The 226,904-nt window shown below is 69.4% G+C and carries 174 protein-coding genes, 7 tRNA genes and 1 pseudogene (1 of these 182 running past the window's edge); 77 read left to right on the plus strand and 105 right to left on the minus strand.

The genetic code is table 11. The features are described from left to right. The 3 genes from ACQQ2N_RS20510 to ACQQ2N_RS20520 all read right to left on the minus strand — a co-directional run. A protein-coding gene (locus ACQQ2N_RS20510) for a pilin (RefSeq protein WP_440223438.1) crosses the window boundary here: on the minus strand, positions 1-395 show its 5' portion. The gene continues 205 nt to the left of window position 1, outside the view; 395 of the gene's 600 nt are visible here — the first part of the coding sequence; its start codon is at positions 393-395; its stop codon lies off the left edge, out of view. Positions 396-418: 23 nt separating this feature from the next. After that, a complete protein-coding gene (locus tag ACQQ2N_RS20515; RefSeq protein ID WP_440223439.1) occupies positions 419-1,591 on the minus strand; it encodes an acyl-CoA dehydrogenase family protein in 1,173 nt (390 codons plus the stop codon). Positions 1,592-1,663: 72 nt separating this feature from the next. Continuing rightward, positions 1,664-2,632: a hypothetical protein gene (locus ACQQ2N_RS20520; RefSeq protein WP_440223440.1), complete on the minus strand. Its 969-nt coding sequence runs from the start codon at positions 2,630-2,632 to the stop codon at positions 1,664-1,666. A 30-nt stretch (positions 2,633-2,662) separates the two neighbouring features. Between ACQQ2N_RS20520 and ACQQ2N_RS20525 the strand changes: the two genes are divergently transcribed. Continuing rightward, the gene (locus ACQQ2N_RS20525; RefSeq protein WP_440223441.1) at positions 2,663-3,490 is read left to right on the plus strand and encodes a hypothetical protein; all 828 of its coding nucleotides are present in this window, start codon (positions 2,663-2,665) and stop codon (positions 3,488-3,490) included. Positions 3,491-3,522: 32 nt separating this feature from the next. Here ACQQ2N_RS20525 and ACQQ2N_RS20530 read toward each other — a convergent pair whose 3' ends face one another. The 10 genes from ACQQ2N_RS20530 to ACQQ2N_RS20575 all read right to left on the minus strand — a co-directional run bounded on the left by ACQQ2N_RS20530 (position 3,523) and on the right by ACQQ2N_RS20575 (position 17,085). Next, complete coding sequence (locus ACQQ2N_RS20530) at positions 3,523-4,026, minus strand: hypothetical protein (RefSeq protein ID WP_440223442.1); 504 nt, start codon at positions 4,024-4,026, stop codon at positions 3,523-3,525. Between the two features lie 16 nt (positions 4,027-4,042). Beyond that, the gene (locus ACQQ2N_RS20535; protein WP_440223443.1) at positions 4,043-4,543 is read right to left on the minus strand and encodes a hypothetical protein; all 501 of its coding nucleotides are present in this window, start codon (positions 4,541-4,543) and stop codon (positions 4,043-4,045) included. A 58-nt stretch (positions 4,544-4,601) separates the two neighbouring features. Further along, positions 4,602-5,405: a hypothetical protein gene (locus tag ACQQ2N_RS20540; protein ID WP_440223444.1), complete on the minus strand. Its 804-nt coding sequence runs from the start codon at positions 5,403-5,405 to the stop codon at positions 4,602-4,604. A gap of 107 nt (positions 5,406-5,512) precedes the next feature. Continuing rightward, positions 5,513-6,517: a hypothetical protein gene (locus ACQQ2N_RS20545; protein WP_440223445.1), complete on the minus strand. Its 1,005-nt coding sequence runs from the start codon at positions 6,515-6,517 to the stop codon at positions 5,513-5,515. Between the two features lie 144 nt (positions 6,518-6,661). Beyond that, a complete protein-coding gene (locus tag ACQQ2N_RS20550) occupies positions 6,662-7,501 on the minus strand; it encodes a hypothetical protein (RefSeq protein ID WP_440223446.1) in 840 nt (279 codons plus the stop codon). Positions 7,502-7,584: 83 nt separating this feature from the next. Further along, positions 7,585-8,595 (minus strand): hypothetical protein, encoded by a 1,011-nt coding sequence (locus ACQQ2N_RS20555; protein ID WP_440223447.1) that lies wholly within the window; start codon positions 8,593-8,595, stop codon positions 7,585-7,587. 30 nt (positions 8,596-8,625) lie between these two features. Continuing rightward, on the minus strand, positions 8,626-9,564 hold the full coding sequence (locus ACQQ2N_RS20560) for a 5'-nucleotidase (RefSeq protein ID WP_440223448.1): 939 nt from the start codon (positions 9,562-9,564) through the stop codon (positions 8,626-8,628). Positions 9,565-9,624: 60 nt separating this feature from the next. Then, positions 9,625-11,151 carry a S8 family serine peptidase gene (locus ACQQ2N_RS20565; protein WP_440223449.1) on the minus strand — a complete coding sequence of 509 codons (1,527 nt, stop codon included), beginning with the start codon at positions 11,149-11,151 and terminating at the stop codon, positions 9,625-9,627. A gap of 138 nt (positions 11,152-11,289) precedes the next feature. After that, positions 11,290-12,054, minus strand: a complete 765-nt coding sequence (locus tag ACQQ2N_RS20570; protein WP_440223450.1) for an NAD kinase — start codon at positions 12,052-12,054, stop codon at positions 11,290-11,292. Positions 12,055-12,153: 99 nt separating this feature from the next. Then, a complete protein-coding gene (locus ACQQ2N_RS20575) occupies positions 12,154-17,085 on the minus strand; it encodes an NAD-glutamate dehydrogenase (protein ID WP_440223451.1) in 4,932 nt (1,643 codons plus the stop codon). A 283-nt stretch (positions 17,086-17,368) separates the two neighbouring features. Here ACQQ2N_RS20575 and ACQQ2N_RS20580 point away from each other — a divergent pair, with 283 nt between their 5' ends. The 3 genes from ACQQ2N_RS20580 (at position 17,369) to ACQQ2N_RS20590 (ending at position 20,367) form a co-directional block, all read left to right on the plus strand. Then, complete coding sequence (locus ACQQ2N_RS20580) at positions 17,369-17,872, plus strand: hypothetical protein (RefSeq protein ID WP_440223452.1); 504 nt, start codon at positions 17,369-17,371, stop codon at positions 17,870-17,872. Positions 17,873-17,937: 65 nt separating this feature from the next. After that, a complete protein-coding gene (locus ACQQ2N_RS20585; RefSeq protein WP_440223453.1) occupies positions 17,938-18,375 on the plus strand; it encodes a nucleoside deaminase in 438 nt (145 codons plus the stop codon). Positions 18,376-18,633: 258 nt separating this feature from the next. Next, positions 18,634-20,367: a diguanylate cyclase gene (locus tag ACQQ2N_RS20590; RefSeq protein ID WP_440223454.1), complete on the plus strand. Its 1,734-nt coding sequence runs from the start codon at positions 18,634-18,636 to the stop codon at positions 20,365-20,367. A 30-nt stretch (positions 20,368-20,397) separates the two neighbouring features. Here the strand turns inward: ACQQ2N_RS20590 and ACQQ2N_RS20595 are convergent, their stop codons facing one another. Beyond that, complete coding sequence (locus ACQQ2N_RS20595; protein WP_440223455.1) at positions 20,398-21,558, minus strand: acyl-CoA dehydrogenase family protein; 1,161 nt, start codon at positions 21,556-21,558, stop codon at positions 20,398-20,400. A gap of 169 nt (positions 21,559-21,727) precedes the next feature. Between ACQQ2N_RS20595 and ACQQ2N_RS20600 the strand changes: the two genes are divergently transcribed. The 4 genes and pseudogenes from ACQQ2N_RS20600 to metH all read left to right on the plus strand — a co-directional run bounded on the left by ACQQ2N_RS20600 (position 21,728) and on the right by metH (position 27,037). Further along, on the plus strand, positions 21,728-22,654 hold the full coding sequence (locus ACQQ2N_RS20600) for a metalloregulator ArsR/SmtB family transcription factor (protein ID WP_440223456.1): 927 nt from the start codon (positions 21,728-21,730) through the stop codon (positions 22,652-22,654). Continuing rightward, positions 22,651-23,733, plus strand: a complete 1,083-nt coding sequence (locus ACQQ2N_RS20605; RefSeq protein WP_440223457.1) for a homocysteine S-methyltransferase family protein — start codon at positions 22,651-22,653, stop codon at positions 23,731-23,733. The genes ACQQ2N_RS20600 and ACQQ2N_RS20605 overlap by 4 nt, the downstream gene beginning before the upstream one ends. Further along, positions 23,730-24,266 (plus strand): annotated as a pseudogene (locus tag ACQQ2N_RS20610) (short chain dehydrogenase); the annotation flags it as partial. The gene ACQQ2N_RS20605 and the pseudogene ACQQ2N_RS20610, both read left to right, overlap by 4 nt. Further along, positions 24,209-27,037, plus strand: a complete 2,829-nt coding sequence (metH, locus tag ACQQ2N_RS20615) for a methionine synthase (protein ID WP_440225817.1) — start codon at positions 24,209-24,211, stop codon at positions 27,035-27,037. The pseudogene ACQQ2N_RS20610 and the gene metH, both read left to right, overlap by 58 nt. A 447-nt stretch (positions 27,038-27,484) precedes the next feature. On the opposite strand, the gene ACQQ2N_RS20620 is transcribed toward metH, so the two are convergent. The 5 genes from ACQQ2N_RS20620 to ACQQ2N_RS20640 form a co-directional block, all read right to left on the minus strand. Continuing rightward, complete coding sequence (locus tag ACQQ2N_RS20620; protein ID WP_440223458.1) at positions 27,485-27,739, minus strand: hypothetical protein; 255 nt, start codon at positions 27,737-27,739, stop codon at positions 27,485-27,487. Positions 27,740-27,832: 93 nt separating this feature from the next. Then, on the minus strand, positions 27,833-28,144 hold the full coding sequence (locus tag ACQQ2N_RS20625; RefSeq protein ID WP_440223459.1) for a lipid-A-disaccharide synthase N-terminal domain-containing protein: 312 nt from the start codon (positions 28,142-28,144) through the stop codon (positions 27,833-27,835). Positions 28,145-28,265: 121 nt separating this feature from the next. Then, entirely contained in the window at positions 28,266-29,330 is a 1,065-nt protein-coding gene (locus ACQQ2N_RS20630; protein WP_440223460.1) for a class III poly(R)-hydroxyalkanoic acid synthase subunit PhaC, read from the minus strand. An 11-nt stretch (positions 29,331-29,341) separates the two neighbouring features. Further along, positions 29,342-30,733 carry a class III poly(R)-hydroxyalkanoic acid synthase subunit PhaE gene (gene phaE, locus ACQQ2N_RS20635; RefSeq protein WP_440223461.1) on the minus strand — a complete coding sequence of 464 codons (1,392 nt, stop codon included), beginning with the start codon at positions 30,731-30,733 and terminating at the stop codon, positions 29,342-29,344. Between the two features lie 73 nt (positions 30,734-30,806). Further along, on the minus strand, positions 30,807-32,687 hold the full coding sequence (locus tag ACQQ2N_RS20640) for a 3-hydroxybutyrate oligomer hydrolase family protein (RefSeq protein ID WP_440223462.1): 1,881 nt from the start codon (positions 32,685-32,687) through the stop codon (positions 30,807-30,809). Positions 32,688-32,826: 139 nt separating this feature from the next. Here ACQQ2N_RS20640 and ACQQ2N_RS20645 point away from each other — a divergent pair, with 139 nt between their 5' ends. Beyond that, a complete protein-coding gene (locus ACQQ2N_RS20645) occupies positions 32,827-33,504 on the plus strand; it encodes a response regulator transcription factor (RefSeq protein WP_440223463.1) in 678 nt (225 codons plus the stop codon). 54 nt (positions 33,505-33,558) lie between these two features. Continuing rightward, on the plus strand, positions 33,559-36,549 hold the full coding sequence (locus ACQQ2N_RS20650) for a protein kinase domain-containing protein (RefSeq protein ID WP_440223464.1): 2,991 nt from the start codon (positions 33,559-33,561) through the stop codon (positions 36,547-36,549). Here the strand turns inward: ACQQ2N_RS20650 and ACQQ2N_RS20655 are convergent. Further along, positions 36,530-37,963: a hypothetical protein gene (locus tag ACQQ2N_RS20655; RefSeq protein ID WP_440223465.1), complete on the minus strand. Its 1,434-nt coding sequence runs from the start codon at positions 37,961-37,963 to the stop codon at positions 36,530-36,532. The two genes, ACQQ2N_RS20650 and ACQQ2N_RS20655, sit on opposite strands and share 20 nt — an antisense overlap. Before the next feature lie 65 nt (positions 37,964-38,028). Here ACQQ2N_RS20655 and ACQQ2N_RS20660 point away from each other — a divergent pair, with 65 nt between their 5' ends. Further along, positions 38,029-38,565: an ECF-type sigma factor gene (locus tag ACQQ2N_RS20660; protein ID WP_440223466.1), complete on the plus strand. Its 537-nt coding sequence runs from the start codon at positions 38,029-38,031 to the stop codon at positions 38,563-38,565. A gap of 45 nt (positions 38,566-38,610) precedes the next feature. Next, positions 38,611-40,233, plus strand: a complete 1,623-nt coding sequence (locus ACQQ2N_RS20665; RefSeq protein ID WP_440223467.1) for a hypothetical protein — start codon at positions 38,611-38,613, stop codon at positions 40,231-40,233. A 363-nt stretch (positions 40,234-40,596) separates the two neighbouring features. Here ACQQ2N_RS20665 and ACQQ2N_RS20670 read toward each other — a convergent pair whose 3' ends face one another. The 4 genes from ACQQ2N_RS20670 to ACQQ2N_RS20685 all read right to left on the minus strand — a co-directional run bounded on the left by ACQQ2N_RS20670 (position 40,597) and on the right by ACQQ2N_RS20685 (position 43,845). Beyond that, positions 40,597-41,919 (minus strand): cytochrome c family protein, encoded by a 1,323-nt coding sequence (locus ACQQ2N_RS20670; protein WP_440223468.1) that lies wholly within the window; start codon positions 41,917-41,919, stop codon positions 40,597-40,599. 68 nt (positions 41,920-41,987) lie between these two features. After that, positions 41,988-42,728: a DNA polymerase III subunit epsilon gene (gene dnaQ / locus ACQQ2N_RS20675; RefSeq protein WP_440223469.1), complete on the minus strand. Its 741-nt coding sequence runs from the start codon at positions 42,726-42,728 to the stop codon at positions 41,988-41,990. Then, the gene (gene rnhA, locus ACQQ2N_RS20680) at positions 42,725-43,189 is read right to left on the minus strand and encodes a ribonuclease HI (RefSeq protein WP_440225818.1); all 465 of its coding nucleotides are present in this window, start codon (positions 43,187-43,189) and stop codon (positions 42,725-42,727) included. Before rnhA ends, dnaQ begins: the two co-directional genes overlap by 4 nt. Further along, positions 43,186-43,845, minus strand: a complete 660-nt coding sequence (locus tag ACQQ2N_RS20685) for a class I SAM-dependent methyltransferase (RefSeq protein WP_440223470.1) — start codon at positions 43,843-43,845, stop codon at positions 43,186-43,188. The genes rnhA and ACQQ2N_RS20685 overlap by 4 nt, the downstream gene beginning before the upstream one ends. Before the next feature lie 176 nt (positions 43,846-44,021). On the opposite strand from ACQQ2N_RS20685, the gene gloB reads away from it, so the two are divergent. The 3 genes from gloB (at position 44,022) to ACQQ2N_RS20700 (ending at position 47,039) form a co-directional block, all read left to right on the plus strand. Next, on the plus strand, positions 44,022-44,807 hold the full coding sequence (gene gloB / locus ACQQ2N_RS20690; RefSeq protein WP_440223471.1) for a hydroxyacylglutathione hydrolase: 786 nt from the start codon (positions 44,022-44,024) through the stop codon (positions 44,805-44,807). Beyond that, positions 44,804-46,141, plus strand: a complete 1,338-nt coding sequence (locus tag ACQQ2N_RS20695) for a transglycosylase SLT domain-containing protein (protein ID WP_440223472.1) — start codon at positions 44,804-44,806, stop codon at positions 46,139-46,141. The genes gloB and ACQQ2N_RS20695 overlap by 4 nt, the downstream gene beginning before the upstream one ends. A gap of 115 nt (positions 46,142-46,256) precedes the next feature. Continuing rightward, the gene (locus ACQQ2N_RS20700) at positions 46,257-47,039 is read left to right on the plus strand and encodes an enoyl-ACP reductase FabI (protein ID WP_440223473.1); all 783 of its coding nucleotides are present in this window, start codon (positions 46,257-46,259) and stop codon (positions 47,037-47,039) included. 794 nt (positions 47,040-47,833) lie between these two features. On the opposite strand, the gene ACQQ2N_RS20705 is transcribed toward ACQQ2N_RS20700, so the two are convergent. The 11 genes from ACQQ2N_RS20705 to ACQQ2N_RS20755 all read right to left on the minus strand — a co-directional run bounded on the left by ACQQ2N_RS20705 (position 47,834) and on the right by ACQQ2N_RS20755 (position 57,383). Then, on the minus strand, positions 47,834-49,744 hold the full coding sequence (locus ACQQ2N_RS20705) for a SurA N-terminal domain-containing protein (RefSeq protein WP_440223474.1): 1,911 nt from the start codon (positions 49,742-49,744) through the stop codon (positions 47,834-47,836). Between the two features lie 208 nt (positions 49,745-49,952). Continuing rightward, positions 49,953-50,027: transfer RNA gene (locus ACQQ2N_RS20710), tRNA-Val, on the minus strand. 14 nt (positions 50,028-50,041) lie between these two features. After that, positions 50,042-50,314 carry an HU family DNA-binding protein gene (locus tag ACQQ2N_RS20715; protein WP_440223475.1) on the minus strand — a complete coding sequence of 91 codons (273 nt, stop codon included), beginning with the start codon at positions 50,312-50,314 and terminating at the stop codon, positions 50,042-50,044. Between the two features lie 227 nt (positions 50,315-50,541). Beyond that, on the minus strand, positions 50,542-53,061 hold the full coding sequence (lon, locus tag ACQQ2N_RS20720; RefSeq protein WP_440223476.1) for an endopeptidase La: 2,520 nt from the start codon (positions 53,059-53,061) through the stop codon (positions 50,542-50,544). Positions 53,062-53,187: 126 nt separating this feature from the next. Continuing rightward, complete coding sequence (gene clpX / locus ACQQ2N_RS20725; protein ID WP_440223477.1) at positions 53,188-54,465, minus strand: ATP-dependent Clp protease ATP-binding subunit ClpX; 1,278 nt, start codon at positions 54,463-54,465, stop codon at positions 53,188-53,190. Between the two features lie 117 nt (positions 54,466-54,582). After that, positions 54,583-55,215: an ATP-dependent Clp endopeptidase proteolytic subunit ClpP gene (gene clpP, locus ACQQ2N_RS20730; protein WP_440223478.1), complete on the minus strand. Its 633-nt coding sequence runs from the start codon at positions 55,213-55,215 to the stop codon at positions 54,583-54,585. A 25-nt stretch (positions 55,216-55,240) separates the two neighbouring features. Then, positions 55,241-56,527 (minus strand): trigger factor, encoded by a 1,287-nt coding sequence (gene tig, locus ACQQ2N_RS20735; RefSeq protein ID WP_440223480.1) that lies wholly within the window; start codon positions 56,525-56,527, stop codon positions 55,241-55,243. 155 nt (positions 56,528-56,682) lie between these two features. Then, positions 56,683-56,767 (minus strand) — tRNA-Leu (locus ACQQ2N_RS20740). A 210-nt stretch (positions 56,768-56,977) separates the two neighbouring features. After that, positions 56,978-57,053: transfer RNA gene (locus ACQQ2N_RS20745), tRNA-Lys, on the minus strand. A gap of 82 nt (positions 57,054-57,135) precedes the next feature. Further along, a tRNA-His gene (locus ACQQ2N_RS20750) sits at positions 57,136-57,212 on the minus strand. Between the two features lie 94 nt (positions 57,213-57,306). Then, positions 57,307-57,383 (minus strand) — tRNA-Arg (locus tag ACQQ2N_RS20755). Positions 57,384-57,753: 370 nt separating this feature from the next. On the opposite strand from ACQQ2N_RS20755, the gene ACQQ2N_RS20760 reads away from it, so the two are divergent. The 8 genes from ACQQ2N_RS20760 (at position 57,754) to ACQQ2N_RS20795 (ending at position 68,475) form a co-directional block, all read left to right on the plus strand. Then, positions 57,754-58,284, plus strand: a complete 531-nt coding sequence (locus tag ACQQ2N_RS20760) for an REP-associated tyrosine transposase (RefSeq protein WP_440223481.1) — start codon at positions 57,754-57,756, stop codon at positions 58,282-58,284. Between the two features lie 478 nt (positions 58,285-58,762). Then, on the plus strand, positions 58,763-60,373 hold the full coding sequence (locus ACQQ2N_RS20765; protein ID WP_440223482.1) for a sensor histidine kinase: 1,611 nt from the start codon (positions 58,763-58,765) through the stop codon (positions 60,371-60,373). Positions 60,374-60,457: 84 nt separating this feature from the next. Further along, positions 60,458-61,912 (plus strand): sigma-54-dependent transcriptional regulator, encoded by a 1,455-nt coding sequence (locus ACQQ2N_RS20770; RefSeq protein ID WP_440223483.1) that lies wholly within the window; start codon positions 60,458-60,460, stop codon positions 61,910-61,912. Positions 61,913-62,112: 200 nt separating this feature from the next. Continuing rightward, positions 62,113-62,856, plus strand: a complete 744-nt coding sequence (tfpZ, locus tag ACQQ2N_RS20775; RefSeq protein ID WP_440223484.1) for a TfpX/TfpZ family type IV pilin accessory protein — start codon at positions 62,113-62,115, stop codon at positions 62,854-62,856. A gap of 407 nt (positions 62,857-63,263) precedes the next feature. After that, positions 63,264-63,686 (plus strand): pilin, encoded by a 423-nt coding sequence (locus ACQQ2N_RS20780; RefSeq protein ID WP_440223485.1) that lies wholly within the window; start codon positions 63,264-63,266, stop codon positions 63,684-63,686. A 224-nt stretch (positions 63,687-63,910) separates the two neighbouring features. Beyond that, positions 63,911-65,638: a type IV-A pilus assembly ATPase PilB gene (gene pilB, locus ACQQ2N_RS20785; protein WP_440223486.1), complete on the plus strand. Its 1,728-nt coding sequence runs from the start codon at positions 63,911-63,913 to the stop codon at positions 65,636-65,638. A 4-nt stretch (positions 65,639-65,642) separates the two neighbouring features. Next, entirely contained in the window at positions 65,643-66,917 is a 1,275-nt protein-coding gene (locus ACQQ2N_RS20790) for a type II secretion system F family protein (protein WP_440223487.1), read from the plus strand. Positions 66,918-67,602: 685 nt separating this feature from the next. Next, complete coding sequence (locus tag ACQQ2N_RS20795; RefSeq protein ID WP_440223488.1) at positions 67,603-68,475, plus strand: prepilin peptidase; 873 nt, start codon at positions 67,603-67,605, stop codon at positions 68,473-68,475. A 499-nt stretch (positions 68,476-68,974) separates the two neighbouring features. Here the strand turns inward: ACQQ2N_RS20795 and ACQQ2N_RS20800 are convergent. The 8 genes from ACQQ2N_RS20800 to ACQQ2N_RS20835 all read right to left on the minus strand — a co-directional run bounded on the left by ACQQ2N_RS20800 (position 68,975) and on the right by ACQQ2N_RS20835 (position 77,826). Then, positions 68,975-69,049: transfer RNA gene (locus tag ACQQ2N_RS20800), tRNA-Val, on the minus strand. A 34-nt stretch (positions 69,050-69,083) separates the two neighbouring features. After that, positions 69,084-69,159, minus strand: a tRNA-Thr gene (locus ACQQ2N_RS20805). A gap of 81 nt (positions 69,160-69,240) precedes the next feature. Continuing rightward, positions 69,241-69,645 (minus strand): type IV pilin protein, encoded by a 405-nt coding sequence (locus tag ACQQ2N_RS20810; RefSeq protein ID WP_440223490.1) that lies wholly within the window; start codon positions 69,643-69,645, stop codon positions 69,241-69,243. An 82-nt stretch (positions 69,646-69,727) separates the two neighbouring features. After that, positions 69,728-75,016, minus strand: a complete 5,289-nt coding sequence (locus tag ACQQ2N_RS20815) for a pilus assembly protein (protein WP_440223491.1) — start codon at positions 75,014-75,016, stop codon at positions 69,728-69,730. 22 nt (positions 75,017-75,038) lie between these two features. Beyond that, positions 75,039-75,530 (minus strand): pilus assembly PilX family protein, encoded by a 492-nt coding sequence (locus ACQQ2N_RS20820; RefSeq protein WP_440223492.1) that lies wholly within the window; start codon positions 75,528-75,530, stop codon positions 75,039-75,041. A gap of 9 nt (positions 75,531-75,539) precedes the next feature. Further along, on the minus strand, positions 75,540-76,718 hold the full coding sequence (locus ACQQ2N_RS20825) for a PilW family protein (RefSeq protein WP_440223493.1): 1,179 nt from the start codon (positions 76,716-76,718) through the stop codon (positions 75,540-75,542). Between the two features lie 14 nt (positions 76,719-76,732). Next, positions 76,733-77,275, minus strand: coding sequence for a type IV pilus modification protein PilV (pilV, locus tag ACQQ2N_RS20830; RefSeq protein ID WP_440223494.1), 543 nt, complete (start codon positions 77,273-77,275; stop codon positions 76,733-76,735). Further along, positions 77,272-77,826, minus strand: coding sequence for a GspH/FimT family pseudopilin (locus tag ACQQ2N_RS20835; RefSeq protein ID WP_440223495.1), 555 nt, complete (start codon positions 77,824-77,826; stop codon positions 77,272-77,274). Before ACQQ2N_RS20835 ends, pilV begins: the two co-directional genes overlap by 4 nt. A gap of 186 nt (positions 77,827-78,012) precedes the next feature. Between ACQQ2N_RS20835 and ACQQ2N_RS20840 the strand changes: the two genes are divergently transcribed. Further along, positions 78,013-78,684 (plus strand): DUF6498-containing protein, encoded by a 672-nt coding sequence (locus tag ACQQ2N_RS20840; RefSeq protein WP_440223496.1) that lies wholly within the window; start codon positions 78,013-78,015, stop codon positions 78,682-78,684. A 205-nt stretch (positions 78,685-78,889) separates the two neighbouring features. On the opposite strand, the gene ACQQ2N_RS20845 is transcribed toward ACQQ2N_RS20840, so the two are convergent. After that, positions 78,890-79,501 carry a hypothetical protein gene (locus tag ACQQ2N_RS20845; RefSeq protein ID WP_440223497.1) on the minus strand — a complete coding sequence of 204 codons (612 nt, stop codon included), beginning with the start codon at positions 79,499-79,501 and terminating at the stop codon, positions 78,890-78,892. Positions 79,502-80,056: 555 nt separating this feature from the next. On the opposite strand from ACQQ2N_RS20845, the gene ACQQ2N_RS20850 reads away from it, so the two are divergent. Both ACQQ2N_RS20850 and ACQQ2N_RS20855 read left to right on the plus strand, forming a co-directional pair. Then, positions 80,057-81,193 carry a glycosyltransferase family 4 protein gene (locus tag ACQQ2N_RS20850; protein ID WP_440223498.1) on the plus strand — a complete coding sequence of 379 codons (1,137 nt, stop codon included), beginning with the start codon at positions 80,057-80,059 and terminating at the stop codon, positions 81,191-81,193. After that, positions 81,190-81,729 (plus strand): phosphatase PAP2 family protein, encoded by a 540-nt coding sequence (locus tag ACQQ2N_RS20855; protein WP_440223499.1) that lies wholly within the window; start codon positions 81,190-81,192, stop codon positions 81,727-81,729. Before ACQQ2N_RS20850 ends, ACQQ2N_RS20855 begins: the two co-directional genes overlap by 4 nt. 66 nt (positions 81,730-81,795) lie before the next feature. Here the strand turns inward: ACQQ2N_RS20855 and ACQQ2N_RS20860 are convergent, their stop codons facing one another. The 4 genes from ACQQ2N_RS20860 to ACQQ2N_RS20875 all read right to left on the minus strand — a co-directional run bounded on the left by ACQQ2N_RS20860 (position 81,796) and on the right by ACQQ2N_RS20875 (position 85,808). After that, complete coding sequence (locus tag ACQQ2N_RS20860) at positions 81,796-82,677, minus strand: carbon-nitrogen hydrolase family protein (protein WP_440223500.1); 882 nt, start codon at positions 82,675-82,677, stop codon at positions 81,796-81,798. After that, entirely contained in the window at positions 82,674-83,270 is a 597-nt protein-coding gene (locus tag ACQQ2N_RS20865; RefSeq protein WP_440223501.1) for a GNAT family N-acetyltransferase, read from the minus strand. Before ACQQ2N_RS20865 ends, ACQQ2N_RS20860 begins: the two co-directional genes overlap by 4 nt. Before the next feature lie 72 nt (positions 83,271-83,342). After that, positions 83,343-83,510: a hypothetical protein gene (locus tag ACQQ2N_RS20870; RefSeq protein ID WP_440223502.1), complete on the minus strand. Its 168-nt coding sequence runs from the start codon at positions 83,508-83,510 to the stop codon at positions 83,343-83,345. A gap of 480 nt (positions 83,511-83,990) precedes the next feature. After that, a complete protein-coding gene (locus tag ACQQ2N_RS20875) occupies positions 83,991-85,808 on the minus strand; it encodes a DUF885 domain-containing protein (RefSeq protein ID WP_440223503.1) in 1,818 nt (605 codons plus the stop codon). Between the two features lie 174 nt (positions 85,809-85,982). Here ACQQ2N_RS20875 and ACQQ2N_RS20880 point away from each other — a divergent pair, with 174 nt between their 5' ends. From ACQQ2N_RS20880 to ACQQ2N_RS20890, 3 genes are all read left to right on the plus strand, one after another. Further along, complete coding sequence (locus ACQQ2N_RS20880) at positions 85,983-86,828, plus strand: 23S rRNA (adenine(2030)-N(6))-methyltransferase RlmJ (RefSeq protein WP_440223504.1); 846 nt, start codon at positions 85,983-85,985, stop codon at positions 86,826-86,828. A gap of 61 nt (positions 86,829-86,889) precedes the next feature. Further along, a complete protein-coding gene (locus tag ACQQ2N_RS20885) occupies positions 86,890-87,381 on the plus strand; it encodes a Slp family lipoprotein (protein ID WP_440223505.1) in 492 nt (163 codons plus the stop codon). 95 nt (positions 87,382-87,476) lie between these two features. Further along, positions 87,477-90,080: a lamin tail domain-containing protein gene (locus ACQQ2N_RS20890; RefSeq protein WP_440223506.1), complete on the plus strand. Its 2,604-nt coding sequence runs from the start codon at positions 87,477-87,479 to the stop codon at positions 90,078-90,080. Positions 90,081-90,137: 57 nt separating this feature from the next. Here ACQQ2N_RS20890 and ACQQ2N_RS20895 read toward each other — a convergent pair whose 3' ends face one another. Together ACQQ2N_RS20895 and ACQQ2N_RS20900 are read right to left on the minus strand one after the other, a co-directional pair. Continuing rightward, positions 90,138-91,145 (minus strand): glycoside hydrolase family 5 protein, encoded by a 1,008-nt coding sequence (locus ACQQ2N_RS20895; RefSeq protein WP_440223507.1) that lies wholly within the window; start codon positions 91,143-91,145, stop codon positions 90,138-90,140. A gap of 99 nt (positions 91,146-91,244) precedes the next feature. After that, positions 91,245-92,135 (minus strand): DMT family transporter, encoded by an 891-nt coding sequence (locus tag ACQQ2N_RS20900; protein ID WP_440223508.1) that lies wholly within the window; start codon positions 92,133-92,135, stop codon positions 91,245-91,247. 131 nt (positions 92,136-92,266) lie between these two features. On the opposite strand from ACQQ2N_RS20900, the gene gcvA reads away from it, so the two are divergent. Genes gcvA through ACQQ2N_RS20920 form a run of 4 tightly spaced genes read left to right on the plus strand, consistent with a single transcriptional unit; the run spans position 92,267 to position 95,295 of the window. After that, the gene (gene gcvA / locus ACQQ2N_RS20905) at positions 92,267-93,175 is read left to right on the plus strand and encodes a transcriptional regulator GcvA (protein WP_440223509.1); all 909 of its coding nucleotides are present in this window, start codon (positions 92,267-92,269) and stop codon (positions 93,173-93,175) included. Then, a complete protein-coding gene (gene rsmA, locus ACQQ2N_RS20910) occupies positions 93,172-93,969 on the plus strand; it encodes a 16S rRNA (adenine(1518)-N(6)/adenine(1519)-N(6))-dimethyltransferase RsmA (RefSeq protein WP_440223510.1) in 798 nt (265 codons plus the stop codon). Before gcvA ends, rsmA begins: the two co-directional genes overlap by 4 nt. Before the next feature lie 51 nt (positions 93,970-94,020). Beyond that, positions 94,021-94,404 (plus strand): Co2+/Mg2+ efflux protein ApaG, encoded by a 384-nt coding sequence (gene apaG / locus ACQQ2N_RS20915; RefSeq protein ID WP_440223511.1) that lies wholly within the window; start codon positions 94,021-94,023, stop codon positions 94,402-94,404. A 42-nt stretch (positions 94,405-94,446) separates the two neighbouring features. After that, the gene (locus ACQQ2N_RS20920) at positions 94,447-95,295 is read left to right on the plus strand and encodes a symmetrical bis(5'-nucleosyl)-tetraphosphatase (protein ID WP_440223512.1); all 849 of its coding nucleotides are present in this window, start codon (positions 94,447-94,449) and stop codon (positions 95,293-95,295) included. A gap of 569 nt (positions 95,296-95,864) precedes the next feature. On the opposite strand, the gene ACQQ2N_RS20925 is transcribed toward ACQQ2N_RS20920, so the two are convergent. The 6 genes from ACQQ2N_RS20925 to ACQQ2N_RS20950 form a co-directional block, all read right to left on the minus strand. Then, on the minus strand, positions 95,865-96,347 hold the full coding sequence (locus tag ACQQ2N_RS20925; protein ID WP_440223513.1) for a dihydrofolate reductase: 483 nt from the start codon (positions 96,345-96,347) through the stop codon (positions 95,865-95,867). Beyond that, positions 96,344-97,138 (minus strand): thymidylate synthase, encoded by a 795-nt coding sequence (locus tag ACQQ2N_RS20930; RefSeq protein WP_440223514.1) that lies wholly within the window; start codon positions 97,136-97,138, stop codon positions 96,344-96,346. The genes ACQQ2N_RS20925 and ACQQ2N_RS20930 overlap by 4 nt, the downstream gene beginning before the upstream one ends. Next, positions 97,138-98,025 (minus strand): prolipoprotein diacylglyceryl transferase, encoded by an 888-nt coding sequence (lgt, locus tag ACQQ2N_RS20935; RefSeq protein WP_440223515.1) that lies wholly within the window; start codon positions 98,023-98,025, stop codon positions 97,138-97,140. The genes ACQQ2N_RS20930 and lgt overlap by 1 nt, the downstream gene beginning before the upstream one ends. Positions 98,026-98,105: 80 nt before the next feature. Further along, the gene (locus tag ACQQ2N_RS20940; RefSeq protein WP_440223516.1) at positions 98,106-99,317 is read right to left on the minus strand and encodes a class I SAM-dependent rRNA methyltransferase; all 1,212 of its coding nucleotides are present in this window, start codon (positions 99,315-99,317) and stop codon (positions 98,106-98,108) included. A gap of 59 nt (positions 99,318-99,376) precedes the next feature. Beyond that, positions 99,377-100,102: a TerC family protein gene (locus ACQQ2N_RS20945; protein ID WP_440223517.1), complete on the minus strand. Its 726-nt coding sequence runs from the start codon at positions 100,100-100,102 to the stop codon at positions 99,377-99,379. 18 nt (positions 100,103-100,120) lie between these two features. Then, on the minus strand, positions 100,121-100,492 hold the full coding sequence (locus ACQQ2N_RS20950; protein ID WP_440223518.1) for a diacylglycerol kinase: 372 nt from the start codon (positions 100,490-100,492) through the stop codon (positions 100,121-100,123). 145 nt (positions 100,493-100,637) lie between these two features. Between ACQQ2N_RS20950 and ACQQ2N_RS20955 the strand changes: the two genes are divergently transcribed. From ACQQ2N_RS20955 to ACQQ2N_RS20985, 7 genes are all read left to right on the plus strand, one after another. Continuing rightward, positions 100,638-101,852: a JmjC domain-containing protein gene (locus ACQQ2N_RS20955; RefSeq protein WP_440223519.1), complete on the plus strand. Its 1,215-nt coding sequence runs from the start codon at positions 100,638-100,640 to the stop codon at positions 101,850-101,852. Further along, the gene (locus ACQQ2N_RS20960) at positions 101,849-102,805 is read left to right on the plus strand and encodes a GNAT family N-acetyltransferase (RefSeq protein ID WP_440223520.1); all 957 of its coding nucleotides are present in this window, start codon (positions 101,849-101,851) and stop codon (positions 102,803-102,805) included. Before ACQQ2N_RS20955 ends, ACQQ2N_RS20960 begins: the two co-directional genes overlap by 4 nt. Before the next feature lie 161 nt (positions 102,806-102,966). Further along, positions 102,967-105,852 carry a 2-oxoglutarate dehydrogenase E1 component gene (locus tag ACQQ2N_RS20965; RefSeq protein ID WP_440223521.1) on the plus strand — a complete coding sequence of 962 codons (2,886 nt, stop codon included), beginning with the start codon at positions 102,967-102,969 and terminating at the stop codon, positions 105,850-105,852. Positions 105,853-105,912: 60 nt separating this feature from the next. Beyond that, entirely contained in the window at positions 105,913-107,118 is a 1,206-nt protein-coding gene (odhB, locus tag ACQQ2N_RS20970; protein ID WP_440223522.1) for a 2-oxoglutarate dehydrogenase complex dihydrolipoyllysine-residue succinyltransferase, read from the plus strand. A gap of 92 nt (positions 107,119-107,210) precedes the next feature. Next, positions 107,211-108,632, plus strand: a complete 1,422-nt coding sequence (gene lpdA / locus ACQQ2N_RS20975) for a dihydrolipoyl dehydrogenase (protein WP_440223523.1) — start codon at positions 107,211-107,213, stop codon at positions 108,630-108,632. Between the two features lie 172 nt (positions 108,633-108,804). Beyond that, positions 108,805-109,803 (plus strand): YhdH/YhfP family quinone oxidoreductase, encoded by a 999-nt coding sequence (locus ACQQ2N_RS20980; RefSeq protein ID WP_440223524.1) that lies wholly within the window; start codon positions 108,805-108,807, stop codon positions 109,801-109,803. Positions 109,804-109,880: 77 nt separating this feature from the next. Beyond that, entirely contained in the window at positions 109,881-110,249 is a 369-nt protein-coding gene (locus tag ACQQ2N_RS20985; protein ID WP_440223525.1) for a response regulator, read from the plus strand. A gap of 15 nt (positions 110,250-110,264) precedes the next feature. Here the strand turns inward: ACQQ2N_RS20985 and ACQQ2N_RS20990 are convergent, their stop codons facing one another. Continuing rightward, complete coding sequence (locus ACQQ2N_RS20990) at positions 110,265-111,164, minus strand: DnaJ C-terminal domain-containing protein (protein WP_440223526.1); 900 nt, start codon at positions 111,162-111,164, stop codon at positions 110,265-110,267. Between the two features lie 85 nt (positions 111,165-111,249). Next, positions 111,250-111,696, minus strand: a complete 447-nt coding sequence (locus ACQQ2N_RS20995) for an Hsp20/alpha crystallin family protein (protein WP_440223527.1) — start codon at positions 111,694-111,696, stop codon at positions 111,250-111,252. A 128-nt stretch (positions 111,697-111,824) separates the two neighbouring features. Here ACQQ2N_RS20995 and ACQQ2N_RS21000 point away from each other — a divergent pair, with 128 nt between their 5' ends. Further along, the gene (locus ACQQ2N_RS21000) at positions 111,825-112,304 is read left to right on the plus strand and encodes a peroxiredoxin (RefSeq protein WP_440223528.1); all 480 of its coding nucleotides are present in this window, start codon (positions 111,825-111,827) and stop codon (positions 112,302-112,304) included. Between the two features lie 10 nt (positions 112,305-112,314). On the opposite strand, the gene ACQQ2N_RS21005 is transcribed toward ACQQ2N_RS21000, so the two are convergent. The 3 genes from ACQQ2N_RS21005 to ACQQ2N_RS21015 are packed head-to-tail and all read right to left on the minus strand — an operon-like array spanning position 112,315 to position 116,145. Continuing rightward, positions 112,315-113,952 (minus strand): ABC transporter permease, encoded by a 1,638-nt coding sequence (locus ACQQ2N_RS21005; protein ID WP_440223529.1) that lies wholly within the window; start codon positions 113,950-113,952, stop codon positions 112,315-112,317. Positions 113,953-113,989: 37 nt separating this feature from the next. After that, a complete protein-coding gene (locus ACQQ2N_RS21010; RefSeq protein WP_440223530.1) occupies positions 113,990-115,024 on the minus strand; it encodes a Fe(3+) ABC transporter substrate-binding protein in 1,035 nt (344 codons plus the stop codon). Next, a complete protein-coding gene (locus ACQQ2N_RS21015; protein ID WP_440223531.1) occupies positions 115,021-116,145 on the minus strand; it encodes an ABC transporter ATP-binding protein in 1,125 nt (374 codons plus the stop codon). The genes ACQQ2N_RS21010 and ACQQ2N_RS21015 overlap by 4 nt, the downstream gene beginning before the upstream one ends. A 245-nt stretch (positions 116,146-116,390) precedes the next feature. Between ACQQ2N_RS21015 and ACQQ2N_RS21020 the strand changes: the two genes are divergently transcribed. Genes ACQQ2N_RS21020 through ACQQ2N_RS21030 form a run of 3 tightly spaced genes read left to right on the plus strand, consistent with a single transcriptional unit; the run spans position 116,391 to position 121,382 of the window. Further along, the gene (locus ACQQ2N_RS21020) at positions 116,391-117,029 is read left to right on the plus strand and encodes a TetR/AcrR family transcriptional regulator (protein ID WP_440223532.1); all 639 of its coding nucleotides are present in this window, start codon (positions 116,391-116,393) and stop codon (positions 117,027-117,029) included. After that, on the plus strand, positions 117,026-118,168 hold the full coding sequence (locus ACQQ2N_RS21025; RefSeq protein WP_440223533.1) for an efflux RND transporter periplasmic adaptor subunit: 1,143 nt from the start codon (positions 117,026-117,028) through the stop codon (positions 118,166-118,168). The genes ACQQ2N_RS21020 and ACQQ2N_RS21025 overlap by 4 nt, the downstream gene beginning before the upstream one ends. 10 nt (positions 118,169-118,178) lie before the next feature. Continuing rightward, a complete protein-coding gene (locus ACQQ2N_RS21030) occupies positions 118,179-121,382 on the plus strand; it encodes a multidrug efflux RND transporter permease subunit (protein ID WP_440223534.1) in 3,204 nt (1,067 codons plus the stop codon). Positions 121,383-121,596: 214 nt separating this feature from the next. Here the strand turns inward: ACQQ2N_RS21030 and ACQQ2N_RS21035 are convergent, their stop codons facing one another. The 5 genes from ACQQ2N_RS21035 to ACQQ2N_RS21055 all read right to left on the minus strand — a co-directional run bounded on the left by ACQQ2N_RS21035 (position 121,597) and on the right by ACQQ2N_RS21055 (position 131,342). Then, positions 121,597-121,767 carry a hypothetical protein gene (locus ACQQ2N_RS21035; protein ID WP_440223535.1) on the minus strand — a complete coding sequence of 57 codons (171 nt, stop codon included), beginning with the start codon at positions 121,765-121,767 and terminating at the stop codon, positions 121,597-121,599. A 347-nt stretch (positions 121,768-122,114) separates the two neighbouring features. Further along, the gene (gene gyrA, locus ACQQ2N_RS21040) at positions 122,115-124,718 is read right to left on the minus strand and encodes a DNA gyrase subunit A (protein WP_440223536.1); all 2,604 of its coding nucleotides are present in this window, start codon (positions 124,716-124,718) and stop codon (positions 122,115-122,117) included. Positions 124,719-124,994: 276 nt separating this feature from the next. Continuing rightward, positions 124,995-125,459: a GtrA family protein gene (locus ACQQ2N_RS21045; protein ID WP_440223537.1), complete on the minus strand. Its 465-nt coding sequence runs from the start codon at positions 125,457-125,459 to the stop codon at positions 124,995-124,997. 242 nt (positions 125,460-125,701) lie between these two features. Then, on the minus strand, positions 125,702-126,715 hold the full coding sequence (gene mtnA, locus ACQQ2N_RS21050) for an S-methyl-5-thioribose-1-phosphate isomerase (RefSeq protein WP_440223538.1): 1,014 nt from the start codon (positions 126,713-126,715) through the stop codon (positions 125,702-125,704). Positions 126,716-126,878: 163 nt separating this feature from the next. Further along, the gene (locus ACQQ2N_RS21055; RefSeq protein WP_440223540.1) at positions 126,879-131,342 is read right to left on the minus strand and encodes a hypothetical protein; all 4,464 of its coding nucleotides are present in this window, start codon (positions 131,340-131,342) and stop codon (positions 126,879-126,881) included. 939 nt (positions 131,343-132,281) lie between these two features. Between ACQQ2N_RS21055 and ACQQ2N_RS21060 the strand changes: the two genes are divergently transcribed. Further along, positions 132,282-133,661, plus strand: coding sequence for a hypothetical protein (locus ACQQ2N_RS21060; protein ID WP_440223541.1), 1,380 nt, complete (start codon positions 132,282-132,284; stop codon positions 133,659-133,661). A 17-nt stretch (positions 133,662-133,678) separates the two neighbouring features. On the opposite strand, the gene ACQQ2N_RS21065 is transcribed toward ACQQ2N_RS21060, so the two are convergent. Continuing rightward, positions 133,679-134,845 carry an agmatine deiminase family protein gene (locus tag ACQQ2N_RS21065; RefSeq protein ID WP_440223542.1) on the minus strand — a complete coding sequence of 389 codons (1,167 nt, stop codon included), beginning with the start codon at positions 134,843-134,845 and terminating at the stop codon, positions 133,679-133,681. A 117-nt stretch (positions 134,846-134,962) separates the two neighbouring features. Between ACQQ2N_RS21065 and kbl the strand changes: the two genes are divergently transcribed. Both kbl and ACQQ2N_RS21075 read left to right on the plus strand, forming a co-directional pair. Beyond that, a complete protein-coding gene (gene kbl, locus ACQQ2N_RS21070; protein ID WP_440223543.1) occupies positions 134,963-136,150 on the plus strand; it encodes a glycine C-acetyltransferase in 1,188 nt (395 codons plus the stop codon). Positions 136,151-136,274: 124 nt separating this feature from the next. Next, on the plus strand, positions 136,275-136,688 hold the full coding sequence (locus tag ACQQ2N_RS21075; protein WP_440223544.1) for a hypothetical protein: 414 nt from the start codon (positions 136,275-136,277) through the stop codon (positions 136,686-136,688). Between the two features lie 12 nt (positions 136,689-136,700). Here the strand turns inward: ACQQ2N_RS21075 and ACQQ2N_RS21080 are convergent, their stop codons facing one another. The 7 genes from ACQQ2N_RS21080 to ACQQ2N_RS21110 form a co-directional block, all read right to left on the minus strand. Continuing rightward, positions 136,701-137,444, minus strand: coding sequence for a pseudouridine synthase (locus ACQQ2N_RS21080; RefSeq protein WP_440225819.1), 744 nt, complete (start codon positions 137,442-137,444; stop codon positions 136,701-136,703). Between the two features lie 110 nt (positions 137,445-137,554). Continuing rightward, positions 137,555-138,562, minus strand: coding sequence for a protein translocase subunit SecF (gene secF, locus ACQQ2N_RS21085; RefSeq protein ID WP_440223545.1), 1,008 nt, complete (start codon positions 138,560-138,562; stop codon positions 137,555-137,557). Positions 138,563-138,578: 16 nt separating this feature from the next. Further along, a complete protein-coding gene (gene secD / locus ACQQ2N_RS21090; protein WP_440223546.1) occupies positions 138,579-140,447 on the minus strand; it encodes a protein translocase subunit SecD in 1,869 nt (622 codons plus the stop codon). Positions 140,448-140,627: 180 nt separating this feature from the next. Continuing rightward, positions 140,628-140,957, minus strand: coding sequence for a preprotein translocase subunit YajC (gene yajC, locus ACQQ2N_RS21095; RefSeq protein ID WP_440223547.1), 330 nt, complete (start codon positions 140,955-140,957; stop codon positions 140,628-140,630). Between the two features lie 129 nt (positions 140,958-141,086). Next, complete coding sequence (locus ACQQ2N_RS21100; RefSeq protein ID WP_440223548.1) at positions 141,087-141,992, minus strand: transglutaminase family protein; 906 nt, start codon at positions 141,990-141,992, stop codon at positions 141,087-141,089. A gap of 7 nt (positions 141,993-141,999) precedes the next feature. After that, the gene (locus tag ACQQ2N_RS21105) at positions 142,000-144,519 is read right to left on the minus strand and encodes a circularly permuted type 2 ATP-grasp protein (RefSeq protein WP_440223549.1); all 2,520 of its coding nucleotides are present in this window, start codon (positions 144,517-144,519) and stop codon (positions 142,000-142,002) included. Further along, positions 144,516-147,878, minus strand: a complete 3,363-nt coding sequence (locus ACQQ2N_RS21110; RefSeq protein ID WP_440223550.1) for a DUF2126 domain-containing protein — start codon at positions 147,876-147,878, stop codon at positions 144,516-144,518. Before ACQQ2N_RS21110 ends, ACQQ2N_RS21105 begins: the two co-directional genes overlap by 4 nt. A gap of 409 nt (positions 147,879-148,287) precedes the next feature. Between ACQQ2N_RS21110 and ACQQ2N_RS21115 the strand changes: the two genes are divergently transcribed. From ACQQ2N_RS21115 to ACQQ2N_RS21135, 5 genes are all read left to right on the plus strand, one after another. Next, positions 148,288-149,145: a hypothetical protein gene (locus ACQQ2N_RS21115; RefSeq protein WP_440223551.1), complete on the plus strand. Its 858-nt coding sequence runs from the start codon at positions 148,288-148,290 to the stop codon at positions 149,143-149,145. An 11-nt stretch (positions 149,146-149,156) separates the two neighbouring features. Further along, the gene (locus ACQQ2N_RS21120) at positions 149,157-150,380 is read left to right on the plus strand and encodes a DUF4785 domain-containing protein (RefSeq protein WP_440223552.1); all 1,224 of its coding nucleotides are present in this window, start codon (positions 149,157-149,159) and stop codon (positions 150,378-150,380) included. Positions 150,381-150,540: 160 nt separating this feature from the next. Continuing rightward, positions 150,541-151,359, plus strand: a complete 819-nt coding sequence (locus ACQQ2N_RS21125) for a glycosyltransferase family 2 protein (RefSeq protein WP_440223553.1) — start codon at positions 150,541-150,543, stop codon at positions 151,357-151,359. A 133-nt stretch (positions 151,360-151,492) separates the two neighbouring features. Further along, a complete protein-coding gene (locus ACQQ2N_RS21130) occupies positions 151,493-154,456 on the plus strand; it encodes an outer membrane protein assembly factor BamB family protein (protein ID WP_440223554.1) in 2,964 nt (987 codons plus the stop codon). Positions 154,457-154,604: 148 nt separating this feature from the next. After that, the gene (locus ACQQ2N_RS21135) at positions 154,605-157,547 is read left to right on the plus strand and encodes an outer membrane protein assembly factor BamB family protein (protein ID WP_440223555.1); all 2,943 of its coding nucleotides are present in this window, start codon (positions 154,605-154,607) and stop codon (positions 157,545-157,547) included. Positions 157,548-157,598: 51 nt separating this feature from the next. On the opposite strand, the gene mgtE is transcribed toward ACQQ2N_RS21135, so the two are convergent. Further along, on the minus strand, positions 157,599-159,044 hold the full coding sequence (mgtE, locus tag ACQQ2N_RS21140) for a magnesium transporter (RefSeq protein WP_440223556.1): 1,446 nt from the start codon (positions 159,042-159,044) through the stop codon (positions 157,599-157,601). A 253-nt stretch (positions 159,045-159,297) separates the two neighbouring features. Next, positions 159,298-159,837 (minus strand): single-stranded DNA-binding protein, encoded by a 540-nt coding sequence (gene ssb, locus ACQQ2N_RS21145; protein WP_440223557.1) that lies wholly within the window; start codon positions 159,835-159,837, stop codon positions 159,298-159,300. A gap of 209 nt (positions 159,838-160,046) precedes the next feature. Here ssb and ACQQ2N_RS21150 point away from each other — a divergent pair, with 209 nt between their 5' ends. Then, positions 160,047-161,072 (plus strand): XdhC family protein, encoded by a 1,026-nt coding sequence (locus ACQQ2N_RS21150; protein WP_440223558.1) that lies wholly within the window; start codon positions 160,047-160,049, stop codon positions 161,070-161,072. Positions 161,073-161,104: 32 nt separating this feature from the next. After that, positions 161,105-162,115, plus strand: coding sequence for a polyprenyl synthetase family protein (locus ACQQ2N_RS21155; protein WP_440223559.1), 1,011 nt, complete (start codon positions 161,105-161,107; stop codon positions 162,113-162,115). 185 nt (positions 162,116-162,300) lie between these two features. Here ACQQ2N_RS21155 and murD read toward each other — a convergent pair whose 3' ends face one another. Genes murD through ACQQ2N_RS21175 form a run of 4 tightly spaced genes read right to left on the minus strand, consistent with a single transcriptional unit; the run spans position 162,301 to position 168,071 of the window. Continuing rightward, the gene (murD, locus tag ACQQ2N_RS21160; RefSeq protein ID WP_440223560.1) at positions 162,301-163,665 is read right to left on the minus strand and encodes a UDP-N-acetylmuramoyl-L-alanine--D-glutamate ligase; all 1,365 of its coding nucleotides are present in this window, start codon (positions 163,663-163,665) and stop codon (positions 162,301-162,303) included. A 5-nt stretch (positions 163,666-163,670) separates the two neighbouring features. Further along, complete coding sequence (gene murL / locus ACQQ2N_RS21165; protein WP_440223561.1) at positions 163,671-165,011, minus strand: UDP-N-acetyl-alpha-D-muramoyl-L-alanyl-L-glutamate epimerase; 1,341 nt, start codon at positions 165,009-165,011, stop codon at positions 163,671-163,673. After that, on the minus strand, positions 164,998-165,462 hold the full coding sequence (locus tag ACQQ2N_RS21170) for a hypothetical protein (protein ID WP_440223562.1): 465 nt from the start codon (positions 165,460-165,462) through the stop codon (positions 164,998-165,000). The genes murL and ACQQ2N_RS21170 overlap by 14 nt, the downstream gene beginning before the upstream one ends. After that, positions 165,459-168,071 (minus strand): bifunctional aspartate kinase/diaminopimelate decarboxylase, encoded by a 2,613-nt coding sequence (locus ACQQ2N_RS21175; protein WP_440223563.1) that lies wholly within the window; start codon positions 168,069-168,071, stop codon positions 165,459-165,461. The genes ACQQ2N_RS21170 and ACQQ2N_RS21175 overlap by 4 nt, the downstream gene beginning before the upstream one ends. A 381-nt stretch (positions 168,072-168,452) precedes the next feature. On the opposite strand from ACQQ2N_RS21175, the gene ACQQ2N_RS21180 reads away from it, so the two are divergent. The 4 genes from ACQQ2N_RS21180 (at position 168,453) to ACQQ2N_RS21195 (ending at position 175,418) form a co-directional block, all read left to right on the plus strand. Next, the gene (locus ACQQ2N_RS21180) at positions 168,453-169,868 is read left to right on the plus strand and encodes a DUF4139 domain-containing protein (RefSeq protein ID WP_440223564.1); all 1,416 of its coding nucleotides are present in this window, start codon (positions 168,453-168,455) and stop codon (positions 169,866-169,868) included. 492 nt (positions 169,869-170,360) lie between these two features. After that, entirely contained in the window at positions 170,361-171,038 is a 678-nt protein-coding gene (locus ACQQ2N_RS21185; protein ID WP_440223565.1) for a DUF502 domain-containing protein, read from the plus strand. Between the two features lie 149 nt (positions 171,039-171,187). Further along, on the plus strand, positions 171,188-173,269 hold the full coding sequence (locus ACQQ2N_RS21190) for a M13 family metallopeptidase (RefSeq protein WP_440223566.1): 2,082 nt from the start codon (positions 171,188-171,190) through the stop codon (positions 173,267-173,269). A 139-nt stretch (positions 173,270-173,408) separates the two neighbouring features. Next, positions 173,409-175,418 (plus strand): M13 family metallopeptidase, encoded by a 2,010-nt coding sequence (locus ACQQ2N_RS21195; protein ID WP_440225820.1) that lies wholly within the window; start codon positions 173,409-173,411, stop codon positions 175,416-175,418. Positions 175,419-175,572: 154 nt separating this feature from the next. On the opposite strand, the gene ACQQ2N_RS21200 is transcribed toward ACQQ2N_RS21195, so the two are convergent. After that, positions 175,573-176,238: a hypothetical protein gene (locus tag ACQQ2N_RS21200; protein WP_440223567.1), complete on the minus strand. Its 666-nt coding sequence runs from the start codon at positions 176,236-176,238 to the stop codon at positions 175,573-175,575. A gap of 191 nt (positions 176,239-176,429) precedes the next feature. Here ACQQ2N_RS21200 and ACQQ2N_RS21205 point away from each other — a divergent pair, with 191 nt between their 5' ends. The 3 genes from ACQQ2N_RS21205 (at position 176,430) to rapA (ending at position 181,189) form a co-directional block, all read left to right on the plus strand. Then, positions 176,430-177,467 (plus strand): hypothetical protein, encoded by a 1,038-nt coding sequence (locus ACQQ2N_RS21205; RefSeq protein WP_440223568.1) that lies wholly within the window; start codon positions 176,430-176,432, stop codon positions 177,465-177,467. 4 nt (positions 177,468-177,471) lie between these two features. Next, positions 177,472-178,089 carry a hypothetical protein gene (locus ACQQ2N_RS21210; RefSeq protein WP_440223569.1) on the plus strand — a complete coding sequence of 206 codons (618 nt, stop codon included), beginning with the start codon at positions 177,472-177,474 and terminating at the stop codon, positions 178,087-178,089. 259 nt (positions 178,090-178,348) lie between these two features. Continuing rightward, complete coding sequence (rapA, locus tag ACQQ2N_RS21215) at positions 178,349-181,189, plus strand: RNA polymerase-associated protein RapA (protein WP_440223570.1); 2,841 nt, start codon at positions 178,349-178,351, stop codon at positions 181,187-181,189. A 502-nt stretch (positions 181,190-181,691) separates the two neighbouring features. On the opposite strand, the gene ACQQ2N_RS21220 is transcribed toward rapA, so the two are convergent. The 11 genes from ACQQ2N_RS21220 to prmB all read right to left on the minus strand — a co-directional run bounded on the left by ACQQ2N_RS21220 (position 181,692) and on the right by prmB (position 197,154). Continuing rightward, positions 181,692-184,910 (minus strand): S41 family peptidase, encoded by a 3,219-nt coding sequence (locus ACQQ2N_RS21220; RefSeq protein ID WP_440223571.1) that lies wholly within the window; start codon positions 184,908-184,910, stop codon positions 181,692-181,694. 497 nt (positions 184,911-185,407) lie between these two features. Next, positions 185,408-186,274, minus strand: a complete 867-nt coding sequence (gene accD / locus ACQQ2N_RS21225) for an acetyl-CoA carboxylase, carboxyltransferase subunit beta (protein ID WP_440223572.1) — start codon at positions 186,272-186,274, stop codon at positions 185,408-185,410. Between the two features lie 49 nt (positions 186,275-186,323). Then, on the minus strand, positions 186,324-187,157 hold the full coding sequence (gene trpA, locus ACQQ2N_RS21230; RefSeq protein ID WP_440225821.1) for a tryptophan synthase subunit alpha: 834 nt from the start codon (positions 187,155-187,157) through the stop codon (positions 186,324-186,326). 14 nt (positions 187,158-187,171) lie between these two features. Further along, positions 187,172-188,392: a tryptophan synthase subunit beta gene (gene trpB, locus ACQQ2N_RS21235; RefSeq protein WP_440223573.1), complete on the minus strand. Its 1,221-nt coding sequence runs from the start codon at positions 188,390-188,392 to the stop codon at positions 187,172-187,174. Further along, positions 188,389-189,033: a phosphoribosylanthranilate isomerase gene (locus ACQQ2N_RS21240; RefSeq protein WP_440223574.1), complete on the minus strand. Its 645-nt coding sequence runs from the start codon at positions 189,031-189,033 to the stop codon at positions 188,389-188,391. The genes trpB and ACQQ2N_RS21240 overlap by 4 nt, the downstream gene beginning before the upstream one ends. Continuing rightward, complete coding sequence (gene truA / locus ACQQ2N_RS21245; protein ID WP_440223575.1) at positions 189,030-189,800, minus strand: tRNA pseudouridine(38-40) synthase TruA; 771 nt, start codon at positions 189,798-189,800, stop codon at positions 189,030-189,032. The genes ACQQ2N_RS21240 and truA overlap by 4 nt, the downstream gene beginning before the upstream one ends. Positions 189,801-190,226: 426 nt before the next feature. After that, entirely contained in the window at positions 190,227-192,866 is a 2,640-nt protein-coding gene (locus ACQQ2N_RS21250) for a FimV/HubP family polar landmark protein (protein WP_440223576.1), read from the minus strand. A gap of 106 nt (positions 192,867-192,972) precedes the next feature. Beyond that, on the minus strand, positions 192,973-193,995 hold the full coding sequence (locus tag ACQQ2N_RS21255; RefSeq protein WP_440223577.1) for an aspartate-semialdehyde dehydrogenase: 1,023 nt from the start codon (positions 193,993-193,995) through the stop codon (positions 192,973-192,975). A gap of 46 nt (positions 193,996-194,041) precedes the next feature. After that, on the minus strand, positions 194,042-195,046 hold the full coding sequence (locus ACQQ2N_RS21260) for a 2-hydroxyacid dehydrogenase (RefSeq protein WP_440223578.1): 1,005 nt from the start codon (positions 195,044-195,046) through the stop codon (positions 194,042-194,044). After that, on the minus strand, positions 195,043-196,146 hold the full coding sequence (gene aroC / locus ACQQ2N_RS21265) for a chorismate synthase (protein ID WP_440223579.1): 1,104 nt from the start codon (positions 196,144-196,146) through the stop codon (positions 195,043-195,045). Before aroC ends, ACQQ2N_RS21260 begins: the two co-directional genes overlap by 4 nt. Positions 196,147-196,233: 87 nt before the next feature. Further along, positions 196,234-197,154, minus strand: coding sequence for a 50S ribosomal protein L3 N(5)-glutamine methyltransferase (gene prmB, locus ACQQ2N_RS21270; protein WP_440223580.1), 921 nt, complete (start codon positions 197,152-197,154; stop codon positions 196,234-196,236). Positions 197,155-197,271: 117 nt separating this feature from the next. On the opposite strand from prmB, the gene ACQQ2N_RS21275 reads away from it, so the two are divergent. The 3 genes from ACQQ2N_RS21275 to ACQQ2N_RS21285 all read left to right on the plus strand — a co-directional run bounded on the left by ACQQ2N_RS21275 (position 197,272) and on the right by ACQQ2N_RS21285 (position 199,358). After that, positions 197,272-197,895, plus strand: a complete 624-nt coding sequence (locus ACQQ2N_RS21275; RefSeq protein WP_440223581.1) for an SCO family protein — start codon at positions 197,272-197,274, stop codon at positions 197,893-197,895. Next, positions 197,895-198,737 carry an archaetidylserine decarboxylase gene (gene asd, locus ACQQ2N_RS21280; protein ID WP_440223582.1) on the plus strand — a complete coding sequence of 281 codons (843 nt, stop codon included), beginning with the start codon at positions 197,895-197,897 and terminating at the stop codon, positions 198,735-198,737. Before ACQQ2N_RS21275 ends, asd begins: the two co-directional genes overlap by 1 nt. A gap of 180 nt (positions 198,738-198,917) precedes the next feature. Further along, complete coding sequence (locus ACQQ2N_RS21285) at positions 198,918-199,358, plus strand: hypothetical protein (RefSeq protein ID WP_440223583.1); 441 nt, start codon at positions 198,918-198,920, stop codon at positions 199,356-199,358. A 206-nt stretch (positions 199,359-199,564) separates the two neighbouring features. Here the strand turns inward: ACQQ2N_RS21285 and ACQQ2N_RS21290 are convergent, their stop codons facing one another. Continuing rightward, on the minus strand, positions 199,565-200,080 hold the full coding sequence (locus ACQQ2N_RS21290; RefSeq protein WP_440223584.1) for a hypothetical protein: 516 nt from the start codon (positions 200,078-200,080) through the stop codon (positions 199,565-199,567). A gap of 67 nt (positions 200,081-200,147) precedes the next feature. Beyond that, complete coding sequence (locus ACQQ2N_RS21295; protein ID WP_440223585.1) at positions 200,148-201,668, minus strand: transglycosylase SLT domain-containing protein; 1,521 nt, start codon at positions 201,666-201,668, stop codon at positions 200,148-200,150. Between the two features lie 144 nt (positions 201,669-201,812). Between ACQQ2N_RS21295 and ACQQ2N_RS21300 the strand changes: the two genes are divergently transcribed. Further along, positions 201,813-203,339, plus strand: a complete 1,527-nt coding sequence (locus tag ACQQ2N_RS21300) for a helicase HerA-like domain-containing protein (RefSeq protein WP_440223586.1) — start codon at positions 201,813-201,815, stop codon at positions 203,337-203,339. 10 nt (positions 203,340-203,349) lie between these two features. After that, positions 203,350-203,850 carry a transcription elongation factor GreB gene (gene greB / locus ACQQ2N_RS21305; protein ID WP_440223587.1) on the plus strand — a complete coding sequence of 167 codons (501 nt, stop codon included), beginning with the start codon at positions 203,350-203,352 and terminating at the stop codon, positions 203,848-203,850. Between the two features lie 116 nt (positions 203,851-203,966). Here the strand turns inward: greB and ACQQ2N_RS21310 are convergent, their stop codons facing one another. The 3 genes from ACQQ2N_RS21310 to ACQQ2N_RS21320 all read right to left on the minus strand — a co-directional run bounded on the left by ACQQ2N_RS21310 (position 203,967) and on the right by ACQQ2N_RS21320 (position 207,170). Beyond that, on the minus strand, positions 203,967-205,106 hold the full coding sequence (locus ACQQ2N_RS21310; RefSeq protein WP_440223588.1) for a hypothetical protein: 1,140 nt from the start codon (positions 205,104-205,106) through the stop codon (positions 203,967-203,969). Between the two features lie 244 nt (positions 205,107-205,350). Next, the gene (locus ACQQ2N_RS21315) at positions 205,351-205,992 is read right to left on the minus strand and encodes a response regulator (protein ID WP_440223589.1); all 642 of its coding nucleotides are present in this window, start codon (positions 205,990-205,992) and stop codon (positions 205,351-205,353) included. Next, a complete protein-coding gene (locus ACQQ2N_RS21320; protein ID WP_440223590.1) occupies positions 205,989-207,170 on the minus strand; it encodes a sensor histidine kinase in 1,182 nt (393 codons plus the stop codon). The genes ACQQ2N_RS21315 and ACQQ2N_RS21320 overlap by 4 nt, the downstream gene beginning before the upstream one ends. A 171-nt stretch (positions 207,171-207,341) precedes the next feature. On the opposite strand from ACQQ2N_RS21320, the gene ACQQ2N_RS21325 reads away from it, so the two are divergent. The 7 genes from ACQQ2N_RS21325 (at position 207,342) to ACQQ2N_RS21355 (ending at position 212,594) form a co-directional block, all read left to right on the plus strand. Further along, positions 207,342-207,956, plus strand: coding sequence for a GNAT family N-acetyltransferase (locus ACQQ2N_RS21325; protein WP_440223591.1), 615 nt, complete (start codon positions 207,342-207,344; stop codon positions 207,954-207,956). 10 nt (positions 207,957-207,966) lie between these two features. Then, positions 207,967-208,749, plus strand: coding sequence for a septum site-determining protein MinC (minC, locus tag ACQQ2N_RS21330; protein ID WP_440223592.1), 783 nt, complete (start codon positions 207,967-207,969; stop codon positions 208,747-208,749). 37 nt (positions 208,750-208,786) lie between these two features. Next, entirely contained in the window at positions 208,787-209,599 is an 813-nt protein-coding gene (gene minD, locus ACQQ2N_RS21335; RefSeq protein WP_440223593.1) for a septum site-determining protein MinD, read from the plus strand. A 2-nt stretch (positions 209,600-209,601) separates the two neighbouring features. Next, a complete protein-coding gene (minE, locus tag ACQQ2N_RS21340; RefSeq protein WP_440223595.1) occupies positions 209,602-209,874 on the plus strand; it encodes a cell division topological specificity factor MinE in 273 nt (90 codons plus the stop codon). Positions 209,875-209,881: 7 nt separating this feature from the next. After that, on the plus strand, positions 209,882-210,337 hold the full coding sequence (locus ACQQ2N_RS21345) for a hypothetical protein (protein ID WP_440223596.1): 456 nt from the start codon (positions 209,882-209,884) through the stop codon (positions 210,335-210,337). 93 nt (positions 210,338-210,430) lie between these two features. Beyond that, positions 210,431-212,275, plus strand: coding sequence for a M2 family metallopeptidase (locus ACQQ2N_RS21350; protein WP_440223597.1), 1,845 nt, complete (start codon positions 210,431-210,433; stop codon positions 212,273-212,275). A gap of 67 nt (positions 212,276-212,342) precedes the next feature. After that, a complete protein-coding gene (locus ACQQ2N_RS21355) occupies positions 212,343-212,594 on the plus strand; it encodes a hypothetical protein (protein ID WP_440223598.1) in 252 nt (83 codons plus the stop codon). Here the strand turns inward: ACQQ2N_RS21355 and ACQQ2N_RS21360 are convergent. Together ACQQ2N_RS21360 and ACQQ2N_RS21365 are read right to left on the minus strand one after the other, a co-directional pair. After that, a complete protein-coding gene (locus tag ACQQ2N_RS21360; RefSeq protein WP_440223599.1) occupies positions 212,585-213,838 on the minus strand; it encodes a multidrug effflux MFS transporter in 1,254 nt (417 codons plus the stop codon). The genes ACQQ2N_RS21355 and ACQQ2N_RS21360 overlap by 10 nt on opposite strands. 70 nt (positions 213,839-213,908) lie before the next feature. After that, positions 213,909-214,607: a FadR/GntR family transcriptional regulator gene (locus ACQQ2N_RS21365; protein WP_440223600.1), complete on the minus strand. Its 699-nt coding sequence runs from the start codon at positions 214,605-214,607 to the stop codon at positions 213,909-213,911. A 93-nt stretch (positions 214,608-214,700) separates the two neighbouring features. On the opposite strand from ACQQ2N_RS21365, the gene ACQQ2N_RS21370 reads away from it, so the two are divergent. The 4 genes from ACQQ2N_RS21370 (at position 214,701) to ACQQ2N_RS21385 (ending at position 219,741) form a co-directional block, all read left to right on the plus strand. Further along, complete coding sequence (locus ACQQ2N_RS21370; protein ID WP_440223601.1) at positions 214,701-215,486, plus strand: (Fe-S)-binding protein; 786 nt, start codon at positions 214,701-214,703, stop codon at positions 215,484-215,486. Beyond that, on the plus strand, positions 215,483-216,163 hold the full coding sequence (locus ACQQ2N_RS21375; protein WP_440223602.1) for a LutC/YkgG family protein: 681 nt from the start codon (positions 215,483-215,485) through the stop codon (positions 216,161-216,163). Before ACQQ2N_RS21370 ends, ACQQ2N_RS21375 begins: the two co-directional genes overlap by 4 nt. Next, positions 216,160-217,638 carry a LutB/LldF family L-lactate oxidation iron-sulfur protein gene (locus ACQQ2N_RS21380; RefSeq protein ID WP_440223603.1) on the plus strand — a complete coding sequence of 493 codons (1,479 nt, stop codon included), beginning with the start codon at positions 216,160-216,162 and terminating at the stop codon, positions 217,636-217,638. Before ACQQ2N_RS21375 ends, ACQQ2N_RS21380 begins: the two co-directional genes overlap by 4 nt. Before the next feature lie 96 nt (positions 217,639-217,734). Beyond that, entirely contained in the window at positions 217,735-219,741 is a 2,007-nt protein-coding gene (locus tag ACQQ2N_RS21385) for a sigma-54-dependent Fis family transcriptional regulator (protein WP_440223604.1), read from the plus strand. A 96-nt stretch (positions 219,742-219,837) separates the two neighbouring features. On the opposite strand, the gene ACQQ2N_RS21390 is transcribed toward ACQQ2N_RS21385, so the two are convergent. The 6 genes from ACQQ2N_RS21390 to ACQQ2N_RS21415 form a co-directional block, all read right to left on the minus strand. Further along, positions 219,838-220,347 (minus strand): GlcG/HbpS family heme-binding protein, encoded by a 510-nt coding sequence (locus ACQQ2N_RS21390; protein WP_440223605.1) that lies wholly within the window; start codon positions 220,345-220,347, stop codon positions 219,838-219,840. A 128-nt stretch (positions 220,348-220,475) separates the two neighbouring features. Beyond that, entirely contained in the window at positions 220,476-222,203 is a 1,728-nt protein-coding gene (locus ACQQ2N_RS21395; RefSeq protein ID WP_440223606.1) for a PQQ-dependent dehydrogenase, methanol/ethanol family, read from the minus strand. A 67-nt stretch (positions 222,204-222,270) separates the two neighbouring features. Next, entirely contained in the window at positions 222,271-222,879 is a 609-nt protein-coding gene (locus ACQQ2N_RS21400; RefSeq protein ID WP_440223607.1) for a ubiquinol-cytochrome c reductase iron-sulfur subunit, read from the minus strand. A gap of 96 nt (positions 222,880-222,975) precedes the next feature. Continuing rightward, entirely contained in the window at positions 222,976-224,412 is a 1,437-nt protein-coding gene (aldA, locus tag ACQQ2N_RS21405; RefSeq protein WP_440223608.1) for an aldehyde dehydrogenase, read from the minus strand. Between the two features lie 49 nt (positions 224,413-224,461). Beyond that, a complete protein-coding gene (locus ACQQ2N_RS21410) occupies positions 224,462-224,932 on the minus strand; it encodes a DUF1097 domain-containing protein (RefSeq protein WP_440223609.1) in 471 nt (156 codons plus the stop codon). Between the two features lie 74 nt (positions 224,933-225,006). After that, positions 225,007-225,879, minus strand: a complete 873-nt coding sequence (locus ACQQ2N_RS21415; RefSeq protein ID WP_440223610.1) for a transporter — start codon at positions 225,877-225,879, stop codon at positions 225,007-225,009. Between the last annotated feature and the right edge of the window lie 1,025 nt (positions 225,880-226,904).

Below are 226,904 nucleotides of genomic sequence, written 5' to 3' on the forward strand. Positions count from 1 at the left end.
TAACGCTCCGGCGGCGGAAGGCCTGCGGCGGCGTTGTCGGCCGGCAAAGCACCCATCGTCTGGTAGGCCTCGACGATCGCCACGCGCATGCCGCTCACGGCCGTGAGGTCACCGAGCATCGCGACCTGCCCCTTGTCGGTCACGACGGCCGGGGGTGGGGTGCGTTCGAGCGTGTCGCGGATGCCCGCGGTCTCCTCGGCGACCTTCGCGATCTGCTCGCGCGAAGCCTCGACCTCGCGACGCAGCCGCGCATCGGCTTCGTCGCGCGTCGCCGCTGCGTCACGCAACGCGGCGATCTCGTCGTTCTGCCGGCGGAACTGCTGGTACGCCACGAGGCCCGCGAACACCACGACGACGGCGATCGCCGAGAACAGGATGCCGTTGCCGTTGCGCATGGGGCGGGTCTCGCGGGCTGCGGTCAGAACGCGTTGATGCCGGTCAGCTCGCGGCCCACGACGAGCTGGTGCACGGTCTCGGTGCCTTCGTAGGTGATGACCGACTCGAGGTTGAGCGCGTGGCGGATCGGGCAGTGCTCGGTGGTGATGCCGGCGCCGCCGAGGATGTCGCGCGCCTCGCGCGCGATGTCGATGGCCATGCGGCAGTTGTTCCACTTGGCCAGCGAGACCTGGGTCGGCTGCATCGTGCCGGCATCCTTGAGGCGGCCGAGTTGCAGCGACAGCAGCTGCGCCATCGTGATGCGGCGGGCCATCTCGGCGAGCTTGATCTGCACGGCCTGGCGCGCGGCGATCGGCTGCTTGAACAGGATGCGGCTCTTGGAATACTCGAGCACCTCGGTGAGGCAGGCGATGGCCGCGCCGATCGGGCCCCAGGTGATGCCGTAGCGTGCCTGCGTGAGGCAGCCGAGCGGGCCCTTGAGGCCCTTCACATTGGGGAGGCGGTTGGCCTCGGGCACGCGCACGTTGTCGAGGAACAGCGCCGAGGTCACCGACGCGCGCAGGCTCATCTTCTTGTGGATCTCCTGCGCGGTGAAACCGGCGAAGTCCTTCTCGACGACGAAGCCCTGGATGCCGTCGTCGGTCTGCGCCCAGACGATCGCGATGTGGGCGAGGTTGCCGTTGGTGATCCACATCTTGGAGCCGTTGAGGATCCAGTCGGCGCCGTCCCTCTTCGCATGCGTGCGCATGCTGCCCGGGTCGGAGCCGCCCTGCGGCTCGGTCAGGCCGAAGCAGCCGATGACCTTGCCGGCGGCCATGTCGGGCAGCCAGCGCTGGCGCTGCTCCTCGGTGCCGTAGGCATAGATCGGGTACATGCACAGCGAGGACTGCACCGAGGCGAAGCTGCGGATGCCGGAATCACCGCGCTCGAGCTCCTGGCAGATCAGGCCGTAGGCGACGCCGTTGAGGCCGGCGCAGCCGTATTCGGTCGGCAGGCTCGAGCCGAGCAGGCCGAGCTCGGCCATCTCGGGGATCAGGTCGGTCGGGAACACGCCCTTGTCGAAGCAGTCGCCGATGATCGGCAGGACGCGCTCGTCGGTGAAGCGCGCGACCGAATCCTGCACCGCGCGCTCCTCCTCGGAGAGCAGCGAGCGCACATCGTAGAGGTCGACGGGATTGAGCGGGGTGGCGGCCATGGACGTATCCGGGTTCGGGTTAGCCCGGCATTGTACCGCCGGGCCTGCGGGCCGGTCACGGCGCCGGCGCGTTCAGCCGGCGCAGCGTGCCTGGAACAGCTGGGCACCCTGGCGCCGTGCGGCGTCGAGGCGCGCGGCCTCGAGATCCTCGCCGCGACGCTGGATCATGCCCTCGCGGCGGCGCTCCTGCTCGGCGGTCAGGCCGCCGCTGCGCTGGTCGGAAAGCCGCTGCGCCTCCGCGTAGACCACGGCGAGGTAGGGATCGGCCGTGAAGATCCACTGCCGGCCACGTCCATCGGCGGCATAGGCGCTCGCGAGCGCGCCGAGCGCACGGCAGTCGCCGCGTTCCAGCGCGCGTTTGAGGAACGTTCCGGCGAGCTCGCGGCGGCGTGCGACCTCGTCGAAGTTCTGCATGAGCGTGTTCGCGTCGCGCATGCCGGACAGGCCCCACTGCGAATAGTCGAGCATCGCCTCGGTGTCGCCGGCGAGCGCAGCCTTCTCGAGCCAGGCCACGCCGTCGTCGGCGAGCGATTCGTCGACGCCGGCACAGGCCTCGCGCAGGGTCGCGCCACGCTCGATCGACGCGGCGATGCGGTCGAGCTCGCGGTCGGTGGACGGTTCGCGCCCGTAGCGCCAGTAGAAGCGCTTGACCTCCTCGGTGCGCATCTCGGTGTCGCTGACGTCCATGACGCGGCGGCAGCGCATGAGGTGCATCGACAGCGCGTGCATCGCGTCGGCACGCCCCTGCCTTGCGAGCTCGAGCAGCTCGGGGATCGTCTCGGCGAGCGGCCTGGACGGATCCGGAAGATCCGCGCGGCGCGGCGGCGCGGCGGCGACGGGGTCGTCGTCGTCCTCGGTCTCATTCGCCGACGCGGGAGCGGCGTTGGTCGGCGCAGGCGCGGGCGCCGGGCCCGGGGGCGGCATACCGCGCTGCGCATCCCACCGCAGCCATGCGGCCCCCAGCACGCCTACAATGGCGATCGCCGCGAGCGCGCCGAGCACGCGCCGACGCCGTGCGCCCTGCCCAGCCGGCGCGTTCACGCGGAACCGTCCACGACCACACGATCATCGATGCGCATACCCGTCCTCACTTACCACGCGGTCAACATCCACGGCAACGACTACGCGAGCAACGACCATGTCGCGTTCGCCGAGGACCTGCGCCTCATCGACCGCCTCGGCCTGCGCGTGGTTCCGCTGCGCTGGGTCGTCGACCAGCACCTCGGCCTGGCCGATCGCGACCTGTCGCGCTGCGTCGCGCTGACCTGCGACGACGGCTCGGACTTCGACTTCCGCGACCTCGAGCATCCGGCCCACGGCCTGCAGCGCAGTCTCGCCGGTTGCATGGACGATTTCGTGAACGAACGCGGCGCCGCTGCCCAGCCGCATCTCGAACTGACCTCGTTCGTGATCGCCTCGGCCGAGGCGCGCGCCGACATCGACCGCGGCTCGCTGGTCGGACAGGGCTGGATGCGCGAGGACTGGTGGCGCGATGCACGCGCACGGCATCGCATCGCGATCGAGAACCACGGCTGGGACCACAATCACCCGAACGTGACCGCGCCCGGTGTCGACGGCATGGCGCGCGGCACGTTCTTCACGGTCGACAACCACGTCCGTGCGAGCGCGCAGATCGCCGCCGCGGCCGACTACATCGACGCGCGCATCGCGCCGTCACGCACGACGATCTTCTGCTACCCGTTCGGGCACGTGCCCGATTATCTGCCGCACGAGTACTTCCCGCACCACATGGCCGAGCACCGCATGCAGGCCGCGATGGGCGACGGTGCGCAGCCGGTCACGCGCGACAGCGACCGCTGGAACCTGCCGCGCTACATCTGCGGCTGGCACTGGCGCTCGCCCGAGGCGCTCGAGGTGATCCTGCGCGAGGCGGCCTGAGGTTCGCACCGGCCCCGCGCGGCGTACCGGCGTCAGAACGGACCGATCGCGTGCGCCTTGGCGACCAGCGCACGCCGCCGCGTGTCGTCGAGCGGCTTGTGCCAGCGCACGAGCAGCTTGTCGTGCCCGGCCGGTTCGAAGCCGGCTTGCAGGTCGACCTCGTAGGCACGCGTGTCGCCGCAATAGCCGAAGTACGCATCGCAGCGGTCGGCCAGCCGCACGAACGCGTAGCGCAGGGCATGCACCATGACGCCGCCCGCGGCCTCGATCGCCGCACGCTGGTCCTCGCGCATGCCACGCATGACTTCGCCGTCGGTGCACAGGCCTCCGACCAGCATGATGTCGCCGAACGGCAGGAAATGCAGGTACGAGAGCGGACGGAAACGACCTTCGCCGGCATCGAGGAAAACGCCGAGATGCACGGGATAATCCGGCACCGGGTGGCCGAACTTGCGATGGAACAGCGCACCGAAGAACGGCGACGCATCGTCGAGTTCGGTGATCGAGAGGAAGCCACGCAGCGGTTCGGGAAACATCGGGCGCATCGCTCCTTCAGAACGGCATGAAGCTCTTGGCCTTGGCGACCAGCTCGGCACGCCGGCGTGCCGGCAGCTCGCGCATCCAGCGTACGAGCAGGTAGTCGACACCGGTCTTCTCGAAGCCGACCTTCGGCGTCGTCTCCAGCGCACGCGCGTCGCCGCAGCACGTGAAGATCGCGTCGCGCCCGGGACCCCAGCGTTCGAAGCCGTAGCGCAGCGTGGCCAGCATGAGGGCGCCGTAGGCCTCGACCGCGGCGCGCTGCGCCTCGGGCATCGCGCGGAGCACGTCGCCGTCGGTGCACGCGCCGCCGGCGAGATGGATGTCGCCGCAATCGGTGAAGTGCACATAGCTGGCCGGCACGAACGCACCGTCGCCGCGCTTCCAGAATGCGACCACGTGGTGGCCGAAATCCGGCAGCACGGCCTTGTACTTGCGCTCGAACAGCGCCCCGGCGAAGGCCGGACCACGGTCGACCTCGGTGACGAGGATGAAATCGTCGATGGCGTCGTGCATGGCGGATCGTGCGGCGGAAAGGTGGCGACGATAGCAGCGCGCGCGCCGCGCGGGCCAGTCAGCGGGCGCAGCAGCGCGCGTACATCGCATCCGCGCGCGCCTGCGCTTCGGCAAGCTTTGCGGGGGTGAGGCGCCCGGCGGCATCGCCGAAACCCGCCACACGTTCGGGGGCAGCCCTGGCCAGCACGAGGTAGGCGGCATGGGCGGCGACGAAATCCTGGTCGACGAGGTTGCCGCCCGACCTGAATCCGAGCATCGACCACCAGAGTGCATCGAGGTCGCCCGCGTCGACGAGGCGGTCCATTTCCTCGCGTGACCTCTGCCCCAGCGCGACGAGTGCATCCAGCTCGCGGACACGCTCGGTGCGCGGCATGTCGCGCATCGTGTTCGGGCCGCGCAACAGCACCACCATGTCACGATCGCCGCGATCGACCGCGAGGCGCGCCCAGGCGATGCGCGAACCGATCTGTGCCGCCGACAGCGCCGTGCATTCCTCGCGGCGCTGGTTCGCGGCGAGCACGCGTTGCTCGCGCAGTTCACCAGCCTCGCAGGATTGCCCTTCCGAGCGCCGACGTTCGCAGGTCGCAGCATCGAGTTTCTCGATCGCGAGCTCGTTGGCGTACTGCACGTCGATCCACTCCGGCACCGCATCGCCGGGCGGTGGCTTGAAGTTCACGCAGGCATCGAGATGCTGGAACAGCACACGCAACGCATCGGCGCGCCCGCCGCGCGCAAGGCGTTCGAGCGTCGGCATCGCGGCGAGGAACTCCCGCCCGCCCAGCGTGTGCAGCTTGTCCGGAAGCGCCACGGGCAACGGCGCCGGTTCGATCGCGCGCGGCCGAGGCACTTCGACGGGCGCCACGGGCACGGGGTCCTGCACGATGGCATCCCGACGGTCGCCCGCCTCGAATCCGAGACGGAAGGCCAGGGCCGCGACGACACACCACGCGAGAACACGCACGCCAGCCTTCATGGCGCACCCTGTGCGCAGCAGGCCGCGTGGCGCGCCTCGCCGTAGGCTCGCGCGGCCTCGCGCGTCGCGGCGTCGAGCGTGGATTCGAGTCGGCGCAGGCGACGGCGGATGTCGTCATCGGCTGCGGGTGTCCACAACCCGGTTCGCCACGGCAACGGCACCGAGCCGCCGCCTCGCGCGCCCAGCATGGCGGCGTGCAGGTAGGCATAGGCGAGCGCGGGGGATGGCGGCGCGAGCCAGCCCTCCTCGTGGATCTCGCCGATCGCGGCGAGCGCGCGCCAGTCCCCCGCGGCGAGTGCCCGGCGCAGGCCGGCGAGCGCGCGGTCGCGCTGCGCCGGCATCTCCACGAGCGGCGACCACTGGTTGAACGCTTCGAGCCAGTACGACACCCGCGCGTCGGCATCGTCGAGATCGCTCGCGACCGCCTGGGCCACGCGCCATGCGTCGATCGGCACGTGGCCGGCGCCCTCGCAGTCGGCGGCCAGTGTCCTCCAGCGATCGAGCTGGCCCGCGTAGACCGACTCGACCGTCACGGGTGGCACGATCGACGTATCGGCACCGCGCTCCTGCAGCAAGGCGCGAAAACCGTCGGCGATCCGTACGGCATTGTCGAATCCCGAGGCGGTCGAGATCTCGGCGCGCTGCTCGACGGACTCGCCGTCGCGCAGCGGTTCGTAGCCCTCGCAACGCCTCAGGCCCTCGTACAGCGCGCGTGCCGCCGCGGCATCGCCGGCACGCGTGCGTTCGCGCAGGATGTCCACGGTCGTGCCGAACGAGCCTTGCGGAAGCGGATCCGAAGACGTTGCCGGCGACGCCCCTCCCGCACCGGCCATGCGGATCCAGCCGTCACCGGCGGCCAACGCCGCCTGCGCAGCGGTGTCGCCGGCCTCGTCGTTCACCATGACGGGAGGCGTCGCACGTGGACCGGGTGCAGCGGCCCTGTAGCCGGCGGCCCCGGCGGCCACCACGAGGACGAGTCCGAACCAGGTGCTTCCTCGCATGTGTGGCGTCCCTGCCCTCGCGTGCGCCGGACTCGGCCGGCAGGATGGTTCACGCCGAGCAGCGGCGCGCCTGCTTCGCGACATACGCCGTTCCGCAGCACGGACAATGGGCGACGATAGCAGCGCAGGCGCCGCGCGGGCCAGTCAGCGGGCGCAGCAGCGCGTGTACAAGGCCTCGGCGCGCGCGTGCGCGTCGGCGAGCTGGGCAGGCGTGAGGCCTTGCCCGAACGCGTTCCGACCCGCCAGCGACGCGATGCGTTCGGGTGCTGCCCGTTGCAACACCAGATACGCCGCGTACGCAGCGATGGGATCCTGGTCGACGAGCACGCCGCCCGACATCGAACCGAGGGCCATGCGCTGCAAGGCATCGAGGTCGCCCGCGTCGACGAGACGGTCCATCTCCTCGCGCAGGCGTCGCGACAGCGGCACGAGCGCATCGAGGTGACGCATGCGTTCGATACTGTCCATCCGGAACTGGGCCACGCCGTACAGTGCGGTCACCATCGCGCGGTCACCGCGCTCGACCGCGAGCCTCGCCCACTCCACGCGAGCGGCGATCTGCTGCGGCGACATCGCCGCGCATTCCGCACCGGAATCGCGCGCCATGCGAAGCGTCTCGTCGCGCCAGTCCGCCGCCTGGCAAACGCCTCCCTCGGCGCGGCGGCTCGCGCAGGTCGCCGCATCGATGCCTTCGCGCGACAACGCACGCCGGTACTGGTCGTCGGCCTTCGCCTCGATCTCCTCGTCGGTTTCGGAACGATGAGACGCACAAGCATCGAGCCTTCCGAACAGCACGCGCAACGCATCGGCGCGCCCGCCACGCGCGAGTCGTTCGAGCGTCGGCATGGCGGCCGCGAAATCGGCGCCGCGCAACGTATCGAGGGATTCGGGCAAGGCCACCACAGGCACACCGGCGACCGTGCGTCCGCGCACTGCGGGGGAAGTCTCGACGGCATCGGTATGCGACGGCGGCGGAGTCTCCATCGCGCGCGATCGCGCACCCCACTGGCCTGCCCAGAACGCCGCGCCCAGAGCTGCGACACAGACGCCGGCACGCAGGACGCGACTCACGGCGCCCCCGCGCAGCAGGCGGCATGACGTGTTTCGCCGTACGCGCGTGCGGCCTCGCGTGCAGCCGGACCGAGCGAGGCGCCGAGGTGGTCCAGGCGCTCGCGCAAGATCACGTCGGCGGCATCGCCCCCGCGGCCATGCCACGGCAACGGCGACAAGCCCGCACCGCGCGCACCGAGCGATGCGGCGTACGTGTAGGCGTAGGCGAGCTCGGGCGACGGCAGCGCGAGCCAGCCGGTCTCATGGATCTCGCCGATCGCCGCGAGCGCGCGCCAGTCGCCGGCAGCGAGCGCACGGCGCAGGCCGGCGAGTCCGCGCTCGCGTTGCGAGCGCATCCCGGCCAGCGGCGCCCGGCGGTCGAAGGCCTGCAGCCAGTACGACACGCGCATGTCGGGATCATCGAGATCGCTGGCAAGACCGTGGGCTTCGAACGCGTCGTCGTGCCCGATCATGCCCGCGCCTTCGCACTCCGCGGATCGCGCACGCTGCCTGTCGAGGTTCACCTCGTACAGCGACGCGATCGTGGGATCACGCACGCGGGAAGCGTCCTCGCCGCGCTTGCGCAGGCTTTCACGCAAGGTTTCGACATTGCTCCGGACCGTGTCGATGCCTTGCGCGGTGACGATCTCGGCACGCTCTTCGACCGTCTCGCCTTCCAGCAGCGGCGTATACGTGGCGCAGCGTTGCAAACCCTCGTAGAGCGCGCGCGCCGCCGCGGCATCGCCGGCACGTGCACGCTCGCGGAGCAGGTCGGCCGTGCGGCCGAACGAACCCTTTGGAAGCGGCGTGGGTGGAGCGGCGTCGATGGTCGCCTTGGGAGCCGATGCAGTCGATTCGAGCCAGGCATCCTTCACGGCGAATTCCATCCGCGCAGTGGCGATTCCCGGCGTGTGCGAGGTCCCATCCTCCGACGGCATGTCCTGCGACGGCTCGCGCCCACCCGACAGGACACCGGCGGCGCCCGCCGCGACCAGCGCGATGCCGAACCACCAGGTCTGTCGTCGCATGCGGCGTCCCTGCCCTGTCGTGTGCCGGACTCAGTCCGCCGGGTTGTGCACGCCGTGCGGCACGTGCCCGGTGGCGACGTGCTGGCGCGCCGACTCGACGTTGAGCATCGAGTCGTCGAAGAAGATGTCGGCGCCGAACGCTTCGAGGAACGGGCCCTTGCTGCGGCCGCCGAGAAAAAGGGCCTCGTCGAGGCGAACACCCCAGTCGCGCAGCGTGAGGATCACGCGCTTGTGGGCGGGCGCCGAGCGCGCGGTGACGAGCGCGGTGCGGATCGGCGAGCCGGCGATCGGGAACGCGGCCTGGATGCGGTGCAGGGCCTCGAGGAACGTGCGGAACGGGCCCACCGCGAGTGGCTCGCGCGCGTGCTCGATCTCGTTGCGGTGGAAGGCATCGAGGCCGTGGTCGTGCGAGACGCGTTCGGAATCGTCGCCGAAGATCACCGCGTCGCCGTCGAATGCGATGCGCAGCTGCTCGCTCGGCAACTCGGGCGCCTTCGAGGGAAGGATCGTCGCCGCGGCGACGCCGGCGGTGAGTGCACGGCGCACGTCCTCGACGTTGGCCGACAGGAACAGGTTGGCACCGAAGGGGTGCGCGTAGGCCGCCGTCGGCGCGCCATTGGTGAACGCCGCGCGCACGATGTCGAGGCCGTAGTGCTCGATCGCGTTGAAGATGCGCAGGCCCGTGTCGGCCGAATTCCGCGACAGCAGGATCACCTCGACGCGCGGCGCCTGCGGTGCAAGCGCGTTGAGGCGGAGCAGCTTGCGCACGAGCGGGAACGCGATGCCGGGTGCGAGCAGTTCGTCCTCGTGGGCGATCTGGTAGCGCGCGTAGGCATCGAGGCCGTCGCGCTCGAACAGCGCGTGGCTGTCGCCGAGATCGAACAGTGCGCGCGACGAGATCGCGACGACGAGCTTGTCGGATGCGGCGGGTGCCGCACGCGGCACGGCGGGTTCGGGGGCGGTCTCCATCCGCACCAGTCTACGCGAGGCGGCGCGGTGCCGGCATCGGGCACCGCGCCGCGGGGCGCATCAGGGCATGGCGTCGAACGTGTCGACGAAGATCGCCTCGGCCTTGCGGAACGCGGCATACACGTCGAGGCGGCCGTGGCCGACCATGTAGTTCGGCCACGTCGTCACGGCCGTTCCACCGCAGGTCTGCGTGTTGGTCGTGGCGATGCCGGCCGTGGTCGCGGTCGTGCGCAGGATCTCGGCGATCGCTTCGGGATCGCCCTTGAGCGCGGGGTTGGCCTGCATGAGCAGGGCCGCCGCACCGGCGACGTGCGGTGTCGCCATGCTGGTGCCGCTGCTCGTGCCGTAGGCGGTGTCGCTGCCACGCTGCGCCGAACGCACGCTGCTGCCCGGCGCGGAGAGGTCGGGACGCACGCGCGACGCACCCGGCGCAGGACCGCGCAGCGAGAAGCCCGAGAGCTGGTCACCGCTCGTGGTCGAACCGACCACGAAGGCCGAATCGTAGATCGCCGGCGGATCGACGATGCCGCCGCAGGTGGTACCGCCGTTGCCGGCGGCCGCGGCGAAGAAGATGCCGGCCGACACGAGGTTGTCGATCGCCTCGTGCACTTCCTGGCCGGTCACGCACTCCTCCGACGGCGGGCAGCCCCACGAATTGCCGATCACGTCGGGCGCGAGATCGGGATCCGGATCGTTGCCGGCAAGGTTGGTCGGCGCGAGGAACCACTGTGCGCATTCGTTGTAGTACGACGGCCTGCCGTCGCCGGCATTCATGTTGCGGCAACCTATGAAGCGCGCACCGGGGGCGACGCCGATCTGGTTGGTGCCGCCGTCGTCGCCGACCATCGTGCCGATCGTGTGCGTGCCGTGGCCGTTGTCGTCGCAGGGCTCCTGCCGGTCGCCGGCGCAGGTCGCGTTGCCCGTGCCGTGGATCGCATCGTGCCAGTTGTAGTTGTGGTCGGCCGCGGTGCCGTCCCAGCCGCGGTACTTGGCCTTGATCGCCGTGTGGGTCCAGCGGATGCCGGTATCCTGTCCCGAGATGATCACGCCCGCGCCGGTGATGCCGGCCGCCCAGACCAGCGGCGCGCGGATCTTGTCGACGCCCCACTCGATCGCGTTGACCGCATCGGGCCACGGACCCGGCTCGCTCGCCGTATCGGCGACCGCGAGGCGGCGTTGCAGCCCGTTGTCGCCGATGCGCTCGACACCCTCGAACGTGGCGAGTGCATCGATCTGCGCCGGCGTCAGCTCCGCGCGGATCATGTTGACGATCCAGAACGGCTGGTAGGCCACGCCTTGCGCCTCGAGCCACGCGCGCAACGGCGCCTGGCTCACGTCGGCGGTCGCACGCAGCGTGTCGACGAGCGCGCGCCGGCGCTCGAGGTAGGTGCCGTCGTTGCGCAGCAACTGCTTGGGCGCACGCGCCTCGAGCACGATCAGCGCATCGGCCCGGCCTTCGCGCGAGGCCTTCGCGCGGAGGCCGTCGGCGACGTCGACCGCGAACGAGGGAGCCGACACGGAGCCGGCGACGAGGGCAAGCGCGATGACCCGCGCGAGCGGGTGCGGAGCGGGAGCGCGATGGCGCATGGTGGATTTCCCCGGTGATGATGGACGAGGCTTCGTGACCCTCCCGTCGCGAAGCCTTCCAAGACTAGCGTCGATGCGTCCCGCGTGGGCGCCGCGGACCCGGCCGATCATGCAGATTTCGTGAAATCCCTCGCGGGATCAGAACGTGAACTGCTCGTTGATGATGCGCTCCTCGAGGTTGTGCTCGGGATCGAACAGCAGCGTCACGGTCTGCTCGGTCGACTCGCGCACGATCACCTCGACGACGTCGCGCACTTCGTTCGAGTCGGCCGTCGCGCTGACCGGGCGCTTGTACGGATCGAGCACGTCGAAGCGGATCTCGAGCCGCGCCGGCAGCACGGCGCCACGCCAGCGGCGCGGACGGAACGGGCTGATCGGGGTCATCGCGAGCAGTTGCGAGCCAAACGGCAGGATCGGGCCGTGCGCGGAGAGGTTGTAGGCCGTGGAGCCCGCCGGCGTCGCGACGAGCACGCCGTCGCACATGAGCTCGTCGATCTTGACCGCGCCGTTGATCGACACGCGCACGTGCGCGGCCTGCTTGGTCTGGCGCAGCAGCGACACCTCGTTGAACGCGAGCGCCTCGACGGTGGTGCCGGCCTCGGTGCTCGCACGCATCACGAGCGGACGCAGCACGGCCGGTTGCGCGCGCTCGATGCGCGCCTCGAGGTCGTCGACATGGTGCTGGTTGAGCAGGAAACCGACCGTGCCGAGCTTCATGCCGTAGAACGGCAGCTTGCGCGCCATGTGCCGGTGCAGCGTGCGCAGCATGAAGCCGTCGCCGCCGAGCGCGACGACGACGTCGGCCTCCTCGACCGGCGTCTCGCCATAGCGCTTGCGGAGATCGGCGAGTGCAGCCTGCGACTCGTCGGAGGGGCTCGCGACGAAGGCGATGCGTCGACTCACGTGGTGGTCCCGTAGCGGCGGCGTGGAGCCCGACTCTAGCAGACCGTGCCGGATACGCGAGGCGGGATCCGGCACGCGGCCGGATCCCGCCGATGCGTGTCAGACGAGCTGGGCGAGGCGACGCACCGCGACCGAGACGATCGGGTAGTCGATCACGACCTGGCTGCGCATGTCGGCGAACATGCTCAGCGTGTAGCGCAGCGCCGGATCGTCGCGATCCAGCCACGTCGCGACACGCTCGGCCGCACTGCCCTCGCCCTGCGGCACCTGCATCGCGAGCGTGCGCTGCAGGACGTTGAGCTCGTCGCGCAGCGACCCGCGTGCGTGGGCATGCCAGCGCGTCTCGACGGGCAGCTCCTCGATCTTCTCCATGAGCCACTTGAGGTGCAACGCCTCACCGACCGCGTAGTACGTCTCGGCAACGTCGGCCACCTGGCGATCGCCCTGCGCCGACACGACGCTGATGTCGAGCGCGGCACCGAGCAGCGGCAGGCTCGCGAGGTCGGCCGCGAGCTCCTCGGGGAAGCCCTGCTCGAGCCAGCTCTCGCGGGCCTGCTGCATGCGTGCACGATCGGTTTCGGTGGTGACCTCGGCCAGGCGCGCGCGCAGCTCGACCATCGCGGGATGGAAGCGCTCGACCGACGCGGCGATGTCCTGCACGCCGTCCGGGTGGTTGAGCAGCCAGCGTGTCATGTTGCGCAGCAGCTGCCAGATCGCGAGTTCGGCGTCGATCTGCGCGCTGCCGTGCACGCGGCCGTCGAGCGCGTCGATGCCGGCCCACATCGCACGTGCGTCGAGCACCTCGCGCGCGATGTTGAAGGCCTTGGCGACCGCAGCCGGCGTCTGGCCCGTGTCCTCCTGCATGCGCAGCATGAACGTCGCGCCCATGCGGTTGACCATCGAGTTGGTGATCGCCGTGGCGATGATCTCGCGCTTGAGGCGGTGGCGCTCCATGTGCTCGGCGAAGCGCTCGCGCAGCGGCTCGGGGAAGTAGCGGCGCAGCTCCTTGGACAGGTAAGGATCCTCGGGCACATCCGAATCGAGCAGCTGCTGGAAGATCACGATCTTGGAGTACGACAGCAGGATCGCGAGCTCCGGGCGCGTGAGGCCGAGGCCACGCGCCTTGCGCTGCGCGATCTCCGCGTCGCTCGGCAGGAACTCGATCTGGCGGTCGAGCAGGCCCTGCGACTCGAGCGTGCGGATGAAGTGCTGCTTGGAGCCCAGGCGCGCGACCGACATGCGCTCCATGAGGCTGATCGCGTCGTTCTGGCGATAGTTGTCGAACAACACGAGGCGCTCGACCTCGTCGGTCATCTCGCGCAGCAGGTCGTTGCGCTGGGCCACGCTCATCTCGCCGCGCTGCACGGCGTCGTTGAGCAGGATCTTGATGTTGACCTCGTGGTCGGAGGTGTCGACGCCGGCCGAATTGTCGATGAAGTCGGTGTTGAGAAGCACGCCCGCGAGCGCGGCCTCGATGCGTCCGCGCTGGGTCATGCCGAGGTTGCCGCCCTCGCCGACCACGCGGCAGCGCAGGTCGCTGCCGTTGACGCGGATCGCGTTGTTGGCGCGGTCGCCCGCGTCGGCGTTGGTCTCGGCCTCGGCCTTCACGTAGGTGCCGATGCCGCCGTTCCAGAGCAGGTCGACCGGCGCCTTGAGGATCGCCGTGAGCAGCTCGTTCGGCGTCATCGCCTGCGCACCGCCGTCGATGCCGAGCGCGGCCGCGGCCTGCGCCGATACCGCGATCGTCTTGGCCGAGCGCGGGTAGATGCCGCCGCCGGCCGAGATCAGCGAGGCGTCGTAGTCGGCCCACGACGAGCGCGGCACCTTGAACATGCGCTCGCGCTCGACGAACGTGCGCGCCGCATCGGGATCCGGATCGAGGAAGATGTGGCGATGGTCGAACGCGGCGACGAGGCGGATGTGCCTGGACAGCAGCATGCCGTTGCCGAACACGTCGCCCGACATGTCGCCGATGCCGACGCAGGTGAAGTCCTCGGACTGCGAGTCGCGGCCGAGGGCGCGGAAATGGCGCTTGACCGATTCCCACGCGCCCTTGGCGGTGATGCCCATGCCCTTGTGGTCGTAGCCGACCGAGCCGCCCGACGCGAACGCGTCGCCGAGCCAGAAGTCGTGGTCGGCACTGACCGCGTTGGCGATGTCGGAGAACGTCGCGGTGCCCTTGTCGGCGGCGACGACCAGATACGGATCGTCGCCGTCGTGGCGCACCACGTCCTCGGGATGCACGAGGTCGCCTTCGACGAGATTGTCGGTGACGTCGAGCAGGCCGTTGATGAACATGCGGTAGCAGGCGACGCCTTCGGCGAGCACCGCGTCACGCTCGCCGCTGGCCGGCGGGCGCTTGACGAAGAAGCCGCCCTTCGAGCCGACCGGCACGATGACCGTGTTCTTGACCATCTGCGCCTTGACGAGGCCGAGCACCTCGGTGCGGAAGTCCTCGCGGCGGTCCGACCAGCGCAGGCCGCCGCGCGCGACGGGTCCGAAGCGCAGGTGCACGCCTTCCACGCGCGGCGAGTACACGAAGATCTCGCGGTACGGACGCGGCTTGGGCAGTTCGGCGAGCTGGGCCGGGTCGAACTTGTAGCTCGTGTACGGATGCGGCTTGCCGTCGCGCGACTGGAAGTGGTTGGTGCGCAGCGTGGCGCGGATCACCGCCATGAAGCTGCGCAGGATGCGGTCCTCGTCGAGGCTGGCGACGCGCTCGAGCAGCACCTTGATCGTCGTGATGACGGTGTCGACCTGGGCGTCGCGGTCGAGCTCGCGCGCGGCGACGAGATCGTCGATCAGCGTGGCGTGCTCCTTGAGCGACTCGGCCGGGATCAGCGTGTCCATCTCGTAGCGCAGGCGCTTCCGCGCGTGCTCGGTCGCTGCCTTGCCGCCGTCGAGGCGGTGCGGATCGAACTTGGCCTCGAACAGCTCGACGAGCAGGCCGGCGATGTCCGGGTAGCTGACCAGCGTCTGCTCCATGTAGGCCTGCGAGAACGGCACGCCGGTCTGCAGCAGGTACTTGGCATAGCCGCGCAGCACGCTTACCTGGCGCCAGTCGAGCTGCGCACCGAGCACGAGGCGGTTGAAGCCGTCGTTCTCGGCGTCACCGCGCCAGACGCGCTCGAACGCGTCCTCGAACGGCGAGCGCACCTTGTCGAGGTCGAACTGCAGGCGCCCCGGGCGCACGAGGATGTCCTGGATGGTGATCGCGTTGCCGCCGGACGCGATCTCGTAGAGGTTCTCGGTCAGCACGCTGACGCCGAGGTTCTCGAGCAGGGGGATCACTTCCGACAGCGTGATGTCGCCGCCGAGGCGGAACACCTTGAAATGCAGCGCGTCGGCGTGGCGGCGCGAGCGGTACAGGTGCAGGCGGATGTCGTCGTTGTCGCCGAGTTCGGAGGCGAGCTCGACGTCGACGGCGGCCGTGTGCGGCGTGACCTTCTCGATGTAGCCGGCCGGCAAGGCCTTGCCGTAGCGGCTGGCGAGCTTGAGGCCGCGCTCCTCGCCGTGCTTCTGCACGAGCGTCTCGCGCAGGTCGTCCTGCCAGTTGCGCACGATCTGCGCGATGCGCGACTCGAGGTCGGGCACCTCGAACGTGACCTGGTCGCCGGCCTTCGGGCGCACGATCATGTGCACACGCGCGAGCGGCGACTCGTCGAGCATGACGCTCGAATCGACGCGCTCGCCGCGGAACTGGCGCTTGAGCATCGCCTCGATGCGCTCGCGCACGTCGGTGTTGAAGCGGTCGCGCGGCACGTAGGCCAGCACCGAGAAGAAGCGGCCGTAGCGGTCGCGGCGCACGAACAGGCGCGTGCGTGCGCGCTCTCGCAGGTCGAGCACGGCCATCGCGATGTCGTAGAGCTCGTCGACCGAACACTGGAACAGCTCGTCGCGAGGCAGCGTGTCGAGGATATGGCGCAACGCCTTGCCCGAGTGCGAATCGCGCTTGAGGCCCGAGCGGCGCATGATCGATTCGATGTTGCGGCGGACCAGCGGCACGTCGCGCGGCGGCGTCATGTACGCCGACGAGGTGAACAGGCCGAGGAAGCGCTGCTCGACGACGGGCTTGCCGGTATCGTCGAACGCGAGTACCGACAGGTAGTCCATGTGACCCGGACGGTGCACGCGCGAGCGTGCGTTGGTCTTGGTCAGGATCAGCGCGCCGACCGCGCCGGAGCGGTCGAGGTCGCGCGCGGCCAGCGTCTTGAGCGAACGCGGCGCGACGCCGCGCTCACCCTCGTGAAGGATGCCGAGGCCGGAGCCGTCGACCGCGGTCAGCACTTCGGACTCGCCCTCGCCGGTGACGCGGTACTCGCGGTAGCCGAGGAACGAGAAGTGGTCGTCGGCGACCCAGCGCAGGAATTCCACCGCCTCGTCGAGCGTCTCGGCATCGAACGGCAGCTTGCGCTCGGGCAGCGTGTCGGCGATTTCGAGCATCTTGGCGCGCATCGCGGCCCAGTCGGTCACGGCCGCGCGCACGTCGTCGACGGCGGCGACGACCTGGCGACGCAGCGATTCGAGCTCGTCGGCCTCGGCCACGCGCTCGATCTCGAAGAACATCACCGACTCGGCCGCGCCGCGGTCGGACTGTTCGTCGCCGAACCACAGCACGTGGCCGCCCGGATCGCGCTCGACGCGGAAGATCGGATGGATGACCGAGTACGTCGACAGGTTGGCCTGATTGACGACCATCGACACCGAGTCGACGAGGAACGGCATGTCGTCCGTCGCAACCGCGATGATCGTGTAGCCGCTGTCGAAACCTTCCTGCGCCGCGTGCGGATTGAACACGCGGATCTTCGCGCCGCCGGTCTTGCGCTGGCGCACGAACTCGAACATGTACAGCGCGATACGCGCCCACTCCACGGGCTCGCGTCCGGCGATGTCGTCGGCCGGGACGTGGCGGAAGAAGTGGCTCGCGAACGCGGTGGTCTCGCGCTGGCGGGACGAGCCCGGCTGCGCGGTGATCTGACTCAGGATGGCATCGAGGCGGCTGTGTTCGGACACGGCATTCTGTGCATTCATCACAAAGGTCTGGAAGGATTTCAGTGGGCGCGGAGGATACGCCCCGCCCCTTGCATTGGCCACCCGCAAGCTGCCGCCGCGACTGGAAAAACGCGCACCCGATCATGATGCGTTGCGGCAATGTTCAGGCGTGCTGTGAGCCGTTCGCGAACCCGGCATGCGCAAGCGTCGCGATGCGCTGCAACGCAGCGAGGTCGCGTGCGTCGCGACAAGTCAGAGCGCTTGCACACCCGTCACCCGATGGCGTCACATGGCCGTCATCGCATCCCGCCGGCGCCCGACGATGACGAGAACCCGCCGCCTCGCCCTGCCCGTACTGCTCGCCATGTTCGCGGGCTGCTCCGAGGACGCGCCGCAGGCGCCCGCACGGCGTGCCACGGACGCGACGGCACCGGCCAGTCCTGCCGCCCCGCCGCGCGCCTGGCTCGCGCACACCGATGCGACGCCACCCACGGTCTGGCTTGCCCGCCATGCCGAGGGCGACGACCGGGAGGCCGACGCAGCCGCGATCGCACGCGCCACCCGCAGCCTCGATGCGGCGGCGCGCGCATACACCGACCCGCCGCGCATGCTCGCCAACCGTGCCGTGCAACTGCGCCAGATGCTCGACCACCTCGCCCCGGCCGAAGACGCGATCACCCTGCTCGATGCACTCGCGTCGATGCCGGTCGGGCACGGCGGCCGCGATGTCGCCACCGACGTGCAGCACTACGCGAACCTGCGCCGCCAGGGACACGACCACGCCGACGCGCTCGCCCGCCTCGCCGCGAGCCGACACGGCGGCTGAGCCGGGGTGTGCATCGACGCCCGAGCGGCTATCGTTGCGGGTCTTTCCCCACGCCGGAGCACGACATGGACCCGTTCCTCGACGCCGCCCTCGACGAAGCGCGCGCCGGACTCGACGAAGGCGGCATCCCGATCGGCTCGGTGCTCGTGCACCGCGGCGTCGTGATCGGCCGTGGCCACAACCGCCGCGTGCAGCGCGGCAGCAGCATCCTGCACGGCGAGATGGACGCACTCGAACAGGCCGGCCGTCATCCGGCCTCCGTGTACCGCGAGAGCGTGCTCTACACGACCCTGTCGCCGTGCTCGATGTGCTCGGGCGCGATCCTGCTCTACGGCATCCCGCGCGTGATCGTCGGCGAGAACCACACCTTCCTCGGCGAGGAAGAGCTGCTGCGCAGCCGCGGCGTCACCGTCGATGTCGTGCAGGACGAGCGCTGCATCGCGCTCATGCGCGACTTCATCGCCGCGAACCCTGCGCTGTGGAACGAGGACATCGGCGAATGACGGTCTCCCGGTGCGGCAACGACCGGGGAATGCGACGCCGGCGGGCCGGCACGGCAGAAAACGACAACGGCGGGCGTCCGCGAGCCTGATTCCGTTCGGCAGGCACAACGTTACACACGGTTACGCACTGTGACGGGATTCGCGGAATGGCGTCGTAACGCGCCCGGCGCCCCCTCGGTCTTGCTAGGGTCCGCGCCGGACCGAACCGCCCGGGATGGCGCGCGTCTTGCTTCACCGTCGCGAGACCAGGCCCCCTGAATGCCCCCCAGCCGTACGCTCCCTCCCGAAAACCCGCCGTCCGAGGCGCCGCCCAGCCGTTTCGCCGGGCGGCTCGTCGGCGTCTCGATCGTCATCGGCGCGATCCTGCTCGGCGTAGCCGTGCAGGTCTACCGCGCGGTCGGCGAGTTCATCGACGCGACCCAGTGGGTGACCCATACGCTCGAGGTCAAGAACGAGATCACGACGATCGTCGCGCGCGTGCGCGAGACCGAGGCCAACCAGCGTGCCTACATCATCACCGGCGCCGACGACCGGCTCTCGGACTTCTACGCGAGCATGCCCGCGATCGCGACGCACATGGCGCGCCTGCGCGTCGAGGTGCGCAACAACCCGACCCAGATCGCCAACGTCGACGAGCTCGAGGCCCTGCTGCACAAGCGCACGACCGGCATGACCGACGTGCTCGCGCGCTACCACGACGGCGGCTTCGACGCCGCACAGCAGGCGATCCGCACCAACCATTCGCGCGAGGAGGATCTCGCGATCGAGGCCTTGAGCCAGCGCATGCTGCAGATCGAGGACGACCTGCTCGACGACCGCCGCGCGCACACGCTGACGCTCGGCGCGCTGACCCGCAACCTGACCACCGGCGCGATGCTGCTGACCGCGGTGCTGCTCGCGTTCGCACTCGCGCTGGTGCTGCGCGAGAACCGGCGCCGCCTCGCCAGCGAGCGCGACGTGCAGCGCAGCAACGCCGAACTCGCGGGCAGCCTCGAGGAATCGCAACGCCTCGCGCGCACGCTGCGGCAGCTGTCGGAGCTCGGCGAAATGCTGCAGGGCTGCCGCAGCCTCGACGAGGCCCTGACCGGCCTGCGCACCGCCCTCGCACACCTGCTGCCCGGCATCGGCGGCTCGATCCATCTCGTCAACGCCTCGCAGGACCTCGTCGAGACCTACGCGACGTTCGGCGAGCCCGATCTCGAGAGCGAAGCCCTGTTCGGTCCGGACGACTGCTGGGCGATGCGCCGCGGCCACGCGCATCCGCCGACGGACGGCCTGGCGGGCTTCCCGTGCAAGCACCTCGGCGACGCCAGCGCCATCGCGATCGAGCGCGCGCTGTGCGTGCCGATGGTCGCGCAGGGCGAGATGCTCGGCGTGATGTCGATGTCGTCGAAGCTGCCGATCCGCCACGAGGACCGTTCGATCGCGATCGCGGCGGGCGAGCACATCTCGCTCGCGATCGCCAACCTGCGCCTGCAGGAAACCCTGCGCACGCAGTCGCTGCGCGATCCGCTGACCGGCCTGTTCAACCGCCGCTACCTCGAGGCCTCGCTCGAGCGCGAACTGCAGCGCGCGATGCGCCGCAACCTGCCGATGGCGGTCATGATGCTCGACCTCGACCACTTCAAGCGCTTCAACGACCTGCACGGCCACGACGGCGGCGACGCGCTGCTGTCGCAGTTCGGCGCCCTGCTGCAGCGGCTCGTGCGCAGCGAAGACGTCGCCTGCCGCTACGGCGGCGAGGAATTCACCGTGCTGCTGCAGGAGACCGATGCCGAACAGGCGATGCAGCGCGCGGCACGCATCGTCGAGGCGGTGCGCACACTCGACGTGCAGCATCGCCGCCAGTCACTCGGCCAGGTCACCGTCTCGATCGGCGTGGCCACGTATCCGCAGCACGGCTTCACGCCCGAGGACCTGCTGCGCAGCGCCGACCGCGCGCTCTACGCGGCCAAGCACCAGGGCCGCGACCGCGCCGTGCTGGCGGGCTGAGCCCGCCGCGACGGCGCGACCGCCGCGGACTCAACGCAGGCCGGTCTCGTTGCGCGCGATGACGAGGCGCTGGATCTCGCTGGTGCCCTCGTAGATCTCGGTGATCTTGGCGTCACGGAAGTAGCGCTCGAGCGGCATTTCCTTCGAATAGCCCATGCCGCCGTGGATCTGCACGGCCTGGTGGGTGATCCACATCGCCGCCTCGGATGCGAACAGCTTGGCCACCGAAGCCTCGGTGCTGAAGCGGCCGTCGCCCTTCTCGGCCTCGCCCTTGGCGAACGCCGCGCGCAGCGTCAGCAGCGTCGCCGCGTCGAGCTTGCACTTCATGTCGGCGATCTTGGCCTGGGTCATCTGGAACGAGCCGATCGCCTGGCCGAAGGCCTTGCGCTCGCGCACGTAGGCGAGGCTCGCCTCGTACGCCGCACGCGCGAGGCCGACCGCCTGCGAGGCGATGCCGATGCGGCCCGCGTCGAGCACGCCCATCGCGATCGAGAAACCCTTGCCTTCGGGGCCAAGCATGTCGGCGGCCGGGCAGACGTAGTCGCGGAACTCGATCTCGCAGGTCGCCGAGGCGCGGATGCCGAGCTTGGGCTCGGTCTTGCCGGCGTGGAAACCCTCGCGCGCGGTGTCGACGATGAACGCCGAGATGCCCTTGGCGCCGATGCCCGGCGTCGTGATCGCGAACAGGATGATGTACTTGGCCACCGGGCCGGACGTGATCCAGCTCTTCTTGCCGTTGATGACCCAGTCGCCGTCGTCGTTCCTCGTCGCACGCGTATGCATGGCCGAGGCGTCGGAACCCGACTGCGGCTCGGTCAGCGCGTACGCGCCGATGTGCTCACCCGAGGCGATCGCGCGCACGTAAAGCTGCTTCTGCTCCTCGGTGCCGTACTTGAGGATGCCGTTGCAGTACAGCGAGTTGTTGACCGACATGATCGTCGAATGGGCCGTGTCGGCCGCGCCGATCTCGATCATCGCGAGCGCGTAGGCGACCGGATCGAGGCCGGCGCCGCCGTATTCGACCGGCACCTCGATGCCCATGAGGCCGAGCTGGCCCATCTCGCGGATGTTGTCGAGCGGGAACTCGCCCTTGGCATCGAGTTCGGCGGCGGCGGGGGCGATGCGCTTCTGGGCGAAATCGCGCGCGATGGACTGGATCGAAAGCTGGTCGTCGCTAAGGCGGAAATCCATGACTCGGGCCTGGCTTTGCGGGAAACCGCGCATGATAGCCGAGCGCGCCCGAGCAAACCCTCGAACGGCCCGGTGGCCGAGTCCGCCCGGAACCCCCTCCTCCGTTGACGCGCTGCGGCACGCTGGCTACGCTGGCCATCCATCCTTCGATCAAGATGAAAGGATAACCGTGGATCTCGCCGCCACCTCGGCGCTGCTGCGGCTGCTCTCGGACCCGACGCGCGTGCGCCTGCTCGCGCTTCTGGAACGCGAGGAGCTGACGGTCGCCGAGCTTTCCGCCGTGCTGCGCCTGGCCCAGCCGCGCGTGTCGACGCACCTGGCCAAGCTCAAGGAGGCCGATCTCGTGCGCGACCGCCGTTCCGGCGTGTCCTCGTACTACCGCTTCAACGGCGAGCTCGACGCGCGCGAGAGCGCACTGCTGCACGCACTCAAGGCCAGCGTCGACGACGCCCTGCTCGACGACGACGAGCGCCGCCTGCCCGGCGTGCTCGCCAAGCGCGCGCGCGCCGAGGGCTGGGCCGACACGGTTGCCGGCGACATGGAGCGCCACTACTCGCCGGGGCGCACCTGGGAGACGCTGGCGCGCTCGATGACCCAGCTGGTCGGCACCGGCGACGTGCTCGACATCGCCTCGGGCGACGGCGTGCTCGCCGAACTGCTCGCGCCCGGCGCGCGCTCGATCGTCTGCATCGACGCGAGCCCGCGCGTCGTCGGCGCGGCGCGCGAACGCCTCAAGGGCTTCGACAACGTCGAGGTGACCACCGGCGACATGCATGCGCTCGACCTTGGCCGGCGCACGTTCGACCTCGTCCTGCTCATGCATGCGCTGACCTACAGCGACCGTCCCGCCGTCGTCGTCGCCGAAGCGGCGCGCGTGCTGCGCAAGGGCGGCCGCCTCGTCGCCGCGACGCTCGGCCGCCACGCCCACCGCACCGCGGTCGAACCGTTCGACCACCGCAACCTCGGCTTCAAGCCCGACGACCTGCGCGGCTTCGCCGAGGCCGCCGGCCTCGAGGTGCAGCGCTGCGGGCGCATCACGCGCGAGGCCAAGGCACCGCATTTCGAAGTGATCTCCCTGCTGGCGACGAAACGATGAGCCACTCCCTGCCCTGGCTGAACCCGGCGCGCGTCGCCGCGCTCGAGGCCGCGCTCGCCGCGCGCATCCTGATCATCGACGGCGCGATGGGCACGATGATCCAGACCCATCGCCTCGAGGAGGCCGACTACCGCGGCGAGCGCTTCGTCGACGGCTTCGACGCCACCCATGCGCACGACGGCGCCTGCGGCCACGACCTCAAGGGCAACAACGACCTGCTGCTGCTGACCAGACCCGAGGTCATCGCCGGCGTGCACGCGGCCTACCTCGAGGCCGGCGCGGACTTCGTCGAGACCAACACGTTCAACGCGACCTCGGTCAGCCAGGCCGACTACCATCTCGAGCACCTCGTCTACGAGCTCAACCGCGAAGGCGCCCGCGTCGCGCGGGCCTGCTGCGACGCGGCCGAAGCGAAGACGCCGGACCAGCCACGCTTCGTGATCGGCGTGCTCGGCCCGACCAGCCGTACGGCCTCGATCAGTCCCGACGTCAACGACCCGGGCTTCCGCAACACGAGCTTCGACGAACTGCGCGAAACCTACCGCGAGGCGATCGAAGGCCTCATCGACGGCGGCGCCGACACGATCATGGTCGAGACGATCTTCGACACGCTCAACGCCAAGGCCGCGCTGTTCGCGATCGAGGAGGTCTTCGACGCGCGCGGTGCGCGCCTGCCGATCATGATCTCGGGCACGATCACCGACCGCTCGGGCCGCACGCTGTCGGGCCAGACCGCGGAGGCGTTCTACGCCTCGATGGCGCACAGCCGTCCGCTGTCGATCGGCCTCAACTGCGCGCTCGGCGCGACCGACATGCGCGAGCACGTCGAGACGCTCGCGCGCGTCGCCGACGCGTTCGTGAGTGCGCATCCGAACGCGGGCCTTCCGAACGCGTTCGGCGAGTACGACGAGACGCCCGAGGAGATGGCCGAGACGCTGCGCGAGTTCGCGACCTCGGGCCTGCTCAACCTCGTCGGCGGTTGCTGCGGGACGACACCCGCGCACATCCGCGCGATCGCCGAAGCCGTGCGCGGCCTGCCGCCGCGCCGCCTGCCCCACCTTCTGAAGGACGCTGCATGATCATCCTCATCGTCGGGGCCGGCGGCACGCTCGGCCGCGCCGTGACCGCGCGCCTCGGTCAGCGCCACACGATCGTGACCGCGGGACGCTCGCAAGGCGACGTACGCGTCGACCTGCGCGACGAGGCCAGCGTGCACGCGATGTTCGAACTGACCGGGCCGATCGACGCGATCGTCGCGACGGCCGGCAACGTGCACTTCGGTCCGCTCGCGCAGATGACCGCCGAGGATTTCACCGCGGGCCTCAACGACAAGCTGCTCGGCCAGGTCCGCCTCGCGCTCATCGGCCAGCATCATCTCAACGACGGCGGATCGATCACCCTGACCACCGGCATCCTCGCCGAGCAGCCGATCGCGCAAGGCGCCAACGCGACCGCGGTCAACGCCGGCATCGAGGGCTTCGTGCGCGCCGCCGCCTGCGAGCTGCCGCGCGGCCTGCGCATCAACGCCGTGAGCCCGAGCGTGCTGCGCGAAGCCTGGGACGCCTACGGGCCCTATTTCCCCGGTTTCGAGCCGGTCGGTGCGGATCGCGCCGCGATCGCGTTCGAGCGCAGCATCGACGGCGTGCAGACCGGCCAGGTGTTCAAGGTCTGGTGATGTCCGACGCCCGCACGCCACCACGCTACACGCGCCTTTCCGGCCTCGAGCCGCTCGTCGTCACGCCGGACCTGCTGTTCGTCAACGTCGGCGAACGCACCAACGTCACCGGCAGCGCGCAATTCCGCAAGCTGGTCAAGGAGGAGCGCTACGAGGAAGCCGTCGACGTCGCGCGCCAGCAGGTCGCGAACGGCGCGCAGATCCTCGACGTGAACATGGACGAGGGCCTCATCGACTCCGAGAAGGCGATGACGCGTTTCCTCAACCTGATCGCGTCCGAGCCCGACATCGCACGCATCCCGGTCATGGTCGATTCCTCGAAGTGGAGCGTCATCGAGGCCGGCCTCAAATGCCTGCAGGGCAAGGGCGTGGTCAACTCCATCTCGCTCAAGGAAGGCGAGGCGCTGTTCGTCGAGCACGCGCGCAAGGTGCTGCGCTACGGCGCCGCCGCGGTGGTGATGGCCTTCGACGAGGTCGGCCAGGCCGACACCTGCGCACGCAAGGTCGAGATCTGCACGCGCGCCTACCGCATCCTCGTCGACGAGGTGGGTTTCCCGCCCGAGGACATCATCTTCGACCCCAACATCTTCGCGGTCGCGACCGGGATCGAGGAGCACGACAACTACGCTGTCGACTTCATCGAGGCGACGCGCATCATCAAGGCGACGCTGCCGCACTGCCACGTGTCGGGCGGCGTCTCCAACGTGTCGTTCTCGTTCCGCGGCAACGAGCCCGTGCGCGCGGCGATCCACTCGGTGTTCCTGTACCACGCTATCGCGGCCGGCATGGACATGGGCATCGTCAACGCCGGCGCGCTGCCGATCGTCGACGAGCTCGATCCCGAGCTGCGCGAGCGCGTCGAAGATGTCGTCCTCAACCGCCGCCCCGATTCCACCGAGCGCCTGCTCGCGATCGCCGACCGCTACAAGAAGGGCGGCAAGGACGCGGGTGGCGACACGCGCGAGGAGCAGTGGCGCAGCCTGCCGATCGAGAAGCGCCTCGCGCACGCCCTCGTGCACGGCATCGACGCCCACGTCGACGCCGATACCGAGGAGGCACGCCTGCGCTCGACACGCCCGCTCGACGTCATCGAAGGTCCGCTCATGGACGGCATGAACGTGGTCGGCGACCTGTTCGGCGCGGGCAAGATGTTCCTGCCTCAGGTGGTCAAGTCGGCACGCGTCATGAAGAAGGCCGTCGCCTGGCTGCTGCCGTACATCGAGGCCGAGAAGGCGCGCACCGGCGATGCCGGCAAGTCGAACGGCAAGATCATCATGGCCACGGTCAAGGGCGACGTGCACGACATCGGCAAGAACATCGTCGGCGTCGTGCTCCGCTGCAACAACTTCGACGTGGTCGACCTGGGCGTCATGGTGCCGGCGCAGAAGATCCTCGACGCCGCACGCGCCGAGAACGCCGACATGATAGGCCTGTCCGGACTCATCACGCCGTCGCTCGACGAGATGACCCACGTCGCGCGCGAGATGCAGCGCCAGGATTTCCACCTGCCGCTGCTGATCGGCGGCGCGACCACGTCGCGAGCGCACACCGCGCTCAAGATCGAACCGCACTACAAGGCACCGACCGTGTGGGTCAAGGATGCCTCGCGCGCAGTCGGCGTCGCGCAGTCGCTGATCTCGAAGGACCTCGTCGACGCGTTCATGGCGAAGATCCGCGCCGAGTACGGCGAGATCCGCGAGCGCCACAAGGACCGCAGCGGCGCGAAGAAGCTCGTCACGCTGGCCAAGGCGCGTGCGCAGCGCTTCGACGGCGACTGGGCGAACCACGTTCCGCCTGCGCCGCGCAAGCCCGGCATCACCGTGCTCGACGACGTGCCACTCGCCGAGCTCGTGCCGTTCATCGACTGGACACCGTTCTTCAATGCCTGGGAACTGGCGGGACGCTTCCCGGCGATCCTCGACGACGCCATCGTCGGCACCCAGGCCACCGAGCTGTATCGCGATGCACGTGCGATGCTCGACCGCATCGTCGCGGAAAAGTGGCTGCGCGCGCGCGGCGTGTTCGGCCTGTGGCGCGCCAATGCGGTCGGCGACGATGTCGCGGTGCGCGATGCCGACGGTGCGCCGCTCGCCACGCTGCACTTCCTGCGCCAGCAGGCCGACAAGCCGGTCGAGCGCCCGGACTTCTGCCTCGCCGATTTCGTCGCGCCGGCCGACAGCGGCCGCGAGGACTGGGTCGGCGGGTTCGCGGTCACCGCCGGCATCGGCATCGACGAACACGTCGCACGCTTCGAGCGCGAGCACGACGACTATTCCTCGATCATGCTCAAGGCGCTCGCCGACCGTCTCGCCGAAGCCTTCGCCGAGTACCTGCACCACCGCGTGCGCCGCGAGGACTGGGGCTACGTGCCCGACGAGGCGCTCGACAACGACGCCCTCATCGACGAGAAGTACAGCGGCATCCGTCCCGCGCCGGGCTATCCGGCCTGTCCCGACCACACCGAGAAGGACACGCTGTTCCGCCTGCTCGATGCGACCGCGAACGCGGGCATCTCGATCACCGAGAGCTTCGCGATGCTGCCGACCGCGGCGGTCTCGGGCTGGTACTTCTCGCACCCGCGCAGCCAGTACTTCGTACTCGGGCGCGTGACCCGCGAACAGGTCGAGGACTACGCGAAACGCAAGGGCTGGTCGCTCGCCGAAGCCGAGCGCTGGCTCGCCCCGAACCTCGACTACGATCCCGAATGATCCCGCCGGCGGCATGCGGCCGCCGGCGCACTGCTGTCCAGGGAAAGTTCGAGGCGAACGCTCGAAAACATTGCCGCGTCAGGCCTCCGGCAATGAACGCCTGCATGCCGACGCGTTCTCGCGGCAATACGGCATTGCGCACGCTCTTTCCTTCTCCCTCCGGGAGAAGAGCCTGCCCCGTACCCCGATACGGGGGCCCGCAGGGCCGGATGAGGGTTCGGGATCGCGACGATGATCCGACGTGGTCCCGATCCCGCACCCTCTCCCCAACCCCTCTCCCGGAGGGAGAGGGGCTCAAGCGCAACGCCACTGCGAAAGGACGCGTCGAGCCTGTGAAGCCGCGCGACGCCGAACGCCGGGAACCCCCACGCAACAGCTCCGCCTACGGCGCGACGCGACGTGCGATTTGTCCCGGGACAGTAGTGGCCGCCGGCGGGCATGCCGTTGCTACATGCCGGCCTGCGACGCACCACCCATCGCGGACAGGAACGCGAGTCCGCCGAACAGCATGAAGCACACGATCGCGACCACGGTCATGATCAGGTAGGCCTTGCAGAGGTTGGCCTTGTTCGGGTTGGTGCCGTTCGAGAACGCCCACACGAGCATCATGACGAAACCCACCAGCGGGATCGCGAGCACGATCAACGTGACGATCCACTGCCCGAGCGTGACCACCGGTGCGACGCTGTTGCGATTGTCCATCCCCAATTCCCCTCGTCGGTGCCGGGGCGGAATGCCCGGCCGCAGACTCCTACGGGAAACGGGGGCGCCGGGTGACAACCGGCGGCGCCGGGCCTAGGCGGCGGCAGCGTCCGAGCGCCGGTGGCGCAGGTCGACGACGAGGTTGTAGACCGACACGAAGGCCGGGAACAGGTTCGAGAGAATGCCGACCGAGTCGTTCTTGCCGAACGTGAAATAGCTGACCAGCATGATGCTGCCGGCCACCGACAGCCACCAGAACGCCTGCGGCATGTGCACGCGGCCGAGCTTCTTGGTCGCGTACATCTGCACGAACCAGCGGCTCGTGAACAGGAACACGCCGAGGTAGCCGACGAGCTTCCACGGCGTCACGCCGATGCTGTGGATGTTGAAAAGCACCTCGTTCATGACGCCCCCCGCACGCGAAAAAGGGCGACATTCTAGCCTTGTGCGTGTCGGAGCGCCGTCGGAGACCGCGCCCGGGCGCCCGCCCCGCGTGCGCGCGGGTCGCGCAGGTGGCGCGACGTGATCAGTCGCGCGCGGCGAGCCAGTCGTGGATCGCGGGCGGCACCTCGCGCTGCGCACGGCCCGACACGTAGATGCCGATGTGGCCGCCGCGGAACGCGATCTGCGTGTAGTCGTCGGTGCCGACGAGGCCGCCGAGCGCTCGCGAGGCGTCGGGTGGGACGAGATGATCCTGCTCGGCGAAGATGTTGAGTACGGGCATCGTGATGTTGGCGAGGTCGACCTCGCGTTCGCCGATCACGAGCCCGCCGTTGACGAACTTGTTGCCCTGGTAGAAATCGCGCAGGAACTGGCGGAACGCCTCGCCGGCCTGGTCCGGCGAATCGAAGATCCACTTCTCCATGCGCAGGAAGTTCTCGAGCTCGGCCTTGTCGTCGAGGATGTCGACCATGCCGATGTACTTCTGCTGCATGAGCCGGATCGGCTTGAGCGTGAGGTAGCACAGGTTCATGAGGTCGGCCGGCACGTTGCCGATCGTGTCGACGAACAGGTCGGCGTCGAGGTTGCGTGTCCAGTTCGACAGCATGTTGTCGGGCGTGTGGAAATCGACCGGCGTCACCATCGTGACGAGGTTCTTCACCTTGTCCGGATGCATGGCCGCGAAGCACAGCGAGAACGCGCCGCCCTGGCAGATGCCGAGCACGTTGATCTTCTTCACGCCTGCCTTGCGCGCGACCGCATCGACGCTGCGGCGGATGTAGCCGTTGATGTAGTCGTCGAGGGTGAGCCAGCGGTCGGCGCGGTCCGGATAGCCCCAGTCGATGAGGTAGACGTCCTCGCCCTGCGCGAGCAGGTTGCGCACGAGCGACTTGTCCTCCTGCAGGTCGACCATGTAAGGACGGTTGACCAGCGCGTAGACGATCAGCGTCGGCGTCTTCGCGGTCGGCTTGCGCTCGCCGCGGAAGCGGTAGACCACGAGCTTGTCCTCGCGGTAGACCACTTCCTTGTCGGTGACGCCGTAGGTGACGTCGTCGAGCTGGCGCAGCACCTGCGCGCCGGCGGCGAGCTTGCGCTGGAATGCCGCGGCTTCGCCGGCGGCCTTGGCGGGATCGATGCGGAGCGGACCCATGGCGGTCTACCTCAGCGCTTGCCGCGGCGCGCGCGTGCGGCCGCCGGACGGGTGGAAGGAGCGTCGCCGCGCGCGGTACGTGCGAAGCGGGCGATGCGGTCGGCGAAACTCGTGGCGGCCTGCGGCGCATCGGCGGTCGCCGTCGCGACCGTCGTGCGCGCCTTGCTCGCGGACACCTTGCGGGGCGCGGCGGGTGTCGCGACGCTGGCCTTCTTCGGCCGCGCGACCTGCGGCACCGAACGCTGCTTCTTGACCGGCTTGCGCGGCTTGCGAGCCGGCTTGGCGGCCTTCGCCGGTGCGGCCGCCTGCGGCTTCGCGGCAGTCGCCGTATCGGCGGCAGAGGCCTCGCGCCGGAACGCGACCACGTTCGAGCGCGCCTCCTGCGCCTTGCGCAGCGCCGCGACCTCGTCGCGCAACGCGTCGATCTCGGCACGCAGGCTCGCGACGTCCTCGCCGCCCTGCGCCTCGCGGAACTGGCGGCGCAACGCCTGCAGGCGCTCGCCGAGGCTGTCGATCTCGCTGCGCGTCGGCACGCCGAGGTCGTTGCTGATGCGTTCGACCTCGCGCTGCACGTGGGAACGCACGCGCATCTGCGCGTTGACGAGCGCACCGTAGACCTCGCGGAACTCCTCCGACAGCGCGACCACGGCGTAGGCCTCCTCGATCGCGTCGACCCAGAGGTCGTAGACACCGCGCACGCTGTCGATCTGGCGGCCCGGCTCCTCGCGATCGGCGAGCTTGCGCTGGAATGTCGCGAAGCCCTGTTCGGCGACCTTGAGCATGAGGCGCTGGTAGCGCGCGTTCTGCTCCTGATACTCGATCAGCGCGAGCACGCCGGCCTGCGCGTTCTCCTGATGCTCGCGCAGGAAGCCGAACGCGGGCGTGCCGAGCGCATCCTTGGCCTGGCCGAGCATCGGCCCGGCGACGGACAGGAAGCGCTGCATCATCGCGTCGAAACCGGCCGCGCCATGGCTGCCGCTCTGGCGCAGGAAGCTCGCGAACGGATTCGCGGCGCCCTGCATCGGCGCCGCTGCCGACTGCATGAGCTCGGCCCACGAGCTGCCGCCCTGCCCGCCCATCGCCTGGAGCAGGCCGAGGTAGCCTTGCGAGGCCGTGGCGAGACGTTCGAGCAGGTCGCCGCCGAGCGCGCCCATGCCGGGCATCGCCCCCGGTGTCATGCCGGGCATGGCTCCGGACATCATGCCGGGCATCGCACCACCGAAGCCGGGCATGGCGCCGAACAGGCCACCAAGCCCCGGCGGCATCCCGAACGGCGCGCCCATGCCCGGAAACGGGGAGCCTCCGCCACCGAAAGCGTTCAGACCCGGCATCGCCGCGGCGGCCTGCTTCGACAAGGCCTCCCATTGGCGGGCCCACTGGCTCATGTCGAACGGTTCGCTCATGTCGGTCTCCGGCAGCGGTGGCGGCGCAAGGCCTCGATCATAGTACGGCGCAGGTGTCGTCCCGGCGACGCGATCAGTCGCCCGGCATCGCGCCGAGCTGCATCGCGCCGAGCGGACCGTCGCCGCGCGGCGTGGTCACGATGTCCTTGCCGGGCGGCAGCGGCGCGCCGTTGGCGACGTGGCTCCACAGGTGGTCGAGCGCGGCGTAGCCGTACGGCATCAGCGGCACGTAGCGGTCGCCGAACTGCGGGAAGGCGAGGAACGCGTCGAAATGCTGGGCGTGGCCGACGCGCCACAGGCTGGCCTGGCGGCCGTTCGCGGCGAGCCATGCCACGTAGGGATCGGAGCTGAAGGCGATCGGCACGAGGCCGTCGTCGATGCCGTGCACGATCGTGATCGGCAGGCCTGCGCGCGGCAGTGCGGCGCGCGTGCGCGCGACCTCGCCGGCGAGGCGCTTGGCGGTGTCGTCGGAGGAACTCCACAGCTGGCTCAGGCACAGCAGGCCGGCCAGGGTCGGATCGTCGCCGCCGGCCTGCGCATCGACGATGCCGACGCCGGCGCCGGGCGGGATGCCACTCGCATCGGACCACCACGTCGCGCGCGCGATGTCGTCGGCGAGGCGCGTGCGGCCGTTCGCATCGGTCGCCGCGAACGCGTAGCCGCACGGCATCGCCGCGACGCCGGTGCGTGCGTAGGCGGCCGCATAGGTCACGGTCACCGCACGCCAGAGATCCAGCGCGCTCGTCGACGCCGCGCTGCGCAGTGCCTCCTCGGTCCAGCCCGTGTCGCGCAGGCGCTGGTGGGCCTCGCGTGCACGCGCCTCGTCGTCGGCGCCGGTCAGGCGGCTCGCGGCATGCAGGGCACGGCAGCGCGCGCTCCACATCGGCAGCGGCTGGCCGTTGACCCGAGCGAACGGCACGCCGTCGTAACGCGAATCGAGCAGCGCACACGGAATCAGCAACGCGGCCTCGGTCGCGTAGTCGTAGAGCGCGCGGCCGCCACGACCCGGCAGCACGTTCGGTTCGAGCGCGACGACACCGTCGAGCAGGCCGTCGTCGAGCCCGGCCGCCTGCAGCACCGCGCCGCCGCCGTTGGAAAGGCCTGCCGCGATGACGCGCGTGTTGTCGGCCGTGAACGGGGCCTCGTCCGGGAACGCCTCGTCGAGGGCGCGCAGCGCGAAGCGCGCGGCCTGCAGCACGTGCAGGCCCCAGTCGGCTTCGGGGTTGTCGCCCGAGTTCGCATGCTTGACGAGCACGCCGTTGGAGACGGGATCCTGCGACGGCACGAACTCGAGCTCGCCGTCGGCCTGCGTGCCGCGCGTGCCGTCGAGGCGCACGCCGGTGCCCGAGGCCACGTCGAAGTAGCCGGTGCCGGCGCCCTTGTCGGTGTAGGCGACCACGCAGCCGCGCGCGAGACCCCATGCACCCGCGAGCGCGATGCCGCCGTAGATGCCGCGCGAACCGGACGACGCCGTGACGACGATGCAGCGCTTCTGGCGATCGAACAGGTCCGGCACCTGGGCCAGCACGCGATGCGGCGCATGGCGACCGTCGAGTGTCGCGAACGCCGTGTACTCGCGTCCGGTCACGACCGGCACGGCACCGTAGATCTCGCCGTAGCCGCCGAGCGGGCCAAGGTCGGCGATGCCGCGCCAGCTCGAATGGATCGCGCGACGGCGCAGTTCGGCCGGCGTCGGCGACGCGGGGTTCGCGAAGCCCGGCGGCGTCGCGCGCAGCCCGGCGAGGCCGAGACCGGCGCTGAGCAGGTCGTCGCCGTCACGGTGCGTGGTCGTGCGGATCTCGCCGAAACGGTCGGCGGAGGCCTTCTTCGCGGGAGCCGGCGAAGCGGTGGACGACGGCGCGGTCACGGGTTCGTCCGGGCGCTCACGCGAGCTGGAGCAGGCGGCGAGCAAGCTCGCGACGAGGACGGAAGGGACCAGGCGCCATGCATTCATTCGCTCGCTCGCGGATCGGGATGGAGGACGCCTGGCGGCACGCGTGCCGACGGCGCGGAGGCGCGATGGTACCCGCAATCCCGTTGACTTCCCGTTGGCGCGGCGTGAAGCCGTGCGCGCGAGCGGTTACCCTGCGGACATGCCGCGCATCCTCATCGTCGACGACCATCCGCTGTTCCGCCTCGCCCTCGCGCAGGCGGTGCGCAACGTCGTCGATGCGGCCGAGGTCGTCGAAGCCGACGGCTTCGAGGCCGCGATGGCGCAGTTGCGCGCGCAACCCGACACCGACCTCGTGCTGCTCGACCTGCACATGCCGGGCAGCCACGGCCTCATGGGCCTGGTCACGCTGCGCAGCGCGTTTCCTGCGGTCGCCGTGGTCATGGTGTCGGCGCACGACGATCCGAACGTCGTGCATCGCGCGCTGACCTACGGGGCCGCCGGCTTCGTGCCCAAGCGCACGGGCCTCGACGACCTGCAAGGCGTGCTGCGCGCGATCCTCGACGGCGAGCTGCCAGCACCGCCGCCCGCCGCCACGACCGCCGACGACCTCCAGGACCGCGCGCTCGCGGCGCGCCTCGCGACCCTGAGCCCGCAGCAGTTGCGCGTGCTCGTGCTCGTCGCCGAAGGCCTGCTCAACAAGCAGATCGCCGACCGCCTCGGCATCCAGGAGCGCACCGTCAAGGCGCACCTGACCGCGATCTTCGAGCGCCTCGGCGTGCGCAACCGCACCCAGGCCAGCCTGCTGCTCGGTGCGCTGTCGATCTCCGATCCCGCGCGCTTCCCGCTCCCCGACGACACCAGCATCACGGCCGGCTGACCGCCCGCACGGCGCCCTGCTACGCTGCGCGCGCCACGCTGGAGGGAAGCGGCCTTGGACCACGCGGACGTCACGAAACGCGCACTCGACGTGTTCGCGTCGCTGCTCGATGCTGCCGAGGCGGAGGTCGACGTCATCCTCGCCGACGAGCCTCCCGCCGTCGCGCAGCAGGTGCGCCGCATGCGCGCCGCCCATGCGGGCGATGCAGGCGTCGCGCTCGCCGGCCACGTGCAGGCCGCGCTCGATCCGGTCGCCGCCGAATCCACCGAGGGACCGTTCCATGACGGCGAGGCCATCGGCCCGTACCGGCTCGTGCGCGAGATCGGACGTGGCGGCATGGCCTGCGTCTGGCTCGCCGAACGCGCCGACGGCTCGCTGCAACGCGCCGTCGCACTCAAGCTGCCGCTGCCGGGATATGCGCGGCACGGATTCGGCGAGCGCTTCGGACGCGAGCGCGACATCCTCGCCCGGCTCGTGCATCCGCACATCGCGCGCCTCTACGACGCCGGCCTCGACGCGGGCGGCCAACCCTATCTCGCGCTCGAGTTCGTCGAAGGCGAGCCGATCACGCGCTGGTGCGACACGCGCCGTGCCGGCGTGCGCGAGCGCCTGCAGCTGTTCGGCCAGGTGCTCGACGCGGTGCAGTTCGCGCACGCGAACCTCGTCATGCACCGCGACCTCAAGCCCGGCAACATCCTCGTCGACACGAACGGCTCGGTCAGCCTGCTCGATTTCGGCATCGCGCGCCTGCTCGACATGGAAGGATCGAGCGCTGCCGAGACCGCGCTCACGCGCGACGGCGGGCGTGTGCTCACGCTGCAGTACGCGAGCCCCGAGCAGGTGCGCGGCGAGCCGTTGACGACCGCGACCGACGTGTTCTCGCTCGGCGTGGTGCTGCACGAACTGCTCGCCGGCACACGGCCGTACCGACTCGCCTCCGGCTCCGCCGCGCAACTCGAGCACGCGATCACCGAGGGTGCGCGATCGCCACTCGTGCGCGCCTCCAGCGACGAGCGCGCCGCCGCACTCGGGCTGCGCCATGCGCGTGCGATGCGGCGTCGACTCGGCGGCGACCTCGAGGCGATCGTCGCCAAGGCGATGGCCCCGTCACCTGCTCAGCGCTACGCGACCGTGCAGGCCTTCCACGACGACCTGCGTCGCCACCTCGAAGGTCATCCCGTACGTGCACGCCGCCCGTCCCGGCTGCTCGCGGCGTGGCGCTTCGTGCGCCGCCACGCGGTCGCCTCGACCGTCGTCACGGCACTCGTCACCGCACTGGTCGCGAGCAGCATCGTCGCCGTAGCCACCGCGCAGCGCGAGCGTGCGCAACGCGAACGTGCCGAGGCGGCCAGTGCCTTCCTCGTCGGCGTGTTCGCGCAGGCTCATCCCGACGAGAACCGCGGCAAGCCGTTCACGGCCGCCGAACTGCTCGCCAAGGGCGAGCGCCTGCTCGACGCCGACGCGTCGCGACCGGCCGCGGTGCAGGTCGACCTGACCAGCCTGATCGGTGAGCTGTACTGGAGCATCGGCGACTTCGCACGTGCCGAGCAGCTGCTCGTGCGCGCGGTCGATGCCGCGGCGGCCGGCGACGTGCCCGACGGTGTGCGTGCGTCCGCGCTGCTGCGGCTCGCGCGCACCGAGCTCGGCCGGAATGCCCACGACAAGGCGATCGCCTACGCACGCGAGGCAATCGACGCCGCCGCGCGGGCCGGTGCATCCGCGCGCGGTGAAGGTTCGCAGGCACGCCGCGTCGTCGCCGAGGCGACCATCGCGCAAGGCTCGGCGGAGCAGGCCTTGCCGCTGCTCCACGAGGCGCTCGCGGCGGACCGCGAAGCGTTCGGCCCGGCCAGCGCCGAGGTCGCCGCCGACTGGGACATGTTCGGCCTCGCCTACAAGGAACTCTCGCGCTACGACGAGGCGATCGACGCCTCGCAGCGCGCCGTCGAGGGGCTGAGCCGCGTGCACGGGCGCGAGCACAGCAGCGTGGTCAATGCGCTTGGCGTATTGGCCTCGGCACTGGGCCACAAGGGCGACATCGACGCGTCGATCGCGACCCTGCGCGAGTCGGCCGCGATCGCCGAGCGCATTTTCGGGGCCGAGCACCGCGAGACGATCGTGCAGCGCTCGAACCTCTACATCGCGCTCAATCGTGCGGGACGCCCCGAGGAGGCCGTGCGCGGCAACCTCGAACTGCTCGCCATCGTGCAGCGCACGATGGCCGACACCCGTCCCGAGCAGCTGGCGTTCCTGTATGGCGCGCTGGCGAGCCAGTACCGCAGCCTCGGACGGTTCGCCGAGTCGGCACAGGCCGCGAACGACGCAGTGGCGACGTGGACCCGCATCAAGGGTTCGGACGACCAGGTGGAACTCGCCGATCCGTTGTGGAGCCTCGGCACCGCGCAGGGGCTGCTCGGGCAGCACGCCGAGGCCGAGGCGACGCTTCGCCGCGCGATCGCGATCGCATCGCGGCACCAGGCGCCGACGTCGCAGTGGCGTGCGATGTACCGCGGCCAGCTCGCGATCGTGCTGCGCCTGGAAGGCCGCGGCGACGCGGCCTTGCATGAAGTCGAGGATGCGATCGAGGCGATCGGCCAGGCGGCGACGCGTGCCACGCCGATACCGGTCTTCCTGCAGGCGGTCGCGAGCGAAGCGCGACTCGACACCGGCGACATCGCAGGCGCTCTCTCCACGGCGACGCGTGCGGTCGACATGGCGCGTGAAGCAGGGCCGGCCAGTGCGCTCGGGCATCGCGCACCGCTGTTCGCACTCGGGCGTGCGTTGCGCGCGACGGGCCGTGCCGGCGAAGCCGAAACCACGTTGCGCGAAGCGCTCGCCACAAGCCGCCCGCCACTCGGAGACGACGATCCACGCATCCTCGAGATCGAGGCGGAACTCGCCGCGACGCTCGCCGACCTGCATCGCCACGAGGAGTACACGGCGCTGCGCGACGCACTCGCCCCGCGCCTGCGGGCACTCGGTACGCCCTACGCGAAGACGCTTCTCGCCCGGCTGGGTGTACGCCCGATCAGCGCGCCGTCGACGTAGGGGGGGGCGCGGCAGACGGCGATGCGTCCGGCGCGGGAGCCAGCGTCGCGTCCGGCTCGGCGAGGTCCATCTGGTAGGGCGGCGCGAACCAGAACGGAATGCGGTACTCGCGCCTGCGGTTGCGCCCCTTGTCCTCGCCTTGCGCGTTCCACGTCACCACGAGTTCGTGGCGTCCGGGTGCGAGGCGATCGAGCGGAAGATAACCCTGCAGACCTCGCATCCCGAGGTCGCGACGCTCGGCATCCTCGAACGTGGCGACGTCGGCCACGCGCGTATCGAGGCGCACCTCCCACAACCCGGCGAGACAGGCCCGGCGTGCCGCACTGTCGTCCGCGTCCGCACAACGCTCCTTGAGCACGCGCGCATCGCGGTCCGGCAGATGCGGCAGGAACACGCGCAGGTAGGCGTCCGCGACGAGATCCGACGGAATCACCGGCACGCGCAGCAGCAGGTCGTCCTGGCCGCGCAGGTTCTCGTAGTAGGCACTGCGCTGGCCGGCTTCGGCACGCGTGTCGTCGAGCCATGTGTAGCTGCCGAACGGCGCGAACTCGCGTGCGAGCACCATCTGCACCGTGCCGATGAGCACGGTCGACATGATCACGAAACCGAACATGATCGAGAACGTGCGCCGCGGCATGTTGCCCTCGAGCGAGAGCTGCACGGGCAGCATCAGATGCTGCGGCAGGTACCAGCCCTGCATGCGCAGCAGGACGCGCACGACGCGCTGCAGACCTGCCGGCGTCTCGCGCCGTCCACGCCCGACCACCTGCCAGAAGCCTTCGATCACCATCACGCCGAGCGACACGAGCATGACCCCGCCCGCGATCACCCCGAGCACGATGTTGCCGGCCCTCTCCGGAAGGTCGAACAGGTACACGACGAGCATCGTGGCGATGAAGATGCCGACCAGCAGCGTCGCCATCCAGGCCATCGAGATCGCGACGAGGCCGACGACCGAGAACACCACCGAGGCGAACCGGTCGGCACCGTCGATCGCGGCACCGAGGTCGCTGACACCGCGCCTGTAGTAATCCCGCGACAGCGGTCCGACGCTGGTGATGCGGTCCCAGCGGATGCCGTGCGGGAACACCGCCTTGAGGCCGATCAGGCCGACCCAGTACGCACGCGCGACGAGATGCAGCAGGAACGCGCCGGCAAGCGTGTAGGACAGTCCGATCGCCATCGGGAAGACGAGGTCGACGATGCCGAGGCGATTTCCGTCGACGTGCACCTGCAGCGCCGCCCAGCGCGCGAACAGCCAGCCCGGGAACGTCGCGAGCGCGACGAGGCTGATACCCGAGATGATGAGCTCGAGCTCGTCCGTGCGCTCGCGCAGGCTCTCGAAGGCGACCCGGGAAGGCGATGCAGGCGGCGGGTCGCCGGCCGGCGGAAGCGATGGTTCGTGGGCAGTCAAGTCGGCATCCGGGGACGATCGAACGGCGCACAGTGTAGCCGCGCACAACGGCTAGAATGCCGCGCATGGACGCCCCGATCGACGATGGCCTGTTCGAGGAGCTCTACGCCGAGCTCAAGCGGCGCGCGCACCTCGTGCGGCGCGGCCAGCTTGGCGAGACGCTCGACACCACTGCGCTCGTGCACGAGGCCTGGCTCAAGGTCACGCCGCGCAGCGGCCGCTTCAACGATCGCGAGCACCTCGTGCGCACCACGGTACTCGCGATGCGCCAACTGCTCGTCGACAACGCGCGCGCGCGCAATGCACAGAAGCGCGGCGGCGACCTCGCCGCGGTCACGCTGACCGCGAACCTCACCGGCGCGGTCGGCGCCGGCGTCGACGAGCACGGCATCCTCGACGCGCTCGACCGCCTGCGCGCGATCGACGCGCGCAAGGCCGAGGCGATCGAACTGCACGCGCTCGGCGGCGCGACCTATGCCGAGATCGCCGGCCTGCTCGCGGTGTCGGAACAGACCGTCAAGCGCGACCTCGCCGCGGCGCGCGCGCTGCTCCTCGTCTGGCTCGGCGACGGTGTCGGGCCGGATGGACCGGCCCCGCGCTGAATCGCGTTTCCGTCTCCAGCCCACAGGGGGCCGGAGAACCACGCCATGCCGATCATCCATCCCGCGCGCAAGACGCGCGCACGTGCGACGCCACGCTTCCGCTTCGCCGTCATGCTTGCCGGCACCGCACTCGCGGCCCTGCCTTCTGCGCAGGCCGCGACGTTCCTCGTCGACACGACCAGCGACGACGGCAGCGCGGCGTTCCAGCTCTGCGACGCCGACGCGACCAACGCGAACTGTTCGCTGCGCGGCGCAATCACCGCGATGAACGCGAGCGCCGGGCCGCACACGATCACGTTCGCGATCCCGCAAGCCGATCCGGGCTACATCGCCGCCACGGCGCACTGGCGCTTCAGTCCGACCACGGCGTATCCGTTCATCACGCGCGAGCTGGTGATCGACGGGTACACGCAACCCGGCGCCGTGCCGAACACGAACACGACGACTCAAGGCGGCAGCAACGCGGTGCTCAGGATCGAGATCGCGGGACCAGGTCGCGCTGCGCAGATCGATGGCCTCAATGCGATCAACGGCGTCGGCAGCAGCGCCGCCTTGACCGTGCGCGGCCTCGCCATCAACCGGTTCTTCCGCAACATCTCGCTGTACAACGCCGGCAGCCATCGCATCGAGGGCTGCTTCATCGGCAGCGACATCACCGGCACGAACGGGTTCGATTCCGCACAGGCAAGCTGGATGGGCATCGTGCAGGGCGGAGGTGCGCTTCAGCTGGGTGGAACGACGCCGGCGGCTCGCAACCTCGTGTCGGGAAACCTCTACATGGGCCTGTGGCAGACCACGGCGGGGCCGCTCACGGTCCAGGGCAACCTGTTCGGCACGACCGCCGCAGGCACCGCCGACCTGCCACGCCAGGACTACGGCATCCAGCTCGGCGCGACAGGCGTCGGCGCGAGCATCGGCGGCAGTGCAGACGGCGCGGGCAACCTGTTCGGCGCGAACCGATTCGGTGCGATCTACGTCAACGCGCAGGTTCCGGCGGGCATGGCGAACCCCGTGCCCCTGCGCATCCTCGGCAACATCCTCGGCACGGATACGTCCGGCACCGTGCCACTCGGCAACGGTCTCAATCCCGGATCACCGAGCCAGCCGCAGTCGACGATCTTCGTGTTCGGCGGCGGCCGCTGCGGCGTCGCGATCGGTGGCGATGCACCGGGCGAAGGCAACAGGATCGCGAACGGCGGCGCGGCCGGCGTGCTCGTCGCGAACTGCACGAACGCTCCCGTGCTCGGCAACCGCTTCACGGGCAACCGGGGTGGCGCGCTCGACCTCTCGCTTTCGAGCAACGGCGACGGTCCGACGCCGAACGACGCCGGTGACGCCGACGAGGGCGGCAACCGCCTGCAGAACCACCCGGTCATGACGTCGTTCTCGTGCAGCGCGGGCACCTGCACGCTCGGCTACCGCGTCGACACCGCCGTGGCGAATGCGACTTACCCGTTGCGCGTCGACGTCATGGTCGGGCGTGGCGGTCAGCCCGAAGCGGCCGTCGCGACCGACACCGTGCTCGCCGCCGAGGCCGGCACGACGCGCACGGTCACGTTCGCATCGGCCGCGCTGCAAGGCGGTGCGCTGATCCTGTCGGCCACCGATGCCGTGGGCAACACGAGCGAATTCGGTGGCGAGCACCTGTTCGCGACCGGCTTCGAGTGAAACCTCCCGCATGAGGCCCCATGCCTGGGGTCCGTGCCTGGGGTCAGGTTCATTTCTCCGTGCACGCGTTCCCGTCCTCGCGTGCTGCGTTGGAGAAATGAACCTGACCCCAAGCCTCGACCCCGGGCCTCGGATTCCCACACACGGGCGCCTCGTGCGAATCGTACGCGGCACATCACGCGCGCCCGGGTGTGCGCGTGCCTAAGCGCAGACGAGAGCGCATCGACACGCTCGACGTCACGCTCGGGGCCAGGTTCATGTGTCTTGCGAGTCACATGCAACCTGCACGCGCGCTCAAGGACACATGAACCTGACCCCACGCATGAGCGAAACACGCTTCCGCCAGGCGCGCCGCGTCGAACGCTACGGCGCGACCGCCCTCAACGCCGCGAGTGCGGTCGTGAAGCGCTGCGGCGAGTAGGCGTCCTCGTTCTTGAGCACGTCGTAGAGGCCGTCGAGGCGCGCACGCAGGGTCTTGGTCTTCTCGGCGTCGAGCTTGCCGTCGTTCTCGAACGCGACGACGACCGACTGCGCCGCCATCGCGACCTGCTCGGCGGAAGCGTAGTCGCGGTACTCGCCGCGTTTGGCGTCGGCCTCGATGCTCGCGAGGATCGGATCGAGGCTTTCGGGCCCGTAGGCGAAGCCCGCGACCTGCGGCAACAGGCCATCGAGCGTCGCGCGCAGGCGACGCGCGGCGGCGAACGTCTCGCTGCGGCTCTGCGTGGTCGCCTTGTGCAGCGCGCGCGTCTGCTCGAGCACGCGTGCCGCCGCGGCCTTGTCGACCGGCGCGAGCACGTGGCGGAACATGAGCAGGTTCGCATCGTTGAGGCGCACCACGCCCGGGCCGAGTCCGGTGCCCTGGCGCGGGCCCCAGCGGTTCGCCGACATGACCTTGTGGCAGGCGTGGCAGTCGAACAGCACGAGCTCGGGGAAGATGCCCTGCCAGCCGGCCTTCTCGTCGACGACGAGATCGAGCAGGTTGCCCGCGGCGACGCCCTGCCCGACGGCCCAGTCGCGCACGCCGTTCCATTCGCCCTTGCGCTTGTTCCAGGCCTCGCCGATCTTGTAGTGCGGATTGAGCCACGTGAACGTGTCGAGCTCGAACGACAGGCGCGGATGACCGGCGCCCATGATGCGATGCGTGATCATGCGGTCCTTCGTGCCCATGTGGCACGACAGGCACAGCTCCGCGCGCTCGACCGGCTTGTCGGTCGGGTACATGCCCTTGGCGACGTTGTCGGCGTGGGTCACGCTTCGATCCGCGTGCGCGTTGAGCCAGAGCTCGGAGCCGCCGTGGCAGGACTCGCAGCCGACGCCGTCGGAGAGCTGGAAGCGCTCGCCGCGCTTGTCCTCGGCGATCGAGTCGGCGTGGCAGTCGAGGCAGATCTTGGCCTTGGTCGCGTCGCCGATGCCGAGCTTGCGCGCGATGCTCGCCGACGTCGCATTGGTCAGCGTCTGGTAGGCCTTGGCGTGCGGATCGAACTCCTGCCAGATCGCGAACTCGTTCTGCGCGACGTTGGAGTCGCGGAACGGCTGCGATGCGCCGTGGCAGACACTGTTGCTGCAGCTGGCGACGCCGAGATGGCGATGCGCCTCGATCTCGGCGACTGCCGATGTGGCGGCGAATGCGGCGCCGGCACGCAACACGAACACGATGGCAAGCAACGCAAACGCGCAACGCCTCATCGATATTCTCCCCGTGGCTATCCCATCGGATTCACGTTCGGGTCAATCGTCCCCGCCGGCATTATGCACTACATCGCGGCGTCCCCGGCGAGCGGCTCGGGGGCCTCGAGACGGGCCCAGACGCTGCCCGACTTGCAGGCCCTGGCGATCGCGGCGAGACGCCCGGCGTGCGCTTCGAGCTCGGCCGGCGAGGCCCGCAGCACGCGCAGCGGGGCGCTCGGACGCACGCTGGCGCCGGCGAGGCCACGCCGTGTCTCCACGACCACGTCGCTGCCGAAACCCAGCGCGCCCTGCCCCGCGGTCATCGCGAGGTAGACATCGGCAAGCAGATCCGCGTCGACGAGCGCGCCGTGCAGCTCGCGATGGCTGTTGCTCACGCCGAGGCGCTTGCACAGCGCGTTGAGGCTGTTCTGCTGGCCCGGGTACTTCTCGCGCGCGAGCGCGAGCGTGTCGAGGACCGCGTTGCGGTCGCGCAGGCGGCCGAGGCCAGCATCGAGCAGCGCGAGCTCGGCGTCGATGAAGCCGACGTCGAACGAGGCGTTGTGCGCGATCAGCTCGGCGCCGTCGATGAAGGCGAGGAACTCGGCGGCGACCTCGGCGAAGCGCGGCTTGTCGGCGAGGAACTCGTCGGAGATGCCGTGGACCGCACGGGCACCCTCGTCGACCGGCCGGCCCGGATTGAGGTAACAGTGGAACGTGCGCCCGCTCTGGCGGCGCTCGAGCAGTTCGACGCAGCCGATCTCGATGAGGCGGTGGCCCTTGTGGACTTCGAGGCCGGTCGTTTCGGTATCGAAGACGACCTGCCTCATGGCATCACCGCCGTGCCGTCGCGGGCCGCGATCGCGGCGTCGCGCGCGAGGCGGTCGACGCGCTCGTTCTCGACATGGCCGGCGTGGCCCTTGACCCAGCGCCACGTGACCTTGTGTGGCGTCCGCGCGGCAGCGAGGCGCTCCCACAGGTCGCGGTTCTTGACCGGTTCGCCGCCGGCCGTGCGCCAGCCCTTGGCGATCCAGCGGGGGAGCCATTCCTCGATACCACGCATGACGTACTGCGAATCGGTGGTCAGCTCGACGACGCAGGGCTTGCGCAGCGCCTCGAGCCCCGCGATCGCCGCCATGAGCTCCATGCGATTGTTGGTCGTCTGCGCCTCGCCGCCGCTGAGCTCGCGCTCGCGATCGCCGAAGCGCAGCAACGCGCCCCAGCCGCCGGGGCCCGGATTGCCGAGGCAGGCGCCGTCGGTGAACAGGTCCACGCGCACCTCGCCACTCATGCGCAGGCCCGCCACGTCGACGGCTGGGCGACGGCCGGCCGCATCGCGACGCGGCGCGGCGGCCACGGCGTCATGCGCAGCAGCGTGCCACCCTGCTTGCGCGCGGCGAGCATCCAGGCACCCTGCCAGCGCGAGCCGAGCGTGCCGTCCTTGCGTGCCGGCGGCAGCTGGCGCCGCGGCCAGGTACCGCCGAGGTAATGCGGCGCGGTCGCCTCGAGACCGAGGCGCTCGAGCGTGCGGCGCGCGTGGGCGACGCTGCGCAGGTTCGGCGCGCGCAGGCCGCGCCGCGACGGGCGCAGCCACAGCAGCCGCCACGGGCTCAAGGCGTTGAGGCCGAACAGCAGCAAGGTGCCGCCCGGCGCGAGCACGCGGGCGAGTTCGCGCTCGAGGCCGCTGTCGTGCGGCAAGCCTTCGAGCGCGTGGCGCACGACGACCAGCGCGACGCTGTCGTCGGGCATCGGCAGCCGGTCCGGCGCGCCGCGCAGGTCGCCGGCGAGGCCACGCGACGAGGCATGCACATGGGTCAGCGTGGCGCGACCGTCGAGGGGCGCCGCCTTGGCCACGCCGGCCGGATCGACGACCAGGACGCTGCCGGCGATCGACCGCGCGGCCTGCACGCGGACGAGCTCCCATTCGTGATCAAGAAGCCCTTGCATCTCGTTGAGTGCGAAGACGTTTTCGGAAACCGGCTGCATCGTGGACGAGACGCCATGGGACGAGGCCGCGGAACGCGGCCGACACGCCAGTCTAGCGCGCCGGGCCGATGCCCGACAGGCGCGGCGACCACCGCGGCACTTGTCGGCGACCTCGGCCCGGCGGCTATAGTCGGCGGATGGACGCCCTCCGCCCGAGGCCGATACCGGCCCTTTCGGACAACTACGTGTGGCTGCTCGCCGACGCCGCCGGCGACGCGATCGTCGTCGATCCCGGCGAGGCCGCGCCCGTGCGCGCGGTGCTCGAGCGCGAAGGTCTGCGCCTGCGCGCGATCCTCGTCACCCATCACCATCCCGACCATACCGCCGGCATCGCGGCACTGTGCGAAGGCGGCGACGTCGACGTGATCGCGCCCGACGATGCACGCATCACGACCGCGACGCGACGCATCGGCGACGGCGACCATGTCGTGATCGACGCGCCCGCGCTCGGCTTCGACGTGATCGCGGTGCCCGGGCACACGACGTCGCACGTCGCCTTCTTCGGCCACGGCCTGCTGTTCTGCGGCGACACCTTGTTCAGTGCCGGCTGCGGGCGGATGTTCGAAGGCACGCCGGCCCGGATGCTGGCCTCGCTCGAACGGCTTGCGGCCCTGCCGGGGGACACGCTGGTCTGCTGCGGGCACGAGTACACCGTGGCGAACACGCGCTTCGCGCTCGAGGTCGATCCGGCCAATACGGCCCTGCGTGCACGCCACGACGAGGCGGTCGCGACGCGCGCGCGAGGCCTCCCGACGCTGCCGTCGACGCTGGCCGGCGAGCGTGCCTGCAATCCCTTCCTGCGCACCGATGCGCCGGCGCTCGTGAAGACGCTCGCGATCGCGGGCGACGACCACGAGGCACGCGTCGCGCGCTTCGCCGCCTTGCGCGCACGCAAGGACGCCTGGCGGGACCCGAACCGATGACCCAATACCGTTCGTTGCGGGGCGCCCTCGCCGGTGCCCTCGCCCTCGCGCTCGCCGCCTGCGCGACGTCGCGCCCCGTGGGTACACCACCACCCGCCGTCGAAGCGGCACGTCCCGCGACGGCGAAACCGCGCACGCCACCGAAGCCCGTCGCGCAGACCGCTCCGGAACCGGTTGTCGAACGCTCGCCGTGGGAGCGCCTGCGTGCGCGCCGCGCGATGCCGGGCTGCGACTACAGCGACGAGGTCGGGCGCCAGGCCCGCCTCTACACGCGCAGCCCCGAACGCTTCGCGGCGACGTGGGTGACGGCGATGCCGCTGTTCCTGCTCGTGCTCGACGAGGTCGAGCGTCGTGGTCTGCCCGGCGAGCTCGCCCTGCTGCCGTACGTCGAGAGCCACTACCAGCCCACCGCCGGCGAGCCGCGCCGTCCCTACGGCATGTGGCAGCTCATGCCCGATACGGCACGCGGCCGCGGCCTCGTGATCGCGAACGACTATGACGCGCGCCTCGATGCGATCGAGTCGACGCGCGCCGCCCTCGAACTGCTCGAACGCTACGACCGCGAGTTCGGCGACTGGCGCCTCGGCATGATGGCGTTCAATGCCGGCGAGTACCGCGTCAAGCGTGAACTGCGCAAGCACAAGGACGCCGCGCTCGATGCCGAACACCTGAGCCGCCTCGGCGTCAGCGCGGTCACCCACGATCATCTGGCCAAACTGCTCGCGCTCGGCTGCATCGTCGCCGACCCCGCGCGCTTCGATGTCGAACTGCCGGAACCGTCGGACGCCGATCGCCTCGCCGTCGTCGACACGCCGCACGTCGACCTTCGCGTCGCCGCGCGCCTCGCCGGCATCCCGCTGGAGACGATGCGCCGCTTCAACGCCGGGCAGCGCCGCATGCGCATGAGCGATGCCGGGCCCGCGCGCCTCGTCATGCCGGCCACGCAGGTACCCGTGTTCGAGGAGAAGATCGCCGCATTGCCCGTGCCCGCGCGCCGCGACTGGCGCAGCCAGCGCGTCGAAGCACCGACCACGCTCACCGCACTCGCCGGCAGCTCCACGGTTGCGGCGGCCGTGCTCGCGGCCGCGAACGGCCTCGAGCCCGAAGCCGCCGTCGATGCGGGTGACCACGTGCTCGTGCCCGGACAGGAAGTGGTCGTCGCCGAGGTGGCGCCGGCCACGCGCACCCACGTCATCGCCAAGGGCGACACGCTGTCCGGCGTGGCCCGACGCTACAAGCTGCGCGTCGCCGACCTCCTGCAATGGAACGGACTGCGAGCGAACAGCGTGCTGCGCATCGGCATGCGCCTGCGGCTGCACGGCTCGGGTACCTGAACGAGGCACCGGCCCGGCGCGGGCGACTCGGGTAGAATGCGCGCCGCCGCGCCGGCACGGATCGCGTGCGCCGCATCACGACAACCGATCATCGGCCCCGCGGCCGGGAGGATTCATGGGATTTCTGCATGGCAAGCGCGCGCTGATCGTCGGCATCGCGAGTACGCGCTCGATCGCCTGGGGCATCGCGAGCGCGATGCACCGCGAAGGCGCGCAACTGGCCTTCACCTACCAGAACGACAAGCTCAAGAGCCGTGTCGAGGAAGCGGCCGCCGAGTTCGGCTCGAACATCGTCATCCCGCTCGACGTCGCCGACGACGCGCAGATCGACCACGCGCACGCGGCGCTCGCCGAGCATTGGGACGGCCTGGACATCCTCGTGCACTCGGTCGGCTTCGCGCCGCGCGAGGCGCTGCAGGGCGAGTTCATCGACAACCTCACGCGTGACGGCTTCCGCATCGCGCACGACATCTCGAGCTACAGCCTCACCGCGCTCGCCAAGACCTTCCGCCCGATGATGAAGGGTCGCGGCGGCTCGATCCTGACGCTGTCTTACCTCGGTGCCGAGCGCGCCGTGGTGAACTACAACGTCATGGGCCTCGCCAAGGCCAGCCTCGAGGCGAACGTGCGCTACCTCGCCTACAACCTCGGCCCCGAAGGCACGCGCGTCAACGCGATCTCGGCCGGCCCGATCAAGACGCTCGCCGCCGCAGGCGTCGGCAGCATCCGCAAGATGCTCGACCTCGTCGAGGAGTACTCGCCGCTGCGTCGCAACGTCACGATCGAGGAAGTCGGCAACGTCGGTGCATTCCTGTGCTCGGACCTCGCCTCGGGTGTCACCGGCGAGATCACCTACGTCGACGGCGGCTTCAATACGCTGGGCATGACGGGACTCTGACCCACTCCGGCACCGCAACACCTTCGATACCGGGAAAGGCCGCGCAAGCGGCCTTTTTCGTGGGCGAAGCATGGCTCGGAGCATGGGGTCGGAAGCATGGGGTCAGGAAGCATGGGGTCAGGTTCATGTGTCCCTGAGCGCACAGTTCGCTGCTTTGCGCCTTCCTCGGACACATGAACCTGACCCCATGCTCGGTGTCGCCGCGTCTCTCCGGCCACGGCGGAATCGCCTGCGGCGGCTCTGCCCTGCGCGTGCCCCGTTTCTCCGGTAGGGCGGAACCCGCGCAGCGGATTCCGCCGACGTACGCAGTGGTGCGCGGCAACAGCCTCAGCAAGCGTGTGGGGACGATACCTGCCACGGCGGAATCGCCTGCGGCGGTTCCGCCCTACGCGTGACCCTTCTCCGGTAGGGCGGAACCCGCGCAGCGGATTCCGCCGACGTACGCAGTGGTGCGCGGCAACACCCTCAGCAAGCGTGTGGGGACGATACCTGCCACGGCGGAATCGCCTGCGGCTGTTCCGCCCTGCGCGTGACCCTTCTCCGGTAGGGCGGAACCCGCGCAGCGGATTCCGCCGACGTGCGCAGTGGTGCGCGGCAACAGCCGTAGCAAGCGTGTGGGGAGGATACCTGCCACGGCGGAATCGCCTGCGGCGGTTCCGCGCTGCACGTGATGCGCTTGTCCGGCAGGGCGGAATCCACGCAGCGAATTCCGCTTCATGCGCGGGCCTGCGCATCCGGAAACGAACAAGGGCCGCTTGCGCGGCCCTTGTTCGTCAACGCGGTGACGCGAGGGATCACATGCGCTCTTCGGCGCGCTTGATCTCGGTGTTGGCGCGCAGTGCGGCGAGGAATTCGCGCACCTGGCCCATCGCACTGGCCTGCTGCAACGTGTTGCGCGCGGCCTCGCGGGTCGGCTCGTCGAGCGCCTTCGGGTCGGCGTCGGCAACCTTGTCGAGCTGCACGAGCGCGTACTCGCCACCGCTCATCGCCACGAGCTGGCTCGAAGGTGCCTCGCCCTGCGGGCGCGGCATCGCGAACACCGCCGTGACGAGCGCGCTGTCGAGGTTCACGGCATTGCGGCCGATGCCCTTCTCGTCGGCGACCTTGCCACCGGTCTCGGTCGCGATCACGTCGAGCGTGTCCTTGCCGAGGCGGGCGAACAATTCGTCGGCGCGCTGCTTGCCGAGTTCGGCGGTGCGCGCGTCGACGAGGCGACGGCGGATGTCGTCACGAACCTCGTCGAGCGGCTTCGGCGAGGCCGGCTTGTGCTCGGCGACGCGCACGACGGCGACGTGGTTCGGCGCGATCTCGATCGAATCGGAATTGTTGCCCTGCAGGAGGACCTGATCGGAGAACGCCGCACGCACGACGGCCGGATTGGCGGCGAAGCCCTCGGTGGCGCCCTCGCGCGAGAACAGCGCGGTCTTCTGCACGGGCAGGCCGACCGCACGCGCGGCCGGCTCGAGCGAGGTCGAATCCTGGTAGCTCACGTCGATGAGGCGGCCCGACTTCTCGCTGTAGACGCGCTCGCGCTCGGATTCGCCGTACTCGCGCACGAGTTCGGGACGAACCTCCTCGAAGCTGCGCGTCGAACCCGGGCGCACGTCGCGCAGCTCGATGACGTGGTAGCCCTCGCCCGACAGCACGGGATCGGAGATCTTGCCCTTCTCGAGCGCGTACAGCGCGGCCTCGAACGCGGGATCGGTCATCTCCTTGTCGACCCAGCCGAGATCGCCGCCCAGCGCCTTGGAGCCGAGGTCCTCGGAACTCTGCTTGGCGAGGTCGGCGAACGAGGTCTTGCCCTCGCGTGCGTCGGCGGCGAGCTTCTGTGCCTTCTCGAGCGCGGCCTTCTGGTCGTCCGGGCCGCCCTTGCCGCCGACCTTGACGAGGATGTGCGACGCGAGGCGCTGCTCGGGGCTCACGAAGCGGGCCTTGCCGTCCTCGTAGCGCTTGCGCAGCGTCGCCTCGTCGGGGGTCAGCGCGACCTCGACCTTGTCGGCCTCGAGGTCGACGTACTCGAGCGCGACCTCTTCGGGAATCATGAAGTCCTGCTGGTGCTCGGTGTAGTACTTGGCGATGTCTTCTTCCTTGATGTCGCCGGCCTCGACGCTCGCCTTCGGCAGCGCGACGAAACGGAAGTCACGCAGCTGGCCGCGCAGGCGCAGGTAGGTGTCGACGTCGGCGTCGGTGACGATCGCGCTCGTGGCGACCTGCACCGGCATCTCGCGGGTCGCGATCTCGTCGCGCACGCGCACGTCGAACATCGACGGCGTCATGCCCTGCGAGGCGAGCGCGGCACGGTACAGCGCGGGATCGAACTGGCCGTTCGACTGGAACGCCGGGATGCGCATGATCTCCTGGCGCAGGCGATCCACCGGCACGACGACGCCGAGGCGCTCGTTCGCGGCGAGCATGACCTTCTCGTCGATGAGCTGGTCGAGCACCTGACGCTTGACCTCGGGCGACTCGAAGTAGCGCGCGTCGAGCGCACCGTTCGAGCGCTGCATCTGCATCTGGCGGAACTCGTCGAAGCGGGAGCGGAACTCCTGCTGCGAGACCTCCTTGTCGCCGACGCGCGCGACGTAATCGTCGGTCTGCGCGATGAAGTACGACTCGATGCCGAAGAACGAGAACGCGATGATGACCGCGCCGAGAATGATCTTCGCAATCAGACCGGAAGTTTTTTCGCGTAATGCCTGGAGCATGCAACCGCCTGTTGGTTGGAATCGTCGCCGGCGCGGCACGGGGCGCGACCGGACGGAAGACACCGCGTCCATCGTGGACGAGGCCCGGAAAAAGCAAGGGCGCCACGCGGGCGCCCTGCTGGGTCGGCAGCGGAAGGAGCCGGTCCTGTCCGCTACCCCCGGCGCGACAGCCCGGCATTGTAACCGAGTGTGGCCCCGCCGGTGGCATTGGTGGGTGCTGAGGGTTTCGAACCCCCGACCCTCGCCTTGTAAGGGCGACGCTCTACCGCTGAGCTAAGCACCCGATGCCGGTGTGCGTCAGTTGACGGCGTCCTTGAGGCCCTTGCCGGCCTTGAACGCGGGAACCTTGGAGGCTTCGATCGTGATCGTCTCGCCGGTGCGCGGGTTGCGGCCCGAGCGCGCAGCGCGCTCACGCACGGTGAAGGTGCCGAAGCCGACGAGGGCGACGTCGTTGCCCGACTTGAGCGACTTCTTGATGACGTTGAAAACCGCCTCGATCGCCTTCTCCGCGTCGGCCTTGGTCAGGTCGGCGGATTCGGCAACGGCGGACACGAGCTCGTTCTTGTTCATAGGTTGAAACTCCCTTGGAAACGGCGACACGGAAAAGGGTTCCGGGGACAGGGCCCAGCTGTGCGAGCGAGGGGGAAATCTCCGGGGAAGGGCTTCGAGAAGCCCCGCGATCACACCGCAGGTGATCGGTGGATGGCGGCGCCGGCCTTTATACCAGCGCCCCCAAGGCCACGCAACGAAACGGCGTGGCCTTCCGCGGCCGTTTCACGGGCCGCGAAAAGCGGACGTCAATGCGGCCGTGCGGGCGATTCGCCGCGCGGCTCGCGCTTGCCTTCGATGACGCCCTCCTTGGCTTCGCCGCCGTGCGCGGCCGGCGACACGGGACGCTCGAGCGCGATGTCGAGCACCTCGTCGATCCACTTGACCGGGCGGATGTCGAGCGACCCGGTGACGTTCTTCGGGATGTCGGCGAGGTCCTTGCGGTTCTCGTCCGGAATGATGACCACGCTGACGCCACCACGATGCGCGGCGAGCAGCTTCTCCTTGAGGCCACCGATCGGCAGCACGCGACCGCGCAGCGTGATCTCGCCCGTCATCGCGACACCGGAGCGCACCGGGATGCGCGTGAGCGACGACACCAGCGCCGTGCACATCGCGATGCCCGCGCTGGGACCGTCCTTCGGCGTCGCGCCCTCCGGCACGTGGATGTGGATGTCGAGCTTCTGGTGGAACTCGGGGTCCACCCCGAGCAGGTCCACGCGCGCGCGCACGACGCTCAGCGCGGCCTGGATGGACTCCTGCATCACGTCGCCGAGGCGGCCCGTGTGCAGCAGCTTGCCCTTGCCCGGAACCGTCGTGGCTTCGATCGAGAGCAGATCGCCGCCGACCTCGGTCCAGGCCAGGCCCGTGACGAGGCCGATCTCGTTCTGCTGCTCGGCGAGACCGTAGTTGAACTTGCGCACGCCCAGGTACTGGTCGAGGTTGTCGGCATCCACGCGCACGTGGTCGCCCTTGCGCTTGGACACCTTGGCGGTCTTCGACGCGACCTTGCTCTTCGCGGCCACGGCCTTGCCCTTCTTCGCGGCCTTGTCGGCCGGCTGCAGGCTGAGTTCCTTGACGACCTTGCGGCAGATCTTGGAGATCTCGCGCTCGAGGTTGCGCACGCCCGATTCGCGCGTGTAGTAGCGGATCACGTCGCGGATCGCGCCCTCGTCCACCGACAGCTCGGTCTCGCGCAGGCCGTTCGCCTTGAGCTGCTTGGGCACGAGGTAGCGCTGCGCGATGTTGAGCTTCTCGTCCTCGGTGTAGCCGGGGATGCGGATCACTTCCATGCGGTCGAGCAGCGGACCCGGGATGTTGAGCGAGTTCGCGGTCGCGATCCACATCACCTCGCTCAGGTCGAAATCGACCTCGAGGTAGTGGTCGTTGAACGCGGTGTTCTGCTCCGGATCGAGCACCTCGAGCAGCGCCGACGAAGGATCGCCGCGGAAGTCCATCGACATCTTGTCGATCTCGTCGAGCACGAACAGCGGGTTGCGCGTGCCGGCCTTGGACATGTTCTGGATGATGCGGCCCGGCATCGAACCGATGTAGGTGCGGCGATGGCCGCGGATCTCGGCCTCGTCGCGCACGCCGCCGAGCGACATGCGCACGAACTTGCGGTTCGTCGCCTTCGCGATCGACTGGCCGAGCGAGGTCTTGCCCACGCCGGGCGGGCCGACGAGGCAGAGGATCGGACCCTTCATCTTCTGCACGCGCTGCTGCACGGCGAGGTATTCGAGGATGCGGTCCTTGACCTTCTCGAGACCGAAGTGGTCGGCATCGAGGACGTCCTGCGCGAGGCGCAGGTCCTTGCGTACCTTGGTGCGCTTCTTCCACGGCGCGCCGACCATCCAGTCGATATAGTTGCGCACGACGGTGGCTTCGGCCGACATCGGCGACATCTGCTTGAGCTTGTTGAGCTCGGCGCGTGCCTTGGCGAGCGTCGGCTTGGGCATGCCCGACGCCTCGATCTTGCGCGACAGCTCCTCGAGCTCGTTCGGCGCGTCCTCGGCATCGCCGAGTTCCTTCTGGATCGCCTTCATCTGCTCGTTGAGGTAGTACTCGCGCTGGCTCTTCTCCATCTGCGACTTGACGCGCCCGCGGATGCGCTTCTCGATCTGCTGAACGTCGATCTCGCCGTCGACGAGGCCGATCAGGCGCTCGAGGCGGTCGGCGACGTCGGGCGTCTCGAGGATCTGCTGCTTGTCCTGCAGGCGCACGGAAAGGTGCGCGGCAATCGTGTCGGCCAGGCGCGACGGATCCTCGAGGCCCGACAGCGTGGCCATGAGCTCGGGCGGAATCTTGCGCGACAGCTTGACGAGCTGCTCGAACAGCGACGTCAGCGAACGCGAGATCACCTCGACCTCGCGCTCGGTGCGCGAGTACGCCGGCTCGACCGCGCGCGCGCGCGCCGTGAGCAGGCCGTTGCGCTCGGAATAGCCTTCGATCTCGGCGCGCGACGCGCCCTCGACGAGCACCTTGATCGTGCCGTCGGGAAGCTTGAGCAGCTGCAGGATCGTCGCGACCGTGCCGATCGAATACAGGTCGCCCGGGGCCGGCTCGTCGACGTCGGGGCTGCGCTGCGCCACGAGCAGGATCTGCTTGTCGCCCTCCATCGCCGCATCGAGCGCGCGCACGGACTTCTCGCGCCCCACGAACAGCGGGATGACCATGTGCGGATACACGACCACGTCGCGCAGCGGCAGGATCGGCAGCTCGAAAAGGTCGGAACGCGAGGTCGGAGCGGTCTTGCTGGGCTTTTCCATCAGGAATCCTGGAGAAATGACACACCGTGAAAACGTCGAACGGCAGCGTGATCCCACGCTGCCGTTCGGTCAAGTGCGGGCAGGAGGCCCGCGGCTCAAGGTGTCGCGCGGCGCGATGCCGCGGCTTTATTCAGCGACGGCGCGCGTCTGCATGTTGCCCTGGTAGATCAGGTAGGGCTCGGCCTGGCCGTTGATCACAGCCTCGTCGACGACGACCTTGCTCACGTGCTCGAGCGACGGCAGCTCGAACATCGTCTCGAGCAGCACCTGCTCGAGGATCGTGCGCAGGCCGCGGGCACCCGTCTTGCGCGTGAGCGCCTTGTGGGCGACCGCCGACAGCGCATCCGGACGGAACTCGAGCTCGACGCCCTCCATCTCGAACAGGCGCTTGAACTGCTTGGTGATCGCGTTCTTGGGCTCGGTCAGGATCTTGACCAGCGCAGGCTCGTCGAGCTCCTCGAGCGTCGCCACGACCGGCAGGCGGCCGACGAACTCGGGGATCAGGCCGAACTTGATCAGGTCACCCGGCTGCACGTCGACCAGCAGCTTGCCCGAATCGGCCTTCTTGGCGCTGCTGCGGATCTCGGCGCTGAAACCGATGCCCGTGGTCTCGGAGCGCTGCTGGATGATCTTCTCGAGCCCCGCGAACGCGCCGCCCACGATGAACAGCACGTTCTTCGTGTCGACCTGCAGGAACTCCTGCTGCGGGTGCTTGCGGCCGCCCTGCGGCGGCACCGAGGCGACCGTGCCCTCGATGAGCTTGAGCAGCGCCTGCTGCACGCCCTCGCCCGACACGTCGCGCGTGATCGACGGGTTCTCGCTCTTGCGCGAGATCTTGTCGATCTCGTCGATGTAGACGATGCCGCTCTGCGCCTTCTCGACGTCGTAGTCGCACTTCTGCAGCAGCTTCTGGATGATGTTCTCGACGTCCTCGCCGACGTAACCGGCTTCGGTCAGCGTCGTCGCATCGGCAATCGTGAACGGCACGTTGAGCAGGCGCGCGAGCGTCTCGGCCAGCAGCGTCTTGCCCGAGCCGGTCGGCCCGATCAGCAGGATGTTGGACTTGGCCAGCTCGACCTCGTCGCCGCGGCTGCGCGACTCGAGGCGCTTGTAGTGGTTGTAGACCGCGACCGCGAGAACCTTCTTCGCGCGCCCCTGACCGATCACGTACTGGTCGAGGACGTCGAGGATCTCCTTCGGCTTGGGCAGGTGGCTGCGCGCCGAGGCGGCCTTCTCCTCGAGCTCCTCGCGGATGATGTCGTTGCACAGCTCGACGCATTCGTCGCAGATGAACACCGACGGGCCCGCAATCAGCTTGCGGACCTCATGCTGGCTCTTGCCGCAGAAAGAACAGTAAAGGATCTTTCCGCCGTCGCCCGATCGGCCTTGTCGCTCTTCAGTCATGCCCCGCCTCGGGTGGTTGTCGCGTGGTGCCGGTCGAGGATAGCACACGGTCCCGGGGAACCCGGCCGCGAGGGCCGGGATCCGGTGCCAGGTGCCGACCGGCGCGGAAAAACGCCGTCAGAGCGCGCGGACCGTCTCGCCCGGGCGCTTGTCGAGCACCGAGTCGATGAGGCCGTAGGCCTGCGCGTCGTTCGCGTTGAAGAACAGGTCGCGCTCGACGTCGCGCTCGATGCGCTCGAGCGGCTGACCCGTGTTGGCGGCGAGCTCCTCGTTCAGGCGCTTGCGCAGGTACAGGATCTCGCGTGCTTGGATCTCGATGTCGGTGGCCTGGCCCTGCGCACCGCCGTGCGGCTGGTGGATCATGACGCGCGAGTTCGGCAGCGCGTAGCGCTTGCCCTTCTGGCCCGCGGCGAGCAGGAATGCGCCCATGCTCGCAGCCTGGCCGATGACCATCGTGCTGACGTCGGGCTTGAGGAAGCGCATCGTGTCGTAGATCGCCAGACCCGCCGTGACCGAACCGCCGGGGCTGTTGATGTACAGGTTGATGTCCTTGTCGGGGTTTTCCGACTCGAGGAACAGCATCTGCGCGACGACGATGTTGGCCACGTAGTCGTCGACCGGGCCGACGAGGAAGATCACGCGCTCCTTGAGCAGGCGCGAATAGATGTCGTACGCACGCTCGCCCCGGGACGTCTGCTCGACGACCATCGGCACGAGGTTGAGGCCCTGGACCGGTGTTGCGCTGGACATGAATTCGCTCCTTGGGGCGCCGGGCTCAGGCGCCCGGACGCATGACGTCGTTGAAACTCAGCTGCTGCTCGCTGACCTTCGCGTTCGCGGCGATCCAGTCGATCACCTGGTCCTCGAGGACGCGGCTCTGCAGGCCGCTCATCAACTGGGGATCCTTCGTATAGAGTTCAACGACCTGCTCGGGCTCTTCATACGTCGAGGCGATCGACGACAGCGCATCGGCGACGCGGCGCGAATCGATGCGGATCGAGTTCTGGCGCGCGATCTCGGCGAGCAGCAGGCCACCCGCGACGCGGCGGCGCGCCGCGGCCATGAACGGCTCGTGCTCGACCGGCTGCTGGTTGTTCGGGCCGGCCGACTGGCGGGCCAGTTCGCGGGCCTCGCCCTCGACCAGGCGCTCGGGCAGCTCGAGACCGGCGTGCGCATCGACGAGCCTCTCGACCGTCGAGGCCTTGAGGCGCGCGTTGAGCGCCGAGGCCAGCTCGCGCTGCAGGTTCGAACGCACGTCCTCGCGGAAGCGCTCGAGGCCGCCATCGGCCACGCCGAAGCTCGCGATGAACGCGTCGTCGAGGGCCGGGACCGTCGGCTCCTGCACGCGCACGATCTTGAACGTCGCGTGCGCCGACTTGCCGGCGAGACCCTCGATGCGGAAATCCGCCGGGAAATCGAGGTCGGACTCGAAGCTGTCGTCGACCTTGTGGCCGGCCAGACCGTCCTCGAGCGCCTTGAACAGCGCGTTCGAGCCGATGATCGTGCCGACGCGGTCGGTGCCTTCGTCCGGGTAGCGGAAGTCCGGCGCCTGCGCGCTGAACTCGAACAGCACCATGTCGCCTTCCTTCGCGGCGCGCTCGACCGGGCTCCAGCTGCGGCGCTGCTGGCGCAGCGTCTCGATCATCTGGTCGATGTCGGCGTCGGCGACCGTCGCGGTCGGCTTGACCACTTCGAGGCTGCTCACGTCGAGCGTGCCGAACTCGGGCAGCACGTCGAACTCGGCCGTGTACTGGATCTCGCCGTTCTCGGGCTTGCCCGAGGTCGAGATCGCCGGCTGCACGGCCGGGCGCAGCTTCTCGCTCGTCACCGCTTCCTGGAACGTCGAACCGATCAGCTCCGACAGAGCCTCGCCACGGATCTGCGCGCCGAAGCGCTGCTCGATCACCTTGACCGGCACCTTGCCCGGACGGAAGCCCTTCAGGCGCGCGCTGCGACCCATCTCCTGGACGCGGTTGCGCACCGTGTCCTCGAGTTGCGCCGCGGGAATGCGCACCGTCAGCTTGCGCCCGAGACTGCCGACGTTCTCAACCGAAACTTGCATGGATGCTCCTTGGAACTGCGTATGCCGGGACCGGATGCCCGGGCGATGTCGAGCCGGCAATGATAAGACATTCCGCGCCGTTGCGCTGCGCCTGCGGGAGGCTCCGACGCGGAGTGGCGCGCCGGCAGCGCGGGATCGGCGACCCGACCGCGGGATGGTGCGAACGAAGAGACTCGAACTCTTACGGGTTTCCCCACTGGAACCTAAATCCAGGGCGTCTACCAATTCCGCCACGTTCGCACGATGCCCCCGGCGCGGGATCACCGGGGGCGCGCGATGGTACCGCCGGCGCGTGCGCCGGGCTATGGCCGCAGCGCGCCGGAATCCCGCGCGCGCACTCTGCCGTGCCGACATGCCGGGATACGAAGAGGTGATGCGGAAACGAAAACGCCCGCTCGAGGCGGGCGTCGCAGGCATCGTCGCGCGGAGCATCGATGCCGGTGTCTGGAGTGGTGGGCTGTGTAGGATTCGAACCTACGACCTATTGATTAAGAGTCAACTGCTCTACCAACTGAGCTAACAGCCCAAACAGAAGCGGAACTTTAGCAGGAACCGCGATGACGTGGGAAGCCCTTGCGGCGTCCGGCGTCGTGGAACAGCGTGAAAAATGGGGTGGACGAGGGGACTCGAACCCCCGACATCCGGAATCACAATCCGGTACTCTAACCAACTGAGCTACGCCCACCACAGGCTTGACGCTTCACCTCGATTCGTCCCTGAAGCGCAATCCGGTCGGCATCCTGCCTACCGTCACACGATCCCCACCGTCACACGATTATTGGCGCGCCCGACAGGACTCGAACCTGCAACCGCCGGCTTAGAAGGCCGATGCTCTATCCGATTGAGCTACAGGCGCGTCGTCTTCCGGATTGTCGCAGGAACCCGCCCCGCCCGGCATCTGCCGGACCGTCGTCGAGACGACGTCGGAGCGACCGGCGTGAAGAACCATGAAGCACCCCGCGCCGGCGAGCCGCAAAGTGTAGCGAGGCTTTCGCGAAAAATAAACGGTCAAGCGCGACCGGCTCGTCAAGTCGATCCCGCCGTGGCGGGTATCGTCACCTCACGCTCGCGAAGGCTGCTGCTGCGCACCGCTCCGCACGGCGGCGGAATCCGCTGCGCGGGTTCCGCCCTACCGGAGAAGCGCGCTACGCGTAGGGCGGAACCACCGCAGGTGATTCCGCCGTGAACCGCGCTACGATGCCGGTCTCGTGGCAAACGGACTCGCCATGCCGAACTATCGTCGAGCCTCGGCGCCGGGCGCCACGTGGTTCTTCACCGTCACGCTGCTGGCGCGCGGTGGCAACGATCTTCTTGTGCGCGGGATCGACGAACTTCGCGCATGTGTCGCGCGTGAGCGTGCCCGCCGGCCTTTCACGATCCAGGCGTGGGTGGTGCTGCCGGACCACATGCACTGGATCTGGACACTGCCACCGGGTGATGCGGATTTCTCGACGCGCTGGCGACGCATCAAGACCGACTTTTCACGCACGCAGCATGACCGCGAATGGCGTTCGGGCTTGCGCGAGCGACGTGGCGAGCGCGCGATCTGGCAGCGGCGCTTCTGGGAACACCTGATCCGCGACAGCGACGACCATCGCCGGCATGTCGACTACATCCACTACAACCCCGTGATGCACGGACTCGTGTCGCGTGCCGCCGACTGGCCGCATTCGAGCTTTCGCCACTTCGTCGCCCGCGGGATGTACGCGGAGGACTGGGGCGATGGCGGCGCCGCGGACATGCCGGGCGACGACTGACGATGACGGCGGAATCCGCTGCGCGGGTTCCGCCCTACCGGAGAAGCGCGCCACGTGTAGGGCGGAACCGCCGCAGGCGATTCCGCCGTGGCGGGTGTCGTCACCTCACGCTAGAGAAGACTGCTGCCACGCACCACTCCGCATGATGGCGGAATCCGCTGCGCGGGTTCCGCCCTACCGGAGAAGCGCGCCACGTGTAGGGCGGAACCGCCGCAGGCGATTCCGCAGTGGCGGGTGTCGTCACCGCACGCTCACGAAGGCTGCCTTTGCCGCGGCGGGGGCTGCTGCCGCGCACTACTGCGCATGACGGCGGAATCCGCTTCGCGGGTAACGCCCTACCAAGGCGCGCGATGGGCGGAACTACGGCAGGCGATTGCCTCGCCAACCGCGTCGCCCTGCCCCAATCTCCATTCCACTTTGGCTTTGCGTCGCAAGTGCCTATACTGAATGGAATTGCTGATGTCGGGGATGACCAGCCGTGCAATCCTCCGGGGATATCACGAGGCGCGAGCTCTACTTTTTCAATCTCTACCGCATGCTCGAGGGCATCGTGTATGCCGCCCTCGTCCTGAGTCCGCTCGCGGTGGACTGGGTCAGGGTCAGCCATCCGGTCGTCGGGCGGCTGACGGCTCTCGTCTACCTCATCGTCGCGTTCGCCCTGCTGGTCTCGACCGACCGCATGCGCCGCCGCATCGGCCTGAGCATCGGCTGGGCGCTGTTCATGGACATCTCCGCCGCGTCGCTGATCCTGTTCGCGCTCGCGGGCGGGCACGGCGCGATCCCGATCATGCTCATGGTCAATGTCGGCGTCGGCGCGCTGCTGCTGCCGTTCCGCCAGTCGATCCTGCTTGCGGGCGTCGCCGCGCTCGGCGTGATCGCACCCGATGTCGCCCACTACCTGCAGCACGGCGAGGTCCAGCGCAGCCTGCTCGAGAGCGCACTGTTCGGCCTCGCCTACTTCGCGATCGCGGGCCTGTGCGCGCACCTCGGCCGCCAGATGCGCGAGACCGAAGCGCTCGCCGAGCAGCGTGGCGCCGACCTGCTCAACCTCGAGCAGGTCAACGACCTCATCATCCGCCGCATGAAGACCGGCGTGCTGCTCGTCGACGGCGCCAACAACATCCTGCGCATCAACGAATCGGCCTGGCACCTGATCGGCAACCCGTCGCCGAACCAGCGCGATCTCGGCGCCGTGGCCTCCGAACTCTCGCGGCGCCTGTACCACTGGCGCCATTCGGGCCGCATCGACCAGACACCCGTGGCGCTCGCCGCCGACGTGCCCGAGGTCATCCCGCGCTTCTCGCGCATGGCGCCGAACGACGACACCCACGTGCTGATCTTCCTCGACGACACCTCGCTGCTGTCGCGGCGCGCCGAGGAGATGACGCTGGCCTCGCTCGGACGCCTGTCCGCGTCGATCGCGCACGAGATCCGCAACCCGCTCGCGGCGATCCGATATTCCGCGCAGCTGCTCGCCGAATCCGATGCCCTCACCGAGGAGGACCGCCGCCTCGTCGACATCGTGAACAACCACTGCACGCGCGCCAACGAAGTCGTCGAGAACATCCTGCAGCTGTCGAGGCGCGAGCGCTCGCGCCCGGAGAGCATCGACGTCAACGCATGGGCACTCGCCTTCGTCGAGGAGTACAAGCAGAACAACGACCTCGGCAGCGACCACCTGCGCGCGATCACGCAGAACCGCACGATCGAGGCGATGGTCGATCCGCAGCATCTGCAGCAGGTGGTCTGGAACCTCGTCCAGAACGCGATCCGCTACGGCCGCGAACCGGGCGAGGCCGCGCGTGTGGTCGTGGTCGCGCGCCTGGCCACCGACAAGGGACCGCCGCTGCTCGAGGTCGTCGACCGCGGCCCCGGCATCCCGGCCAAGGTCGCCGCGCAGATCTTCGATCCGTTCTTCACGACGAGCGACTACGGCACGGGCCTGGGCCTCTACCTCGCCAAGCAGATGTGCGAGGCGAGTCAGGCCTCGCTCGAATACGTGCCGGTCGCCGGCGGCGGCGCCTGTTTCCGCATCACGCTGGCAGCGGCGGCGAGCATCGACGGCCGCCGTCCCGCCGTCGCGATGTAGGCGGCGCGCCGGGACACCTTTCTTTGCCTTCCCCCGCGACACGGATTAACCTTGCCGCAGGGGCCTGCCCGCATTGATGGACGCATGAGCAAACAATACGCACTGGTCATCGACGACGAGCGGGACATCCGCGAGCTGTTGACCCTCACGCTCGGACGCATGGGGCTCGTCGTCGAGACGGCCGCGACCGTCTCGGAGGGCAAGCAGCGCCTCGCCGAGCAGCGTTACGCCCTGTGCTTCACCGACATGCGCCTGCCCGATGGCACCGGCCACGACGTGATCGAGCTGATCGCCTCGAAGTACCCCGAGACGCCGGTCGCCATGATCACGGCCTACGGCAACGTCGACGCGGCCGTCGTCGCGCTCAAGGCCGGCGCCTTCGATTTCGTCTCCAAGCCCGTCGACATCAACGTGCTGCGCCGCCTCGTGCAGACCGCGCTGCGCCTGTCGGAGGAAAAGCGCGCGAGCAGCGACGCGAGCAGCGCCAAGCTCATCGGCGACTCCACCGCGATGGAGGAACTGCGCGCCACGATCGCCAAGGTCGCGCGCAGCCAGGCACCGGTCTACATCGCCGGCGAGTCGGGCGTCGGCAAGGAACTCGTCGCGCGCCTGATCCACGAGCTCGGCCCGCGCGCCGCAGCGCCGTTCGTGCCGGTCAACTGCGGCGCGATCCCGTCGGAACTCATGGAAAGCGAGTTCTTCGGCCACAAGAAAGGCAGCTTCACCGGTGCGCACGCCGACAAGGAAGGCCTGTTCCAGGCCGCCCACGGCGGCACGCTGTTCCTCGACGAGGTCGCCGAACTGCCCGTGCACATGCAGGTCAAGCTGCTGCGCGTGATCCAGGAGAAGGCCGTGCGCCCGATCGGCGCACGTGCCGAGGTGCCGGTCGACGTGCGCATCCTGTCGGCCACGCACAAGAACCTCGCCAAGCTCGTCGACCTCGGCGCGTTCCGTCAGGATCTGTTCTACCGCATCAACGTGATCGAGCTGCGCGTGCCGCCGCTGCGCGATCGCCGCGACGACATCCCCAAGCTCGCCGGCCGCGTGCTCGAGCGCCTCGCCCGCGATTCGGGCAGCTCGCCCGCGCGCCTGACGCCCGACGCGCTCAAGTCGCTGCTCGCCTACGAATTCCCGGGCAACGTGCGCGAGCTCGAGAACGTGCTCGAGCGCGCCGTCGCGCTGTGCGAGAACGGCACGATCACCGGCGACGACCTGCGCCTCGTCGCGCGCGGCTCCGGCATCAGCGCCAGCGAGCAGGCCGATCGCTGGGCCGCCACGAGCACGCACGCCGCGACACCGCCACCGCCGTCCGCACCGCCCCACTCGCCGGAGCGCCACAACCCGTACGCCGATCCGGTGCCTGCCGTCGCCGCCGACACCACGCTGAGCGACCTCGCCACGACGGTCGCCGAGACCGAGCGCGCCGTCATCATGAAGGCCCTCGAAGCCACGCGCTGGAACCGTACTGCGGCCGCGCGAGCCCTCGGTCTCACGTTGCGCCAGCTGCGCTACAAGCTCGAGAAGCTCGGCATCGAGTGACGCGGCGGCGGCAGCCGCCGCCGTGCGTCACCGCACGCGTGTCGCCCGCCTTCGCCCCGGCGGCACGAACGCACCGCGACATGCCGGATGCACGGCGATCCTCGAGATGAATCGTCCGCGCAGGGGCCCGCCCGACACGCTTCGCACGGCGCCGCCACGGCGATAGGATCGCGGCACCGTTCGTCATGGGGTTGCGTGCCATGTCCCGCTGGAAAGCCTTCGCGATCCACCTCTCGATCAGCGCAGTCGTCGGCCTGCTCGCCCTCGCACTGCTGTTCGGTGTCTGGTATCCGCCGCCCTACTTCAAGGCCATGGGCGGTGCCGACCTCACGTTGATCCTGCTCGGCGTCGATCTCGTGCTCGGCCCGCTGCTCACGCTCGTCGTGTTCAAGTCCGGCAAGAAGTCGCTGCGCTTCGACCTGTCGGTGATCGGCCTGATGCAGGCCTGCGCGCTCGTCTACGGCCTGCACGTGATCACGGTTGCGCGGCCCGCGTTCATCGTCGGTGCCGAAGGCCAGTTCTCCGTGGTCGCGGCGAACGATTTCTCGCCCGAGGATTTCGCCAAGGCCACGCGGCCCGAATTCAAGAGTCCTTCCTGGACGGGCCCACGCCTCGTCGGCGCACGCCTGCCGACCGATCCGAAGGCGCGCGCGATCCTCGACGATGCCGCCTTCACCGGCAAGGACATCGACCTGTTCCCGCAGTTCTTCACCGACTACGACAGCGTGGCCGGCGACATGGCGGCCAAGGCCAAGCCGCTCGCGGACCTGCGCAAGACGTCTGCGGATGCTGCCCATCAGGTGGACCGCTGGCTCGCCGGCGAGAAACGCGACGAAGCCTCGGTCACGTGGGTGCACCTGCGCACGCGCCAGACCTTCATGACCATGCTGCTCGACGCACGAAGCGGGCAGCCGATCGACGCGCTGCCGATCGACGCGAACTAGGCGTCACGCGTTATGGAACGCCGTCGCGCGTCATGATGCGACGCGCTGACAATCCTGGTCACAACCTGACGAAATGCGCCCATGCTGCCAGCCACGCTGCCTCAGAGGCGGCACGCCGGCGTCATCGTTCCGTCGGACGGAACCGTGACGCCTTATGCAAAACAAGCACATGCACAAAACCCGACCCGTCCGCGAGGCGTGACAGCCATCAACGAAAAAAAACCTGCGGGTGACTTTCGTCATGCTTGGCACGGAAGCTGCTCTATCCCTTTCACGCTTCCGGTCGTATTCGAAGCGGGCGGCCAGGACAGCTCTCCCGGGTCGAGCAAGACCGAAAGTTTTCAGGGGAAATCCGGATTTACCTTTCAGCGTCACCACTCTCTCACTCAGGAACCAACGTCATGAACATGAAGAAGGCCCAGGGCTTCACGCTTATCGAACTCATGATCGTCATCGCGATCATCGCCATCCTCGCCGCGATCGCCCTGCCGGCGTACCAGGACTACACGATCCGCTCGAAGGTCAGCGAGACCAACGTCGCGATGTCGGCGGCCAAGCTCGCGGTCGCCGAGACGGCGCAGGCGCGTGGCATCCTCGCTACGGCTGTCGCTGACAACACCGCTGCTGGTTACGACAGCCCGACCACCCAGTACACCGCCAGCGTCATCATCGCCAATGGCATCATCACGGGTACGACGCGTAACACCGGCGCTGCGGTCTCGCCGATTCTCGTCCTCACCCCGGCTCAGGCCAACACGACCGTGCCGGTTCAGTGGACCTGCTCGACCTCTGCCGGTCTTTCGAAGCACGTCCCGGCGACCTGCCGTTAATCGCTGATCCACCGCGATTTCAGGCTGCATCAAAAGCCCCGCACGTTGTGCGGGGCTTTTTTTCGCCCTTAGTTGCACAGAGCCGCTAGCGGACTTTGGCGGTCGCTCGCGGCACTCAGAACGCTTATTCAACGCCATCTTCACAAAGAGTGACGGAACGCGTTCTCTGGCGCGTGGATTTGGAGTAGATTCCCCACGGGTTCGGGGACTTGCGCGATATTCCTATGGCGACACAGATGAATCCGGCATCGTTGGCGGGCCTGTCCGGCGTCAGCCGGCGCCTCGTGGCCGAAGGCACGCTCGGCGAACAGGACGCACGCAAGGCCATCGAGGATGCCGCGAAGCAGAAGATCCCGATCGGCGCGTGGCTGACCGAGAACGGCCTCGTCGGCAGCGCGCAGCTCGCGATGGCCTCGGCGTTCGAGTTCGGCGTACCGCTGTTCGACGTGACCGCGCTCGATCTCGCGCAGATCCCGATCAAGCTCGTCAAGGAAGAACTGATCGCCAAGCACAAGGCGCTGCCGCTGTTCAAGCGCGGCAACCGCCTGTTCGTCGGCGTGTCGGACCCGACCAACCTGCGTGCACTCGACGAGATCAAGTTCCAGTCCAACCACATCATCGAGCCGATCCTCGTCGACGAGCAGCAGCTCGAGCGCGCGATCGAGCAGGCGCACAACGCGACCAGCACGACGATCGACGGCATGGACGATGCCGACGGCCTCGAGAACCTCGAGCTCGGCGACACCGGTGACGAAGGCGAGAGCACGGGCGTCGACGCCTCCGGCGGTGACGACGCGCCGGTCGTGCGCTTCGTCAACAAGGTGCTCGTCGACGCGATCAAGCGCGGCGCCTCGGACATCCACTTCGAGCCCTACGAAACGAACTACCGCGTGCGCCTGCGCATGGACGGCATGCTGCGCCACGTGGCCTCGCCGCCGGTCAAGATGACCCCGCGCATCTCGTCGCGACTCAAGGTCATGTCGGGCCTCGACATCGCCGAGAAGCGCGTGCCACAGGACGGTCGCATCAAGCTCAACCTGTCCAAGACCAAGTCGATCGACTTCCGCGTCAGCACCTGCCCCACGCTGTTCGGCGAGAAGATCGTGCTGCGCATCCTCGATGCCTCGGCAGCGAAGCTCGGCATCGACAAGCTCGGCTACGAGCCGGACCAGCAGAAGCTCTTCCTCGACGCGATCGAGAAGCCCTACGGCATGGTGCTCGTGACCGGTCCGACCGGCTCGGGCAAGACCGTCTCGCTGTACACGGCGCTCAACATCCTCAACACCGAAGGCCGCAACATCTCCACGGTCGAGGATCCGGTCGAAATCCGCCTGCCCGGCGTCAACCAGGTGCAGCAGAACGCCAAGCGCGGCATGACGTTCGCCGCGGCGCTGCGCTCGTTCCTGCGCCAGGATCCCGACATCATCATGGTCGGCGAGATCCGCGACCTCGAGACCGCCGAGATCGCCGTGAAAGCCGCGCAGACCGGCCACATGGTGCTGTCGACGCTGCACACCAACGACGCGCCGCAGACCGTGGCTCGCATGATGAACATGGGCATCGCGCCGTACAACATCACCTCGGCGGTGACGCTCGTGATCGCGCAGCGCCTCGCACGCCGCCTGCACGACTGCAAGCGCGCGATCGAACTGCCCAAGGCCGCGCTGCTCGCCGAGGGCTTCAGCGAAGCCGACATCGCCGCGGGCATGACACTGTACGAAGCGGTCGGCTGTTCGGGCTGCAACGAGGGCTACAAGGGCCGCACCGGCATCTACCAGGTGATGCCGATGAGCGAGGACATCCAGAAGATCATCCTCTCCGGCGGCAATGCCCTGCAGATCGCCGCGGAGGCCAAGCGCATCGGCATCAACGATCTGCGCGCTTCCGCACTGATGAAAGCCCGCCAAGGTGTTACAAGCCTTGCCGAAATCAACCGCGTGACCAAGGACTGATCCCATGGCAACCACCGCTACGGCCCGTGCCGGCCTCAAGCAGAGCGTCGGCAAGTCGCGCGCCCAGGTCAGCGACATGCAGACCTTCACCTGGGTCGGCATCGACAAGCGCGGTGTCAAGATCAAGGGCGAGCAGATCAGCAAGAACGTCGGCCTCGTCAAGGCCGAGCTGCGCAAGCAAGGCATCAACCCGCAAAGCGTCAAGGCCAAGGCCAAGCCGCTGTTCGGCGCGGCCGGCAAGACGATCACGGCACGCGAGATCGCGATCTTCGCGCGCCAGCTCGCGACGATGATGGCCGCGGGCGTGCCGATGGTGCAGGCGTTCGAGATCGTCGCGGGCGGCCAGAGCAACCCGCGCATGAAGAACATGCTCACCGACATCAAGACCGAGATCGAGGGCGGCCTGTCACTGGCCGAGGCGCTCGGCAAGTATCCGGTGCAGTTCGACGAGCTGTTCCAGAACCTCGTCAAGGCCGGCGAATCGGCCGGTGTTCTCGACACGATCCTCGACACGGTCGCGACGTACAAGGAGAACATCGAATCGATCAAGGGCAAGATCAAGAAGGCGATGTTCTACCCGGCGATGGTGCTCGCCGTCGCGGTGATCGTCTCGGCGATCCTGCTGATCTTCGTGATCCCGCAGTTCGAGACGGTATTCAAGAACTTCGGTGCCGACCTGCCGGCGTTCACGCAGTTCCTCGTCGACACGTCGCGCTTCATGGTCGCGTACTGGTGGATCGTGCTCGGCATCTTCATCGCCGCCGTCGTCGGCATCGTGTTCACGTACAAACGTTCCGACAAGTTCGCGCATTTCGTAGGCCGCATGCTGCTCAAGTTGCCGGTGATCGGCGAGATCCTGCGCCAGTCGGCGATGGCGCGCTTCGCGCGCACGCTCGGCGTGACGTTCAAGGCCGGCGTTCCGCTCGTCGAGGCGCTCGATTCGGTGGGCGGCGCGACCGGCAGCGTGGTCTACAACGAGGCGGTCAAGCGCATCCGCGAGGATGTCGCGGTCGGCCACCAGCTGCAGCTTGCGATCCGCCAGACCGGCCTGTTCCCGAACATGGTCGTTCAGATGGTCGCGATCGGCGAGGAAGCCGGCGCGCTCGACGCGATGCTGTTCAAGATCGCCGAGTTCTACGAGCAGGAAGTCAGCAACGCGGTCGACGCGCTGTCGAGCCTGCTCGAACCGTTCATCATGGTCATCATCGGCGTGATCGTCGGCGGCATGGTCATCGGCATGTACCTGCCGATCTTCAAGCTCGGTGCGGTGGTCGGCTGACCGGTCTGCAGCGACACCCTTCGAAGGCCGCGACGCTCGACGTCGCGGCCTTTTTCGTTTGCGAAGGGGCCCCGCGCCGCGGGTTGCGCCCGGGCACGCGGTGTCGGCGAGGAGACGCAGCGATCCGATCCTGATGCCGCCGTGTGTGGCGATCTGCGATCAGAGGTTGCGGGTCGTGATGCGGCGACGCGCGCCACGGCGGAATCGCCTGCGGCGGTTCCGCCTGCACGTGATGCGCTTCTCCGGTAGGGCGGAACCCGCGCCGCGGGTTCCGCCGTCATGCGGAGGGGTGCGCGGCAGCAACCGTCACCGCAGTAAAGGCAGCCTCCGCAAGCGTGCGGCGACGATACCCGCCACGGCGGAATCGCCTGCGGCGGTTCCGCCTGCACGTGATGCGCTTCTCCGGTAGGGCGGAACCCGCGCAGCGGATTCCGCCGTCATGCGGAGGGGTGCGCGGCAGCAACCGTCATCGCAGTAAAGGCAGCCTCCGCAAGCGTGCGGCGACGATACCCGCCACGGCGGAATCGCCCGCGGCGGTTCCGCCCTACGCGCCAATACCGCCATCTCTCGTGCGAACCTCCGCTCGCACATCACGTCACCGCTTCGATGCGCCGCGGCCGCGCTTCCCCTGCCACCGCGCGATGCCGCATGATCGACACGTTGTCGCCCTGGGGACTCGACTCGCATGGACTTCACCTGGCTCGCGGAACCCGCGCTGCTGATTCCGCTCACGGGCGTGCTCGGCCTGCTCGTCGGCAGCTTCCTCAATGTGGTGATCCTGCGCCTGCCGAGGCGTCTCGAACACGAGTGGCAGGCGCAGGCGCGTGAACTGCTCGGCCAATCGGCACCGGTCGCCGAGGACGTGCCACCGGACCTCGTGTTCAAGGGCTCGCACTGCGTGCACTGCAAGCATCCGCTGTCACCACTCGACAACATCCCGCTGCTGAGCTTCCTCGCGCTGCGCGGCCGCTGCCGCTACTGCCGGACGCCGATCTCGTGGCAGTACCCGCTGGTGGAGCTGCTCAGCGCGCTCGCCTGCGCGGTGATGGCGTGGAAATTCGGTTTCGGCTGGCCACTGCTCGCCGCGCTCGTGTTCACGTGGATGCTGCTCGCCGCATCGGGCATCGACGCGCGCACGCAGCTGCTGCCGGACCAGCTCACCCTGCCGCTGATGTGGCTCGGCCTGCTGCTGTCGCTGCTGCCGATGTTCGTCGACGCACCGACCGCGATCATCGGCGCGGCGATCGGCTGGCTGAGCCTGTGGTCGGTGTTCTGGCTGTTCAAGCTGCTCACGGGCAAGGAGGGCATGGGCTACGGCGACTTCAAGCTGCTCGCCGCGCTCGGCGCATGGATGGGTGCGAGTGCGTTGCTGCCCGTCATCCTGCTGTCGTCGCTGATCGGCGCGATCATCGGCGGTGCGATCCTGTCCATCGGAGGCAAGGGCCGCGACACACCGATTCCGTTCGGCCCGTTCATCGCCGCCGCGGGCTGGGTATGGTTCGCGTTCGGCGACGAACTGCTCGCGCTGTACAAGGGATGGTTCTTCGTGGCGACGTGACGATTGTCGGAGCGCGCGCAGGGCGGAATCCGCGCAGCGGACTCCGCCGCGGACACCGACACATGGTCACGGAACGCGGGGCGTGATGCGCCAACGCGAGGCACGGCGGAATCGCCTGCGGCGGTTCCGCCCTACGCGTCATACGTGTCTCGCGTCGCGTGGAACCCGCGCAGCGGATTCCGCCGTGGACACCGACACATGATCACGGAACGCGGGGCGTGATGCGCCAACACGAGGCACGGCGGAATCGCCTGCGGCGGTTCCGCCCTACGCGTCATACGTGTCTCGCGTCGCGTGGAACCCGCGCAGCGGATTCCGCCGTGGACACCCAGATGCGATCACGCCAACGCGGGGCGTGATGCGCCAACGCGAGGCACGGCGGATTCGCCTATGGCGGTTCAGCCCTGCGCGCCAGACGTTCGCTCGCGCACGGCGGCGGAGGCCGGGGGCATCCGAAAACGAAAAACCCGGCGCGAGGCCGGGTCATCGAGGCGCGACATGGTGGGCGGTACAGGGATCGAACCTGTGACACCTGCCGTGTGAAGGCAGTGCTCTACCGCTGAGCTAACCGCCCGGGGTGTCGCGTGGAACGGGATATTGCAGGAAGCTGGTGCCGGAAATAGGAATCGAACCTACGACCTCATCATTACGAATGACGCGCTCTACCAACTGAGCTATTCCGGCGAAGGGCGCGAAGTATAGACGGGTGTGCGATGGCCGACAAGCATTCCGGCCCGACATGCATCGACACGACACACGTGTCGATCACCAGCAGTCGGAAGCCGGCAATGAAGCGCCCCCGGTGACCGTTTTCGTTCCGCGGTGGTCGAGGACGAGGGTCTTGCACTTGTCGGCGACCTGCCCTCCGGTTGGCGCGGCCGTGATCGTGTACGTCGTCGTGGTCAGGGGATTGACGACGATGGTGTAGTACGCCGTGCCCTGCCGCGGCGACTGCGTGAAGCCCGCGGGTGCGGAGGCGCCGTAGCTGCGGTCGAGCGTATAACGCCGCTCGAAATTCTGAGCGAGCTCGAGCACGTCGGCCTTGGCCTGTGCACGACGCGACTTGCGCACGTGCTCGTTGTAGTTCGGCAGCGCAATCGCCGCGAGGATCGCGATCACGGCGACCGTGATCATGAGTTCGATGAGCGTGAAGCCCCTGGACGTTTTCAAGAGACACCCCTGAAGGTCATGGCGATGGTGCCGGATAAGGAAAGCGGTGCCCGGCGATCATGCCGGACACCGCGAACGTCCATCAACGCATCTGCTTCCACGAGATGCGTCCGCACGGGATCAGCTTGCCGGCCGGCTTGTCACCCGAGTTCGGCGAACGCCACGAGCAACTCTTCACCTCGGGCGACGTGCACTGCGGACGCGTGTCGCCCTCGGTGCACTCCGCGCATCCCGGCGTACCCGGCACGCATTCGGTGCAACCCTCGCTGCCGGGCAGGCACGGCACGGCCGGCAGCGGCGGGCGGATCACGACGATCGGCGGCTCGCCCGGCGGCGGGCCGCGAACGGTATCGATGCCGATGAGTCCCGCAGGCGGCTCGCTGCCCACCGGCCAGCCGCCCGGCGGCGGGATCGGGCGGTAGTCGGCCGAACCGGTCAGCGCATCGAGCACCATCGTCGCGTTCTGCGAACCGGGCTGGCACGAGTCGCCTTCCGGCCGGAACGTGTTGAACAGCACGTTGCTGAGAATGCCGTCCGGCGTCGCCGTGATGCGCTCGCCCGCCATGCTCTGCGCGCAGCCCGCGCACGTGAGGTCGAGGTACCAGCCGAGCTTGCCGGCCGGGAAATCGGGCGCGCGGAAGTCGACCGGCCAACGCGTCGCCTGGCGTTCGCCAGCGGCGTTGTAGCTCGTCATCGTCTGCTGCACGAGGTCGACGTAGGTACCCGCGCTGCGCGGCGCGGCGAAGTACAGGTCCGACACCCAGTTGTTGGTGACGGGATTCCACATGCGCGTGTCCCAGACACCGTAGATCGTCTCGACCGACGCACGCGTGCCCTGGCCGAGGCGCGTCGCATCGGCATCGTCGACGTTGAGATAACGACCCGTGCCGAAGATCACCATCGTGCCGCCCAGACGGTTGGCCACGGTGTAGACGCCGCTCGTGATCGACTGGCGCTTGCCGGTCGGATCGGTCGCGCGGAAGATCGGCTGACCGCCGTTGCCGAGGCTCCACGTGCTGCCGTTGAGCTCGAAGCGCCACAGGTTGCCGAGGTAGTCGCCGGCATAGATCGTGTCGGCCGCGCCGTCACCGTTGTTGTCGACCGGCACCGCGGTGGCGAGGCCGTTCGGGCCGGTCGTGCAACCGGAAGCCGTCGACGCGCAGCCGACGCCCGTATCGATCGTGGCGATCTCCGCACCGGTCTGCAGGTTGCGGATGAACAGCACCGCACGCTGCGCTTCCGCCGCCGTGCGTCCCGTGCTGTTGAGGCCGTTGCCGAACACCGCAATCCAGCGGCCGGCGCCGTCGATGCCCATGTACGGGCGGCCGACGAACTGGCCCATGCGTCCGTCGTCGCGGTCGCCGAACTCCCACATGACGTTGCCCGCGACGAAGTTGCGCGGATTGGTCACGTCGAGCGCGAACACCGAGCGACCACCGACGGCACCCGAAGGCAGCGTCGCGGCGCCGGTCGAGGAGAGCAGCACCGAGCGCCAGTTGCCGAGATAGGCATCGCCCACCGTCGGCGAACCATCGACGTAGAAGCGGTGCTGATAGCCCGGCTGCGCGAGCTGGTTGAGGTTCTTGAGCACCGCGTTCGGCATGTACGCGAAGATTTCCCTGCCGCCGTCAGCGCCGCTGCCACCTTCGAACGCGTGCAGCATGCCGTCGTTGGCGCCGACGTAGATGACCGGATTCTCGGAGTTGGTGCCGTAGATGCCGCGCTTGCTCGCGACGAACGCGGCATAGCTCGAGGCCGCTGCAGGGCTTATGGTGCTGAGCAGCGTGCCGTAGCCGAGACTCGTGACACCCGTGACGGCCGGCGTCGAATTGAGGATGTCGCCGAGCTTGGAGCCACGCTTGCGGTACGGGCATGTCGCCGTCGTGCAACCGGTGCCGCCCTGCTCCTTCGACTGCTCGCCCTTGAGGAACGCGACGAGGTCGTCGTTGGTGTAGAGCGTCGTGTCGAGCGTGCCGCGCACGTCGGCCATGAGGCCGGCCGTGACGAGGTCGGCACGGTTGAACGGCACGGCGCCGTCGAACTGGAACGGCGAGGTCGTGCGGCGCTTCGACGTGAACACCTTGCGCGCGGTCGGCGAGGGCATGTTCGCGCTGACGCTCCACACCGGCGTGACCGCCGCATAGGTGCCGTCGGAGCGCAGGTTGTAGGCCTTGAGGTCGCCCGACCAGTCATCGCCCTTGTACGAGGCCTCGTAGGCGAGCGTCGAGCCCGGCGTGTAGCGCGGCGTGCTCGTCGCGACGCTCGCGGTGGGCTGCGAGTTGGCAAGGATGTCGATGAACGCACGCTCGAGCTGGGCACGCAGGTTGGCCGGGTTGGTCACCAGGAAGTAGTTGTCCGGCACGCCGTCGCCGTCGAGATCCCAGCCACCCGGATTCGGCGTACCGTACTTGGCGGCGTACCAGAGCGGGTCGTTGAGGAAGTACGCACTCGGGCGCGAACCGCTCGCCGTCGGCGTGAACACGCGCGTCGAGTTGATCGGCAGCTGCTGGCCGCAGGCGCCCGTGGTCACGCCGATGCAACCGCCCGGCAACGTCGGGTTCGGCGTATTGAGGTCGTACGGCATGAAGGTGCCGGCGCCCGAGTCGGTATCGCGCACGTCGAGGTAGACGCCGTCCTGGGTCGTGCCGGACATGACGTAACCCATGTTCTGGTCCGCACTGCCCGCTGCGTACTCGGAATTGAGCGTGACCGTCACCGTGCCGTCGGCATTCGCGATGATGAGGTAACGCACGATCGCGTCCATGTCGTGGTCGTTGCCCTGCTCCACGTCCTCATAGTTGATGCGGAACACCGCGTAGGGGCGTCCCGCGTTGATCGTGACGTCGGTGGGCTGGCCCGGCAGGTTGACGATCTTCTCGACGTAGAAATCGACGATCGTGTTGGTCGGCTTGCGCGCGCCTTCGCCGAACGTGCCGCTGGCGGTCTTCGCGAACGGCAGCAGCGTGACCTTGCCGTCACCCCACGGGAAGTCGATGCGCGGCAGCGGCGACGCCAGCGCGATCGAGTAGGTGGCGAGGTTCTGCGGACCCTCGGCCGTGTTGAGGTCGGTGTTGCGCGCGTAGCGCGCCACGCTGGCCGCATAGTAGGTGCCGCCCTTGGTAGGCTCCTCGGGCGCGAGGCCACGGATGTTGCCGAAGCTCGACGCACTCTTGGCGGTCGGCGCACCGTCGGTGCTGCCGGCGACCTCGCCGATGAAGATGTTGCGCGAACCGGCGCCGAACTCGGCATTCCAGATCGCCTGGCCTTCGCTGGCGGCGTTGAATCCGGTGATCGAGGCCGGCGTCGTCGAGGTGGTCGTGATCGCACCGGCGAAGGCGCTGCCGGGCAGGTCGCCGTCGTAGCTCGGGTTGATGTCGCTGATGACGGTCTGGTACGGCTTGGCGCACGCGAGGAAGCCGCCGCCGCCCTGCGCGACGGTCTTGTACGGATCCTTCCACGTGGCCTTCTCGAGGCCCATCGTGGTCTCCTCGCCGTTGCCCGCGCTGCCCGAGTTGGCGTTGAAGCGCGCGGTCGGCGCTCCGGCGCCGGCGAAGTAGCGCATGCTCTCGTACATCATCTCGGCGATCGGGTTGCCCCACATGCGGCACTCGCCGTTGTTGATCGCGCGGTCGCCGACCGAGGGGCAGCTGCCGGTGCCGCCGCCCCAGTTCCAGTTCTGGTCGTTCGAGTAGTTGTCGGTGCCGCTGTTGTAGGCGCCACCGATCATGCGCAGGCGGCTGATCGAGTTGGCGATGCCGTTGACGCCGGTGCGGAAGATGCCGTTGGCCGGGTCGATCTCCTCGCCGAAGTTGCCGACGTTGCGGCGCAGGACGCCGCCTTCGAGGTTGTTGAACTGCGAGCCCGTGATGAGGCCGAAGTTCATGCGGCCATCCTCGCCGTAGTCGTGCAGGATGCCGGTCGGCTTGAACTGGCCGTTCGGGTAGGCCTTGCAGGTCGCCTCGCGGACACCGGCATTGCTCGCGCCCGACGGACACGACAGCACGCGCACGTAGTAGTCGTCACGCGTGACCGCAGGCGAAGGCGGCCTCAAGTTGTAGGTCGTGATGGTGGTGGTGCCGAGGCCGTGAGTCGAACTGCTCGGCACGACGGTCCAACTGCTGGCACCGTTGCACGTCGTCGCGGTGGAACTGGTATTGCAGGTACGCCACTGCAGGCGATACCCCTCGCCACCATCGTTCTCCTCATGCCGGAACTTGAACGTGTAAGTCGTGTTGGCAGCGAGCGTAAGGACCTGGGTCATCTCGGCATCACCGCAGGTACCGAAACCGCGACCACCATAACAACCGGCCGTCGCGATGGACGTGGTGCCGGAGAACATCTCCAGGTCGATCGCATCGTCACCGTCGACACGGAATTGGTAACGCGTGGTGGCGCTGTTGACGCGCACCGATCCCGTGATGATCGAGAGGAACCAATCCTGCTGAAGATTGTACGGGTTGCACGCAAGGCTCTGGCAGTTGATCGTGTTGATGTTGCCGCTGCCGAAGCGGTTCGCGGGGATCGCGTAGGTGTCTTCCATCGTCGTGAAGCTGCCACGGTTCGTGGGGTGGCCCGGGAACGGCGCGATGCCGGCCGCGACGACGCAGTCCACGCGCGAGTTGGACGAGGTGAAGCACTTGTTGCCCGCGACCGGTCCCTCGATCGACAGCCAGTTCCAGACGCGCTTGTCGGTGTTCTTGAGCACGCGGAACAAAGGTGCCTGGTAGGCGGGGTACGCGTTGCCGTTGCCGGTGACCGTGGTCACCGCGAACAGGTGGTAGCGCCCCGTGTCGGGGATCGAGAGCGGCGCGTAGCGGCTGATGTCGTAGCCGTCGCGCGCGACGCTCTGGTACTCCTTGCCCCAGCTGTGGCCGTCCTGCGGGAAGAACGCGCCCTGCAGGATCGTCTGCGTGGTCGAGTCGGTCTGGCGCCAGCCGCCGTAGAGCACGCGGCGCAGGGCATCCATGCGCGACGTGGTCAGGTAGTTGAGGAAGTCGCCACTCCACTGGCCCGAGCACTGCTTGTTCGCGGTGGCACCGGCCGGCACGAACTTGGCGCCGTCCCACGTGTAGCACGCATTCGAATTGAAGTAGCCGTAATAGGTGATCGTGTTCGGCTTGTAGCCGATGTCGAGCGCACCGTCGCCGTCGAGGTCCGAGGCGTCGTTGTAGGCCTCGTAATAGATCTTGTGATCCTTGCCGAGCACGAGCATGTTCAGCGGTGGCTGGCTCGTCGCACTGAACAGGGGCTGCTGGGCGACATCGACGCCGCCGACCGACGTCTGCGCGGCGACATCCGGCGCATGGCCGATGCCGGCGGCGAGGCAGACGGTGCCGAGGAACGAGGCGAGCTTGAGGTTGAGACGGTTCATCGCTGACTCCCCGCTGGCGGGATCAATACACGTAGATGGTCTGGACGGTCGCCCACGCGGCGACGTCGACGGCGCTGCCGGGATCCTTCTCCTGGCCCGAGATCACATAGAAGCGCGGCTTCCTGTTCGGGTCGGTGCCGACGATGCCGCCACGGCGCTCCGGGCAAGCCCCGCCGCAGGTGCGCACGCGCTGCTGGAACTGGATCGTGGGTGGGAACGTGGTGAGCCAGCTCGACCAAGGCGACGTGTTCGTCGCCGGCAACGGGATGGGAATGTCCGGGATGTTGTCGTACGCCCACAGCGTATCGCTGACGTTGATGCGGCCTTCGGCCATGCGGCCCTCGGAGCGCTCGAACGCGACCTGCTGTGCGCGGAAGTTGCCGGACATGCGTTCCTGCAGCATCGTGACCTGCATGGCCGCGACGCCGATCAGCGTCATGAGGATCAGCATGACCAGCGCGACGAACAGCACGGCGCCGCGCGGCCGCCGGAGGGAAGGAATGCGACGTGTCATGGACATGCCTCAGGAGTTGAACAGGCGGTTGCGGAGACCGATCGTGGTCTCGTAGACCTCGCGGATGAGGCCGTCGCCGGGGCGCGTGATCGAGGTGCCGAGCAGCGTGTAGGTACGTGCGTCGGCTGCGCCCATGGAGGGATCGGGACTGCGGATCAGCAGCGCGACCTGCACGCTGACGACACGCGACCAGGCGCGATCGATCTCGATCGGGTTGGTGAGGCCGGCGGCGACCTGCTGGGCCGTCCGGTACTCGTCGATCGCGCCGTCGGGAACGGCCGTGGTGTCGTAGCCGAAACGCAGCTGCATGTTCTCGACGCCGTCGACGAGCTCCTCGTCGGCCGCGAGCGTCATGTTGGTGCGGTCGAAACGGCGCACGTACAGCGAGGGATTGCCCGCGGCGTTGTTGCGCACGTAGAGCGCGATGTACTCGCCGCGGTGCAGTTCGGCATTGAACGTGGAGTCGCCCACGATCGGCTTCGCGTTGAGGTAGGCATTCGAGATGCGGTAATCCCACGGACAGTTGCCACAGGTGGGATCGAGATAGACGTTCGACGCGGACACGCCGTTGGCCGTGACGATGAGGCCCGTCGAATCGAGCGAACCCGCGAAGATGTCGGCCGAACGGCAGTTCTGCATGCCAAGAACGGAAAGGTTGCCCGCAGCCGGAAGGAACGCCGTCGACTGAGGACCGACGCCGACCGTGAGGATGTTGGCGGCACGCTGCACGTTGACGATCGGCACGCTCTCCTCGCTGAACACGCGCAGGATCAGCACGTCGCTGCCGGCCGTGAACGCGGTCGCCGACAGGTCGGACGGCGCGGTCATCGAGCCGGCCGTGAACGCCTCGATCGGACGCGTGAAGCGGAAGCGGTCACCACCCGGAACGGTCTTGTTCCACAGCGCGAAATGGTTGACGAAACTTTCCTGCTCGATGCGGCCTGCGTCGGCGCCGCATCCCATGTAGCCGACCATGCGCAGCTGGCGCTGCAGGAACTGCGTCGCGAAACGGCCGTTCTCCTGGACGCGCGAGAGGCCCTCCTGCAGCTGCGCGCTCGAGCGCGAGGCACCGAAGATCTGGATGATGCCGAGCAGGAGCAGCGATGCGATGAGCAGCGCGACCATGAGCTCGATGAGCGAGACGCCGCGGCTGCGGGGCACGGAGAGCGTGGAGTGCGAAGGATTCATGCGTTGACCTGCCCTTACATGCGGCTCGAGACGACGAAGACACTGAACTGGCCATCGGTACCGGCACCGGGGCCACCCGCCGTGAGGCCGGCGCCGAACGTCGCCGCGTCGGCCGTGCAACGGCCTGCCGCCGAACCGGCCGCCGACTCCCAGCGCGCATCGCTCCAGCGGATGCAGATGGCGACTTCGGTCGCACTGATCGGCGCAACCGCGCCGCGTCCTTCGGGAAGCAGGCAGGCGATCTGCTGGCGCCAGAAGGCGAGATCACGCCCGGCGGCATCCGACGCGGTGGCGACGCCGGGCGTGCACGTCGCTGCAGGATAGGAATCGCTGTAATAGTTCAACAGCGCACCGCGGTTCGCGCGCATGCTGTCCATGATCATGTTGGCCAGCGCGGTGGCCTGCGAACGCAGGTGCGCACTCTGGTTGGTCTTGACCGAATAGACCTGAAGCGCGGCGAGGCCGAGCAGGCCGAAGCTCATGATGAGCAGTGCGATGAGCACCTCGAGCAGCGTGAAGCCGCGTGCGATGCCACGGAGGCAACGGGACGTCGTCATGCGCAGGGCACCTTGGAAGAGCCGGAGCGCCCCATCGCGGAGATCGTGATGGTGCGCTGCTGGTCGTTGCTGCAGTTGCTGGCCGGCTTGAGCGTGAACGCGAGCGGCGGCACGGACGGACTCGAGAACGCCTGGCCACGCGTGTCGAAGCGGATGAAGTTCTGCGCGGGCGACATCGTCATCGTGTTGCGCTCGTTGGCGATGCCCGAGCGGATCAGGTTCGCGTTGCTGTAGGCAGGCCCGGCACCCGAGGCGGCTGTGTCGACGAAGATCAGCCAGCCACGTGACCAGTCCGCGGCGGCGCCGCAGCCGGCGGGCACTCCCGTGCGTGTATCGGCAGCGCAGATCGTGACCGGCCGCGTTCGCGTGATCGCCTCGTTGCGCGCGAAATTGAGCGCGGCGAGGAAGTCGTTGGCCTGCGTCGTCACGCGGTTGCCGCGCAGGCTCGAACTGAAGCTCGGCAGCGCGATGGCGCCGAGGATCGCGATGATCGAAATGACCACGAGCAACTCGATGAGCCCGAAGCCCGAAGCCCGCTGGCGGGATGCCATGTTCATGCCTTCCCCAAGGAGGTACTTTTCCGGTGCATGAAGCCTAGGCACCCTCCCCACGGGGAACAAGCACGGCGCGGCGCGAGGTAGCATTCGGCGGACGAGCGGCGCGGCCGCAGGTGCGGGGAACGGTCCCCTCCCGGCCCGGCCCCGCCCCACGTATCCCGACAGACAGGAAGCTGCCCGATGACCGCGCCCCCTGCCCCGCCCGCGCCCTCGCGAGGCCTGCGTGCCGAACTCGGGGGCCTGCTGCTGGCCAACGGCCTGATCCTCGTCCTCGCGTTGTGGAATCGCTGGCCGGCCAGCTACGTGCTGTGGCCGTTCTGGATCCAGAGCGTCGCGATCGGTGTCCTGCAGGCGCACCGCATGTTCTCGCTCAAGCGGTTCAGCACCGAAGGCCTCAAGGCGAACGGAAGGCCCGTGCCGCAGACCGAGGCCGGCAAGCGCAGCACGACGTGGTTCTTCGTGCTGCATTACGGGATGTTCCACCTGTTCTATTTCGTGTTCCTCGCTTCGGCGAAACCCGTGCCCGCGTCGGACTGGGCCTGGGTGCTGTTCGGCGGCGCGGCGTTCCTGTTCGGCGCACTGCGCGAACAGCCGAACGTGCTCGCGCGCGATGCACTCGGCAGGCCGAACCTCGGCGCGCTGATGTTCCTGCCCTACCTGCGCGTCGTGCCGATGCACCTGTCGATCTTCGCGACGGCATCCGAGGTGACGGGCCCGCTCACGATGACGCTCGTGATCGCCCTCAAGACGGCCTCGGACCTCGGCATGGCCTGGGGCGAGCGCGCGATCGAGGCGGCAGCGCTCGCGAAGTCGAAGCGCAAGGGCAAGAAGAACGACGGGGAGAAGGCTTGAACACGCAAAGCCCCGGCGCGAGACGGTTTCGGAGGGATCCGCCGTCGCGGTGGGAGCGATCCGTGATGGTTGCGGGGCGTGTGCTGGATGGCGCCGGACGATTCTGTGTCTGCGCCTTCGCACGATGCTTGACGGTCCGCTCTCACCACACGGTGAGGGCCTGAGAGGGCCGAAGCCGCTCCCGGCACGCCCGTCGCTGCTGCGATCAGCCGCCCCAGACGACCTCGGGCGGTGCCCGACACCGGTCCACGGGTTGCGGCTCCTCCGACCGGCTGTCGAGCAGCCAGCAGTCGTCGAGCACCGAGCAGTAGCACAGGCGCAGCCGGATGCCGCGACGCTCGCGCACGAGCGCCTCGAAGACGGGGTTGGGCGCCTTCGGCGGCGCGACGCGCAGCAGCTTGATCCACTCGTCCTGCCCGACGACGCGACGCTGGATGCCGCTCGTGAACACGTCGAGCCCGTCGACCTCGGCATCGACACGCCCGCAGCAGGCGCGCAGCAGCGCATCGGCACCGCGCACCGGCGTGTCGTCGTGGCTGACTTCGGCCCAGCGCACGCGCGCAGGACCGGTGCCACGATTGATCAGGTCGAGCGACACCTCCGACGTGCCGTCCGGCGCCGCGTCGCTGGTGCCGAAGATCAACGAAGGCCACACGCTCGCCGCGAGCATGCGCTCCTGCGTGCGGTTGGCACTGATCGCGACGACCAGCGACACCACCGAGATCAGGATCGCGCTCGCCCCGATGACGATCTCGAACCAGCGGCTGCGGTAGCGCGGGGCGGCGCGCGGCGCGGGAGGCGGAATCGGGTCGGTCATGCGGAAAACTCCTTCGTCGCGCAGGGTCTATCGGCACGAGGTGCATGGCAGTGTGCCATTGCGTCGGCCACGCCGCGCGCCTCGTGAAACCGTCACCGCCGAAGGAACCGCCTGTCGCTCCTGCGCAAGCTTTGGTGGCCTGCACATCACGGCCTGCGCTTGCTGCTGCCGGTCTACGCGATCCGCTTTCCACCGAGATCCCGGCATAGGCATCGAAAGCGTATTGACGGCAGCGCGCAGCACCGACCATCGGAGCCAAGCCCCCCCTGACGCGCCGAGCGGCGCATCGATCGAAAGCTGCAGGAACTGGATTCCGGCCTGCGCCGGAATGACTCACCTTCCAGGACGCGACCACACCACACGGTCATCCCGGCGAAGGCCGGGATCCAGCGCCCCTGCCTCGCCAACGCCCATCAACATTACGACGGAGGCTTTTCACCGCCTCGCCACGCCACGACACCCGCCCACCACCGTCACGCCATTGCAGCAGTCCCGACACCGCCGCTTCACGCAACCACGCGACGCTTGTCGCACCGCCCGCGGGGAGACGTGGACATGCGCGTCGCGATCGTCACCGAGACCTGGCCGCCCGAGATCAACGGCGTCGCCCTCACCGTGCACGCGCTGGCGTCCGGCCTGCATGCGCTCGGCCACGAGGTCGAGGTGATCCGTCCGCAGCAGGCGGACGAATCGAAGACACGCGAGGACGGCTTCGACACGCTGCTGGTCGGCGGCGGCACGCTGCCGCGCTATCCCTCGCTGCGCTTCGGCCTGCCCTCGCCATGGCTGCTGTCGCGACGCTGGCGCGCGAAGCGCCCCGATGCGCTTTACGTCGCTACCGAAGGCCCGCTCGGCCACAGCGCGCTCGGCGCGGCACGACGCCTCGGCATCCCCGCCTGCACGGGCTTCCACACGCGCTTCGACGATTTCGCCCGCCACTACGGCCTCGGCTGGCTCACGCCGCTCGTGTTCGCGGGCATGCGCCGCTTCCACAACCGTGCGGGTTCCACGCTCGTGCCGACGCTCGAGCTCGCCTCGTTCCTCGGGTCGAACGGCTTCCGCCACGTGCGCGTGCTGCGCCGCGCGGTCGACACCACGCAGTTCAACCCCGCGCATCGTGACGAGGCGCTGCGTCGTGCCTGGGGCGTGTTCGACGATTCGCCGGTGGTGATCCACGTCGGCCGTCTCGCCGCCGAGAAGAACCTCGATGTCGCGGTCGCGGCGTTCCGCGCGATCCAGCAGCGCCATCCGCTCGCGCGCATGGTGATCGTCGGCGATGGCCCCGAACGGACTCGCCTCGCCGCCGAGCACGGCGACATCATCTTCACGGGCGCGCGCCGCGGCGAGGATCTCGCGCGCCACTATGCGAGCGGCGACCTGTTCCTGTTCCCGAGCATCACCGAGACCTTCGGCAACGTCACCCTCGAGGCGATGGCGAGCGGCGTGCCGGTCGTCGCCTACGACTACGGCGCCGCGCGCGAACACATCACCGGCCCCGGCGACGGTGTGCGCGTGCCGTTCGGCGACGACGAGGCCTTCGTGCGCATGGCCGCGGCACTTGCCGATGCGCCGCAACGGCGAGAACTCATGCGACGGCGCGCACGCGCCGCCGTCGAGGACCTGCATCCCGGATCGGTCGCTACGGCCTTCGCCGACGTGCTCGCCGACCTCGCGCTGAGGAAGGCGGCATGAACGGCCTCGCGCGCTGGCAGCGTTTCGAGCGCCTGAGCGGCGACGTGCGCCTGTGCCTCGCGTGCAACCGCTGGGGCGCGCGGCGCGCGATCGTGCGCGTGTTCCGCATCGTCAGTCGTCTCGGCGACGGCGTGTTCTGGTACGTCGCGATGCTCGCGATCGCGCTGCTCGGCGGTGCGAACGGGCCGACCGCAGCGCTGCACATGCTGCTGACGGGCGGTGTCGCCGCCCTGCTCTACCGTACGCTCAAGCGCTGGACGCGTCGTCCGCGGCCGTTCCGCGCCCACGCCGGCATCGTCGCGCACCTGCCGCCGCTCGACGAGTACAGCTTTCCGTCGGGCCACACGCTGCACGCGGTGACGTTCACGCTGGTGGCCCTCGCGTGGTTCCCGGTGCTGGCCTGGATCCTCGTGCCGTTCACGGTGCTCGTGGCGATGTCGCGCGTCGTGCTCGGCCTGCACTACCCGAGCGACGTGCTGATGGCCACGGCCATCGGTTTCGTGCTCGCGGAAGTGTCGATCGGTCTTGTCGTGTAGGAGCGTTTCCGGCCGGCAACCGGTTGCGGCGACGTCGGCGCGGAAGCTCCGCGCCCGGAAGCGCTCCTACAACTTTTCGAGCGCCGCGCGCACGACCGCGGGGCGCTGCTGCTGCGGCCAGTCGGCGAAGATGCCGACCTGCGCATCGCGCTTGAACGCATCGAGCGCGGCCAGGTCGAGTTGCGCATGCACCCAGCCGTCGCGCGCGAGCGCGACGACGCCATCCGATGGAAAGCCACGGTCGACCGGCGAGTAGATGCCCGCCGTGCCCGTGTTGACGTCGAGCGCAGGGCTCCACGCGGCCTCGCCCGCCGTGACCGCGCAGGTGACGTAGACCTGGTTCTCCATCGCACGCGCCTGGCAGCCGTAGCGCACGCGGTGCGCGCCGGCATCGGTGTCGGTGCAACTCGGCACGAGGATGACACGCGCACCCGCCTCGCACTGCGCACGCGCGTAGAGCGGGAATTCGATGTCGTAACAGATGTCGATCGCGACGCGGCCGAAAGCGGTCTCGAACACCTTGAGCGCGTCGCCGGGTTCGATCACCTGCGCGGCGCGCTCGAAGCCGGTCAGGCAGAGCTTGTCCTGGAACGCGAGCGTGCCGTCCGGCGATGCGAAGTAGGCGCGGTTGCGGTAACGGCCACCGCCGACCTCGAGCAGGAAACTGCCCGCGACGAGGTAGATGCGGTACTTGCGCGCAAGCTCGGCCGACAGCGCAGTGAACTCGCCGTGCAGCGGCTGCAGCGCGGCCAGCGAACCGACGAAGTCCTCGCGCGTCGCATGCTCGAGCGCACCGGCGGCCTCGAGCGCGAGGTACTCGGGCAGCACGACGACGTGCGCGCCGGCGGCGACCGCCGTGGCAACTTCGCGCTCGACGCGCGCGAGGAAATCGGCGAACGACGACGGCTCGCCGATCGCATACTGGGCTGCGGCAACATTGACCTTCACGGGTTCACCTCGAGCGGGCGCAGCCAGAAGGCCAGCGCGTGATGCGACTCGGCGTCGGCGCCGACTTCCTTCCAGTCGATTTCGCAACGCATGTCGGGCTGTCGTACGTAGCCGCGCTTGGTCCAGAACACGTCGTTCGGACGGAAGCCCTCGGGGCGGCGCGGATCGTCGTCCTCGCGCACGACGGCGCAGAAGGCGGTCGTGGTGAACCGACCGAGCCTGCGCGCGTAGGCTTCGCGCTCGTCGAAGAAGCGATGGCCGAGGCCGTGCCCGCGGTACTCGGGCAGCAGCACCGATTCGCCGAAATAGAACACGTCGCCGAGCGCGAAGCCGCGCTCGAGGAACGGCCGCTGGAACGCGGCCGTCTCGTCGGTCAGCGGGATGCCGGTCGAGGCACCGACGACGCGGTCGCCATCGAAGGCGAGCACGAACAGGCTCTCGGGGGACTTCGCGTAGGTCGCGAGGTACTTGGCCTCGTACGCGGCATCGCCGTCGTAGAGGTACGGGAACGCGCGGAACACGCTGATGCGCAGGCGCGCGAGGTCGTCGAGGTGTGGCGCGATCGCGCCACCGGAGAAGGTGCGGATGTCCATCGGGCCATGGTAGCGGGTCGTTGCGACCCGACGATGGGTCGCAACGTCGCAGCATTCAAGCCGCACGGTGCTTCAGAACATCCAGCGCCAGGCCCCCGACCAGCCGATCACCCAGGCGAGGCCGAACGCGGTCCAGAACGACTGCTTGAGCGTGCGCCACACGACCCAGGCACCGACCGCCACGAGCAGCACGGGCAGCCAGCGGCGCAGGGTTTCGCGGGCTTCGTTGGACAGTGTCATGGCGTTCTCCTCCGCACCCCGATGGTGCGGAGCCAGCATGCCGTCGCGACGCCCGCGCCATCAGGCACGGGCGTCAGCGATCGTGCGTGACGCCTGTCACCCCACTGCTGTCCGGGGAAAGTTCGAGGCGAAGGCTTGAAAGCTTTTTTTGCTTCAGGCTCCCGGCGATGAATGCCGGGATGCCGACTTGTTTCGCGGCAACGCGGCATCGCGCGCGCTTTTTCCCTTCTCCCTCCGGGAGAAGGTGGCCCGCAGGGCCGGATGAGGGTCCGGGATCGCGACAATGTTCGAACGTGGTCTCGACCCCGCACCCTCTCCCCAACCCCTCTCCCGGAGGGCGAGGGGCTCAAGCGCGACGCCACTGCGGGAGGACGCGTCGTGATCGTGAAGTCGCACGACGCCGAGCACAGGGAACACCACGCGACAGCTCCGCTGACGGCGCGACGCGGCGCGCCGACTTTCCCCGGACAGCAGTGCCTGTCACCCAGCCTTCTTCGCCGCGATCCAGTCGTCGACGACGCGCTCGAGCAGCGCCATCGGCAGCGAGCCGCTGGTCAGCACGGCATCGTGGAAGTCGGCGAGGTTGAAGCGGTCGCCGAGCTCGGCCTTGGCCTTGTCGCGCATCGCGAGGATGCGCAGCATGCCGGCCTTGTAGGCCAGCGCCTGGCCCGGCGCGACGAAGTAGCGCTCGATCTCGGCGGTGACGTCACCCTCGCCCATGCCGGTGTTCTCGAGCATGTAGGCGATCGCCTGCTCGCGCGTCCAGCGCTTGTGGTGGATGCCGCTGTCCACGACCAGTCGCACCGCGCGCATCATCTCGTCGCGCAGGCGGCCGAGGTTGTCGAGCGGATCGTTCTGGAAGCCGAGTTCCCAGGCGAGGCGTTCGGTGTACAGCGCCCAGCCTTCCGAGTACGCGGTGAACGGCAGGATGCGGCGGAAGAACGGCACGCCGGTGAGTTCCTGCGCGATCGCGATCTGGAAGTGGTGGCCCGGGATCGCCTCGTGGTAGGCCAGCGTGCGCATCGCGAACTTCGGCGTCTCGCCCGGATCGCGCATGTTGGCGAAGAACACGCCGGGACGCGAACCGTCGAACGCGCCGGGCTGGTAGTAAGCACCGGGCGCGGTCTTCTCGGAGAACTCGGGCACCGGCTTGACCTCGACGCCGAGCTTGGGACGCGCACGGAAAGCATCGCCGAGCTTGGAATCGATGTCGTCGATGATCGCCTGGTACTGCGCGATCATCGCGGCCTTGCCTTCGGGCGTGTTCGGGAACATCTGGTCCGGCTGGCGCGCGAGCTGCTGCAGGCGTGGACCGACCGGGCCTTCCTCGAGCCCTTGCGCACGCAGGATCGCGTCCATCTCGCCACCGATGCGGGCAACCTCGGCGAGGCCGAGTTCGTGCACCTGGTCGGGCGTCATGTCCGAGGTGGTGTGGCTGCGCACGCACCACGCGTAGTAGGCCTCGCCATCCGGCAGGTTCCACACGCCGTGGTTGCCCTGCGCCTTCGGCGCGAGCGCGGTGAAGTAGGCGATGAGTTCGCGGTAGGCCGGGTAGACGTCCGTGGAGATCGATGCCTCGACCTCGCCGAGCAGCTTCGTGCGCGCGTCGGCGTCGAGCTTGTCGCCGAGGCCGTCGAGCTTGGTCACGAACGTCGTGTAGAGCATGTGCTGCTTCGGCTCGACCGCGATGAAGGCCTTCATCTGGTCGAGCACCTTCTCGACCGTGAACTGCGGCGGCACCACGCCCTTGCCTTCGCGCAGGCGCAGGCCGTCGAGCACCTGGGCGAAGTAGCGCGGGAACTGGCGCAGGCGCGCGATGTAGGCCTCGGCGTCGGCCGGCGCATTGACCGGATGCTGCTGGGCCATGAAATCCGGCAGCGAGGACTGTGCGCCGAACATCTGGTTGACCGGGTAGTCGAGGTAGCGGAAGCGGTCGCCTTCGACCTGATCGGCGAGGAAGTACTCGAGCACGTCGAACGACAGGCGCCCCTGCGCGTCCATCGCATCGCGGTCATAGGTGCGCAACGTGTCGAGGTCGCCCTTGAGCTTGGCCATGAGCTCGTCGGCGCGCGCGGCCGACACGTCGTCGAGCTTGTCGCTGTAGAAATCGGCCCACGGCGGCAGCACGCGCAGGCTGCTGAGCATCTGCGGGCTCTGCAGCGCGAACTGTGCGAACACGCGCCCGTAGAACCAGTCGACCTTGGCCGGCTTGAAGTACCAGACGTGCACGAACAGCGCACCGAGCAGCAGCAAGGCCGCGAGCACGAGCCACCCCAACGTCTTGAACACGATGCGCATGCGGACCACTCCCCTGGAAAGCCGCGTACTCTAGCAGCGCGGCGACGTGCCGCGGAGGCCGCCGTGCACGGGGTGCACTGCTAGACTGCGCACCGTGCGTCGCGCCCGATGCGGCGCGGACGCCGCATCGGGCGCGCGACGGGGGTCGACGCGCCGGGCCTTCGGACACCACGCATGAACTACCGCCACGCCTTCCACGCCGGCAACTTCGCCGACGTCCTCAAGCACACCGTGCTGATCGGCCTCGTCGAGGCTCTCAAGGCCAAGCAGACTGCGTTCTGCTACATGGACACGCATTCGGGCCGTGGCCGCTACGCGCTCGACGGTTCCGAGGCCACGCGCACGGGCGAGGCCGGCGACGGCATCCAGCGCCTGCTCGCTGCGACGCGCGCGCCGGCCCTCGTGCACGTCTACGTCAACCTCGTGCGTGCGCTCAACGCGCACGGCGACGCGGTCGCGCAGTACCCGGGCTCTCCGCTGATCGCGAGCCTGCTCATGCGCGAGCAGGACCGCGGCATCCTCTGCGAGCTGCACCCCGAGGAAGCGGCCGCGCTCAAGGCGCTGTTCCGCGGCGATACGCGCTTCGCCGTGCACGAGCGCGACGGCTACGGCGCGATGAAGGCCCTGCTGCCGCCGAAGGAGCGCCGCGGCCTCGTGCTCATCGATCCGCCGTTCGAAGCCCAGGAAGCCGAGTACGACACGATCGCGGCCGCGCTCGAGGAGGCGCGCACGCGCTGGCCGACCGGCATGTACGCGGTGTGGTACCCGATCAAGCTGCGCCAGCACGTGCAGAAGTTCCACCGCTGGCTCGCCCGCAGCGGCTTCGGCAAGGTGCTCGTCGCCGAACTGCTGCTGCATCCGGACAACTCGGCGCTGCGCCTCAACGGCTGCGGCATGGCCATCGTCAACCCGCCATGGATGTTCGAGCGTCCGCTCGCCGAACTGCTGCCCGCGCTGCAGGCCTCGCTGTCGCAGGGCCGCCACGGCAGCCACCGCCTCGAGTGGCTCGCGAAGGACTGAGCTGACGCGCGCGGCGTTTGCGCGGACAATCAGGCCCGTCCCTTATCGTGATGCCCGCGCCATGATGTCGATCCGCCTGCTCGCTCCCGTCGTCCTCGCCGCCCTGCTCGCCGGCTGCGCGACGCCCGTGTTCAAGGACGCGACGTATCGCGCCGACCTCGCCGCGAGCGACGTGCAGGCCGCGCCCGACGGCCTGCAGGGTACCGAGGTGCTCTGGGCCGGCCGCATCCTCACGGTCGAGAACCGTGCCGACACGACAGAGATCGAGATCGTGTCCTACCCGCTCGACCGCGACCGCGCGCCTATCACCGATTCGCCGACGCAAGGCCGCTTCATCCTCGTGCTGCCGGGCTACGCCGAAGCCGCCGACTACCAGGCCGGCCGCCACCTGACCGTGCACGGCGTGCTCGCCGGCGTGCGTGTCGGCCGCGTCCAGGAAGCCGAGTACGTCTACCCGCTCGTGCGTGGCCGCGCCGTGCACGTGTGGCCGTGGGGCTTCATGCTCGATCGCCGCCCGCGCGTGAGCATCGGCGTCGGCGTGGGCATCCGCTGACGCGGACCGTCACGCCGTCGTCACGCGGCATCCCGAGACTGCCGCCCCGATGCGCCTCCGCGACGGCGGCGCGCTTGCCTGACGGGGATCCCACCATGAATCGACACGGCCGATGCCGGCGCGCTGCGCTGGCCGCATGCAGCCTGCTGCTCGCGGGCACTGCGCACGCCCAGATGCGCATCACCGAGTACATGTACCAGGGTGCGAACGGCGAATTCGTGGAGTTCACGAACGTCGGCGAGACGCCGATCGACATGAGCGGCTGGAGCTTCGACGACGACAGCGCCCTGCCCGGCACGGTCCCGCTCGGCGACTTCGGCGTCGTGCGTCCCGGCGAGTCGGTGATCATGACCGACGTGCCCGCCGACGCGTTCCGCAAGGCCTGGGGCCTGTGCGCGGAGACGCGCATCGTCGTCAACACGGCAGTCGGCCTCGGCCGCAACGACGTGATCCATCTCTACGACGGCAACGACGCACTCGTCGATCGCCTCGCGTTCGGCGACCAGACGTTTCCGGGCTCGTTCCGCACGCAGAACATCAGCGCCTGGGTGCCGGCCTCGGCGCTCGGCGGCGACAACGTGCTCGCATGGGTGGCCTCGACGCTCGGCGATGCCGAAGACTCGCGCACCTCGACAGGCGGCGACCTCGGCAGCCCGGGCCTCAGCACGCGCGCCGCGCATCCGTTCTCGGCCTGCGTGACCCTCGGTGGCATCGTGCGCATCACCGAATACATGTACCAGGGTACTGACGGCGAGTTCATCGAGTTCACCAACGTCGGCGACCAGCCCGTCGACATGGCCGGCTGGAGTTTCGACGACGACAGCAACCTGCCCGGCAGCGTGCCGCTCGGCGCATTCGGCAGCCTGCAGGCCGGCGAGTCGGTGCTGCTGACCGACGTCGCTGCCGACGCGTTCCGCACCGCCTGGGGCCTCTGCGACGGCGTCAAGGTGATCGGCATGAACCCGGCCGGCCTCGGCCGCAACGACGTCATCCACCTCTACGACGCGGACGGCGAACCGGTCGATCGCCTCGCCTACGGCGACCAGACGTTCCCGGGCTCGTTCCGCACGCAGAACGTCAGCGCCTGGGCGCCGGCTTCGGCACTCGGCTCCGACACGATCCTGGGGTGGGTCGCCTCGACGCTCGACGATGCCGAGGACTCGCGCCGTTCGCTCGGCCTCGACCTCGCCAGCCCTGGCACCAGCGCGCGCGTCGTGCGCACGTACGATCCCTGCGTCGGCACGCCGGGCGCGCCGGTGCTGACCGTCGACGCCGCGACGACCTCGATCCACCTCGACCTCGCCGTCAACGGCAGCGGTGCGGCCAGCGGCGTCATCGGCGATCCGACCGATCCGCTCGCGACGGTCGGCATCGGCTTCACCGTGGCACCGGGCGAAGGCGGCGACGTCGGCGCGATCGAGGTCAGCGTGACGAGCAGCCGTGCCGAGGTCGTCGACGCGACCGGCCTGCTGCTGACCGGCGAAGGCGACGCGCGCCAGCTGCGCATCGTGCCGCACGGCGTCGGCCACGCCGATATCAGCGTGCGCGCGGCGACGCCGACCGGCGACCTCGCGACCTACGTGATCCGCTACGCAGCCTCGGCCGCGGCACCGGTTCCGGCCGACGCGACGTTCCCGACCGGCTCCAGCGACGCTTCGGCGACGGCCGCGGTCGACGCGACCACGATGTTCGTCGCCGACGATGAAGGCCAGGTGCTGCGCCTGTTTGCACGCGACCGCTCGGGCCTCGCCCTGACCGGCTTCGACTTCACGAGCTCGCTCGGCCTCACCGACACCAGCGGCGGCCAGCCGCGCGAGGTCGACCTCGAAGCCGTCGCGCGCCGCGGCGACCGCCTGTACTGGATCGGCTCGCACGGCAACTCGAAGGACGGCGAGCTGCGCCCGAACCGCCAGCGCGTGTTCGCGACCGACCTCGCCGGCCGCGGTGCGCTCGCCTCGCTCGCCTACGCGGGCCGCTACGACCACCTGCGCACCGACCTGCTCGCCTGGGATGCCGCGAACGGCCACGGCCTCGGTGCGAACGCGCTCGGCTTCGCCGCCGCGACCGCGGTCGGCATGAGCCCCGACCTCGTCGACGGTTTCAACATCGAAGGCCTCGTGCTCGCGCCGGACGGCGACACGGTCTACCTCGCGTTCCGCGCGCCGCTGCTGCCGATCGCCGCGCGCACGCATGCGCTGCTCGTGCCGGTGCTCGATTTCGACGCGCTCGTCACGGGTGCGACGCCGGGCTCGCTGCCGGCCGGCTCGGCCACGTTCGGCACGCCGATCCTGCTCGACCTCGGCGGCCGCGGCGTGCGCAGCATCGACCGCAACGCCGACGGCGACTACGTCGTCACGGCCGGTCCGCCTGGTGTCGCCACGGGCATCGCGCCGTCGAACTTCCGCCTGTTCGGCTGGGACGGCCGCGCCGAAGGCCAGACCTTCCCGCTCGCCTACGACCTCGCCACGACCGGCAACACGGGCAGCTACGAGTCTCTGGTCGAGGTGCCGGCGACATTCGGCGCGCAGACCGTGCTGCAGCTCGTCGCCGACAACGGCGAGACCGTGTGGTACGCCGACGGCATCGTCGCCAAGGACCTCGCCGAGAAGCGCCACGCGAAGTTCCGCGTCGACACGATCCGCGTGCCGATGCCGATGCCGCGCGACGTGCTGTTCATCGACGGCATGGACGGCCGCTGAGGTTCCAATGGGCGGGCACGCCACGCGCGTGCCCGTCCGCACGGCACGAGCACGGCGTCAGTCGAAACCGTTCGCGAGGATGCGGTCGAGGTACGGCCGCAGCCACGCCATCTGCGGACGGTCGACCGTGTAGTTGGACGTCGGCTCGAGCGAGTACATGTAGTTGCCCCAGGCCGGACCCGCCGCCCACCACGTCCAGCCGAGCCAGACGTCGCGGTTCGCGTCCATGTAGTCGAGCGCGCTCTCGATCGACGTGCGGCAGGCCGCGTTGTCGGCGCCCGCGAATTCGCCGAGCAGGCCGCGCTTGCCGCGCGCGCGCAGCCATCCCGTCACCGCGCTGAGCCGGTTCGCGCCCGCGCCCGTCGCGCAGGTCGCCGACGTGCCCGAGGAATCGCCGTCGAAGTACTGGTGCAGTTCGTAGGCGTAGCGGTCGAGCGGATCGACGACGCCGCCCATGACCGTGCCGTTCGGCGTGCCGTACCAGTTCGACAGCCAGCTGTGCGCGCCGGTCCAGGCGTTGCCGGGCACGAGGATCAGCTGTGTCGCGCCGGCCTCGCGGATGCCGGCGATGCCCGCGTTCGCGGCCAGCAGCCAATCCTCGGTCGCCATCGAGTACGGCTCGTTCATGAGCCCGAACGCGACGCGCGGGTTGTCGCGGAACACGGTGGCGAGACGACGCCAGAAATCCTGGAACGCCGCGCGCGGCACCGCTGCCGAACCGATCACCTGGCCGTTGTAGCGCGCGTAGTTGTGCGGATCGAGGATGACTGTCGCACCGGCAGCGGTAGCCTGGGTCACGAACGTGGTCAGTGCATTCAACTGGGTCGTGTCCAACGCACCGTTCAGCGCCGGCTGCAGGCGCTCCCACGTGAACGGCACACGGAACACGTTCATGCCCTTGCCGCGGAAGTACGCGACCTCGGACGCGTTGGGCCAGAACGACTGTCCGCCGAACTCGGCGCCGGCGAGGTTGACGCCCATGAGCTCGGTCGCCGTGGCCGGCGAGGCGCCTGTCGCGAACGCGAGCAGCCCGGCCAGCGCGAATCGTCCGTGGAATCCCCGCATGCCCGCGCCCCGGTGTCGCCGGAGGATCGCCGGCGCCGGCATGATCGCGCGGAGGGAGGCGTCGCGAACGCGAACGTCATCGCGTTCGCGCGCGCCGCCTCAGCGCGCGGCGGCGATACCGCGGCGCCGCCACGGCACGAGTTCGAGCACGAGCGCGATCGCGACGAACACGAGGCCGAAACCGACCGCGCCGGCGACCGTGAGGTGTTCCTGCAGGAACAGCGCACCCCAGATCTGCGCGAACACGGGCACGAGGAACGTGTTGCTGACCGCCTTCTCGCTGCCGATGTCGGCGAGCAGGCGGAAGTACAGCGCATAGGCGAGGCCCGTGCAAAGCAGGCCGAGCACGAGCAGCGACACGATGACGATCGGCGCCGGCATCACCGTGGGCATCGCCCACGCACCGAGCGGCGCGAGCACGAGCGCGGCGCCGAGCTGGCTCGCACCGGCAAGCACGAGCGGATCGCTGCCCGCATGGCGGCGACGGATGTAGAGCGCGCCGTACGCGTACAGCGACGCTGCGGTCAGCGCGAGCGCGAACGCGCCGAGGGTCGCCGCATCGAGCGCGACGCTGCCGTAGCGCGCGAGCACGGCGACGCCGGCGAGGCCGACGATCACGCCGAGCAGCTTGGTCGCCGACGGCCGCTGGTGCAGCAGGCCCCACACGAACAGCACGGTCAGCAGCGGCACGGTGGCGTTGATCACCGCGAGGTAGCCAGCCGGCAGATGGCGCGCGGCGAACGCGAAGCACAGGAACGGCACCGCCGAGTTGATCGTGCCGAGCACGAGCCAGTCGCGCCACTGCGCGCGCAGGTTGAGCGAACGGCCGAGCAGGCGCAGCAGCACGACCAGCATCACCGCGGCGAGCGCGAGGCGCACAGCCGCCGTGAACGGCGCGCCGACGGCCGGCACGGTGATGCGCTGGAACAGGAACGAGGCGCCCCAGATCATGCCGAGCAGGACGAGGCGGAACAGCGACGACGCGGACATGGCGGATTTCCGGAGGGAGGCCAGGCACACCGCGGCAGGTGGCCTGATGGAAACGAGGCTCACATTTTACGAGTGGATCGAACCTTGAAATAGCGTTATTTTCTGGCCGTATCCGTGAGCTGGATTGACCGATGACCGTTCCGAGGCGTCTGCCGCCGCTGCGTTCGCTGCGCGTGTTCGAGGCTGCTGCCCGGCACGAAAACTACACGCGCGCAGCCGCCGAGCTGCACCTGACGCACGGCGCGGTCAGCCACCAGGTGCAGCTGCTGCAGGACGACCTCGGCGTGCAGCTGTTCGAACGCCGAGGGCGCCAGATGCAGCTGACCGAGAACGGCCGCCAGCTCGCCCGCGACGTGCGCGTCGCGCTCGACGACCTCGGCGCCGCCGTGCAGCGCGTCCGCGAGCGCGGCGCCGGCCACGTGCTCACGGTCAGCGTGCTGCCGTCGTTCGCCTCGGCCTGGCTGGTCGAACGCCTCGGCGACTTCCTCGGCCGCAACCCCGACATCGAGTTCAACCTGCAGAGCAGCCGCGGTCTCGCCGATTTCGGCGCCGACGGCGTCGACCTCGCGATCCGCTATGGCGAAGGCCCGTGGCCGGGGCTGGCCTGCGAGAAGATCCTCGACGACGACATCTTTCCCGTGTGCAGCCCGCGCTTCCGCGACGGCGACCTGCCGCGCGACGTGCACGCGCTGCTCGGCGTGCCGCTGCTGCGCCTCAAGAGCCGCGAGTGGGAGCACTGGTTCTCGGCCCTCGGCGTCGAGGCACCGCTGCGCGGGCCGGTGTTCGACGACACCGAGCTGGCCCTGCAGGCGGCGATCCGCGGCCAGGGCGTGGCGCTCGCGCGCAGCTCGCTGGTCGCCGACAAGCTGCGCGCGGGAATGCTCGTCGAACCGTTCGTGCAGCGCCTGCCCGCGCGCTCGGCGTACCATCTCGTCCATCCCGCGACGGCGACGATGCGACCGGCCATGCAGCGCTTCCGCGCCTGGCTGCTCGCGCAGATCGCCGACGACCATTCCCCGACCTCGGACCCCACGCCTTGAACCGTTCCTTCCCCGGCGAGACGCACGTCCCGCGCAAGCGCTTCGGCCAGCACTTCCTGAGCGATGCCAACATCATCGCGCGCATCGTCCAGGCCATCGCGCCGGTGCCGGGCCAGCGCCTCGTCGAGATCGGTCCCGGCGAAGGTGCGATCACGGTGCCGCTGCTGCGCAAGGCGCAGGCGCTGACCGTCATCGAACTCGACCGCGATCTCGCCCCGCGCCTCGCCGCGCTCGGCGAAGGCATCGGCCCCATCGAGGTCATCCACGCCGATGTGCTCACGGTCGACTTCACTGCGCTGGCCGCGGGCGGCACGCTGCGCGTGGTCGGAAACCTGCCCTACAACATCTCCTCGCCGATCCTGTTCCACTGCATCGACCATCTCGACGCGGTCGAGGACATGCACTTCATGCTGCAGAAGGAGGTCGTCGACCGCATGGCCGCCGCGCCCGGCAGCAAGACCTACGGCCGTCTCAGCGTGATGCTGCAGCTGGCCTGCCGCGTGCAGCCGCTGCTGCCGGTGCCGCCCGAGGCGTTCCGGCCGCCGCCGAAGGTCGATTCGGCCGTCGTGCGGCTGATCCCGCGACCGCGCGCCGAGCGTCCGGTCGAGCACGCCGCGGCGATCGAGCGCATCGTGCGCGCCGCATTCGGCCAGCGCCGCAAGACGCTCTCGAACGCGCTCGACGGCGTCGTCGACGTCGCCCGCATCGAGGCCGCCGGCATCGATCCGCGCACGCGCGCCGAGCAGCTCGCGCCCGAGGCCTACGTCGCCCTCGCGCGCCAACTCGAGGCCTGAGCGCTGCGGCGCGGCTTGCCGCGCACGGCGCGCTACCGGACAATCGTGCGCATGAGTCCCCGCAAATCCCACGCCATCGCGGTGCATGTCGAGACGCGCTTCGTCGACGACCAGTCGCGCCCCGACGACAACCGCTACGTGTTCGCGTACACGATCACCCTGCGCAACGAGGGTGACATGCCCGCACGCCTGCTGAGCCGCCACTGGATCATCACCGACGGCAACGGCCAGGTGCGCGAGGTGCGCGGCGAGGGCGTGGTCGGCGAGCAGCCGCACATGGATCCGGGCGAGGGCTACGAGTACACCTCCGGCGCGATCCTCGAGACCGCGGTCGGCACGATGCGCGGCAGCTACCAGATGGTCGCCGACGACGGCACGCGCTTCGAGGCGGACATCCCCTCGTTCGTGCTGTCGATCCCGAGGACGCTGCACTGATGCCGCGCGCTCCCGCGCGGCGCACGCGACCGAACCGCTGACATGGCGACCTGGGCGATCGGCGACATCCAGGGCTGCCACGACGAGCTGGCGCGTCTGATCGACCGCATCCGCTTCGATCCCGCGCGCGACACGCTGTGGTTCTGCGGCGACCTCGTCAACCGCGGCGGCGAGTCGCTCGCGGTGCTGCGCCTGATCCGCTCGCTCAACGAACGCACCGTGGTCACGCTCGGCAACCACGACCTCTCGCTGCTCGCCGTATCGGTGCGCACCGAGCAGGAGCAGGCGCGGGTCAACCCTGAGCTGCGCGAGGTGCTGTTCGCACCGGATCGCCAGGAGATCCTCGACTGGCTGCGCCACCGCCCGCTCCTGCACGCCGACCGCGAACTCGGCTTCGCGATGATCCATGCCGGCCTCGCGCCGCGCTGGGACATCGAGCAGGCCGAGCGCGTCGCGCGCGAGATCGAGACGCGCCTGCGCGCAGACGACTACCGCCGCCTGTTGCGCCAGATGTTCGGCAACAAGCCCGACACGTGGTCCGGCAAGCTGCGCGGCATCGAGCGCCTGCGTGCCGGCATCAACGTGCTCACGCGCATGCGCTTCTGCGACGTGCGCGGTCGCATCGCGTTCGCCGAGAAAGGCGCACCGGGTACGCAGCGCCCCGGCGTGTACCCGTGGTTCGAGGTGCCCGGCCAGGCCAAGCGCGAGATGCGCATCGTCTGCGGCCACTGGTCGACGCTGGGCCTGTTCGCCGGCCTCGGCGTCTACGCGATCGACACGGGCTGCGTCTGGGGCGGTGCGCTGACCGCGCTGCGCCTCGACGAGGAAAAGCCCTACGTCGTCGACATCAAATCCGACCGACCGCCCCCGGCCGGCAAGGACGCGGACTGACGGGACGGCGGTCCACGTCACAGGTGACGCGTTTCTCTTGTAGGGCGGAACCCGCGCAGCGGATTCCGCCACCATGCGTAGTGGTGCGCAGCAGCCTCCGCAAGCATGTGGCGACGACACCCGCCACGGCGGAAACGCCTGCGGCGGTTCCGCCCTATGCGTGACGCGTTTCTCTGGTAGGGCGGAACCCGCAGAGCGGATTCCGCCAGTCGGCATGACGTCAGCGACACCCCTCACTCCACCACAACGCTTCACCGCGGAATCACGTGCCCATGCATGCGCTTGCGGCGGCTTCGGTGAGACCGTATCCACAACGGGCCGCATCAGCTTCGGTAGGGCGGAACCCGCGCAGCGGATTCCGCCGCCATGCGTAGTGGTGCGCAGCAGCCTGCGCAAGCATGTGGCGACGACGCCCGCCACGGCGGAATCGCCTGCGGCGGTTCCGCCCTACGCGTTCGACGCGCGACCGGGGTCCGCGACCCGGGTCAGGTTCATTTTTCCTCGAGCGGATGGTCGGTCGACCGAAGACTGCACAGGAAAAATGAACCTGACCCCAGGCTTTGCGCTGGCTACGTGCGGCGCACGTAGTCGACGAAGCGGAACGCGTGCGCGTGCTTCGCATCGGCCGCGTGGGTGGCCTCGGCGGTGACGGTCCACTCGGATGCATCAAAGCGCGGGAACCACGCATCGGTCTGCGGCGCGAGCGTGTCGATCCACGTGAGGTGAAGGTGGGTCGCCTGCGGCAGCGCGAGCGCGTAGACCTCGCCGCCGCCGATCACCATGAGCGCTTCACCCTCATGCGCGATCGCGTCGTCGAGCGAGCGCACGACGAGCTGGCCTTCGTACGGCGCGGTATCGCCGCGCGTGAGCACGAGGTTGGTTCGGCCCGGCAACCGGCGGCCGATCGATTCGGCGGTGCGCCGGCCCATGAGCACGGGCTTGCCGAGCGTGAGCGCCTTGAAGCGGCGCAGGTCGTCGGGCAGGTGCCACGGCATCGCGCCGTCGAAGCCGATCGCGTGCGCGCGGTCCAGTGCCGCGACGAGCGCGATCACACCGCCACCGGTGCGCGGATCGCCTTGTCGGCCACGTAGTTCTCGATCGCGACGTCTTCGAAGCGGAAGTCGAACAGCGACCTCACGTCGGGATTGAGACGTAGCGTCGGCAACGCGTGCGGCGTGCGCGAGAGCTGCTCGCGCGCCTGCTCGACGTGGTTCGCATAGAGGTGCGCATCGCCGAACGTGTGCACGAAATCGCCGACGCCGAGCCCGCAGGCCTGCGCGACCATATGCGTGAGCAGCGCGTAGCTCGCGATGTTGAACGGCACGCCGAGGAAGATGTCGCCCGAGCGCTGGTAGAGCTGGCACGAGAGTTTCCCCTCGGCCACGTAGAACTGGAACATCGTGTGGCAGGGCTGCAGCGCCATGCGCGGCAGGTCGGCGACATTCCACGCGCTGACCACGAGGCGGCGCGAATCGGGATTGCGCCTGATCTCGTCGACGACCCACGCGATCTGGTCGACCGTACGGCCGTCCGGGCAGGCCCACGAGCGCCACTGCTGGCCGTAGACCGGGCCGAGGTTGCCGTCGGCATCGGCCCACTCGTCCCAGATGCCGACGCCGTTGTCCTTGAGATAACCGATGTTGGTGTCGCCGCGCAGGAACCAGATCAGCTCGTGGATGATCGAGCGCAGGTGCAGCTTCTTGGTCGTGACGAGCGGGAAGCCCTGCGCGAGGTCGAAGCGCATCTGCCAGCCGAACACGCTGCGCGTGCCGGTGCCGGTGCGATCGGCCTTGATCGTGCCGTGCTCGAGCACGTGGCGCAGAAGGTCGAGGTACTGGCGCATCAGGTCGACTCCGCCTTCGGCGGATCCTCGACGACGCGGCGCTCGAGCACCGGCGCGCGACGCGACAGCGCGATCAGCACGAGGCCGGTCAGGATCAGCGGCGTCGACAGCACCTGGCCCATCGTCAGCCAGCCCCAGGCGAGGTAGCCGAGCTGCGCATCGGGCTCGCGCACGAACTCGACCGCGAAGCGGAAACTGCCGTACATGAGCGCGAACAGGCCCGAGACGAGGAAGCGCCGGCGCGGCCTCATCGACACCGCGAACAGCACGATGAACATGACGAAGCCTTCGAGCGCCATCTCGTAGAGCTGGGAGGGATGGCGCGCCTCGCCGTCGAGCTGGCCCGCGGCCGCCATGACGCGCAGTTCGTCGAGCGTGCGGCCGGCGTGGTCGAACGCGTTCGGGAAGATCATGCCGAGCGCCGAATCGGTCTTGCGCCCCCAGAGCTCACCGCCCGTGAAGTTGGCGAAGCGCACGACGCCGATGCCGATCGGCACCAGCGGCGCGACGAAATCCATGACGTCGAAGAAGTGCAGGCGCTGCCTCCGCGCCCAGATCCAGCACGCGAGCAGCACGCCGATCAGGCCGCCGTGGAACGACATGCCGCCTTCCCAGATGCGGATCAGCGACACCGGATCGCGCAGCAGCTCGGCAGTGCCGTAGAACAGCACGTAGCCGAGGCGACCGCCGAGGATGACGCCGATCATCCCGTAGAACGCGAGGTCCGAGAACGCGGTCGGGCCGACCGGCAGGAATCCGGCGCGGCGGCGGCGCTCGCCGAGCCACCAGAACGCGCCGAACGCGATCAGGTAGCCGATGCCGTACCAGTGGACCGCAATGGGGCCGAGCGAGAACGCGACGGGATCGAAATCGACGAAGAAGGGCATGTCAGGATTCGCGAAGGCGCAGCGCGCGCATTATGGGGACGCGGCGTCCGCGCCGCCATGATGTCTCGCGGGCGACCGGCTCACGCCGGCAGTACCCGAACGATGAAACCCTTGAGGTAGTCGGTCTCGGGGATCGCCGGATGGACCGGGTGATCCGGACCCTGCTGCAGGTTCACGAGCACCTGGGCCTGGCGGTCGAGGTGGCGCGCGGCCTGCTGTACGCCGTCGAGCAGCAGGTGGCGCGGCATGTGGTACGAGCACGAGCAGGTCACGAGGATGCCGTCGCGCGCGAGCACCTGCATGCCGAGCTCGTTGAGGCGGCGGTAGGCGATGCGGCCTTCGGCGAGGTCCTTCTTGCGCTTGACGAACGCGGGCGGGTCGATCACGACCACGTCGTAGCGTTCGCGCGCCTCGCGCTGTGCCTTCAGGTACTCGAAACCGTCGGCACGCACCGCGGTGACGCGATCGGCCATGCCGTTGCGTTCGGCGTTGCGCGCGATCGCATCGACCGCGGCCTGCGAGGCGTCGACGCAGACGACCTCGGTCGCGCCGGCCGCCGCGGCGCGCAGGCCCCAGCCGCCGAGGTAGCTGAACATGTCGAGCACACGCTTGCCCTTCACGAGCGGCGCGAGGTGGTCGCGGTTGTGGCGCTGGTCATAGAACCAGCCGGTCTTCTGGCCGCCGACCGGATCGGCCTCGAACGTGAGCCCGGCCTCGCGCACGAGCATCGGCGCGTCGGCCGGCTCGCCGTGGCCGAGATCGGCGTACTCCGGCAGGTGCTCCATCGCGCGGATCGAGGCGTCGTTCTTCCACCAAAGCTGGCGCGGCGCGAGCACCTTGACGAGCGCGTCGGTGATCGCGTCCTTGAGACGCTCCATGCCGGCCGTGGTCGTCTGCGCGACCACGACGTCGCCGAAGCGGTCGACCGTGAGGCCCGGCAAGCCGTCGGATTCGCCGAACACGAGGCGGTAGTAGGGCTCGTCGTAGATCCGCTCGCGCAGCGACAGCGCGACGTTGAGGCGATGCACGATCAGCGAACGGTCGAGCGGATGGTCGAGGCCGCGGCTGACCAGGCGCGCGCAGATCAGCGAGTTCGGGTTGACGTAGCCGATACCGATCGGCTTGCCGCGATGGTCGACGATCGCGCAGGCCTGGCCCGGCTCGAAGCCCGACAGCGGCGAGGCCTGCACGTCGACCTCGTTGGAGAACACCCACAGGTGGCCGGCGCGCAGGCGCGTGTCCTCGCCCTTCTTGAGGACGAGGCTGGGGTACTCGATCGAATCGTCGGCCACGAAGGTGTCCAGGGAACGGCAGGACCGCGCATTCTACGCGGCACCGCCCCGGCACGGGGTCACGACGTGGCGGAACGCCGCTTCGCCCACAGGTTCAGCGACTCGACCGCGATCGAGAAGCCCATCGCGAAGTACACGTAGCCGCGCGGGATGTGGAACTCGAAGCCGTCGGCGATCAGCACCACGCCGACCAGGATCAGGAACGCCAGCGCGAGCATGCGGATGGTCGGGTGGCGGTCGATGAACTCGCCGACCGTGTTGGCCGCGAAGATCATCACCGCGACCGCGAGGATGATCGCCGCGACCATGACCGGCACCTGGTTGACCATGCCGATCGCGGTGATGACCGAGTCGAGCGAGAACACGATGTCGATGACCGCGATCTGCGCGATGACGAACGCGAACGACGAGAATACGCGGCCTTCCTCGTCGTCGCCGCGCGAGCCTTCGAGTTCCTGATGGATCTCCATGACCGCCTTGACGAGCAGGAACAGGCCGCCGCCCACGAGGATCAGGTCGCGCAGCGAGATGGTCTGGCCGGCGACGTGGAACAGCGCGAGGCGGTCGTCGTCGAGACCGGCGAGGAACGACAGCGCGAGCAGCAGCAGGATGCGCGTGATGCAGGCCAGCGCGAGGCCGACGCGGCGCGCGAGAGGACGCTGCGCCGGCGCGAGCCGACTCACCGCGATCGACACGAACACGAGGTTGTCCACGCCGAGCACGATCTCGAGCGCGGCGAGCGTGAACAACGCAATCCAGAATTGCGGGTCGGCGAGCAGTTCCATCGAACGGCGGGTCCGGCGTCAGAGGAAGCGCGGCAGGAGCACGACGCCCCAGCACAGCACGACGTTGAGCATGAGCAGGAAAACCGCCGCTGAACCCATGTCCTTGGCACGCCCGGCGAGTTCGTGGAACTCGGGGCTGACCTTGTCGACGACGGCCTCGACGGCCGAATTGAGCAGCTCGGCCGACAGCACGAGCAGCAGGCTGCCGCAGAGAATCGCTTTCTCGACACCGCCCTGGCCGAGCCACAGGCCCAGCGGCATCAGCACGATGAAGAGATAACCCTCGAGGCGGAACGAGGCCTCGTGCGTCCATGCGGCGCGCAATCCCTTGAACGACCACAGCATCGCTCGCGCGATCTGCCGCGGTCCGCGCGGTTCGGTACTCGGCATGCAGGTCCTCGCGGATCGGTGCGCTCGCGCGCGGGCGGCTACGACCATCGTCGGCATCGTGGGGGATGCGCTCAGGCCAGCGCGTTATGATGACACATTGCCCACGCGCGCCATCCGCGGCGCGACCCCGCCCGATGGACCCTGCATGACCGATTCCCTGCCGCCCCACGCGGCCCTCGTGACCACGGCGACACCGCGCCAGCCGCTCGGCATGCCGATGAAGCGCTTCCTCGCCGAGGTGTGGCAGCGCCGCCCGCTGCTCGTGCGCGGTGCGTTCGCCGGCATGCAGGCACCGCTCACGCCCGAGGACCTCGCCGGCCTGTCCTGCGAGGAGCTCGCGCTCGCGCGCCTCGTCGTGCACGAGCCGCGCGGCGACCGCTGGGCGCTGCGCCAGGGACCGTTCGCGGAAGAGGTGTTCGGCACCCTGCCCGCCTCGCACTGGACCCTGCTCGTGCAGGACGTCGACAAGTGGGATGCCGACGTGGCTGCGCTGCGCGCGCGCTTCGATTTCCTGCCCGGCTGGCGCGTCGACGACGTCATGGTCAGCTATGCCGTCGAAGGTGGCTCGGTCGGCGCCCATGTCGACCAGTACGACGTGTTCCTGTTGCAGGGCATGGGCCGCCGGCGCTGGGCGATCAGCGACGATCCAGCCGCGCCGAAGGCGTTCCGCGACGACGTCGAGCTGCGTCTGCTGCGCGCGTTCACGCCGACGCACGAATGGGTGCTCGAGCCCGGCGACATGCTCTACCTGCCGCCCGGCGTGCCGCACCACGGCGTGGCGGAGGAGCCATGCCTGACGTTCTCGATCGGCATGCGCGCACCGTCGGTCGGCGAGATGACCGCAGACTTCGCGGGTTTCCTCGCCGAGCGCCTGCCCGAGGAACGCCGCTACACCGATCCGGGCATCGCGCCCGCGGCGTCACCCGGCGAGATCGACGACGACGCCTTCGCACGCGTGCGCGCCGCGCTGGAAGAAGCCCTCGCCGCCGACGACGCCACGCTGCGCGAATGGTTCGGCGGCTTCGCGACGCGCTACCGCGCCGCGCACGATGCGGTGCCACCGCCACGCCGGCTCGATGCCGCGACATTCGCGCAGCGGCTCGCGGCCGGCGCCACCGTGATCCGCAACCCGTGGTCGCGGGTGGCCTGGGCCAAGGCGGGCCGCGGCGCGACGCTGTTCGTCGCCGGGCTCGCGCTGCCGACCTCGCGCGCGTTCGCCGTGCGCGCCTGCACCGACGAGGCGTTCGACGCCATCGCGGTCGGCACGCTCGCCGAGGCCGACCGCACGCGCCTGCTCGACCTCGTCAACCTCGGCCACTTCGCGATGACGAAGCCGCCGCGACGAAGGAGTGCACCATGATCGAGGAACGCTTCACGATCGAGCCCGCGACCTGGGCCGGCGATGCCGACGCGCTGCGCGCCGTGCGCACCGAGGTCTTCATCGTCGAGCAGGCCATTCCCGAGGACGAGGAGTGGGACGAACACGACGCGCGCTCGCACCATGTGGTCGCGCGCGACCCGCAGGGACGCCCGATCGGCACCGGCCGCCTGACCCCGCTGCACACGATCGGCCGCATGGCCGTGGTGCGCGCCTGGCGCGGCAAGGGCGTCGGCGAGGCGGTCCTGCGCAGCCTCGTCGAGCGCGCGCGCGAGATGCGCCTGCCCGCGGTCGAGCTGCACGCGCAGACCCACGCGATCCCGTTCTACGCCCGCGAAGGCTTCGTCGCGTTCGGCGACGAGTACGACGAATGCGGCATCCCGCACCGCTCGATGCGCCTCGACCTCGCGCCGTCGGTGCGTCCGCCCGAGGCCGCGCCGCCGACCTCGCCCGATGCCCAGGCGTGGCTCGCGACGAACCGCGACGAGGCGCGCGCGGCCGTACTCGGCGTGCTCGCCGGCGCACGCCGGGCCGTCTCGGTGCTGACCCGCGACCTCGACCCTGCCCTGCTCGACGATCCCGACGTGATCGAGGCGTTCAAGCGCCTCGCGCTCGCGGGTGGCGAGACGCGCATCCGCCTCCTCGTGCAGGAACCCGGGCGCGCGACCGGCGAAGGCCACCGCCTCGTCACGCTCGCGCAGCGCCTGTCGAGCACGTTCGCGTTCCGCACGCCGGTCGAGGAGATCGACCGCCTCGTCGCCGGCGCCTTCATCGTCAACGACCGTGGGGGCTGCTTCGAGCGCGGCCTCGCCACGCGCTTCGAGGGCGAAGGCTCCAGCCATGCCCCCGCGCGTGCCGCCCAGCTGCTCGCCCAGTTCGACGCGATCTGGGAACGCAGCGAACCTGCCGCGGCGCTGCGCCGGCTGGAACTGTGACGCGACCTGTCACGAGGCTGACGCAACGCAACACAATCCGTGATCAGCCGCTATAATCCACAGGTTTCGTGCCTACCGCCGCCTGCTCCTGCGCGAAGCAGGCGTTGCGCAGGCCGGATCCGCCCTTACGTCCTTTCCACATTCGCCCGTACGGTGCCCGCGTGACTTCCAGCCTGCTGCAGCAGTTCAAGTCGACCTCCGCCCTCTCCGGAGGCAATGCAGCCTTCATCGAAGACCTCTACGAGGCCTGGTTGCGTGATCCCGCCGGCGTCACCCCGGCGTGGCGCAGCTACTTCGAAGGCCTCAAGGGTGGTGCGGCCAACGACCAGCCCCACTCCGACGCGATCGCGCGCATCGAAGCCGCGCAGCGCCAGGGACCGTCGCGTGCCGCCGCGACACCGGCCGCCGGCGACGGCGTGCAGTCGCAGAAGCAGGCCGGCGTGCTCAAGCTCGTCACCGCGTACCGTTCGCGCGGCCACCTCGGTGCGCGCCTCGACCCGCTCGACCTCGCCACGACGCTGCCGAAGGAGCAGCTCGAGACGATCGGCCTGCTGCCGCGTCCGTCGGCGCCCGACCTCGAACTCGATTTCCATGGCCTGTCCAGCGCCGACCTCGAGACCGAGTTCAACACGAGCTCGCTGGGCGGCCCGAAGCGCGCCAGGCTCAAGGACATCCTCGCGTTCCTGAAGGCCACCTACGCGGGCAGCATCGGCGTCGAGTTCATGCACATCGCCGACGCCGAGCAGCGCCTGTGGATGCACGAGCAGCTCGAGCGCGCCGGCGGCAGCTACGCGCTGAGCGCCGACGAGAAGAAGCACCTGCTCGGCAAGCTCACCCAGGCCGACGGCCTGGAGCGCTACCTGCACACCAAGTACGTCGGCCAGAAGCGCTTCTCGCTCGAAGGCGGTGACAGCCTGATCCCGCTTCTCGACGAACTGCTGCGCCGCGGCGGCAGCGGCGGCCTCAAGGACATGGTCATCGGCATGGCCCACCGTGGCCGCCTCAACGTGCTCGTCAACATCCTCGGCAAGCCGCCGCAGAAGCTGTTCGACGAATTCGAAGGCCGCTTCGACCATCCGGACGACCCGGCCCACTCGGGCGACGTGAAGTACCACATGGGCTTCAGCGCCAACGTGCGCACGCCGGGCCAGACGGTCCACGTCGCACTCGCGTTCAACCCGTCGCACCTCGAGATCGTCGACCCGGTCGTCGCAGGCTCGGTGCGCGCGCGCCAGACCCATCGCCGCGACGCCGAGCGCCAGCACGTCGTGCCGGTGCTGATCCACGGCGATGCCGCGTTCGCGGGCCAGGGCGTGGTGATGGAACTGTTCCAGATGTCGCAGGCCAAGGGCTTCGCGGTCGGTGGCACGGTGCATGTCGTGATCAACAACCAGGTCGGCTTCACGACCTCGAACCCGCTGGACGCGCGCTCGACGCTGTACTGCACCGACGTCGCCAAGGTAGTCAGTGCGCCGGTGTTCCACGTCAACGGCGACGATCCGGAAGCCGTGCTGTTCGTTGCGCGCCTCGCCTTCGACTACCGCCAGAAGTTCAAGCGCGATGTCGTCATCGACCTCGTCTGCTACCGCCGCCACGGCCACAACGAGGCCGACGAGCCGGCCGCGACGCAGCCGCTCATGTATCAGGTGATCCGCGCGCGCCCGACGCTGCGCGAGCTGTACGGCAAGAAGCTGCTGGCCGAAGGCACGATCGGCGCGGACGACGCGCAGGCTTACGCCGACGACTACCGCAAGCTGCTCGAGGCCGGCAACCCGATCCCGGGCGTCGACAACGACTACCACGATCCCTACGCGGTCGACTGGTCGCGCCACCTCGGCAACGACATCTTCGAAGTGGCCGAGACCGGCGTCACGCGTCGCACGCTCGACACGATCGGCGGCGGCCTGCTCAAGCTGCCGGACGATCTCAAGCTGCATTCGCGCGTGGCCAAGATCTACGAGGACCGCCGCAAGATGCACGCCGGCGAGCAGCCGATGGACTGGGGCTACGCCGAGAACCTCGCCTACGGCACGCTCGTCGCCGACGGCCGCGACCTGCGCCTGGTCGGCCAGGACGCCGGCCGCGGCACGTTCTTCCACCGCCACGCGGTGCTGCACGACCAGAACTCCGGCCGCCGCGTCATGCCGCTGGCGTCGATGCGCGCCGACGCGACCGTCGAGGTGATCGACTCGCTGCTCAGCGAAGAAGCCGTCATGGCCTTCGAGTACGGCTACGCGACCGCCAAGCCGAACACGCTGGTGATCTGGGAAGCGCAGTTCGGCGACTTCGCCAACGGCGCGCAGGTCGTCATCGACCAGTTCATCTCGTCGGGCGAGTCGAAGTGGGGTCGCCTGTGCGGCCTCGTGCTGCTGCTGCCGCACGGCTACGAAGGCCAGGGTCCCGAGCATTCCTCGGCGCGCCTGGAGCGCTACCTGCAGCTGTGCGCGCTCGAGAACATGCAGGTCTGCGTGCCGACGACGCCGGCGCAGATGTTCCACATGCTGCGCCGTCAGATGGTGCGCGCGTGCCGCAAGCCGCTCGTCGTCATGACGCCGAAGTCGCTGCTGCGCCACAAGCTCGCCGTGTCGACGCTGGACGAACTCGCCACCGGCTCGTTCCAGCTCGTGATCCCGGACACCACGGTCAAGAACCCGAAGAAGGCCAAGCGCGTCGTGTTCTGCTCGGGCAAGGTCTACTACGACCTCGTCGAGGAAGCGGGCAAGCGCGAACTCGCCGACGTCGCGATCGTGCGCGTCGAGCAGCTCTACCCGTTCCCGCGCACCGAGGTCGCCGCCGAACTCGCGCGCTTCCCGGCCGCGAAGGAAGTCGTCTGGTGCCAGGAAGAACCGATGAACCAGGGCGCCTGGTACCAGATCAAGCACCATTTCCAGGCGATCGTGACGCCGAAGCACACGGTGGCCTACGCGGGCCGCCCGCGCTCGCCCGCACCCGCCGCCGGCCACCTCAGCACGCACATCGCCGAACAGGCGGCACTCGTCGAGCTCGCGCTCGCCGCGCCGATGGGTTCGGAGCCGACCGCCGAGTGACACGCTCCACCGCGCCAGCCCTTTCCTGATCCCCTACGCCAACGCCGTACAGGACATCCCATGAGCCTCGAAGTCAAAGTCCCCGTCCTTCCCGAATCCGTGTCGGACGCCACGATCGCCACCTGGCACAAGAAGCCCGGCGACACCGTCAAGCGCGACGAGAACCTCGTGGACCTGGAAACCGACAAGGTCGTGCTCGAAGTCCCCGCGACCGCCGACGGCGTGCTCAAGGAGATCCTGTTCAACACCGGCGATACCGTGACCAGCGGCCAGGTGATCGGCGTGATCGTCGAGGGCGCCGCGGGTGACGCCGCGCCGGCCAAGACCGAGGCGAAGGCGGACGCGAAGAGCGAGGCTCCGAAGGCCGAGCCGGCCAAGGCCGCCGCCGCGCCGAAGGGCGTCGACGAGCTCTCCCCGGCCGGCCGCCGCGTCGCCGTGCAGGAGAACATCGATCCGTCGCAGGTCGCCGGCACGGGCCGCGACGGCCGCGTGACCAAGGAAGACCTCGTCAACCACGCCAAGGCTCCGGCCGCCGCGAAGCCGGCCGCCGTGGCGACGCCGGGCGCGCGTCCCGAGGAGCGCGTGGCGATGACGCGCATGCGCTCCAAGATCGCCGAACGCCTCATGCTCTCGAAGAACTCGATCGCGATGCTGACCTCGTTCAACGAGATCAACCTCTCGCAGGTCGCCAAGCTGCGCAAGGAGCTCGGCGAGTCGTTCGAGAAGGCCAACGGAGTCAAGCTCGGCTTCATGAGCTTCTTCGTCAAGGCCGCAACCGAAGCGCTCAAGCGCCACCCGATCATCAACGCCTCGGTCGACGGCAACGACGTCATCTACCACGGCTATCAGGACATCTCGATCGCGGTCTCGACCGAGAAGGGCCTCGTCACGCCGGTGCTGCGCGACGCGCAGGACATGGGCTTCGCCGACATCGAGAAGGCCATCATCGGCTACGCGAAGAAGGCCCGCGAAGGCGGCCTCACGCTCGACGACCTGCAGGGCGGCACGTTCACGATCACCAACGGCGGCACGTTCGGCTCGCTGTTCTCGACGCCGATCGTCAACCCGCCGCAGTCTGCGATCCTCGGCATGCACACGATCAAGGAGCGCGCCGTGGTCGAGAACGGCCAGGTCGTCGCCGCGCCGATGATGTACGTCGCGATCAGCTACGACCACCGCATCATCGACGGCAAGGACGCGGTGCTGTTCCTCGTCGACATCAAGAACCAGCTCGAGAACCCGCAGCGCATGCTGCTCGGCCTCTGAGGCCACGCCGCGCGGGCCGCGCTCGGTCGCGGCCCCGCGCCTTCGCCGCGCGTCGGCGCGCGGCTCCGTCACGCAACATGTGAGCGAATGCAATGAGCGAAAAGTTCGACGTCATCGTCATCGGCGCCGGTCCTGCCGGCTACCACGCGGCGATCCGCGCCGCCCAGCTCGGCATGAAGGTCGCGTGCATCGACGCCGCGCTCGGCAAGGACGGCAAGCCCGCGCTCGGCGGCACCTGCCTGCGCGTCGGCTGCATCCCGTCCAAGGCGCTGCTCGATTCGTCGCGCCAGTTCTGGAACCTCGGCCACATCTTCGGCGAGCACGGCATCACGACCAAGGACGCCGCGATCGACGTCGGCACGATGGTCGGCCGCAAGGACAAGATCGTCAAACAGTTCACGGGCGGCATCGCCTCGCTGTTCAAGGCCAACAAGATCACGCCGTACTACGGCTTCGCGGTGCTGCACCCGAACAAGGTCGTCAAGGTCGCCCAGCACGAGGGCGGCGAGATCGAACTGACCGCGACCAACATCATCATCGCCGCGGGCTCCGATTCTATCGAGCTGCCGTTCGCGAAGTTCGGCGAGCACATCGTCGACAACGTCGGCGCGCTCGACTTCACCGCGGTGCCGAAGCGCTTCGGCGTGATCGGCGCGGGCGTGATCGGCCTCGAGCTCGGCAGCGTGTGGAACCGCCTCGGCGCCGAGGTGACGATCCTCGAGGCGCTGCCGACCTTCCTCGCCGCGGCCGACGCCGAAGTCGGCAAGGTCTCGGCACGCGAGTTCAAGAAGCAGAAGCTCGACATCCGCCTCGGTGCCAAGGTCAGCGCGACCGAGGTCAAGAAGGACGGCGTGCACGTCACCTACACCGACGACAAGGGTGAGCAGACGATCGTCGTCGACAAGCTGCTGGTCGCGGTCGGCCGTCGCGCCGCCACGAAGAACCTCCTCGCCGAGGGCACGGGCGTCAAGCTCGATGCACGCGGCATGATCGAGGTCGATGCGCATTGCCACACCGGCGTCGACGGCATCTGGGCGGTCGGCGACTGCGTGCGCGGCCCGATGCTCGCGCACAAGGGTTTCGAGGAAGGCATCGCGGTGGCCGAGCTCATCGCCGGCCTGCCGGGCCACGTCAACTTCGACACGATCCCGTGGGTCATCTACACGGAGCCCGAGATCGCGTGGGTCGGCAAGACCGAGGAGCAGCTCAAGGCCGACGGCGTGCCGTACAAGGCCGGCAGCTTCCCGTTCGCGGCGGTCGGTCGCGCGGTCGCGATGGCCGAGCCGGCCGGTTTCGTGAAGGTGCTCGCGCACGCCGAGACCGATCGCATCCTCGGCATGCACCTGGTCGGCGCGAACGTCTCCGAGCTCGTCCACGAAGGCGTGCTCGCGATGGAGTTCAAGGGCTCCGCCGAGGACCTCGCGCGCATCTGCCACGCCCACCCAAGCCTCTCCGAGGCCGTGCACGACGCCGCGATGGCGGTCGACAAGCGCGCGATCCACAAGGCCAACTGACGCCTGCGCGGCCGGTCGAGGATCGACCGGCCGCGCTTCTCCCCGCCTGTCGCGCGGCACCGCGCGGCCCTCCTGACGATCGTCGTATGGCAGCGGCCGCGTGGCGCCCTATGCTCGACGTTCCGCGTGCCCGCCCCTGACGCCGCACGCCATCGACACGAGGTCCGACCGCATGAGCCACGCCACGCCGTTCCGCGCCTTCCGCATCCACGACGACGACGCCGGCTACCGTGGCGTGCTGCAGGACATGGGCGTCGACGAGCTCACGCCGGGCGAAGTGCTCGTCAAGGTCGCGTACTCGTCGGTCAACTACAAGGACGCCCTCGCGGGCACCGGCAAGGGCAAGATCCTGCGCCGCCATCCGCTCAACGGCGGCATCGACGTGGCCGGCTACGTCGCCGCGTCGACCGATCCCGCGTTCAAGGAAGGCGACCAGGTGCTGTGCACCGGCAGCGGCCTTTCCGAGCTGCGCGACGGCGGTTACGCGCAGTACGCGCGCCTCGATGCGAAGTGGACGATCCCGCTGCCGGCCGGTCTCACCCTGCGCGAGGCGATGATCCTCGGCACGGCCGGCTTCACGGCGGCGTTGTCGCTGTACCGCATGCGCCAGAACGGGCAGACGCCGGACATGGGACCGGTCGTCGTGACCGGCGCGACCGGCGGCGTCGGCATGCTCGCGATCGACATACTCACGCGCGCCGGCTACGACGCCCACGCGATCACCGGCAAGGTCGAGCAGTTCGACGCGCTCATCGCGCTCGGCGCGAAGCAGTGCATCGCACGCACCGACCTGCACTGGGGCCAGCGCCCGCTCGAGGCCGCGCACTGGGCCGGCGCGATCGACAACGTCGGCGGCGAGATGCTCGCGGGCCTGACCCGCGTCATCAAGCCCTACGGCAACATCGCGAGCTGCGGCAATGCGTCCGGCATCGAGCTCGCGAGCACGGTCATGCCTTTCATCATCCGCGGCGTCAGCCTGCTCGGCATCGCCTCGGCCGGCACCGCGCGCGCGATCCGCGACGATATCTGGCAGCTTCTGGCCGACGAATGGAAACCTGCACATCTGGACACGATCGCGACACGCGAGGTCGATCTCGAAGGACTTCCCGGCGTGTTCGATGCGATGCTCGCAGGCGGCTCGTTCGGCCGCACCGTGGTACGCGTGGCGTGACGCGCACGCTGGCCGTCGCCTCGACGATGTGATTAGAATGCCGTGGCCACACCGGCACCGGGGATTGCGAGACTGACATGGCGCGCGTACTGATCGTCGACGATTCGCCGTCCCAGCTGATCGGCCTCAAGCGCATCACCGAGAAGCTCGGTCATGAGGTGATCACGGCCGAGGACGGCGCCGCGGGCGTGGAATCGGCCAAGCGCGAGCTGCCCGACCTCATCCTCATGGACGTGGTGATGCCGAACCTCAACGGCTTCCAGGCGACGCGCACGCTCGCCAAGGACCCGAAGACCAGCCACATCCCGATCATCCTCGTCACCACCAAGGACCAGGAAACCGATCGCGTCTGGGGCATGCGCCAGGGCGCCAAGACCTACGTGACCAAGCCGGTCAACGAAGGCGAGCTCACCAAGGCCATCAACGACTACCTGCCGCGCCACTGAGCGGCGCGCCATCCGTCACGGATGGCGCGGATCGAACGCGAACACCTTGGCCATCTGCTCGTAGAGCGCGCGCTGCTCGTCGTTCTCCGCACGCGGCGTACGGATCTCGAGCACGACGATCTGGTCGCCGGCCGTCGTGCCGGGCCAGCCGCGCCCGCGCAGGCGCAGGCGCTTGCCGCCGTCCGAGCCCGCCGGGATGCGCAGTTCCACCTCGCCCGCGAGCGTGGGCACCTTGACCGTCGCGCCGAGCGCGGCCTCCCACGGCGCGATCGGCAGCGTCGCGATCACGTCGCGGCCTTCCAGGCGCATGCGCGGATCCTCGCGGAACGCGACTTCGAGCAGCAGGTCGCCGGACGGACCGCCGCCCGAGCCGGGATGGCCTTGCCCGCCGAGTCGGATCTGCCGCCCCGGCTCGATACCGGCCGGGATCTTCACCTCGAGCGTGCGGTCGCCCGTCGCGTCGCGCAGCGCGATGCGCTCGCGGCCACCCGCGAACGCAGTCGCGATATCGATGTGGATGCGGGCCTGCATGTCGGCGCCACGACGCGGCCCTGCCCTGCCCGCCCCGCGCGCGCTGCCGCGTCCGAACAGGGATTCGAAGAAGTCGCTGAAATCTGCGCCACCGTCGCCGCGCGGATCGAAGCCGCCGCGGCCGCCCTGCCAGTTCGGCGGCGGGCGGAAATCGTCGCCGGCGCGGTAGCCGCCCGCACGCAGCTCGTCGTAGGCGCGGCGCCGCTCGCCGTCCTTGAGTGCCTCGTAGGCCTCGTTGATCGACTTGATCTTGTCCTCGGCGCCGGCTTCCTTGCTGACGTCGGGATGGTACTTGCGCACGAGCCGGCGGTACGCCGACTTGATGTCGGCGTCGCTGGCATCGGGCTTCACGCCGAGGATGTCGTAGTAGTCCTTGAACTGCATGCGTTGGCTTGTCCGGAAAAGAAAACGGCCTGCGGCGAGTCGCGCTCGCCGCAGGCCGGCATGGCCGGGAACGTGCGCCCGCGGATCAGGCGTTGATGGTAATCCGGCGCGGCGTGGTTTCGGGCTTCTTCGGGATCGAGATCTCGAGGACGCCGTTGCGGCCCGTCGCGGTGATCGTCTCCGCGTCGGCGCTGTCGGGCAGCGCGAAACGACGGTGGAACGCGCCCTGCGAACGCTCGACGCGCGTGAACGTGCCGCTGTTCTCGCCCGTTTCGGCCTTGCGCTCGCCCTTGATGGACAGGATGCCCTTGTCCATGTTGATCTCGATCGCGCTCGCGTCGACGCCGGGTATGTCGGCGAGGATCACGAAGCGCTTCTCGTCCTCGCGGATGTCCACGCGCGGCGCCCACTGGCTCGTCACCACGTTGGACGCGTCGCCGTCGTCCTGGCCGAGGAAACGCTCGAATACGTGGCGCAGGTCGCGCTGGATGCCGCGGTTGACGTTCCACGCGGTGTGGCGGGCAATGCTCATTCGGTACACTCCTGGATGGGGTTGCGGCACCGGCGGCGCCGCGATGACCAGAAACGTATGGACGGCCAAACGGGTTTCAAGGGCCGCTTTTTCCACTTCTTCGCACGACCTTCCCGGAGACATCCGCAATGACGATCCAGATCGGCGACCGCATCCCCGCGGCCATCCTGAACACGCTGCGCGACGGCGTGCAGCCCGTCACGACCGACGAGCTGTTCGCGGGACGCAAGGTGGTGCTGTTCTCGGTGCCCGGCGCGTTCACGCCGACGTGCACGGCGCGGCACCTGCCCGGATATGCGGAGCAGCTGCCGGAATTCCAAGCCCGCGGCATCGACGTCGCCTGCATGTCAGTGAACGACGCGTTCGTCATGGACGCGTGGGCGAAGAGCCAGAACGTGCCCGCCTCGCTGACCATGCTCGCCGACGGCAACGGCGCGTTCGCCTCTCTGCTCGGCCTCGAGTTCGACGCGAGCGCATTCGGCATGGGCCTGCGCGCGCGGCGCTTCGCGCTCTACGCCGAGGATGGCGTCGTGAAGCACCTCGCGGTCGAGGCACCGGGCGAGTTCAAGGTGTCCTCGGCCGAAGCGGTGCTCGCCGCGATCGGTTGAACCGCGAGGCTCAGTCCGCTGCTCGCGCGCGCCCGACGCGCGCGAGCAGGATCACCGGCAGCAGGCCGGCCAGCACGATCACGAGCGCGGCGATCGCGCCTTCTTCGTAGGTGCCGCGTGCGGCTTCGCCGTACAGCCGCGTGGCCAGCGTCTCGACATTGAGCGGGCGCAGCAGCAGCGTCGCAGGCAGCTCCTTCATGCAGTCCACGAACACGAGCAGCGCGGCGGCCGCGAGCGCGGGGCGGATCAGCGGCAGGTCGACCTGCCACAAGGTCTGCGACGGCGTGCGGCCGAGCGTGCGCGCGGCCTGGTCGAGCGACGGCGGCACGCGTGCGAGGCCCGATTCGATGCCGCCGACCGACACGGCGAGGAAGCGCACCGAATAGGCCAGCACGAGCGCCGCGCCCGAGCCGAGCACGACGAGGCCGACGACGATACCGAACGTCGCCTCGAGCGTGTCGCCGAGCCATTCGTCGAGCGCACCGACCGGACCGAGCAGGCCGATCGCGAGCACCGTGCCCGGAATCGCATAGCCGAGCCCTGCGATGCGCTCGACCACACGCGAGGCCACACCCGGACGCTGGCGCACGCACCACGCGATGACGATGCCCGCGAGCACGGTCACGAGCGTCGCGAGCGTGGCCAGCCACAGCGTCGTGAGTCCAGCTTCGAGCAGCGCGGGGGGCAGGCCGGCGAAGCGCACGCGCTTGACCGTCTCGAACACGAGGTAGGCGGTCGGCGCGACGAAGCCGACGACGACCGGCACGCTGCCGAGCGCGAGCGCGACCCAGCGCGCGACACCGCCGAGGCGACGCGGTGCCATGCGCCTCGAACGCTGCGCGGCGACCGCATAGCGCTGGCGGCGACGGCCGTGGCGCTCGACGAGCAGCAGCGCGACGACCACGACGAGCATCGCGAGCGCGATCTGCGCAGCGCCGGCGAGGTCGGCGCGGTTGACCCAGGTCGAGTAGATCGAAATGGTCAGCGTGCGCACGCCGAGGAACTCCGACGCGCCGATGTCGTTGAGCGCTTCCATGAGCGCGAGCGCGGTGCCGACCGCGATCGCAGGCCGCGCGAGCGGCAGCGCGACACGCAGGAACACGCTCGTGCCGCCGTGGCCGAGCGAACGTGCCGCATCGAGCAGGCTGGCCGACTGCAGCAGGAACATCGCGCGCACCGACAGGTACACGTACGGATACAGCACGAAGCCGAGCAGCACGATCGCCGACGGCAGCGAGCGCACCTCGGGGAACCACAGGTCGCGCGGGTTGGCGATACCCAGCATCGCACGCAGGCCACCTTGCACAGGCCCGAGTGGATGCAGCAGGTCGACGTAGGCGTAGGCGACGATGTAGGTCGGCACCGCGAGCGGCAGCAGCAGCGCCCAGTCGAGCACGCGCCGGCCCGGGAACTCCCATGCCGTCACGAGCCAGGCGCTGCCGGTGCCGAGCACGATCACGAGCACGCCGACGCCGCCGAGCATCGCCAGCGTGTCGAACACGGTCGGCGGCAGCACGTTGGCGAGCAGGTGCGGCCACAGCGAGGCGTCGCCGCGCAGCGCCTCGACGACGAGCGCGACGACCGGCGCGAGCACGAGCGCGGCGATCGCGAGCGAGGCGATCCACGCGCCGCGTCCGTCGCGGCTCATGCCGTGGATCCCCTGCCGGCGTCGCGCGTCGCGTGCATCAGTTGTCGAAGCCGACCTTCTCGGCGAGCAGGCTGGCGGCCTTGCGGTGCTTGGCGATCGCGCCGAGGTCGATGTCGTCCTGCTTGAGCGTGCCGAAGCTCGCGATGATCGGGTCGATCGCGGCGCCCTTCCTGATCGGGTACTCGTAGTTGCCCTTCGCGTAGATCGCCTGGGCTTCCTCGGACACGAGGTACTCGAGCAGCGCGACCGCGTTGTCGCGGTTCGGCGCGTGCGCGGCGATGCCGGCACCCGAAACGTTCACGTTGGTGCCGTGGCCCGCGTAGGTCGGCAGCACGACGTTGATCGCGTCACCCCAGGTCTTCTGCTCGGGACCGCCGTCGCCGCTGCGCATGCGGCCGACGTAGTACGAGTTGGCGATGCCGATGTCGCAGATCTGGCCGAGGATGTCGCGCGCGACCTCGCGATCGCCGCCGCCCGGCTTGCGCGCGAGGTTGGCCTTGACCGCGCGCAGCCAGGTCTCGGCTTCGGCCTCGCCGTGGTGGGCGATGTAGGCCGCGATCATCGCGGTGTTGTACGGGTGCTGGGCGGAGCGGATGCAGATCTTGCCCTTCCACTCGGGTTTGGCGAGATCCTCGTAGGTGAAGCTCGTGAGATTGGTCCGGTCCTTCGACGCGTACAGCACGCGCGCACGCATCGACAGCGAGAACCAGCGACCATCGGCGTCGCGCAGGTTGGCCGGGATCGCGGCCTCGAGAGCGCTCGACTTCGTCGGCTGCACGACGCCCTTGTCGACGAGGTCGATGAGGTTGCCGAAGTCGACGGCCATGAGCACGTCGGCCGGCGAGCGGCGGCCTTCGGCGGCGACGCGCTCGGCGAGGCCGTCCTTGACGAACACGGTGTTGACCTTGATGCCGCGTGCCTTCGTGAACGCGTCGAGCAGCGGCTGGATCAGGCCGGGTTCGCGCGTCGTGTAGACGTTGACTTCGCCGGCGGCGTGCGCGGACGCGGCGACGCTGCCGCACAGCGCGGCGAGCAGGACCGCACAGCGGCGGCGGAAGGGTGTCGTCGTCATCGTGACGTCTCCTGTCGGGGTGTGGAATCGGATTCGGGATACACGCGCACGCCGCCGGCATCGACGCGCAGCGCGACGAGCGCGCCGTCGGCGACGTCGTGGCCCGGCGCAAGCCGCAGCACGAGCGGCGCGGAGAGGCCGTCGACGGCGACGCGCCATTGCTCGCTGTCGCCGAGCGGCAGGCGCGCGAGTACGCGCGCGGGCATGCCGCCGGCGTCGATGCGGAAGGCCTGCGGGCGGATGCAGGCACGCACACGCGTGCCGTCGGCGAACGGTGCCGCGAACGTGCCGAGCGGCGTCTCGACGCGCCCCCCCGTGCTGGTCGCGGGCAGTTCGTTCCAGTCGGCGAAGAAGCGTGCCGCGAACAGCGAGGCCGGCTCGTCCCAGAGTGCCTGCGGCGTGCCAATCTGCTCGACGCGACCGTCGCGCAGCAGCACGATGCGATCGGCGATGCGCATCGCCTCCTCGGGATCGTGGGTGACCACGAGCGTCGTCGTCGCGGCCGTGCGCAGCACGTCCATGGTCTCGTCGCGTACGCGGTCGCGCATGCGGCGGTCGAGATTCGAGAACGGCTCGTCCATGAGCAGCACGCGCGGCGACGGCGCGAGCGCGCGTGCGAGCGCGACGCGCTGCTGCTCGCCGCCCGAGAGCGTGTGCGGATACGCATGCGCGTGCGCGGCCATGCCGACCGTGTCGAGCAGGCCGCGCGCGATCGCATCGGCGCGCTCGCGCGGCACGCCGCGCAGGCCGAAGCGCACGTTGTCGAGCACGTCGCGGTGCGGGAACAGCGCGTAGTCCTGGAACACGAGGCCGACGCCGCGCCGCTCCGGCGGCACGAGGCGGCCCGACGCCGACACCTCCTCGCCGCCGATCAGCACGCGACCGCCGTCGGGGACTTCGAGCCCCGCGACGAGGCGCAGCAGCGTGGTCTTGCCGCAACCCGAGTGGCCGAGCACGCACAGGGTCTCGCCGGCGGCCGCCTCGAAACTCACGGCATCGAGCACGGTGCGGCCGTCGTAACGGCGACGCAGCGCGTCGATCGTCAGGGTCGTCGCGCCGGAGGGCGCTTCGAATCGTCCGGCGCGGGATGCGGTCGGCATCGCGGCGTCGCTGCGGGGCATCGTGGACCTGCTCGTCTGGAAAGAACGCGCGCGTCGGGGCTACCGGCTGGCGGGGCAGGCGGATGGCGGCGTGCCGCGAGGGCGGACGCGCCCGTGGATGCTACCCGATTCGTTCCATCGTCTGGCTGTCTTCTACCGCACCGGAACATGAACCGCTGCGGCGCACCATGCCGGAAGTCACTTGCGCGAAATGGCCCGCAGCCTAGAATTCCTATTCCTATACTGGACGGTACAGTCCAAGACGCATGACGTCGCCGCCCGCTCCCGCCGTCGCTCCCGATCGCCACCAGCGCATGCGCGATGCCGCACGCACGCTGTGGCTCGAGCACGGCTACGCGATCAGCATGGACGCCGTAGCGAAGCTCGCCGGCTGCTCCAAGCAGACCGTGTACGCACACTTCGGCAGCAAGGAAGGCCTGTTCCGCCTCGTCGTCGGCGATCTCGTCGAGTCGATCGCCGCGAACCTCGACGACGGTGACGGCGACCTGCGTGCACGCCTGCTCGCGTTCGCGCGTTCGCATGCCGATACGCTCTCGGAAACCGAGACCACGGCACGCCGGCGCATGCTGATCGCCGAGGCCCAGCGCTTCCCGCGCGAAGCCGCCGCGCTGCTGCAAGGCGGTGCCGAGGCGATCTGCGCGCGCCTCGCGCGCGTGTTCGCCACCGCGATGGCGCGCGGCGAGATGCGCCGCGACGATCCCGCAGCGGCCGCCGAACTGTTCATGGGCCTGTGCTCGGGCATCGAACTCGATCGCCATCTGCTCGGTCAGCCGCGTCGCCGCACCCCGCAGGCACGCCGCGCCTGGGCCGTGCGCGCGGTCGACGCCTTCCTGCGTGCCTACACCCCCGAATCCCCTTCCCCGCTTTCCAGGACGTTCTCATGAACCGCCCTCTCCGTATCGCCACCCTGCTCGCCACGGGTGCCCTGCTCGCCGCCTGCAAGACGAAGGAAGATGCCCCGCCTCCACCGCCCGCAGAGGTCGGCGTGATGCAGGCCGAAGTCGCCAACGTGCCGCTCGTGCGCGAGGTCGTCGGACGCCTCTCGCCGCTGCGCAGCGCCGACGTGCGCGCACGCGTCAGCGGCGTGCTGCTCAAGCGCGTCTACACCGAAGGTGACGACGTCGCCGAGGGCGACGTGCTGTTCGAGATCGATCCCGATCCGCTCAAGGCCGAGCTCGCCTCAGCCGAGGCCGCGCTGTCGCAGGCACGCGCCGCGGCCGCGAACGCCAAGGCCGCGGCGAACCGCGCCCGCGAACTGATCGAGAAGAACTACGTGTCGCGTTCGGACTTCGACAACGCCGAAGCGAACGAGCGCACGACCGCCGCGCAGGTGCAGCAGGCCCAGGCCGCCGTGCAGGGCGCGCGCATCAACCTCGGCTACGCCACCGTGCGCGCGCCGATCGCGGGTCGCGCCGGCCAGCAGCGCGTGACCGAAGGCGCGCTCGTCGGCCAGGGCAGCGCGACGCTGCTGACCACGGTCGACCAGATCGAATCGCTGTACGCGAACTTCACGCTGAGCGCGGCCGACCTCGATCGCCTGCGTGCCTCGGCTGCGAGCGGCGCGGTGACCCTGCTCGAGCCGAACAAGACCGAAGTGCAGCTGACCCGTCAGGACGGCTCGCCGCTCGGCGAGAAGGGCACGCTCGACTTCTCCGACGTCAGCGTCGATCCGGCCACCGGCTCGATCGCGGTGCGCGCGCGCATCGCCAACCCGGACCGCATGCTGCTGCCGGGCATGTACGTGACCGGCCACCTCGCGCTCGGCGAGCTCAACGGTGTCGTGCGCGTGCCGCAGTCGGTGCTGCAGCGTGATGCGCAGGGTGCGTACGTGCTCGTGGTCGGCGAGGGCGACAAGGTCGAGCGCCGTCCGGTCAAGGCCGACACGCTGCAGGACGACGCATGGATCGTCACCGAGGGCATCAAGGCCGGCGAGCGCATCGTCGCCGACGGCATCCAGAAGGCCAAGGCCGGCGCCACCGTGAAGCCGACGCCGTGGACGCGCAACGGCGCGCCGAAGGCCTGAGGAGCGACCCATGGCACAGTTCTTCATCAACCGCCCGATCTTCGCCTGGGTGGTGGCGATCCTCATCTCGCTGGCCGGCGTCCTCGCGATCTACCGGCTCGGCGTCGAGTCCTATCCGGCCATCGCACCGCCGCAGGTCACGATCACCGCGAACTACCCGGGCGCGAGCGCCGACACCGCCGAGAAGACCGTCACCCAGGTCATCGAGCAGCAGCTCACCGGCATCGACAACCTGCTGTACTTCAGCTCGCAGTCGAGCTCGAACGGCCGCGTCGCGATCACGGTGACGTTCCAGAGCGGCACCGATCCCGATACCGCGCAGGTGCAGGTGCAGAACAAGGTGAGCCAGGCCGCTCCACGCCTGCCTTCCGAGGTGAACCAGCAAGGCGTGATCGTCGCCAAGGCGAGTGCGGGCTTCCTCATGGTGGTCGGCCTGCGCGCCGACGACGGCGGCATCGACCGCAACGGCCTCAACGACATCGTCGCCTCGCGCGTGCTCGAGCAGATCTCGCGCATCTCGGGCGTCGGCGCGACCCAGCAGTTCGGCACCGAGTACGCGATGCGCATCTGGGCCGATCCGACCAGGCTGCAGGGGTACGGCCTGTCGGCGGGCCAGCTGACCGCGGCGATCCGCGCGCAGAACGTGCAGTTTGCAGCCGGCTCGATCGGCTCGCAGCCGACCCTGCCGGGCCAGGAGTTCATGGCGACGATCTCGGCCGACGGCCGCTTCACCTCGCCCGACCAGTTCGAGAACATCATCGTGCGCGCGAATGCCGACGGCAGCACGGTGCGCCTGCGCGACGTCGCGCGCGTCGAGTTCGGCGCGACCAACTTCGGCTTCGACACGCAGTACGACGGCAAGCCGCTCGCCGCGTTCGCGATCCAGCTGCTGCCCGGCGCGAACGCGCTGCAGGTCGCCGACGCGGTACGCGCGCGCATGGACGAGCTCGCGCCGAGCTTCCCGCCCGGCGTCGTGTGGTTCACGCCCTACGACAGCACGACCTTCGTCAACCTGTCGATCAACGAGGTCGTCAAGACGCTGATCGAGGCGATCGTGCTCGTGTTCCTCGTCATGCTGGTGTTCCTGCAGAACTTCCGCGCGACGATCATCCCGACGCTGGTCATCCCGGTCGCGCTGCTCGGCACGTTCCTCGGCATGATGGCGCTGGGCTTCACGATCAACCAGCTCTCGCTGTTCGGCATGGTCCTCGCGATCGGCATCATCGTCGACGACGCGATCGTCGTGATCGAGAACGTCGAACGCATCATGACCGAGGAAGGCCTCTCGCCACGCGAGGCGACGCGCAAGGCCATGGGCCAGATCTCCGGCGCGATCATCGCGATCACGGTCGTGCTCGCGGCGGTGTTCATCCCGTCGGCGATGCAGTCCGGTGCGGCCGGCGAGATCTACCGCCAGTTCGCGCTCACGATCGCGGTATCGATGGGCTTCTCGGCGCTGCTCGCGCTGAGCCTCACGCCGGCGATGTGCGCGACCTTCCTCAAGCCCACGCACGGCCCGGGTCACGGCGAGGACGGCCACGGGGCGCGCAAGCAGAATGTCGTGTTCCGCCAGTTCAACCGCTTCTTCGACTGGATGACGACGACCTACGTCGGCCACATCGGCAGCGCCGTGCGCCATGCACCGCGCTGGATGGTGTTGTTCGTCGTGCTGTCGGTGACCGCGGGCTTCCTGTTCACGAAGCTGCCGACCGGCTTCCTGCCCGAGGAGGACCAGGGCTACGCGATGGCGATCGTGCAGTTGCCGCCGGGCTCGACCATGGAGCGCAACCAGGGTGTCATGGCCGAGATCCGCGAGACCCTCGGCAAGAACGAGGCCTACCAGTCGATGATGCAGATCTCGGGCTTCAGCTTCCTCGGCATCGGCGAGAACGTCGGCATGGCGTTCATCAAGCTCAAGGACTGGAAGGAACGCGACGCCACCGCGACGCAGTTCATCCAGGAAGCCAACAAGGCCGTGGCGTCGATCAAGGGCGCCCAGGTCTTCGTCGTGAACCTGCCGACCGTGCAGGGCCTCGGCCAGTTCGGCGGCTTCAACTTGTTCCTGCAGGATCGTGCCGGCCTCGGTTACGAGCGCCTCGTCGAGGCACGCAACCAGCTGCTCGGTGACGCCAACGCGAGCGGCAGCGGCCTCGTCGCCGTGCGACCGAACGGACTCGAGGATGCACCGCAGCTCGAGATGCGCGTCGATCGTACCCAGGCGGAAGCGCTGGGCCTGTCGGTCAGCGACGTGTACGGCACGATCCAGTCGATGTTCGCGCCGGTCTACGTCAACGACTTCTTCTACCAGGGCCGCGTCAAGCGCGTGATGCTGCAGGCCGACGCGCAGTTCCGCTCGAACCCCGACGCGCTCCGCCAGTTCTACACGCCGTCGACGCTCGCGAGCACGACGCAGGAAGGGGCCACGACCTCGAGTGGCGGCCAGCTCATGATCCCGCTGTCGAGCGTCGTGACCACCGAGTGGACGAGCTCGTCACCGTCGCTCGCGCGCTTCCACGGCTATTCGGCGATCGAGATCGTCGGCAATCCTGCACCCGGCAACAGCTCGGGCCAGTCGATGGACACGATGCGCGGGCTCATCGAGAAGCTGCCTGAAGGTTTCGGTTTCGACTGGGCCGGCATGTCGTACCAGGAGATCCTGTCGGGCGGCCAGCAGACCCTGCTCTACACGCTCTCGCTGCTCGTCGTGTTCCTGTGCCTCGCCGCGCTCTACGAGAGCTGGTCGATCCCGACATCGGTGCTGCTCGTGGTGCCGCTCGGCGTGCTCGGCTGCATCCTCGCGACCTGGATGCGCGACCTGCCGAACGACATCTACTTCAAGATCGGCCTCATCACCGTGGTCGGCCTCGCGGCGAAGAACGCGATCCTCATCGTCGAGTTCGCGGTCGAGCAGCAGCAGGCCGGCAAGACGCTGCGCGAAGGCGTCGTCGAAGCGGCGCGCATGCGCCTGCGGCCGATCCTCATGACCTCGCTCGCGTTCATCCTCGGCGTGCTGCCGCTCGCGCTGTCGAGCGGCGCCGGCGCCAACTCGCGCCACTCGATCGGCACCGGCGTCATCGGCGGCATGCTGTTCGCGACGTTCCTCGGCGTGCTGCTGATCCCGGTGTTCTACGTGATCGTGCGACGCCTGCTCGGCGACAAGCTCGACGAACCCTCGAAGGCGATGCAGCAGGCACACGAGGCGCACAAGGCCTGAGGCGATCGCATGGCGTGACACGGCCGTCGCGGGAGGGCCGTGTCGGCGTACGGAGCTCCGGTCGGAGCGGAGCCCGACACGTGCCGTGTCGTCATCCTGCGCAAGTCGACGGCACTACGCGACAGCGCGGCACGCTGCTCTCGAGGTCGCGCTTCATGAAAGACGCGTCGGCTTCGTGACGGTACGCACGCCGATCACGTTCCCGGAGCTTGTCTCACGTTGCGATGCTCGAGGGGATCCCGGCTTGCGCCGGGATGACGGTGTCTTCTTCGTGGCCGCCGATGCTTCCGTCGCCCTTGCGGAGTTCGTCAGGCGTCAGCTGGTTGAGCAGAATGAGCTCCGCGCAAAAGGCACCTCGCATCACCGTCATCCTGGCGGCGTTCAACAGTCGAATGGCTGTCAAGCCGGAGACGCCTCACAACAGCGCGAAGCGCTGGTCACCCCCTTGAGCGCGGATCGAAGCCCGTAACCCGCAAGGCCACGTGGTCCGTCACGGACGACGACTCGGAGACACGGACCTCGCCTGTCGTCTCTCGGATGCTCCAGAGCATCCCGGCTGGCACGGGGATGACGGTGATGGGGATGTCTGCGGCGTGCGAAGGCCGCAGCATCGCGATCACAAGCGTGCGAAGCGGCTCATGGCGCCATGAAACATGACGCGGGGCCCAACCGCATCGACACCCTCGTCCATCATCAACACCGGCCCGGCGAACCGCCGGGCCAGCGTATCGATCATTCGTCCGCGGACGGCGTCGAAGCCTCGGTGCCCGCGTCACCCGCTTCGCCGTCGCCTTCGATCTCGCCTTCATCGCCGAGCGGCGCGAGGCGGACGACGCCGACGAGGTTCTCGTCGGTCGGCAAGCGGATCAGCGTGACGCCTTGCGTGTTGCGGCCGACGCGCGCGATCTCGGCGGCGCGCGTGCGCACGAGCGTGCCCTGGTTCGAGATCAGCATGAGCTCGTGGGTGTCGTCGAGCTGCACGGCGCCAACCAGCGCGCCGTTGCGGTCCGAACACTGGATCGCGATGACGCCCTGCGTGCCGCGGCCCTTCTTCGGGTATTCGCCGAGCTCGGTGCGCTTGCCGAAGCCGCGCTCGGTGGCGGTAAGGATGTCGCCCTCGCCTTCCGCGACGATGAGGCTCACGACACGCTCGCCCTCGGCGAGGCGCATGCCGCGCACGCCAGTCGCGGTGCGGCCCATCGAGCGCACGCTGCCTTCGTCGAAGCGCACGGCCTTGCCGTTCGAGGCGAACATGAGCACGTCACGCTCGCCATCGGTGATCTGCACGTCGACGAGCGCATCGCCCTCGTCGAGGCCGATCGCGATCTTGCCCTTGGTGAGCTGGAACGCGAATTCGGTGAGCGGCGTCTTCTTGACCGTGCCGTTGGACGTCGCGAAGAACACGAAACGGTCCTCGCTGTACTCGTGCACTGGCTGGATCGCCTGCACCTTCTCGTCGGCGCCGAGCGGCAGCAGGTTGACGATCGGCTTGCCACGCGCGTTCGGGCCCGCGTCGGGCAGCTGGTAGACCTTGAGCCAGTACACGCGGCCCGTGCTCGTGAACGTGAGCAGCGTGTCGTGCGTGTTGGCGATCCACAGGCGCTCGACGAAATCCTCGTCCTTGAGCGCCGATGCCGAGCGGCCCTTGCCGCCGCGCTTCTGCGCGCGGTAGGTGCTGACCGGCTGTCGCTTGGCGTAACCGGAATGCGAAAGCGTGACGACGACGTCCTCGGGCTCGATGAGGTCGAGGATGTCGATGTCGTCCTGGCTCGCCTGGATGATCGTGCGGCGCGCGTCGCCGAACTCCTCGCGCAGCGACACGAACTCGTCGCGGATGACGGCGAGCAGGCGCGTCGGATCCTCGAGGATCTCGATGAGGCCGGCGATCGTGCCGAGCAGCTCCTTGTACTCGTCGGTGAGCTTTTCCTGCTCGAGGCCGGTCAGGCGGCTCAGGCGCATCTCGAGGATCTGCTGCGCCTGCGCCTCGGAAAGCTGGTAGCCCGCGTCGGACAGGCCGATGCTCGCGGGCAGGTTCTCGGGACGCGAGGCATCCGCGCCCGATGCCGCGAGCAGCGCGCGCACGAGGCCCGGCTCCCAGCGGCGCGCGACCATGCGCTGCTTGGCCTCGTCGCTCGACGGCGAGGTCTTGATCAGCTCGATCATCTCGTCGATGTTGGCGAGCGCGACCGTGAGGCCTTCGAGGATGTGGGCGCGTTCGCGTGCCTTGCGCAGGTCGAAGATCGTGCGACGCGTGACCACTTCGCGGCGATGGCGCAGGAACGCGTCGAGGATCTCGCGCAGGCCGAGCGTGCGCGGCTGGCCGTCGACCAGCGCGACCATGTTGATGCCGAACGTGACCTGCAGCTGGGTCTGCTGGTAGAGGTTGTTGAGCAGGACGTCGCCCATCGCGTCCTTGCGCACCTCGATGACCACGCGCATGCCGTCCTTGTCGGACTCGTCGCGCAGCTCGGAGATGCCCTCGATCTTCTTTTCCTTGACGAGCTCGGCGATCTTCTCGATCAGCCGCGCCTTGTTCACCTGGTACGGCAGCTCGGTGACGATGATCGTCTCGCGGCCGTTGTCCTCGACCTCGATCTCGGCCTTGGCGCGCACGAGGATGCGGCCGCGGCCGGTGCGGTACGCCTCGACGATGCCCGCCGAGCCGTTGATGATGCCGGCGGTCGGGAAATCGGGGCCCGGCACGATGCGCAGCAGGTCGTCGAAGCCGAGATCCGGATCGTCGATCAGCGCGATGCAGGCACCGAGCACCTCGGAGAGGTTGTGCGGCGGCACGTTGGTGGCCATGCCGACCGCGATGCCGGCCGAGCCGTTGACGAGCAGGTTCGGGATGCGCGCCGGCAGGACCGTCGGCTCGAGCTCCTTCTCGTCGTAGTTGGGCTGGAAATCGACCGTTTCCTTGTCGATGTCGGCCAGCATCTCGGAGCTGAGGCGATCGAGGCGACACTCGGTGTAGCGCATCGCCGCGGCGTTGTCGCCGTCGACCGAGCCGAAGTTGCCCTGGCCGTCGATGAGCATGTAGCGCATCGAGAAGTCCTGCGCCAGGCGCACGAGCGCGTCGTAGATCGACGAGTCGCCGTGCGGGTGGTACTTGCCCATCACGTCACCGACGACGCGCGCGCACTTGACGTACGGGCGATTCCAGACGGTGCTCGATTCCTGCATCGAGAAAAGGATGCGGCGATGCACGGGCTTGAGTCCGTCGCGCACGTCGGGCAGCGCGCGACCGACGATGACGCTCATCGCGTAGTCGAGATAGCTCTGCCGGACCTCGTCTTCGATGTTGACGCGGACGACTTCTTTGGCGAACTCAGCCATCGAGCATTTCTTCCATAGGAATCAGGGGATTGCGATTCGCCCGCGCGAGCACTGAAGGGCTGCCGCGGGCGCGGCACAAGTGCGGAATTCTAGCACATCCCCCCCCTCCCCCGCGCCGCGCGGGCTGCCGCCGGCGCATGCCTGGAAAGGCTCCGGCACCGTGTCGGTCCGGACACGCCACGGCATGGTTCGGAGGCGTGCACCGGTCCCGTTCACCGCGTCCGGAAGGCCGTGTCGGCGGTGGTTGCGGAGACGAGGAAACAGCGACGAAGCGGATCAGGCCGGCGGGCGTACGTCCGGTTGCGCACGCGCGCGGAAGATCCAGAACTTCGACGTGAGGTAGTTGAGCACGGCGCCCGCGAGCGAACCGGCCGCGACGCCGATGACGGGCCAGCGATGGGCGACCGGCATCGCCGCGAGCACTGCCACGTAGGTGCCGTAGTTGAGCGCGAAGCCGCCGACCATGGCGACGAGATAGCGCGCGAGTTCGCCGCGTGCGCTCGCATAGCGGCGCTTGCCGGCGAACGTGTAGCGGCGGTTGAACGCCCAGGTCGCGCTCGCTGCGCACAGGAACGACACCACGCGCGCCGCATAGGGATTGATGTCGAAGACGCTGACCAGCGTCTGCACGATCGACGCGTCGACGAGGAAGCCGAGCGCGCCGCTGACGAGGAACAGCAGGATTTCGCGCGACGGCAACCGGCGCGTGCCGGACGGGACGGGCTCGCGGGCCGGCGTCATGCGCGTGGCCCGCGCGCGACGCTGCAGTCGGGTCTCACGTGGCGAGGCAAGGCGAGCAAGGTGGACAAAGCGCACGCGAGGGTCGTCGTCATGGCGGACTCGGGCGGTCCCTGGCCTGGAGTGCGCGCGAGCGTAGTGCATCCGCCGCGGGTTGAACATTCGGGGCTGTACCACGCATCGCAGACCACCGCTTCACCGCTGATCGCCGGAGACGCCACGGACGCACGCCGTCACCGCAGACCTCAGGCGAGTCCGCGCATGCCCGACGTCGCCGGGGAGGTCACGACGCCACGCTCGGTCACGATCGCGTCGATGAGCGAGGCCGGTGTCACGTCGAACACCGGGTTCCACGCGACCGCGCCGTCGACGACGGTGCGCTGTCCGGCGTGCGAGAGCAGTTCGGCCGGATCACGCAGCTCGATCTCGATGTCGGCACCGGTCGGCGTCTCGAGGTCGACGGTCGACCACGGTGCGACGACCATGACCTTCGCGCCGTGGTGGCGCGCGACGATCGCGAGCTGGTACGTGCCGATCTTGTTGGCCGTGTCGCCGTTCGCGGCGATGCGATCCGCACCGACGATGACCCATTGCACCTTGCCCGAGGCCATCAGGTGCGCTGCGGCCGAGTCGGAGATCAGCGTCGCGGGGATGCCGTCGCGCACGAGCTCCCACATGGTCAGGCGCGCGCCCTGCAGCCACGGGCGCGTCTCGCCCGCGAACACCTGCGTGATGTGTCCTGCCGACACGCCCGCACGCACGACGCCGAGCGCCGTGCCGAATCCGGCCGTCGCGAGCGAGCCCGTGTTGCAGTGCGTTAGCACGCCGACGCCGTCGCCGAGCAGCGCGGCACCGAGCTCGCCCATGTGCCGGTTCGCGGCGAGATCCTCGTCCTGGATCGCCTGCGCCTCGCCCTCGAGTGCGAGCGCATCGGCACCCGCGGCGATCGCACGCTGCATGCGATCGAGCGCCCACATGAGGTTGACCGCGGTAGGCCGCGCGGCGCGCAGCATCGGCAGCGCTTCTGCGAGGGCGTCGCTTCCGCGGCGCGCGGCGAGCACGACACCCCAGGCCGCGGCGATGCCGATCGCGGGCGCACCTCGCACGACGAGATCGCGGATGGCCTGGGCGACCTCGGCCGGTGTCGTGCAGTCGATGTAGTCCTCGACGAACGGCAGGCGGCGCTGGTCGAGCAGGCGCAGGCGGTCACCACGCCACAGCACGGCGCGGATCGAATCGTGGGAGGGCATCGTCGTCATGGCGGGGTCCGGCGCGTGCCTGCGGCGAGGCGGGTCGCGCAGCGTAGACGATGCCATGCGCCGCGGGAACCTCCGGCCTTGCGCGTGCAGCGGTGCCGTACAGGTTCCGGAAACAAAAAAAGCGGGCGGCAGCTCGCGCCGCCGCCCGCCCTGGATCACCGCATCAGTCGCGTGGACGCGAGGCTTCGATGACCTGGATCGCCGCGTCGCCCGACAGCGACAGTGCGAGGTCACCTTCGGCACCGTGCACGAGCAGCTGGCGCTGGCCATCTGCACCCGCGATGCCGAGGACCAGGTCCTGCGCCTGCTTCGGCATCAAGCCCCAAGCCGGAGCCACGGCCGCGTCACCACGCAGGATCACGACGCGACCCGACACCGTGTGCGCGAGATCGATCGCGAACACGTCGCCATCGCTCGACACGCCACGCGCGAGCGGCGACAGCGGACCGTCGACGACGAGCGTCGAGAGATCGAGCGCGACGAGACCTTCGCCCTCGAGCATCGATGCCACACCGCCACCGACGCCGTTGACCACGCCATTGCCACCGAGATCGAAGCTGTTGCGGAACAGCACGACCGGCGTCGACTCCGATGCGACGTCGTTGGCCGGCTGCAGGTCGTCGTCATGGCTCACGGAGACGGTCGCGACGACGATGTCCTCACCACCCGAATCGACCACCGACGAGGTCAGGAACACCACCGACGCACCGACCGGCAGATCGACCGTCTCGTCGATCGCACCGGTGCCCGCCGCCGCGCAGGTCGCTCCTGCCACGGCGTGGCAGAACCACGTTGCCGTGGCGGCTTCGTGCTGGTCGGGGATCGGCAGCGACACGGAGACGCCTTGCGCCGCGGACGGACCCGCATTGGTCACGATGACGACGTGGCTGTGATGGACACCGTCGCGCACGGCTTCGGCCGTCGACGACAGCGTGACCGCGATGTCGGCATGCGCCGTCGCCGTGGCGGTGAACACGGCCGAGTCGATGCCGTCGACACCGGCCGTCAGCGTGTTCGTGCCGACCGACGCGCCGAGCGTCCAGCTGCCGACCGCAGCCAGGCCGTTCTCGTCGCTGAGCACCGAGGCCGTCGTGACACTGCCGCCGCCCGCGGTGACCGTGAACGTGACGACCGCACCCTCGACCGGACCACCGCCCGCGTCGACGACACGCACCTGCGGCGCGATCGCGACCGCACTGCCCTGCGGTGCATTCTGCGCATCGCCGGCGACCTTCTCGAGCGTCGCCGCATCCGACACGACCTCGGTCGAGAACGTGTCGCTCGCGAGGGTGTCGCCACTCTCGACACCGACCACGCGCACGGTGACGCCGTGCGTGCCGGCCTTCGCGAACGTATTGCGCAGTGCCGTCGTCGCGTCGTAACCGGCCGGCACCGGGAAGCCCGCCGCGGGGCCGAAATCGCCGCAGAGGTTGCTGCCGCAGACGACCAGCGGGATCGGCGCGAACGTGCCCGAACCCGGCGCCGTCTCGTACTCGCTGGTGACGTCACCCGCCTCGAGTGCCGACGGACCGGCGATCTCGAAGCTCACCTTGACGTTCCCGGTCGTTGCACCGTCACCGTCGTTCGTCAGCGTCGACGCGAAACCCGTCGTCGCGACGCCGCGATCGACCGTCGCCGGCCCCGTCATCGCGATCGCGACGTCGGACGCGACGACCGTCGTCGTCGAGGAGGCGCTCGCATACTCGTCCTCGCTGTCCACGCCGATCACGCTGGCCGCGACCGTATGCACGCCCGCCGTATTGAACGTGTTGCGCAGCGCCGTCGTCGCGTCGTAGCCGGCCGGAACCGGGAAACCTGCGACCGGACCGAAGTCGCCGCAGAGGTTGCCGCCGCACACCGTGAGCGGGATCGGACCGAACACGCCAGGCGACAGCTCGTACTCGGAGACCACGTCGCCGGCCGCGAGGGCCTGCGCACCCGAGATCACGAAGCGGACCTTGACGTTCTCGGTCGTCGCACCGTCACCTTCGTTCTTGAGTGTCGACGAGAAGCCGGCTGTCGCGACACCCTTGTCGGCAGTGGCCGGGCCGTTCACCGCGAGCGAGAGATCGGGAGCACGCACCGTCGTCGTCGACGACGCGGTCGCGTACTCGTCGCCGCTCGTGGCGCCGATCACACTCGCCGCGACCGTGTGCACGCCTGCCGTATTGAACGTGTTGCGCAGCGCCGTCGTCGCGTCGTAGCCGGCCGGAACCGGGAAACCCGCCGCAGGACCGAAGTCGCCGCAGAGATTGCTTCCGCACACCGTGAGCGGGATCGGAGCGAAGTTGCCCGGAGACACTTGGTACTCGGAGACGACATCGCCAGCCGTGAGCGCCTGCGCGCCCGAGATCACGAAGCGCACCTTGACGTTCTCGGTCGTCGCACCGTCGCCTTCGTTCTTCAGCGTCGACGAGAAACCAGGCGTCGCGACACCCTTGTCGGCAGTGGCCGGACCGTTGACATCAAACGTGATCGAGGGCGCCGTGATCGTGCCCGACAGCGAGTCGGTCGCGTAGATGTCGCCGCTGGTCGCGCCGACGACGCGCATCGTCAGCGTATGCGCACCTGCACGATGGAACGTGCTGCGCATCGGCATCGTGACCGTGTAACCGGCCGGCAGCGGATAGGTCTCGGCCTCGCCGTAATCGCCGCACAGGTTGGCGCCGCACGGCACAAGCGTCATCGGCGTGAAGTTGCCCGAACCGATCGGACGCTCGAACTCGCCGACCACGTCACCGACCGCGAGCGTACCGGGGCCTTGCACCTCGAACACGACACGCACGTTCTCGGGCGTGATGCCGTCACCGTTGTTGGCGAGCGTGGTGCTGTAGCCGGTCGTCACCACGCCGAGCGAGGCCGTCGCCGGTCCTGCGAGCGACAGCGCGACATCCGGCGCACGCACCGTCGTCGACGACGACGCCGTCGCGTACTCGTCACCGCTCGTGGCGCCGATCACCGAAGCGGCGACCGTGTGTACACCGGACGTGTTGAACGTGTTGCGCAGTGCCGTGGTCGCGTCATAGCCGGCCGGGACAGGGAAGCCTGCGACCGGACCAAAGTCGCCGCAGAGATTGTTGCCGCACACCGTCAGCGGGATCGGAGCGAAGTTGCCCGGAGACACCTGGTACTCGGAGACGACATCGCCAGCCGTCAGCGCCTGCGCGCCCGAGATCACGAAGCGCACCTTGACGTTCTCGGTCGTCGCACCGTCGCCTTCGTTCTTCAGCGTCGACGAGAAACCAGGCGTCGCGACACCCTTGTCGGCAGTGGCCGGACCGTTGACATCAAACGTGATCGATGGCGCCGTGATCGTGCCCGACAGCGAATCGGTCGCGTAGATGTCGCCGCTGGTCGCGCCGACGACGCGCATCGTCAGCGTGTGTGCACCAGCGCGATGGAACGTGCTGCGCATCGGCATCGTGACCGTGTAGCCGGCCGGCAACGGGTAGGTCTCGGCCTCGCCGTAGTCGCCGCACAGGTTCGCGCCGCACGGCACGAGCGTCATCGACGTGAAGTTGCCCGAGCCGATCGGACGTTCGAACTCGCCGATCACATCACCGACCGCGAGCGGACCCGGCCCCTGCACCTCGAACACGACACGCACGTTCTCGGGCGTGATCCCGTCGCCGTTGTTGGCGAGCGTGGTGCTGTAGCCCGTCGTGGTCACGCCGAGCGAGGCCGTCGCCGGGCCTGCAAGCGACAGAGCGACATCCGGAGCACGCACGGTGCTCGCGAGCGTGTCGTCGGCGTAGACGATGCCGCTGGACACGCCGATGACGCTCGCGGCGACGCTGTGCGCGCCGGCCTTCCGGAAGGTATTGCGCAGCGCCGTCGTCGCGCTGTAGCCGGCCGGAACCGGGAAGCCCGCGGCCGGACCGAAGTCGCCGCACAGGTTGCTGCCGCAGACGGCCAGCGGAATCGGTGCGAAGTTGCCCGGAGACACCTGGTACTCGCTGACCACGTCGCCCACCGCGAGCGAAGACGGACCGGAGATCTCGAAACGCACCTTGACGTTCTCGTTCGTCGCGCCGTCGCCGTTGTTGGCGAGGGACGACGAGTAGCCTGTCGTCGGGATGCCGCGCTGGACGTCGGCGGGGCCCGTCATGCCGAGCGTGATCGACGGCGCCGTGATCGTGCCCGACAGCGAATCGGTCGCGTAGATGTCGCCGCTGGTCGCGCCGACGACGCGCATCGTCAGCGTATGTGCACCAGCGCGATGGAACGTGCTGCGCATCGGCATCGTGACCGTGTAGCCGGCCGGCAACGGGTAGGTCTCGGCCTCGCCGTAGTCGCCGCACAGGTTCGCGCCGCACGGCACGAGCGTCATCGGCGTGAAGTTGCCCGAGCCGATCGGACGCTCGAACTCGCCGATCACATCACCGACCGCGAGCGGACCGGGGCCTTGCACCTCGAACACGACACGCACGTTCTCGGGCGTGATCGTGTCGCCCTGATTGGCGAGCGTGGTGCTGTAACCACTCGTGGTCACGCCGAGCGGAGCGCTGGCGGGGCCCGTGACGGAAAGCGTGACATCGGCCGCCGCGAAGGCGGGTGTCGAGAGTAGCGATGCGATCAGCCATCCTGCCGCGTTGCGGCGGAGGCTTCTCTTCTTCGCAGGTTCCATGGGAGTACCTCATCGGTCAGGGTCGGCGCGCGGAACGCGACGACTCGGATGTGCTTCCTTTCACGCCGTGAGCGGGATACGAAAGAAAGTGCGCGGATGTGTCAGAAACGGACGCGGAGCGTGACGGCGGTACCGCATGGCATCGTCGTCGGCGTCGGCGACACCTGGCGCGGAGCAGCGCGCGTGCCAGCGGGAACATGTGGAATGCGCATCCGTTCACAAAAATGAGAATTGGTTGTCTAGCGCACGATTTCCGTGCGCTATGCAAGCATCTCGCGCGCGGCGCGTCGCCGCACGATGAAGAACGCGACGACGCCGATACATCGACCGCGCGGGCAGCCTCGCCCAGTCCGTGTGCACGCGTTGCGCGATCACGCTGTGTCCCGGGCTCGCGCGCGCACGAGCACTCCTCGATCTCGACGCAGCGGATCACGCATGCCGAACGAGCGGCTTCGCACGATCCTCGCGACGCGCACATGCCGGAGGCGCGCGCCGCGTGCGAGGTGCCCCTCCGGGCCTGAACCTGGTGCATCGAATCCATGAAGCTCCCCTCGACGCGATTTCGCGCCGACATCCTTGCGTATACATGTATACCATCTTCCGTGCGATGCAGCCCGGGTCGCCCCTCCGAAGGCGCGAACCTCGCGGCGTGTGCGCCGACACCGATCCGGCCGAGGTGGCCCGTGGTCGCCCCCCGTCATGCCACCGAAATGCAACGGGATCGCCCTTAAGGCGACGCAATCCCCCGCCTTCGGCCCGCACCTCGCAGAATCACGAGGCATGGAGCCGGTGCCGCCCGCTCCGTGCAGTCCGGAAAAGCACGCGCGCCGTGGCACCGCGCTGCTGCACGTCTCCGGCGGCGTCTCGACACCCGCTCCGCGTGGCCCGCAGGGCACGGATTCAGTTCCCGGTTCACGGCGGATCTGGGACCATGTGCGGATGACTCGCGTTGCCCACCTGCCATGGCTGCTGCCCCTCGCGCTCGCGTGCCTCGCGCCGACGGCGCAGGCCGAAGACAAGCACGAGCTCGAACCCGTGCTCGACGCCGTGTCGCTCGCGCCGGCGGCGCTGCTGTCCGGACCCGGCTTCCAGGTGGATCCGCACGTGGAGATCCGCGGCTACATGGCCCATTTCACGCTCGATACGCCGGTCGGCGTTATCCACGCCGAGAGTGTCGAGATCCTTGCCGACCGCGTCGCCGAGCTGCCCGCGCTCGAGGCCCTCGACGAGGTGACGAAGTCGGAGGCCTTCACGTCCGCCGCAGGTGACGCGCTGGGTCGCACCGCGCGCGGCCTCGGTCAGGTGCTCGGCCACCCGATCGACACGCTCGTGGGGTTGCCGATGGGCGTCGCGCGCTACTTCGGCAACCAGTTGCGCAAGCTCGGCGAGCGCGCGCAGAAACTCTCGGACCGCGCCGCGCGCCAGCTCGGTACCGACGGCAATCCGTATCCGCGCGACGAAGGCCCGATGACCGAGGCACGCAGCGTCGCGCAGGAACAGGCCGACGCGCCGGCGAAGAAGGACAAGCGCTGGTACGACCGTGCCGGCGCCGAGATCGAGCGCGAGATCAAGCGGCAGGTCAAGTACAGCCAGGTCAAGCGCGAGCTCGCCGAGCGCCTCGGCATCGATCCGTACACGAGCAATCCCTACGTGCGCGAGCGCCTCGACGATCTCGCCTGGGTCGGCTCGGGCGGGCGCTTCGCGGCGACGGGTGCGATCGGTGCGGTCGGCGGGACCGCCGGCCTCGTCATCGACCAGGGCACGCGCATCAACGACATCGTCTGGAAGCTCGATCCCGACCAGATCCGTGAACGCAACGCGACACGCCTGGCCGCCTACGCGCGCGACGAACTGCTCATGCGCCAGTTCCTGCGCCGCGGCGTGTTCACGCCGACGCTGCAGACCGCCCTGCTCGACGCACTCGACGACCTCAGGCCGGCGAGCGGCGGCGACGCGCTGCTCGAACTCGCGATGACGGCCTCGAGCGAACTCGAGGCGCGCTTCGTCGTCAATGCGCTCAAGCTGCTCGCGCGCGGACTCGGCGAGCGTGCACACGGCGGCACGTTGCTGACGATCGGGTCGGGCCTCGCCTACGACGCCGCAGACGGCGAGCGCGTGCTGCCGCTGCCGGTCGACTACCTGCCGTGGACAGTCGAGGTCGAGCAGTTCATCGACAACGACGCGTTCCGACGCGCGCGAAAGAGCATCCTCGTCAGCGGCGAGGCGACGATGCGCACGCAGCGCGAGCTCACCTCACGCGGCTGGAGCATCCACCTGCGCGCGCCGGCCGAACGGCTGCAGGCGCTGTCGGCACGCTGATCGACGCGGCGCAGCCGTCACGGCGTCTCGAAGCGCGCGCCGAACAGCAGGTCCGGCATGTGCATGACGATGCAGTGGATCGCGCCGGCCTGGCCGATGATGCCGCTGCAGTCGACCTGCACGATCGCGTGGTCGGGCAGCGCAGCCTCGAACGTGGCCTTCGCCTGGGCGTCCCGTGTCGCATTGCTGCCGCCGAACCGGCAGGTCAGCACGACGTTGTTGACGATGACGGCGTTCGTGTATGTGTAATGCGCGCCGCCCGTGCGCCAGCCCGGCGTGCGGTAGACCGTGTAGCCTCTCGACTGCATCAGCGTCGCGGTCGCCTCGGTGACGGTCCTAGGGACGCCGCCGCCCTCGCCCGCCGCGTACTCGCCGATCAGCACCTTGTCGTCGCCGAGCGGCAGCATCCACATGTCGATGTGCTGGGTCGAGTCGTAGGTCGACGGGAACGGATCGGTCAGCGTGACCTCGAGGCCCTGGTAGTCGCGGTAGGTGTCGAGGATCTGCTGCTCGGTCAACGACGGATTCTCGTTGACGATCAGCCGCGTCATGAACGCCTCGCGATCGCGGAACAGATGGAAGTTGCCGCCGCCGTGCACGAGCGGCATCGCGTAGACGGTCTCGCCGGTCTGCGTGCCGAACACGCCGGGGAACGCGTTGTCGTTCGGGCGCGGCCGGTTGTAGGTGTGGTCGGCGATCGCGCGGCGGCCGTCGTCGTCGATGTAGCGCGGACCGTAATCGCGGATCCACACCGAATCGGTCGCCGCGATCGTGAAGTGCACGTGCGCCATGTCGGCACCGCCGTTCTGCAGCACCGTCGTCGCCGAGGCCTGCTGCGACGCATTGGCCACGACGACCCAGACGTCCGACGGCGGCTCGGCCGTGGTCAGCGGCACGACCATCGACGTGTGCAGCGCGTTGTAGTTGCCCCAGCGGATCAGGATGCCGTGGTTGGCCTCGTACTCGGCCTGCGCACGCGGCTTCGTGGCCGGCGGCGCCATCGGCCGCATCGGCACCGACGGGCGCGCGAGGCCCCGCTCGTGCGCGGCGAGATCGCGCGGCAGCGAAGGCGGCAAATCGTCGACGATCGTCGCGAGATAGGCCGGATCGGCCTCTCGCGGCGCGGCGGACGCCATCGCGGGCAACGCGAGCAAGGCGAGCAGCAAGCAGGCGGACGACTTCACGAACGACTCCCGGCGGTGACAGATCACCGAGTCTAGCGCGCCCACCGGTCCGCGGCTGCGCAGGCCGGCGCTTTGCGGGACAATCGCGGTTTCGCCTCGACGCCCCTGGAACGCCCCATGCAGACCGCCATCCGCGACCGCCTCGCCGCCGAACTCGACTCGATCCGCGAGCAAGGCCTGTTCAAGACCGAGCGCATCATCGCCACGCCGCAGTCCTCGGCCATCCGCACCACCGACGGCCGCGAGGTGCTCAACTTCTGCGCGAACAACTACCTCGGCCTCGCCGACAACCGCGAGGTGATCGAGGCCGCCAAGCTCGCCCTCGACACGCACGGCTTCGGCCTCGCCAGCGTGCGCTTCATCTGCGGCACTCAGGACCTGCACAAGCGCCTCGAGGCCGAAATCTCGGCGTTTTTCGGCACCGAGGACACGATCCTCTACACGAGCTGCTTCGACGCCAACGGCGGCCTGTTCGAGACGATCCTGTCCGACGAGGACGCGGTGATCTCCGACGCGCTCAACCACGCCTCGATCATCGACGGCATCCGGCTGTGCAAGGCCGAGCGTCGTCGCTACGCCAACGGCGACATGGCCGAGCTCGAGAAGCACCTCGTCGAGACCTCCGGCAAGCGCACGCGCCTGATCGCGACCGACGGCGTGTTCTCGATGGACGGCTACATCGCGAAGCTCGACGAGATCGTCGCGCTCAAGAAGAAGCACGGCGCGCTGCTCATGGTCGACGATTCGCACGCGACCGGCTTCGTCGGCCCGACCGGCCGCGGCTCGGCCGAACTGCACGGCGTCATGGACGAGGTCGACGTCTACACGTCCACGCTCGGCAAGGCGCTCGGCGGCGGCTCCGGAGGCTTCACGACCGGTCGCCGCGAGATCATCGACCTGCTGCGCCAGCGCTCGCGCCCGTACCTGTTCTCCAACACGCTGCCGCCGCCGCTCGTCGCGGCGAGCCTCAAGGTGTTCGAGATCCTGTCGCGCTCGACCGAGCTGCGCGACCGCGTCGAGGCCAATGCACGGCGCTTCCGCGCCGGCATGGCCGAGGCCGGTTTCGAACTGCGCCCGGGCGACCACGCGATCGTGCCGGTCATGCTGCACGACGCCAAGCTCGCCCAGCGTTTCGCCGCCGACCTGCTCGAGGAAGGCATCTACGTGATCGGCTTCTTCTACCCGGTCGTGCCGCAAGGCCAGGCGCGTATCCGCACGCAGATGAGCGCCGCGCACACGCCGGCGCAGATCGACCGCGCGGTCGAGGCGTTCACGAAGGTCGGCCGCGCGCTCGGGGTGATCTGATCGGCTCCGCGGCGCGCGGCGAAGGCCGCGCGCCGCCATGTCGTCGCCACGCATCGGCCCGATCGCCGGAGCAGCATGCCGCATCGTCGATGCGGAGTGCGTGCAGATGAACAGGTTCCGTGGCATGCGTGCGTTGGCCGTCACTCTCGCCATGATGGGAAGCGGCGCGGCCTTGCTCGCGGTGCTCGATGCGTTCGTGTCCGCCGATCTCTGCGAGAACACGCTGCTCGAGCAGGCGTACTCGCCGGACGGGCGCATGAGGCTGGTCGTGTTCGAACGAAGCTGCGGCGCGACGACGGGCTTTTCGACACAGGCGTCGCTGCTCGATGCCGGCGAGCCTCTCGGTGACGAGGGGGGCAATGTGTTCATCGCGGACACCGACCACGGCCGTGCTCCTGCCGCCGCCCACGGCGGCCCGGCGCTCGACGTGCAGTGGATGGACGACGGCAACGTGGAGCTGCACCACGATGCACGCGCCCGCGTGTTTCATGCTCTCGACGCCTTGCGCGGCGTGCGCATCGCCAGGCGTGTGCACTGAGCGACGAAGCGCTCAGGCATCTCTTGCGGATCGAGCCTGAGCGAGTGCTGCGACCTCTTCCGCCGTCAGATCACGCCATGCCCCGCGCACGAGTGCGCCGAGCGTGAGTGCCCCGATCGCCACGCGCACGAGGCGCAGCACACCGATGCCGTGTGCAGCGAGCAGGCGGCGGATCTGCCGGTTGCGGCCTTCGTCGAGCACGATTTCGAGCCAGCTGTTGCGCGTGCCGCGGCGCAGCTCGCGCACATGCTTCGCCGCGAGGTGTTCGCCGGCATCGACGACGCCCTCGCGCAGGCGATCGAGGGCTGCAGTGTCGAGCAGCGCGTCGACCTGCACGTGGTAGGTCTTGTCGGGACCGTGCTCGGGTGACGTCACCGCCGCGGCCCAGGCGGGATCGTTGGTGAACAGCAACAGGCCCTCGCTGGCCTTGTCGAGCCGGCCGACCGGCGCGAGCCATGGCAGGCCGGCGCCGTCGAAGGCGCGATAGACCGTGTCGCGGCCCTGCTCGTCGGCCGTGGTCGTGACGAGGCCGCGCGGCTTGTCGAGCATGACGTAGCGACGCTCGACCGCAGCAGCGGCCTCGAGTCCCTCGACGACGATCGCCGCTTCGGTGCGCGTGCGTGACTCGGGATCACGCACGAGACGACCGTCGACGCGTACGCGTCCCTCGACGATCCAGCGTGCGGCCTGCGTGCGCGAGCACAGCCCGCGCTTGGACAGCACACGGGCGAGGCCGTGCGTGCCGCCGTCCGGCATCTCCACGCCGCGCCTCGTCGCACCCGCCCTCTTCCGCGTGTCGCGCATCACGTGCTCCAACGAAAACGGGGCGCCGAAGCGCCCCGTGCATCGTAGCTCGACGAAGCCCGTCAGGGCCTGCGCTCGAGCTCCGGATCATCCTTGGTGACCGGCATGAGGTCCTGCTTCGAGACACCGAGTGCGAGCAGGATCGGGTTCGCGAAGAAGATCGACGACAGGATGCCGATGACGATGCCGATCAGCATGATGAGGCCGAAGCTCTCGAGCGCTGCACCGCCGAACACGTACAGCGCGCCGACCGCGAGCGCGGTGGTGACGCCGGTCATGATCGTGCGCGACATGGTCGAGTTGATCGAGCGGTTGAGCACCTCGATCGGCTCGCCCTTGCGCGAGGAACGGAAGATCTCGCGGACACGGTCGAAGACGACGATCTTGTCGTTGATCGAGTAGCCGACCACGGACAGCACCGCCGCGAGCGCGGGCAGGTCGAACTCGCGGCCGGTCAGCGCGAAGATGCCCATCGTGAGCAGCGCGTCGTGCGCCTCGGAGGCCACCGCGGACACCGCGAAGCGCCATTCGAAGCGGATCCACAGGTAGATCGAGATGCCGGCGATCACGAAGATGACCGCGACGAGGCCGTCGGTGCGCAGTTCCTCGCCGATCTGCGGACCGACGAACGAGCTGCGCAGCACCTTGGCGTCGTCACGCTTGACCTTCAAGGCCTTGAGCACGTTGACGGCGAGCTTGTCGGCGGTGGCGTCGTTGTGGATGCCCGATGCGGCCTCGCTGGCCGGCGTCTCGCCTTCGGCGGCGGCCGGCGCTTCGGCCTCGTGCTCCTCGTTGGCGAGGCGGATCGCGAACTCGTTCGTGCCACCGTAGGTCTGCACGATCGCGTTGCCGAAGCCGCCGTCGGAGAGCGCCGAACGCACCTCCGCTACATCGATCGCGCGCTCGTACGTGACCTCGACGAGCGTGCCGCCCGTGAAGTCGAGGCCGTAGTTGAGGCCGCGCACGAAGATCAGCGCGGCCGAGACCACCATCAGGATCACCGAGATCGTAAGGCTGACCTTGCGCCAGCGCATGAAATCGATGTTGGCATTCGGATTGAAGAGTTCCATGACTGTGTCCCGGGGTTCAGACCGACAAGGCCTTGACCTTCGAGCGACCGAAGATCAGCGAGATGATCGAGTGCGTGCCGGTGACCGACGTGAACATCGACGTGATGATGCCGATGGTCAGCGTGATCGCGAAGCCGCGGATGGGACCGGAGCCGAACGTGATGAGGCCGATCGCGGCGATGAGGTGGGTGACGTTGGCGTCGAGGATCGTCGCCCACGCCTTCTCGTAACCGGCGCGGATCGCCGCGAGCGGCGTGGCGCCGTTGCGGATTTCCTCTCGGATGCGTTCGCAGATGAGCACATTGGCGTCGATCGCCATGCCGAGCGTGAGCACGATGCCGGCGATGCCGGGCAGCGTCAGCGTGGCCTGGAAGATGCTGAGGATCGCCACGAGCAGCACGAGGTTCATGAGGAGCGCGAGGTCGGCGATGAGGCCGAACAGCTTGTAGTAGAGGCCGACGAACACGACGACGGCGAGCAGGCCGATGATGACCGAGTTGATGCCCTTCTCGATGTTGTCGGCGCCGAGGCTCGCGCCGATGACACGCTCCTCGACGATGTCGACCGGCGCAGCCAGCGAACCGGACTTGAGCAGCAGGGCCAGCTCGGAGGCGACCTTCATGCTCTCCAGGCCCGTGGTCTGGAAGTTCTTCGAGAACACGCCGCGGATCGTCGCCTCGTTGATCACGGTCTCGGTGATCTTCGCGGTGCGCTCCTCCTTGCCGTCGACGATGCGCACCTCGGGGGTGCGCTCGATGTAGACGACCGCCATCGGCTTGCCGACGTTGGCCATCGTGAAGTCGAGCATCTTGCGTGCGCCGGCTTCGTTGAGCGTGACCGACACCGCCGGCTCGCCCGACTGCTGGTCGGCCTGGCTGGACGCGTCGATGAGCTCGTCGCCCTTGACGATGACCTTCTTCTTGAGCACGAGCGGGTTGCCGTTCTTGTCGCGGTACAGACGCGAGTCGCCGGGCACCTGGCCGGTCCGTGCGGCTTCCTGCGGATTGGCGCTCTGGTCGACCGCACGGTATTCGAGGGTCGCGGTCGCGCCGAGGATGCGCTTGGCTTCGGCGGTGTCCTGCACGCCCGGCAGCTCGACGACGATGCGGCTGTCGCCCTGCTGCACGATGATCGGCTCGGCCACGCCGAGCGCGTTGATGCGGTTGCGCAGCGTGCCGACGTTCTGCTTGATCGTGTTGTCCGCGATCACGCGGACGCGCTCGGGGCGCATCGTCACGAGCAGCGTGGGCTGATCGCCGACCGACGGGCCGTTCACGACGAGCAGGTCGGTCGCGTAGTCCTTGTTGATCGCCGCGGCGATCGTGTCGCGATCGGCGTTGTTCGGCGTCTGCACGACCACGCCCTGCGCACCGCGCGAGACGTTCGCGTTGCGGATGTTGCGGTCGCGCAGCAGGCCGCGGATGTCGTCGACGTAACGCTGTTCCTGCGTGTCGCGAACGCTCTTCTGGTCGACTTCCATGAGGAAGTGCACGCCGCCCTGCAGGTCGAGGCCGAGCGGCATCGAGTCGGCGCCGATCGCGCGCAGCCAGGCCGGCACGGTCGAGGCGAGGTTCGGCGCGGTCGTGTAGTTGTCGCCGAGGCCTTCACGCAGCGCGGCGGCACCGTTGAGCTGGGTGTCGGTGCTGCCGATCGGGAACAGCACGAGCAGCGCGTCCGTCTTGAGCTCGACGCTCTCGAACGGGATGTTGCGCTTCTGCAGCTCCGCCATCGCGCGCTCGCGCGTCGCTTCGTCGATCACCGTGCCGCTGTTGCCGATGACCTGCACCGCGGGCTGCTTGGGGTACAGCGTCGGCAGGGCGTAGATCAGTCCCAGCACCGTCACCAGCACGACCAGCGCGTGCTTCCATCGTGGATAGTCGTTCATCAGTCGAATCCGGTTGTCGCGCGAACTGCAGTGGAAGCGTGAGGATGCCGCGGGGCCCCTTGCGCGCGGACGCTGCACGAAGGCAACGCCACGCGGACCTTCTCCCCGCCGCGGGTTTGGCCGCGGCAGTCTGCCGCGGCCGCTCCGGGCCTTCCCGCTTTGGGGATGGCCGGGCGTGGATCAAGCCTGCTTGAGCGTGCCCTTCGGCAGGACCGCGCTGACCGCGTGCTTCTGCAGCTTGATGCGCACGTTGTCGGCGATCTCGACGGTCAGGAACGACTCGCCGATGTCCTCGACGCGGCCGACGAGGCCGCCGTTCGTCATGATCTCGTCGCCCTTTGCGAGCGCCGCGATCATGTTGCGCTGCTCCTTGGCGCGCTTCATCTGCGGGCGGATCAGCATGAAGTAGAAGATGCCGAACAGGATGATCAGCGGCAGGAACGACATGATCGGATTCGGTGCGGCGGCCGCCGCGTCCTGCGCGTAAGCGGAACTGATCAGGAAATCCATCGTCTCTCCAACGGGTTGCGGCAACCGCGGCAGCCGCCCCGGTCACAAAAAAGGTCGCGGATTATGCCATGCGGCGCGAAACGGCGCACGGCGCGCCGCGAAGACCCGGCGGGTGCGGCGTGGTGTCGCTCAGGCGGCGGCCGGTTCGACCGGCGTGACCATGACCGCCACCTCGAGCTCGTGCGCACCGCCACCGAGGATCACGCCCCGCAGCGGCGAGACGTCGCCGAAGTCGCGTCCCGCCGCGAGCGTGACGTGCTGCAGCGACGGCACGACGCGGTTGGTGGGATCGAAATCGACCCAGCCCTGGCGCGGACAGAACACCGACACCCAGGCGTGCGAGGCATCGGCGCCGACGAGGCGCGGCTTGCCCTCGACCGGCGTCGTGCGCAGGTAGCCGCTGACGTAGCGCGCGGCGAGCCCGAGCGAGCGCAGGCAGGCCAGCATGACGTGGGCGAAGTCCTGGCAGACCCCGTGGCGCTTCTCGAACACGTCGAGCAGCGGTGTCGCGATCTGGGTCGCCTCGGGTGAATAGGTGAAGTCGGCGTGGATGGCCTGCATGAGCGCCTGCGCAGCCTCGAGCAACGGACGCCCGCGCGTGAAGCACGGCCGCGCGTAGTCGGCGAACACGGTCTTGATGCGCACGTACGGTGACTCGACGCGGTAGCGCATCGCCTCGAGGTGGGCCTCGTCGAGTGCCTCGCCGCCACGGTAGGCGAGCGCGCCGACGACGTCTTCCCACGCCGGCGAGTCGACCGGATCGAGCGGGTCATCGGCCTCGACGTGCACGCGCAGGCGCGCGGTGATCGCGAGCGTCTCGTGGGGGCGGTCGAAGTCCAACCGCGTCAGCGGATTGCCGAACGCGTCCTCGCCGTCGACGCGCCGCGACGGCGCGGGATCGACCACGAGCGCGTGGGCGAGGCAGGCCTGCCGCGGCATGTCGCGCGGCGCGAGGTGCAACAGCTGCTGCGACAGCGACACCGGCGCGCCGTAGCGGTACTCGGTGCGGTGCACGACGTCGTAGGTGATGCCCATGCGCGCCTCAGGTCGAGAAGGTGCGCTGGCTGACGTCGTCGACATGCGCGAAATACCTCAGGTTGAGCTGGTCGGACAGCGTGCGTGACAGATCGGCCGCCTGCGTGGCGAGATCGGCGATGCCGAGCATCGCGTCGCCGCGGCCGCGCTCGCCGAACAGCGAATCCTCGAGCGCCGAGAGGTCGCATTCGCGCAGGCGCCGCTCGATCGCGGCGAGCACGTCGAGGCCATCCGGCGCATCGGGCAGCGCGGCGAACTCGCGACGCAACTCGGCGACCTGGAACAGCACCGAATGCGGGTTGGCCGGATCGCACAGCACGAGGTCGAGCGTCGGGATCAGCTGTGGCGCGGAGAGATAGCGCGCGCGGTAGGTGATGATCGAGTCGGCGAGTTCGAGCAGCCATTCGAGCGTGGCGTGGTCGGCGCCGGCCGGGTGACGCATGACGCGCGCGACGACGTCGCCGAGGAACTGCAGCCGCTCGAGCCGGCGCGCGATCATGAGGAAGCGCCAGCCGTCGTCGCGCGTCATGTCGTCGTGGGCGAAGCCCGACAACGCCGAGATGCCGAGCAGCAGGCGGTCGAGCACGTCGAGCGCGTCGCCGAGGCCGAGCTGGTCGACCGACAGCGCCGCGGTCTCGCGCTGCAGCTCGAGCAGCGCGCGCCAGTTCTCCTGCGAGAGCCGCCCGCGCACCTGTGCGGCCGACCAGTACAGGCGGCTCAGCGTGCCCGGCAGACTGCCCGGTGAATCGGGGTCGGCCACCGACGCGAGCAGGCGGCGGCGCAGTGCGCTGTGCCCGCGCAACATGCCGAGCGAGCGGCAGGCATCGATCGCGGCGTTGAACGAGGGGTTGGTCGTGCCACTGTCGACGTAGCGCGACAGCACCACGCGCAGCAGGCGCACGGTGTCGTCGGCGCGTTCCGAGTAGCGGCCGAGCCAGAACAGGTTCTCGACGAGGCGCGACGGCAGGAAATCGTCGCGGCGCACGAGGTCGCTCGCGCGGATCTCGCGACGGTGCGCGCCGTCGTCGCCGTGCGGCGTGTCGGCGAGCACCCAGGTGTCCTTGCTGCCACCGCCACGCTGCATCGACACGATGCTGGTGTCGTCGCGCCCGGCCACGCGCGTGAGCGCACCGGGCATGACCGTATAGCCGTTCGCGGTCGCGACCGCGTAGACGCGCATGCCGATCGCGCGCGGCACGATGCGCGCGCGTGCACCGGCGCTCTGCCAGACCGGCGCCTGCGACATCTGCACGAGTTCCTGCGCGACGTAGGCCTGCGGCCGCGCACGGATGCGCGCGCGCAGTTCGGCCAAGCGCGGCTTGCCGAGCGTGTCGCCGAACAGCGGCTCGAAGCGCTGCGACGGGTACGCGCCCTTGATGACGAGGCGTTCGAGCGCCTCGAGCGCTTCCTCGCGCACGGGTGCCTCGCCGCACCACCACGTCGCCACCGATGGCATCGCCAGCGGCTGACCGAGCAGGCGTTCGCAGATGCGCGGGAGGAATCCGGACAGACCCGGCGATTCGAGCACACCGCTGCCGAGCGCGTTGGCCACGAGCACACGGCCCGCGCGCACGACGTCGAGCAGGCCCGGCACGCCGAGCGCGGAATCGCTGCGCAGCTCGAGCGGATCGCAGTAGTCGTCGTCCATGCGGCGCAGGATCGCGTGCACGCGCTTGAGGCCGCCGAGCGTCTTGAGATAGACCGTATCGCCGCGCACCGTGAGGTCGTGGCCTTCGACGAGCGGCACGCCGAGGTAACGCGCGAGGAACACGTGTTCGAAATAGGTTTCGTTGTAGCGCCCCGAGGTCAGCAGCACCGACAGCGGCGACTCGCCATCGGTGGTCGGGGCAAGGCGCCGCAGCGTGGCCTGCAGTTCGCCGAAGAAGCCGGCGAGCTGCTGCACCTTGAGTTCGCGGAACAGCTCAGGGAACGCGCGCGAGACGATCTGGCGGTTCTCGAGCGCGTAGCCTGCGCCGGAAGGCGCCTGCGTGCGGTCGGCGACGACCCACCACGTGCCGTCGGGCGAGCGCGCGAGGTCGGCCGCGTAGACGTGCAGCCAGCGCCCGCCGGGCGGCGTGATGCCGTGGCACGGCCACAGGAAGTTCGGGTGGCCGAACACGAGCTCGCTCGGCAGCAGGCCTTCGCGCAGCAACTGCTGCGGGCCGTAGAGGTCGCCGAGCACGGCGTCGAGCAGCGTCGCACGCTGTGCGATCTTGGCGGAGAGGCCGGCCCATTCCTGCGCGCCGATGATGTTCGGCAGCAGGTCGAGCTCCCACGGGCGGTCGGCGCCCTTGGCATCGGCATAGACGTTGTAGGTGATGCCGTCTTCGCGGATCTGCCGCGCCACGAAGTCGCTGCGGTGGCGCATCTGCAGCGGCGTCGAGGCCTCGAGGTCGGCGAGCAGGCGGCGCCAGTGCGGGCGCACGGTGCCGTCGGCGTCGAGCATCTCGTGGAAATGGCGCGGGTTGCGCTCGTACGCCGCCAGCAGCGAGGAATGCGCGGCGACGGGAGCGGGCGTTTCGGTCATGACGTGTTGCGCAGGTCCAGCGTGAACGGATGTTCGGGACCGGTCGCGGCCACCGGCGCATCCAGCGTGCCCGGCGTGTGGCCGAGACGGAAGAAGCGGGCCAGGCGGCGACTCTCGGCCTCGAACGCGTTGACCGGGAACGTCGCGTAGTTCCTCCCTCCCGGATGCGCCACATGATACTGGCAGCCGCCCAGCGAGTGCTGCGACCAGGTGTCGACGAGGTCGAACACGAGCGGTGCGTCGGGGCGCAGCGTCGGATGCAGGCTCGACGCCGGCTGCCAGGCCTTGTAGCGCACGCCGGCGACAAATTCGCCGACCGTGCCGGTCGGGCGCAGCGGCACGCGACGGCCGTTGCAGGTCAATGCATAGCGGTCCGGCGCGAGCCCGCGCAGCTTGACCTGCAGGCGCTCGACCGACGAATCCACGAAGCGCACGGTGCCGCCGATCGCGCCCTCCTCGCCCATCACGTGCCAGGGCTCGAGGGCGTGGCGCAGTTCGAGGTCGATGCCGCGCACCGTGTAATCGCCGACCTTCGGAAAGCGGAACTCGAGGTGCGGTGCGAACCAGTCGGCCTCGACCGCATAGCCCGCACTGCGCATCTCGGTCACGACGTCGGCGAGATCCTGCTCGACGAAGTGCGGCAGCATGAAGCGGTCGTGCAGCTCGGTGCCCCAGCGCGCGAGACGCTCGGGCGCGTAGGGCTTCTGCCAGAAGCGCGCGACCAGCGCGCGCAGCATCAGCTGCTGGGCCAGGCTCATGCGCGCGTGCGGCGGCATCTCGAACGCGCGCATCTCGAGCAGGCCGAGGCGGCCGGCGGGACCGTCGGGCGAGTACAGCTTGTCGATGCAGAACTCGGCGCGGTGCGTGTTGCCGGTGACGTCGATGAGCAGGTTGCGCAGCAGGCGGTCGACCAGCCACGGCGGCACGTCGGCGCCCTTGCCCGGGAACTGGCGGAACGCGAGCTCGAGCTCGTACAGCGAATCGTTGCGGGCCTCGTCGACGCGCGGCGCCTGCGAGGTCGGGCCGATGAACAGGCCCGAGAACAGGTACGAGAGCGACGGATGGTTGTGCCAGTACGACAGCAGGCTGCGCAGCAGGTCCGGACGGCGCAGGAACGGCGAATCCGAAGGCCGTGCCGCGCCGAGCACGAAATGGTTGCCACCGCCGGTGCCGGTGTGGCGACCGTCGATCATGAACTTCTCGGCGACCAGGCGCGTCTCTCGCGCGGCCTCGTAGAGGTGCGTGGTGCGCTCGACGAGATCGTCCCAGCGCGTGGCCGGGTGGATGTTGACCTCGATGACGCCGGGGTCGGGCGTCACGCGAAACACCTCCAGGCGCGGATCACGCGGCGGCTCGTAGCCTTCGAGGATCACCGGCGTGCTGAGCATGGCCGCGGTCGCCTCGATCGCGCCGACGAGTTCGAGGTAATCCTCGAGGCGCTGCAGCGGCGGCATGAACAGGTAGAGGTTGCCGCCGCGCGGTTCCGCACACAATGCGGTGCGCGTGATCGCCGCTGCCGATTCGCGCGGTGCGGGCGGCTTCGGCGCACTCACGGTGGTGGTGCCGACGCGGGCCGACGACGGCCGCGCGGTGAAGCGCTCGGGCGACGCGGCGACGCGCGGCTGCACCACGCCGACACGCGCGACGCCACCGATCTGGCGACGGATCTCGGCATGCGCCGGCAGCGGAGGAAGCGCCTGCATCGGGTCGACCGGCTGCACGTAGGGGTAGTCGGTCTCGGCGACCCAAGGCTGCGAATCGAGCGGCAGGCGGTATCCGAGCGGCGAATCGCCGGGCACGAGCAGGCAGTGCTCGGTGCGCAGGAACCACGGGCCGCTCTGCCACTCGCCGAGTGGCCGCGCGATCGGCAGTACGTGGCCGACGACCTCGCCGAGGCCACGCTCGAACACCCGCATGACGCGCTCGCGCTCGAGCGGATCGGACAGGCGGGGATCCGACGGATCGACGTTGCCCGGCAGGCGGCGCTCGCGCCACAGGTAATAGAAGAGGTCCTCGTAGGCCGGGAACACGTGGTTGCCGTCGACGGCCAGGCGCGCCGCGACCTCGCGCAGGAACGTGGCCGCGGTCGCAGCGTCGGCCTTGCCGCGTGCACGCTCGTCGGCGATCAGCGCGCGATCGTTCCAGATCGGATCGCCGTCGCGGCGCCAGAAACAGTTGAGCGACCAGCGCGGCAGCTGCTCGCCCGGGTACCACTTGCCCTGGCCGAAGTGCGGCAGGCCTTTCGCGGCGTAACGGTCCTTGAGCTTCCAGAACAGGTCCGCGGCACGCACGCGCTTGCGCGGGCCGAGCGCGTCGGTGTTCCACTCCGCGCCGTCGGGATCGTCGGAGGCCACGAAGGTCGGCTCGCCGCCCATGGTCAGGCGCACGTCGAAACGCTCGAGGTCGGCGTCGACCTTGCGGCCGAGTGCCTCGATCGCGGCCCATTGCGCGTCGGCGTACGGCTTCGTCACGCGCGGCGACTCGTGCAGGCGTCGCACCGACATGTCGTGGCCGAACTCGACCTCGCTGGGATCGACACCGCCCGTGATCGGTGCGGCCGAGGTCGGTTCCGGCGAGCACGCGAGCGGGATGTGGCCTTCGCCCGCGAGCAGGCCCGAGGTCGGATCGAGGCCGATCCAGCCCGCGCCGGGCAGGTAGACCTCGCACCACGCATGCAGGTCGGTGAAATCGGCTTCGGTCCCGCTCGGGCCGTCGAGTGACTTCACATCGGCGACGAGCTGGATCAGGTAACCGGAGACGAAGCGCGCGGCGAGGCCGAGGTGGCGCAGCAGCTGCACGAGCAGCCAGGCCGAGTCGCGGCACGAGCCCGAGCCGAGTTCGAGCGTCTGCTCGGGCGCCTGCACACCCGGCTCCATGCGGATCAGGTAGCGGATGTCGCGGCTCAGGCGCTGGTTGAGGTCGACGAGGAAGTCGGCGCTCGCACGCGGCGTGCGCGGGATCGTCGCGAGGTAGGCCTCGAAGCGCGGCGACGGCGGCAGCTTGACGAGGTAAGACGTCAGCTCGCGACGCAGTGCAGCGGGGTACGCGAAGGGGATCTTCTCGGCGAGCGGATCGAGGAAGAAGTCGAACGGATTGAGCACCGACATCTCGGCGACGAGATCCACCTCGACGCGGAACGCGCGCGTCGGCTCGGGGAACACGAGGCGCGCGAGGTAGTTGGCCTGCGGATCCTGCTGCCAGTTGATGAAGTGGTCGGCCGGTTCGACGCGCAGCGCGTACGACAGGATGCGCGTGCGGCTGTGCGGCGCGGGGCGCAGGCGCACGACCTGGGGGCCGAGATGGACGAGGCGGTCGTAGCGGTAGTGCGTGACGTGGTTCAGCGCGACATGGATCGACACGGACGGCTCCGGGTGGCGGTGGTCGAGGCGACGCTGTTGGGACGGCCGGATGCGGCACCGCACGAAGGCGCGCGAAGGCCTCCTCCCTGCCCTACGCGGCACGCGACGATCGACGACCCGGTCGCCGCACCATAGCAAATTTGCGCAGTGCAACGTGGCGCTTCCGCGAGCCCGCAGCGGACACGCGAATGCGAAGTGGAGCACAAGCTTCAAACAATCGTTTGACCATCGCGCGATGCGCGTCCAAGATCGGCGGGCGCCCACCATCCGGGAGGGAATGGAAGGCGCCGTGAGGGGTTGTCACCGCTTCGCCAGCGCGCAGCGACGGCAGGGACCGCCGTACCGGTACGCGCCACGAGGCCCATCAGAAGGGCCCGCCACGCATGCGGGCCGCACCGGGAGGGATTCAATGATCCGATACGCACTCGTGCCGCTGCTCGCGCTCGGCACCGCCAACGCGCATGCCGCGCACGCCGGCACCGGCGTCGCCTTCGTCCACGGGACCGGCGCGCAGACCAACGCCTACAACGACTACTGGCAGCCCGAGATCGTCAACACCGTGCGCCAGGGCCTGACCAACCAGGCCAACTACACGGTCATCAACTGCGACTTCACCCAGTACATGTGGGACAGCCGCGCCGCCGGCTGCCTCGCCACGCAGCTGACGAGCTTCGTCAACAGCCGCAACATCACCGACCTCGTCGTGATCACGCACTCCAACGGCGGCAACGTCATGCGCTGGATCATGTCCAACCCGACCTACGACAGCCGCTACCCGAACATCATCGCGAAGGTGCGCTGGGTCAACGCGCTCGCGCCGTCGAGCGCGGGCACGCCGCTCGCCGACGCCGTCATGAACGGCAACATGTTCGAGTCCGCGCTGGGCTGGCTGCTCGGCTACAAGAACGACGGCGTGCGCATGCAGCAGTCGAGCTGGATGGCGCAGTACAACCAGAACAATCTCTACGGCACCGCGGGTCGGCCGGCGCTGCCGAAGGGCTTCTGGAACGTCGTCGGCACCGATGTCTCCTCGGGCATCTTCAGCTCCAACGCCTATTGCGGCGGCTACACGCAGAGCGTCGGCCTCGAGATCACGCAGAACTGGTTGTCGAGCTGCTCCGACGGCTTCCTCAACTGCACGAGCCAGCAGGCCGCCGGCTCGCTGTGGTTCCGCGACACGACGCGCACGGGAGGCAAGGTGCTCAACCACAACCAGAGCCGCCGCGCCTGCTTCGGCCTCGACACCATCCTGCGCAACGACCTCTGAGGAGCCATGCCATGAAGAAGATCCTTTCCAGCATGATCCTCGCCGCGCTGTGCGCCGGAAGTGCCCACGCCGCCGATCTGCAGCGCCTGCTGCCCGCCTCCGCCGGCGACCAGGTGCCGCAGCGCCTGCAGACGCTCGGTCTCGCCAAATCGGCCACCGCCTCGCTCGACCGCACGCCGAGCGCGATGTCGTGGGCGATCGATCCCGCGCAGGCGCTCGAAGCACGCCCGACCGCGTTCACGGCCGAGAGCCGCGAGTACTGGATCGACGCGAGCGCTGCCGAATTGCGGGCTGGCGTGAACCTCGCCACGAGCGCGCCGGGCGCCCTCGTGCGCCTGAGTCCGCGCGAAGGCAATGCCGCAAAACTCGACGCGTCGGCGCTGACGTTCCGCGCCAAGGGCCGCACCTGGACCAGCGCCGAAGCCGTGCACGGCGCCGCCGACCAGGACGCCTTGCGCGCCGCCGGCATGCAGGCTCCCGAAGGCACGGTCGTGCTCAAGCTCGATGCCGCGCTCGGCGAAGGCACGATCGAACTCGTCGCCGCGCAGGCCTCGGGCGATTACCTCGTGCACGTATTCGAGCCGGCCAGCCCGGTCGTGATGTCGCTCGCCGCCGAGCGCGACGCGGTCGTCGCGGGCGACAGCCTGCGCGTGCGGGCACGCGTCGAAGGCGCCACCCTCGACCGCCTCGAAGGCCTGCTCACGGCACCGAACGGCGCGAGCCAGCCTGCCGTGTTCACGCGCGACGCCGACGGCAGCTTCGTCGCCTCGGTCACGCCCGACGCCGCTCGCGCGGGTGGCCACGGCCTCTGGGAAGTCCACGCGTTCGGCAACACGAACGGCGCCAAGGGCAGCGTGCAACGCGATGCCCGCACGGCGTTCGCGGTGGCCGTCGCATCGGCGCGCCTGGACGGCGATGTCGAGGTCGTGTCGACGGCGTCGCGCAAGGCCGGTGGCGTCACCGTGCGGGTCGGCATCGAGGCCGCCGATGCGAGCCGCTACCAGCTCGCCGGCGTGCTCTACGGCACCGCAGCCGACGGCAGCCTCAAGCCGGCATCGGTCGCCCACGCAGCGAAGTGGATCGATGCCGGCCGCGGCACGATCGATCTCGCGTTCGATGCGGGTTCGATCGCCGGCGGTATCCGTGCGCCGTTCGAGGTACGCGACCTGCGCCTCGTCAACCAGGCCGACATGAGCCTGATCGAGCGTCGCGAGCGCGCCGTCGCGGTGCGTTGATGTCGTGACGGACGGGGCGTCCGGCGGCTGCCGGGCGCCCCGCTCGCGGGGGCCGCCGCGCGCTCATCGCGGCAATGTTTCGTTCGAACAGGCTGCGACCATCGTGCCCGCAGCGACGTCCTGTGGCGATCCGCCCGCCGACGGCGCCTGGACACACGACGTGCGCATCGCCCTGCTCGTCCTCACCTACAACTGGCCCGAAGCGCTCGCGCGCGTGCTCTCCAGCGCCGCGAAGCAGACGCGCCCACCCGACGAGATCCTCGTCGCCGACGACGGCTCCGGCCCCGACACCGCCGCCTGCATCGCGGCGTTCGCGGCGACCACGAGCATCCCGGTCCGCCACCTCTGGCAGGACGATCTCGGGTTCCGCGCCGCGCGCTGCCGCAACCTCGGCATCGCCGCGACCGCCGCCGACTACATCGTCATGATCGACGGCGACATGCTGCTGCACCCGCATTTCATCGAGGACCACGCGCGCTTCGCGCGACCGGGCACGTTCCTGCAGGGCGGCCGCATCCGCTCGACCGCGGCCGCGACGGCCGGCCTGCTGGCCGGTGCCAGACCCGTGTTCGCGCCGTGGTCGCGTGCCGACTTCCGCGCGTTCGACGGCATCCGCCGCCACTACGCGTTCCGCGCACTATGGCTGGCCCGCTGGAAGGCGAACGCCGCGAGTGGCGGCCGCGTCATGAGCTGCAACATGAGCGCCTGGCGCGCCGACCTCGTGCGCGTGAACGGCTTCGACGAGGGCATGGTCGGCTACGGCGCCGAGGACCGCGAACTCGCCGCACGCCTCGCCAACGCCGGCGTGCGTCGCCGCGCGCTCAAATGGGCCGCCCTCGCCGTGCACCTCGAGCACGCCACGCGCGCGCAGGACGACGTCGACGCACCCGACCTGCCGAACAACCGGCGCTACGAGGCGACGCGTCGAGACCGATTGATCTGGTGCGAGCGCGGCATCGCGGATCACGTGGCGGCGTGATCGCGTCACCGGGCCAGGCGATCGTCGTGTTCGCCGGCACTGGGCCAGGCTGCATGTAAATCCTTGTCATGCCGCCAGGGTGGACTGCGGATCCATGGTACAACCCGCGCCGGGGACATCCAGGAAGGACACCATGGAAGCATCGAGCACGGTCCGCCTCGCGACGCTCGTCGCGCTGGCGTGGGGATTCGCGGGCGCCGCAAACGCGCAGTCGCAGGAATGGGAGACGCTGATCGAGGGAAGCATCGGCACGGTGCCCTGGAAAAGCGACACGGCCCGCGCCGTCATGGTCGATTCACCGACCGGCCCTCTGGTGTCCATGGTCGGCGAAGCGATGCAGGCCACACCCGGCGTCGTTCGTGTCGATCCGGCCACAGGCGCTCCGCTATGGCGCGCGATGCTCGGCCATACAACGGAAGCGCTCGGCGTCGAGCAGCGTCTGGTTGGCGGTCCGGGCCGCAGCTCCCTCGTACTCGGCCTGTCGATCACCAAGCTTGCCGCCGACGGCTCGCGGCTCTGGTCCGCAGCCGGTGACCAGACGTACGCCATCGGCATTGGCGATACCCACGTCGACGCGGGTGTGCTGCTCGACGACGGCGACGCGGTCGTCGCGATACGCACGGGCCATCGCGTGGAGATCCGCCAGTTGGCGTCCGCATCAGGCGTGACACTCGCGCGGTTGACGTTGCCGCGGCATGCATCGCAAGTGGGCGCCGGCTGCCACGTGCGCAACATGATGTCATCCGGCCCTGCGGCCTTCCTCGTAGGAGGATGCCCGACGCGCATCGCACGCATCGACACGTCGCCGCTGCGCATCACGTGGAGCACCGAGGCCACGTTCACAAACGTCGCCGTGCCGCTTCACGTCGACGCAACGGGCGCGTATGCCGTCGACACCGTGCCGTCCATCCGCAAGTTCGACGTGACGAGCGGCGCTGCGCTGTGGAGCGTGGATCGAGAGGGCCAGTATGTCCGCTCGCTGGCGGCGGTTCCGGGCGGCGCCCTCTTGGCCGTCACGAACGGTCAACTCGAGGCCCTCGATCGCACGTCGGGCGCGGGCTTGTGGGTACACGCGGTGAGTGGATACGTCGGCGCCCCGTCCGCGACTGCAGCAGGCCTCGTTGTCACCAGTCGCATCTCGTCGGAGCCGCCGGCCGCGTTCGTGGAGCGCCTCGATCCGACATCGGGCAGCGTGCTGTGGCGGACGATGCTCGACTCCCCCGGCTGGGACGACGTGCAGCTCGACCGCGCAACGCTCGTCGGCCCCCGCGTCGTCGCACTCGGCACCCGTTGTCGCGACTCGCTGACGATCATGCGCTGTGAGGTGGCGACCTGGCAGGGGCAGGCGGATGGCACGGGCTTCACGCCGACCTCATTGACGCTGCCCTCCAGCGTCGTCGCCGCGACCCAGCGCGCGGGCGACGGCTCGACCTGGACCGCCACACTCGAATGGGCATCGACGGGACAGCAACTCCGCCTGCGCCGATATCGCGAGACCGACGGCGTGGTGCTCGCCGAGTTCACGCATGCGGCACCGATGCCGGCCCTCACGCCGTTCGCGGCGAACGTCATCACGCTGAAGATCGGCGGCGACGGCCATCCGGTCGTGCTGTATTCGACAGACCTCGGCGGAATACAGGGCGTGTTCACCGACGCGAACCTGATGAAGTTCCACGGCATCACGGGGGCACTCCTCTGGCAGCGCCCCCTGCTCGACCTGCAGCAAGGGCAGATCGGCATCGGCGCGACGCTAGTCGGTTCGGACTCGACGGGCGACGTCCTCGTTTCGTTGCACGAAGGGTTCCCGAACCACCCGATGACAGGAGAGTCCAACGATCGGCGATCGATCCTCAAGCTCGACACGCTGACAGGCACGCCCGCCTGGACAACGTCGTTCAGGAAACCATTCTTCCCGGCATGGTTCACGCCGAGCCCGCCGTACGCGCTGGTCGTCGGTGATGACCTGGTGGTCCACGAGCTCCCGGATGACACCTCGATTCCGCCCTGGCGCGGTCTGGTGAAACTCGCGGGATCGACCGGCACCATGGCGTGGTCGGTCGCGTCGACGGCGAACATGCTCACCTATGTGCCGGACGCTTCCGCCATCGTCACGACGAGCACGAGTGCACCGCTGGTCGTCCGTCGTATCGATACGTCCTCGGGGGCCGTCGCCTGGACCACGACATACGAAGGGTTTCCCGATGAGCAGTTCTTCATCTACGGTGTCCTGCCGAGCCCGCAGCACGGCCTCTACGTCCTCGGCGGAGTGCGTCGCGAGTATCAGTTCGCGACCGCCACGCGCGTGACGAGGGGGATCGCTCTCGCGTTGGACGCGGTCACCGGCGCGATCGCATGGAGCAATCGTTTCGACGACAACCCGATGAGCGATACCAGCAGCTTCATTCCGCGCATCGTGGTCGGGAGCACGGTTTATGGCAGCCAGAGCTATTACGCGAACATTTCGTTCGGCAATGGCTTCGCGCTGACCGCGCTTTCGATTCAAGACGGCACGACCGACGGCAGCCGGTTCATGCACCATCAGCCGCTGGTACTCCCGCACCGGGATGATTCCGGCCCCGGGTTCTTGCTGGGACGTGAAGGGGATGCTGGCATGCTGTTCGCCTCTTCGCTCAACGTGCATCACGAAAGGCCCGTCACGGCCAAGCTCGCACGTCGTGCGATCGCACCCGCCACGTCGGGCGCACTCGCAGTGAATCTGGCGGTGACGCCGGCCACCTCGGACGGCGACCTCGTCCTCGACCTGAGATTCACGACGGTGAATGCCGGAGCGACCGCGGTGCAGGATGTCGACGCCTTGCTCACGCTTCCCGCAGGCGCGATCGTGCAGTCGACGGCATGCACGATCGCAACGCTTGCGTGCTCCGTCGCCACGATGCCGACGACGCTCGAAGGCCATTTCGACCTGCCGGCCGGCGCCGAACTGACGATCACCGCTCGCCTGCTTGTCAGCGGCGGTGTTCTCAACGCGATACACGCGAGCGCGTTCGGCCCGTTCTCGTTCGCGGAGACGACGCTCAAGGACAACATGGCCTACGCGTCGTACACCGACACGATCCATCGCCACGGCTTCGACTGACTCGGACCGTCGCCGGTCGCGCGCGGGTCAGCCGGGTAGCTGATCCGCGCGAAGCACGGCACCGCGCGCATTCCGACGTCACCCGGCGGTACGCTGAAGAATGCACTCCGCACAACATCGCACCAAGGGAAACAGGGGACTCGTGGGCATGCGCAATCGACGGATCGAGGCGGCGACGGCCGCCCTCCTGCTGGTGTCGTCGTACGCACCGCAGGTCCTCGCGGGCAATCCCGCGTGGAGCGTCGTGACCGATGCCGCGACGGGGCCGGCACCATGGTCGCGCAACGACGCGCGACCCGATCTCATCGAATCGCCGGGTGGCCCGTTCCTGCCGATCCTGCGCGAGGTCATGAACGACACGCCTTCCGTCGTGAAGCTCGAGGCGTCCGGCGCAACGCGGTGGCGCACCACGTTGCCCCACCATCCGGAAGCCGGACGAGTGCCCCAGCGTGTCGTCGCCGGTCCCGACGGAAGCGCCCTCGTGATCGGAGCGGCCGTCTCCCTGCTCGATGCCGACGGCCACGTGTCGTGGTCGACGGTCGGCCGGCAGTGGGAATACCAGGTCAACGTGGACAAGATCGATACCGGCGTGGTGCTCGACGACGGCAGTGTCGTGCTCGCCGTCCGTTCCGGCACACGCACCGTCTTCCGCCATCACGACGCCGCGACCGGCAGGCTGCTGGCCACGATGCGGGTGGCGCAGGCCTCATCCGACACGTCGTGCGGGACGCGAGCCATGGCCGGCGACGGCACCGCCGTGTACGCCGTCGTGGGTTGTACCTCGCGCCTGATCCGCCTCGACATTCCGACGGCATCGATCGCGTGGAGCGTCGACCTGCCCATCACGGCACTCCTGGTCGACACGTCGAGCGTCTACGTGTCCAGCGATTCCACGCTGCGCAAGATCTCGACGGCCGACGGCCAGACGCTCTGGAGCGTCGACGGTCCCGAAGGCGGGCCGGCGTTCGACGCCCTCGTGCGCATGGCGGACGGCTCGATCCTCGGCCGCCGCGGCGCCACGCTGGAGGCCCTCGATGCCGCAACGGGCGCCACGCGCTGGACGCACGCCGCCGCAGGCAGCCTCGGCCTGCCCACGGTCGGCGCAGGCGGCGTCCTCGTCCCGGGCCGCGATGCCGCGCCATCCGGCAACACGCCTATCGCCTACGTGGCGGCGCTCGACCCCGAAGACGGCTCGCTGCTCTGGCGCGCCGACGCGGTGTCGCCCGAGTGGGACGAACTCATCGTCGATCGTGCCGTCGCGGACGGGGCCGACATCGTGGCGGTCGGCACGCGATGCCGTCGCACTGAATACGGCGAAACCTGCGAAGTCGCGACCTGGCATGGTTCGGCCGGTACATCGGCCCCCTGGAGCGCCTCGCCGGTCATGGTGCCCTCCGGGGTCGTCGCGACGTGGCTGTTCGACCAGGAAGGCGGAACGGCCCTGGCCGCGGCACTCGAATGGGGAAGTGCCGGACAGCAGCTCCACCTGCGCGAATACCGACTGGCCGACGGCACGCTGATCGCCGAGTCGACCCGCCCCGCGCCCATGCCGGTGCTTTCTTCCCTTTCGTCGACACGCCTGGAGATCAAGCGCAACGCGCACGGGGATGTCGCTGTCCTCGTCGCGGGCGGCCCCTACTGGTACGGGGGGACCGGAACCGACGCCACCGTGATGCGGATCGACGGCGCGGGTGGGGCGACGCTCTGGCAGCGCCCGCTGCTGGATCACGCCTCGGGGCAGATCGACGTCGCGGCCTCACTTGCGGCGATCGATTCGTACGGCCATGTCGTGGTCGCCGTGCACGAAGGTTTCCCGAAGCTTCCATGGGGTGCTCCGTCGCAGGACGTGCGTCACCTTACCCGCCATGCCTCCGCCGACGGCGCGATCCTCTGGCGCAAGACGTTCGCGCCCCCATCACCGTTGTGGGTTCCGACAAGCTACCCACCCTCCGCGTACGCACTCGGCGACGACCTTATCCAGCTCGAACCCGCCCTCGGCGAATCCGCCTACGGCATCGCGCGCATCTCCGGCGACGATGGCAGCGTGACGTGGAGCCGACCACCGGCGGGAGGCATGACGCACGTGCCGGATGCCGGCACCATCGTGCACACGACGTTCAACGACGTGATGCTGGCCGTCACGAGCATCGATGCATCGACCGGCTCGACGCGCTGGTCGACCCCGCCGATCGGATCGACCACGTCCCGTTACAGCCCGTATGCCGCGATCACGAGCGCGGCGCAGGGCGGGCGCATCATCGTCGGCGGGCGCCGCGTGGATTCGAGCCTGCCGGCCCCGGGCGGGCGCGGCTTCATCACGATGCTGGACGCCACCACCGGCGCCGTCGTGTGGTCGAACGACCTGGCCGACAGCCCGTTCGGAGCGATCGCGACCGCCAACCCGAAGGGTGTCGTGGACGGCATCCTCTACGCGACCCAGCAACGCAGCTTCCCGACGTCGGAATACGTGCTGGCCCTCACGGGATTCGACGCCGCGACCGGCGAACCCGTTGGCACGCGCCCCGCCCTGCGCCAGTCCTTAAACCAGCCGCATCGCGACGACCGCGGCGGTTTCGTCTGGTCGCTCGGCACCGACGGCCAGGTGGCGCTCGCATCGAACCTGCACGCCCGCCACGACGCGCCTCCGGCGCTCAGCATCGCCCGTCACGCGCTCGCGGCCGGCAGCAGGAGCGAACTGCACGTGTCGCTCGACGTCGCGGCGCAGGCCGCCGGCGACGGGCTGGTACTCGACCTCGTCGCGACGACTCGCAACGACGGGCCCGACGCGGTCGACGACGTCGACGCGATGCTGGTCGTGCCGCAGGGCGTGGTGGTCGAGGCGGTGACCTGCACGCTCGACGGCGTGCCGTGCACGGCCGTGGAACGCGCGACATCGATCGAGGTGCGTCGAGCGCTGCCCGCAGGGGCCGTACTGGTCGTGTCGGCCAGATTCCTCTGGGACGATGGCTCGGCGATGCTCGATCTGGGTGCCAGCGCGTTCGGACCGTTTTCGACCGTCGAGACGCGCCTCGACGACAACGTCGCGACCCACAGCCTGCGCGACAGGATCATGCGGACCGGCTTCGAGTGACGCGCCGCCGGCGACGTGGCGCGCCCGCATCGCATGCGGCGCGCACGACCGTCAGATCAGGAACAGCGTCGCCAGCCCGAGGAAGATGAAGAAGCCGCCGCTGTCGGTCAGCGCGGTGATCATGACGCTCGCGCCCATCGCGGGGTCGCGGTCGAAGCGGATCAGCGTCATCGGGATCAGCACGCCCATGAGCGCGGCGAGCAGCAGGTTCAGCGTCATCGCCGCGGTCATGACCGCACCGAGCGCGGCGCTGCCGTAGAGCAGCCACGCGACGAGGCCGATCACGCCGCCCCAGATGATGCCGTTGAGCATCGCGACGCCGAGCTCCTTGCGCAGCAGGCGCTTGGCGCTGCCGGTCGAGATCTGGCCGAGTGCGAGCGCACGTACGATCATCGTGATGGTCTGGTTGCCCGAGTTGCCGCCGATGCCGGCGACGATCGGCATCAGCGCGGCGAGCGCGACGAGCTTCTCGATCGACTCCTCGAACACGCCGATCACGCGCGAGGCGACGAACGCGGTGACGAGGTTGATCGCGAGCCAGGTCCAGCGGTTGCGCAGCGAGCGCCACACCGAGGCAAAGATGTCCTCGTCCTCGCGAAGGCCACCGCGGCTCAGCGTCTCGGCATCGCTCTCCTCGCGGATCACGTCGACCATCGCATCGACCGTGACGCGGCCGATCAGGCGTCCTTCGGCATCGACGACGGGCGCCGAGACGAGGTCGTAGCGCTCGAAGGCCTGCGCGGTGTCGAAGACGTCCTCGTCGGGGCGGAACGTGTTGGCGTCGGCCGCCATGACCTCGGCGACCTCGCGGTTCGGGTCGTTGACCAGCAGCCACTTGAGCGGCAGCACGCCGGTGAGCACGTTGTCGGTGTTCACGACGAACAGCTTGTCGGTCTGTTCGGGCAGTTCCTTGAGGCGACGCAGGTAGCGCAGCACGACCTCGAGGGTGACGTCCTCGCGGATCGTGACCATGTCGAAGTCCATGATCGCGCCGACCTGGTCCTCGTCGTAGGACATCGCCGCGCGGACCTGCTCGCGCTCCTCGACATCCATGCGCTGCATGAGCTCGTGGACGACCTCCTCGGGGAGGTCCTCGGCGAGGTCGGCGACCTCGTCGGCATCGAGCTGCTCGGCCGCGGCGAGGATCTCGGGCGTGTCCATGTCCGCGAGCAGCGACTCGCGCACGACATCGGAGACCTCGAGCAGGATCTCGCCGTCGCGGTCCGCCTTTACGAGGTGCCAGACGTGGATGCGGTCGTCGGGCGGCAGCGCCTCGAGGATGCGCGCGACGTCGGCCGGGTGCAGTTCGTCGATCTCGCGCTGCAGCTCGGCGAGGTTCTGGCGGTGCACGAGGTTGTCGACGATGTCCTGGTGCAGCCCGGACTGGCGGTGCGTGAGCTCCTCGACGACGCGATGGCGGCGCAGCATCTCGATCACGCGCGCGAGGTGCCCCTGCAGCTGCGTGGTCGTCTTGGCGCTGGTGTCGTACTCGCTCATCGTGCGCTCCGTCCGGCCGGACGGGCGCCCGGCAGGGTCAAACGGTCAGGATCGGGGTGAACCGGCGTGGTTCGGGACGACTCGGGGAGTCCATGACATGAGGCCTGCGGCCGCCACGATCGGCGGGCGCGCATGATAGCGCGCGGCCGTGCGGGCCGGGAGGGGTGAAGCACCGCCTCTCGGCACCAGGCGTGAAACGAAAGAACCCGCCACGGGGGCGGGTTCCTGATCGTCGGCGGAGGTTCGGGACACCTCAGAACGGGATGTCGTCGTCCTCGAAGCTGTCGTTGCGCGCAGGCGGCGGGGCCTGGCGCTGCGGCGCCGACTGCGGACCACGCGCGGGAGCGCGCTCGTAGCCGCCACCACCACCACCGTAGCCACCGCCACCGCCCGAGCCGCCGCTGCGCTCGCCGCGATCGCGGTTGAAGCCGCCGCCACCGCCTCCACCACCGCCCTCGTTGCCGCCGAGCATCTGCATCTCGTTGGCGACGATGTCGGTCGAGTAGCGCTCGACGCCGTCCTTGTCGGTGTACTTGTTCGTGCGCAGCGAACCTTCGATGTAGACCTGACGGCCCTTCTTGAGGTATTCGCCGGCGATCTCGCCGAGACGGCCGAACAGCGTCACGCGATGCCACTCGGTGCGCTCCTGGTTCTCGCCGGTCTGCTTGTCCTTCCAGCTCTCGGAGGTCGCGAGGCGGATGTTCGTGATCGCCGAACCGCCCGCGGTGAAGCGTGTCTCCGGATCCGCGCCGAGGTTGCCGACCAGAATCACCTTGTTGATGCCGCGTGCCATGCTGCGCTCCTCGGGGGTGTGGCGTGCGGACCCGCGTCCGCCGGTCGCGAAGCTTACCAGAGGGGGCAAGGACCGGCCTCGGAGAGGCCGCCGCGTCCGCGCGTAGGAAATCACCGACGCGGCGCCTTGCGCCGCGCCGCGCTAAGCCTTATGTCGACCTGTCGTGCCGCGCCGGCACGGCCACCCGACCTTCCACGAGCCCGCGCCGCATGACGCCAGCCGACACGCCTTCCCCCGCCGCCGCCCGGGAACCCACGGGAAGCACGCGCGCCGTGTTCGAGGCCGCGCTCGGAGCGGGTAGTGGCGCGACACTCGCGATCGTCGTCGAGACGGAGGGTTCGACCTACGTCCGCCCCGGCGCGCTCGCATTGTTCGGTGCCGAAGGACTCCAGTCAGGCTGGCTCAGCGGCGGCTGCATCGAACCCGAGATCGCGGTGCGTGCGGTCGAGGCAGCGGCGGCGAAACGGCTCGAATGGATGGACGTCGACACGCGTGACGACGAGGACCTGTTCGCAGGCTCCGCGGTCGGTTGTCGCGGCCGCCTGCATCTCGCCCTGTTGCCGCTCGACGCGATGCCCGGCTGGCAGGCGGCAGCCCGCACGTGGCTGGCACGCACGGACGAACTCGTGATCGAGATCGCGGCCGATGGCGCGATCGCATGGCGCGTGGGCGGCACATCGCTGCAGTGGCAGCTCGTCGCAGGGACACGTGACGACGTGACGCAGGTCGCGGGATGGTCGCTTCACATCGCGCCGCCGCCTTCGGTGCTCGTGCTCGGCGCCGGCCCCGAGACGCCGACGCTGCTGCCGCTCATGCGTCGCATGGGCTGGCTGACCACGCTCGTCGAGCGGCGCCCACGCTGGATCGATGCCTCGGCGCTCGCCGACCACGCGATCGCCGAAGCACCGGCCACTGCGCTGCGTGGCCTCGACGCGGGCCGCCACGACGCCGTGCTCGTCATGCACCACAACTTCGAGCTCGATCGCGAGGCTCTCGAGGCACTCGCCGACGCGCCGATCGCCTACGTGGGCCTGCTCGGGCCGAACCGTCGGCGCGAAGACCTGTTCAGCGTGCTGGCCGCGGGCACGCGCGAGGCACTCGGCACGCGCCTGCACTCACCGGTCGGCCTGCCGCTCGGCGGCCATGGACCGGAGGCGATCAGCCTCAGCATCGTCGCGCAAGTGCAGGCATGGCTGCATGCCTCGACGCAGGACACCGCCGCCACCCCGCTATAATCGGCGGCGACCGCATCGCCTGGATCACGCTTTTGAGTTCCGCTCCCGCCCTTCCCGACGCTCCTTCGACCCTGCGTGGCTTCGCCGACGTGCAGGCGTTCGCCGCCGCCGACATGGCCGCGGTGAACATGCTGATCCGCACGCGCCTCGCATCGGACGTGGTGCTGATCAACCAGATCGGCGAGCACATCATCGGCGGCGGCGGCAAGCGCCTGCGCCCGATGCTGCACCTGCTCGCCGCACGCGCCTGCGGCTACACCGGCGACCACCACGTGCCGCTCGCCGCGCTGATCGAGTTCATCCACACCTCGACGCTGCTGCACGACGACGTCGTCGACGAATCCGACCTTCGCCGCGGCCGCAAGACCGCCAATGCGCTGTGGGGCAACGCTGCGAGCGTGCTCGTCGGCGACTTCCTGTACTCGCGCTCGTTCCAGATGATGGTCGAGCTCGACAGCATGGAAGTCATGCGCATCCTCGCCGACACGACCAACCGCATCGCCGAAGGCGAGGTGCTGCAGCTGCTCAACATCGGCAACCCCGACACCACCGAGCGCGCCTACCTCGACGTCATCGAGCGCAAGACCGCCGTGCTGTTCGCCGCGGCGACGCGCCTCGGCGCGGTGCTCGCGGGACTGTCGCGCGACCAGCAGGATGCGCTCGCGCAGTACGGTCTCGATCTCGGCTACGCATTCCAGATAGCCGACGACGTGCTCGACTACACCTCCGATGCCGACACGCTCGGCAAGAACATCGGCGACGACCTCGCCGAAGGCAAGCCGACGCTGCCGGTCATCCACGCGATCACGCACGGCACGCCGGAGCAATCCGCGAGCCTGCGTCGCGCGATCCAGAGCGGCGGCCTCGACTCGCTCGACAACATCGTCGCGGCCATCCACGACTCGGGCGCGATCGCCTACGCGCAGTCGCTCGCGCATCGTTACGCCGCATCGGCGAAGGCCGCACTCGATGTGCTGCCGCCCTCGCCCGCGCGCGATGCACTCGCGCTGCTCGCCGACTACGCGATCGACCGCACGTCCTGAGGCGTTCGCGGGGCGCTCCGCCCCCGCGACGACGAAGCACCGCCAGACGCTGCGATCACGCGGTTCACGGCGGAATCCGCTGCGCGGGTTCCGCCCTACCCGTCAAGCCTGATCATGTAGCGCGGAACCGCCGCAGGCGATTCCGCCGTGACCTGCGCCGACGTCGCAGGCACCCGCTGGTGGCGTCAGGCGATGCCGAGCCCTTCGATCTGCCCGATCACGTCGGGATCGAATCCGCCGAGCATCGCGAACACGCGGCCGCGTTCGGCGTAGTCGTGGAACTGGTCGAAGCTCGGTGCGCCGGGCGAGAGCAGCACGATGCCGCCGGCCGGCGTGACGCGGCGCGCGGCCGCGACCGCTTCGGCGAGCGTAGCGACGACGCGCAATGCGCATGCGGGTGCATGCTCGCGCAGCACGGCGGCGATGCGTGCCGCACTCGCACCGTTGGCGATGATCGTGTGGGGCGGTCGCGAGGCGACCTCCTCCGCGAAGGGTCGCCAGTCCAGGCCGCGATCATGACCGCCGACGAGCAGCGTGATGTCGCGTCCTTCGAGCGTGTGCAACGCCTCGAGCGTGGCCTGCGGCGTCGTCGCGATGCTGTCGTCGACCCACGTGAAGCCGGCACTCGTGCCGAGCGTCTGCAGGCGATGCGGCAACGGGCGAAACGTCGCGAGATGCGCGGCCGCCGCGTGCGCGTCCTCGCCGAGCGCGTCGATCGCGGCGAGCGCGGCGCAGGCATTCAGCGCATTGTGCGGGCCCGGCAGCGCGAGCAGCGCGCGATCGAACACGGGCAGGCCTGCATGGGCGAGTGCACCGGTGGTCGGCTGCCAGCCGCGCTCGTCGCCGAACACGTGGCGACGCGGATGCAGTGCCGTCGTGTGAAGGATTTCTTCGGACGAGGCCGGCACGACGATCGCGCGCGACGCGTCCACGAGGGCGAGCTTGTCGGCGACGTAGCGCGCACGGTCACCGTGCCAGTCGAGGTGCTCCTCGTAGACGTTCGTGATGACGCCGACCTCGACACCAGTCGCCTCGCGCGTCTGGAAACTCGACAGCTCCACGACCCACCACTCGGGCGCCTGCGGCGGATCGAGCAGTTCGAGCAGCGGCATGCCGATGTTGCCGGCGAGCGCGACGCGCCGACCGAGGCCGCGCAGCAGATGCGCGACCAGCGCGCTCGTCGTGCTCTTGCCCTTGGTGCCGGTCACGGCGACGACACGCGCGAGCGGATGCTCGGCGAACCACAACGCCGTGGACGAGGTGAAGCGCGTGCCGTTGCGGCGCGCCTCGAGGATCTCGGGGCGATACGCACTGATGCCCGGCGATTTCACGACGACATCGTAGGCAGACAGGTCGGCCACGCTCGGCGGCGCCGACTCCACGCGTGAGGCGAGCCCGTCGGCACGTGCACGCTCGGCCTCGTGCGGCGGACACAGCAGCACGGGTTCGAGCGACGGCACGCGTGCACGCAGCGCGGCGAGCACGGCGCGGCCTTCGCGACCGTAACCCCACACCGCGACGTGCTGCCCGGCGAGGTCGACGATGCGCACCGGCCTCAGCCCTGCTCGACGAACGGCACGAGCGCGTCGGGGATGCGGTGTTCGCCCGACGCTGCGAGCAGCGGCTCGATGACAAGATCCGATGCCGGCAACTGCGGGCGGATCTCGGCCGCGAAACGCGCGACGAGCGCGTCCTCGCGCCACTCGGCACGCCGCGCGAGGAACGCGAACGCGGCACGCGACTCGCGCGCCTCGCCGACGCATTCGAACGGCTTGTGGTCGCGGTACTCGATCAGCGCGTCGAAGCCGCCGGCCTGCGCCGTGTCGTCGAGCAGGTTGCGGCCGAAGATGCCGAGCAGGCGTGGTTTGGGCATGAACGGCGCGAGCGCGAGGAACACGAAATGGCACTTCGGGCACTGCCCGCACCAGCGGTCGGCCGGCTTCGGCCCGAGGATGCGGAAGTTGCGGTTGCAGCTCGAGAACACGTCGTCGTACGCCGACGTGCGCGCGAAGCGTTCGGCGACCGCGAGTTCCGACAGCGGGCGCAGCAGCGAGTAGTAGCGCAGGTCCGCGGCGATGCGCGACTCGATCAGCGCGCCGAACGCGCGCTCGAAGTCCCAGCCCTTGCTCCACTGGTGATTGACCGCACGGCCGTCGACCTCGAGCGTCGCGCTCGATGCCGAGCGCTCGTTCGAGAACGCGATCGCGTCGTAGCCGTAGAGGATCGCGGCGACGACGAGGATCGCCGAGTTGATCGCGGTAACCGGCACGTGGCCATTCCACGCACCGGCACGGTTGTAGTCGAACAGCACCGGCGAGACCTGGCGGCCGAGATTGAGCGTCGCGAAACCCGTGCGCGTCGCGCAGGCCTCGATCAGCGGCGAGGTGCCGATCCACGTCGCCGTCGCCGGTTCGCCGGCACGACGCAGCAGTTCGACGCTGACGAGTGAATCCTTGCCACCGCCGATCGGAACGAGCGTGCGTCGCGGCAGCGCGAGCGCGGCCGCCCGCGCATCGCCGCTCGCCGGCGACGAGGGGAAACGGATGCGCTCGCGCAGGTCGAGCCTGTTCTGCCACGCGAACTCGCCGAGGCCGTGCAGGTACAACGCATCGAGGAACGCGGCGGTCGACGGCGACGGCGCCTCGCCGTCGACGACGATCTCGCCCGGCACGCCGGCCTTGTAGTAGCTGACGCCGGCGACGAAGTGCAGCAGTGCGAGCGCGCGGGCGAAGGCTTCGCGGCGCTCGGGCGAAGGCTGCGGCGCGCCCGGGAACGCGATGCGCTCGACGAGCTCGGGGCCGTCGTCGAACGCGTAGACGAGGCTCGCCTCGCCATCGACGTAGTCGTGGCGGACGAAGCGGAACGTGCGCGCCGCACGCGGATCAGCGAGTGTCACGTGAAAGCTCCTTGCGGCGCAGCGCGGCGATCGCCTGCGCGAGTCCCGCAGTCAACGGAAACGACAACCAGCCCGTCGCACCGAGCGAGGCGAGCATGAAGAACACGATCTGGCCGGCGACGCTCCACGCGCCGCTCTCGCCGAAGTACGCCCGTGGCCCTGCCGCGATCATGAGCGCGACCACGAGCAGCACGCCGAACAGCACATGGGTCAGCGCGGCCATGCCGAGGCCGGTCAACCAGGCGCCCTCGCCCGCGACGGCACGACGCTCGAGCGCCGGCCAGCGCCACCATGCGACGAGCTGCGCGGCGATGACGCCGGGCGCGGCGAGTGCGGGAGCGCGCCACGGTGTCTCGAGCAGTTCGCCCTGGAACACGACCCACGCGAGCAGCAGCGCCGCGACCAGCGGCGCCAGCAGCGCGGCCAGGTGCAGCCACGCGCGGGCGTTCACGGCAGCACGATCTCGGCGGCCGGTTCGCGCAGGTTGTAGCGCGACGCCATGACCGCACCGTAGGCACCGGCTTCGGCGACCAGCACGACGTCACCCTCCGCACACGTCGCGAGGCGGCGGTGGTTGCCCAGCGTGTCGCCGCTCTCGCAGATCGGGCCGACCACCTGCACGACCTCGCCGGGCGCGTCGTCGAGGCGCGTGAGATTGACGATGTCGTGCCAGGCCTCGTACAGCGCGGGACGGATCAACGAGTTCATGCCCGCATCGAGCCCGACGTAGCGCACGTCGCCCTTGCGCTTGAGTTGGGTCACGCGCGCGAGCAGCACGCCGGCTTCCGCGACGAGGTAACGGCCCGGCTCCATCCACAGCTTGAATTGCGGGTAGGCCTGCTTGACCTCGGCGAGCGCCGCGGCGAGCGCATCGAGATCCAGCGGTGCGTCCTCGGGCCGCGACGGCACGCCGAGGCCGCCACCGAGATCGAGCACTTCGACGCGGTTGAACTGCTCGGCGAGGCTGGCCATCTGCACGTAGACGCTGCGCCAGTGCTGCGCATCGAGGATGCCCGAGCCGAGGTGGGCGTGCAGCCCGGTGATGCGTGCGCCGTGCGTGCGTGCATGCGCGCGGAACGCCTCGATCTCGTCGAGCGACACGCCGAACTTCGACTGCGCGCCGCCCGTCTTGACCTTGTCGTGGTGGCCGCGGCCAGCGCCGAGGTCGACGCGCAACAGGATGTCGTGGCCGGCGAAATCCGCACCCCATTCGGCGATCGGGTGCAGTGCGTCGAGGGTCACGCGCACGCCGGCCGCGAGCGCGGCGCGGTACTCCTCGCGCGGTGCGAAGTTCGGCGTGAACAGGATGCGTTCGCACGGCAGGTCCGGCAGCGTGCGGCGCACGTGCTCGACCTCGTCCCACGACACGCATTCGAATGCGAAACCTTCGGCATGCAGCGCGCGCAGGATGTCCGCATGCGGATTGGCCTTGAGCGCGTAATGCCAGCGGTCGACCGCGCCGATCGCGGCGAGACCGCGTGCCTGCGCACGCACGTGGCCGAGGTCGTAGACGTAACGCGGCGTGGCCTCGGCGGCGATCGCGAGCAGGTCGTCGCGGCGGGTGCGCCACCACGTCGCACGCGCGTCGTCGCCGGCGCCGTGCGCGAGCTCGCGCCAGCTCGGCCCGAACACGGCGGCGTCGTCCACGCGCATCGCCTCGGCGCGGATCAGCAGCGCGTGCAGGCGCGGGATCAGCGCGTCGGCGAGCGCCTCGTCGACGACGAAGGTGAGGTTGAGGTTGTTCGACGACTGCGAGATCAGGTGCACGTCGAGCGCACCGAACTCGGCGAGCACGGCCGACAGCTTGTGCAGCATCGAGCGCATGCCGCGGCCGACCACCGTGACCGCCGCGCATGGCGCGATGACCTTGACGCGGCAGAACGGCTCGAGGTCGGCGCACAGGCGCGACAGCACGTCGGAGGTCAGCAGGTTGTCGGACGGATCGAGCGACACGGTCACGTTGGTCTCGGCCGAGCCGATCAGGTCCACCGACAGGCCGTGACGCTTGAACGCATCGAACACGTCGGCGAGGAAGCCGACCTGCTGCCACATGCCGATCGATTCCATCGACACGAGCGTGATGCCCTTGCGCGAGCTGATCGCCTTGATGCTCGTCGCCGCATGCGCGACGTTCGGGCCGATCGCCGTGCCGGGCAGCTCGGGACGGTTGGTGTCCTTGATCACGAGCGGCACGCGCACCTCGCGCACCGGATGGATGCAGCGCGGATGCAGCACCTTGGCGCCGGTCGTCGCGATCTCCTGCGCCTCGGCGTAATCCAGCCGCGACAGCAGGCGCGCATCGGGCACCTGGCGCGGGTTCGCGCTGAACATGCCGGGCACGTCGGTCCAGATCTCGACCGCCTCGGCCTTGAGCAGCGCGCCGAAGTACGAGGCCGAGGTATCGGATCCGCCGCGGCCGAGGATCGCCGTCGCGCCGTCGTCGTGGCGCGCGATGAAGCCCTGCGCGATGAACACGTCACCACGTGCCGCGAGCGCCGTGGCGACCGCGGGATCCGGCGCGACCTCGACCGAGGCCGACAGCCAGCGTCCCCACGCACCCTGGTTCGGCTGCGGGCGGGCGAGGAAGAACTCGCGCGAATCGAGCCAGTGCGTGGTCAGTCCGCGCGCGTTGAGGTACAGCGCGCCGAGCGTGCTCGACAGCAGCTCGCCGTGGGCGAGCAGTTCGGCCTGCCACGACAGTTCGCCGGCCGGACGACGCGCGTCGCCGAGCAACTGGTCCAGGCGCGCGAGCCAGCCATCGAGCGCATTGCGCGACGGCAGCTGCATGTCGCGGTACAGCGCATGGTGGCGCTCGACGATGCCGAGGTAGAGCTCGCGGCAGCGCGATGCATCGGCGTGCGCCTCGCCGATCGCCTTGAGCTGGTCGGTGATGCCCGACAGCGCCGACACCACGATGAGCACCCGTTTGCCTTTCGCGCGATGGGCCCCGACGATGGTGGCGATGTTGTCCCAGCGCGGACGCGTGGACACGCTGGTGCCGCCGAACTTGACGACGATCCAGGGAGCGTCGGTCGGCAAGGTCTCCGTCGGGAGGTTCACGGGCAGGATTCTCGGGCTCGGTCGAAAGGGACCGGCATTCTTGGATGCGTCGCAGCAAAACGCAATCGCGCGTGCGTCTGGGCGTCCAAATGCCCGATCGGCGCCCCCGGCATGCCCGATCTTCGCCATGCGGCGGCGCAGGAACCCCTGACGGTCGGCGATGCGACGTCGGGCAGCGGGTTCGAGTGGATGAGGGTCGTCGACCACGGCGACGGACACGCATCGATGCAGCCCCGCGTGTGGACCGTGACGGAAGCCACCGCGGCAGCCGAGGCGGCGCTGCGGCCACGCGTGACAGCTGCCGCGTTGCGCGACGTTCATCGCCTGTTATCCCGGGTCGCTATGATGGCCGTATCGCACCACGTCCAAGGATCCGCGACGATGCAACGCACGCTCGCGCTGGCGATCAGCGCCCTCATCTCCTTTCCCGCCATGGCCGACGACTCCTCCCTGACCATCTACCGCAGCGACGGCGGCGCCTTGTTCGAAGGCGGCGGCTCGCCGGTGGCCGACGGCTACGCGATCGTCCACGAAGGCCGCTCGCTGGCCTTGTCGGGCGGCCGCCAGACGCTCGTCGTCGACGGCCTTCCCTCGACGCTCGATGCCGAGGCCGTCGCGATCGACTTCGGCGGCGGCGCACGCGTGCTCGCGCAGCGCGTGCTCGCCGCGGGCGATGCCGGCCTGCTCGCCGCGCATCGGGGCGAGCGCGTCGGCGTGCTGGTCGGCGACACGCGCATCGAAGGCACGCTGCTGAGCATCGACGGCAACGGCATCGGCGTGCGCCGCGCCGATGGTCGCATGGTCTACGTGCGCGACTACCGCAGCGTCGAGTTCGTCGACGGCAGCGGCCTGCCCGGCAGCACGCTGCAGCTCGCCGTCGACGGCACGGCCGGCACGCATCTCGCCAACCTGACCTACCCGACCTCGGGGCTCGGCTGGCGCGCCGCCTACTCCGCCGTGATCGGCACGGGCGCGCCGTGCGCGATGCGCCTCGAGGCGCTCGCGAGCATCGCCAACCGCAGCGGCCGCGACTACGCGCAGTCGCGCGTCAAGCTGGTCGCCGGACAGCCGAACTTCGCCAAAAGCGGTGGTGGCCCGCAGCCGATGGCGATGAAGGCCATGCGCATGGAAGCCGATGCGCTGCCCGAGCAGTCGTCGCTAGGCGACTACCGCAGCTTCGCGATCGACGCCTCGCTCGACCTGCCCGACGCGAGCGTGACCCAGGTGCCGCTGTACGCGGCGCGCGACCTGCCCTGCCAGCGCAGCTGGGTGTTCACGACGGGCGGTGCATGGTCGCCGCCCAAGCCGATGCTCGGCCGTGATGCGAGCCCCGCACGCGCCAGCGGCCCGGTCACCAGCCAGCTGCGCTTCAAGGCGCCCGAGAACCTGCCCGCGGGCTATCTGCGCGTGCTCACGCGAGACCGCGACGGCCAGCTCGAATTCCTCGGCGAGAACCATCTTGCCGACACGCCGAACGGCCAGGACGTCGACCTCGCCCTAGGCACCGCGTTCGATCTCGTCGCGACGCGCGAACGTACCGCCTTCAGTCTCGACCGCGGTGCTCGGCAGATGAGCGAAGGCTTCCGCATCACGCTCGAGAACCGCGGCGAGGCTGCACGCACGATCACCGTGCGCGAGTACCCGAACCGCTGGCGCCAGTGGAAGCTCGCTTCCTCGAGCCTCAAGCCGGCACGCCAGGGCACCGACATGCTCGAATTCGAGGTGCCGGTCGCCGCAGGCGGCAAGGCCACGCTCGACCTCACGCTCGCGTACGCGTGGACGGCCGAGGAGGATTGAGCGCCACGCCGTCACGGCGAAATCGTGCATGGTGCCGAAGGGAGGGACATCGCGCGAAACGCCTGCCTGTCCTCGAGCGCCCCCTCTCCCCTCCCCTCTTCCGCGAGGGGAGAGGGGAGAGCACCGCACGAAGATTCCCGCCGCTTCGTTTCTCCACCGCGAACGCACGCCGCGGACGACATCGTGCGAAACACCTGCGCATTCTCGAGCGCCCCCTCTCCCCCCGGCCCCTCTCCCGCGAGGGGAGAGGGGAGGCCCGGCGCGTCCTCTCGACAAAGGGGAGCGAGGCGCCCTGTTGCGACATGAAGAAGTAGCCTGCGCTTGCTTTGCTTGCTCCCCTCTCCCCTTGCGGGAGAGGGGCCGGGGGGAGAGGGTGCTTTCCGATGCCGCGACACGCCGCAACGACGTGAGCGACCCGCACGCCAACCCGCGATTCGCGCCCCACGCCCATTCCGCCGATAATCGCGGCCTCGCTCCACCGCATCGGCCGCCATGCCCGCACGTCCGCTCTACATCAAGCGTTATCTCCTGACCGGGCTGCTCACGATCATCCCGCTGTGGCTGACGTTCGTCGTGTTCGGTTTCGTGTTCGGGCTGCTGTCGGCCGCGAGCGCACCGCTCGTGGCCGGGTTCGTCGCGGCGTTCGGCATCGATGCGCAGACCGGGCACCTGCTCGGCCATCCGTGGATCGTGTCGCTGATCGCGTTCGTGATCACGCTGGTCACGCTGTACCTGATCGGGCTCGCCGCGAATTTCGTCCTCGGCCGCCGCCTCATCGACGGCATGGAGAGCCTGATCCAGCGCATCCCGATCGTGCAGCCGATCTATGGCGGCACCAAGAAGCTCATGGCCTTGCTGCAGCACAAACCGGCCGGCACGCAACGCGTGGTGCTCATCGAGTTCCCGTCGCCGGGGCTGCGCGCGCTCGGCTTCGTCACGCGCACGTTCACCGATGCCGACGGCACCGAGCTCGCCGCGGTGTTCGTGCCGACCACGCCGAACCCGACCGGCGGCTACCTCGAGATCGTGCCGGTCGCGCGCCTCGTCGCGACGGACTGGAGCGTCGACCAGGCGATGGCGTTCATCCTGTCCGCCGGCGCGGTCGCGCCGGATGCCCTGCCTTTCCCCTCGGTGTCCGCTGCCGGGCCTTCCGTGCGTCCTTCGCAGTGACCTTCGACACTGCAAACCGTTGAACCGGCGCGTAAAATTCTGCGCCCATCGCCAGACCGGAGCTCCTGCCGCGTGACGCGTGGCCTCGAGCCCTCCCCTTCGTCCACCGCCGTGCCCGGCCGTGCCGCGCGCGCCCCAAAGGAGTCTCCATGTCGTCGCCCCTGAAACCGCTCGCCGCCGCGCTCGCCGCGGTCCTGACCGTCGCCGCGTGCAGCAAGGGGGGCGACACGCCGCCCGCCGCATCCGCGCCTGCGACCACGCCGGCCGCTCCGGCCGCCTACGTCGCCTTCGACGTCAGCGAGCTCGATCCGTCGATCCCGGCCTGCCAGGACTTCAACGGCTTCGTCAACGCGAAGTGGGTCGCCGCGAACCCGGTCCCGGGCGACAAGACGCGCTGGGGCGTGTTCGACGTGCTGCGCGAGAAGAGCCTGGAGACGCAGCATGCGCTGGTCGAGAAGGCTGCGGGTGACAAGGGCGCGAGCGGCATCGCGCAGAAGGTCGGCGCGCTCTACCGCACCGGCATGGACGAGGCCGCGATCGAGAAGGCCGGCGTCGAGCCGATCAAGCCCGTGCTCTCGAAGATCGACGCGCTGGGTTCGCGCGACGATGTCGTCGCCTACCTCACGGACAGCTACGTGCGTGGCCAGCCGTCCCTGTTCGCGTTCGGTGCGGAAGCCGATTTCAAGGACGCCAAGCGCCGCATCGGCTACGCGTTCCAGTCCGGCCTCGGCCTGCCCACGCGCGACTACTACGACAAGCCCGAGCACGCGGCGATCCGCGAGGGCTACCTCGGCCACATCGTCAAGGTGCTCGAGCTCGCCGGCGTCGCGCCGGACGCGGCGAAGAAGCAGGCCGACGCCGTGCTCGCGTTCGAGACGCGCCTCGCCGCCGCCTCGTTCGCGCCGACCGAGCTGCGCAAGCCCGAGAACCAGTACCGCTTCATGACGTTCGACGAGGCCAACAAGGTCACGCCGCACTTCGACTGGAAGGCGTTCTTCACTGCGCAGGGCATCGCGCTCGGCGACGGCTTCTCGCTGTCGCAGCCGGACTTCTTCGCCGCCGTCGACAAGGAGCTCGCCTCGACGCCGGTCGCCGACTGGCAGGCCTACCTGCGCTTCCACGCCGTCGACGACGCCTCGCCCTACCTGTCCAAGGCGTTCCGGGACGCGAACTTCGCGTTCTACAAGCAGACCCTCGCGGGCCAGAAGGAGCAGGAACCGCGCTGGAAGAGCGTGCTCGGCACGGTCAACGACCAGGTCGGCATGGCGCTCGGCGAGCTCTACGTCGCGCAGGCGTTCCCGCCGGAATCCAAGGCGCGCGCGCAGGTGCTCATCGACAACCTGCAGGCCGCGCTCAAGAAGCGCATCGAGAACCTCGACTGGATGAGCGACACGACGCGCGTGCGCGCCCTCGAGAAGTGGTCGTCGTTCCTGCCCAAGATCGGCTACCCCGAGACGTGGCGCGACTGGTCCGGCCTGACCTTCGGCGACGAGGGCTATTACGCGAACATCGAGGCCGCGCTGCGCTTCAACCACGCCTGGGACGTCGCGCGCATCGGCAAGCCGACCGACCGCCTCGAGTGGGGCATGACCCCGCAGACGGTCAACGCGTACTACAACCCGACCGACAACACGATCAACTTCCCGGCCGCGATCCTGCAGCCGCCGTTCTTCGACGCCAAGGCCGACGACGCGCTCAACTACGGCGGCATCGGCGGCGTGATCGGCCACGAGGCCAGCCACGGCTTCGACGACCAGGGCAGCCAGTTCGACGCGCAGGGCAACAACACCAACTGGTGGAGCGACGAGGACCGCGCCGCGTTCGAAGCGCGCACGGCCAAGCTCGTCGAGCAGTTCAACGGCTACGAGCCGCTGCCGGGCAAGCACATCAACGGCCAGCTCACGCTCGGCGAGAACATCGCCGACCTCGGCGGCCTCGCGATCGCCTACGACGCGCTGCAGGCCGCGCTCGCGAAGAACCCGGGCGAGTCGAAGACGTCTATCGACGGTTACACCGAGGACCAGCGCTTCTTCCTCAACTGGGCGCGCATCTGGCGCGGCAACGTGCTCGACAAGCGCCTCGAGGTGATGCTCAACACCGATCCGCACTCGCCGGCGCGCTACCGTGCGATCGGCGCGCCGTCGAACCTCGACGCGTTCGCCAAGGCGTTCGACTGCAAGCCCGGCGACGCGATGGTGCGCAGCGGCGAGCAGCAGGTGAAGATCTGGTGATCCCTCGCACGCGCCTCGCCCTCGCGAGGCGCGTGCATTCCTTCCGGCCCGGCGCCACGCGCCGGGCCTTCCCGCAACGATCGCGGGCGCGCACGCCACGCCCGCACGAGGAGCCCGCGTGAACCGCACGAACCGCCCCCTGCTCGCCTCCGCCATCGCGCTCGCCTGCGCGACCACCGGCCTCCACGCCAAACCACTCGACACAGCCACGCTCGAGCCGTCGATCGCCGCCTGCGCGGACTTCTACGGTTACGTCAACGCGAAGTGGGCCGCGGCCAATCCGGTGCCGGCGGAGTACACGCGCTGGGGCACGTTCAACGAGCTGCGCGACGAGAGCCTCGAGGTCCAGCACGGCATCGTGCAGAAGCTCGCCGCCGACGCGAAGACAAAGGCCGGCTCGATCGAGCGCAAGCTCGGCGACTTCTACGCGAGCGGCATGGACGAAGCCGCGATCGAGAAGGCCGGTCTCGATGCACTGAAACCCGAGCTCGCCGCGATCGCGAAGCTCAAGTCGCCGGCCGACGTCGCCGGCTACGTCACGCGCGCCTACGCGCAGGGCAACATGCAGCTGTTCCGTTTCTCGGGCCGCGCGGACTTCAAGGATTCCTCGACCGTCATCGCCTACGCGAACCAGGGCGGCCTCGGCCTGCCCGAGCGCGGCTACTACCTCGAGCAGAAGCCCGACTACGAACGCATCCGCAAGGCCTACGTCGAGCACATCGCCAACGTGCTCGCGATGTCGGGCGTGGCGAAGGACGATGCGACGCGCCAGGCCGGCTGGATCATGGCACTCGAGACCTCGCTCGCCGAAGCCTCGCTGCCGCCGATCGAGATGCGCGATCCGAAGAACCAGTACAACCCGGTCAGCGTCGCCGACGCCGACAAGGTCACCCCGCACTTCCCTTGGAAGACGTTCTTCGCCGCGCAGGGACTCGAGGACATCACGACGTTCTCGCTGTCGCAGCCGAAGTTCTTCGCGGCGATGGACGAACACCTTGCCAAGACCCCGGTCGAGCACTGGCGCGCCTACCTGCGCTTCCATGTCGTCGACGACCTCGCACCGTATCTGACCGACGCGTTCGTGCAGGAGAACTACGCGTTCTACAACCGCACGCTGCGCGGCCAGAAGGAGATCCAGACGCGCTGGAAGCGCGTGCTCGGCACCGTCAACGGCGGCATGGGCATGGCCCTCGGCCAGCTCTACGTCGCGCAGACGTTCCCGCCCGAGTCCAAGGCACGCGCGCAGGAGCTCGTCACCGACCTCGGCGCCGCGTACAAGGCACGCATCGAGAAGCTCGACTGGATGGGCGACGAGACCAAGAAGAAGGCGCTCGAGAAGTGGGCGAGCTTCACGCCCAAGATCGGTTACCCGGAGAAGTGGCGCGACTGGAGCGGGCTGTCGGTCTCGCGCACGAGCTACGTCGGCAACGTCATGGCCTCGGCGAAGTTCGAGCACGCCTGGCGCATGGCCAAGATCGGCAAGCCGGTCGACCGCAGCGAATGGGGCATGACCCCGCAGACCGTCAACGCCTACTACAACGCCGCGCAGAACGAGATCGTGTTCCCCGCGGCGATCCTGCAGCCGCCGTTCTTCGACGCCAAGGCCGACCACGCGCTCAACTACGGCGGCATCGGCGCCGTGATCGGCCACGAGATGGGCCACGGCTACGACGATCGCGGCAGCCAGTTCGACGCGAAGGGCAACTTCAGCAACTGGTGGACCGACGAGGATCGAAAGGCCTTCACCGCGCGCACCGACCTGCTGGTCAAGCAGTTCGACGACTACGTCGTGCTCGACGACGTGCACGTGAAGGGCAAGCTCACGCTCGGCGAGAACATCGCCGACCTCGGCGGCCTCGCGGTGGCCTACGACGCGCTCCAGCTCGCGCTCGCGCGCCATCCGCAAGGCAGGGCCGCGATCGACGGCCTGTCGCCCGAGAAGCGCTTCTTCATCAACTGGGCACGCGTATGGCGCACCAACACGCTGCCCGAGGAGTCGCGCGTGCTCGCCAACACCGATTCGCACGCCCCCGGCAAGTTCCGCGCGATCGGCGCCCCGTCGAACATGCCGCTGTTCGCCGAGGCGTTCGGCTGCAAGGCCGGCGACACGATGGTGCGTCCGGCCGACGTGCGCGTGAAGATCTGGTGAGTACCTTCGCGGCGCCTGCACGCCGGCGCCGCGCCCGATCCCTCACGTCTTGAAGACTGGGGTCAGGTTCATTTCTCCATGTCGCGATCGCTCGTTTCATCGTATGCGCGGGAGAAATGAACCTGACCCCATCCTCCGGACCCCATCCTCCGTGCTACGCCGCTCCCTTCAGGCAGCCCAGCACGATACCGCCCATCGTGCGACGTGGCGCCCCGGGCCTGCCCGCCGCGGCGAAGCGCTCGAGGCAGGCGGCCTGCACGTCGAGCAGGGTCGGTGACGACACCGGGCCGCGCGCGACGAGCACGATGCGTCCCTCGTCCCCATGGCCCGGCTCGGCGAGCCCCCAGTAGGCGTCGCGACGATGCGCCGTGAGCACGCCGCCGAGCACGATCGCGACGTCCATGAGCATCGAACGTGCGCGATCGCCAGCGTCCAGCGCACTCGCATCCCAGGCCACGGGATCGGCCAGCGACGTATCGGCGAGCGCGAGCGGCGGCCACGCCTGCCGCGCCCAGCGTTCGAGCGAAGCGAGCACGGGCGCGGGATCGGGCGCATGCAGGCCGCGCGGCAAGTCGATGCCCCAGGCTTCGAGCAGGCGCGCGAGCACCTGCGTGCGATGCGCGCGCACCGCGAGCAGATGACGCAGGTTGGCGGCCCGCTCGGTCTCGCCGAGCGCACCCGGCGCACCCGCGAAAGGCACGAGGTAAGGAGGGTACTCGCGAAGCCTTTCGGCGAGCACCGGCGCGGTGGGCGCGGGAGGGTTGCGCCAGCGTCGCCATCCGCGCGTCACCGTACGCAGCCAACCCCGTGTCGCATTCATCAGGACCGTTCACGGCAGGTGGCGTCGCCCGAGGATCGCGGCAGCACGCGCGATGGTGGAACTGGGGTTTACCCGGGGCACGTGCGCGCCGGGGTTTGCCCTAGCTGCGGTCAGGTGTCGCGAGGCCTAGCGTGGGCACCTTGCCGGCGCCGTGCGTGCGCAGGCGCCACGCGCGCAGAGGGAGCCTCGCCATGACCGATTTCTCGACGCAGAACACCGTCCAGACCAGCGGCACGTTCAACACCGCCGCCGCCAACTTTTCCGCCGCACCGGCCGCCGACAACGCGACCACCGCGCAGACCGTCGCCGACCTCTTCCGCGAAGGCCGCCAGGGCGAGGCAACGGCCGCGCTCGACGCCGCGCGCGAGGGCCAGCCGCAAGCCGTGCAGGACGCGCTCGACCGCATGGTCGCCGCGCGACTGGACATGTCGCTCAATCCGTCCCCGCAGCTGGGCGCGCAGACGCTGTTCGCGAGCCCGGCCGAGATCGGCAACACGATCCGCCGCGTCAACGACGCCGGCACGAATCCGCCCGCGATGCCCGATACGACGAACCTCACCGACACGCAGAAGTTCGATGTCTACTCGAGCATCGTCGAGACGCGCGGCAACCAGGCCGCACAGGATGCCCTCGCCAACGGCGACCGCGTGATCCTCGGCCTGCGCAACGAGAACATCACCACCGCGAACAACGGCCAGGGCGTCTACGACGACCGTCTCGCCGTGATCGCGCGCGATGCCGACGGCACCGTGCACGTCAACGAATTCAATCGCGCCTCGACCGAACCGACGGCCCAGTACGACGCCAACCAGCGCACCAATCCCGATGTCACGTTCCGCCGTGGTGACGGTGTGGACGTGACCGGTGACGGTGTCGGCGAGCTCGGCCGCATCGCCGAGGGCACGATGGAAATGCTCGAGACGACGCATCCCAATCCGGCGTCGGCGGGCACCGATTTCTCGCTGCGCCCGACGGCCGACGCGGTCGCCGCCGCGCCGAACGGCGTGCAGCGCGACACCAACCACGACGGCTACTTCAACGCCGACGATCCGGGCGGTTCGGTCGCGCTCAACAACACGTTCAAGATCCACTCGGGCAGCCGCACCAACACCGATTCGGCCGGATGCACTACCCTGCATCCCAATGACTTCGTGTCGTTCCGGGATGCGGTGACCGCCGATGCCGACCAGAATCGCTGGCAGTACGTGCTCTCGCACACCGCGCCGTGATGCGATGACGGGACGCGCGATCGCCCTGCTCGCGGCGGCGTCGCTCGCCGCGAACGCTTCCCTCGCGGCGCCGCAAGGCGCCGCGCCTGCGCACGCCACCGAGTGCCGCCTCGAAGCCTGGGCGGCCGATCGCGATCCGGCCGGCCTCAACGTGCGCGAGGCGCCCTCGCGTGACGCACGCGTGCTCGGCACGCTGCCGCCGATGGTCAATCCAGACGGCGAGCGTGACTACGGCATCGAGTTCCGCGTGACCGGCTCGAAGGACGGCTGGCTGCGCATCGACGGCGCACGCGACGATCCGGGCCGCAGCGGGCAGGCATCCCCTCGCCCCACTTACGCCGGCACGGGCTGGATCGCCGGCAACCTCGTGCGCTTCAAGGTTCAGTCCGCCCACGGCCATGAGAAGCCCGATGCCGCGAGCACGCGCCTCGTCGACCTCGGCGACCACTGGCTCACCGATCGCGGCGAGGTGTCACGCATGGTCGCCTGCGAGGACGACTGGGCGCTCGTCGAGTTCACGCTGCGCGGCGACGGCAAGGCCGCGCACGGCGCGCCGCAGCGCGCATGGTTCCGCGGCATCTGCGCGAACCAGGAAACCACCTGCGACGGCGTCGGCGACTGACGGGACGACCGCATACGGCGCGCATGTGCCGTTGGATCGACGACAGGGCATCCGTATCGCCGCCTGTGGCGCATGCGGGGCATGCCGGCGCGCGGACGTGACTGGACGCATGGATGTCCGGATATCTGCACAGGGGGCGCTTGCGCGCGGCATGTGACGTTACGCGCACGGGCGATGCGCCGTCATGGCACGGTGTTTTTCGTTGTGCCTCCGCCCCCAGCGTGGATAATCCACGCCCCTAGACGATTCGCGAGTCACGATGCAGCTGGTTCCAGGCCAACGCTTTCTCTCCAACGCCGAGCCCGAGCTCGGCCTCGGAACGCTCATCCGCATCGAGGGTCGCAGCGTGCAGGTGCTGTTCGCGACGGCCGGCGTGCTGCGGCAGTACGCCGCACACAGCGCGCCGATCGCGCGCGCCGAGTTCCGCGCCGGCCAGAAGATCACCGGCAAGGGCATCAGCTTCACGATCGAACACGTCGGCGAGTCGGACGGCCTGCTCGAGTACCGCGGCGGCGGCCACGTGCTCAACGAGGCCGAGCTCGACGACGCCCAGGCGATCTCGCGTGCCGACGAGCGCCTGATCTCGGGCCGCGTCGACCGCGCCGATCGTTTCGACTTCCGCATCGAGGCGCTGCTGCGCCGCGCCGATGCGCTGCGCTCGCCGGCCTGGGGTCTCGAGTCGGCCCGCATCGACCTCATCGCGCACCAGCTGCGCGTCGCCGAAGTGGCCGCAATGCGTCAGCCGCTGCGCGCGCTGCTCGCCGACGAAGTCGGCCTCGGCAAGACCATCGAGGCCGGCATGATCCTGTCGCGCCTCGTCGCGAGCGGACGCGTCGGCCGCGTGCTCGTGCTGCTGCCCGAAAGCCTCGTCTACCAGTGGTTCGTGGAACTGCTGCGTCGCTTCAACCTGCAGTTCTCGCTGTTCGACGAGGAGCGCTGCGAATCGATCGAGATCGGCCACCCGGGCCACAACCCGTTCCTCGACGAGCAACTCGTCATCGCGAGCATCGGCTTCCTGAGCGGCGACACCAAGCGCGCCACGCAGGCGATCGAGGCAGGCTGGGACCTCGTCATCGCTGACGAGGCGCACCACCTCGCGTGGACGCCCGAAGCGGCGAGCACCGAATACACCGTGGTCGAATCGCTCGCCGCGAGTGTGCCGAACCTGCTCCTGCTCACCGCGACACCCGAGCAGCTCGGCCGCAGCGGACACTTCGCGCGCCTGCGCCTGCTCGATCCCGCGCGCTATCACGATCTCGACGCCTACGTGGCCGAGGCCGACGGCTACGCCGAACTCTCGCGCCTCGCCGGCAAGCTGCACGACGGCGAAGCGCTCGACGGCGACGAGCGCGCCGCCCTGCTCGCACGCCTCGGCGACGATGCCGAACTCGCAGATCTGCTCGATGCCGGTGACGAGGCCTCGCGGCGCACGCTGCTCGACGCGCTGATCGACCGCCACGGCACCGGTCGCGTCATGTTCCGCAACCGCCGCGTGCAGGTCGGCGGCTTCCCGCGCCGCGTGCCGCAACTCACCACGCTCGACGGCAGCCTGCTCGACGACAGCCAGCGCCAGCGCCTGCTCGGCGAGTTCCATCTCGACCTGCAGCCGCGCGCACCCGAAGTGGAACTCGCCTACGCCGACGATCCGCGCCTGGAGTGGCTGCTCGGCCTGCTCGAGCGCCTCGGCGACGACAAGCTGCTGCTGATCTGCCGCACCCAGGCCAAGGTGCTCGCACTCGAGGAGGCGCTGCGCACGCGCAGCGGCGTCAAGGTCGCGCGCTTCCACGAAGGCATGACGCTGATGCAGCGCGACCGCAACGCGGCCTACTTCGCCGACCGCGAAGGCGCGCGCCTGCTGCTGTGCTCGGAGATCGGCTCGGAAGGCCGCAACTTCCAGTTCGCGCACCATCTCGTGCTTTGGGACATGCCGGTCGATCCGGACCTTCTCGAGCAGCGCATCGGCCGCCTCGACCGCATCGGCCAGAAGCACGACATCCAGATCCACGTGGCCGCGTTCTCGGGCACCGCGCAGCATGCGCTGATGCGCTGGTACGACCTCGGCCTCGACGCGTTCCGCGGCAGCCCGTCGGACGGCCGCGAACTGCTCAAGCGCTTCGGCGCGCGCCTCGTCGAACTCGCCGAGCAGCACGCGCACGGCGGCGAGGATCCGGATGCGGAGATCGACGCGCTGATCGGCGAGACGCGCGCGACGCACGAGGAGCTCTCCGCGCTCGTCAACGCGGGCCGCGACCGCCTGCTCAAACTCGCGAGCAGCCGCCAGGGCCACGAGGAACGCCTGCGCCGTGCGCTCGCGGAAGCCGATGCCGACCTCACCAGCGACGACTTCGTGCTGCGCCTGTTCGAGCAGTTCGGCATCGAGAGCGACGAAAGCGGCACCCGCACCGTCATCCTCGATCCGGAATACCTCAGCACCGACGGTTTTCCGGGCCTCAAGGACGGCCCGCAGCAGGTCACCTTCGATCGCGGCATCGCGCTCGCACGCGAGGACCTGCAGCTGCTGCGCATCGACCATCCGATGGTGTCGGGCGCACTCGACATGCTCGTCGAAGGCGAGCACGGCAATGCCTCGTTCCTCGTCGACGACGCGCTGCCGCCGCGCAGCGCGCTGCTCGAATGCGTGTTCGTGCTGTCCTGCGTCGCCGATCGCGGGCTCGCCGTGGAACGCTACCTTCCGCCGATCCCGCTGCGCATCGTCGTCGACACGCGCCTGCTCGCGCGCGCCGATTTCCAGCCCAGCGCCGACAGCATCGCTCGCGCGGCCGACCGCGCGATCGAGTACACCAAGTACCGCCCCGTGCTGACCAAGCTCGTCAAGCCGATGCTCGCACACGCCGAGACGCTCGCACGCGAGCGCACCCAGCGCGAGATCGGTGGTGCACTCGATCGCGCCGAGGCCGAACTCGGCAACGAGCACGCGCGCCTCGTCGCGCTCGCCCGCGTCAACCCGTCCGTGCGCCAGGAAGAGATCGACGCGCTCGAAGCCGAACTCGAGGCGCTGCGCACGGCGATCCCGCAGGCCACGCCCCGCCTGGACGCGGTGCGCTTCGTCTGCAGCGTGGATTTCCTCAACCTGCGCTGACGGCGCGAGCAGGCGGAATCGCGGCGAGCGATTCCGCAGTGGATCGCGTCACCATCAATGATGGCGGAATCCGCTTCGCGGGCTCCGCCGCCTGCAGAAACGCATGAAGCGTCGGCGCATGTCGTCCTGCGTTCGCCCGCGAGCGCAGGTCTCGGATCGAAGCGCGCACGGCATGCGATCCGCCCATGGCGCGCCGACCCACACATGTGTCGCCCCGGCGCAGGCCGGGGCCCAGCGCCTGCCCGAGTGACACGTGGACGGTAGGCGTCACGCGACGCCACACGCACAGACTCGCATCCCACGTTCCGCTTTCACGCCCAAGGTCGCATCGAAAGGCGCTGGACCCCGGCCTTCGCCGGGGTGACGAGAATCCTCGTAGGCGCGATGTCACCGGTGACGACGCAACGCCACATGGCGGAACCGACGCAGGCGATTCCGCCGTGAAGCATGTCGCCACCATCGGCGGCGACAGTCGCCGCGTGCACGCGCGGCGTGATCGATCCTATTGGCCTTCGAGCAACACCCTCACGGCCGTATCGAGCTCGCTGTCGACGCCACGATAGCCCTCGCCGAGCGCGCGTTCGACCGGTACGTCGACGGGACGCGGTGCGCCTTCCATCGGCTGGCCGTCGGCGGTCGTGATCGTGATGAACGGCAGGCGCACGCTCGAGCCGTCGGGCAACGTCGCATTCGAGGTGTAGATGATCCAGCCCGCGGTCGGTTCGCCGACGATCCTGCCGAGGCCGAGGCGGCGGTAGCCTTCGCTGAAATCCTCGCCGTCCGAGAGCGTGACGCGATTGGTCACGAGCACGGTGCGGCGCTCGAGCGAGCGCTGGCCGAGGATCGCGCGCGCCGAGGCGACCGGCTGGCCGCGGAAGCGCATGTTGAGGTACGGACGGCGCGCGAGCACGTCGAGCGCGTACGCGTTGACGAAGCCGCCGAAGTTGTTGCGCACGTCCACGACCACGCCTTCGCGCGTCGCATTGTCGGCATCGAGGTCGACGTAGAGGCGCTGCAGCGAGGCCATCGACATGTCGGCCATGTGCACGTAGCCGAGGCGTCCGCCGCTTGCCTTGTCGACGTAGGCGCGGTTCGCGGTGATCCACGCGCGGTAGGCGAGCGCGCCGATCGTGCGCGCGTCGACCGGCTTCACGCGCACGTCGCGCGTCTTGCCGCCGCGCGCGAACGCGAGCGTCGTCTCGCGGTCGACGCGGTGTTCGAGCAGGCGATCGAGGTTGCTGCCGGCGGCGATCGCGACACCGTCGACGCTGCGCAGCTCGTCGCCGGGTTCGACGCCGCCGGCGACCGCGACGGGCGAGCCCGGCACGATCGTGGCGACGCGCAGGCGGCCGTCACGCTCGTAGGCCTCGCGCTCGAACGTGATGCCGACATGCCCCGTCGCGAACGCGGGCTGGCCCGGACCGCGCACGCCGGTATGCGAGGCGTCGAGCTCGCCGATCATGAGGTTGAGCAGCTCGCGCAGCGTGCCCGGCGTCTGCGCGGCGGCGATGCGCGGCGCATAGGCGGTGCGCAGTGCGGACCAGTCGACGCCGTGCATGCCCGGATCGTGGAACGCGTCGCGCAGCCAGCGCCAGGCCTGTTCGAACACGACGACCTTGCCGGCGTCGAAATCGCCGTCGATCTCGGCGGTCACCGCGAGCGGCTTGGCCTTGCCGTCGGCGACCGTGACCACGCTGATGCGGCCGCCGTCGAGCACGTAGACGCTCTTGCCATCGGGCGCGAACTGCGCGGCGAGCTTCGGGCCCGCGGTCGCGGTGAGCTGGCGCGGCACGGGCGGTTCGTCGGCGAGTTCGTCGATCGGGTAGAGGAAGAGGTTCGTGCGTCCGGCCGACTCGGCGGTGAGCAGCAGCGAGGTGCCGTCCGGGCTCACCGTGAGCGCACCGACATCGAGGCCGATCGGCAACAGCGCGAGGCGCTCGCGGATGCCCTCGGCCTGCACGCGCACGCGCTCGGCGGTCTTCTTCTCGCCCGCCTTCGCGTCGTCCTTGTCCTTGGCCTCGTCGTTCGCGGCCGTCTTCGCCTTCGGCGTATCGGCCGGTGCATCGGGATTCGGCACCGCAGGCGGCGTCTGCTCGCGGAACAGGTTGCGGAACGTCTCCTCGCTGAACTTCGGCACGCGCGGCAGCAGGTCCACGCGCGCGACCTGCGAGGGTTCGGTGCGCTGGCCGGTCGAGAAGAACAGCGCCTTGCCGTCGGGCGACCACGTGATCGCATCGGCGCCGACGTTGGCGAGGAAGCTCGCCTGGACGGCCTCGCCGCCGTCGCGCGGCGCTACGAAGGTGTTGCGGAACATGCGCTCGCCGTAGGCCTGCCAGGCCAGCCAGCGGCTGTCGGGCGACCACGCGAACGCACGGTCGGCCTCGAGCGGGCGCACGAGGTCCATCGCCATTGTCGCGATGCGGCGCGGCTTGCGCGTGGCGAGATCGACGCTGACCAGCTCGCGCGCGTCGAGCAGGAACGCGACGTGCTTGCCGTCCGGCGAGACCTGCGGGCGCATCGCCTCGCGGCCCGCCTCGGACAGCACCTGCACCTCGCCGCCGACGAGGTCGTGGCGGTAGACGCGCGCGTGGCCGTCGCGCTCGGACACGTAGACGACGTGGCGGCTGTCGGGCGCCCAGGCGACGTGGAACTCGGCCTGCGGCGTGCGCGTGAGGCGATCGGCACGGCCGCCCTTGTCGGTCGACGCGGCGAACACCTCGCCGCGTGCGACGAACGCGACCTTCTTGCCGTCGGGCGACACGGCGAGTTCGCCGAACTCGCCGGTCAGCGCATCGTGCGTGGCACGCGGCGCCGACGCCGCACCGCGCAGCGTGACCGGCACGGGCGCGGCCTGCCCGCTCGCGACATCGAAACGCCAGAGACCGAAATCGCGTGCGAACACGATCGCGCTGCCGTCCGCGGCGATCGACGGCCACAGCACGCGGCCGTCGGTGAAACGCGTGATCTGCGTGGCCTCGCCCGCGCGCGTCGTGCGCCACAGGTTCTCGGTGCCGCCGCGGTCGCTCATGTACCAGATCGTGTCGCCGCCGGCACCCCACATCGGCCACAGCGCGCGCGCGTCGTCGGGCGTCACGCGGCGGTAGGCGTGGCGGCCGTCGTCGGCGAGCAGCCAGATCGCGCCGACCTCGAGGTTGCTGTGGCCGTTGCGCCACCACTGGTTGTCGCCGGTGCCGTTGCCGGTCAGCGCGAGCTCGCGACGGTCCGGTGAAGGTGCCGCGCCCTCGTGGTTGCGGTAGGCCTCGCGCGACACCGGCATCGGCGTGCCGCCGTTCGCGCGTACGCGGTAGACGCCGGACATGTTGCCGACGTTGTCGCGCGTCGAACTGAAGTACAGCCACTCGCCGTCGCGCGACCATGCATCGAGGCTGTCGTAACCGTCGTCCCAGGTGACGCGCTCGCTGCGCCCGCTGGCGAGGTCGAGCAGATAGACGTCGCCGTTGCCCGTTCGCGTCGAGACATAGGCGAGCCTGCGCCCGTCCGGCGAATACATCGGCCGCGCATCGCTGCCCTCGCCCGCGACGAGCAGGCGTGCTTCACCGCCGGCTGCGGGCACGGTCCAGATGTCCTCGCCCGACACGAACGCGATCTCGCGCCCGTCCGGCGACAGCGCAGGCTGGCTCAGGTAATAGGCCGGCGCCTGCGCGGCGACTGGACCGGCGAACACGGCGAGCAGGACGGGAACGGCTCGGAACAGGCGCATGGGCAGGCTCCCCTGGAGAGGCGGGCATGCTCGCATGGAATGTGGCGGTGACCGCGTGCCGGAGGTTTGAATCATCCCCGCGTCGGGGGCATACCGCCGCATGCACCGGCCACCCGAGTGGTCATCCCCGCGAAGGCGGGGATCCAGAGACTTCAGGTGATGCGGGAGCGGGAGACGCTGGATTCCCGCCTTCGCGGGAATGACAAGAATGGGGGCGTCGCGCCCATCGGCGTCGCGCGGCTGCACAAGCCCCACATGTCATTCCGGAGTGGCGTTGCGCTTGAGCTCCTCGCCCGCCGGGAGAGGGGTTGGGGAGAGGGTGCGGGATCGAGACCACGTCCGATCATCGTCGCGATCCCGGACCCTCATCCGGCCCTGCGGGCCACCTTCTCCCGGAGGGAGAAGGAAACAGCGGGCGACTCTGCTGCGATGCCCGACGCCTCGATTGGCCGGGAGATTCCACTACCCTGACGCCGCCGAAAACGCCGGGAGCAGCCTTACGCCACGGCCTTCGGCTGCCGCATCATGAGCGCGAACAGGTCCGACAGCTTGTCGCGCATCTGGCGGCGATCGACGATCGCGTCGATCGCGCCGTGGTCGATCAGGAACTCGGAGCGCTGGAAGCCTTCGGGCAGCGTCTCGCGCACGGTCTGCTCGATCACGCGTGGGCCGGCGAAGCCGATCAGCGCCTTGGGCTCGCCGATGTTGATGTCGCCGAGCATCGCGAAGCTCGCCGAGACGCCGCCCGTGGTCGGATGCGTGAGCACCGAGATGAACGGCAGGCCTGCGGCGCGCAGGCGCGCGAGCGCGGCCGAGGTCTTGGCCATCTGCATGAGCGAGAGCAGGCCCTCCTGCATGCGCGCGCCACCGGTGGCCGAGAAGCACACGAACGGCATGCGCTGCTCGAGCGCGAATTCGGCCGTGCGCGTGAACTTCTCGCCGACGACCGAGCCCATCGAGCCACCCATGAACGAGAACTCGAACGCGACCGCAGCGAGCGGGTTGCCCTTGATGCGGCCGTGCATCGCGATCAGCGCATCCTTCTCGCCGGTCTGCTTCTGCGAGGCGACGATGCGGTCCTTGTACTTCTTGGAATCCTTGAAGCGCAGCGCGTCGACAGGCTCGAGGTCGGCGTACAGCTCGGCGCTCGTGCCGGCATCGAGCAGCGCACCGAGGCGCTTGCGCGCGCGGATCGGATGATGGTGCGCGCACTTCGGGCACACCATGAGATTGTTCTCGAGCTCCGGGCCGTAGAGCACGGCGCCGCAGCCGTCGCACTTCTCCCACAAGCCCTCGGGCACCTTGCCCTTGGCGGTGCCCTGCGTGCGGATACGCGGGGCCATGAGTTTCTGCAACCAGTTCATCGCATGTCTCCCAGGTGCCGGCGCGGACGTCGCGCGCCGGGCGTGGATGTCAGGGCGTTCGCACGCCGTGGAGGGCGCTGCGGATCGGCGCGAGGAAGTCGCGCGCACGCAACGCAGCCGTATCGGCATCGGGCGCGTCGGCGAGATGCGCGACCAGCGCGCTGCCGATCACGACCGCATCGGCCGCTGCGGCGACCGCGACCGCCGTGGCCGCGTCGCGCACGCCGAAGCCGACCGCGACCGGAATCGAACCGCCTTGCTGGATATGCGCGACGCGCGCGCCGACCGCCGACACGTCGAGGCGATCGGCACCGGTGATACCCGCGAACGACACGTAGTAGACGAAGCCGCGCGCACGCGCGCGGATCGCGGCGAGGCGCGCGTCGGTCGTGGTCGGCGCGACGAGGAACACCTGGCGCAGGCCGGCATCGGTCAGCGGCGCGAGCGTGTCGGACTCCTCGACCGGCACGTCGACGACCAGCACGCCGTCGACGCCGGCAGCGACGGCCTCGGCGGCGAAGCGTGGGTAGCCGTAGATCTCGATCGGATTGAGGTAGCCCATGAGCACAACCGGCGTGTGTGCATCGCGCTCGCGGAACGTGCGCACCGCGGCGAGGATCGCCTCGATGCCGACGCCGCGTGCGATCGCGCGCTCGCTCGCGTGCTGGATCACCGGGCCGTCGGCGACCGGATCCGAGTACGGAACGCCGAGCTCGATGAGGTCGGCACCGCCTTCGACGAGCGCGTGCATGATCGCGACGGTCGCCTCGGGCAGCGGATCGCCGGCCGTGACGAACGGGATGAGGCCCTTGCGTCCTGCCGCACGCAACGCGGCGAAGCGCGCGTCGATACGCTGGGTCGTGGCACCGCTCGAGGCGGGCATGGCGTCGACGGCGCTCACAGCGAGATCCCCTCGCGTGCGGCGATCGTGTGCACGTCCTTGTCGCCACGACCCGAGAGGTTGCAGAGGATGAGCTTGTCCTTCGGCAGCTCGCGCGCGAGCTTCATCGCCTGCGCGACCGCATGGCTGGATTCGAGCGCGGCGAGGATGCCCTCGGTACGCGCGAGTTCGTGGAACGCGGCGAGCGCCTCGTCGTCGGTGACGCCTTCGTAGCGCGCGCGGCCCGAGTCCTTGAGGAATGCGTGCTCGGGACCGACACCGGGATAGTCGAGACCGGCCGAGATCGAATGCGTCTCGGTGATCTGGCCGTGGTCGTCGCAGATCACGTAGGTACGGTTGCCGTGCAGCACGCCCTTGCGGCCGGCCGCGAGCGAGGCCGCGTGGCGGCCCGTGTCGATACCGTCGCCGGCCGCCTCGGCGCCGACGATGGCGACATCGCGGTCGTTGAGGAACGCATGGAACAGGCCGATCGCGTTCGAGCCGCCGCCGACGCAGGCGGTCAGCACGTCGGGCAGGCGCCCGAACTGCTCGAGCATCTGCGCGCGCGCCTCGCGGCCGACGACGGCGTTGAAGTCGCGCACCATCATCGGATACGGGTGCGGGCCCGCGACCGTGCCGATGATGTAGAACGTGTCGGCGACATTGGTGACCCAGTCGCGCATCGCCTCGTTGAGCGCGTCCTTGAGCGTCTTCGAGCCCGAGGTGACCGGCACGACTTCGGCGCCGAGCAGCTTCATGCGGTAGACGTTGATCTTCTGGCGCTCGATGTCGACCGCGCCCATGTAGACGATGCAGTCGAGGCCGAAGCGCGCGCACACGGTCGCGGTGGCGACGCCGTGCTGGCCCGCGCCAGTCTCGGCGATGATGCGGCGCTTGCCCATGCGGCGCGCGACGAGCGCCTGGCCGATCGTGTTGTTGATCTTGTGCGCGCCGGTGTGGTTCAGGTCCTCGCGCTTGAGCAGGATCTGCGCACCGCCGATCTTCTGCGAGAGCCGCTCGGCGTGGTAGATCGGCGACGGACGGCCGACGTAGTACTTGAGGTCACGCTCGAACTCGGCGAGGAACGCGGGATCCTCGCGCATCGCGAGGTAGGCCGCGGTGAGTTCCTCGAGCGGCGGCATGAGCGTCTCGGGCATGTAGACGCCGCCGAAATCGGCGAAGCGCCCGTGCGCATCGGGGTACGCGTGGTAATCGGAGACGGTGATCGGTTCGTTCACGAATCTGGCCTGGTGAGAGCGTGGTCGGCGGCGCGCACGGCCGCGACGAAATCCTGCATGCGCCGCGCATCCTTGATGCCGCGGGCGGCTTCGATGCCGCTGGAGACGTCCACCGCGTACGGGCGCACCTGCGCGATCGCCGCGCCGACGTTGCCCGCGTCGAGCCCGCCCGCGAGGATCAGCGGACGGCCCGTCCCGGTGGCGCGCGACCAGTCGAACGTCGCGCCGCCGCCGCCCTGCCCGCCGCTCGCATGCGCGTCGAGGAGGAAGCCGGCGGCTCCGGGGTAGCCGGTCGCATAGCTTGCCACATCCGTGACCGAGCCCATCGGCACGGCCTTGATCCAGGGCGTGCCGCAGTACGCGCAGTCGGCGGCGGCCTCCTCGCCGTGGAACTGCACGAGGTCGGGCCGCACGGTCGCGACCACCTCGCGCACCCAGGCTGGATCGTCGTCCATGAACAGCGCGACGGCACCGACGAACGGCGGCAGCGCACGACGCAGACGCACCGCTTCGGCGAGCCCGACGAAGCGCGCGCTGCGGCGCGTGAACACGAAGCCGAGCGCGTCGACGCCGAGCGCGACCGCCGCCTGCGCATCCTCCGCGCGCGTGATGCCGCAGAACTTGATGCGCGTGCGGGTCATGCCTCGGACACCTCGGCCGGGAGCGCGAAACGCGCAGGATAGCGTGGCGCGAGGAAGCACAGCCCCGCGGCGACCGCGGTGGGCCCGGCGACGCTGCGGTCGCGCCCCGCGAGCAGCTCGGCCAGCCACGCGACCGGACGCTCGCCGCGGCCGACCGGCAGCAGCGAGCCGACGATGTTGCGCACCATGTGGTGCAGGAACGCGTTGGCCTCGATCTCGACGAACACGCGATCCTCTTCGCGCACGACGCGCAGCGCGCGCACGTTGCGGTGCGGCGTGCGCGCCTGGCAGGCGATCGTGCGGAACGCGCTGAAATCGTGCTCGCCGATCAGCGCCTGGCCGGCCGCGTGCATCGCCTCGTCATCGAGCGGCTGGCGCTCCCAGGCGACGTAGCGCGCGTCGAGCGCGGGCCGCGCGGTGCGGTTGAGGATCGTGTAGCGGTAGCGTCGCGCGGTCGCCGAGAAGCGGGCGTGGAAATCGTCGGCGACGAGGCGTGCCCAGCGCACGCCGACGCTGCGCGGCAGGCGCGCATTGGCGCCGAGCATCCAGCCGCGCTCGCCGCGTTCGGCACCGGAATCGAAATGCACGACCTGGCAGCGCGCGTGCACGCCGGCATCGGTGCGACCCGCGCAGGTCACCTCGACCGCGTGGTCGGCCACCGACGACACCGCCTGCTCGACCGCCGACTGCACGTTCGCGGCGTGCGACAGGCGCTGCCAGCCGTGGAAGTCGGTGCCGTCGTATTCGATGCCAAGCGCGATGCGCAACGCGGGTTCCGGGGTGCGTGGGGACCGCCGATTATCGCGCGGAATGTGCCGCGGGCCCAGCGTGGCGGGAATCAGCACTCCAGCGCGAACGCAGACTCCGGATCCGAGCCACGACTGGGGTCAGGTTCATTTTCCCGCCGCGACCTCGACGGATCGGGCGGCGTGTCCCCGGAAAATGAACCTGACCCCGGCTCCTCGGACGCTGGCATGGCGGCTGTGGCCGGGGCGGTGTCGCACGTTCCAGCGCGACTCAGGCTCAACTCGCCGGACCGCGTCGACGAAGAAATGGGGTCAGGTTCATTTTCCCGCCAGCGACCTCGACGGATCGGGAGTCGCATCTCGGGAAAATGAACCTGACCCCATGCTGGAAACGAAGAAGGCCGGGACATGCCCGGCCTTCTTCGTGTCGTCGCGTGGAGGCGTGGATCAGCCGATCTCGCCGATCAGCTTGCGGGCCTCGGCCTGTTGCGACGGGCTGCCTTCGGCGAGCACTTCCTCGAGCATCGCGCGGGCACCTTCCGGATCGCCCATGTCGAGGTAGGCCTTGGCGAGGTCGAGCTTGGTGCCGATCGCATCCTCGCCGGCGAAGAACTCGTCGTCGTCGATCGTCGACGCAGGCTCGTCCTCGGGCTCGGGCGCCGGCGGCGTGACGGGCTCGAAATCGAACGCTTCCGGTTCCTCGCGCGGCGCGGGCACCGGGGCCGGCGGGGGCGGCGTGAACGGCTCGATCGGCGGCAGGTCGAAGCTGAAGCCCGTGTCGGCCTCGGCCGGCTTCGCAGGCGGACGGCGATCGTCGAAGTCGAACTCGAAATCGGACGGCGCCGCCGCCGGGGTTTCGGGCAGGGCCTCGAACGCGGCCGTGCGGTACGGGTCGGCGGCCGGCTCCGGCGCGGGCGGCGGATCGTCGAACACGTAGCTGTCGTAGTCGGGCGCCTTGTCCTTGGTCGGCTCGTCGAACGAGAAGACGTCGTCGCGCGGCGCGGCCGTGTAGCTGTCGTCGGCGAAGTCGGCCAGCGACGCTGTGCCGCCGAACAGCGGGTTGTGCGGAACGAGCTCCTCGCCCATCGCGCGCGCCTCGCGCCACTCGGGCTGGTTCGGATCGGCGACGAACGCGTACATCTCCTCGGCGGCGGCCTCGAACCTGGTCGCGTCGCGGTTGGCGTAGTACAGGCTCAGCAGCTCGAGGTGCGCACCGGCGTTGCCGGGATCACGGCGCACCTGGTCGATGAGCGCCTGCTCCTCGGCGTCGATCGGACCGGCGGCGAATGCGTCGTCTTCCGGCACCGGCGAATCGCCGAACGAGTCGGCGATCGAGGCGCGCTCGGTCGCGGCGGGCTTGCGCTTGCGCAGGCCGGCCACACCGAGCAGGACGAGCAGCAGGCCACCGATGCCGGCGGCGCCGAGCGCCCACGGCTCGAGGTACCAGGGCTGTGCCTCGGCTGGCGGCGTCGCCGCTTGCTGCGGGGCGGCGGGAGCCGAATCGGCCGTCGGTGCCGGCTCGGTCGTCGCCGGTGACGGCGTAGTCGGCGGCTCGGTCGTCGCGGCCGGCGGCGTCGACGACGCAGCGGGATCGATCGGCGCGGTCACCGTGGCCGGCATCTCGGTGGTCGCGGCCGGATCGGCGGGCGTATCGACCGGCGGCGCGACGGGCGTGTCGCCCTGCGCGGTCGCGGCCGGATCGGCAGGCTTGGCGTCGCCGCCCCAGATGTCGTCCTTCGGCGCGGTCGCCGCCGGTGCGGCCGGCGTGGTCGCAGGCTCCACCGGCGGCGGGGTCGGCGTGGTGGCCGCCGGAGGTGTCGCTGCGGCGGGCGTGGACGGCTTGGCCGACGCGATCAGCGCGTCGTCCTGCATCTTCTGCAGCTTGTCGCGCAGCTCGGCGAGCTCGGAGTTCTGCAGCGAGATGAGCTTGTCGTTCTTGGTGCGGATCTCCTCGAGATCCTTGACGCGCGACTTGAGCTCGGCGCTTTCCTGCTCGCGACTCGTCAGCGCTTCCTTCACGCGGGCCAGCTCGGCCTTCGAGGCCGCGTCGCCGGTGCCGCCCGGCGTGCCGCCGGCGGGACGATCGGCCGCGTTCTGGCTCGCCGAGCCTTCACGCGGCGGCACGAGGGCGAGGCGCTCACCGTTCGACGACGACGGACGCGACGTCGAGGACGCGGACGACGGCGTCGAGGTCGCACCGGTGTCGGCGACGCGCGTCGGCGTCGAGGCACCGCCACGCCAGTCGTCGATCTGTGCGCGCACGGCGGCAGCGGCTTCACGTGCCGTACCGGTCGCGGCGATCTCCTCGGCCGACGGGATGCGCAGCACGGAGCCGCGCTTGAGCGCGTTGACGTTGTCGCGATAGAACGCGTTCGGATTCGCCTTGAGCAGCGCGAGCATCATCTGGTTGACGCTGACGTCGCCCGTGCGCGTGGCGCGCGCGATCTCGCCGAGCGTCTCGCCGGCAGCGACCGGACCGTAGCCCGTGCCGGTGACGCGCGCCGGCGTCGGTGCCGGAGCGGGAGCCGGAGGCGGCGTGGCAGCGGTCGCGCGCGGCGGCGTGGACGCACGCGCGGGCGTGGACGGTGCCGGCGTGGCCGGCTTCGATGACGGCGGCAGCGCCTGGGTCGGCGCGCGCTCGGCATCGCGCGTGCCCGCGGCGACCGCGCTCGAGCCCTTCACGGCCGGTGCCATCACCGGCGGATCGAGCAGCACGGTGTACTCGCGCAGCAGGCGGCCCTTGGGCCAGTTCGCCTCGACGAGCACGCCAAGGAACGGATCACGCACCACGTCTTCGCTGGTCACGCGCACGACGGTCTCGCCGCGCGCGTTCTTGGCCATCGTGAACTGCAACGGCACGCTGATGTTCGAGCGGCTCAGGCCGACGCGCTCGAAATCCTCGACGCTGGCGAGCTGCACGACGAGACCCTCGGCCTCGTTCGGCGTGTTGAGGATGACCGGAATCTCCGCGACGAGCGGCTGGTTGAGCCCCGAACGGACCTGGATCGCGCCCAGTCCCAGCGCGAACGCATCGGTCACCCCCAGCGCGAGCGCGATGGCCAGCGACAATTGCAGCGGTCGTTTCATGAACAGCGCTCCCCAGAGGCTTTTGCGGGTTTTTTGGGCATTCCGACGGGCCGATGCGGCCCGTTTCAAGCTCGAAAATGCCTTATAACACAATCGTAACTACGGATTACAGATACGTTTTCGCCAACAGTTCCGCAACTTGCACGGCGTTCAATGCGGCGCCCTTGCGGATATTGTCGGAGACGATCCAGAGGTCGAGCCCGCGCGGATGCGAGATGTCCTCGCGGAGGCGTCCGACGAACACCGGGTCCTTACCCGCCGCGTCGCCGACCGGCGTCGGATAACCGCCCGCCTTGCGCTCGTCGACGACTTCCACGCCGGGGGCGCTTTGTAGCAACTCGCGGGCACGCTCCACCGTGATCTTGTCGCGGGTTTCGATATGCACGGCCTCGGCGTGGCCGAGGAAGACCGGCACGCGCACGGCGGTCGGGTTCACCTGGATCGACTCGTCGCCGAGGATCTTGCGCGTCTCCCAGACCATCTTCATCTCTTCGCGCGTGTAGCCGTTGTCCTGGAAGTCGTCGATGTGCGGGATCACGTTGAACGCGATCTGCTTGGTGAACTTCGACGGCTTGACCTCCTGGAAGTTGAGCAGCGCGGCGGTCTGGCGGCCGAGCTCCTCGATGCCCGAGCGGCCCGCGCCCGAGACCGACTGGTAGGTGGCGACGTTGATGCGCTCGATGCCGGCCTCGCGGTGGATCGGTGCGAGCGCGACGAGCAGCTGCATCGTCGAGCAGTTCGGGTTGGCGATGATGCCGCGCTTCGTGTAACCGGCGATCGCATCGGGATTGACCTCGCTGACCACGAGCGGGACGTCGTCGTCGCGGCGGAACTCCGACGTGTTGTCGATGACCACGGCGCCCGCTTCCGCGGCGCGCGGCGCGTGCACGCGGCTGACGCTGCCACCGGCCGAGAAGAACGCGATGTCGACGCCGGCGAAGTCGTACGTGGCGAGATCCTGCACGACCACCTGTTTGGCCCCGAACGCGATCTTCTCGCCGGCACTGCGCTCGCTCGCGAGCGGCACGAATTCCGAGATCGGGAATTTGCGCTCGAGCAGGATCGAGATCAGCGTTTCGCCGACGGCGCCGGTGGCGCCGACCAGAGCGACCTTGTACTTCTTGCTCATGCGGGTGTTGTCCTGGCAGGGATGCAGCGGAGGGAGGCGGAGCGGATCAGGGCGACGGCAGGCGCGGCAGCGCGCTGCCCGGAACGAGGTTGGGCGGATCGCCGGCACGCGGGCCGAGGCCGAGCGCGGCGGCGAGATTGGCCACCGCGAGCGCGACCATCGCGCGCCGCGTCGCGTGGCTCGCGCTCGCGATGTGCGGCGTGAGCACGACGTTGTCGCAGGCGAGCAGACGCTCGTGCACGACCGGCTCGCCCTCGAACACGTCGAGGCCCGCGCCGGCGATGCGCCCCGCGGCGAGCGCCTCGGCGAGCGCGGAATCGTCGACGATGCCGCCTCGTGCGAGGTTGACCAGCGTCGCGGTCGGCTTCATCGCCGCGAGCGCGGCGGCATCGATCACGTGATGGCTCGAGGCCGAGTACGGCAGCACGAGCACGAGATGGTCGGCTTCGGCGAGCAGGTCCTGGAACGGCACCCAGCGCGCGCGGCAGGCGGCCTCGACCGCGTCGGGCACGCGGCTTCGGTTGTGGTAGACCACGCGCATGTCGAAGCCGGCCGCGCGCCGCGCGATCGCCTGGCCGATACGCCCCATGCCGAGGATGCCGAGCGTCGCACCGTGCACGTCAGCGCCGAGCAGGCGGTCGAACGACCACTGCGTCCACGCGCCGGAACGCAGCCAGCGCTCGGCCTCGGTGACGCGCCGCGCGGTCGCGAGCAGCAGCGCCCAGGCGAAGTCGGCGGTGGTCTCGGTGAGCACGTCAGGCGTGTTGGTCGCGGCGACACCGACGGCAGCGAGCGCGGCGACGTCGAGGTTGTTGTAGCCGACGCCGACGTTGGCGACCGCGCGCAGGTGCTGCGCCTGCGCGATCGCCGTACCGTCGATGCGCTCGTTGAGCGTGACGAGCGCGCCGTCGACGTCGCGCAGCGCGGTCGCGATCTGCGCCGGGGAATGCTCGGCGACGTCGGCCGTCGTGACGACGTCGGCGTGTTCGCGCAGCGGCGCGAGCAGGTCGTCGAACAGCGGCTGCGAGACCCAGATGCGTGGACGGCTCATCGCGCGACCTCGCCCGGGATGCGTGGCGCGATCGCGCCGACATCGCCGCATTGCGCGCGGTGGCGCAGCGCGTGGTCGATCAGCACGAGCGCGAGCATCGCCTCGACGATCGGCGTCGCGCGCAGACCGACGCAGGGATCGTGGCGGCCCTTCGTTCGCACCTCGATCGGCTCGCCGGCGAGGTTCACGCTGCGCCCGTGCACGAGCAGGCTCGAGGTCGGCTTGAACGCGACGCTCGCGGTGATCGCCTGGCCGCTGCTGATGCCGCCGAGGATGCCGCCGGCGTGGTTGGACAGGAAACCCTGCGGCGTGATCTCGTCGCGGTGCTCGGTACCCTTCTGCGCCACCGCCGCGAAACCGTCGCCGATCTCGACGCCCTTGACCGCGTTGATCGACATGAACGCCGCGGCGAGGTCGGCGTCGAGCTTGCCGTAGATCGGCTCGCCCCAGCCCGGCGGCACGCCTTCGGCGACCACGTCGACGCGCGCACCGACCGAGTCGCCGGCCTTGCGCACCGCGTCGATGTAGGCCTCGAGCTCTTCGATCATCGAGGCGTCGGGCCAGAAGAACGGGTTGGTCTCGACGACGTCCGCATCGAACGCACCGGGCACGAGCGTGCCGATCTGCGAAACGTGGCCGCGCACGCGGATGCCGTGGTGCTCGGCGAGCCACTTCTTGGCGACAACGCCTGCGGCGACGCGCATGGTCGTCTCGCGCGCCGAGGAGCGGCCACCCCCGCGCGGGTCACGGATGCCGTACTTGTGCCAGTAGGTGTAGTCGGCGTGGCCGGGACGGAACGTTTCGAGCAGCTCACCGTAATCCTTCGAGCGCTGGTCGGTGTTGCGGATCAGCAGCGCGATCGGGGTGCCGGTGGTGCGGCCCTCGAACACGCCCGAGAGGATCTCGATCGCGTCGGTCTCGTGGCGCTGCGAGGTGTAGCGCGAGCGCCCGGTCGCGCGGCGCTCGAGGTCGGCGGCGAAATCGGCGGGATCGAGCGCGAGACCCGGCGGGCAGCCGTCGATCACGCAGCCGATCGCGGGACCGTGGCTCTCGCCGAACGTCGTGACGGTGAACAGTTTTCCGAAGGCGTTGCTCGACACGGGCATTCCGGCTGGTGGGGACATGCCCGCGGATCGTGCATCCCGTACGCGCGGGCGGCGGTGCGGAATCCGGCGTCGCCGGAAGGATCAGCCGCGCGCGGCGAGCGCGGCGCCGATCGCGCCGGCGTGCTCGACGAGGTCCTCGCGCGTGAGCACGAACACGCCCATCGCGCCGACATTGAACTCGACCCAGTTGAACGGCACCTGCGGCAGCAGCGCCGCGAGCGCGTGCTCGCTCTCGCCGACCTCGACGATGAGCACGCCGCCCTCCTCGAGATGGTCCGGTGCCTGCGCGAGGATGCGCAACGCGATGTCCAGGCCGTCCTCGCCCGCGGTCAAGCCTAGTTTCGGCTCATGACCGTATTCGGGCGGCAGCGCGGCGAATTCCTGCTCGGTCACGTACGGCGGGTTGCTGACGATGAGGTCGTAGCGCTCGCCCGCGATCCCGTCGAACAGGTCCGAGGCGATCGCGCGCACGCGCGCACCGACATCCTGATACTCGATGTTCTCGCGCGCGAGCGACAAGGCATCGTCGCTGACGTCGACGAGGTCGACCTGCCAGTCCGGGTTGTGCGACGCCATCGCGATGCCGATGCAGCCCGAACCGGTGCACAGGTCCAGCGCGCGCGCCACGTCGGTGTCCTCGAGCCACGGCGAGAAACCCGACTGGATCAGTTCGGCGATCGGCGAGCGCGGCACCAGCGCGCGTGTGTCGGACTTGAACTCGAGCCCCGCGAACCAGGCCTTGCCGGTCAGGTAGGCGACAGGCGTGCGGTTCGCGATGCGCGCCTCGAACAGCGCGAGCACGGCCTGCTTCTCGTCGGCGGTCAGGCGTGCCTGGCCGTAGGCCGGCGACAGGTCGTGCGGAAGGTGCAGCGCCTGCAGCACGAGGTGGGTCGCCTCGTCGAGCGCGTTGTCGTAGCTGTGGCCGAACGTGAGGCCGGCGGCGCCGAAGCGGCTCGCGCCGTAGCGGATGAAGTCGATGATCGAGGCGAGTTCGGCGGTCATGCGGCGGCGCAACGTCGGCGGGGGCCGGCCAGTATAAGCCGCGCGCGAGCCGCCATGCGGCACCGCGTCGTGCGTCGCGATGCCGCCGGCTATACTGGGCGGATGAATCGACTCCGCATGTCTGGACGGATCGGCGCGACGCCGCTCATCGTCATCGCCGCCCTCGCCGTCGCGATCGGCTTCTGGGCGGGTGCCCGCTGGTTCGCCGCGCCGCCACTCGCGCTGTCGACCGCGGTCATGTACCCGTCGCGCTCGGTGGTGCCCGAGTTCACGCTCGCGCGCGCCGACGGCAAGCCGCTGACACTGGCCGACTGGCAAGGCCACTGGACCGTCGTGTTCTTCGGCTTCACGAACTGCCCCGACATCTGCCCGAACACGCTCGGCACGTTCAAGCAGGTCTGGAACGACCTCGCCGCGCAGGGCAAGACCGACCGCCTGCGCTTCGATTTCGTCTCGGTCGACCCGCAGCGCGACACGCCCGAGCAGCTCGCGCGCTACGTCGGCTTCTTCCACCCCGATTTCGTCGCCGCGACCGGCAGCGACGACGAGCTCACGCGCCTGACCCGCGCGCTCGGCCTCGTCTACGCGCGCGGTCCCGAGGAGAACGGCACCTATTCGGTCGACCACAGCGCCTCGGTCGTGATCGTCGATCCGCAAGGCCGCCGTGCCGGCCTGTTCCGTCCGCCGTTCGAGGCCGCCCGCATCGTCGCCGACCTCGCCGTGCTCGCGGAGACGCCGTGATGCGCCCCTCGATCCTGCTGCAGTACGCGCTGCCGCACCGGCTGCTGACGCGCGTCGTCTACTGGGCGACGCGGCGCACATGGCGGCCGTGGAAGGATTTCCTGATCGGCCAGATCACACGCCGCTACCGCGTCGACCTGACCGAGGCGAAGACGGCCGACTTCGCCGCCTACCCGCATTTCAACGCGTTCTTCACGCGCGAACTCAAGGCCGGCGCGCGCCCGCTCGATCCCGATCCCGCCGCGCTGCTGTGCCCTGCCGACGGCCGCATCAGCCAGTCGGGCCCGATCGAGGCCGGCCGCATCTTCCAGGCCAAGGGCCAGTCGTTCACGGCCGCCGAACTGCTCGGCGACGAGGCCGAAGCCGCCGCCTACGCCGATGGCCACTTCGCGACCGTCTACCTGTCGCCGCGCGACTACCACCGCGTGCACATGCCGCTGGCCGGCGAACTGGTTTCGACGCTGCACGTGCCGGGCCGCCTGTTCAGCGTGGCGCCGTTCGCGGTCGCCGACATCCCGCGCCTGTTCGCGCGCAACGAGCGCCTGGTCTGCCATTTCCGCGGCGAGCACGGACCGTTCGCGGTGGTCATGGTCGGCGCGATGCTCGTGTCGAGCGTGTCGACCGTGTGGGGCGATCTCGAGATCCCGCCGTACGCCTCCAAGCCGTCGCCGAAGGACTACCGCGGTCGCGGCCTGCACCTCGCGCGCGGTGCCGAGATGGGCCGCTTCAACATGGGCTCGACCGTGATCGTGCTGCTGCCGCGCGGCGGCGGACGCTTCGAAGGCCTGATCCCGGAGCAGCCCGTGCGCATGGGCCAGCGCGTCGGCACGCTGCCAGGCTGAACCGCATCCCCCTCGCGAACGCAACCCGGGCCTCCACGGGGTCGTTTCAGCCGGAACGATGTGGTGCAATCGGGCGAACTGTGACCCAAGCGTCAGGCCTCGCCGCCTCGACGGCCTAGAATCGGGCAGACGGACGGTCGCGGAATCCCGATCGCCGCACATTCGCTACAGGGGAACCTCATGTCCATCCTCACCCGACTGATCGCCCTGACACGCGGCATGCAGTTGCGTCGCCAGTTCAAGGACATCGAGAAGGCCCTCGAGCAGCTCGCGCCGAACGCGCGCCGCCAGCTCGCCGCCCTCGCGATGCGCGAGTTCTCCAACGCCGCCAAGAGCGAGTTCCCGCACCTCTACGCCACGCCGCCCGACGCCAAGTACGCGCCGTGGGGCACCGGCACCGCGCTCGGCATGGAACGCATGCGTTCCGACAGCCTGCAGGTGCGCCTGCGCGGCGTCGCGCTGTGGCTGATCGTGTCGTTCCACGAGACCAAGGATTCGCCGTATCCCGAGCAGCGCGAGCTGCATCGCCAGGTCATGCGCACGCTGCGCACGCTCAAGGAATCGGCCAACCCCAGCGATTCCACCGACGCCTACTTCGCGGACCGCACGCAGGCTGCGTGAGGTCCCGCGGGCGCCTTCGGCGCCCATTCTCCCAACGCTCGAACTCCTCCCAGGCGCAGTACGCGTCTGCATGTTTCCTTTCGGCTGAAGCGGCGCCGAGAGCTGGGGTCAGGTTCATTTGCCCCCGACGACGTCCAGGCAGGTGGCGTTCGCGTCGGGCAAATGAACCTGACCCCGTACCGGATCATCGTGCACGGCCCCGCGGTTCAAGCCCCTAGATAACCGATCCAGCGCCGGAACCCTTCCCGGCTCAGGCTTCCCAGGGTCGCACCGTCCGATTCGAGTTCGATGCAGAACTCCGCGTCGTCCGGCAACGGATCAGCGAAGTATTCGTGGGTGAAAGGCGGATTCGGATTTCGCACCAGGCCGACTTGCCGCCAGCCTTGCGACGCGAACTCGCAGTAGTCCCAGCCGGTGTCTTCCACGCACTTGATCATCAGGAGCGGGCGCACGACCGCACGTTGATCGGCGCGCAGTTCGGCGGGATCTTCAGGCGCGTGGATGCACGTCGCCGCCGGACGGGCATCGCCATCGGGCTCTCCCTCCAGGGCGAGATGTACCTTGAGACCTGCGTAGACGACACGATCCTCCGGCCGGTACGCACCGAGTAGCTCGATGTCCAACGCCTCGAGCGGAAGATCGTCATCGACGGGTTCGGGCGTGGTGACACGCCAGTTCGATCCTGCGCGGATGTCGGCCAGGGAAATGTCGGCGATCTTCATGATGGCCTCCTGGAACACGATCGCGGCATGCCGATACCCTCCATGGGTCCGCCACACGGCGCTGCCCTCAGCGCGCTGAACACCCCGTCAGGCGGATCACCTGACCGACGCGGATCGGGTAATGCGGCCCACGGATGCCGTTCGCCTTCGCCAGATCCTCGACCTTGGCGCAGCCCGAGCGACGTGCGATCGCACCGAGATTGTCGCCCTTGCGCACCGTGTAGCTGCGCGTCGTCGTCGACGGTCCCGAGCGTGCCGCACGTGCGGCGGCGGGCTTCGCGGCCGAGGTCGTCGCGGTGGCGGAGCTGAGTTCGCCCGCAAGCGTGGCCCAGCGGCCGCTCGTGCACGAGCTCGCATAGACGGCCTCGAGCTGCGCCGGCACTTCCAGACGCGTGCCGACCGCGAGCTTGGTCTGCGGATCGAGCGCCGGGTTGAGGTTGCGCAGCACGCGGAACCAGCCATCCTGCACGCCTTCGTTGCCGAGGCACACGGTCAGTTCGGCGAGCGTCGCCGGCTGCTTGAGCACGAGGTTGCCGGCGCGGCCGTCGACCTTCGGGAACTGCAGGCGGTAGCGCTCCGGATGCAGGAACAGCCACGCTGCGGCGAGCACCATCGGCACGTAGTCGCGCGTCTCGGACGGCAGCTCGCCGTAGACCTTGGGATCCCAGAAGCTCGTCGCGCCGCCGCGGCCGGCGAGGCGCTGCATGCGGCCCTCGCCGCCGTTGTACGCGGCGACGACGAGTTCGAGGTTGCCGTTGAAGATCGCGAGCTGCTCGTTGATGTAGGCCGCGTTCGCGCGTGCCGACAGGCCCGGGTCGAAGCGCGTGTCGAAGCCGTCGACGCTGCCGAGGCCGAAACGCTGGCCGGTCGCGTACATGAACTGCAGCGGGCCCGACGCACCCGCACGTGACACCGCGTGCACGCGGCCACCCGATTCCTTGGCCAGCATGCCGAACAGCAGCGCCTCGGGAAGGCCGGCGCGGTGGTACTCGGGCCACATGCGGTAGCGCATGAACTGGTACTGCACGTACGCGGCCATCAGGTTCGGGCGGTACTGCGTGAGCCACTGCTCGAGGCCGGCCTTGACCGGATCGTTGAGGGTCATGATCTCGGCGAGCTCGCGGCCCTTGAGCAGCGTGATCGTGCGCTCGAGCGCGGGCAGGCTCGCGACCAGCGGCGAATCCTCGCCCGCGGTGTCGCCGGGCGCATCGGTTCCGGCCGCGACGGCGTCCTCGCCTGCTTCGTCGGCGACGTAGTCGACGCCGAGGCGCAGCAGGCGGTCGTAGGTCGACAGGAAGCGGTTCGCGTCGCATCCCGCGAGCGCGTCGCAGCGCGCCGCGGCACCCTGCAGGTCGTCGAGCGAGGCCTTGACCTCGTCACGCGCACGCACGCCTTCGCCGCCGCGCCCGAGCTGCAGCGCGGCCTCGTAGCGGCGCGCGTCTGCGTCGAGCTGCGCGTACAGCGCGTTGACGGCGTCCTCGTCGACCTTGCCGTTGGCACGTCCCTGCGACGGCTTGGTCCCGGCGCCCGCGCACGCGGTGAGGGTCGCGACGAGCGCGGCGAGGACACAGCGGGACAACACGGGCATGGCGGTTTTCCGGGTGGGCGACAGGCAACGGTAACCGAGCCGCGCCACGGGCGGCAAACGCAAGCCGTTCTCGCGGCCACACGCCCGAGCGCGCGCACCCTACAATGCCGCGCATCGCCCACCATCGCAGCACGGGGTCCACGCGTGAACGACATCCTCATCGGCAAGAGCGACATCGAGGTCCTGCTGCGCTCGCGCTACGCGAACCGTCACGGCCTCGTCGCCGGCGCGACCGGCACCGGCAAGTCGGTGACGCTGATGCTGCTCGCCGAGGGCTTCTCCAAGCTCGGCGTGCCGGTGTTCCTCGCCGACGTGAAGGGGGATCTCGCCGGGCTGTCGCAGGCCGGCGCGATGAACGACAAGCTGCAGGCACGCCTCGAGCGCCTCGGCACGACCTGGCAGGCCGGAGCGAACCCGGTGATCTTCTGGGACCTGCACGGTGCACTCGGCCATCCCGTGCGCACGACGATCTCGGACATGGGCCCGACCCTGCTCGGCCGCCTGCTCGAGCTCAACGACACCCAGCAAGGCGTGCTCGAGGTGGTGTTCCGAGCGGCCGACGACGACGGCCTGCTGCTGCTCGACCTCAAGGACCTGCGCGCGATGCTCACGCACGCGAGCGAGAACGCGAAGGTCATCTCGCAGAAGTACGGCCTGATCGGCAGCGCCTCGATCGCGGCGATCCAGCGCGCGTTGCTGACGCTCGAGGAAGCCGGCGCCGACCACTTCTTCGGCGAGCCCGCGCTCGACCTCGCCGATTTCATGCGCCAGGACATGTCCGGGCGCGGCATCATCAGCATCCTCGCGGCCGAGAAGCTCATCCTCAAGCCGCGCCTCTACGCGACGTTCCTGCTGTGGATGCTGTCGGAGCTGTTCGAGACCCTGCCCGAGGCCGGCGACCTCGATCGCCCGAAGCTCGTGTTCTTCTTCGACGAGGCGCACCTGCTGTTCGACGGTGCGCCGCCCGCGCTCGTGCAGCGCATCGAGCAGGTCGTGCGCCTGATCCGCTCCAAGGGTGTCGGCGTGTACTTCTGCTCGCAGAATCCCGACGACGTGCCGCAGGTCGTGCTCGGCCAGCTCGGCAACCGCGTGCAGCACGCGCTGCGTGCGTTCACGCCGCGCGACCAGAAGGCCGTGCGCGCGGCCGCCGAGACCTTCCCGCCGAACCCGTCCGTGAACGTGGTCGAGGCGATCACCCAGCTCGCAGTCGGCGAGGCACTCGTGACGACGCTGCAGGACGGCGGCGTGCCGCTGCCCGTGCAGCGCGCGCTGATCGCGTCACCGGGCTGCCGCATCGGCACGATCACGCCCGAGGAGCGCGCCACGGTGCGTTCGCGCTCGCCGGTCGGCGCGCGCTACGACACCTCGATCGACCGCGAATCGGCCTACGAGATGCTAGCCGCACGCGCCGCGAGCGAGGCCGAGGCGGAGGCTGCCGCGGCGCCCGCACCCGCCGGCAAGGGCGGCAAGGCCAAGGCCGGCGCGCCGGCCGAGGAGCGCGGCTGGACCGACGCGGTCAAGGATGCCGTGCTAGGCACGTCGCGCCGCCAAGGCATCCTCGAGACGATGTCGAAAACGGCCGCACGCAGCGTCGCCAGCCAGATCGGTCGCCAGCTCGGCGGTGGCAAGATCGTGCGCGGCCTGCTCGGCAGCATCTTCCGCTCGCGCTGAGGATCGCGCGTTGGGTCGCTGGCGTCCTCCCGCGGCGGTGTCGTCGCCGCTGATCACCGCCGAAGGCAAGCAGCGCCTGCAGGCCGAGCTCGACGACCTCTGGCGCGTGCGCCGGCCCGAGGTGGTCGCCGCGATCACGGCGGCTGCGGCCGAAGGCGACCGCTCCGAGAACGCCGAATACATCTACCGCAAGAAGCAGCTCGCCGAGATCGACCGCCGCGTGCGCTACCTGAGCAAGCGCATTCCGGACCTGCGCGTCGCGGAGGGCGTGCCCGCGGACCCGCAGGCGATCTTCTTCGGTGCGCGCTTCGTGCTCGAGGACGACGACGGTGCGACCACGGCCTACCGAATCGTCGGCTCCGACGAGACCTCGGCCGCGACGAACGCGATCAGCATCGATGCGCCGCTCGCGCGTGCCGCACTCAAGCGCCGCGTCGGCGACGAGTTCGAGGTCGCCACGCCGTCGGGCACGCACGCCTACCTCGTGGTCTCGGTCGCCTACGACGGCTGAAGCGCCGCACCGTCCTCGCGTGCACCACGGCGCGAGGCCCCGCAAACGAAAAACCCCGGCGCAAAGCCGGGGTCTTCGTGTCGCCTCGCGCAGGCTTCAGGCCTGCGCCGGTGCGATCAGGGCGTGACGGGCAGGTAGACGCGATAGGTCGACTCGCCGGCCTCGTCGGTACCGGTGATCTCGTCCCAGAAGCGACCGCCGTTCATCTCGCTGTACTCGTAGCCGTGGGTCTCGGCCCAGGCCTTCTCCTGCAGGCGGAGCAGCGGGAGCGCCGCGGCGCTGCCGGTGTAGTCGGTCACGAGCGCCTTGCCGGTGTAGCCGGTCGTCGCGCGGACCTCGTCCTCGAGCACGAGGTAGCCCTTGTCGTCGACCTGGCCGACCGTCGTCGTCGCCGGCGCGGCGGGCTCGTCGTCGATGAAGCCCGACGATGCGTCGGCGGCGTGCGAAGCGGCGGCCGGGATCGTGTAGCTGTTCTTGTCGAGCGTGAACGTCGCGTTGTCGACCGGGATCGCGACATCGAACGAGTAGCTGTCGTCACCCCAGTTCGAGGTGATCGTCATGCGCGGACCGGCGGCGTTGAGGCCGGCCTTCTTCATGACGGCCTCGATGCGCGCGGCGGCGGCATCCGTCGCCTCGGCGACCTCGTCGAGCGTGCGCGGCGCCTTGACCGACAGGAACAGCATCGGCTTGCCGACGACGTCGGCGACCTGGATGTCCTGGTTCGAGTAGTCGGTGTTCGGGAACGTGGCGAGCATGTTGGACAGGTTGGCCACGTTCGCCTGGACCATGTTGTCCGGCGTGCCGTGGATGTACAGGCCCGCGTAGCGCCACATCAGGTTCCAGCCGTAGTCGACCTCGTAGGTCCAGTAGATACGCGAGGTCTTCGCGTTCGCGGCCGGATCGATGCGGATCGTGTAGGTCTTGTTGGTGCCGGCCCACGTGTTCGTGACCGCGTACTTGACCTGGCTGTCCTGGTCGGACGAGGCGATCTCGAGGCTGCCGTCGCCGACCGCCTGGCTCGTCGCGTGGTAGTCCACCTTCGCACCGACGCCGTCGCGCGGGCCCGAGAACTCGACGCGCATCGTCGGGTCCATGCGGCGCTCGGCCGACCATTCCGGGAAGCGCTGCAGCGTATTGATCGTGTCGTAGATCTGCCGCACGGGGCTGGACACCTCGACGGAACGCTCGACGCGGCCACTCGAGGGCAGGAACACACCGACCAGCACGATCAGCGCGCCCACGATCAACAGGGACACCAGCAACTCTAGAACACGTGTCATTCCAAGCCTCTCCACGACATGATCGCGCGCCGGACCGGCCGATCTCCGGGCCCTCCGGCACGCAGCGAACCGGGCTGTCGCGGGTGAGGCCCGACGTCGCGATCGACGCCTGCTCCCCCACGCACCCGCGCCCGTAGGCCGGGCATGGTACTTGAGTCCGGGGCGCGGTGGCTACGGGCCGAATGGCCCACATGAAAGGCCCGCGACAGGATCGGGGCGCTCAGACGATGCCGAGCTCGAAAGCCTTCAGGACCGCGCGCGTACGGTCGCGCACGCCGAGCTTGGACAGGATGTTGGACACGTGGTTCTTGACCGTGCCTTCGGCAACCCCCAGCGAATTGGCGATCTCCTTGTTGCTGTAGCCGCCCGCCATGAGCCGCAGGATGCCGGTCTCGCGCTCGGTGAGCGGATCGGGGCGGTCCAGGCTCGTGAAGTCGTTGTGCATGCGCTCCAGGCCCGACAGCAGCCGCTGCGTGACCACCGGCGCGACCAGCGAGCCGCCTCCGGCCACGACCTTGACCGCATCGACGAGCTGGTCGAGCGAGACGTCCTTGAGGAGGTAGCCGCGTGCACCGGCCTTGAGGCCCGCCAGCACCAGCTGATCGTCGTCGAACGTGGTCAGGATGATCGTCGGCGGCAACTGGTTCGTTCCGGCCAGTGCGTTCAGCACGTCAAGGCCCGACATGCCGGGCATGCGCATGTCGAGCAGGACGACATCGGGCTTCACCTGCGGGATCAGCTGGACCGCCTGCGCGCCGTCGCCCGCCTCGGCCACGACGCGGATCGAGTCCGAAAGCTCGAGCAGCGAGCGGATGCCCTGGCGCACCAGGGTCTGGTCATCGACGAGGCAGACCGAAATCATTGCGTTCCCTCCAGTGGCAGCCAGGCATCGAGCGCGAAGCCCTCGCCCCTGGCCGTGACGATATCGAGGCGGCCGCCGAACTGCGACAGGCGCTCGCGCATGCCGTTGAGTCCGTTGCCGTGCCTGAGCTGCGGCGCACCGCGACCGTCGTCGCGGGCACGGATGGCGATGCCACCCTTGCCGTCGCGCTCGAACGCGAGCCACAGGTTGCGCGCACCGGCGTGGCGCACCGCGTTGGTGATGATCTCCTGCGCGCAGCGCAGCAGGACCTGCGCGCGCCGCGCGTCGTCGACCGCGAAACGCGGCGGCAGTTCGAGGTGGATCGCGAGGCCGGGCACACCTTCCACGAGGCCGCGCAGCGCGCCGGTGAGATCGATGCTGTCGTCCTCGCGCAGCTGGCTGACCACCTCGCGCACGTCCGAGAGCAACAGGCGCGCGACCGACTGGGCCTGGCGCACGTGCTCCTGGGCCTGTCCGGCGACGAGGTGGCTGGCGACCTCGAGGTTGAGGCTCAGCGCGGTGAGATGGTGGCCGACCAGGTCGTGCAGCTCGCGCGAGATGCGCATGCGCTCGCCGAGGCGGCTCGACTCGGCGAGCAGCGCGCGTGTCGCGCGCAGCTCGGCATTGAGTCGCCGCTGCTCGTCGCGCGCCTCGGCCTGCTGCTTGGCCACGAGGGAGGTCACGAAACTCAGTACCGAGATGCCGAGGTAGAGGCTCGACTGCATGAAGGCCAGCGTGAACGACCAGTCCGGCCAGCTCGCGAAGATCGGCAGGACCGAGAAGTTCTGCAGGACCATCCAGACGAGGCCGACCAGCGGTGGCAGGATCCACGGCAGTGTCACCGACACGACGACGAGGAAGAGCGCCGACAGCGCGCTCTGGCTGAGCCAGCCCACCGCGAGCGCGAGCCCGTTGAGCAACAGGAGCAGCGCGATCTGCCAGACCCGGCGCAGCGCCGTGGGGTGGCGCACGCCCATGTCGTGGGTGAGGTACCAGAACACGAGTCCGAACGTGATGTAGCAACCCAGCCACAGGTCGTAGAAGTACGCCGGCCGGCCACGCCCGATCATTTCGTCCACGACGGTGTCGTAGTTGAGCAGCGGGATGCCGACGCACGCGTAGGTGAACAGGCTCGCGTAGCGCAGCAGCTGGACGTGGTTGATGTACGGCAGCGCCATGCGGCCATGATAGGCGCCGGACCGCGCCCCGCAACCTGCCCATTGGTCATTCCCGGGCGACCTGGCGGCCTACATTTTTTTCATGGCCCTGTGTCCGGGTGCATGCGATAATCGCCGCCATCCGCGCCGCCCCCGGGTCGAGCGCCGCACCCTGCCGGAGCAACCGACAGCATGACCCTCGTCATCCGCGACGTGCGCGAGCACGAGCTCGATTCCGCGCTCGCGCTCAACAACGCCGTCGGACACAGCATCCTCGCGCTCGACGCGGCCCGGATGCGCTGGTTCCACGCGAACGCCTCGTACTTCCGCGTCGCCGAAGTGGATGGCGTGATCGCCGGCTTCCTCATGGCGATGCACGCCTCGGTGGACTACTCGAGCCCCAACTTCCTGTGGTTCCGCGAGCGCTACCCGGAGTTCGTCTACATCGACCGCATCGTCATCGCCGAGCCGTACCGCGGCCTCGGCCTCGGCCGCATCTTCTACTGCGACGTGACGAGCTACGCCGAGGTCCGCGTGCCACTGCTCACCTGCGAGGTGTTCCTCGAGCCGCGCGACGACGTCGCCGTGCTGTTCCACGGCACCTACGGCTTCAACGAGGTCGGTCAGCACGTCATGCCCGGCGTGGGCCGACCGGTGAGCCTGCTCGCCAAGTCGTTGTGCAGCTACGAGTTCGTGCGCGACACCTACCTCGCCGCCGGTCCGGGCCACCTGCCTGCCCAGCCGTGGCTGGCCGAGCGCTTGCCCGCGCCCACCGAACCTCGCGCCGCGCGCGCGAGCGGCGGCTGACCGCGCGTCCATGGCGGATCCGAAATCCTTCGAACCCGCGGCCGAGCTCAAGTTCGGCCAGGTCGGCATCGCGAACCTGCGCCTCAAGCGCTACGACCCGGACGGCATGGCCGCCGAGCTCGCGTCGAAACTCGCCACCGCACCGCAGCTGTTCTCGCGCACGCCGGTCGTGCTCGACCTGAGCCACCTGCCCGCGCTGCCGGCCGAAACCGACGTGCGCGACCTGCTCGCGCGCATCCACGCCGCGGGCATGCTGCCGGTCGGACTCTCGTACGGCACCACCGAGAACGAGGCGCTCGCGCGCGCGCTCGACGTGCCGCTGTTCGCCAAGTTCCGCGCCGCGTTCGAGCGCGCCGGCGAACCGCTCGTCGAAGTGCCCGGCCCTGCGGCAACCACGGCGCCCGCGCCTGTCGCACCCGAGCCCGCTGCTTCACGCCCGACGCCTCCGCCACCGAGCCGCCGCACCGGCACGCTGCATCAGGACGCGCCCGTGCGCTCGGGGCAGCAGGTCTACGCGCGCGGCGGCGACCTCGTGCTGACCAAGCTCGTCGCCAACGGTGCCGAAGTGATCGCCGACGGTTCGATCCATGTCTACGGCGCCTTGCGCGGCCGCGCGCTGGCCGGCGCGCAGGGCGACGAGAGCGCACGCATCTACTGCCAGGAGTTCCACGCCGAGCTCGTCTCGATCGCGGGGCACTACCGGGTGTTCGAGGATCTTCCCGCCGACCTGCGTGGCAAGCCCGTGCAGGCGTGGCTGGAGGGGGAAAAACTGCTGTTGGCCAGGCTCGGCTGACCGCGGACCATCACAAGAGCCACACGGAGAATGGACCTTGACTGAAATCATCGTCGTCACGTCCGGCAAGGGCGGAGTGGGCAAGACCACGACGAGTGCGTCGCTGTCGGTCGGCCTCGCCAAGCGCGGCAAGAAGGTCGCCGTCATCGATTTCGACGTCGGCCTGCGCAACCTCGACCTCATCATGGGCTGCGAGCGCCGCGTCGTGTACGACTTCGTCAACGTCATCCACGGCGAGTGCACGCTCAAGCAGGCGCTCATCAAGGACAAGCGCTACGACACGCTGTTCGTGCTCGCCGCGTCGCAGACGCGCGACAAGGACGCGCTCACCAAGGAAGGCGTCGAGACCGTGCTCAACGGCCTGCGCGAGGACGGCTTCGATTTCGTCATCTGCGACTCGCCCGCCGGCATCGAGAAGGGCGCCGCGCTCGCGATGTACTTCGCCGACCAGGCGGTCGTCGTGGTCAACCCGGAAGTCTCGAGCGTGCGCGATTCGGACCGCATCCTCGGTCTGCTGTCGAGCAAGACGCGCAAGGCCGAACTCGGCGAGGGCGCCGTCGCCCAGCACCTGCTGCTGACGCGCTACAACCCGAACCGCGTCGAGACGGGCGACATGATGAGCGTCAAGGACGTGCAGGAGATCCTCGGCATCGAGGTGATCGGCGTGATCCCGGAATCCGAAGGCGTGCTCGCGGCCTCGAACGCCGGCGTGCCGGTGATCCTCGACGACAGTTCCCACGCCGGCCACGCCTACGAGGACGCGGTCGCGCGCCTGCTCGGCGAGAGCCGTCCGCTGCGCTTCATCGACGCGACGAAGAAAGGCCTGTTCGCACGCATCTTCGGGAGCTGAGCATGGGAATCCTCGATTTCTTCAAGGCCCGACCGAAGAACACCGCCAACGTCGCCAAGGAGCGCCTGCGCATCATCGTCGCGCAGGAACGTGCGCAACGCGGCAGCCCGGACTACCTGCCGACGTTGCGCCGCGAGCTGCTCGAGGTGATCAAGAAGTACGTCAACGTCGATCCCGACGCCGTGCTGATCAACGTCGAGCGCGACGGCGACCACGAAGTGCTCGAACTGTCGGTCGCGCTGCCCGAGAAGGGCACCGCCACCGGCGCCGACTGATGCGCGCGTGCTGACGCTGGCCGACATCGACGGCGCGTCCGTCGACGCACTGCTCGCGCAGCACGGCCTGCGCCTCGAGCGTGTCGCCGACGGCGCGCCGATCCCGGGCAGCTTCTGGGGCGATCCCGAAGCCGGCGTGATCGGCAGCACCGTCTACGCACGCGGCGACACGCCCGTGCATTCGCTGCTGCACGAGAGCTGCCACCTCGCCGTGCTGCCTCCCGAGCGTCGCGCCGGCGTGCACACCGATGCGAGCGACTCGGTCGCCGAGGAAGACGCCACCTGCTACCTGCAGGTGGTGCTCGCCGATGCCCTGCCCGATGTCGGCAGCGAGCGCCTCATGGCCGACATGGACGCCTGGGGCTACACGTTCCGGCTCGGCTCGACGCGCGCCTGGTTCGAGCGCGATGCCGACGACGCACGGCTCTGGCTGGCCGAGCGCGGACTGCTTCCCGCGCGCTGAGCGAGCACCGCTTCACACCCTCCCCGCCTGCCTCTTGCGCGCCCGCGAGCGCGCGGTCCAGACTGCCCGACCGATCTGACGGGGAGCTCTTTCGTGACGTCCACGCGACTGTTTCTAGCCCTTTCCTGCGCGCTCGCCGCGAGCGCCTGCACGACCACGCCCAAGCGCGCCGACACCGCCGCGCCGCCGGTCAAGACCGCCGCCGAGGCCGACGCGTTCGTCGCCGGCGTCAACCAGTCGATCCGCGACCACTACGTCGAGGAGGTCGCCGCGCAGTGGGTCGCCAACACCTACATCAGCCGCGACACCGAAGTGCTCGAGTCGAAAGCGAGCGAGCGCTCGCTGACCCGCCTCAAGGAAGCGATCGACGCCTCGCGCGCCTACGAGGGCGCGGGCATGTCGGCACCGACCGCACGCTCGATCGAACTGCTCGAGCGCCTGAGCCCGATGCCCGCACCGGAGGATCCGGCCCACCTCGCCGAGATGGCCGGGCTCGGCTCGCGCCTCAACGCCGCCTACGGCGCCGGCAAGGCCTGCAAGAACCCGCAGGACGAGAAGACCTGCCGCAACCTCGACCAGCTCTCGCAGACGATGGCGACGAATCGCGCCTGGGATGCCAACCTCGAGGCCTGGCAGGGCTGGCACGGCGTCGCGCGCGCGATGCGCCCCGACTACCAGCGCTTCGCCGAACTGCTCAACGAGGGTGCGCGCGACACCGGCTACGGCGATGCCGGCGAGCTGTGGCGCTCGGGCTACGACATGGAGCCGCAGGCGATGCGCGCCGAGACCGAGCGCCTGTGGGGCCAGGTCGAACCGCTGTACACGCAGCTGCAGTGCTTCGTGCGCGGCCGCCTCGACAAGAAGTACGGCAAGCGCATGCCGACCGACGGAACCATCCCCGCGCACATCACCGGCAACATGTGGGCGCAGGACTGGTCGGCGCTGTACGAGCTCGTGCAGCCGTTCCCGGGCGTGGCCGGCATCGACGTCGACGCCGCGCTCAAGCGCCAGAAGTACACGCCCGAGAAGATGGTGCGCAGCGCCGAGGCGTTCTACACCTCGCTCGGCATGCCGGCGCTGCCGGCGACGTTCTACGAGCGTTCGCAGTTCGTGCGCCCGCGCGACCGCGACGTGGTCTGCCACGCGAGCGCGTGGGACCTCAACCTCGAAGGCGACGTGCGCATCAAGATGTGCATCACGCCGACCGAGGAAGACTTCCGCACGATCTACCACGAGCTCGGCCACATCTATTACTACTTGGCCTACAACGGCCTGCCGCCGCTGTTCCAGAACGGCGCGCACGACGGCTTCCACGAGGCGATCGGCGACACCGTCGAGCTCAACCTGACGCCGGCCTACCTCAACCGCATCGGCCTCGCCGGCAAGACGCGCGCGAACGACAAGGCGCTGGTCAACGCGCAGATGCAGCTCGCGCTCAAGAAGATCGCGTTCCTGCCGTTCGGCAAGCTCATCGACGAATGGCGCTGGGGCGTGTTCGACGGCTCGATCACGCCGCAGAACTACAACGCCGCGTGGTGGGACCTGCGCGTGAAGTACCAGGGCGTGTCGGCGCCCGTGCCGCGCACCGAGCAGGATTTCGATCCCGGCGCGAAGTACCACGTGCCCGGCAACACGCCGTACATGCGCTACTTCCTCGCCCATATCCTGCAGTTCCAGTTCCAGCGCGCGCTGTGCAGGAAGGCCGGTCACGAAGGCCCGCTGCACGAATGCTCGATCTTCGGCAACAAGGAGGCCGGCGAGGCGTTCTGGGCCATGCTCGGCAAGGGCTCGAGCCAGCCCTGGCAGGAGACGCTCAAGACGCTGACCGGTGATGACGGCATGGACGCGAGCGCGATCCTCGACTACTTCGAGCCGCTCAACGCGTGGCTGGCCAAGCAGAACGAAGGCAAGACCTGCGGCTGGAAGCAGGGTTCGTAAGCGCAGGCACGGTCCGGCCGCCGCGAGGCGGGCGGACCGGGCGCGACACCACACCGGGGGATACACCATGCAACGCTGGATCAAGCTGCCCGACGGCCGCTTCGTCGACGCCAACCGCATCGCCTACGTCGGCAAGGTCGACACGTTCAACCGCTACGACGAGGACGGCAACGATCTCGGCCTCGCCTACACCGTGAACCTCGGCACCGAGGTCTCGCGCGAGAACCATCTCAACGTCATCGGCACCAAGGACGAGGTGTTCGGCATGCTGCGCCAGATCCTCGGCGGCGGCGCCGCGCCGCCCGCGACTCAGACCTGAGCCTCGCCGGGCGGCAGGCGCCGCTCGACGACGCGGCAGGCGATCCACGCGATCGCACCGGCGAGCGTGGTGCCCGCGGCGGTCAGCGCGAGTGCGACCGCGCTGCCCGAGATCAGCGGCGAGACCACGCCCGCGAGCAGTGCGCAGAACACGAGGCTGAAGAACGTCTGCAACGACGACGCGCTGCCGCGATGCTGCGGGAAGCGGTCGAGCAGGCGCAGCGTCAACGACGGCATGGCGATGCCGATGCCGATCGCGTGCAGGCCGATCGGCAGTACCGACCACGGCACGCGCGACGTCTCCAGCACGAACGCCGTTGCCACGTTGAGCGCCGACGCACCGAGCATGATCGCGTAGGCGAGCCGCACCGAGTTGACCATGCTGACGCGCCCGGCCAGGCGCCCGGAGAGGAACGAGCCGAGCATGAGCCCGCCGATCGCGGGCACGAACAGCCACGCGAACTGCTGCTCGTCGAGGCCGAGCAGGCCCATCACGAAGGCCGGCGCGGACGCGATGTAGACGAACAGCGCGTTGAAACCGAGCGTGCCCGCGAGCACGAGCGGCACGAACAGCGGATCGCGCAGCAGGTGCAGGTAGCCGTGCAGCATCGCGCGCGGCGACAGCGGCTGGCGCCGCGCGGGTGGATGTGTCTCGGGCAGCCACGCGAAGCTCGCCAGCCACAGCAGCACCGCGAAACCCGCGAGCGCCCAGAAGATCATCGGCCACTGCGCGAACGCGATGATCCAGCCGCCGACCACCGGTGCGATCGCGGGCGCGACGCCGAAGATCATCGATACGGTCGACATGAGGCGCTGTGCGTCGGCGCCCGTGAAGCAGTCGCGGATGATCGCGCGGCCGACGATGAAGCCGGCGCCCGCCGTCACGCCCTGCAGCGCGCGGAACACGAGCAGTTCGCCGATCGAGCGCGACAGCGCGCAACCGATCGACGCGAGCACGAACAGGGCGACGCCGCCCAGCACGACGCGACGGCGTCCGATCGCGTCCGACAGCGGACCGTGCAGCAGCGACATGAGCGCGTAGGCGACCATGTACACGCTCAGCGTCTGCTGCATCGCGACCGGCGTCGTGTCGAGATCGCGTGCGATCGCGTGGAACGCCGGGAACATCGTGTCGATCGAGAACGGCCCGAACATCGCCAGCGCAGCGAGCAGCGGCGCGAGCACGCGGACGCGCGGCGTGAAGGATTCGGCGGGGGGCGGCGGCGCGGACATCGGGGGCGGCATGCTAAGCGCTCACGACCGGCGCGTCATCCGCCGGACGTCGTGGTGGCGCCGCGAAGCCGCTGCGCTTCGCTCAGGCCCCGCGCGCGAGCGCGTTGAGCCGCACGGCGACGAACTCGATGTGACCGCTCGCGGCACGGCGTGCGCGTTCGGCATCACGCGACAGGATCGCGTCGAGCAGCGCGCGGTGCTGCACGCGCAGCTGCTGCGCCGTGCGTGACTGCGGCTCGAGGCCGGCGAGGCTGAGCTGCACGTGGTCGTGCAGCAGCGCGAGCAGCGAGGCGATCAGGTACGAGAACACCGGGTTGTGCGTGGCGTCGGCGATCGCGCGGTGGAACGCGACGTCGCTGCGGATCTGCTCGCGTCGCTCGGAGCCGGCGTAGGCCTTGTCGACGTCGACGAGCGCAGCCTCGAGGCGTACGCGATCGGCGGCATCGTGGCGCAAGGCGGCGAGCTCGGCGGCGCGGCTCTCGAGCATCGCGCGGAACTCGACGAGGTCGCCCTGCAGCATCGGATGGCGCTGCGCCATGTCGAGCCAGATCTCGGCCATGCGGCGGTCGGACTGCTCGACCACGTAGGTGCCGTCGCCCTGGCGTCGTGCCAGCCAGCCGCGCGAGACGAGGCTGCCGACGGCCTCGCGCACGGTCGCGCGCGACACCCCGAGCGACTCGGCCAGCATGCGCTCCGAAGGCAGGCGCTTGCCTGGCGCGTAACGGCCCTCGAGCACGGCCTGTTCGAGATGGGCGGTGACCTGGTCGAGCTGGCTGGACATGGCGCGGCGACGGGCTTCGTAAAACTGGTCTGACCAATATACCGCGCCTGCGGCATCGGACCACACTCGCCGCCAGCCAGCCCTGAGACCCCGATGAGCCCGCCCGTTCCAGCCCTGCCGACGCCGCGCGACGTCTACTTCTTCGCCACCTGCGTGGTCGACATGTTCGAGCCCGAGGCCGGCCTCGACGCGATCGCCGTGCTCGAGCACGCGGGCCTGCGCGTGACGTTCCCCGAGGCCCAGACCTGCTGCGGCCAGCCCGCCTACACGACCGGTTTCCCCGAGGAGGCGCTGCGCGTCGCGCGCGCCCAGCTCGACCTGTTCCCCGAACCGTGGCCGATCGTCGTGCCGTCGGGCTCGTGCGCGGGCATGATCCACCACCACTGGCCGCGCCTGTTCGCGCACGATGCCGAGCTCTCCAAGCGCGCGCGCGACATCGCCGCGCGCGTCGTCGAGTTCACCGACTTCGTGGTCGGCACGCTCGGCCTCGACCTCGCCGATGCCGACGACGCCCCCGTGAAGGTCGCGCTGCACACCTCGTGCAGCGCGCGCCGCGAGATGGACACGCTGCGCAGCGGCCGTGCCGTGCTCGCCGCCCTGCCCGGCGTCGAGCTCGCCCATCACGACCACGAATCGGAATGCTGCGGCTTCGGCGGCACGTTCTCGGTCAAGCATCCCGAGATCTCGGCGGCGATGGCCGGCGACAAGCTCGACGCGATCGCCGCGACCGGCTGCAGCACGTTCGTCAGCGCCGATTGCGGCTGTCTGCTCAACCTCAACTCGACGCTCGCCAAGCGCGGCACGCCGCTGCGCGGCCGTCATGTCGCGAGTTTCCTGCGCGAACGCCTGCGCATCGCCGCCGTGGAGCACGGTCCGTGAGCGCGCAGGCCTCGCAGCGCGCCCGCAGCGCGATCTTCGCGCGCCTGCGCGACGCCGACGCGCCGGTGCCGCACGCCGTGCCCGACGTGCAAGGCTATTACGACGGCCTGCCCGCGACGCCGGGCCACGCCGCCACGTCCTTCGCCGAGCGCGCGCGCGGTTGGCAGGCCGAGGTGATCGAGACGACACCCGAGGGCTGGCCGGCCGCACTGGCCGCGCTCGTTGCCGAGCGCCGCCTGCGCCGCGTGCTCGCCGGACGCGACACCGCGATCGCCGACACGCTCGCCGCCGTCCTGCCGTCGATGGACCTGCACTGGTACGACGAGTCGCTCGAGACCTTCAAGCCGACGCTGTTCAACGAGGTCGACGCCGGCATCACGACCACGCTCGGCGGCATCGCCGAGACCGGCAGCCTGATCCTGTGGCCCGACGTGCGCGAGCCGCGCACGCTGTCGCTGGTACCGCCGCTGCACATCGCCATCCTGCGCGCGAGCACGCTGCAGCCGACCCTGCACGCGGCCATGCACGCGCAGGGCTGGGCCGCGGCGATGCCGACCAACGTGCTGCTCGTGACGGGACCGTCCAAGACCGCCGACATCCAGCGCCTGCTCGTCTACGGCGCGCACGGGCCGAAGCAGCTCGTGATCCTGCTCGTGCGCGACGAGGCCTCGACGTGAGCGCCGTGCGTCCGGTCGCCGATCCACTCGCGTTCAAGGACAACGCGCGCATCGTCGTCGCCGACCCGGTGCTGCGCCGCAGCTTCCGTGGCGCGATGGACTTCCTCACCGACAAGCGCGCCGCGCAGTTCCCCGACGTCGCCGGCTTCAACCGTCTGCGCGCGCTCGGCGAATCGATCCGCCAGTACGCGCTCGCCAACCTGCCGCAGCTGCTCGGACAGCTCGAGGAGCGCCTCGCCGAGCGCGGCGTGCACGTGCATTGGGCCGAGAACGCCGAGGATGCGAACCGCCTGTTCCTCGAGATCGCGCAGCGCCACGACGCGAAGCTCATGGTCAAGGGCAAGTCGATGGTGAGCGAGGAGATCGAGCTCAACCACCGCATGGCCGAACACGGCATCGACTGCGTCGAGACCGACATGGGCGAGTACATCCTGCAGCTCGACCACGATCGCCCGAGCCACATCATCATGCCGGCGATCCACAAGACCAAGGAAGACGTCGCCAGGATCTTCGCCGAGCACATCCCCGGCGCCGGCTACACCGAGGACGTCAACGAACTCATCGCGATCGGCCGCCGCGCGCTGCGCGACAAGTTCGCGACCGCGAAGATCGGCGTATCGGGCGTGAACTTCCTCGTCGCCGAGACCGGCTCGATCGTGCTCGTCGAGAACGAGGGCAACGGCCGCCTGTCCACGACCGTGCCCGACGTGCACATCGCGATCACCGGCATCGAGAAGGTCATCGCCAGGCTCGAGCACGTGGCACCGTTGTTCACGTTGCTCACGCGCTCGGCCACCGGCCAGGCCGTGACGACCTACCTCAACGTCATCAGCGGCCCGCGCCGCGAGGGCGAGAAGGACGGCCCGCGCGAGCAGCACCTGATCCTGCTCGACAACGGGCGCACCCAGGCCTACCGCGAGGAGCGCTTCCGCGCGACGCTGCAGTGCATCCGCTGCGGCGCCTGCATGAACCACTGCCCGGTCTACGCGCGCGTCGGCGGGCTTTCCTACGGCACGACCTACCCCGGCCCGATCGGCGCGATCATCTCGCCGCACCTCATGAACCTCGAGTCCACGCGCGACCTGCCCACGGCGTCGAGCCTGTGCGGTGCCTGTGGCGAGGTCTGCCCGGTCGGCATCCCGATCCCGGACCTGCTCATGCGCCTGCGCGAGGCAGCCCGCCACGACGAGCCCGTGGCACAGCAGCGCAAGGCGTTGAAGGGCCAGGGGGGCGCGCGTAGGATGCTCGAGGTCGCCGCCTGGAAAGGCTGGCGACTCGTGTATGCGAACAGCCGGATCTACCGGCTCGTCACGTGGCTCGCCACGCGATGCCGTCGCCTCGTCCCCGGTCGCCAGGCAGGCTGGACCGATACCCGCGTGGCCTTGCGCCCCGCATCCCGCTCGCTGCGCGAACGACTGGCGCAGCGGCGTCCGACACCGATTCCCATGGACGACACGAGCAAGCCCGCGGCCTGAGGGAGGCCGCCGGACCGGAAACATCCGGCCGTCAGACAAAAACATGGGGCAAGCACCGGCAGGATCGGCCGGCGCAGGCCCAGGAGGGAAAACACGATGGCCAGTACCGCACACCACGTCGACACCGTCCTGCGCGTCGTGCATTCGGACGAGCCGCTGGTCGGGCTCGATCCGAACACGCACATCATCCACACCTCGTGGCGTCGCTGCGCACACGAACACGATCTCGACCCGGCGCTGCGGCCGGACGTGCGCATCGAGACCTCCACGCGCCTGCGCGAATGCCGCCAGCAGCACGAGGAGCACCTGCACGTCGCGCGCGCCGGCATGGAGCAGCTCTACAAGCACGTGTCCGCGCTCGGCTACGTGCTGCTGCTGACCGACGCCGAAGGCATCACCCTCGACTACATCGGCAACGACACCTGGGACGCGCCGCTGCGCCGCGCCGGCCTGTCGCTCGGCGCGAACTGGAACGAAGTGCACGCCGGCACCAACGGCATCGGCACCTGCATCGCCGACCGCGTCACGCTGACCTGCCACCGCGACGACCACTTCTACATCGGCCATGTCGGCCTGAGCTGCACGAGCACGCCGCTGTTCGATCCGCAGGGCGTGTTCATGGGTGCGCTCGACGTGTCCGCGCTGTACTCGCCCGACGGCCGCGAAAGCCAGCACCTCGCACGCCACCTCACCGTGCTCTACGCGCGCATGATCGAGGACGCGAACTTCATGCGGCAGTTCCGCGACCGCTGGATCCTGCGCCTCGGCACGGCCGGTCCGCTCGTGGACGTCTCCGGCGAGCTCATGCTCGCGTTCGATCGCGACGGCGTCATCGTCGGTGCGAATTCCGACGCGCGTCGCCAGCTGCGCCTGCTCGACACCGCGCTGCTCAACGGCGAAGCGCGCGGCAATCTCGTCGGCAGCCACCTCAGCGGCGTGTTCGGCACGCGCATGGACGAGATCTGGCGCCTGACCCAGGGCACCGGCCGCGACGGCAGCGCGATCGTCACGACCTGGGAAGGCTCGGTCTTCCACGCCTCGATGATCGCGCCGAAGAGCGCGCCGATCCGCCACACACCCACCGTGGAAGCGCCCGCGAACCCGCAACGCCTCGACATCCTGCACACGCTCGGCGGCGGCGACGCCCGCATGAGCCAGCTGCTCGACCGTGCCGCCCGCCTCGTCGACAAGCCCGTCAGCATTCTGATCCAGGGCGACACCGGCACCGGCAAGGAAGTGCTCGCGCGTGCACTGCACGACGCCAGCCGTCGCGCCGAGCAGAACTTCGTCGCGGTCAACTGCGCGGCGATCCCGGAATCGCTCATCGAGAGCGAGCTGTTCGGCTACACCCCCGGCACGTTCACGGGCGCGCGCGCGAAGGGCATGAAGGGCCTGATCCAGCGTTCGGACGGCGGCACGCTGTTCCTCGACGAGATCGGCGACATGCCGCTGCAGCTGCAGACGCGCCTGCTGCGCGTGCTGTCCGAGCGCGAGATCCTGCCGCTCGGCGCCGAGAAGCCCGTGCGCGTCGACCTCAACGTGATCGCCGCCTCGCACCGCGACCTGCGTCGCCAGATCGCGGCGGGAACGTTCCGAGAAGACCTCTACTACCGCCTGTGCGGCGCGACGCTCGCGCTGCCGCCGCTGCGCGACCGCAGCGACAAGGATTTCCTCATCGACCGCCTGCTGCGTCTCGAGAGCGAAGGCATGGGCCTGCACGGTTCGGTCAGTCCACAGGCACGTGCGTTGCTGACCGGCTACGAATGGCCCGGCAACGTGCGCCAGCTGCGCAACGCGCTGCGTTACGCACTGTCCGTGGCCGATGAGGGCCTGGTCGACGTCGAACACCTGCCGCAGGACATCGTCGACGCGGCCGCGATGCCAGCCTCGCGCGGCGCGGTCGTGCTGCCGTTCCCGCAGCCGGTCGCGCTCGTGCCGTTCGCCCACGACGACAACGCGAGCGAGGAAGACGCGCTTCGCGACGCGTTGCGCCGGCACCGCTGGAACATCACCGACGCGGCACGCGACCTCGGCCTGTGCCGCGCGACGATCTACCGGCGCATGAAGCGCTACGACATCGTCTCGCCGACGCAGATCGGCTGACGCCCCGGCGCCACGCCGCAAACGAAGAAGGCCCCGCGATCGCGGGGCCTTCTTCGTTGCGGCTGCGCTCACCGTCGCGAGGCGACGGCGAAGCGATTACTTGAGCAGCGACTTCGCCGCGTCGAGTCCGGCCTGGGCGCAGGCCTCGTCGCGGTCCGGGTGCTCGCCGCTGACGCCGACGCCGCCGATCAGCACGTCGCCGGCCATGATCGGCAGGCCACCCGCGATCGTGACGAACTTCGGCAGCGTCGCGAGGCCCGGCAGCGGGCCCGGCTTGCCGTCCTTGCCGAACGCCATCTCGGCGGCGCCACGCGTGGAGAAACCGTGCTTCGCGGCCTGTTCGGACTTGAGGTGGGCGTGGTCGATCGAGCCGAGCGCGGCGCCGTCCATGCGCTCGAACGACACGAGGTCGGCACCGGCGTCGACGACGGAGATGTTCATCTTCCAGCCTTCCGCGACGGCCTTGGCGCGGCAGCCGTCGACGATCTTGCGCGCGGCCTCGAGCGATAGCACGGGCTTGCTCTGCAGCGCCTGGGCGCTGCCGCAGGCGGCGACGAGGACGAGCGATGCGCAGGCGCGCAGCGCGGCTTTGGAATGTCGGTTCATCTTGGGAATCCTTGCAGGGAGATCGAAGGACCCGCGTGTGCGCGGGCCCGAAACGCATCGGGCCGCCCGACCCTCGCGAGGAGGAGCGGACGGCCCGATGTTCAAACGGTCAAACGTTGGGCCGCGACTCAGTCACCGAGCGCGAACACCCACACCGAACCACCTTCCGGAACCTTCTCGTCCCAGCCGGCGAGCTTGTGCATCTTGCCCTGGATCCACTGGGCGTCGACGCCGTAGCCCGACACGACCGCGATGTACTGCTTGCCGTCGATCTGGAAGCTCGAGGGCGGCGAGATGATGCCCGACGGGGTCGGGAATTCCCAAAGCAGCTTGCCCGACTTCGCGTCGTAGGCACGGAACATCTTGTCGTTGGTGCCACCGGCGAACAGCACGCCGCCGGCCGTGGTCAGGATCGAACCCCAGTTCCACGACTTGGCGTACTTCTCGCGCCAGACTTCCTTGCCCGAGTTGATGTCCCACGCCTGGATGCCGCCGATGTGGTCGAAGCCTTCCTTGACCGAGAGGTCGAGGCGGTTGATGTCCACGCCCGCCGACCACTGGCCCGGGATGCGCGGCTGGATCATGCCGGTCAGGGTCAGGCAGTGGTTGTCGTTGTACGGCACGTACAGCATGCCGGTATCCGGGTTGTAGGCTTCGTACGGCCAGTCCTTGCCGCCCCAGAGGCTCGGGCAGTAGGTGCGCGTCTTGCCGGTCGCCGGCTTGGCGTCCTCGTTGTAGGTCGGACGGCCCGTCTTCTTGTCGATGCTCGTGAAGACGTTGTTGTGCACGTAGGCTTCGGACTTGTTGTACGTGATCTTGCCCTTGGCATCACGGTCCAGCCAGTACAGGCGGCCGTTGCGCTGCGCGCTGATCAGGCCCGAGACCTTCTTGCCGTTGCGGTTGAACTCGACGAGCGTCGGCGCGTTCATGCCGGCCCAGTCCCACGAATCGTTCCAGTGGTACTGGTAGTGACTGTTGATCGCACCCGAGTCCGGGTTGAGCGACAGCACCGAGGCCAGGTACAGGTTGTCACCCGGGCGCTGGTCACCGAGCCACGGCGCGCCGTTGCCGACACCCCAGTAGATCACGTCGTTCTTGGCGTCGTAGTTGCCCGGCATCCACATCGTGCCGCCGCCGTTCTTCCACGCGTCCTTCCACTCGCCGGTCTGCGGCCAGGTCTCCGAACCGGGCTCGCCCGGCGCCGGCACGCTGTAGCGCGTCCACGCGAGCTTGCCGGTCTCGGCGTCGAACGCCTTGAGGAAGCCGCGCACGCCGAACTCGCCGCCCGACGGACCGATCAGCACCTTGCCCTTGACCACGAGCGGGGCCGAGGTGATGTAGGCGCTGTCTTCTTCCCAGTCGCACACCTGCGCGTCCCACAGCAGCTTGCCGGTCTTGGCGTCGAGCGCGCTGAGCATGCAGTCGACGCTGCCGACGTAGACCTTGTCGTTCCACAGCGCGACGCCGCGGTTCGTGCGGTGCAGGGCGCCGATGCCTTCCGGCACCTCGCGCTGGAAGTGCCAGAGCGGCTTGCCGGTCTTGGCGTTGTAGGCGAACACGTGGTTGTGCGGCGTGGCGACGAACATGTACTCGCCGTTGACGATCGCCGGAGCCTCGTGGCCCGACAGCACGCCGGTCGCGGCGGACCACACCGGCTTGAGCTTGCTCACGTTGGCGGTGGTGATCTGGTTGAGCTTGCTGTAGCTCCAGCCTTCGTAGTTGCCCTTGGTGAGCAGCCAGTTCTCCGGCTCCGGATTGGCGAGGCGCTCCGCGGTGACGGGCTTGTAGTCGGCAGCGGCGGCCAGGCCCGATACGAGCGCGGCGCCGAGTGCGACGACGATGGTTTGCAACTTCATGGGTGTCTCCTCCCGGTGACTGTTGGTTTCTTCTTGGAGCAGGACGGCGGGGCGGATGCCCCGTCGTTCATTGCGGGGGGCCGAGCGGGCCGTCGAACTTGCCGGCCACGACGATCGCACCGTCCTTGATTTCCAGCGGCAGCATCGCGAGGCGACGCGTGGCCGGACCGGTCGTGACGACGCCGCGGTTGGCGGCGTCGAACACCGAGCCGTGGCAGTTGCAGACGATCTGCGTGCCGGTCGGATGCAGCGTCGTGATCGGGCAACCGTAGTGCGTGCACATCGCCGAGAACGCCACCACGCCTTCGGCTGCGTTCGGCTTGCTCTTCTCGCCGATCGCCTCGGGCTTGAGGCGCACGACCGTGAGGAGGTTCGCGCGTGACGAGAGGACCTTCCCTGTCGCCGGATCCATCGGATACGCGAGCGTCGGCTCGCCGCCGACGACGAGGTCCGCCGGCGTGATCTCCTTGTCCTTGCGATCGCCCATCATGAAGGCGAGCTTGTCGCCGGGCTCCGGCTTGGTGCTGCGCGCACCGCCTTCCTGGGCGGATGCGTCACGGGCTCCGGCCAACGGCGCGAGTGCCGCGAGGGCGAGGGCGCCCGCCATCATGCTGCGGCGGGACGGATCATGGCCGGCGGCACAGGCGCAGGCGCAGGGGTTCTTCTTCTCGGTCATGCATTCTCTCCCGGTGCCGTGCTGCCGCGTGTCGCGTTGCGACTGGCTTGGGGCGGGTGGGTCGTGGGTGACATGTCGCTGGGTTGCCTCGGTGGATCAGGACGTCTGCAGGTAGACGACGTGGGTCTCGGTGAACTCGAGCAGGCCGTGCTTGCCGTCGGCGCCGCCAATGCCGGACTTCTTGCGACCGGCGTGGAAGCCCTGCATCGCCTCGAAGTGCTCGCGGTTGATGTAGGTCTCGCCGAAGCGCAGCTCGCGCACGGCCTTCATCGCCGAGTTGATGTTCGACGTGAAGATCGACGAGGTCAGGCCGAACTCGCTGTCGTTGGCCAGCGCGATCGCCTCGTCGAGGTTCTCGACGGCCTGGATCGGCAGCACCGGTCCGAAGATCTCCTTGCGCATGATGTCCATGTCGGCACGCGCGTCGACGATCAGCGTCGGCTCGTAGTGGAAACCCTGCGGCAGGTCGGCGCGCTTGCCGCCGATGACCACCTTGGCACCGTCGCGCTTGGCCTGCTCGACGAGCGCTTCGACCTTCTCGAGGCCTGCCTTGTTCACGAGCGGGCCCATGTGCAGGTCGGCGATCTCGGACGGGTCGCCGTAGCGCGTCTCCGAGAACAGCTTGGTCAGCTTCTCGACCAGCGCCTCGTGTGCACCACGCTCGACGTAGACGCGCTCGGCGCAATTGCAGACCTGTCCCGTGTTGATGACGCGCGAGTCGTAGATCGCCTTCGCGGCGAGGTCGAGGTCGGCGTCGGCGAGCACGATCGCGGGCGCCTTGCCGCCGAGCTCGAGGTTGACGCGGGTGAGGTTCTTGCCGGCCGTCTGCATGATGCGGCTGCCGGTCGCGACGCTGCCCGTGAACGTGACGAGGCCGACGTCCGGATGCGAGACGAGCGCTTCACCGGTCGAGGCACCGAGGCCGCCGACGAGGTTGAACACGCCCTTCGGGAGATCCGTCTCGGCGACGAGCTTGGCGAACTCGAACGCGTTGATCGGCGTCTCCTCGCTCGGCTTGATCACGATGGTGTTGCCCGTGACGAGCGCCGGCGCGAGCTTGCGCGCGATCAGGAAGAACGGGAAGTTCCACGGCAGGATGCCCGCGACGACGCCGATCGGCTTGCGCAGCACGTAGATGCTTTCGCCCGGACGATCGCTCGTGATCACTTCGCCGTCGAGACGACGTGCCCACTCGGCCATGTAGTCCATGTAGTCGGCGGTGAAGTCGACTTCCACCTGGGCGAGGCCCTGCACCTTGCCCTGCTCGCGCACGATGATCTTCGCGAGTTCGGTGCGGTTGTCGCGCAGCTTGGCCGCGATCTTGCGCAGGTAGCCGGCGCGCTGGATCGGCGGCAGCTTCTCCCACGCAGGCTGGGCCTGCTTGGCCGCGGCGACGGCCTTGGCGACGACGGCGGCATCGCTGTCCGGGATGCGTGCGAGCAGCGCGCCGGTCGCCGGGTTCGTCACGTCGATGGTCGCCTTGGCTTCGTCCGAGAAGGCGCCGTCGATGTAGTTCTTGTACTCGGTGGTCATGTGGAATCCTCGATTGCAGGTGGTGCGTGTTGCGATGCGTGGAGAACGGTCAGGCGGGCGACTTGGTCAGGCGCGCGCCGAACTGCTCGGAAAGGAAGCCGAAGGCGACGCCGACGATCCACGACGCGATGACGAACAGGATGCTTTCGTCGACCTTGCCGCCCGAGCCGAAGTAGGTCGCAGCGCCGAGGAACGCGGCGGGCGTGTAGGCAAGGTGGCGCTGGCTCGCCATGACGACGAGCACGAACGCGAGCAGTGCGACGAGCACGACGAGCGACGTGAGGCTGCCGCCGAAGTGGCCGACGCCGTACATCGTGGCGGCGGTGAGCAGGACGCCCGCGATCGCGGGCGGAAGCGTCTTCGTGACGGCAGCCTTGCCGCCACCGGCAGCGAAGAACGTGGCCCAGGCGACGAAGCCGATCCACGGGATGAGCTGGAGCGCAGGCTGGCCGATGCTGAGGTAGACCCACACGGCGACGAGCAGCGCGATGGAAACAGCGAGAGCGATCAACGGTTTCATTGTGCGACCTCTTTCGATGTGCCGAAGGGAGGTGCACCGCCGCCCCGTGCGGGCGGCGGCGGCACACCGGGGCGTTACCAGACGTAGGCGTACTTGAGGTTGATGCTGTCGTTGGAGCTGTGGTTCTTGCCCTCGATCGACTTCGAGTAGCGGAACGTCAGCGACTGGTTCGCGAACGTGTGCACCATGAGGCCCACACCGCCGTCGAGCGCATGCGCGGTCGGCGCGCCGTCCTTGCTGTTGGTGTGCTCGTAGTCGAGGCCGATGAACGGCTCGAGGCGCTTGCTCGCGCGGTACGCGAAGCGGTTGTTGGTGTGCCAGGTCAGGCCCGGCTGCACGCCGCTGTCGCGCTCGCTCTGCCATACGGCGCCGGCATCGCCGGTCCAGCCGAACTTCTCGCCGATGCGCCAATCCCAGAAGAAGCTCGAGAGGTTCTTCCAGTTCGTGTCGCTGACGCGATTCGTGCCGACCGGAACCTGCACGAACGACTGGAAGCCGAGGGTCAGGCTGGCGACGGGCTTGTACCAGATCGCGAAGCCGGTCATCGGGTCACCGAGGCCGCTGATGTGGCGATCGCCCTCGGGCGCGCGGCGGTTGCGCACGGCCACTTCGGGAACGATCACTTCCCAGGCCACGCCGATGTTCTTGTTCGACTCGGGCGTCCAGAAGCGCACGTACTTCGACAGGCCCGTGATCGCCTGGCTGCCGGAGCCGGCGACGCGGTCGCCGTTGCCATTGAAGAAGCGGTCGTTGTCCTGGACCATCGCGTACTGCACGAACACGTTGAACGGCTCGAAGCCGACCGGCAGGTCGTATTCACGCGGACCGATCACGTCGAAGGTGGTCTGTGCCGACACGAAACCGGCGTGACCGAGCAGCGCGATCGCGACCGCGCGCATGAGCACCACATTGCGACGCGACGTCGTGGACGTCTTGAAGATTGCCATCTTGTACCCTCCCGATTGGATGGACCGGCCGGGTCGCGGATCTGCTGTCCGCGTCACCCGCCGGCTCGTCGTGGTCGCAGCCCGTGCGCGTCGCGCCGGTGCCGCCCGCGTCCTTGATCGCAATCGACGTGCCAGCGGTCGCGTGGTGCGAAGCACCATTCCGCACGCCGCTGTAGGCAAAGGAAAATCGATACGTGAGGGTGTGATGTTCGACGCCCGATGCCGCGATGCGACATCAGCGGACGGGTGTGACAGCACGCACACGTGTCGCTTCGACTGCGACACGTGTCGCAGTTTCCCGTGCGCGCGTCGCACGGCGGGCGTGACCAACGGCATACGGGCGACGCTGGGCTGGGCATGCCGGAGGACGTCGAAACAGCCGGCAGGCCGGCATCGCTCGCCGTCCCTGGTGGAAGCGACGTGCAGAGGGCTTGCGACATGTCGATGCGTCGGCCCGTCGAGGACCGAGGGCAGCACGGTCGCGGGATGATGCTCGCCCGAAACGGAAGCTGCTCGCTCCTCACTGCCCTGCTGCCGCGTCCTCGAGGTCGAGCCTGCGACCGTCGGCAGGCTCGAGACGAATCGGTCGTATCGTGCATCGCCCGCAGCACGCACCTGCGACGCCTCTCACGCGGCAACAACGAGCACGCCACGCAGAGAGCCCATCACGGGCCATCGCGATGCAGGATGCGAGGCCGGACGGACCGGCGGCACCCGCCGTCGCTGCGTCACGAGGCGTGTTCGCGAGATGAGCCAGGCAGCGGCACGCACGAGCAGCGGCGTCGGAATCCGTGCGCCCCGGCCATGAGCAAGCACGGAGCGCATGAGAAGCGACACAGGCCTCCGACGGCTCCACGCGATGGCAACGTCGAACGCCGATCCCGTCCGAAGACGTCGAGCAACGCGTCGAGGCGGGGGTGGTCCGTGACCCCGGACAGAGGCAGCGTGTGGCGCTTGGGGCCACGCCGCACGTGGCGTGTGGCGAGCGACGGCGCAAAAGAAAACGCCCCCCCGGTAGACCCGGG

It is taken from the genome of Dokdonella aquatica (genome assembly GCF_051987395.1).
In the GTDB taxonomy this organism is placed as follows: Bacteria; Pseudomonadota; Gammaproteobacteria; order Xanthomonadales; family Rhodanobacteraceae; genus Dokdonella.

Excerpts from the sequence above, each read along its gene's own strand:
- tig (WP_440223480.1), bottom strand. The coding sequence starts at position 56,527 with ATGCAAGTTTCGGTTGAGAACGTCGGCAGTCTCGGGCGCAAGCTGACG.
- ACQQ2N_RS20525 (WP_440223441.1), top strand. The coding sequence starts at position 2,663 with ATGCGCATACCCGTCCTCACTTACCACGCGGTCAACATCCACGGCAAC.
- pilB (WP_440223486.1), top strand. The coding sequence starts at position 63,911 with ATGGCGACACAGATGAATCCGGCATCGTTGGCGGGCCTGTCCGGCGTC.
- kbl (WP_440223543.1), top strand. The coding sequence starts at position 134,963 with ATGCAGACCGCCATCCGCGACCGCCTCGCCGCCGAACTCGACTCGATC.
- ACQQ2N_RS21255 (WP_440223577.1), bottom strand. The coding sequence starts at position 193,995 with ATGAGCAAGAAGTACAAGGTCGCTCTGGTCGGCGCCACCGGCGCCGTC.
- ACQQ2N_RS20825 (WP_440223493.1), bottom strand. The coding sequence starts at position 76,718 with ATGAATCCTTCGCACTCCACGCTCTCCGTGCCCCGCAGCCGCGGCGTC.
- ACQQ2N_RS21005 (WP_440223529.1), bottom strand. The coding sequence starts at position 113,952 with ATGAGCCGCGACGGACGCGGCGCGTGGATCGCCTCGCTCGCGATCGCC.
- ACQQ2N_RS21115 (WP_440223551.1), top strand. The coding sequence starts at position 148,288 with ATGATCCGATACGCACTCGTGCCGCTGCTCGCGCTCGGCACCGCCAAC.
- clpX (WP_440223477.1), bottom strand. The coding sequence starts at position 54,465 with ATGACTGAAGAGCGACAAGGCCGATCGGGCGACGGCGGAAAGATCCTT.
- ACQQ2N_RS21295 (WP_440223585.1), bottom strand. The coding sequence starts at position 201,668 with ATGCCCGTGTTGTCCCGCTGTGTCCTCGCCGCGCTCGTCGCGACCCTC.
- ACQQ2N_RS21020 (WP_440223532.1), top strand. The coding sequence starts at position 116,391 with ATGACGTCGCCGCCCGCTCCCGCCGTCGCTCCCGATCGCCACCAGCGC.
- ACQQ2N_RS21010 (WP_440223530.1), bottom strand. The coding sequence starts at position 115,024 with ATGACGACGACACCCTTCCGCCGCCGCTGTGCGGTCCTGCTCGCCGCG.
- ACQQ2N_RS21030 (WP_440223534.1), top strand. The coding sequence starts at position 118,179 with ATGGCACAGTTCTTCATCAACCGCCCGATCTTCGCCTGGGTGGTGGCG.
- ACQQ2N_RS21315 (WP_440223589.1), bottom strand. The coding sequence starts at position 205,992 with ATGATTTCGGTCTGCCTCGTCGATGACCAGACCCTGGTGCGCCAGGGC.
- ACQQ2N_RS20660 (WP_440223466.1), top strand. The coding sequence starts at position 38,029 with ATGGACGCCCCGATCGACGATGGCCTGTTCGAGGAGCTCTACGCCGAG.
- ACQQ2N_RS20795 (WP_440223488.1), top strand. The coding sequence starts at position 67,603 with ATGGACTTCACCTGGCTCGCGGAACCCGCGCTGCTGATTCCGCTCACG.
- ACQQ2N_RS20695 (WP_440223472.1), top strand. The coding sequence starts at position 44,804 with ATGACCCAATACCGTTCGTTGCGGGGCGCCCTCGCCGGTGCCCTCGCC.
- lon (WP_440223476.1), bottom strand. The coding sequence starts at position 53,061 with ATGGAAAAGCCCAGCAAGACCGCTCCGACCTCGCGTTCCGACCTTTTC.
- ACQQ2N_RS21060 (WP_440223541.1), top strand. The coding sequence starts at position 132,282 with ATGACTCGCGTTGCCCACCTGCCATGGCTGCTGCCCCTCGCGCTCGCG.
- ACQQ2N_RS20950 (WP_440223518.1), bottom strand. The coding sequence starts at position 100,492 with ATGCCGAGTACCGAACCGCGCGGACCGCGGCAGATCGCGCGAGCGATG.
- ACQQ2N_RS20560 (WP_440223448.1), bottom strand. The coding sequence starts at position 9,564 with ATGGAGACCGCCCCCGAACCCGCCGTGCCGCGTGCGGCACCCGCCGCA.
- ACQQ2N_RS20990 (WP_440223526.1), bottom strand. The coding sequence starts at position 111,164 with ATGCAGTTCAAGGACTACTACGACATCCTCGGCGTGAAGCCCGATGCC.
- ACQQ2N_RS20790 (WP_440223487.1), top strand. The coding sequence starts at position 65,643 with ATGGCAACCACCGCTACGGCCCGTGCCGGCCTCAAGCAGAGCGTCGGC.
- rapA (WP_440223570.1), top strand. The coding sequence starts at position 178,349 with ATGCAGCTGGTTCCAGGCCAACGCTTTCTCTCCAACGCCGAGCCCGAG.
- ACQQ2N_RS21260 (WP_440223578.1), bottom strand. The coding sequence starts at position 195,046 with ATGAGCCGTCCACGCATCTGGGTCTCGCAGCCGCTGTTCGACGACCTG.
- ACQQ2N_RS20930 (WP_440223514.1), bottom strand. The coding sequence starts at position 97,138 with ATGCGCCAGTACCTCGACCTTCTGCGCCACGTGCTCGAGCACGGCACG.
- ACQQ2N_RS21370 (WP_440223601.1), top strand. The coding sequence starts at position 214,701 with ATGAGCCCGCCCGTTCCAGCCCTGCCGACGCCGCGCGACGTCTACTTC.
- ACQQ2N_RS20625 (WP_440223459.1), bottom strand. The coding sequence starts at position 28,144 with ATGAACGAGGTGCTTTTCAACATCCACAGCATCGGCGTGACGCCGTGG.
- ACQQ2N_RS20840 (WP_440223496.1), top strand. The coding sequence starts at position 78,013 with ATGACCGCGCCCCCTGCCCCGCCCGCGCCCTCGCGAGGCCTGCGTGCC.
- ACQQ2N_RS20535 (WP_440223443.1), bottom strand. The coding sequence starts at position 4,543 with ATGCACGACGCCATCGACGATTTCATCCTCGTCACCGAGGTCGACCGT.
- pilV (WP_440223494.1), bottom strand. The coding sequence starts at position 77,275 with ATGACGACGTCCCGTTGCCTCCGTGGCATCGCACGCGGCTTCACGCTG.
- ACQQ2N_RS21325 (WP_440223591.1), top strand. The coding sequence starts at position 207,342 with ATGACCCTCGTCATCCGCGACGTGCGCGAGCACGAGCTCGATTCCGCG.
- ACQQ2N_RS21395 (WP_440223606.1), bottom strand. The coding sequence starts at position 222,203 with ATGAAGTTGCAAACCATCGTCGTCGCACTCGGCGCCGCGCTCGTATCG.
- ACQQ2N_RS20985 (WP_440223525.1), top strand. The coding sequence starts at position 109,881 with ATGGCGCGCGTACTGATCGTCGACGATTCGCCGTCCCAGCTGATCGGC.
- ACQQ2N_RS20685 (WP_440223470.1), bottom strand. The coding sequence starts at position 43,845 with ATGCAAGGGCTTCTTGATCACGAATGGGAGCTCGTCCGCGTGCAGGCC.
- ACQQ2N_RS20630 (WP_440223460.1), bottom strand. The coding sequence starts at position 29,330 with ATGGGTCCGCTCCGCATCGATCCCGCCAAGGCCGCCGGCGAAGCCGCG.
- ACQQ2N_RS20815 (WP_440223491.1), bottom strand. The coding sequence starts at position 75,016 with ATGAACCGTCTCAACCTCAAGCTCGCCTCGTTCCTCGGCACCGTCTGC.
- ACQQ2N_RS21120 (WP_440223552.1), top strand. The coding sequence starts at position 149,157 with ATGAAGAAGATCCTTTCCAGCATGATCCTCGCCGCGCTGTGCGCCGGA.
- ACQQ2N_RS21220 (WP_440223571.1), bottom strand. The coding sequence starts at position 184,910 with ATGCGCCTGTTCCGAGCCGTTCCCGTCCTGCTCGCCGTGTTCGCCGGT.
- ssb (WP_440223557.1), bottom strand. The coding sequence starts at position 159,837 with ATGGCACGCGGCATCAACAAGGTGATTCTGGTCGGCAACCTCGGCGCG.
- ACQQ2N_RS20760 (WP_440223481.1), top strand. The coding sequence starts at position 57,754 with ATGCCGAACTATCGTCGAGCCTCGGCGCCGGGCGCCACGTGGTTCTTC.
- ACQQ2N_RS20890 (WP_440223506.1), top strand. The coding sequence starts at position 87,477 with ATGAATCGACACGGCCGATGCCGGCGCGCTGCGCTGGCCGCATGCAGC.
- ACQQ2N_RS20875 (WP_440223503.1), bottom strand. The coding sequence starts at position 85,808 with ATGCGCATCGTGTTCAAGACGTTGGGGTGGCTCGTGCTCGCGGCCTTG.
- ACQQ2N_RS20545 (WP_440223445.1), bottom strand. The coding sequence starts at position 6,517 with ATGCGAGGAAGCACCTGGTTCGGACTCGTCCTCGTGGTGGCCGCCGGG.
- ACQQ2N_RS21055 (WP_440223540.1), bottom strand. The coding sequence starts at position 131,342 with ATGGAACCTGCGAAGAAGAGAAGCCTCCGCCGCAACGCGGCAGGATGG.
- lgt (WP_440223515.1), bottom strand. The coding sequence starts at position 98,025 with ATGCCCTTCTTCGTCGATTTCGATCCCGTCGCGTTCTCGCTCGGCCCC.
- ACQQ2N_RS21385 (WP_440223604.1), top strand. The coding sequence starts at position 217,735 with ATGGCCAGTACCGCACACCACGTCGACACCGTCCTGCGCGTCGTGCAT.
- ACQQ2N_RS21240 (WP_440223574.1), bottom strand. The coding sequence starts at position 189,033 with ATGACCCGCACGCGCATCAAGTTCTGCGGCATCACGCGCGCGGAGGAT.
- ACQQ2N_RS20605 (WP_440223457.1), top strand. The coding sequence starts at position 22,651 with ATGAGCCACTCCCTGCCCTGGCTGAACCCGGCGCGCGTCGCCGCGCTC.
- ACQQ2N_RS20900 (WP_440223508.1), bottom strand. The coding sequence starts at position 92,135 with ATGTCCGCGTCGTCGCTGTTCCGCCTCGTCCTGCTCGGCATGATCTGG.
- rnhA (WP_440225818.1), bottom strand. The coding sequence starts at position 43,189 with ATGAGTGGCGAGGTGCGCGTGGACCTGTTCACCGACGGCGCCTGCCTC.
- ACQQ2N_RS21200 (WP_440223567.1), bottom strand. The coding sequence starts at position 176,238 with ATGAATGCGACACGGGGTTGGCTGCGTACGGTGACGCGCGGATGGCGA.
- ACQQ2N_RS20670 (WP_440223468.1), bottom strand. The coding sequence starts at position 41,919 with ATGAGGCGTTGCGCGTTTGCGTTGCTTGCCATCGTGTTCGTGTTGCGT.
- ACQQ2N_RS20665 (WP_440223467.1), top strand. The coding sequence starts at position 38,611 with ATGCCGATCATCCATCCCGCGCGCAAGACGCGCGCACGTGCGACGCCA.
- ACQQ2N_RS21045 (WP_440223537.1), bottom strand. The coding sequence starts at position 125,459 with ATGACGCCGGCCCGCGAGCCCGTCCCGTCCGGCACGCGCCGGTTGCCG.
- ACQQ2N_RS20555 (WP_440223447.1), bottom strand. The coding sequence starts at position 8,595 with ATGCGACGACAGACCTGGTGGTTCGGCATCGCGCTGGTCGCGGCGGGC.
- ACQQ2N_RS20590 (WP_440223454.1), top strand. The coding sequence starts at position 18,634 with ATGCCCCCCAGCCGTACGCTCCCTCCCGAAAACCCGCCGTCCGAGGCG.
- ACQQ2N_RS21150 (WP_440223558.1), top strand. The coding sequence starts at position 160,047 with ATGACGCCAGCCGACACGCCTTCCCCCGCCGCCGCCCGGGAACCCACG.
- ACQQ2N_RS20645 (WP_440223463.1), top strand. The coding sequence starts at position 32,827 with ATGCCGCGCATCCTCATCGTCGACGACCATCCGCTGTTCCGCCTCGCC.
- ACQQ2N_RS21355 (WP_440223598.1), top strand. The coding sequence starts at position 212,343 with ATGCAACGCTGGATCAAGCTGCCCGACGGCCGCTTCGTCGACGCCAAC.
- secD (WP_440223546.1), bottom strand. The coding sequence starts at position 140,447 with ATGAACGACTATCCACGATGGAAGCACGCGCTGGTCGTGCTGGTGACG.
- ACQQ2N_RS21400 (WP_440223607.1), bottom strand. The coding sequence starts at position 222,879 with ATGACCGAGAAGAAGAACCCCTGCGCCTGCGCCTGTGCCGCCGGCCAT.
- dnaQ (WP_440223469.1), bottom strand. The coding sequence starts at position 42,728 with ATGAGGCAGGTCGTCTTCGATACCGAAACGACCGGCCTCGAAGTCCAC.
- ACQQ2N_RS20580 (WP_440223452.1), top strand. The coding sequence starts at position 17,369 with ATGACGAGAACCCGCCGCCTCGCCCTGCCCGTACTGCTCGCCATGTTC.
- ACQQ2N_RS20920 (WP_440223512.1), top strand. The coding sequence starts at position 94,447 with ATGGCGACCTGGGCGATCGGCGACATCCAGGGCTGCCACGACGAGCTG.
- ACQQ2N_RS21135 (WP_440223555.1), top strand. The coding sequence starts at position 154,605 with ATGCGCAATCGACGGATCGAGGCGGCGACGGCCGCCCTCCTGCTGGTG.
- ACQQ2N_RS20595 (WP_440223455.1), bottom strand. The coding sequence starts at position 21,558 with ATGGATTTCCGCCTTAGCGACGACCAGCTTTCGATCCAGTCCATCGCG.
- ACQQ2N_RS20885 (WP_440223505.1), top strand. The coding sequence starts at position 86,890 with ATGATGTCGATCCGCCTGCTCGCTCCCGTCGTCCTCGCCGCCCTGCTC.
- ACQQ2N_RS21390 (WP_440223605.1), bottom strand. The coding sequence starts at position 220,347 with ATGAACCGACATTCCAAAGCCGCGCTGCGCGCCTGCGCATCGCTCGTC.
- ACQQ2N_RS21360 (WP_440223599.1), bottom strand. The coding sequence starts at position 213,838 with ATGCCGCCCCCGATGTCCGCGCCGCCGCCCCCCGCCGAATCCTTCACG.
- ACQQ2N_RS20880 (WP_440223504.1), top strand. The coding sequence starts at position 85,983 with ATGAACTACCGCCACGCCTTCCACGCCGGCAACTTCGCCGACGTCCTC.
- prmB (WP_440223580.1), bottom strand. The coding sequence starts at position 197,154 with ATGACCGCCGAACTCGCCTCGATCATCGACTTCATCCGCTACGGCGCG.
- ACQQ2N_RS20640 (WP_440223462.1), bottom strand. The coding sequence starts at position 32,687 with ATGAATGCATGGCGCCTGGTCCCTTCCGTCCTCGTCGCGAGCTTGCTC.
- ACQQ2N_RS21105 (WP_440223549.1), bottom strand. The coding sequence starts at position 144,519 with ATGACCGAAACGCCCGCTCCCGTCGCCGCGCATTCCTCGCTGCTGGCG.
- ACQQ2N_RS20895 (WP_440223507.1), bottom strand. The coding sequence starts at position 91,145 with ATGCGGGGATTCCACGGACGATTCGCGCTGGCCGGGCTGCTCGCGTTC.
- ACQQ2N_RS21275 (WP_440223581.1), top strand. The coding sequence starts at position 197,272 with ATGTCTGGACGGATCGGCGCGACGCCGCTCATCGTCATCGCCGCCCTC.
- yajC (WP_440223547.1), bottom strand. The coding sequence starts at position 140,957 with ATGGATTTCCTGATCAGTTCCGCTTACGCGCAGGACGCGGCGGCCGCC.
- trpA (WP_440225821.1), bottom strand. The coding sequence starts at position 187,157 with ATGCCCGCCTCGAGCGGTGCCACGACCCAGCGTATCGACGCGCGCTTC.
- ACQQ2N_RS21320 (WP_440223590.1), bottom strand. The coding sequence starts at position 207,170 with ATGGCGCTGCCGTACATCAACCACGTCCAGCTGCTGCGCTACGCGAGC.
- ACQQ2N_RS20855 (WP_440223499.1), top strand. The coding sequence starts at position 81,190 with ATGAACGGCCTCGCGCGCTGGCAGCGTTTCGAGCGCCTGAGCGGCGAC.
- ACQQ2N_RS20780 (WP_440223485.1), top strand. The coding sequence starts at position 63,264 with ATGAAGAAGGCCCAGGGCTTCACGCTTATCGAACTCATGATCGTCATC.
- ACQQ2N_RS20770 (WP_440223483.1), top strand. The coding sequence starts at position 60,458 with ATGAGCAAACAATACGCACTGGTCATCGACGACGAGCGGGACATCCGC.
- secF (WP_440223545.1), bottom strand. The coding sequence starts at position 138,562 with ATGGAACTCTTCAATCCGAATGCCAACATCGATTTCATGCGCTGGCGC.
- ACQQ2N_RS21365 (WP_440223600.1), bottom strand. The coding sequence starts at position 214,607 with ATGTCCAGCCAGCTCGACCAGGTCACCGCCCATCTCGAACAGGCCGTG.
- ACQQ2N_RS21285 (WP_440223583.1), top strand. The coding sequence starts at position 198,918 with ATGTCCATCCTCACCCGACTGATCGCCCTGACACGCGGCATGCAGTTG.
- odhB (WP_440223522.1), top strand. The coding sequence starts at position 105,913 with ATGAGCCTCGAAGTCAAAGTCCCCGTCCTTCCCGAATCCGTGTCGGAC.
- ACQQ2N_RS21415 (WP_440223610.1), bottom strand. The coding sequence starts at position 225,879 with ATGGCAATCTTCAAGACGTCCACGACGTCGCGTCGCAATGTGGTGCTC.
- ACQQ2N_RS20515 (WP_440223439.1), bottom strand. The coding sequence starts at position 1,591 with ATGGCCGCCACCCCGCTCAATCCCGTCGACCTCTACGATGTGCGCTCG.
- ACQQ2N_RS21290 (WP_440223584.1), bottom strand. The coding sequence starts at position 200,080 with ATGAAGATCGCCGACATTTCCCTGGCCGACATCCGCGCAGGATCGAAC.
- ACQQ2N_RS21410 (WP_440223609.1), bottom strand. The coding sequence starts at position 224,932 with ATGAAACCGTTGATCGCTCTCGCTGTTTCCATCGCGCTGCTCGTCGCC.
- ACQQ2N_RS21100 (WP_440223548.1), bottom strand. The coding sequence starts at position 141,992 with ATGGGCATCACCTACGACGTCGTGCACCGCACCGAGTACCGCTACGGC.
- mtnA (WP_440223538.1), bottom strand. The coding sequence starts at position 126,715 with ATGACGACGATGCCCTCCCACGATTCGATCCGCGCCGTGCTGTGGCGT.
- ACQQ2N_RS21015 (WP_440223531.1), bottom strand. The coding sequence starts at position 116,145 with ATGCCCCGCAGCGACGCCGCGATGCCGACCGCATCCCGCGCCGGACGA.
- minC (WP_440223592.1), top strand. The coding sequence starts at position 207,967 with ATGGCGGATCCGAAATCCTTCGAACCCGCGGCCGAGCTCAAGTTCGGC.
- ACQQ2N_RS21025 (WP_440223533.1), top strand. The coding sequence starts at position 117,026 with ATGAACCGCCCTCTCCGTATCGCCACCCTGCTCGCCACGGGTGCCCTG.
- minE (WP_440223595.1), top strand. The coding sequence starts at position 209,602 with ATGGGAATCCTCGATTTCTTCAAGGCCCGACCGAAGAACACCGCCAAC.
- ACQQ2N_RS21250 (WP_440223576.1), bottom strand. The coding sequence starts at position 192,866 with ATGAAACGACCGCTGCAATTGTCGCTGGCCATCGCGCTCGCGCTGGGG.
- aldA (WP_440223608.1), bottom strand. The coding sequence starts at position 224,412 with ATGACCACCGAGTACAAGAACTACATCGACGGCGCCTTCTCGGACGAA.
- ACQQ2N_RS21180 (WP_440223564.1), top strand. The coding sequence starts at position 168,453 with ATGCAACGCACGCTCGCGCTGGCGATCAGCGCCCTCATCTCCTTTCCC.
- ACQQ2N_RS21075 (WP_440223544.1), top strand. The coding sequence starts at position 136,275 with ATGCGTGCGTTGGCCGTCACTCTCGCCATGATGGGAAGCGGCGCGGCC.
- phaE (WP_440223461.1), bottom strand. The coding sequence starts at position 30,733 with ATGAGCGAACCGTTCGACATGAGCCAGTGGGCCCGCCAATGGGAGGCC.
- clpP (WP_440223478.1), bottom strand. The coding sequence starts at position 55,215 with ATGTCCAGCGCAACACCGGTCCAGGGCCTCAACCTCGTGCCGATGGTC.
- ACQQ2N_RS21210 (WP_440223569.1), top strand. The coding sequence starts at position 177,472 with ATGACGGGACGCGCGATCGCCCTGCTCGCGGCGGCGTCGCTCGCCGCG.
- ACQQ2N_RS20700 (WP_440223473.1), top strand. The coding sequence starts at position 46,257 with ATGGGATTTCTGCATGGCAAGCGCGCGCTGATCGTCGGCATCGCGAGT.
- ACQQ2N_RS20620 (WP_440223458.1), bottom strand. The coding sequence starts at position 27,739 with ATGGACAATCGCAACAGCGTCGCACCGGTGGTCACGCTCGGGCAGTGG.
- ACQQ2N_RS21000 (WP_440223528.1), top strand. The coding sequence starts at position 111,825 with ATGACGATCCAGATCGGCGACCGCATCCCCGCGGCCATCCTGAACACG.
- apaG (WP_440223511.1), top strand. The coding sequence starts at position 94,021 with ATGAGTCCCCGCAAATCCCACGCCATCGCGGTGCATGTCGAGACGCGC.
- ACQQ2N_RS20820 (WP_440223492.1), bottom strand. The coding sequence starts at position 75,530 with ATGACACGTCGCATTCCTTCCCTCCGGCGGCCGCGCGGCGCCGTGCTG.
- asd (WP_440223582.1), top strand. The coding sequence starts at position 197,895 with ATGCGCCCCTCGATCCTGCTGCAGTACGCGCTGCCGCACCGGCTGCTG.
- gyrA (WP_440223536.1), bottom strand. The coding sequence starts at position 124,718 with ATGGCTGAGTTCGCCAAAGAAGTCGTCCGCGTCAACATCGAAGACGAG.
- ACQQ2N_RS20870 (WP_440223502.1), bottom strand. The coding sequence starts at position 83,510 with ATGACACTGTCCAACGAAGCCCGCGAAACCCTGCGCCGCTGGCTGCCC.
- ACQQ2N_RS20845 (WP_440223497.1), bottom strand. The coding sequence starts at position 79,501 with ATGACCGACCCGATTCCGCCTCCCGCGCCGCGCGCCGCCCCGCGCTAC.
- ACQQ2N_RS20865 (WP_440223501.1), bottom strand. The coding sequence starts at position 83,270 with ATGGACATCCGCACCTTCTCCGGTGGCGCGATCGCGCCACACCTCGAC.
- ACQQ2N_RS21080 (WP_440225819.1), bottom strand. The coding sequence starts at position 137,444 with ATGCCGGACGGCGGCACGCACGGCCTCGCCCGTGTGCTGTCCAAGCGC.
- mgtE (WP_440223556.1), bottom strand. The coding sequence starts at position 159,044 with ATGAGCGAGTACGACACCAGCGCCAAGACGACCACGCAGCTGCAGGGG.
- gloB (WP_440223471.1), top strand. The coding sequence starts at position 44,022 with ATGGACGCCCTCCGCCCGAGGCCGATACCGGCCCTTTCGGACAACTAC.
- lpdA (WP_440223523.1), top strand. The coding sequence starts at position 107,211 with ATGAGCGAAAAGTTCGACGTCATCGTCATCGGCGCCGGTCCTGCCGGC.
- ACQQ2N_RS20575 (WP_440223451.1), bottom strand. The coding sequence starts at position 17,085 with ATGAATGCACAGAATGCCGTGTCCGAACACAGCCGCCTCGATGCCATC.
- ACQQ2N_RS20850 (WP_440223498.1), top strand. The coding sequence starts at position 80,057 with ATGCGCGTCGCGATCGTCACCGAGACCTGGCCGCCCGAGATCAACGGC.
- ACQQ2N_RS20945 (WP_440223517.1), bottom strand. The coding sequence starts at position 100,102 with ATGGAACTGCTCGCCGACCCGCAATTCTGGATTGCGTTGTTCACGCTC.
- ACQQ2N_RS20705 (WP_440223474.1), bottom strand. The coding sequence starts at position 49,744 with ATGCTCCAGGCATTACGCGAAAAAACTTCCGGTCTGATTGCGAAGATC.
- ACQQ2N_RS20980 (WP_440223524.1), top strand. The coding sequence starts at position 108,805 with ATGAGCCACGCCACGCCGTTCCGCGCCTTCCGCATCCACGACGACGAC.
- ACQQ2N_RS20955 (WP_440223519.1), top strand. The coding sequence starts at position 100,638 with ATGACCGATTCCCTGCCGCCCCACGCGGCCCTCGTGACCACGGCGACA.
- ACQQ2N_RS20565 (WP_440223449.1), bottom strand. The coding sequence starts at position 11,151 with ATGCGCCATCGCGCTCCCGCTCCGCACCCGCTCGCGCGGGTCATCGCG.
- ACQQ2N_RS20960 (WP_440223520.1), top strand. The coding sequence starts at position 101,849 with ATGATCGAGGAACGCTTCACGATCGAGCCCGCGACCTGGGCCGGCGAT.
- ACQQ2N_RS20530 (WP_440223442.1), bottom strand. The coding sequence starts at position 4,026 with ATGTTTCCCGAACCGCTGCGTGGCTTCCTCTCGATCACCGAACTCGAC.
- ACQQ2N_RS20835 (WP_440223495.1), bottom strand. The coding sequence starts at position 77,826 with ATGGCATCCCGCCAGCGGGCTTCGGGCTTCGGGCTCATCGAGTTGCTC.
- ACQQ2N_RS21185 (WP_440223565.1), top strand. The coding sequence starts at position 170,361 with ATGCCCGCACGTCCGCTCTACATCAAGCGTTATCTCCTGACCGGGCTG.
- ACQQ2N_RS21205 (WP_440223568.1), top strand. The coding sequence starts at position 176,430 with ATGACCGATTTCTCGACGCAGAACACCGTCCAGACCAGCGGCACGTTC.
- ACQQ2N_RS21130 (WP_440223554.1), top strand. The coding sequence starts at position 151,493 with ATGGAAGCATCGAGCACGGTCCGCCTCGCGACGCTCGTCGCGCTGGCG.
- ACQQ2N_RS20715 (WP_440223475.1), bottom strand. The coding sequence starts at position 50,314 with ATGAACAAGAACGAGCTCGTGTCCGCCGTTGCCGAATCCGCCGACCTG.
- ACQQ2N_RS20585 (WP_440223453.1), top strand. The coding sequence starts at position 17,938 with ATGGACCCGTTCCTCGACGCCGCCCTCGACGAAGCGCGCGCCGGACTC.
- ACQQ2N_RS20550 (WP_440223446.1), bottom strand. The coding sequence starts at position 7,501 with ATGGAGACTCCGCCGCCGTCGCATACCGATGCCGTCGAGACTTCCCCC.
- ACQQ2N_RS20995 (WP_440223527.1), bottom strand. The coding sequence starts at position 111,696 with ATGAGCATTGCCCGCCACACCGCGTGGAACGTCAACCGCGGCATCCAG.
- ACQQ2N_RS21190 (WP_440223566.1), top strand. The coding sequence starts at position 171,188 with ATGTCGTCGCCCCTGAAACCGCTCGCCGCCGCGCTCGCCGCGGTCCTG.
- gcvA (WP_440223509.1), top strand. The coding sequence starts at position 92,267 with ATGACCGTTCCGAGGCGTCTGCCGCCGCTGCGTTCGCTGCGCGTGTTC.
- tfpZ (WP_440223484.1), top strand. The coding sequence starts at position 62,113 with ATGTCCCGCTGGAAAGCCTTCGCGATCCACCTCTCGATCAGCGCAGTC.
- accD (WP_440223572.1), bottom strand. The coding sequence starts at position 186,274 with ATGAACTGGTTGCAGAAACTCATGGCCCCGCGTATCCGCACGCAGGGC.